The organism is Streptomyces sp. NBC_00104, from assembly GCF_045160825.1.
Taxonomy (GTDB): Bacteria; Actinomycetota; Actinomycetes; order Streptomycetales; family Streptomycetaceae; genus Streptomyces.
The window spans coordinates 6492591-6723276 of sequence record NZ_CP108215.1; the positions used below are offsets into that span (position 1 = coordinate 6492591).

The window sequence follows — 230686 nt, forward strand, 5'->3', positions numbered from 1 at the left end:
CGACCGGTACGAGGACGGAGTTCGAGGAACCGGCCACGTCCAGCTCGACGCGGACCCACCCGCGGCGCCGCCACAGCAGCGGTTCGACGACGCGGACGGTCTGCACGCGGCCGGGCGGGACCGTTTCGTGGGCCCGGTCGAGGAGCCCGTGGTCGATGCGGAGCCCGTCGGGGGAGTCGCCGACCGTCCAGTCGTACTCCGCGACGAACCGCCCCACACTGCTCGCCCCGGCCGCGCCGAGCAGCGGCAGCGCGGTCGCGAGGACGGTCCACACGCTCTCCGTGACGAACCACAGCACGGACGGTACGACGACCGCGGCCACCAGGGTCGCCCAGGTCGCGCCGGTCAGGACGAGGGACATGGCCAGCACGCCGGCCGGGACCTTCAGAAGCCGCCGTACGGGCGCCTCGCCGACCTCGTGCGCGGTCTCCGGCGCGAAACCGGCCGCGCGGGCGAGGAGTTCGGCCCGCAGGGCGCCGGCGTGCGCCTCGCCGAGGTAGGCCAGCTCGTCCTTCTTGTCGGTGCCGACGACGTCGAGTCTGAGTTTCGCCACGCCCGCGATCCGGGCCAGCAGTGGGCGGGTGACGTCGATGGCCTGAATGCGCTCCAGGCGGATGTGGGCGGTACGGCGGAACAACAGGCCGGTACGGATGCGCAGTTCGCTGTCGGTCACCGCGAAGTGGGTGAACCACCAGGTCAGGAAGCCGTACAGGGCGGCGGCCGGGATGAACACACCGAGCCCGATCAGCAGGGTCGTCGTGTCGAGCCGCATCAGGTTCCGCTGCGCCCCGTCCGGATCGTGCACGGCCCACCCGATCAACACCGCCACCGGCGCCCAGGCCCGCCGCAGCGGCGTCACCGGATGCAGCCGATGCTCGACCACCGGCTTCTCACCCGTCCCGCCGTCGTCCTCGGCGCCCGCATCACCCGTCCCGCCGCGGCTCTCGGCGTCCGCCTCCGTTGTCCCGCCGTCGTTCTCGGCGTCCGCCTCACCCCGCCCGCTGCCGTTCTCGGCGTCCGCTTCCGCTGTCCCGCCGTCGTTCTCGGCGCTCGCCTCACCCCGCCCGCCGTGGTCCTCGGCGTCCGCCTTCGCTGTCCCGCCGTCGTTCTCGGCGTCCGCCTCCGCTGTCCCGCCGCGGCGCTCGGCGTCCGCCTCACCCGTCCCGCCGTCGTCCTCGGCGTCCGCCTTCGCAGTACCGCCGCCGTTCTCGGCCACGGAGGCCGATGCGGAGGCCCCCACCTCCGCCTTCCCGCCCGGCCCGGCCCCGGCCTCCGGCACCCCGCCCAGCCCGCTCACCGCCGCGGGCTCCGGCTCGCGCTCGGCCCCGTCCCCCGGCCTCTCCGCTTGTACCGCGTCGTCCGCTTCCTGCGCCGACACCGTCACAGCCCTGCCGATCGGGCCTCGCCCAGTTGCGTGAGGCGGTCGCGGAGGCGTTCGGCCTCGGCCGGGTCGAGACCGGGGATGCGGGCGTCCGTGGCGGCGGCGGCCGTGCGCAGCTGCACGCTCGCCAGGTTGAAGTGCCGCTCGACGGGCCCGGACTCCACCTCGACCAGCTGCATACGCCCGTACGGCACGACGGTCTCCTCCCGCCAGAGCACACCCCGGCTGATCAACAGGTCGTCCGCCCTTTCGGCGTACCGCCATGACCGCCAGTTCCGGCCCAGCATCGGCCAGCCCCACAGCAGCAGGCCGAGGGGCAGCAGCGCGAAGGCCGCCCACACCGGCTCCGCCAGCCAGCCCAGCAGTACCGCCGTACCGACGGTGATCGGCCCCAGCCACAACACCAGCAACAGCCGCCTCATCCGCAACAGCCCGGGCGGCAGTCCGGTCCAGACCGGCTCGCCCTCGGCGCGCTCGGCGCCGTCTTCCAAGGTCCCCGTCTCCATTACGCCAGCGTACGTACGACAGACTGTGTCCATGACTCCCCCGACGGAGACCCGAGAGACGACGGTCGGTATCGGCGGTGCCGCCGAGAGCACGGACATGGTGCTCAACATCGGCCCGCAGCATCCGTCCACGCACGGTGTGCTGCGGCTGCGGCTCGTCCTCGACGGCGAGCGCATCCGGCACGCCGAGCCGGTCATCGGCTATATGCACCGGGGCGCGGAGAAGCTCTTCGAGGCGCGTGACTACCGCCAGATCATCATGCTCGCCAACCGCCACGACTGGCTCTCCGCCTTCTCCAACGAACTCGGCGTCGTCCTCGGCGTCGAACGCATGCTGGGCATGGAGGTCCCCGAGCGCGCGGTCTGGATGCGTACGCTCCTCGCCGAGCTGAACCGGGTCCTCAACCACCTGATGTTCCTCGGCTCGTACCCGCTGGAGCTCGGCGGCATCACCCCGGTCTTCTACGCCTTCCGGGAGCGCGAGGAGCTCCAGAGCGTCATGGAGGAGATCTCCGGCGGGCGCATGCACTACATGTTCAACCGGGTCGGCGGCCTCAAGGAGGACCTCCCGGCGGGCTGGACCGCACGCGCGCGGGCGGCCGTCGCGGACGTCCGCTCCCGCATGGGTGTCTTCGACGACCTCGTCCTCGGCAACGAGATCTTCCGGGGCCGCACCCGGAACGTGGGCGTCCTCTCCCCGGAGGCCGTGCACGCGTACGGCGTCAGCGGCCCGATCGCCCGTGCCTCCGGCGTCGACTTCGACCTGCGGCGCGACGAGCCGTACCTCGCGTACGGCGACCTGCAGGACGTCCTGAAGGTCGTCACCCGTGACGAGGGCGACTGCCTCGCCCGCTTCGAGTGCCTCCTGGAACAGACCCACAACGCGCTCGCCCTCGCCGACGCCTGCCTCGACCGCCTCGCCGACCTCCCGCCGGGCCCCATCAACCAGCGCCTCCCGAAGGTCCTCAAGGCCCCCGAGGGCCACACCTACGCCTGGACCGAGAACCCCCTCGGCATCAACGGCTACTACCTGGTCAGCAAGGGCGAGAAGACCCCCTACCGCCTGAAGCTCCGCTCCGCCTCGTACAACAACATCCAGGCCCTCACCGAACTCCTGCCGGGCACCCTGGTGGCCGACATGGTGGCGATCCTGGGCTCGCTGTTCTTCGTGGTGGGGGACATCGACAAGTAGGACGGCCGTGAGGGCGTGAGGGCGTGAGGGCGTGACGGCCTGGATGGGCTGGACGGCCTGGGCCCCGTCGTTCGGCTCATGCCGGTGAGCGGGGCAGCGGGTCCGGAATCCCCACCGTCTGCAGCAGCCAGCCGAAGTCGCCCAGTCCGCCCGGCGCGGTCAGTTCGGCGGCCTCGCCCGCGCCCGCGAGGGCCCGTACGTACGCGACCGGGTCGGTGGTCGCGAGGGACAGCGGCGGACGGCCGGCGCCGACCCCCAGGGCGCGCAGGGCCTCCCGCTGGGTGAGCAGCCGTGCCCCCGGCAGCGCGCACGCGTCCAGTGCCACATGGGCGGTGATGTCGCACGACCCGTCCGGGACCGGCGAGGTCTCCCGCCCCTTCCGGAACCCCGTGAGCGTCCCGAAGGGCGGCCGGGAGCCGACGAGGTGAGCGTAGTCCACGGCGACGGCGAGTCCCCGCTCGACACCCGCCACGGCGGCGGCCCACGCCCGGTCCCTCGGCAGCCCGACCTCGGCCCGCAGCCCCTCCTCGGGGGCCAACGGCCACCACCGGCCCAGCCATCGCGCCTCCTCCCCGCCGACGGCCTCCCCGAGCCGCTCGCTCCCGTCCTGCCGTACGAGGACCAGCCGGGCCACACCCGCCGCGTCCACCTCGACGACCTCCACGGGCACGTTGTCCAGCCACTCGTTGGCGAACAGCAGCCCGGCGATCCCCTTCGGCGGTTCGGCGAGCCACTCGATGCGGTGATCGAGACCGGGTGGCCGCTCGGCCAGCTCGACGGCGTACGCGCGCGTGCGGGACGACACCTCGGCGGGGAGCGCGTCCAGCACCCCGCTCACCAGCTCCCCCCGCCCGGCCCCCATGTCGACGAACCCCAGCTCGCCCGGCCGTCCCAACGCCTCGTCCACCCGGCACAGCAACCGCGCCACGGCGGAGGCGAAGAGCGGGGAGGCGTGCACGGAGGTCCGGAAGTGCGAGGCGGGCCCCTCCGGCCTCCGGTAGAAGCCCTCGGGGCCGTACAGGGCTTCTCGCGTCGCGGCGCGCCAACACCGCCACGCCTTCGCCCCTTCACGGGCGCGGGGGTGTGACATGTGCGGCTCCGCCGTGTGGGCGTGACCGGCCGTGATGGACCCGCAGCCGCACGACGAGAGGTCCCCCCGAGCTCCCAGGCGATCCGTCATCACGCCAGGCTAAGCGGAACGGGGAGGGCGGCCTCCACCTTGGGGAGTACGTGGCCCGGTCACGGATCGGCCCTCCGGTTGACCCCGGCACACCGCCCGCTTCCCTACGCTGGGTTACGTGCAGCGCCTCTATGACTTCCTCCGCCGGCACCCGACATGGGTCGACAGCTTCTGGGCCGTCGTCCTGCTCGGGATGACCCTCGTCGGCGGAGCGATCGCCACGGACTACGCGAACGACATGAACGACACCGCGTTCGTGGTGATCTCGCTCGCGCTCAGTCTGTCGATCGCCCTGCGGCGCCGTATGCCCGAGAAGATGCTGATGCTGGCCGCCGCGGCGGGCTTCGCGCAGCTGATCCTCGACGTGCCGAGAATCCCGGCCGACTTCGCGATGCTCGTGGTCATCTACACGGTCGCGGCGAACGGCGCCCGCTGGGCCTCCTGGTTCGCCCTGGGCGGCGGCCTCTGCGCGGCGTCACTGGCGCAGCTGCGCTGGACCGAGGATCAGGTGAGCACGCTGGGGAACGCGGTGCTCGCGGTCGTCCTGACCGTGCCCTTCGCCCTGGCGTGGGTGCTCGGCGACTCCCTGCGCACCCGCCGCGCGTACTTCGCGCAGCTGGAGGAGCGTGCCGCCCGGCTGGAGAAGGAGCGCGAGGCACAGGCCAAGGTCGCGGTCGCCGCCGAGCGTGCCCGGATCGCCCGGGAACTGCACGACGTCGTCGCGCACAACGTCTCCGTGATGGTCGTCCAGGCCGACGGCGCCGCGTATGTCCTCGACGCCGCCCCCGACCAGGCGAAGAAGGCCCTGGAGACCATCTCCTCCACCGGCCGCCAGGCCCTCGCCGAGATGCGCCGTCTGCTCGGCGTGCTGCGCACCGGTGAGCACAAGGAGGTCGGCGAGTACGTCCCGCAGCCCGATGTCGAACAGATCGACGACCTCGTCGAGCAGTGCCGGGTGGCCGGCCTGCCCGTGGACTTCAAGATCGAGGGCACCCCGCGGCCGCTGCCCAGCGGTGTGGAGCTGACGGCGTACCGCATCGTCCAGGAGGCCCTCACCAACACCCGCAAGCACGGTGGCCCGAACACCGGTGCGAGCGTCCGGCTGGTCTACTTCGACGACGGCCTCGGCCTGCTCGTCGAGGACGACGGCAAGGGCGCGCCCCACGAGCTGTACGAGGAGGGCGGCGCCGACGGTCAGGGGCACGGCCTCATCGGTATGCGTGAGCGCGTCGGTATGGTCGGCGGCACGCTGGACGCGGGTCCCCGCCCCGGCGGCGGCTTCCGGATCAGCGCCCTGCTGCCCCTGAAGCCCGCACACTGACACGGTCATGCCACTCGCTGGCATCTGTAGACCCGCTGTAGACCTGCTGTGGACACGGAAGAGGACCCGATGGCGATCCGCGTAATGCTCGTCGACGACCAGGTGCTGCTGCGCACCGGGTTCCGGATGGTGCTGGCAGCCCAGCCGGACATGGAGGTCGTGGCGGAGGCGGGCGACGGCGTCGAGGCCCTGCTGGTCGCACGGTCGACCGAGGTGGACGTGGTCCTCATGGACGTCCGTATGCCGAAGCTGGACGGCGTCGAGGCCACCCGCCGCATCTGCGCGGAGCCCGACCCGCCCAAGGTGCTCATCCTGACCACCTTCGACCTCGACGAGTACGCCTTCTCCGGGCTGAAGGCGGGCGCCTCCGGCTTCATGCTCAAGGACGTGCCGCCCGGCGAGCTGCTGGCCGCGATCCGTGCCGTGCACAGCGGCGACGCCGTCGTCGCGCCCTCCACCACCCGGCGCCTGCTCGACCGGTTCGCCCCGATGCTCCCGAGCACCGGCACGGAACCGAAGCACAAGGAGCTGGAGCGCCTCACCGAGCGCGAGCGCGAGGTCATGATCCTCGTCGCCCAGGGCCTGTCCAACGGCGAGATCGCCGCCCGTCTCGTCCTCTCCGAGGCCACGGTCAAGACCCACGTCGGCCGCATCCTCACCAAGCTGGGCCTGCGCGACCGCGTCCAGGTGGTGGTCCTGGCGTACGAGACGGGGTTGGTCCGGGCGGGAGGGCAGGGCTGAGGCCCCCCGGGGCCCACCGGTCCCGGCCGAGCCACAGGAGAGCGTGACTCCGGCGTCATCACGGCGCACTAGGGTGCCCGCATGCTCCTGTGGATCAACGGCCCCTTCGGGGGCGGCAAAACACAGACTGCGCACGAGATCCAACGGCGGCTGCCGGGCAGCGTCATCTGCGATCCCGAGCACCCGGGCTTCGGGCTGCACCGCATGCTGCCGCCCGAACTGCGAGGCGACTTCCAGGATCTGGCGGCCTGGCGGCAGGGCGTGGTCGAGGTCCTGGACCTCGCCCTCACCGAGCGGGACGGCGTGGTGATCGCCCCCATGACGGTCACCGATCCCGGCCACTTCGCGGAGACCGTCGAACGCCTGCGCGAACTCGGCCACGACGTACGCCACTTCACGCTCCTCGCCCGGCGCGAGACCGTGCTGAAGCGGCTCCGCGAACGCGGCTTCGGGCACCTCCTGCAGTACGTCGCCGGGAAGAACGCCCCGCTCCGCCGGGAGAGCTGGGCCGTCGAACAACTCGACCACTGCCTGGAACGGCTGCGGGAACCGGAGTTCGCCGAGCACCTGTGGACCGACCACTCGACCGTGCCCAGGACGGCCGACCGCATCGCCGTTCTGGCCGGCCTCCGGCTGCGGCCGAACAACGAGGGCGCGCTGCGGACCCGGCTGCGACAGGCGGCGGTCGGCGTACGGCACATCCGGTTCGACTGACGTCCCCGGTCCCGGTCCCGGCCCCGGTGGGCGGCCGGCCCCCTGCCCGAGCAGCCGTCCGGGACGTCGTTCTTCCCGCGCACGCCGCAAGCCGCCAACCCATCCGGCACCTATGCGCCCGCGACCTTCTCCACCAGCGCCACGAAGTCCGCCACGGCCCTCCGCACGTCCGCCGCCGTCCACTCCAGCGCGGCGGCCCGTACCTCGATCTCCGTGACGGCCAGCCCCGGCCCGCCCCGGTCCCAAGGGCGGGCGAAGAGCAGCGCGTTCGTCTGCTCGCCCTGGCGGACCGCGGCCTCGGCGACGACGTCGACCTCGTACGGCAGCCAGACCTGGAACTCGTTGGTGTGCGGCTCCTCGGGGTGCACCCGGGCCCACGGCACCCCCGCCGCGGCGAAGCCCTCGCGCAGCCCGGCGGCGACCACGCGCGCGTGGCGGACGTACTCCGGCAGCCGGGGCAGCTCGCGCTCCAGGCCGACGAGGGCGGACAGGGCGGTGGGGAACTGCTGGAAGAGCTGGCCGCCGTACCGGTGCCGCCAGGCCTTCGCCTCGTCGATCAGGGCCCTGGGGCCGGCGATCGCGGCACCACCGTAGGCGCCGAGGGACTTGTAGTACGAGACGTAGACGCTGTCGGCGAGGCCCGCGATCTCGTCCACGGGGCGACCGAAGTGGGTGGCGGACTCCCACAGGCGGGCCCCGTCGAAGTGGACCACCGCGTCCCGCTCGCGCGCCGCCTCGGTGACCTCCGTCAGCTCCTCCCAGGAGGGGAGTACGAAACCGGCCTCCCTGAGGGGCAGTTCGAGCATCAGCGCGCCGAAGGGCTCGTCGAAGCCGCGTACCTCGTCGGCGGTCGGCAGCCGTGGCTCGCTCGTCAGCCGGACCGGGCGCAACCCGCTGACCTGGCTGAACGCATGCCGCTCGTACATCTCGGGGTGGGCGAGCGCGTGCAGGGCGACGGTCGGGTTCCCGGTGCGGGCCGCCCAGCAGCGCAGGGCCACCTGCTGGGCCATCGTGCCGGTCGGGAAGAACGCGGCGGCCTCCATGCCGAGCAGCGCTGCGGTCCGCTCCTCCAGGGCCTCGACGACCCCGTTGCCGTACATGTCGGCCGTCTCGTCCAGGTCGTACACGTCCCCGGCCGAGTCCAGCAGCGCCAGCCGCTCCCGGAGCGTCGCCAGCGCGCTCGTCCGCGCCAGCACCCGCTCGGCCGCCCGATGGGCGGCCTGCCGCCGCTTGTACCGCAGAGCCGTCGGGGACTCCTCGGATGCTTCCTCTGCGGCGGTCGTCTCCGCCGTCTCCGCCGTCTCCGCCGTCTCCGCCGTTTCGCTCATCCCGGGATCATCCCCCGGCCCCGTCCCGCCCGGCACCCGCTTTTCGCGCCGGCGGCCCGCGTCCCCGGCCTCGCGAACGCGACCTGCGGAAACGGCCCACGGCAACCCACAGCCTGTGGACAACCGAACGCCCCTCGAACCAATCGCGTTAACATGACGAGAAATCGTCCGGTACCCAGAGCGGACTGGAACGGGAAGGCCTCCACCGAGTGAGTACATTCCAGCAACCAGAGCCGAAGGACCGCCCCGCGCGGCTCGCCGTCGGCGTGGTCGGCGCCGGCCGTGTCGGTCCCGCGCTGGCGGCGTCCCTACAACTGGCCGGGCACCGCCCGGTGGCCGTCTCCGGGGTCTCCGACGCCTCCCGGCGACGCGCCGCCGAGCTGCTGCCAGATGTGCCGCTGATGCCGCCCGCCGAGGTGCTGCGCCACGCGGACCTGGTCCTGCTGACCGTCCCGGACGACGCGCTGCCGGGGCTGGTCGAGGGCCTCGCGGAGACCGGTTCCGTTCGGCCGGGACAGCTCCTCGTGCACACCTCCGGGCGGTACGGCGCGAAGGTGCTGGACCCCGCGCTGCGGGCCGGCGCGCTGCCACTGGCGCTGCACCCCGCGATGACGTTCACGGGAACCCAGGTGGACGTGCAACGGCTCGCCGGGTGCTCGTTCGGGGTCACCGCGCCGGACGAGCTGCGGATGGCCGCCGAGGCCCTGGTGATCGAGATGGGCGGCGAGCCCGAGTGGATCGCCGAGGAGAACCGCCCGCTCTACCACGCGGCCCTCGCCCTGGGCGCCAACCACCTGGTGACCCTGGTCGCCCAGTCCATGGAACTGCTGCGCACGGCCGGCGTCTCCGCCCCCGACCGCATGCTCGGCCCGCTGCTCGGCGCCGCCCTGGACAACGCCCTCAGGTCGGGCGACGCGGCCCTCACCGGCCCCGTCGCGCGCGGGGACGCGGGCACGGTCGCCGCGCACGTCGCCGAGTTGCGCGCGCACGCCCCGGCGACGGTCGCCGGGTATCTGGCGATGGCCCGCGCGACCGCCGACCGGGCCCTCGCCCACGGCCTGCTCAAGCCGGAGCTGGCCGAGGACCTCCTCGGGGTACTCGCGGGCGGGACGGACGGGACCACCGGAGCAGGCGGGACCGACGGGACCGAAGGGAACGCCCGATGACCACCACCGTGCTGCGCACCGCCGACGAACTGCACACCCGCGCGCGTGCGGGACGCCGCGCCGTCGTGATGACCATGGGCGCCCTGCACGAGGGCCACGCCACCCTGATCCGCGCCGCGCGCGAGACCGTCGGCGGCACGGGCGAGGTCGTCGTGACCGTCTTCGTGAACCCCCTCCAGTTCGGCGCGGGCGAGGACCTCGACCGCTACCCGCGCACCCTGGACGCCGACGTCAAGCTCGCCGACCAGTCGGGCGCCGACGTGGTGTTCGCCCCGACCGTGGACGAGGTCTACCCGGGTGGCGAACCCGAGGTCCGCATCACCGCGGGGCCCATGGGCGAGCGCCTGGAGGGTGCCGCCCGCCCCGGGCACTTCGACGGCATGCTCACCGTCGTCGCCAAGCTGCTCCACCTCACCCGCCCCGACGTGGCGCTCTACGGCCAGAAGGACGCCCAGCAGCTCGCCCTGATCCGCCGCATGGTCCGCGACCTGAACTTCGGCATGGACATCGTGGGCGTGCAGACCGTCCGCGAGGACGACGGCCTGGCCCTGTCCAGCCGCAACCGGTATCTGTCCACCGAGGAGCGCCGTACGGCCCTGGCGCTCTCGCAGGCGCTGTTCGCGGGCCGTGACCGGCACGCCGCGCAGGAGGCGCTGCGCGCGCGGGCCCGCGAGGTGCCCGCCACGCGCGCGCGTGCCGAGGCCCTGAGCGCCATCGGCGAGTCCCGCGCGGCGGCCGACGCGCACGCCATGGCGAAGTCCGCGCCCGGCGGCCCGGCCGCCGTCCGCGCCGCCGCCCGCCTGGTCCTCGACGAGGCCCTGCGCATGAAGCCGCCGATCGCCCTGGACTACCTGGCCCTGGTCGACCCGTCCGACTTCACCGACATCCCCGACGACTTCACCGGCGAAGCCGTCCTCGCCGTCGCGGCCCGGGTGGGGACGACCCGGCTGATCGACAACATCCCCCTGACCTTCGGAGCCGCCTCGTGACCAGCACAGGCATACGACTGCACGCGCCCGCACCGGGATGGTCCATCGCCGCCGACGTCGTGGTCGTCGGCTCGGGCGTCGCCGGCCTCACCGCCGCGCTGCGCTGCGAGGCCGCCGGCCTCCGTACGGTCGTCGTCACCAAGGCCCGTCTCGACGACGGCTCCACCCGCTGGGCCCAGGGCGGCATCGCCGCGGCCCTCGGCGAGGGCGACACCCCCGAACAGCACCTGGACGACACCCTGGTGGCCGGCGCGGGCCTGTGCGACGAGGAGGCCGTACGGCTCCTCGTCACCGAGGGACCCGACGCCGTGCACCGCCTGATCGCGACCGGCGCCCACTTCGACGAGTCGGAGGAGGGCGGCCTGGAGCTGACCCGCGAGGGCGGCCACCACCGCCGCCGCATCGCCCACGCGGGCGGCGACGCCACCGGCGCCGAGATCTCCCGGGCCCTCGTCGAGGCCGTACGCGCGCGCGGCCTGCGCACGGTCGAGAACGCGCTCGTCCTGGACCTGCTGACCGACGCCGACGGCGGCACCGCCGGTGTCACCCTGCACGTCATGGGCGAGGGCCAGCACGACGGCGTGGGAGCCGTCCACGCCCCCGCCGTGGTCCTCGCCACCGGCGGCATGGGCCAGGTCTTCTCCGCCACCACCAACCCGTCCGTCTCCACCGGCGACGGTGTGGCCCTCGCCCTGCGCGCGGGCGCGGAGGTCTCCGACCTCGAATTCGTCCAGTTCCACCCGACCGTGCTGTTCCTCGGCGCGGACGCGGAGGGCCAGCAGCCCCTGGTCTCCGAGGCGGTACGCGGCGAGGGCGCCCACCTCGTCGACGCCGACGGCACCCGCTTCATGGTCGGCCAGCACGAACTCGCCGAACTGGCGCCCCGGGACATCGTCGCCAAGGGCATCATGCGCCGCATGCAGGAGCAGGGCACCGAACACATGTACCTGGACGCCCGGCACTTCGGCGCCGACATGTGGGAGCACCGCTTCCCGACGATCCTCGCCGCCTGCCGCGCCCACGGCTTCGACCCGGTGACCGAGCCCATACCGGTCGCCCCGGCCGCCCACTACGCCTCCGGCGGCGTCCGCACCGACTCCCACGGCCGGACCACCGTCCCCGGCCTCTATGCCTGCGGCGAGGTCGCCTGCACCGGCGTCCACGGCGCCAACCGGCTCGCCTCGAACTCCCTCCTGGAGGGCCTGGTCTACGCCGAGCGCATCGTCGCCGACATCGCCGCGGCCCACGCCGGGAACGGCCTCCACGCGCGCGTGCCCCAGCCCGTCCCGTACGCCGAGCAGCCCGCGCACCCGCTGCTGGCCCCGGAGATACGGTTCGCGATCCAGCGGACCATGACGCAGGGCGCCGGCGTCCTGCGCTCCGAGACCTCCCTGGCGACGGCCGCCGCGACCCTGGACCGGCTGCACGCCGACGCCCGCGGCGCCCTCGCCGAGAACGGCAAGACGGCCGAGCCCGGCGTCGACACCTGGGAGACCACCAACCTCCTGTGCGTGGCCCGGGTCCTGGTCGCCGCCGCCCGGCTGCGCGAGGAGACCCGCGGCTGCCACTGGCGCGAGGACGAGCCCGACCGCGACGACGCCGCCTGGCGCCGCCATATCGTCGTACGGCTGAATCCGGACCGGACGCTCGCCGTACACACCACCGATACCGCAGACTTCCCCCCGACCCGGCAGCACCAGCAGGAGCAGTGACAGACGTGAGCACTCCCGACCTTCCCCTCGCCCAGAGCGGCGGCTGCGGCGACGGCTGCGCCTGCGGCGCCGACGACGGCCTCAGCGAGGAATATTTGGAGTGCGGGCTCGATCCCGCGCTCGCCCAGCTCCTGGCCGACGCCGGACTCGACCCCGTGGAGGTCGAGGACATCGCCAACGTCGCCATCCAGGAGGACCTCGACCACGGCGTGGACGTGACCACGGTCGCGACCATCCCCGAGGACGCCCGCGCCACCGCCGACTTCACCGCCCGGGAGGGTGGCGTCGTGGCGGGCCTCAGAATCGCCGAGGCGGTCCTCTCGGTGGCCTGCTCCGACGAGTTCGAGGTCGAGCGGCACGTCGACGACGGCGACCGTGTCGAGGACGGCCAGAAGCTCCTCAGCGTCACCGGCGCCACCCGGGACCTCCTCACCGCCGAACGCAGCGCACTGAACCTGCTGTGCCGCCTCTCCGGCATCGCGACCGCCACGCGCGCGTGGGCGGACACGTTGGAGGGCACCAAGGCGAAGGTGCGCGACACCAGGAAGACGACACCGGGACTCAGGTCCCTGGAGAAGTTCGCGGTCCGCTGCGGCGGGGGCATCAACCACCGCATGTCGCTGTCCGACGCGGCCCTCGTCAAGGACAACCACGTGGTCGCCGCGGGCGGCGTCGCCCAGGCCTTCGAGGCCGTGCGCGAGATGTTCCCCGAGGTGCCCATCGAGGTCGAGGTCGACACCCTCCACCAGCTCCGCGAGGTCGTCGACGCGGGCGCCGACCTGATCCTCCTGGACAACTTCACGCCCACCGAGTGCGAGGAGGCCGTGGCGATCGTCGACGGCCGCGCCCTCCTGGAGGCCTCGGGCCGCCTGAGCCTGACCAACGCGAAGGCGTACGCGGACACGGGCGTCGACTTCCTGGCCGTCGGGGCCCTGACCCACTCGTCCCCGATCCTGGACATCGGCCTCGACCTGCGCGCGGCCGAGTAGGGACGGGGACGGGCCATGCTGCTGACGATCGACGTGGGCAACACCCACACCGTCCTGGGTCTGTTCGACGGCGAGGACATCGTCGAACACTGGCGCATCTCCACGGACGCGCGCCGCACCGCCGACGAACTGGCGGTCCTCCTCCAGGGCCTCATGGGCATGCACCCGCTCCTCGGCGAGGAGCTGGGCGACGGCATCGACGGCATCGCGATCTGCGCCACCGTCCCGTCCGTCCTGCACGAGCTCCGCGAGGTGACCCGCCGCTACTACGGCGACGTCCCGGCCGTCCTCGTCGAGCCGGGTGTGAAGACCGGCGTCCCGATCCTGACGGACAACCCCAAGGAGGTCGGCGCCGACCGCATCATCAACGCCGTCGCCGCCGTCGAGCTGTACGGCGGCCCGGCCGTCGTCGTCGACTTCGGTACGGCCACGACGTTCGACGCGGTCAGTGCGCGCGGGGAGTACGTCGGCGGCGTCATCGCCCCCGGCATCGAGATCTCCGTCGAGGCGCTCGGCGTCAAGGGCGCCCAGCTCCGGAAGATCGAGGTCGCCCGGCCGCGGAGTGTGATCGGCAAGAACACGGTCGAGGCCATGCAGTCCGGCATCATCTACGGGTTCGCGGGTCAGGTCGACGGGGTCGTGGGCCGCATGGTCCGGGAGCTGGCCGACGATCCCGAGGACGTGACGGTGATCGCGACGGGTGGGCTGGCGCCGATGGTGTTGGGCGAGTCCTCGGTGATAGACGAGCACGAGCCGTGGCTGACGCTGATCGGGTTGCGGCTGGTGTACGAGCGGAACGTCTCGCGTCTCTGAGGAGTTTGCGCCCCCGCCGCCCCTACCCGTCCCGTCCCCGGGGCTCCGCCCCGGACCCCGTTCGCGCAGTTCCCCGCGCCCCTGAAAAGGGGCGCGGGGAACTGCGCGAGAAGCCCCACCCACCCGCACCCGACAACCCACCCCCCTCGGGGTCGAAGGGGCAGCGCCCCCGGGGGACGGGACGGGTAGGGGCGGCGGGGGCGAGGAAGATCCGCCCACGCGGGTGGAACCCCGGCGCCACGCGCTGTCCGCGCATCTCTTTTGTCTGATTAGCGCGTATCGTCGCCGCATGCCCACGCCCCACGGAACCCGCGGCGGCATGGCGTTCGGCGCTGACGAGCTGCGTGTGCTCCGTCGTGCCCTCGCCCTCGCCCTCAACCCCAGTCCCGCCTCGGCCCAGGAGGTGCAGGACTGCCTCCGGCTCGCCGAGTCCGTCGACGAGGCGACCCGCGAGGACGCCCGTCGGAGGGCCTTCCTGCTGGCCGACCTCGCCCGCTACCGCGCCGCGCTCCCCGGCACGGTCACGGGGTACGCGGCGCTCCTGGCGGAGGCCCTGGACGCCGGGTACCGCCCCCACCCGGACGACCTCGCCGCCCTGCGCGCCCTGCGCGGCAATCCCACCGCCGCGGCCCTCCTGGAACGCTGCCGTCCGCTCGCCGAACAGGACGTGCGCGCCCGTTTCGCGGGGCGCGCGGCCACCTCGGCGGTGGTCGTCCCGGCCTCCCGCTCCGCCTCCGGCCGCTCCCTGCTCCGGCTCACCGCTCTCCCCGGCGGCCTGTCGGAACCGGGCACACACGCGCGTGCCGCCGCCGGAGAGCCCGCCGAGCCCAAGCCCGCCCGCCCGTCCCGTCCCGCCGAGCCCGCCGAGAAACCCGGCCCGGTCCCTCGTCCCGACGCCCCGCGCCCCGCCCGCCGTCCCATCCCCACCCCCGGCGAGGTCTTCCCGCCCAAGCGGAAACCGGCCGCCCCACCCGCGAACCCGCCCCGACAACTGGCCGCCGTCTAGCCCTGGCTACCCTGGACCCATGGACTACGTCTCCGCGCTGCTGCCCCCCTTCGTGATGGCCGTGCTGTTCATCGCCGTCATCAGGGTGATCGTGAAGACCCAGGGTGGCCCCAACAAGGCCAAGGAGGACGCGGTCGTCGACGCGGCGCTCGCCCGCGCGGAGAACGCCCGGCAGGCCACCGACACCGACCGCAGGGGCACCGGCGCCTGACGCGACCCGCCCCATCGGCGTACGACTCGTGTGTTTTTCGAGTCGTACGCCCTTTTTGTTCAACTTCTCCGGATATGGTGCGGAACTGTGCCTCGCCCATTGGGAGAACTCGAAGACGCGGTCATGACGCGGGTGTGGAAGTGGAACCGCCCGGTGACGGTTCGGGAAGTCCTGGAAGATCTTCAGCAGGAACGGTCCATCGCCTACACCACGGTGATGACCGTTCTGGACAATCTCCATCAGAAGGGCTGGGTGCGCCGGGAGGCGGAGGGCCGGGCCTATCGATATGAGGCGGTCTCCACTCGCGCCGCCTACTCGGCCGCACTGATGAACGAAGCCTGGTCGCAGAGCGACAACCCCGCGGCCGCTCTCGTCGCCTTCTTCGGGATGATGAGCGAGGAACAGCGACAGGCTCTCACCGACGCCGTACGCATGGTGCAAGGCCCCGAGCCCGTCAAACCCGAACCGGCCGCGCCCGCCGCCCCGGCCGGCGAAACCCCTGTTGAAACCGTCGCCGAATCCGTCGAAACGTCCGGCGAAACACAGGGGACCCCCGGCGAATCCCCCGATCTCCCCGGGCGATAGCGTCCGCTCATGCCAGCAACGAGTCCTGAAGTCACCGCAAAAGCCATCACCGTCAGGCGGGCTCGGACCAGCGATGTCCCGCATGTGCGCCGCCTCCTCGACTCGTTCGTCCAGCGCCGCATCCTGCTCGACAAAGCGACGGTCACGCTTTACGAGGACATCCAGGAGTTCTGGGTCGCGGAACGGGGCGCCGGCTCGGACGCGGAGGTCGTCGGCTGCGGTGCGCTGCACGTGATGTGGGAAGACCTCGCGGAAGTCCGCACTCTCGCGGTGGACCCGGACGCCAAGGGTCTCGGCGTCGGTCACCAGTTGCTGGAGAAGTTGCTGCACACCGCTCGTTGGCTGGGTGTTCGCCGGGTTTTCTGTCTGACCTTCGAAGTCGAGTTCTTCGCGAAGCACGGCTTCGTGGAGATCGGTGAGACTCCGGTCGACACCGATGTCTACGCGGAGCTGCTGCGTTCCTATGACGAGGGCGTCGCGGAGTTCCTCGGTCTCGAACGAGTGAAACCGAACACCTTGGGCAACAGCCGGATGCTTCTGCATCTGTGATCGCGGACGGATCCGCTAGGGATCCGCTACGGATCCGCTAGGAACCCAGGGTTCCCTCGAAGAACCTCGACTCCTATTCCGGTGCGGGTCGCCCTGCCCGGGTGCCCTATGTCCGAAACGCGCATGTTTCCGGTCTTCCCCGGCCCCTCCTCCTCTCCGCAGTCTCTCCTCGGTCTCTCCCAGGGGTTTGTGTTTTTCCAGGAAAAGCGGTTTGCTTTCCGACGTACTGCAGTACTGCATATAACAGGGGACGTGAAACAGCGGCGCTCGCCGCAGGCCCCCGGCCCTGAAGTTATCGATGAAAGGAAATCCGGTGGCACAGAAGGTTCAGGTCCTTCTTGTCGACGACCTCGACGGCGGCGAGGCGGACGAGACCGTGACGTTCGCGCTGGACGGCAAGACGTACGAGATCGACCTCACGACCGCCAACGCGGACAAGCTTCGCGGCCTTCTCGACGCCTACGTCAAGGGTGGCCGCCGTACCGGAGGTCGTGCTGCGGGCGGGCGTGGCAAGGCTCGTGCCGCTTCCGGCGGCAGCCAGGACACCGCGGCCATCCGCGCCTGGGCGAAGGAGAACGGCTACGAGGTCAACGACCGCGGCCGCGTCCCCGCCTCCATCCGCGAGGCCTACGAGAAGGCCAACGGCTGAGATTCCGACGGCCCGGTGCTCGCGCGCCGCAGCCGGACGCGGTGGCAGTGCGTCGCCACCGTGTCCACCACTCGCACGAGGTCGGGGGCGCCCCCACCGCCCCCCAACGCCGACATGCTCGGCAGCGAGGGTTCCACCTCGCACCCCGGCTCGGGGGGCCGCAGCCATGCGGCGGCCCCCTGTGAACCGGCCTCCCCGCACGCGCCCCCGAGCCTTTCGGCCCCGCCCGGAGGCGCCGGCGCCGCCATGTGACCGCCCGTTCCGACGGCCGTGAGGTCCAGGTCGAGGCCGCCCCAGTCCAGCCAGGCCAGCAGACCCGGCAGCTCCTCCGCGCCGCCCGCCGCGACCAGCAGCAGCATCCGCCCGCCGCGCAGCGCCACCGGCGAGCCCGGACCGGGCACCGGCCCCAGATGCCTGAGCGCCGCGACCCCCGCTTCCACCGGCACGTCGAGCACATCGAAGCGCAGGCCCGTAAGGAGATGTACGGGCGTCCCGGGCACGGTCGCCCAGCCGAGCTCGTTCTCATACCACTGCCGCACCGCGTCGCACGCGTCGTCGCCCGGAACATCGCGCGTGACGGCACCCGAGGCGTCGCTCGGGTCGAACGGTCGGCGAGGAAGGGGGACGATGGCCATGTCAGGAGAAACCGTGCGAAGGAGCCCGAAGTTACGCTGGGTATCCGATCGGATGCGGAGAGTGCCGGAAAAGGGGGTGTTCGGCGATGGGTGGCGACGCAAGGATGTTCGCCCGTAGCGGAGCGAACCGGTGCATCCGGCATGGAGTGTCCGTGCCTACGGGTAAGACATCCCTAGTGGGAGGGGGCGACACGCAGGAAAGGCCGTCTCACGTTCGCCATCGGCGTACTGATGGTGGGGGTAACTGCCTGGCCTGCGGGAACATCGTCTCGCACCATCGGGTTGGAGCAGATGTCGGCGTTCGGGGTCAGGAGGCCAAGGACGGTGTCGGCAGTTGGAATGAGCGGTCCCCGCTTGCGGGACTAAGCTGCGGAAGGACAGCGAGGGGAGCGTCCCCTCACTGCCTGACCGCTCTGAGGAGCGATTAACGATGTTCGAGAGGTTCACCGACCGCGCGCGGCGGGTTGTCGTCCTGGCTCAGGAAGAAGCCCGGATGCTCAACCACAACTACATCGGCACCGAGCACATCCTCCTGGGCCTGATCCACGAGGGTGAGGGTGTCGCCGCTAAGGCCCTGGAGAGCCTCGGGATTTCGCTCGAGGCGGTCCGTCAGCAGGTGGAGGAGATCATCGGGCAGGGGCAGCAGGCCCCGTCCGGGCACATCCCCTTCACCCCCCGTGCCAAGAAGGTCCTGGAGCTGTCGCTCCGCGAGGCCCTTCAGCTGGGCCACAACTACATCGGCACGGAACACATCCTGCTCGGCCTGATCCGCGAGGGCGAGGGCGTCGCCGCCCAGGTCCTGGTCAAGCTGGGCGCAGATCTCAACCGGGTGCGGCAGCAGGTCATCCAGCTGCTCTCCGGTTACCAGGGCAAGGAGACCGCCACCGCCGGCGGCCCCGCCGAGGGCACCCCCTCGACGTCCCTGGTCCTCGACCAGTTCGGCCGGAACCTCACCCAGGCCGCTCGTGAGTCCAAGCTCGACCCGGTCATCGGGCGCGAGAAGGAGATCGAGCGGGTCATGCAGGTGCTGTCCCGTCGTACGAAGAACAACCCGGTCCTGATCGGTGAGCCCGGCGTCGGCAAGACCGCAGTCGTCGAGGGCCTCGCCCAGGCCATCGTCAAGGGCGAGGTGCCCGAGACCCTCAAGGACAAGCACCTCTACACCCTCGACCTCGGCGCGCTGGTCGCCGGCTCCCGCTACCGCGGTGACTTCGAGGAGCGCCTGAAGAAGGTGCTCAAGGAGATCCGCACCCGCGGCGACATCATCCTGTTCATCGACGAGCTCCACACGCTGGTCGGTGCGGGTGCCGCCGAGGGCGCCATCGACGCGGCTTCCATCCTGAAGCCGATGCTGGCCCGCGGTGAGCTGCAGACCATCGGCGCCACCACGCTGGACGAGTACCGCAAGCACCTGGAGAAGGACGCGGCCCTGGAGCGCCGCTTCCAGCCCATCCAGGTCGCCGAGCCCTCGCTCCCGCACACCATCGAGATCCTCAAGGGTCTCCGTGACCGGTACGAGGCGCACCACCGCGTCTCGATCACGGACGAGGCCCTGGTGCAGGCGGCGACGCTCGCCGACCGCTACATCTCGGACCGCTTCCTGCCGGACAAGGCGATCGACCTGATCGACGAGGCCGGTTCCCGGATGCGCATCCGCCGGATGACCGCGCCGCCGGACCTCCGCGAGTTCGACGAGAAGATCGCCGGCGTCCGCCGCGACAAGGAGTCCGCGATCGACTCGCAGGACTTCGAGAAGGCCGCCTCCCTCCGCGACAAGGAGAAGCAGCTCCTGGCCGCCAAGGCCAAGCGGGAGAAGGAGTGGAAGGCCGGCGACATGGACGTCGTCGCCGAGGTCGACGGCGAGCTGATCGCCGAGGTCCTCGCGACCGCCACCGGCATCCCGGTCTTCAAGCTGACCGAGGAGGAGTCCTCGCGTCTGCTGCGCATGGAGGACGAGCTCCACAAGCGGGTCATCGGCCAGGTCGACGCCGTCAAGGCGCTGTCGAAGGCGATCCGTCGTACGCGTGCCGGTCTGAAGGACCCGAAGCGTCCCGGTGGTTCGTTCATCTTCGCCGGCCCGTCCGGTGTCGGTAAGACCGAGCTGTCCAAGGCGCTCGCCGAGTTCCTCTTCGGCGACGAGGACGCGCTGATCTCCCTCGACATGTCGGAGTTCAGCGAGAAGCACACGGTGTCGCGTCTCTTCGGTTCGCCCCCCGGTTACGTGGGCTACGAAGAGGGCGGCCAGCTGACCGAGAAGGTCCGCCGCAAGCCGTTCTCCGTCGTCCTCTTCGACGAGGTCGAGAAGGCCCACCCGGACATCTTCAACTCGCTGCTGCAGATCCTGGAGGACGGTCGCCTGACCGACTCCCAGGGCCGGGTCGTGGACTTCAAGAACACGGTCATCATCATGACGACCAACCTCGGCACCCGGGACATCTCCAAGGGCTTCAACCTGGGCTTCGCGGCCTCGGGCGACAAGAAGACCAACTACGAGCGCATGAAGAACAAGGTCTCGGACGAGCTCAAGCAGCACTTCCGGCCCGAGTTCCTCAACCGTGTCGACGACGTCGTCGTCTTCCCGCAGCTCACGCAGGAGGACATCCTGCGGATCGTCGACCTGATGATCGGCAAGGTTGACGAGCGCCTGAAGGACCGGGACATGGGCATCGAGCTCTCCCAGTCCGCCAAGGAGCTGCTGTCCAAGAAGGGTTACGACCCGGTGCTGGGTGCGCGTCCGCTGCGTCGCACCATCCAGCGCGAGGTCGAGGACACCCTCTCCGAGAAGATCCTCTTCGGCGAGCTGCGCCCCGGCCACATCGTGGTCGTGGACACCGAGGGCGAGGGCGACGCGGCCATCTTCACCTTCCGGGGTGAGGAGAAGTCGGCGCTGCCGGACGTCCCGCCGATCGAGCAGGCGGCCGGCGGTCCGGGGCCGAACCTGAGCAAGGACGCGTAACCGCGGCGCTCGGCCTGAGCGAGCGGAAGGGGCTGCCCCGGGACTTCGGTCCCGGGGCAGCCCCTTTTTTTGTATTCCGGCCGGCGGTTCTTCCGGGCCGCGGTCCGGTGGCGTAGATCCGGAAGGAGGTCGGGGAGTTTCGGGACTCTTCGGCACCGGAGAAGTTGTTGAGCCGAAAACTGGTGATGCTCGGCGGCACCGGCGCGGCTTCCCCACCGGTCGCGATCAAGTCGACGCGCAATTCCGTGAGGGCGGGCATCCGGGAGATCTCCGCGAAGTCCTCCGGGGTGAGTGTTTCCCGGAGCTTGGCGATGGTGAGCTGCTTCACCGAGTGCATACGGCTCAGGCCGTGAAGTCCGGTGAACCGCAACAGCGTCCTTGGTGAATCGCGGATAGGCCGGCGGCAGGCCCCGGGAAGAGCTTCGTCGAGGGAATCGGCGTAGAGCGGGAAACCCGGGTCGAGCGCCTCCGAGGCGGTGGAAGCCGCCGGCGAATGCAGGGCAGCCGGTTTTTCCAGGCCGGGCAGGGAGTCCCGTGCCGGCCGGTGAGCGGGAGCTCAATGAGCGCAGACAGGTCCTTCAGATGCGGGGTGCCGTCGCTGACGTCCGGATGCGTCAGCCGGTCCTGCCCCGAGAGGAAGCCCAGACCGCCGAGAACCCGGTTGTCGCGGATGACGAGAATTCGCGGCCCGCTCGGGTGGAGGACCACACCGAGCTGGTCGGCACCGAGGTAGCCGACCGCCTGGAGTATTTCCACCGCGTTCCGAGTGACGCGGATCGCGTAGTCCGCGTCACATTCCGGGGTTCTCCGATCCACGAGCCGGTGACATGGGGCACAGGGGATTTGTCCGGTACTAGGAGGAATAGTGGGTGACGCGTGGTGGGCAAAACGGACTTTTAGGTCGGGTGGTGCGGGTTTCGGGCGGTGGAGTGCAGGTGGGGCTGTGTTTGGGGGTGGGTGTCAAGGAGTGGGGGGATTTCTGGGGGAGTACGAGGTTCGTTCGTAGATCACACGTTTGGGGGGTTTCGGGGCGCAGGGGTACCAAGGGTTATCCCGTTCGGCGGACGCAGAGGTGCGCCGGGTGGAATGCGTGTCCGTCGAGGCACAGTCCCTGTCTCCGTTCCCCGTGAGGTAATCCATGTCGCAGCGTGTTCGCACTCCCCGCACCCGTACGTCCCAGCTCCGTGTCCGGGCCGCCGTGATGGCCGTCGGGATGGGGGTCTCGGGCGTGCTGGGGGCCGGGGTCGCGGCCGCCGCCGGTGGGGCCCAGGCCGCGAGCGCCGGCACCGCCACCGTCCAGACCGCCGCCGCCAAGAAGGCGGTCTCCTGGGTCAGCCCGGTCAAGGGCTACAAGCTGAGCGCGCGGTTCGCGCAGGCCGGCAACATGTGGTCCGCGAAGCACAGCGGGCAGGACTTCGCCGTCAAGAGCGGTACGGCCGTCGCCGCCGCGCACGGCGGTACCGTCGTGAAGGCCGGCGGCAACGGTGCCGGCGACGGCCCCGCGTACGGCAACGCCGTCGTCATCAAGCACGGCAACGGCACGTTCTCGCAGTACGCCCACCTCTCGAAGGTCGGCGTGAAGGTCGGGCAGGTCGTCAAGACCGGGCAGCGCATAGCCTTCTCCGGCAACACCGGTAACTCCAGCGGGCCGCACCTGCACTTCGAGATCCGTACGAAGGCGAGCTACGGTTCCGCCGTCGACCCGGTCGCCTTCCTGCGCGCCAAGGGCGTCACCGTCTGACTTCGCTCCCGCGAGGGCGAGCCGCGTCAGCACGGGCCGTAGTCCTGGCCCGTGCCGCACATCGGGGTGTCGGCGTAGTGGTCGATGAGGACGAGCGTGACCAGGAGCATCACCACCGTCACGGCTGCCGTGACGGCGACGGCGACGACGTGGCGTCTGCGCAGGAACTCAGCGCGCTCCTCGTCGGACATGCGGGTGTACTGGTCGGCGTCCACGGGTGCCTCCTCGTGCGAGTGCCCGGGAGGTCCCCGAAGGCTCTGAGGTTTTACCCGGATACGAGGCTTTTCAAGAGCCCTGGGCGCCCGCGTGTGCCTGGGTCACCAGATCGATCGCGACCTCCAGGACCGCCTTGCGCTTGTCCTCGGGGTCGCCTTCGACGTCCTGGAGGACGAACATCCCGGCGTGCATGGTGAACAGGGCGCTCGTGCAGCGGACCTGGTCGGTCAGGGCGGCGTCCGGTTCCTTGATGGTGTCGATCAGGCGGATCATGCGCTCCTTGAACGTCTCGCCGACGCTCAGCTCGCGTACCGTCGCCTGGTTCTCCTGCATGAAGCGGAAGAGGGGGGCCACGTCGGCCAGGGCCAGGCTGTAGCGGCGCAGGATCTCCCGCTTGGTGTCGAGGGTGCGCGGCTGGGTGCCGGCCCATTCGATCAGTTCGTCGATGGGGCGCTGAAGGTCCTGGAAGAGACCGATGAGGATGTCTTCCTTGGTCTTGAAGTGGTAGTAGAGCGCCGCCTTCGTCACATCGAGGCGTTCGGCGATCTCCCGCAGCGAGGTCTTCTCGTATCCCTGTTCGGCGAAGAGTTCGAGGGCGACGTCCTGGATGCGCTGACGGGTGTTGCCGCGACGCTGCCGCTTCGTCGTCGCGTCCTCTGTCGTGCCGCTCATCCTCGTACTCCTCGCCGTCACGGATGGCCTGGGTCGGTCAAGCCTCGGCCAAGCCCGAAGAACTTACTTGACGCCCGGCTAGTTAGGGACCTAGTTTCCCTCAGTGTAGACAACTAGCCGGTCGGCAAGTAAGTGCATGGAGCTCCGGGGGGAGTGGAGGACCGCGATGGGTGCGGAGACGAAGACAGAAGTGAACGGTGCGGCCGAGGCGGGTGGGCCGCAGCCGCGCAGTGTGCGGGTGGTGCTGCTCGCGCTCATGATCGCCATGCTGCTCGCGATGCTCGACAACATGATCATCGGTACCGCGATGCCGACGATCGTGGGCGAGCTGGGAGGCCTGGAACACCTGTCCTGGGTCGTGACCGCGTACACGCTCGCGACCGCCGCCTCCACTCCGATCTGGGGCAAGCTCGGTGACCTCTACGGTCGCAAGCGCATCTTCATGACCTCGATCGTGATCTTCCTGATCGGGTCGGCGCTGAGCGGGATGGCCCAGGACATGAGCCAGCTGATCGCGTTCCGCGCGGTGCAGGGACTCGGTGCCGGCGGCCTGATGGTCGGCGTCATGGCGATCATCGGCGACCTGATACCGCCGCGGGAGCGGGGCAAGTACCAGGGGATGATGGCCGGTGTCATGGCCCTCGCCATGATCGCCGGGCCGCTCGTGGGCGGGTCCATCACCGACCACTGGGGCTGGCGCTGGTCCTTCTACATCAACCTGCCGCTCGGCGTCGTGGCGCTGATCGCCGTCAGTGCCGTGCTGCATCTGCCGAAGCCGTCACGGGACGGGCGGTCGGCGCGGAACATCGACTATCTGGGCGCGGCGCTGCTGACCGTCGGCATCACGGCGATCGTGCTGGTCACGACGTGGGGCGGGACCGAGTACGCCTGGGGGTCGGCCGTCATCATGGAGCTGATCGCGCTCGGGGTGGCCTCGCTCGTCGGGTTCCTGTTCGTGCAGAAGCGGGTGGCGGAGCCGGTGATACCGCTGCACATCTTCCGCAGCCGGAACTTCACGCTGATGTCCGTGATCGGGTTCTTCACCGGGTTCGTGATGTTCGGCGCGGTGCTGTTCCTGCCGCTGTTCCAGCAGTCCGTGCAGGGTGCGTCCGCGACCAACTCCGGGCTGTTGCTGCTGCCGATGCTGGGGGCGATGCTCGCGGTGTCGATGGTGGCCGGGCGGGTGACCACGGGCAGCGGCCGTTACAAGGTCTTCCCGGTCGTCGGGAGCGTCCTGATGATCGTGGGGCTGTTCCTGCTGGCGCAGATGGACACCGGTACGAGCCGGGTGACGTCCGGGGTGTTCATGGCCGTGCTGGGTGCCGGTATGGGGTGTCTGATGCAGATCACCATGCTGGTCGCGCAGAACAGCGTCGAGATGAAGGACATGGGGGTCGCGTCGTCGACGACCACGCTGGCCCGGACACTCGGGTCCTCCTTCGGGGTCGCGATCATGGGGGCGCTGTTCAACAGCCGGGTGCAGGATGTGATGGCCGAGCGGGCCGGTGCCCTGGGGTCGCAGGTGACCGAGCGGTCGGCGCAGCTGGATGCGGCGAGTCTGGCGAAGCTGCCGGTGCCGGCGCGGGAGGCGTACCAGTACGCGGTCTCTTCCGGGACGCACTCGGCGTTTCTGCTGGGGGCGATCGTCTCCGTGGTGGCGTTGGTGGCCGCGGTGTTCGTGAAGGAGGTGCCGTTGCGGGGGGCCGGAGGGCCTTCCGCGGCGGAGACGCCGGGTAAGGCGGGGGCCGCGGATGAGGAGATGGCGCGCGCCTGAGGGGTGGCGCGGGCCTGAGGAGATGGCGCGCGCCTGCGGGGACGGGGGGTTCGGTTCGTTGGCGGGTGCGGGTCCGGTGGGGGCTGGTCGCGCAGTTCCCCGCGCCCCTGAAAAGCCGGGGCTGCGCCCCGAGCTCTTCGGCCCGCAGGGGCCTTGTCCCTCAGGCCCGCACGGCCTGGTCTTTCAGGCCCGCAGGGCCTGGTCCTTTCAGGGGCGCGGGGAACTGCGCGGCCAGCCCCCACCGGACCCGCGGATGACCCACGACCCCCCGGTCCCCGTCACCCCGCCCCGTCGTTCGACATCGGCAGCATCGGATAGCTGCCCGTGTTCGTGGGGGCGTGTTCCGGGAGCCACAGCACCGCGACCGCACCCTCGGACGGTACTTCGTCCGGCGCGCCGGGCGGGCGGACGTTGCGGAAGGTGAGGCGGGCGCCCAGGACGCGCGCCTGCCCCGCGGCGATGGTGAGGCCGAGACCGTGCCCCTGGCCGGCGCGGTCGGACGCGCCGGTGCGGAAGCGGCGGGGGCCGTCGGCGAGCAGGTCCTCGGGAAAACCGGGGCCATGGTCGCGCACGCGGATCACCCGGCCCTCGACGGACACCTCGATCGGCGGCTTGCCGTGCTTCGCCGCGTTGGCCAGCAGGTTCAGCAGGACACGTTCGAGGCGGCGGGGGTCCGTCGTCACCTCCGACTCGTGCACGATCCGTACCCGCACCCCCGCGTCCTTCGCCGCCACCCGCCGGGCCACGAACTCGCCCAGCAGGATGTCCTGCAGCTCGGCCCGCTCGGAGGCCCCGTCCAGGCGGGCCACCTCCAACACGTCCTCGACGAGCGTGCGCATCGCCTGGGCCCGGTCGCGGACCAGCTCGGAGGGGCGGCCCGGCGGGAGCAGTTCCGCCGCCGTGAGGAGACCGGTCACCGGGGTGCGCAGCTCGTGCGCGATGTCCGCCGTCACCCGGCGCTCCGCCTCGATGCGCTGCCGCAGGGTGTCGGCCATGGCGTCCACGGCCCGTGCCAGCTCCGCGGTCTCGTCGCGGACGACACCGCCGATCGCGTCCTGCACCCGGACGTCGGACTCGCCCTTGGCCACCTGGTGCGCGGCGGCCGCCGCCTTGCGCAGCCGGCGGGACATCTGGCCGCCGATGAGCACACCGAGGGCCGAGCCGCCGAAGACGACCGCGATGGAACCGATGAGCAGGGCCTGGTCGAGGTCCCGCATCACCGCCGAGCTGTGGTCGGTGAAGTCGGTGTGCAGGGACAGGACGCGCTTGTCCTTCAGCGGGACCGCCGCCCAGATGTCGGGCACACCGTTCTCGCCCTCGGACACGTACGTGGCCCGGCGGCCCTCCCCGACCTTGGCCAGCAGGTCCTTGGGGATGTCGGGGTCGTCGAGCGTCACCCCGAAGGCGCCGGACTTCAGCGGGCGGCCCGACTCGTACATGCGCTGGGCGACCTGGATGCGCTCGTCGGCGAGGTCGCGCGAGTTGTCGAGCATCGAGACGCGCGCCGCGTTGTGCACGACCAGGCTCAGCGCGACCGCGACCAAGGCGCCGACCAGCGCGATCGCCGCGCTCAGCTGCCATCGCAGACCGGTCCGGATGCCCGAGGCGGGCCCCGCGCCCGACCGGCGGTCGGCGACGCCCGACGACTCCGGCCCCCGCCCCTCTCGTATCCCCCTCATGTTCATGTCGCCCCGCCCCGCTCAGGCCTTGAGCTTGTAGCCGAAGCCGCGGACCGTCTCGATCCGGTCCTGGCCGATCTTCGTGCGGAGCCGCTGGACGTGGACGTCGACGACCCGGGTGTCGCCGCCCCAGCCGTAGTCCCACACACGTTCGAGCAACTTATCGCGGGAGAGGACCGTGCCGGGGGCCGACGAGAACTCCAGCAGCAGCCGCATCTCGGTCGGCGTCAGCGCCACCGGCACCCCCGACTTCAGTACTTCCATGCCCTCGGTGTCGATCACCAGCTCGCCGAAGGTGAGCACTCCGCCGGTGCTCGCGGCCGCGGACTCCTCGGCCCTGCCGTCGCCGCCGCTCGCGTGGCCGAAGCGGCGCAGCACCGCGCGGATCCGGGCGACCAGGACGGCACCGTCGAACGGCTTGGTCACGTAGTCGTCGGCGCCCGCCTCCAGGCCCAGCACCACGTCGATGGAGTCGGCGCGGGCGGAGAGCATGATCACCGGGACCGTCGACTCGTCACGGATGCGGCGGCACAGGGAGACCCCGTCCAGGCCCGGGACCATGACGTCGAGGAGCGCGATGTCGGGCCGGTCCGCGCGGAACGCCTCCAGCCCGGACAGCCCGTCGGGCATGGCCGTGACCGCGAAGCCGTCCCGCTCCAGTGCGAGCTGGGTGGCCTCGCGGATCACGTCGTCGTCCTCGACGAACAGGACATGGGTCTGCTCTGCCATCCGGTGATCTCGCTCGCTCTCGGTCGGGGTCGGTCAAGACCAGTCAGGATCGGTCAGGTCCACTCAGGGTCGTTCGCTGCTGGTGCTGGTGCTGGTGCTGGTGCTGGTGCTGGTGCCGGTGTGCCGGTGCCGGTGTCAGTTCTGCTCGGGCGTCGCCGATTCCGCGCCGCCCACCGCGCTGCTGTACTCGGTACGCGTACTGGAGCGCTGGACGAAGTCGTCCTTGATCCAGCGGTAGGTGGTCACTTCCTCGCTGGACGGGTACGACGACGGGTCGCCATTCTCGTACAGCTGTCGGGTGACCAGGAGGTCGCCCCGGTCGATCTCCGCGTAGACGGGGGGCTGTTCGGAGAGGAAGACGCTCCGGTACCTCCCCTTGTCCTCGCGGTACACGTACGACGCCACGCCGACGGCATCCGTGCAGGTCATCACATTGACCACGAGATCTTCGGACGAACCCCCGGTCAGGTCCCCGTACGTCACGTCCACCGGGTACTCGTCCGCCACGCACGGCTCCAGGTCGCTCTTGACCGCCTTACTGACCTCCGGGTCCGCGCGGACCATCCGGACGACCTCCTCGACGCTCGGGTGATCGCCGTCACCGTCCCCGTCGCCGTCGACCGACGCGGAGACGGACGGTGAGGCCGCGCCGCCCGCGAGGGAGTCGCTGTCGGCCGGCCCCTCGTCGCGGGCACCGGTGCCGCCCGTGCCGCAGGCGGAGAGGGAAAGGCCGAGGGCGGCGAGCACGGCCACCGCCGTGATCACCGCCTTCGTGGCCCGTCTGCCCCCTGGGCCCGGGCCGGCCGCTGTGCTCAGGCCGCGCAACGCTCCTGCTCCTCGCTCGCTTCGAGCGCACGGGCGGCGCGCTCGTCGTGGTTCCGCGACTCCAGCTCCTCGCGGAGCCGGGCCAGTGCACGGTGCAGCGTGCTCTTGACCGTGCCGGCCGACATGCCGAGGGCGGCGGCCGTCTCCTCCGTGGACATCTGCTCCCAGTGTCGCAGGACCACGACACTGCGCTGCTTGGGTGCCAGAACCTTCATGATGTCCATGAGGAGGGCGCGGTCCGCGTGCTGCTCCGTGGAGTCCTCGATGCGGGCGTCCGGCAGCTGCTCGGTCGGGACCTCCTCCAGCTTCCGGGCCCGCCACCACTCCGTCCGCGTGTTGATCATGACCCGGCGCAGGTAGGCGTCCGCGAGCCGCTTGTCCGCGATGCCGTCCCAGCGGCCGTACGTCCGGGCCAGCGCCGTCTGCAGCAGATCCTGGGCGTCCACCGGGTCCGGGACGAGCCGGCGGGCGCTGCGCAGCAGCGCGTCCTGCCGGGTACGGACGTACTCCTCGAATTCGAGCACCTCGCCGTGCGCCATGATCAACCGCCTCCGCTCCCCGTTTCCGACGTCCGCGCTGTCGCACGGTGCCGGTTGTCCACGCTTCGTGTCGCTGGTGCGATCCGCTGTGCGGGTCGCTCGTTCCGCCGGATCCGCTGGTTCTTTCGCGGGTTCCTGCGGTACGCCAATGAAGCTACGGAGGGGTTGTCACGGGGACGTCCGAGGCAGCCTGCGGAGAACGCTCGGCTGTCCGTCGGTTGTGTAACAGAAGCAGGAACGGGGTAAAGCGGGCCGGGCTTTGGGGTGGAGATGGTCCGGTTTACCCCGTCGGGCGTGGGTGAGGGCTGTGTTGCGGGCCGTGTTGCGGGCCGTGTTGCGGTGGGGCCTCGGCGATGTGTGGCCTGTGGGGTGGGGCGTGGAGGTCAGGTCAGGTGAGGGTGGGGTGTGGTGGAGGTCAGGTGAGGGGGAGGCGGTAGAGGCCGCCCGGGAGGGGTTCCACCAGTCCGTCGGAGACCAGTCCGTCGAGGGCGCGGGCGCGCTGGACCGGCTCGTCCCACACCCGGTCGAGAACCGCCTGCGGCACGGGCGCGATCGCGTCCCGCAGTACGGCGAGAAGCTTGCCGCGGACCTGACGGTCGGTACCGGCGTACGTCTGACCGCGTCGTGCCGGTCCCTCGTGCGCGGGCTTCCCGGCCAGCCGCCACGCGCACTGCCCGGCGATCGGGCAGGGCTGGCACGTCTCGTTCTTGGCCGTGCACAGCAGCGCGCCCAGTTCCATCGACGCGGCCGCCCAACGGGACGCCGTACCTTCGTCCTCGGGCAGCAGGGCACGGGCCAGTTTCCGCTCGGCCGCCGTGGTCGCGTTCGGCGGGTACTGCGTGCCGCTGACCGCGCGGGCGAACACGCGCCGCACGTTCGTGTCGAGCACGGCGTGCCGCTGCCCGTACGCGAACGACGCCACCGCCGCGGCCGTGTACTCGCCGATCCCCGGCAGCGCGAGCAGCTGCGCATGATCGCGCGGTACGTCCCCACCGTGCCGTTCCGTTATGGCCACCGCCGCGCCGTGCAGCCGCAGGGCGCGCCGCGGATACCCGAGCCGGCCCCACGCGCGCACCGCCTCACCCGGCGGCTCCTTCGCGAGGTCGGCCGGACGGGGCCAGCGCGCCAACCACTGTTCATAGACGGGCAGTACGCGGTTGACCGGTGTCTGCTGGAGCATGAACTCGCTGACCATCACCCCCCACGGTCCGGCCTCCGCCCGCCGCCAGGGCAGATCACGGGCATGCGTCTCGAACCAGGCGATCACCGGGGTGTGCAGTGCGGTCGGGGTCACGTCGGCAGGGCTGCTCTGAGGCTTCGTGGGTGCAGTCATGGCACGTCGATCCTGCCATGCGGGGGTGGCCGGGGATGGGTTCTGGTGGGGGGTGTCTGAGGCGGGTGTGTGGCCACGGGTGGGTGGGGGCCGAAAAGCAGGGGCGCGGCCCCTGCATTTCAGGGGCGCGCGGAACTGCGCGACCAGCCCCGGCCCACCCGCACCCGCACCCGCACCCGCACCGACCCCCCCCGGCTCTCCGCGTACGGTCACGCGGCCGGGCGCCAGCCCAGCTCCGGGCCCAGCTTCGTCGCGATGTCCGTGAGGATCTGCACATAGTCCTCGTGGTCGAAGGTGAACGGCAGGGCGAAGGCCACCTCGTCGATCTCGCGGAAGGCGGCGTGGGCGTGCAGCCGTCCGGCGATCTCGGCGGAGGTGCCGACCAGGTCCGGCGCGAACAGGAGCCGTCCCGGCCCCTGCGGCTCGGTGGTCCGGGGCAGCCGCTTCGCCGCGTACTCCTCGTACTTGGCGCGCTGCTCCGCGGTCGCCGAGTCGGTGGGGATGACGACGAGCCCCTGCGAGACCCGGGCCCGCTCCCCGTCGGGGTGGTGCGCCCGGAACTCCCGGATGTGGGAGAGCTGGATGCCGGCGAAGTCCACCGCCCCGGCCGCGGTCGCCGTCTGCTGTCCCTCCGCCTTCACCACGCTGCTGGTCAGGAAGTTCATCCCGTTCTCGCCGGCCCACCGCGCCGACCGGAGGCTGCCGCCGCCGTACCACATACGGCCGCCCAGCCCCGGGGAGTGCGGCTGGACCCGTTCGGAGAAGACCTCGAACCCCTCGGTGCCGCTGAAGTCGGTGGCCGCCTCGCCCCGTACGAAGCCGAGGAGCCGCCGGACCCGTTCGAAGCCGAAGTCCTCCGCGTCGGCGGTGTCCGGGTAGAGCGCCGCCTTGACGGTGTCGTAGTGCATCGGCGGTCCGACGCTGACCCCCGGATTGAGCCGGCCGCCGGACAGGAGGTCGACCGTGGCCAGGTCCTCGGCGAGCCGCAGCGGGTTCTCCCAGCCCAACGGGATGACGGCGGTGCCCAGTTCGATACGGCGCGTGCGCTGCGAGGCCGCCGCCAGGACCGCGACGGGGGAGGAGATGCCGTACTGCAGATGACGGTGGCGCAGCCACGCGCTGTCGAAGCCGAGCCGTTCCCCCAGCTCGATGATCTCCAGCGTCGACTCGTGGCCCCGGCGTGGGTCGGCCTCGTCGAACAGCCCGATGGTCAGAAACCCCAGCTTCCGCAACGGCCTCGACGCCGGTGCGGCGTCGTCGGTTTCCACGGGTCCGCCCATCGTCTTCTCCAAGTCCTCCGACGTACTTCGGTGGTGGGGACGATTGTGGCAGGCGGGCAGGCGGGCAGGCGGGCAGGCGGGCACGGCGAGAGGATTTGGGCGGGGCGGGCGCGGGCTGATCCCGCGCGTCGTCGCGGCGCAGCGGTCCGTCCCGTGCGCGGATTTCGTGAACGGATGGCCGGGGCCGGGGAGTTCGGGCCGCTCGCGCGGCGCTGTTCCGGTCACGGACCGTGCCCGTCCGGCCTCTACGATCACGTACCGCGATCATGGGCCGCCCGGTCGGGTCTGTGGGGGGAACGACCGGAATGATGATCCGGAAAAGTTGAGGTTTCGGGCGGCGGGTGGGGCCAGCGAAGTGCCGGATCTCTCGTACAGTTTGCGCCGTGGGATCTCTGCGCAATCCGATCGGGCCGCTTCCCTCCACCATCTACTGGCGACGGAGGGCCATTCTGCTGACCGTCGTCGGTCTGCTGGCGATCCTGGTCGTATGGGTCGTCACCGGCGGCGGTGGGAACGGCGACAACGACGCGGGCGGGCCCGACGGAAAGAATCCCGCGACCTCGATCACCCCCGGGCCCTCCGGTTCCGGTCCCGCGATCAGTGAAGCCCCGGGCGGGCGGGACGAGTCGGGCGACGAGTCCGGCTCCGGAGGCGACAACTCCGGTTCGGGTTCCGGAACAGGTTCTGGTTCTGGTTCCGACTCGGGCTCGGGCTCCGGGGCCGGGGGCGCCGGTGGTGGGTCCGGTGCCGCGGGCGGTGGTACGTCCGAGGACGGCGGCAAGAACGGGAGCAGTTCCGGTGAGCAGGTTCCGGCGGGGTCGAGCCTGCCCAACTGCACCGCCGGGGCCGTGAAGTTGACCGTGCGCAGTGTCCGTAACACCTACGAGCCCGGGGTGAACCCCACGTTCGAGCTCATCGCCCGCAACTCCTCCGGCGGTGACTGCAAGCTCGATCTCGGCCCGGACAACACGGTCGTGACGATCACCGCGGCCGATGCCGACGACGCGTTCTGGGCGTCCGACGACTGCCATGAGACCGCGGGCAGCCTGCTGTTCAGGGTGCCGGCCGGTGACCGGGTCACCTACACCGTGGAGTGGAACCGCGACCCCAGTGCCCCCAACTGCGCGACCCCGTCGGCCGGTTCGGCCACCGCCGGGACGTACCTCGTCGAGGCGAAGGGCCCGGGGCTGGCCACGGCCCGGACGTCGTTCGTGCTGGAGAAGGACTGACGGGCGGGTTCGGCCGGGGGTTTCTCCGCCCCCGCCGCCCCTACCCGTTCGCCTCCCCAGGGGCGCTGCCCCTTCGACCCCGGCCGTCCCTGGGGAGCCGGCCCTGGGGGCTGCGCCCCCAGACCCCCCTTGTCGGCCTTCGGCCTCGTCCTCGAACGCCGGACGGGCTGAGGGTGCCTGAGGGCGGCTCAGGGGGGCTGAGGTCGGCGAACGGGCGGAGCCTAGACGTAGCGCTCCAGGATCGACGACTCCGCCAGTCGTGACAGGCCCTCGCGGACGCTGCGTGCGCGGGCCTCGCCCACTCCGTCGACCGTCTGGAGGTCGTCGACGCTGGCGGCGAGGAGTTTCTGGAGGCCGCCGAAGTGCTCGACGAGGCGGTCGATGATGGCGCCGGGGAGGCGGGGGACCTTGGCCAGGAGGCGGTAGCCGCGCGGGGAGACGGCGGAGTCCATGCCCTCGGGGGAGCCGGTGTAGCCGAGGGCGCGGGCCACCGTGGGGAGTTCGAGGAGCTCCGCGTGGGTGAGGGCGTCGAGTTCGCGGAGGGCCTCGTCGACCGTGCGGGAGCGTTTGGCCGTCGGCTCGGGGACGTAGTCCCGGACGACCAGTTCGCGCTCCGGTTCGACGCCCGCGATCAGTTCGTCGAGCTGGAGGGCCAGGAGACGGCCGTCCGTGCCCAGTTCGACCACGTATTCGGCGATTTCGGTGGCGATGCGCCGGACCATCTCCAGTCGCTGGGCGACCGCCGAGACGTCCCGGACCGTCACCAGGTCCTCGATCTCCAGCGCGGAGAGGGTGCCCGCCACCTCGTCCAGGCGGAGCTTGTACCGCTCCAGGGTCGCCAGGGCCTGGTTCGCGCGGGACAGGATCGCCGCCGAGTCCTCCAGGACCCGCCGGTGACCGTCGACGTACAGCGCGACCAGGCGCATCGACTGGGAGACCGAGACGACCGGGAAGCCGACCTGTTTGCTGACGCGGTCCGCCGTGCGGTGCCGGGTGCCCGTCTCCTCGGTGGGGATCGTGGGGTCCGGGACCAGTTGGACGCCCGCCCGGAGGATCTTGGAGAGATCCGAGGACAGGACGATGCCGCCGTCGAGCTTGCACAGCTCACGCAGGCGCGTGGCCGTGAACTCGACATCCAGGACGAATCCACCGGTGCACATCGGCTCGACGGTCTTGTCGAAGCCGAGCACGATGAGTCCGCCGGTGTTGCCGCGGAGAATCCGCTCAAGCCCGTCGCGCAGGGCCGTACCTGGTGCCACGGCGCTCAGTGAGGCGCGCATCAGGCCATCGGCACCGGAGCTCCCACCGGACTTTCCGGGAGCTGCTGCCCGGTCGTTGGCTGCCACTGCACTCCTCCGGTCGCAGGTTCTGGGACGCTTCCGTTTCGCACATGTGGTTCGTACGGACGGGCGAGACCTGGGCAAAGTCTACCGGCGGTCCTCCTCGTCCCGTGGGGCCTCTCGCCGACGGGATCGGGGCAGTACCCGCAGAGCATCTCCCATGTCGGCCACTTCCAGGACCTTCATACCGGGAGGAACCCTGCCGGGATCGGACGGAACGAGCGCGTGGGTGAAGCCGAGGCGGTGTGCTTCGGACAGTCGGCGCTGGACGCCGGTGACTCTTCTGACCTCGCCCGCGAGGCCGACTTCGCCGATCGCCACGAGGTTCTTGGGCAGGGGGGTGTCGGTCGCCGCGGAGGCCAGGGCCAGCGCGATCGCGAGGTCCGCCGCGGGCTCCGAGAGCTTCACCCCGCCGACCGTCGCCGAGTAGATGTCCCGCTTGCCGAGGGCGCTGATACGGCCGCGCTGCTCCAGCACCGCGAGCATCATCGAGACCCGGGAGGTCTCCAGGCCGGAGGTCGTACGGCGGGGGGAGGGGAGCTGCGAGTCGACTGTGAGCGACTGCACTTCCGCGACCAGGGGGCGGCGGCCCTCCAGGGTCACGGTCAGACAGGTGCCGGGGACGGGTTCGTCGCGGCGGGTGAGGAAGAGGCCGCTGGGGTCCGTGAGACCGGTGATGCCCTCGTCGTGCAGCTCGAAGCAGCCGACCTCGTCCGTGGCGCCGTAGCGGTTCTTGACGCCGCGCACCAGGCGGAGGCGGGCGTGGCGGTCGCCCTCGAAGTGCAGGACCACGTCGACGAGGTGCTCCAGGAGGCGGGGGCCCGCGATCGCGCCGTCCTTGGTGACGTGGCCCACGAGGAGCGTCGACATGCCGCGTTCCTTGGAGGCGCGGATCAGGGCGCCGGCGACCTCGCGGACCTGGGCCATGCCGCCGGGGGCGCCGTCGATCTCGGGAGAGGCGACGGTCTGGACCGAGTCGAGGATCAGCAGGGACGGCTTGACCGCGTCCAAGTGGCCCAGTACGGCGGCGAGGTCGGTCTCCGCGGCGAGGTAGAGATGGTCGTGGATGGCCTTGATGCGGTCGGCCCGCAGGCGGACCTGGCCGGCGGACTCCTCGCCGGTGACGTAGAGGGTCGGGTGTTCGGCGTCGGCGGCTTTGGCGGCGACGTCGAGGAGGAGGGTGGACTTGCCCACGCCCGGCTCGCCCGCGAGGAGGACCACGGCGCCGGGGACGAGGCCGCCGCCGAGGACCCGGTCGAGCTCCGGGACGCCCGTCGTGCGGGCGGTGGCCTGGCGGCCGTCCACCTGGCCGATGGGGACGGCGGAGGTGGTGACCCGGCCGGGGGCGGTCGTACGGACGGCGGGCGTGCCGTACTCCTCGACCGTGCCCCACGCCTGGCATTCGGGGCAGCGGCCGAGCCACTTGGCCGTCTGCCAGCCGCACTCTGTGCAGCGGTAGGACGGCCGGTCCTTCGCGGTCTTCGTACGGGCAGCCATGCACGAACCGTAACGGAGTGCACTGACAGCCTCCGGCGGTCGGGCCGGTTCGCGTGCTCGGCCGGGGCTTCGGGGCGGCCGCCCGCCCCGGTGCGCAGCTGTTCGCCGTGGGGTTTCGGGGGCGGCGGCCGCGGGTGGTGTGTGGTTGCTCGCGCGGTTCCCCGCGCCCCTTTCGGGGCGCGGGCCTCAGTGGCGCATCACGCGTATCCCCCTGCCCGGCCGGAACCGGGCCCCGGCCGGCCTCCCTACGGGCGGCGACCGATCGTCAGTTCCGCCGGGCGGTACGGGACGTACGCGGCGCCGTCGAGGTCGAGGGCGGTCGCGGCGCTCTGGAGGGCGCCCGGGGTCGCGGCGGCGCCCCAACGGCCGGAGTCGACACGGGACTCCAGGGCGTGGAGGGCGGCGACGGTCTCGGCGACGGTGAAGAAGCAGTGGCCTTGGCGTTCCACGTAGGCCTGGCGGAGCAGCGAGCCGTCGCCGGAGGCGCGGACGCGGTCGGCGAAGCGGTTCTCCTGTTCGACGGGGACGAGGTCGTCGGCGGTGGTGTGGATGTCGAGGAGGGGGACGGCGAGGCCCTGGCCGGCGGAGGAGGTACGTTCGCCGGCGGCGACGGCGGCCGGGTCGGCCTTGATCTTCGCGTGGGCGGTCAGGTTCGCGAGGTCGGCCTGGAGGTCGAGGCCGGCCTCTCGGTACAGGGCCTTGACCAGGGGCGCGTGCTGCGACGTGGACAGCAGGCGTGCGTAGTCGATGCCCTTGTTCCCGGAGTTGTTTCCGCCCAGGGCCTTCTCGATGTGGAAGCGGGCGGGCACGACCCGGTTGAGGATGCCTTGGGCGAGCCACGAGTACTGCTGGGCCTGCTGCTCCTCCCATTCGCCCGCGGCCGGGCGGTCCTCGCCCGAGGCCCAGGTGGGCAGGTTGAGGTAGGCGGCGGCGAGGGCGATGCGGGCGCGGCCCTCGGGGGTCTTCTGCGCGGAGACGACGGCGTCGGTGAGCTGCCGGCCGGTGACGGCGCCCTCGGCCTCGGAGGCGAAGTCCACCAGCTTCACCGGCGTGTCCGGGAGCAGGAGCCGGGCGATCGTGTACTCGGCGTCGAGCTGGTAGCCGTGCAGGTCGTTGGCGCCGGCCACGAGGCCGCACAGGCCCAGGGCGCCGTCGATCCCGCCGTCCCCCGAGCGGGCGAGCCGGGCGTTGACCAGGCCGCCCATGGACTGGCCCATGGCGAGGGTGCGGGTGGGTTCGCCGATCTTCTCGGTGACCGCCGCGATGGTGGCGACCTGGTCGCGCTCCGCGCTCTCCAGGCCCCAGAGGGTCTCGCTCACGTCGTAGGAGGAGCCGGTGAGCGCGTACCCCTCTTCGAGGAGGCGCAGGCGTACGGCCTCGCGGGGCGCGTTCTGGGCCGCTCTGCCGCCGAAGCCGTGGCTGAAGACGATCAGGGTGCCGTTCCAGTTCTCGGGGACGTCGGCGATCCAGGTGGCGCCGTCGGGGAGCGTGCCGGTGAGACGTTCGGCGGCGGCGGTCGCGGCCGCCCGGGGGGTGGCGGTCGAGACGGAGGCGCCGGTCAGAGAGAGGACGACGGCAGCGGCGAGGGCGGCGAGGGCGCGGGTGCTGGAGCGACGGGTGCGTACGGCCATGGGAGTGGAGCTCCTGTCGACGCGGAGGAGGGGACGTTGCTCGCTCGTGCGTGGGGGTGACTCGAACCCCAGGGAATGTAGGGCTACTTTTTGGTGATGGTCAATAAAATGCACAACATTCCGGCCGTGCGCCGCGAAACTCGGGGTTGCTGTCCCCTTATGAGGGATCGTTTCACCCGTACGGAGTAAATGTGCTGAAGGGGTGAGAAGGCGCAGGTTCCGGGCGCCTACCGTCCATGAATGATGAGCATCGGTCCGGAAACCTCGCCCCGCACCACCGGCGCACACAGGGCGCACCGCGAGGCGCGCGATCGAGCGGCGGCGCGCGCGGTGGCGCAGCGCGCGCCGGCGCGCTACGAGCCGTACCTGGACGGCCTGTTCACCTACTGCATGTCCGTGCTGTGCGACCACGACGCGGCGACCGCGGCTCTCGCCGAGGTGCTCGCGCTCGCCGAGCGTCGTCGGGGACCGGACGACGCGGACGACCGCCGGGCCTGGCTCTACGCGCTGGCCCGTTGGGCCTGTCTGCGCAAGCTCGCCGAGGCCCGGCAGAAGCAGCCCGGCGCGCGTGCCTCCGGCCGCCAGTCCGCACATGGCGGTGGGGCCGAGAAGCCGCGCGCAGCGAAGACCGCCGTCCGGACCCCGGCCCTCTCCGAGGACGAGGAGCGGCAGCGGCGGCGTCAACTCGCGCTGCTCGCCTGGCCGGAGGCCGCCGGCACCACACCCGAGCAGCGCGAGGCCCTGGAGTTGGCGGTGCGGCATCAGCTCGCCGCCCACGAGGTCGCCGACGTGCTGGGGATGGACCAGGCCGCCGCGCGGGAACTGCTCGCCGCCGCGGCCTGCGAGGTGGAGCGCACCCGGGCGGCCCTCGCCGTCGTCGAGTCCGGCGCCTGCCCGAGCGTCGCCCGCCTGACCGGTGATCACCTGCTCGTCCTGAGCGCCCCCCTGCGCCGCGAGCTCGTCCGGCACGTCGACGACTGCCCCGTCTGCCGCCGCGCCGCCGAGCGCGCCGTCCCCGGCCGCTGGCCCGGCACCAGCGTCACGCCATCCGAGCTGCCCGTCCTCGAAGCGCCGCGCGCGGCCCTGGGCCTGGTGACGGCCCACCTCACGCGCGCGCGGGGCGGCGCCCCCCGCTTCGACCGGCGCGGTTTCCCCATGGACCCGAGGGACCGCGCGGCCCGCCGGGACCGGCTGCGCGCGCGTGCCGTCACCACGACCGTCGTCGCCACCGTCGTCGCCGCGCCCGTCTTCGCCCTCTGGGCCGCCTACCGGGGCGCCCCCCTCATCGGCGAGGGCAGCGACGGCCGTTCGGTCTCCGCGGGCGAGGAGCAGAGCGACGGCGACGGGACCGTCGGCGACGGCAGCGGCGACGCGTACGAGAACGCCGGCAACGCCCGGACCGAGCCCGGCGCCCGCCTGGGCAGGGGGAAGCGCGCGGCGGACGACGTGTCCGTGGAGGTCACCCAGGGCAAGGGGCGGGGCACGCTCTCCGTCGCCGCCGCGAACGACGGCGACACCACCGTCATCACCCTGAGGGCGACCGGCGACTCACCCGTCCGCTGGTCCGCCCGCACCGGCGCCGACTGGCTCTACCTCAGCCAGTCCTCGGGCACCCTGAAACCCGGCGAGTCCTCGACGGTCAAGGTGTACGTCGACCAGCTGAGCGAACCCGCCGGGTACTGGACGGCGCAGGTGTCGCTGGCTCCCTCGGGGGCCGTGGTGACGATCGAGGGCTACGGTCCGATGCCGACGCCGCCGGTCGACTCCCCGCCGACCCAGCCGGTCCCGGACCCCGGCCCGCCGAGACCCACCGTCCCGCCTCCGACCCCCGACCCGGACCCCACCCCCACCGGCCCGGCCCAGCCCGACCCGACCCCGACACCCACCGACCCGGCCCCCACGGACCCGGGCGGCCCGACGACACCGCCGGGCGACGGAGGCGGAGACCCCCCACCGGCCTCGTAGACCGGCGGGGGGAAGGGAAGCGGGAGGGGAGGGGAGGGGAGGGAAGCCGATGGTCCGCTCACGGGCCCGGCGGATTCCGCTACGCCTCCGTCGGATCCGCCGGATGCGGAGCCACCAGCGGCAGCCGGGAGGCCAGCCGCTGCTCGCACAGCTCGACCAGGCGGTCGTACCCCGCCTTGCCCATCAGCTCGGTCAGCTCCGGGCGGTACGAGACGTACACCGGGTCACCCGCGCCGTGCGCCGAGGTCGCCGAGGTGCACCACCAGTGCAGGTCGTGGCCGCCCGGGCCCCAGCCGCGGCGGTCGTACTCGCCGATCGACACCTGGAGCACCCGCGTGTCGTCGGGCCGGTCGATCCAGTCGTACGTGCGCCGGACCGGCAGCTGCCAGCAGACGTCCGGCTTGGTCTCCAGCGGCTCGCGACCCTCCTGGAGGGCCAGGATGTGCAGCGAACAGCCCGCACCCCCGGCGAAACCGGGCCGGTTCTGGAAGATGCACGACCCCTTGTACGGGCGTGTCTGACGGTCGCCGTCCTCGTCCTTGGAGACCCAGCCGGTCTTCGTGCCCACATCGTGGAACTGCCAGATCTCCGGAGTGAGCCTCGCCACATGTCCGGCGACGCGCTTCTCGTCGTCCTCGTCCGAGAAGTGGGCACCCAGGGTGCAGCACCCGTCGGCCGCGCGGCCCGCCTGGATGCCCTGGCAACCGCTGCCGAAGACACAGTTCCAGCGAGAGGTCAGCCAGGTCAGATCGCAGCGGAAGACCTGCTCGTCGTCCGCCGGATCAGGGAACTCCACCCACGCGCGCGCGAAATCGAGACCCTTCTCGTCCGGGGCGGTGGACTCCGCCGAGTCCTTCATCGACTTCGGTGGCTTGGTCGCCGCCTTCGCCCGCGAGGAGCCGCCGGCCACAGCCGCTCCCGCTGCCGACTTGTCGGCCTTTGCCTTTTTCGTCTTTGGCACCTGACCAGGGTACGGCGCCCGACGCCGGATCGAGGACGGCGCACGGCTCCGCTGGCAGTAGCGTTCCGCCCATGAGACTCGGTGTCCTCGACGTGGGATCGAACACGGTGCATCTGCTGGTGGTGGACGCACACCCGGGCGCGCGCCCGCTGCCCGCGCACTCGCACAAGGTGGAACTGCGCCTTGCCCAACTCCTCGACGAGGCCGGGGCCATCGACCCCGAAGGGGTCGACAAACTCATCGCCGTCGTCCACGAGGCGCTCCAGGCCGCCGAGGACAAGGGCGTCGAGGAACTGCTCCCGTTCGCCACCTCCGCGGTGCGCGAGGCCAGCAACGCCGACGAGGTCCTCGCCCGCGTCAAGGACGAGACCGGCGTCGAACTGCAGGTCCTCGCCGGCGCCGAGGAGGCCCGGCTGACCTTCCTCGCCGTCCGCCGCTGGTTCGGCTGGTCGGCCGGCAAGCTCCTCGTCCTCGACATCGGCGGCGGCTCCCTGGAGATCGCCTACGGCATAGACGAGGAACCCGACGCCGCCGCCTCGCTGCCCCTCGGCGCCGGCCGCCTCACCGCCGGCTGGCTCCCCGGCGACCCGCCCGCCCCCGACGACATCCGCGCCCTGCGCCGCCACGTCCGGGCGCAGATAGCCCGTACGGTCGGTGAGTTCAGCCGCTTCGGCGCCCCCGACCACGTCGTCGCCACGTCCAAGACCTTCAAGCAGCTCGCCCGCATCGGCGGTGCCGCCCGCTCCACCGACGGCCTCTACGTCCAGCGCGACCTCAAGCGCGACGCCCTCGAGACCTGGGTTCCCAAACTCGCCGGCATGACCACCGCCCAACGAGCCGCGCTCCCCGGCGTCTCCGAGGGCCGCGCCAACCAGCTCCTCGCGGGCGCGCTGGTGGCGGAGGCCGCGGTGGACCTGTTCCAGGTGGAGACGCTGGAGATCTGCCCGTGGGCGCTGAGAGAGGGTGTGATCCTGCAGCGGCTGGACCACATGGGTACGGCGTCGGGCCGGTCGGTCGCGTGATCGGCTGCGGCTGAGCGGGCTTCGCGCGGTTCCTCGCGCCCCTGAAAAGCAGGGGCGCGAGGAACCGCGCGACCATCCCCCACCCACCCGTACCCACCCGTGGCCGACCTCGTCGCGTACCCCCAACGGCGCACAGGCGAGGGCCCTCACACCCGGCCGAACCCCCCACCCCGGCCCACACGACGAAACGCACCCCTTAGGCTGTCCCGCGTGGCAGACGTCGTGCGGATCCCGGATGCGAAGGTCGCCCTGTCCACGGCCTCCGTGTACCCGGAGTCGACGGCCACGGCCTTCGAGATCGCCGCGCGCCTGGGCTACGACGGTGTGGAGGTCATGGTCTGGACCGACCCGGTGAGTCAGGACCTGGAGGCCCTGCGCCGCCTCTCCGACTACCACCAGATCCCGATCCTCGCCGTACACGCCCCCTGCCTGCTGATCACCCAGCGGGTGTGGTCCACCGACCCGTGGGTCAAGCTCCAGCGCGCCCAGGCCGCCGCCGAGAAGCTCGGCGCCAGCACGGTCGTCGTGCACCCGCCGTTCCGCTGGCAGCGCCAGTACGCGCGCGACTTCGTCACCGGGATCTGGCGGATGGCGAACGAGACGGACGTACGGTTCGCCGTCGAGAACATGTACCCCTGGCGCTACCGCGACCGCGAGATGCTCGCGTACGCCCCCGACTGGGACGTGACGAAGGACGACTACCGGCACTTCACGATCGACCTCAGCCACTCCGCGACCTCCCGCACCGACGCCCTGGAGATGGTCGACCGTATGGGCGACCGTCTCGGGCATGTGCACATGGCGGACGGCAAGGGGTCGGCCAAGGATGAGCACCTCGTCCCGGGCCGCGGCAGCCAGCCCTGCGCCCAGCTGCTGGAACGTCTCGCCCTGAGCGGCTTCGACGGCCACGTCGTGATCGAGGTCAACACCCGCCGCGCCATGTCCGCCGCCGAGCGCGAGGCCGACCTGGCGGAGGCCCTCGCCTTCACCCGGCTGCACCTGGCCTCCGCCGCGCAGGTCCCCCGGCCGTGACCTCGGCCACCCCCCGCCGCCGGGGCCGGCCCTCCCGTACGGAAGCGGCCGACACGCCCGCCACCCGTGACCGCATCCTCGCCGCGGCCCGCGAGGAGTTCTCCGAGCGCGGCTACGACAAGACGTCCGTACGCGGCATCGCCAAGGCCGCCGGGGTGGACTCGGCACTCGTGCACCACTACTTCGGTACGAAGGAACAGGTGTTCGAGGCGGCCGTCACGCTCTCCTTCGCCCCGGCCATGGAAGCCCCCAAGGCCGTCGAGGAGGGCCCGCTCGACGGCGTCGGCGAGCGGCTCACCCGGTTCGTCTTCGGCGTCTGGGAGAACCCGGCCACCCGCGCGCCCCTCCTCGCGATCGTCCGCTCCGCCGTGAACAACGAGGCCGCCGCCGCCGTCTTCCGCCGCATCATCGCCACCCAGGTGCTCCGCCGGATCGCCGGCCGCCTGGACGTCCCGGACGCGGAGCTGCGCGCCGAGCTGGCAGCCGCCCAATTGGTGGGCATCGCGATGCTGCGGTACGTGATCAAGGTCGAGCCGTTGGCGTCGGCGGACCCGGAGCGGATCATCGAGAGGGTGGCCCCTGTGGTGCAGGCCCACCTGACCGCGCCCCGTTAGGGCCACGGCCGCACGGCACGACCGGCCTGCGTCGGCCTGTGTCGGCCCCCGTCGGCCTCCGTAGGTCCCCACCGGCCCGCAGCCGAAAACCGAGACGCCCATCCCGCATTCCGGACAAGCTGTCCAACCCCTGGAGCAACGGGCGTACGCTCGTCTCAGTCAGAAGTCTCTGATCGCAGTCTCTGAAGGAGCGAGCGCGATGCCCGAGCTGAGGTCCCGCACAGTCACCCACGGCCGCAACATGGCGGGCGCCCGCGCCCTTATGCGCGCCTCCGGTGTACCGGGCGCGGACATCGGCCGCAAGCCGATCATCGCGGTCGCCAACAGCTTCACCGAGTTCGTGCCGGGCCACACGCACCTGCAGCCCGTGGGCCGCATCGTCAGCGAGGCGATCCGCGAAGCGGGCGGCATCCCGCGCGAGTTCAACACGATCGCCGTCGACGACGGCATCGCGATGGGCCACGGCGGCATGCTCTACAGCCTCCCTTCCCGCGACCTGATCGCGGACAGCGTGGAGTACATGGTCGAGGCGCACTGCGCCGACGCCCTGATCTGCATCTCCAACTGCGACAAGATCACCCCGGGCATGCTGAACGCGGCCCTGCGGCTCAACATCCCGACCGTCTTCGTCTCCGGCGGTCCCATGGAGTCCGGCCGCGCCACGCTCGTCGACGGCACGGTCCGTACGCTCGACCTGGTCGACGCGATCTCCGACGCCGTGAACGACAAGATCTCGGACGAGGACATCCTCCGTATCGAGGAGAACGCCTGTCCGACCTGCGGCTCCTGTTCCGGCATGTTCACCGCCAACTCGATGAACTGCCTGACCGAGGCCATCGGCCTCTCCCTGCCGGGCAACGGCTCGACCCTCGCCACCCACACCGCCCGCAAGGCGCTGTACGAGGACGCCGCCCGTACGGTCATGGACATCACCCGCCGCTACTACGAGCAGGACGACGAGACGGTCCTGCCCCGCTCCATCGCGAGCTTCGCGGCGTTCGAGAACGCCATGGCCCTCGACATCGCCATGGGCGGCTCCACCAACACGATCCTGCACCTGCTGGCCGCCGCCCAGGAGGCGGGCGTCCCCTTCGGCCTCGACGAGATCAACGCGGTCTCCCGCCGTGTGCCGTGCCTCGCGAAGGTCGCGCCGAACGTCGCCAAGGACCGCACGTACTACATGGAGGACGTGCACCGCGCCGGCGGCATCCCCGCCCTGCTGGGCGAGCTGCACCGCGCGGGCCTGCTCAACGAGGACGTGAACTCCGTCCACAGCGCCTCCCTCGCCGACTGGCTGAAGACCTGGGACGTGCGCGGCGGCTCCCCGTCCCCCAAGGCCGTCGAGCTGTGGCACGCGGCCCCCGGCTGCGTCCGCTCCGCCGAGGCCTTCTCCACGTCCGAGCGCTGGGACTCCCTGGACGACGACGCCGAGGGCGGCTGCATCCGCTCCGCCGAGCACGCCTACTCCAAGGACGGCGGCCTCGCGGTGCTCAAGGGCAACCTGGCGGTCGACGGCTGCGTGGTGAAGACGGCCGGCGTCGACGAGTCGATCTGGACGTTCGAGGGCCCGGCGGTCGTCTGCGAGTCGCAGGAGGAGGCCGTCCAGAAGATCCTCATGAAGGAGATCAAGGAGGGCGACGTCGTCGTCATCCGCTACGAGGGCCCCAAGGGCGGCCCCGGCATGCAGGAGATGCTCTACCCGACCTCGTACCTGAAGGGCCGAGGCCTGGGCAAGTCCTGCGCGCTGATCACCGACGGCCGCTTCTCCGGCGGCACCTCCGGACTCTCCATCGGCCACGCCTCGCCCGAGGCGGCCGGCGGCGGCACGATCGCCCTCGTCGAGGACGGCGACCGCATCCGCATCGACATCCCGAACCGTTCGATCGAGCTGCTGGTCGACGACGCCGAGCTGGCCCGCCGCGAGCAGGCCCTGAACGGCGTCTACGCCCCGAAGAACCGGGAACGCAAGGTGTCGGCCGCGCTGAGGGCGTACGCCGCGATGGCCACCAGCGCCGACAAGGGCGCGGTGCGGGACGTCAGCTTGCTGGGCTGAGGTTCCGCGCGGAGACGGACTGCGTGGCGAGGGCCGTTCCCCGGGCGGGGGCGGCCCTCAGCCGTGCGGTTGTGCAGGCGGCCGGCCGTGCGGAGTCGCCGTCGTGCAGGCGGCCGGCTGTGCGGCCGTGGGGTCAGCCGGCCGCAGGCGTGAAGTCGGCCGCGTGCCCGCCGCGTATGCCTTGCGGCGGTGGAGTCGGCGGGCGGTGCGGCCGTGGGGTCAGCCGGCCGCAGGCGTGAAGTCGGCCGCGTGCCCGCCGCGTATGCCTTGCGGCGGTGGAGTCGGCGGGCGGTGCGGCCGTGGAGTCGGCGGGCCGTCAGGCCGTCCGGCCGCCGTGCCCGGGTGGGTCACCAGCTCGCCGGATCGGTTCCGTCCAGCCCGAGCACGGTTCCGTCGAGCGCGCCCACGCAGACGCGACCGTCGATGATCACGGGCTCGGGCAGCGCGGCGGTGACCCGGTCCGACTTCCCCAGCCGCGACGGCGTGTCCCCGCTGATCCCGCCCTTCCACACGTCCACCGCGAGCAGCCGCCCGTCGGACGAGGTGAAGTACACATGCCGGTCGTCGGCGACCGGTGCCGAACTCCGCGAGACCCCTGTCTCGGTCCGCCACAGCTGCTTGCGGGCCTCCATGTCGAGAGCCGTCAGCGCCCCGCCGACGCCGCTCAGCAGGTACACGACGTCCCCCCGCACGACCGCGCGGGCCTGTTCGAGCCGTACGGGCAGCGTGACCCGGACCGTTGCCCCGGTGCCGGGGTCGTACCGGACCACGGCGACCGTGTCGGGATAGGCGCCCCCGATCGCGGCGAGGAAGAGGACGCCGTCCTGGGCCCCCACCGGTTCCAGCCGGCCCTCCAGCCGGGTGTCCCACCGCACGTCACCCGTGTCCGGGTCCACCGCGGTGATCCGCGTCCGTGCCCCCGGCCCCGTGCCGGTGACGCTCGCCAGGTAGGCCGGCCGGTCCCCGTCGAACGACGTGAAGTACGCCTCCGGCTGCCCCGGGATCCGTCCGCTCCACTTCGTGTCGCCGGTGGCGCCGTCCACCCCGGTGACCGTCCCGTCGGCGGCGGTCAGCAGCAGCGTGCCGCCCACATATCGCTTGCCGCCGTACGCGGAGATGTCCCGCTCCCACCGCACCTCGCCGGAGTCCGGGTCGAGCGCCTGCACCCGGCTGCTCTGCTCCGTGAGGACGTGCACCAGCCCGCCCGACTCGACGGGCGGATCACCCGTGCCCACCGCACCCGCCCCGTCGACGGGGTGCCGCCACAGCACACTGCCGTCCGCCGGATCCAGCGCGGAGACCAGCCCCGGCTGCACGCACAGCACCTTCCCCGCCCCGTACGAGCACTGCGGCACACTCTTCTTCTTCGCCGCCGGCTTGGTGGCCCAGGCCTGGAGGACGGGGGCGGTGGCCGCGGCCCCACTGGCCCGCGGCGTGGCCCTGTCACCGCCTGCCTGTCCACCGTCGTCCCCCAGCACCCGCACCGAGGCGAACCCTCCACCCGCGACGAGCGCCAGCGAGGCGGCGACCAGAACGGCCCGCTTGCGCAGCCACCCGACGGAACGGCCACGGCCGCCGCTGGTACCCGTACCCGTACCCGTACCCGTGCTCGGAGATGTACCCGTGCTCGGGGCGGAGCCCGTGCCTGAGGCCGAGCCCGTGTTTGAAGCTGAGCCCGCGCCCGTGCCCCTGCCCGCGCCGGTCTCCCTGCCCGCGCCGGTGTCCTCGCTCGTCTCCTTGCCCGTGCCCTGATCGGCGGCCCGGCCCGGGAAAGCCCCCCAACCCGCTCCTTCCCTCTCCCGCTGGGTCGGTACGAGGGTCTGGGTGTCGTACGAGGCGGCCACGAAACGGAGTTCGTGCATCAGCTCGTCCGCCGTGGGCCGGTCCTCGGGCTCCTTGGCGAGGCAGGCGCGGACGAGCGGCGCGAGGTTCTCGGGTACGCCGGTGAGGTCCGGCTCGTCGTGGACGACCTGGTAGGCGACGACGTAGGGACTGTCGGAGTCGAACGGCCCGCGCCCGGTGGCCGCGTGCACGGTCACCGAGCCCAGGGCGAAGATGTCGGCGGCGGGCCCGACCTCCCGGGGCCGCCGGAACTGCTCGGGGGCCATGAACGGCGGGGTGCCGATCAACTTCCCGGTCTCGGTGCGCAGTTCACTGTCCTTCGGCCGGGAGATACCGAAGTCGATGACCTTGGGTCCGTCCTCGGCGAGCAGGACGTTGCTGGGCTTGAGATCCCGGTGCACCACACCGGCACGGTGGATGTCGCGCAGGGCCTCCGCGAGTCCGGCCATGAGCCGCCGCAACTGCCCGGGCGGCATGGGGCCGTTCCGCTTGACGTACTCCGCGAGGGTCGGGCCGGGTATGAAGAGGGTGGCCATCCAGGGCCGGGGGCTGTCGGTGTCGGCATCGACGACGGGCGCGGTGAAGGCACCGCTGACCTGCCGGGCGGCGGCGACCTCCTGCCGGAAACGCCCCCTGAACTCGGGGTCCTTGGCGAACTCGGCGTGCACCACCTTCACCGCGAGCCGCAGGCCGGAGGTCGAGGCGGCCAGATGGACGACGCCCATGCCACCCGAACCCAGACACGACTCCAGACGGTACTGACCGGCGTACTCAGGAAGTTCCGCTTCCGCTCCCGACCCGGTGCCCCGTTGCGGTGCCATGGGTCCACCCCCGTGCTGTTTCGGCCGCTCTCGCGACGCACGGAGCCTAGTCGATGACACGTACGGGACAGAGGCGGCTTGCTAGCCTGCACGTGCGAAAAACGCACAGGTGTGTGTGTCCTGATTCAGGGGTATCAAAGGGTCCCCATGGCTTGCCTGGGGATCAAACGGGGTTTAACGGGGTTTCAAACGGGGGGAGTTCAGCCATGTCTGTCGAGCATGTCGAAGAGATCGCGGGGGACGGCGAGGGGGAGCGGACGGCCACGGTCTCGGCCACCGCCGCGACGGTGACGGCAGCCGTTCGCTACTACTCGGTCGCTCCGGGCGTCCGCGTCAACGTCCGCAGCGGTCCGAGCACCAGCTACGGCATCGTCCGCGTCCTCGCCGAGGGCGCCAGGGTGCCGATCTACTGCCAGACCCCGGGCCAGACCATCACCGGCCCCTACGGCACCACCAACGTCTGGGACAACATCGACGACGGCCAGTACATCTCCGACGCCTACGTCTACACCGGCAGCGACGGCTACGTGGCGGGACGCTGCGGCTGACGGACGAGGGTGCGGCCGGGCGGTGCCGACGGGAGCGGCGCGCGGCACGGAGAACGTCGCGGTACCGCACGGGTACCGCGACGAAGCCGCCGGGATCCCGGGACGGCGGTCGGCATCGCCGCCAGGTATGGGGACGAGGGCGCGGTACCCCGTGAGGCCGCCTCGCGCTGCCGCCGGGTGTCACCGTGAAGTCACCTGACGCTGCTGCGTGGCGTCACTGCGGGGCCGCCTTGCACCGCCGCCGTGCGACACTGCGGAGTCGTCTGACCCGACGCTTGCTTGCACCTCGAGATCGTGTGGTGCCGCCGTGAAGCCCGTCGCGTATCGCCCGAGGCCGTGTGGTGTCGCCGTGCAGTCGTCAAATACCACCCGCGGTCGTCTGTCCCGCCCCCGATGCCGCCAGGTATCACCGCCCGCCTCCGATGCCGCCGCGAGACCGCTCCCACCCCAGCGCCATAATCGACCCGTGAGCGACGAACCGAAGAACACCCGGGCGGAGCAGGAGCCGCAGCAGCCGCAAGAGCCGCAGAAGCCGTCCCAGCTCCAGGCGCCCTCGGCGACCCAGGCGACCCCCACGGGCCCTCGCCCCGAGCCCATCCGTTTCTTCGGGACGACCTGGCTGAACCACGACGGCACCTACACGGCCCGCCGCGTGACCGTCACCGCCGGCTCGCTCGCCGCCCTGGTCGTCTCCGGCCTGGTGCTGCGCCTGGCCTACGAGGGCCTGCAACTGGCCTCGGTCGGCGGATTCGTCAGCATCCTGGTCGTCATCATGTTCGCCACCTGCAGCGCCCTGGCCTTCGGTCACACCTGGGGTTCCTTCACCCAACGCCCCGACCCGGCCCGCCAGTCCTCCCTACGAGGCCTCCTCACCATCGGCTTTCTCGGCTCCCTGACCGCCTACTTCCTCCGCTCCCTGAAGGAGGCCCCGGGCGAGTCCCTCCACCGCGGGGAATACACGACGGCCCGCCAGCAGTACGACCGCCGCACAGCCAAGCGCACACGGAACCCAGCGAAGCGGAACCGCAGCTAAGCCGCCCGAGGACACAGCGCCCCTTCAGGGGCGCGGGGAACTGCGCGAGCAACCACGACGAACCCGCACCTGGGGGTCGAAGGGGCAGAGCCCCTGGATGGGGGCACCTCCCGCTCGAGCGAAGCCGAGAGTGGGGGAGGGACGGGCAGCGGCGGCGGGGGCGGGGGCGAAGAACCCTCCCCCAACACCACCCCGCCAAGCCACCATGGTCCCCATGACCTCCTCCCACCCCCGCCCCCACCCCTCCCACACCACCCGAGCCCACTCCACCCGAGCCCACTCCTTCAACACCGCCGCAGCCCAGTACGCGGCGAACCGCCCCTCCTACCCGCCCACCCTCTTCGACACCATCGAATCCCTGGCCCCCCGCCCCCTCCCCGGCTCCCGCACCATCGACGTAGGCGCCGGCACCGGCATATCCACCACCCTCCTCCACACCCGAGGCGCCCACGTCCTCGCCGTGGAACCCGGCGCGGGCATGGCCGCCCAGTTCCGCCGCACCCACCCCCACCTCCCCCTGGTCCGAGGCGACGGCAACGCCCTCCCCGTCGCCACCGCCTCCACCGACCTCCTGACCTACGCCCAGTCCTGGCACTGGACCGACCCGACCCGCTCGGTCCCGGAAGCCCTCCGCGTACTCCGCCCCGGCGGCGCACTCGCCCTGTGGTGGAACACCGACGCCGTCGACGTCCCCTGGATCGCCGACGCCACCACCCGCATCCACCACTTCCTCGGCGTGGACCCCGACATCCCGATCGAGAAGAGCGGCTCCGGCGCGGCCGCCGCCCTCACCGACACCGCCGGCCGCCTCGACTTCACCCGCCGTCAGATCCGCTGGAGCCGCGAGGTCCCGCTCGACACCCACCTGGCCAACATCGCCAGCCACTCGGCGTTCCTGGTCCTCGGCGAAGAAGCCACCGCCGAGTTTTTCACCGAGGAACGAGCCCACCTCCGCAAGCTCTTCCCGACCGAAACCATCGAAGAGATCTACGACGTAGACCTACTCCTGGCCATCCGCCCCTGAACCGGTTCCCGGTTCCTCCTCCAGCCGCCCCCTGGCCCCACCCCCCGACATCTCCCCTCAGCCATCCCTCCCCCTCTCCACAACCGCGCCCCCGCCCGCACGCGCCCCTCCCTTCCTCTCAGCCGCCGCACACCGCCGCGCCGCCCCGTACCGAACCCGCGCCACCTCCCTTGACGAGGCACCCACCCTACGCAATATTCATCGCATGATGAATTACTCTCCGAAGGAGCCCCCACCCCAACCTCCCGCCCCCGCCGACTCCCCTCCGCTCCCCGCCATCCACGCCCGGAACCTCACCGTCACCCGAGGCCCCCGCACGGTCCTCCGCGACCTCGACTTCGCCGTCCCCCAAGGCCAGATCACCGGTCTCCTCGGCCCCTCCGGCTGCGGCAATTCCACCCTGATGCGAGCGATCGTCGGAACCCAGGCCAAGGTCACCGGAACCCTGAACGTCCTCGGCCACCCCGCGGGCGACGCCACCCTCCGCTCCCGCATCGGCTACGTCACCCAGGCCCCCTCGGTCTACGACGACCTGACCGTCCGCCAGAACCTCGCCTACTTCGCCGCGATCCTCGACCCCGGCCGCGCCGCCGCCGACCGCCGCCACGAGCACGTCACCCGGGCCATCGCCGACGTGGACCTCGCCACCCACGCCGACGCCCTCGCCGGCAACCTCTCCGGCGGCCAACGCAGCCGCGTCTCCCTGGCGGTGGCCCTACTCGGCGCTCCCGAGCTCCTGGTCCTCGACGAGCCCACCGTCGGCCTGGACCCAGTCCTCCGCCGCGAACTCTGGACCCTCTTCCACACCATCGCCGCCGACCGCCGGGCCACCCTCCTGATCTCCTCCCACGTCATGGACGAGGCCGAGCGCTGCCACCGCCTCCTCCTCATGCGCGCGGGCGAGATCCTCGCCGACGACACCCCCGAGGCCCTCCGCACCCGCACCCACGCGGAGACAGTCGAAGCGGCCTTCCTCCGCCTGGTCGACGAGGCCACCGCGACCACGACCGACACCACGACCCCGGCCGCGACCGACGCACACCAGAAGGAGCCGGCGCGATGACCGCGACACCGAACGCAGACACGCCAACAGAGCAGAAGAACCAGACGAGGCCGAAGACAAAGGCGGGGAAGGCAAGGACAGGGGAGCCCGCCACCCTCGCGGCCGCCCACGCCCACGCCCACGCCCACCCCCGGCCCCTCAGCTACTCCCGCACGACCGCCACCGCAGCCCGAGTCCTACGCCAACTCGGCCACGACCCCCGCACGATCGCCCTGCTGATCCTCATCCCGTGCGTGATGCTGTTCCTGCTGCGCTACGTCTTCGACGGCAGCCCACGCGTCTTCGACTCCATCGGCGCCTCGCTCCTCGGCATCTTCCCGCTGATCACGATGTTCCTGGTCACCTCGATCGCGACCCTGCGCGAACGCACCTCCGGCACCCTGGAACGCCTCCTCTCCATGCCCCTCGGCAAGGGAGACCTCATCGCCGGCTACGCCCTGGCCTTCGGCACCCTGGCGATCATCCAGTCCGCCCTCGCCACGGGTCTCGCCGTCTGGTTCCTGGACCTGGACGTCACCGGCTCACCCTGGCTCCTCCTGATCGTCGCCCTCCTCGACGCCCTGCTGGGAACCGCCCTCGGCCTCTTCGTCTCGGCCTTCGCCGCCTCCGAATACCAGGCCGTCCAGTTCATGCCGGCCGTGATCTTCCCCCAGCTCCTCCTCTGCGGCCTGTTCACCCCCCGCCCCGACATGCACCCCGCTCTGGAAGCCGTCTCCGACGTCCTCCCCATGTCCTACGCCGTCGACGGTATGAACGAAGTCCTCCTCCACACCGACATGACCGCCGACTTCGTACGCGACATCGCGATCGTCGCCGGCTGCGCCCTTCTGGTCCTGACCCTGGGAGCGGCCACCCTGCGGCGCCGGACGACCTAGCCCCACCCTCGGGCACCCGTCCATCCCCGGCGTTCCGCCCACCGGACACCAAAGCCACACCCCCACCCCCAATGCGAGGATGACCCCAGGACGACGCACCCCGGAGGGCACCCGCACATGAGCCAGAAAGTCGCAGTCCTCGGCACCGGCAAGATCGGCGAGGCCCTGCTCAGCGGCATGATCCGAGCGGGCTGGGCGCCCGCGGACCTCCTGGTCACCGCCCGCCGCCCCGAACGCGCCGAAGAGCTCCGCACCCGCTACGGCGTCACCCCGGTCACCAACGCCGAGGCCGCGAAGACCGCCGACACGCTCATCCTCACCGTCAAGCCCCAGGACATGGCCACCCTCCTGGACGAACTCGCCCCGCACACCCCCGCCGACCGCCTGGTCGTCAGCGGCGCGGCGGGCATCCCCACCTCCTTCTTCGAGGAGCGCCTGGCCGCAGGCACCCCCGTCGTCCGCGTTATGACGAACACCCCTGCCCTCGTCGACGAGGCCATGTCCGTCATCTCCGCCGGCAGCCACGCGAGCGAGGCCGATCTCGCGCACGCCGAAGAGATCTTCGGCGCCGTCGGCAAGACACTCCGCGTCCCCGAATCCCAGCAGGACGCCTGCACCGCCCTCTCCGGCTCCGGCCCGGCGTACTTCTTCTACCTGGTCGAGGCCATGACCGACGCGGGCATCCTCCTCGGCCTGCCCAGGGACAAGGCCCACGACCTCATCGTCCAGTCCGCCATCGGCGCGGCCACGATGCTCCGCGACAGCGGCGAACACCCCGTCAAGCTCCGCGAGAACGTCACCTCTCCCGCCGGCACGACGATCAGTGCCATCCGCGAACTCGAGAACCACGGGGTACGCGCCGCACTGATCGCCGCCCTGGAGGCCGCCCGCGACCGCAGCCGCGAACTGGCCTCCGGCAACAACTGACGCCGCCCGCGGTCAACCGGCCAGAAGACCGATCGCCCGATACGCCTCATCCACCCTCGGTCGAGCCATCTCTCTGGCCTTCTCCGCACCCGACCGCAGCACCCCCTCCACATACGCAGGATCCGCGCACAACTCCTTGTGCCTCTCCTGTACGGGTCTGAGGAGCTCGACCACGGCCTCTGCGGTGTCCTTCTTCAGTGCTCCGTACGATTCATATACACCGCTCAGGTCCTCGGGGTTCCCACCCTCACAGGCCGCGAGGATCTCCAACAGGTTCGCAAGCCCCGGCCGCTCCTCCCGGTCGTAGACGACGTCCCGCCCGCTGTCGGTCACGGCCCGCATGACCTTCCTCCGCACCACATCCGGTTCGTCCAGCAGATAGACGATCCCCGGCCCGACGTCGTCGGTCTTCCCCATCTTCGACGTCGGGTCCTGCAGGTTCATCACCCGCGCCCCGACCTTCGGAGGAGTGGCCCGAGGCACCACGAACGTGTGCCCGTACCTCTGGTTGAACCGCACCGCCAGATCCCGAGTCAGCTCCACATGCTGTGTCTGGTCGTCCCCGACGGGCACCTCGTCGGTCCCGTACGCCAGGATGTCCGCCGCCATCAGCACGGGATACGTCAGCAGCGACAGCCGGACACTCCCACCCCGCTCCCGCTCCCGCGCGGCTTTCTCCCGGTACTGGATCATCCGCCGCATCTCGCCGTCCGTGGCCACGCACTCCAGCAGATACGACAACCGCGCGTGCTCATCCACATGGCTCTGTACGAAGACGGTGCACAGCTCCGGATCCAGCCCCGACGCCAACAACAGGGTCGCCGCCTGCCGACTGAGCCTGCGCACCCGCGCCGGATCGTGGTCCACGGTCAGCGCGTGCAGATCCACGACGCAGAACAACGCGTCCGTCCGGTGCTGGTCGACCTCGGCCCACCGCCGCACGGCCCCCAGGTAGTTCCCCAGCGTCAGATGCCCCGTCGGCTTGACCCCGCTGAAGACCCGTGTCATCTCTCCACCTCCTGCTCAGGACCGCCGCCACCGGCCGGCCGCCCCTCAGGAGGGAGAAACGAGAACGGCCGCCGGGGCGGCGGCCGTCGAGTGCATACGTGAGCACGGCCGCCGTCAGGCGGCCCACCACTGCTGGTGACACGTACGCGTAGTCATGGGGGCCAGGCTACGCCGCGGGCAGACCGGCCGACAGCGAGTTGACACACCCCGGGCCCATACGTAGTGTTCTCCGGGTTGTCCGACGTGAGCGCCGACCTCGGTCGGTCCCCGGACAGCCATTCGCAGGTAACCACCAACAACCGACGATCCGTCGTCGTGCCCTTGGCATGTGTATTTGCGAAATGAGGAATCCGTGTTCGAAAGGGCGCGGCCCCCGATTAGCTCGGGAGCCGGGAATCCGCTAAAGTCTCACTCGTCGGAACGGCCCAACAGCCGCGAAGACAACTCCCGCTGACTGGGAATCAGGCCCGAAAGGATCTGATAGAGTCGGAACCGCCGGAAAGGGAAACGCGGAAGCGGAAACCTGGAAAGCACCGAGGAAATCGGATCGGAAAACGATCTGATAGAGTCGGAAACGCAAGACCGAAGGGAAACTGCCCGGAGGAAAGCCCGAGAGTAGCTTGGGTGAGTACAAAGGAAGCGTCCGTTCCTTGAGAACTCAACAGCGTGCCAAAAATCAACGCCAGATATGTTGATACCCCGTTCCCGGCCGGTTATCGGTTGGGGCGAGGTTCCTTTGAAGTAAAACACAGCGAGGACGCTGTGAACGGTCGGGCTTATTCCGCCTGACTGTTCCGCTCTCGTGGTGTCGACCCGCGCTTTTCATTAAGCACAGTCGGGAAAACATTCACGGAGAGTTTGATCCTGGCTCAGGACGAACGCTGGCGGCGTGCTTAACACATGCAAGTCGAACGATGAACCACTTCGGTGGGGATTAGTGGCGAACGGGTGAGTAACACGTGGGCAATCTGCCCTTCACTCTGGGACAAGCCCTGGAAACGGGGTCTAATACCGGATACAACACTCTCGGGCATCCGATGAGTGTGGAAAGCTCCGGCGGTGAAGGATGAGCCCGCGGCCTATCAGCTTGTTGGTGAGGTAACGGCTCACCAAGGCGACGACGGGTAGCCGGCCTGAGAGGGCGACCGGCCACACTGGGACTGAGACACGGCCCAGACTCCTACGGGAGGCAGCAGTGGGGAATATTGCACAATGGGCGAAAGCCTGATGCAGCGACGCCGCGTGAGGGATGACGGCCTTCGGGTTGTAAACCTCTTTCAGCAGGGAAGAAGCGAAAGTGACGGTACCTGCAGAAGAAGCGCCGGCTAACTACGTGCCAGCAGCCGCGGTAATACGTAGGGCGCGAGCGTTGTCCGGAATTATTGGGCGTAAAGAGCTCGTAGGCGGTCTGTCGCGTCGGATGTGAAAGCCCGGGGCTTAACCCCGGGTCTGCATTCGATACGGGCAGACTAGAGTGTGGTAGGGGAGATCGGAATTCCTGGTGTAGCGGTGAAATGCGCAGATATCAGGAGGAACACCGGTGGCGAAGGCGGATCTCTGGGCCATTACTGACGCTGAGGAGCGAAAGCGTGGGGAGCGAACAGGATTAGATACCCTGGTAGTCCACGCCGTAAACGGTGGGAACTAGGTGTTGGCGACATTCCACGTCGTCGGTGCCGCAGCTAACGCATTAAGTTCCCCGCCTGGGGAGTACGGCCGCAAGGCTAAAACTCAAAGGAATTGACGGGGGCCCGCACAAGCAGCGGAGCATGTGGCTTAATTCGACGCAACGCGAAGAACCTTACCAAGGCTTGACATACACCGGAAACGGCCAGAGATGGTCGCCCCCTTGTGGTCGGTGTACAGGTGGTGCATGGCTGTCGTCAGCTCGTGTCGTGAGATGTTGGGTTAAGTCCCGCAACGAGCGCAACCCTTGTTCTGTGTTGCCAGCATGCCCTTCGGGGTGATGGGGACTCACAGGAGACTGCCGGGGTCAACTCGGAGGAAGGTGGGGACGACGTCAAGTCATCATGCCCCTTATGTCTTGGGCTGCACACGTGCTACAATGGCAGGTACAATGAGCTGCGAAGCCGTGAGGCGGAGCGAATCTCAAAAAGCCTGTCTCAGTTCGGATTGGGGTCTGCAACTCGACCCCATGAAGTCGGAGTTGCTAGTAATCGCAGATCAGCATTGCTGCGGTGAATACGTTCCCGGGCCTTGTACACACCGCCCGTCACGTCACGAAAGTCGGTAACACCCGAAGCCGGTGGCCCAACCCCTTGTGGGAGGGAGCTGTCGAAGGTGGGACTGGCGATTGGGACGAAGTCGTAACAAGGTAGCCGTACCGGAAGGTGCGGCTGGATCACCTCCTTTCTAAGGAGCATCTAGGTCTCGCAAGAGATCCAGAGCCACTACGCAGGCAAATGTTCTGCGGTGGTCAGCTCAAGGGTGGAACGTTGATTATTCGACCGGTTCACGGGTCGGAGGCTGTGAGTACTGTCCGCAAGGGCGTGGAAAGCATGATCTCCCGACGTCGATCGGGTCGGGCACGCTGTTGGGTGTCTGAGGGTATGGCCGTATGGCTGCCTTCAGTGCCGACCCCGGTAAAAATCCGTGTGAGCGGGTTGTGACGGGTGGTTGGTCGTTGTTTGAGAACTGCACAGTGGACGCGAGCATCTGTGGCCAAGTTTTTAAGGGCGCACGGTGGATGCCTTGGCACCAGGAACCGATGAAGGACGTGGGAGGCCGCGATAGGCCCCGGGGAGTCGTCAACCAGGCTTTGATCCGGGGGTGTCCGAATGGGGAAACCCGGCAGTCGTCATGGGCTGTCACCCTTGCCTGAACACATAGGGCAAGTGGAGGGAACGCGGGGAAGTGAAACATCTCAGTACCCGCAGGAAGAGAAAACAACCGTGATTCCGGGAGTAGTGGCGAGCGAAACCGGATGAGGCCAAACCGTATGCGTGTGAGACCCGGCAGGGGTTGCGTATACGGGGTTGTGGGATCTCTCTTGATCAGTCTGCCGGCTGGTCGGCGAGTCAGAAACCGTATGGGTAGGCGAAGGACATGCGAAAGGTCCGGCGTAGAGGGTAAGACCCCCGTAGCTGAAATCTGTACGGCTCGTTTGAGAGACACCCAAGTAGCACGGGGCCCGAGAAATCCCGTGTGAATCTGGCGGGACCACCCGCTAAGCCTAAATATTCCCTGGTGACCGATAGCGGATAGTACCGTGAGGGAATGGTGAAAAGTACCGCGGGAGCGGAGTGAAATAGTACCTGAAACCGTGTGCCTACAAGCCGTGGGAGCGTCGGATATGTGCTTGCACATATCTCGTGACTGCGTGCCTTTTGAAGAATGAGCCTGCGAGTTTGCGGTGTGTTGCGAGGTTAACCCGGGTGGGGTAGCCGTAGCGAAAGCGAGTCCGAACAGGGCGACTTTAGTAGCACGCTCAAGACCCGAAGCGGAGTGATCTAGCCATGGGCAGGTTGAAGCGGAGGTAAGACTTCGTGGAGGACCGAACCCACCAGGGTTGAAAACCTGGGGGATGACCTGTGGTTAGGGGTGAAAGGCCAATCAAACTCCGTGATAGCTGGTTCTCCCCGAAATGCATTTAGGTGCAGCGTCGTGTGTTTCTTGCCGGAGGTAGAGCACTGGATAGGCGATGGGCCCTACCGGGTTACTGACCTTAGCCAAACTCCGAATGCCGGTAAGTGAGAGCGCGGCAGTGAGACTGTGGGGGATAAGCTCCATGGTCGAGAGGGAAACAGCCCAGAGCATCGACTAAGGCCCCTAAGCGTACGCTAAGTGGGAAAGGATGTGGAGTCGCACAGACAACCAGGAGGTTGGCTTAGAAGCAGCCACCCTTGAAAGAGTGCGTAATAGCTCACTGGTCTAGTGATTCCGCGCCGACAATGTAGCGGGGCTCAAGCGTACCGCCGAAGTCGTGTCATTCCAGCACATACCCCCAACGGGGGCTGGGATGGGTAGGGGAGCGTCGTGTGCCGGGTGAAGCAGCCGCGGAAGCGAGTTGTGGACGGTTCACGAGTGAGAATGCAGGCATGAGTAGCGATACACACGTGAGAAACGTGTGCGCCGATTGACCAAGGGTTCCTGGGTCAAGCTGATCTGCCCAGGGTAAGTCGGGACCTAAGGCGAGGCCGACAGGCGTAGTCGATGGATAACCGGTTGATATTCCGGTACCCGCTGTGAAGCGTCAAACATTGAACCAGGCGATGCTAAGTCCGTGAAGCCGTCCCGGACCCTTCGGGGAAAGGGAAGTGGTGGAGCCGACGGACCAGACTTGCAGTAGGTGAGTGATGGGGTGACGCAGGAAGGTAGTCCATCCCGGGCGGTGGTTGTCCCGGGGTAAGGGTGTAGGACGTCAGGTAGGTAAATCCGCCTGGCAATAGTCTGAGACCTGATGCCGAGCCGATTGTGGTGAAGTGGATGATCCTATGCTGTCGAGAAAAGCCTCTAGCGAGTTTCATGGCGGCCCGTACCCTAAACCGACTCAGGTGGTCTGGTAGAGAATACCGAGGCGTTCGGGTGAACTATGGTTAAGGAACTCGGCAAAATGCCCCCGTAACTTCGGGAGAAGGGGGGCCATCACTGGTGAGAGGACGTGCTCCTCGAGCTGGGGGTGGCCGCAGAGACCAGCGAGAAGCGACTGTTTACTAAAAACACAGGTCCGTGCGAAGCCGTAAGGCGATGTATACGGACTGACGCCTGCCCGGTGCTGGAACGTTAAGGGGACCGGTTAGTCACTCTTCGGGGTGGCGAAGCTGAGAACTTAAGCGCCAGTAAACGGCGGTGGTAACTATAACCATCCTAAGGTAGCGAAATTCCTTGTCGGGTAAGTTCCGACCTGCACGAATGGCGTAACGACTTCTCGACTGTCTCAACCATAGGCCCGGTGAAATTGCACTACGAGTAAAGATGCTCGTTTCGCGCAGCAGGACGGAAAGACCCCGGGACCTTTACTACAGTTTGATATTGGTGTTCGGTTCGGCTTGTGTAGGATAGCTGGGAGACTGTGAACTCTGGACGCCAGTTCAGGGGGAGTCGTCGTTGAAATACCAGTCTGGTCGTGCTGGATGTCTAACCTGGGTCCGTGATCCGGATCAGGGACAGTGTCTGATGGGTAGTTTAACTGGGGCGGTTGCCTCCCAAAGGGTAACGGAGGCGCCCAAAGGTTCCCTCAGCCTGGTTGGCAATCAGGTGTTGAGTGTAAGTGCACAAGGGAGCTTGACTGTGAGACCGACGGGTCGAGCAGGGACGAAAGTCGGGACTAGTGATCCGGCGGTGGCTTGTGGAAGCGCCGTCGCTCAACGGATAAAAGGTACCCCGGGGATAACAGGCTGATCTTCCCCAAGAGTCCATATCGACGGGATGGTTTGGCACCTCGATGTCGGCTCGTCGCATCCTGGGGCTGGAGTCGGTCCCAAGGGTTGGGCTGTTCGCCCATTAAAGCGGTACGCGAGCTGGGTTTAGAACGTCGTGAGACAGTTCGGTCCCTATCCGCTGCGCGCGCAGGAATATTGAGAAGGGCTGTCCCTAGTACGAGAGGACCGGGACGGACGAACCTCTGGTGTGCCAGTTGTTCTGCCAAGGGCATGGCTGGTTGGCTACGTTCGGGAGGGATAACCGCTGAAAGCATCTAAGCGGGAAGCCTGCTTCGAGATGAGTATTCCCACCCACTTGATGGGGTAAGGCTCCCAGTAGACGACTGGGTTGATAGGCCAGATATGGAAGCCCGGTAACGGGTGGAGTTGACTGGTACTAATAGGCCGAGGGCTTGTCCTCAGTTGCTCGCGTCCACTGTGTTGGTTCTGAAACCACGAACAACCCCATTCCCTTGTTTGGTCACGGGGGATGGTGCGGTTGAGTGTTTCATAGTGTTTCGGTGGTCATAGCGTGAGGGAAACGCCCGGTTACATTCCGAACCCGGAAGCTAAGCCTTACAGCGCCGATGGTACTGCAGGGGGGACCCTGTGGGAGAGTAGGACGCCGCCGAACAAATATTGCGAAAACCCCCGTCGGGAAACCGGCGGGGGTTTTCTGCGTTTAGGGTCGAGTCATGCGCTATGACCTCGTGATCTTCGACAATGACGGTGTTCTCGTGGACAGCGAGCCGATCTCCAACCGGATTCTCGCCGACTACCTCACCGAACTCGGACACCCGACCTCGTACGAGGAGTCCATCCGGGACTACATGGGGTCGGCCATGCACCGGATTCACGAGCTTGTCTTGGAGCGGACCGGCGAGGCACTGCCGGGGGAGTTCGACGACGTCTTCCACCAGCGCGTGTTCGCCGCGTTCGAGCGGGAGTTGGAACCCGTACCGGGTGTGGTCGCGGTGCTGGAGAAGCTGGTCGCGGACGAGGTGCCGTACTGCGTGGCGTCGTCCGGGAGCCATGAGCGGATCCGGGTGGGGCATCGGACGACCGGGCTCGACCGGTGGTTCGGGGAGGGGCTCGTGTTCAGTTCTCAGGACGTGGGGCGGGGCAAGCCGGCGCCGGATCTCTTCCTGCACGCGGCCGAGCGGATGGGCGTTCCACCGCAGAGGTGTGCCGTCGTCGAGGACAGCCCCCTCGGGGTACGGGCCGGGCTCGCGGCCGGGATGGATGTGTACGGGTATGTGGCGATGACGCCCGCCGGGAAGCTGGCCGGAGCCAGGGGGTACTTCTCGGACATGGGAGAGCTGCCCGGCCTGCTTAGTTGAGCAGTATTCAACTTCCTCTACCCATCAGTAGGTCGTGCCCCCTACTGTGCCGCCATGACAGATGTGCTGCGGCGCGGTAGGGCCGCGTTGGCGTTCAGCTTCTTCGCTCAGGGTGTCGCCTTCGCGCTGCTCGTGACGCGGATTCCGGCCATTCAGGACCGGTACGGGGTCTCCGACGCGCTGTTGCCGCTCTTCCTCGCCGCCGTGCCGATCCTCGCAGGGGTCGGCAGTGTCGGCACCGAGCACCTCGTGAAGAAGGTGCCGCCGAGCCGGGTGCTGCGGTGGTCCCAGCCCGTCGTGCTCCTGGCGCTGCTCGGCGTGGGGGCCGGTGAGCAGCTGGTCGTGCTCGGTGCCTCACTGGCGGCCTTCGGGCTGGCGGTCGGGGCGCTCGACGCGTCCATGAACATGCTCGGGGTGAGTCTGCAGCGGTCGTACGGGCGGAGCATCATGCTCGGCTTCCACGCCGTGTACAGCCTGGGTGGGATAGCCGGGGCCTCGCTGGCGTGGGTGGGGGCGCACTGGGATGTGCCGCTGCTCCCGTTGTATCTGCCGGTGGTGATCGCGCTGCTGCCGGCCGCCTTGGCGGGGAGCCGGTGGTATGTCGACGGGGGACGCCTCGATGACCCCGGAACCGCCGAGGGCAAGGCCCCGACCACCGGTGCGGAGGGCGGGAACGTCGCCTTCAAGATGCTGCTGCCGCTCTGTCTGGTGATGTGCTTCGCGTACATCGGGGACTCGACCGTCTCCAACTGGAGTGCGAAGTATCTGCAGGACGTGCTCGGGAGTTCCGACCAGCTGTCGACCGTTCCGTACAACGTCTATATGGTCACCACGCTGATCGGGCGGTCCCTCGGGGACTTCGGGGTGCGGAAGTTCGGGGCCGTGACCGTCGTGCGGGCCGGGGCGCTGGTGGCGGCCGTCGGGTTCGCCGTGGTGGCGGGGGCGCCGGGGGCCTGGGTGGGGATGCTCGGGTTCACGCTGCTGGGACTCGGGCTGTGTGTGCTGGTGCCGCAGACGTTCGCGGCGGCGGGGCGGCTGTTCCCCGGAGCTTCGGATGCGGCCGTCGCTCGGCTGAATATCTTCAACTATGTCGGCTTCTTGATCGGTTCTCCGTTGGTGGGGGCGGTGGGAGACCTCTGGAGCTACCGCGGGGCGATGCTCATACCGATGGTCCTGGTGCTGGTGACGTTGGTGTACGCCCGGTCGTTCGAGACTGAACCGGACCGATACGGTGGCGGGCATGAGCGGCCGCGCACAGCTGATGTGGGACGAGGCAGTAACGGGCTATGACTTCGGTCCGGACCATCCGATGGATCCGGTTCGGCTGGCGCTGACCCGGAGCCTGGTGAGTGCCTTCGGGCTCGACCGGGAGATGGACGTCGTCTCGGCGAAGCCGGCGGGGGAGTCGACCCTGCGGCTGGTGCATCGCGAGGACTATGTGGCCGCGGTCAAGGCCGCTTCCGCGGACCCCGGGGGTGCGGACGGCGCGTACGGGCTCGGCACCCTGGACGATCCGGCCTTCGCCGGGATGCACGAGGTGTCCGCACTCATCGCGGGGCAGTCGGTGGGGGCGGCGGAGGCCGTGTGGCGGGGGGACGCGCTGCACGCGGTGAACTTCGCGGGCGGGCTGCATCACGCGATGCCCGGAGGTGCCTCGGGGTTCTGTATCTACAACGACGCGTCGATCGCCATCGCCCGGCTGCTGGAGCTGGGCGCCGAGCGGGTCGCGTACGTGGATGTCGACGTTCATCACGGGGACGGGGTGCAGGCGGCGTTCTGGGAGGATCCGCGGGTTCTGACGATCTCGTTGCACGAGCATCCCCGGACCCTGTTCCCGCAGACCGGGTGGCCGGAGGAGACCGGGGCCTCGTCGAGCGCGGAGGGGTCGGCCGTGAACGTGGCGCTGCCGGCGGGGACCGGGGACGCGGGGTGGGTGCGGGCGTTCCACGCGGTGGTGCCCGAGCTGATCGCCGACTTCCGGCCGCAGGTGCTGGTGACCCAGCACGGGGCCGACACGCACTTCGAGGATCCGTTGGCGCATCTGGCCGTGTCGTTGGACGCGCAGCGGGCGGTGCAGGTGGCTCTGCACGAGCTGGCCCATGAGTACGCCGACGGGCGGTGGGTCGCGCTCGGTGGGGGCGGGTACGCGGTGGTGGATGTGGTGCCGCGGTCGTGGACGCATCTGGTGGCGATCGCGGCGGGGCGGGAGATCGCGCCGGAGAGGGTGATTCCCGAGGAGTGGCGGCAGCAGGTGTTCGCTCGTACGCGGCAGTTGGCGCCGGCGCGGATGACCGATGGGCGGTGGCCGGTGTCCTGGGCGGGCTGGGAGGCGGGGTACGACCCCGCGGATCGGTTGGACCAGGCGGTGCTCGCTGCGCGGAAGGCCGTGTTTCCGTTGCGGGGGTTGTTGCCGTAGCGGGTGTTCTCGCCCCCGCCGCCCCTACCCGTCCCATCCAGGGGCTGTGCCCCTTCGCCCCTCCCGTCAAAGACTCGGGGCTCCGCCCCGGACGCCGTTCGCGTAGTTCCCCGCGCCCCTGAAAGACGGGCGGTGCCACGGTGTTGTTAGGCCAACTGTGTGGTTCGGGCGGGGATTTGGCCGTGGTGGGCCGAGCGGTACGTCAGCATCGGGGCGTGGTGAGTGGTGGGGCGTTGCGGGAGCACCTGGTGGCTGCCGGGCTGGCCGGGCGGGTCGGCACTTCTCGGGAAGCGAGTCTGCGGAGTTACCGGTTGTTCGCGGCCCGGGACCCTCGGTTTTTGATCGGGCTTGATCCTGAACTGTCCTGGCGGCAGCGGGATGTGCTCGATCTGATGGCGGAGAAGTGCGGGGTTTCGGCCGATCCGGGGTGCACGACAGGGCAGGATGTGATTGATCCGGAGCGCACGATGGGGGCGCTGGACCGCTTCGCGGAACGTGTCGCGGCGGTCGCTCGGAGTGGTGGAGCGGTGCTCTTCGGGACCGGGCACCCGCACCGGCTGATCGGGTTCTACGGTGCGTTGGCGGACGCTTTGTCGGCGGCGGGGTGTGAGGTTCTCACCCCTGCGACGGGTAGACGTGTCGACATAACGACCCGGTTCGGTCTACGCACGTACAACCTCGACTACGCACGAGGAGTCGCTCACGTCCGGGAGGCGACCGCCTTGCGCTCCGGTTGTGCGACCGGCGTGCACACGCATTCACCGCTCCCGGTTCGGACCGTTCTGGCGGCCGCGGCGGAGGCCGGCGGGCCGCTCCCGCAACTCGTGGTGGGGGACCACGGATGGGTCTGCGGGGCAGGTCAGCTGGGGTTCGAGGCGATCGGTCTCGCCGATACGGACGATCCGGCGCCCTTCGTGGGGGAGGCGGAGGGGCGCGTGTCCGTCGCCGTTCCACTTGATGACGGTGTGCGGTCTGATTACTACCGACCACTGACCCGCTACGTACTCAATCGGGCGTGTCTGTCACAGTAGGCCGCCGATGGCATCCCCTCTTCCCCACTCGCATCACCCGCCCCTACATTGGGGAGTGAGCACGCAACGACGAAGAGTCACCGGAAGGGGAAGCCGGTGGCCGTCGAGTGCGGAAGGTTCAGGTGTGTCATGGCTGCAGCTGGCGAGAGGCCTCTGAACGAGGTTCAGTTCCTGACCGTGGCGGAAGTCGCCTCGGTGATGCGAGTGTCCAAGATGACCGTGTACCGCTTGGTGCACAGCGGTCATCTGCCGGCGATCCGGGTGGGCAGGTCCTTCCGGGTGCCGGAGCAAGCGGTACACGAGTACCTCCGCGAGAGCTATGTGGGGGTGGAGACGGCCTGACGGCCACCGGTGCCGAGGGGCTCCCGGAGGCCCTGCGAGACCTCCGGGATACCCGAGGCGCCCCCTCGATTACGACCTCAGCGCTCGGACGGGTAGGCTGGCCCCTTGTAGGTCGTATGGGCCCATGGCGCCCAAACACCGAGTGATGAGAAGTGAGCGAGGGTAGTCGTGGGCTCTGTTATCAAGAAGCGGCGCAAGCGGATGGCTAAGAAGAAGCACCGCAAGCTGCTCAAGCGCACCCGCGTTCAGCGTCGCAACAAGAAGTAAGGCGGTCCGGCCCCGGAAGGGGTCCTGGCCGGCCCCCCTCGCGTAAGGGGGTCGTACGCCTTGCTTTCTTGCGCGAGCGCTGTTGAGAGCGCGTTGCCGCGACCCCCCACCGAAAGCGGTGGGGGGTCGCGGTGTTTTCGCCGGTCATCGCCTTCGCCGGTCATTGTTTTTTTGCCGGTCGTTGACGGGGTCGCGGTCACCACAGTGCAACATCGACCCGCTAACGTGGCCGCACACGGGGAACACGGAGAACGCGGAGAACGCGGCAGAGTACGAGCAGAGTTACGCCTATGTGAGCCGACGTCTGGAAGGAAGGCGCTGATCTTGGGGAAGGTCGTGCTCGTCACCGGTGTGGCCCGTCAGCTGGGGGGCCGCTTCGTGCGGCGGATCCAGCGTGACCCGCAGGTCGACCGGGTCATCGCGGTGGACGCGGTGCCGCCCGGACACCATCTGGGTGGCGCGGACTTCGTGCAGGCCGACATCCGTCAGCCGGCCATAGCCCGGCTGCTGGCCGAGCACAACGTGGACACCGTGGTGCACATGGACGTCACGGGCACCCCGCTGGGCAGCGGCGGCCGGGCCACGCTCAAGGAGACCAACGTCATCGGCACCATGCAGCTGCTCGGTGCCTGCCAGAAGTCCCCGTTGATCAAGCGGCTGGTCGTGAAGTCGAGTACGAACGTGTACGGGTCCGCACCGCGTGACCCGGCCGTGTTCACCGAGACCACGCCGGCCAAGTCGCTGCCCAGCGGCGGCTTCGCCAAGGACACTGTCGAGGTGGAGGGCTACGTCCGCGGATTCGCCCGGCGGCGGCCCGATGTGGCCGTGTGCGTGCTGCGGTTCGCGAACATCCTCGGACCGAGCGCCGACTCGCCGCTCGCCTCGTACTTCTCGCTGCCGGTGCTGCCGACCGTGCTGGGCTACGACCCGCGGCTGCAGTTCGTGCACGAGGACGACGTGATCGAGGTGCTGCGGATCGCCTCGCACGAGCCGGAGCGGGGCACGCTCAACAGCGGCACGTTCAACATCGCGGGCGACGGTGTCCTGCTGCTCTCGCAGTGCGCGCGGCGCCTCGGCCGGCCGACGGTGCCGCTGCTGATGCCGGCGGTCAGCTGGGTCGGCTCCATGGTCCGGACGCTGGGCTTCACCGACTTCTCGCCGGAGCAGCTGCGGCTGCTGACCCACGGGCGGGTCGTGTCGACGAACCAGATGCGCGAGACGCTGGGCTACCGGGCGAGGTACACGACCGCGGAGACGTTCGCGGACTTCGCGCGCAGCAGGGGGCCCGGCCTCCTGCCCCCCGAGGCCCTCGCCGGGGCCATCGACCGGATCGCCGCCCTGCCCGTGCCCGTACCGGGCGACGGCCACCCCCCGACGCAGAGCGCCAACTGAGGAGCGCATCAACGATGGCGGATGCCAAGGTCATTCCGTTCGACGACGACCGGACGCGCGGAGGCGCCGTGCAGCGCACGCCGCGCCGCCGTAGTACGGGGAGCCGGCGCAAGGGCGAGAGCGCGGTCGTCCGGGACGTCCGTGAATCCGGCGAGGTCCAGGCCCTCCCGGGACGGCCGACCAGCACCGATGATGTCCCTGTGACACGGGAGAAGCCGGAGCCGCCCCAGGAGGCCGCCGAGGCACAGGACGGCGGCGGGCTGGAGCGACAGATCGCGGGTGGTCTCGCGTTCCTGCGCAAGCGGCTCACCGGTGACTACGAGATCGACGACTTCGGCTACGACGCCGAGCTCACCGACCAGGTGCTGATGTCCCTGCTGCGGCCGGTGTACGAGAAGTACTTCCGGGTCGAGGTGAAGGGCATCGAGAACATCCCGACGGACGGCGGCGCCCTGATCGTCGCCAACCACTCGGGGACGCTGCCGCTGGACGGCCTGATGATGCAGGTCGCCGTCCACGACAACCATCCCGCCGGGCGGCATCTGCGGCTGCTCGCGGCGGACCTGGTCTTCATGCTGCCGGTGGTCAACCAACTGGCCCGCAAGCTCGGCCACACCCTCGCGTGCGCGGAGGACGCCTCACGGCTGCTGGAGCAGGGCGAGCTGGTCGGGGTCATGCCGGAGGGCTTCAAGGGCCTCGGCAAGCCCTTCGGCGACCGGTACAAGCTGCAGCGCTTCGGCCGTGGCGGCTTCGTCTCCACCGCTCTGCGGTCCGGTACGCCGATCATCCCGTGCTCGATCGTGGGCGCGGAGGAGATCTACCCGATGATCGGGAACTCGAAGACGATCGCCCGGCTCCTCGGCTTCCCGTACTTCCCGATCACGCCGACGTTCCCGTGGCTCGGCCCGCTGGGCGCGGTCCCGCTGCCGACGAAGTGGACCATCCAGTTCGGCGAGCCCATCCCGACGGACGGCTATCCGCCGGAGGCCGCCGAGGATCCGATGCTGATGTTCAACCTGACCGACCAGGTGCGCGAGCAGATCCAGCACACGCTGTACAAGCTGCTGGTGCAGCGCCGGTCGGTGTTCTTCTAGCGGTTCCGAGCAGACGTACGACGGTGGGGGCGCCCTTCTTCGAGAAGGGCGCCCCCACCGTCGTACAGGCCTAGTTCGTGTCGTCGCCGTCGATGCCCAGGCCGGGCAGGAGGCCCGGGAGGAGGGGCGGGAGGGTGACGTCGGGCTCTTCGGCCGGGGTGGACTTGCCGGTGGACGGGGAGGTGCTGCTGGTGTCGTCCTGGGGCGGGTCCAGGAGGCCGCCGGTGGTGCCGCCGACGAGGCTTTCGCCGCTGCTGTCCGAGGTGGACGGCTTGGGCTTGCTGGTGGTGTCCTCGCTGCCGTCGGCGGAGCCGCCGCTGGCGCTCGGGGCCGGGCGGTCGGGGTCCGTGGTGCCGGGGGAGCCGGTGCCCGTGGAGCGCTGCTTGCCGCCGCCCTGGGTGGGGGGCTGCGGCAGGAGCGACGAGTGCGGGGCGACCTCGTCGTCTATGGCGTCGAAGACCGACGAGACCTGCTGACTCACGTCCCCGAGCTGCACGGGCAGCCGGTCGCGGAGTGAGCCCCAGGCCTCGCGGTGGGACTGGGAGAAGGCCGAGAGTGCCTGGATGGGGCCCAGGGAGCCCGGATCCCGCTCGAAGGCCTCGTGGAGCAGGCGGTGGCCCTCGGAGGCGTCGTGCCGCATCCCGGTGAGGGCGCGGCGGATCTCGCCGAGGGACTCGTGGTCGAGCTGTCCGCTCCGGCCGCGCTCCATGAGGCGGCGGGCCTCGCCGAACCGGGTGGACGCCTGGTCCAGATAGAGCCGGCCCCGGTCGTCGCTGTCGTCGGCCAGGGTGAGCTTCACGTCCTCGATGCCGCGCTTGAGCCCGTAGAGCGAGTCACCGGGCAGGGCGTCCGAGCTGGCGGCGGCCACACCGCCGAAGGCGCTCGCGGCCACACCGACGCTGAGCCCGCCCGCGGCGAGGCCCTTCGTCAGGCGGGACCGTGGTCGCAACTTCCTCAGCGGACTTGCCCGGTGCGCGCCTCGCGCCCTGCCCGATCGCTGCTCGGGCACCGAAGGGTCCGCCTCACGCCCCGGCAGCGTGCCGTCCCGCAGCATGGCTTCCATCGCGGCCACCAACTGGGCGCGATGAACCACCTTGACCTCGGGGTCGAGCACTGGCTTGGGCAGCTCGTCGAGACCGGTGGTGAGGGCCAACAGGCGGCCCTGCTCGGTCTGTTCCGCTGCCGGGGCCGGTGCCGATCCCTCGGGCTGCTCGGCCGCCGTGGCCCGGTCGGACAGCTCCTCCAGGGCCTGGGCGAAGGCGTTCGCCCGCCGGTGCGCCGATACGTTCGCGATCACTGGCGGCACCTCCTCTCGTCATGACGGTCGACTCCCCAGGGGGTCCTGAGGGTTGCACATCCCTGACCGAGCCACACGATCGAGTGATCGGTGTCGGCCAGGCGCGACCACAGGGAGCCTGTATCCCGCACAACGAGCGGCGTGGCACTTGGGTTACGGACGGCGGATGATCGGACGAGGAAGCCAACGTACGTCGACGGAGGGTCAGTTGAGCGCCGCAGAGCGTATGGGGTCGATGCGCCCGGAGCGCCCGGCGCGCTGTGGCTCGGCGGCGGTGGTCCCGGTCGGCGCGGTTCAGCGGGCGTCGTCCGGGAGGAGGCGGGCGAGGGTACGGACCGCGCGGTACTGGAGGGTCTTGATCGCGCCCTCGTTCTTGCCCATGACCCGGGCGGTCTCGGCGACGGAGAGGCCCTGCAGGAAGCGGAGCGTGACGCACTCCTGTTGCTGGGGGTTGAGGCGGCGTACGGCCTCGAGGAGGGCGGCGTTGGAGAGGGACTCCAGGACGGAGTCCTCGGGGGAGCGCTCGACCTCGTTGGCGTCGAGCATCTCGCCGGTGGTGATCTCCAGACGGAACCGGCTGGACTTGAAGTGGTCGGCCACCAGGTTGCGGGCGATCGTCACCAGCCAGGCGCCGAAGTCGCGGCCCTGCCAGGTGAACGTGCCGATGCGGCGCAGGGCGCGCAGGAACGTCTCGCTGGTGAGGTCCTCGGCGGTCGCCTTGCCGCCGACGCGGTAGTAGATGTAGCGGTAGACGGTGTCGCTGTACTGGTCGTACAGACGGCCGAAGGCGTCGGCCTCGCCGGACTGGGCGCGTTCGACGAGGTCCATCATGCGGGCGCTGTCGCTGTCCGCGGCGGGACGGCGGGTGGTCGTGGCGGTGGATCCCGAGCGGCCTCGTCTGCCCGCCCGCCCGTCACCCGACCACCGCCCCTCGACGACAGCGCTTCGCCCTGGCCCCTGCTCGACGCCGTCGGCCAGTGCGTAGCACGGGCCGACGGGCGCGGCGGAGGTGGCGAGGGCGGGGACGGCGTACGCGGTGGGGACGAAGCCGCGCAACAGTTGGTTGACCGTCGCGCGCAGCGTAGCCAGGCCCGAGGCGTCAACCCCGACGTGTGGGTACACGGGACTCCCAGAGGCAGAGCTTCCATCACGTGCAGTGCGGAACCTTTCACCCGTCGTAGCGACGGAGGGGTACCGGTTTGCGTCTGAGGAGAATAACGCTTCGTGCAGGCACTGCTACACCCAGTTGCTCAAATCATCGATTACGTCGCTTCTGTTACTGATTGACGGCTGCTCAAGTGCTGTTTCGCGATCGGTTGTTGATCGATCGGGTTCGTGTTCCGTCTGGGTGCGGGGCGTGTTGTGGTCGGGTGCGGACGTCGTGACTGAGGGGGGTGGAGTGGGGGTAGGACGGCTGGAATGCGGGGTCGCGGGGCCGGACGCGCGAACGCCGGAGGGGCTGGTTTCCCAGCCCCTCCGGCGTTCGAAAAACGACAGACAGTTCAGTTCGAGAAAGTTCAGTTCGAGCAGACGCCCCGGTTCAGCGGCGGCGGCGGTGCAGGGCGATCGCGGCCGCCGTGCCGCCGGCCACCGCGCCCACGCCCGCCGCCGCGGGGAGGCCGACCTTGGCGGCCTTGCGGGCGGTGCGGTAGTCGCGCAGGCGCCAGTCCATGTCGCGGGCGTGCCTGCGGAGTTTGGAGTCGGGATTGATGGCGTACGGGTGGCCCACCAGCGACAGCATCGGGATGTCGTTGTGGGAGTCGCTGTACGCGGCGCAGCGGGAGAGGTCGAGGCCCTCCGCGGCGGCCAGGGCGCGGACGGCCTCGGCCTTCGCGGGGCCGTGCAGCGGCTCGCCGACCAGCTTGCCGGTGTACACGCCGTCGACGGACTCGGCGACCGTGCCCAGGGCGCCGGTCAGACCGAGGCGGCGGGCGATCACCTGGGCGATCTCCACGGGCGCGGCCGTGACGAGCCAGACCTTCTGGCCGGCGTCGAGGTGGGCCTGGGCCAGGGCGCGGGTGCCCGGCCAGATGCGCTCGGCCATGTACTCGTCGTAGATCTCCTCGCCGATGATCGTCAGTTCGGCGACGCGGTGGCCCTGGACGATGGAGAGCGCGGAGTTCTGGGCGTCCTGCATGTGCTCGGGGTCCTCGGACCCCGCCAGCCTGAACCACGCCTGCTGCCAGGCGAATCGGGCGAGGTCGCGGGTCTCGAAGAACTTCCGTTTGTACAGGCCCCGGCCGAAGTGGAAGAGCGAGGCGCCCTGCATGACGGTGTTGTCGAGGTCGAAGAACGCGGCGGCCTTGTCGTCACCGAGGACCGGGAACTCCGGTTCCTGGACGGCGTCGGGCGCGGGGGAGATGTCCTCCAACTCCTGGGAGGACTTGCGCGCTGCCTCCGCAGAGGCCTCGCCTGCCAAAACGCTCCGCGCCGTGGCGGAGCGCCTACGGGGAGTGAGCCATCCGAGAGCGGCCATGGCGTGAGCATAGCCAGTCTGTTCGGCACTTCCGGAGTCGAGAGGTTTGCTGGCTGTGAACTCTCCGCGACCGCGCCGTTAAAGGAGTGATCCCGGCGGCGTGTCCCCGTGCCGACGAAGGGGGAACCGGTGGGAAAAAGGGCAGGTCGTGCGCTTCATGGTGGGGAAGAGGTGTGGATATCCGGTGCGGAGCGACAATGGCCCGCATGAGTGCCATGTTCCGGCGGACGCCGAAGAATTCCGGTGAGCGGCTCGTCACACTGATCGGGAAACCCGGGTGCCATCTGTGCGACGACGCGCAGGCGGTGATCGAGAAGGTCTGCGGTGAGCTGGGCGTTCCCTGGGAGAAGAAGGACATCACCGAGGACGCGGAGCTCCACCGTCAGTACTGGGAGCAGATCCCGGTGGTCCTGGTGGACGGTGCCCAGCACACCTTCTGGCGTGTGAACGAGGAGCGCCTTCGCAAAGCCCTCTCCTAGATGTGACCTGACCGACCAGTCCAAGTGGTCCCAAAAGTCGCTTAGGATCGACGGGCTGGTTGGTCTCGGGGGCGGGATTCGTGAGGAGAGTGTGCGGTTTTGCCCCCGTCGCGCAAGGCGTCAGGTGAGGAACGAAGGTGCGGGTGTGCCGGTTCCGTACGCGTGCGTCGAGTGTGCGTGACCCCGGTCACGTTGGCCGGGCAAATCGGACACCATCTTTGTGCACGCGTTCACAAAGACATAGCCTGCTGTCGACGGGGCGGTCTGGGGACGCATGACCGCCCGCAGCCCCGCTCTACCCGCAGGAGCACCGTGGCAACTGGCCGAACTCACCGACCGGCGACCCGTAGCCGAGGGATTCCCGAGGCCACCGTCGCCAGGCTTCCGCTGTACCTCCGTGCCCTGACCGCGCTGTCGGAGCGCTCGGTACCCACCGTTTCATCCGAGGAACTGGCGGCCGCCGCGGGGGTCAACTCCGCGAAGCTGCGCAAGGACTTCTCGTACCTGGGCTCGTACGGGACGAGGGGTGTGGGGTACGACGTCGAGTATCTCGTCTACCAGATCTCGCGTGAGCTGGGGCTGACCCAGGACTGGCCGGTCGTGATCGTCGGTATCGGTAATCTCGGCGCCGCGCTCGCCAATTACGGCGGGTTCGCCTCCCGTGGATTCCGGGTGGCCGCGCTGATAGACGCCGATCCGACGATGGCGGGGAAGCCGGTCGCGGGTATTCCGGTCCAGCACACGGACGAGCTGGAAAAGATCATCGACACCAACGGCGTGTCCATCGGCGTGATCGCCACCCCCGCCGGTGCCGCCCAGCAGGTGTGCGACCGGCTGGTCGCCGCCGGGATCACCTCGATCCTGAACTTCGCGCCGACCGTCCTCTCCGTGCCGGACGGGGTCGACGTCCGCAAGGTGGACCTCTCGATCGAGCTGCAGATCCTCGCCTTCCACGAGCAGCGCAAGGCCGGCGAGGAGGCCGCGGCCGCGGCCGATGCCGTACCGCTGGCTCCCAAGGAGTCCGGGAAAGGGCCCGACGGGGATGTCCCCGCCGTGATGCCGGCATGAGTCTTCTGGTCGTCGGACTGAGCCACCGCAGCGCTCCGGTGAGCGTGCTGGAGCGGGCCGCGCTGTCCCTGGACGCGCAGATCAAGTTGCTTCAGGACACGGTCGCCGCCGAGCCGACCGCCGAGGCCGCCGTCCTCGCCACCTGCAACCGCATCGAGCTGTACGCGGACGTGGACAAGTTCCACGCGGGCGTCGCCGAGCTGTCCACGCTGCTCGCCCAGCACAGCGGGGTGGGCCTCGACGAGATCACTCCGTATCTGTACGTGCACTACGAGGACCGGGCCGTCCACCATCTCTTCTCGGTGGCCTGCGGGCTCGACTCCATGGTCGTCGGCGAGGGCCAGATCCTCGGGCAGATCAAGGACGCGCTGGCCCGCGCGCAGGAGATGCACACGGCCGGGCGGCTGCTGAACGACCTGTTCCAGCAGAGCCTCAGGGTCGGCAAGCGGGCGCACTCCGAGACCGGGATCGACCGGGCCGGGCAGTCGCTGGTGACGTTCGGGCTGGAGCAGTTCACCGCCGGCGCGGACGTCGAGGGCTGGGCCCGGGGCAAGCGGGCCGTCGTGATCGGCGCCGGGTCGATGTCCTCGCTGGCCGCCGCGACCCTCGCGCGCGCGGGCGTGGGCGAGATCGTGATCGCCAACCGGACGTACGACCGGGCCGAGCGACTCGCACAGATCCTGGCCGAACAGGGCGAAACGGACGTGCTGGCCCGCGCGGTACCGATGGAATCGGTGCCGGCCGAGCTGACACGTGCCGATGTCGCCGTCTCCTGTACGGGCGCCACGGGCCTGGTCCTGAGCGCCGGGATGATCGCGGCGGCCGTCGAGGGCCGGGTTCCCGAGGGCGCGTTCGCCACCGGGGCGGAGACGCGCACGGACGTACGGCCGGTCCTGCCGCCGACCTCTCTCGGCAGCGACGACGACTGCCCCCTGGACCTGCCCGCCGCGCAGGGCGGCGGCTTCTCCGTGCTCGGGGACGCCGCGGTGGCCGGGATGGACGCGGCCACGCTGGAGCAGCACGCGGCCTGGGTGGACAACGCGACCGTGGACCGGCGCGCGAGCCGTCGTACGCCGGAGCGTGAGGCCCCGCGTACGCCGGCCGACGACGCCGAGCTGATCGCCGCGCTCGTCGCGACCGTGGCCGTCACCGGGCGGATCCCCGAGCTGCGTCGGCCCGAGCCGGTCGTCGAGGTGCCCCGGCCCGCGCCCGTGCTGGCGCTGCTGGACCTGGCGATGCCCCGGGACATCGACGCCGCCGCGCACCGGCTGGCCGGGGTCCGGCTGGTCGACATCGAGTCGCTCGCCGAGGTCTCGGCCGACGCGCCGATGGCCGCCGACGTCGACATGGTGCGGAGGATCGTTTCGGACGAGGTGGCGGCCTTCGGTGCCGCCCAGCGTGCCGCGCACATCACGCCCACCGTCGTGGCGCTGCGCGCCATGGCCGCCGATGTCGTCGCGAACGAGATCGCGCGCCTGGAGGGCCGGCTGCCGGCCCTGGACGACAAGCACCGCGGCGAGATCACCCAGACCGTGCGGCGCGTCGTCGACAAGCTGCTGCACGCGCCGACCGTACGGGTCAAGCAGCTCGCGGCCGAGCCCGGCGGTGCCGGGTACGCGGACGCGCTGCGGACCCTGTTCGACCTGGACCAGGAGACGGTCGCCGCCGTGTCCCGGGCCGAGGACAGCGTCGAGCACGCAGACCGCGACAAGAACGTCGAAGCGAACGCCGAGAACCGAGGGCGATCATGAGTGAGCCGCAAGACAGGGCCCTGAGGCTCGGGACGAGGCGAAGCAAACTCGCCATGGCCCAGTCCGGGCAGGTGGCGGAGACGGTCCGCCGGCTGACCGGACGGCCCGTGGAACTGGTGGAGATCACGACGTACGGCGACGTCTCCCGCGAGCAGCTGGCGCAGATCGGCGGCACGGGAGTGTTCGTCACCGCGCTGCGCGAGGCGCTGTTGCGGGGCGAGGTCGACTTCGCCGTGCACTCCCTCAAGGACCTGCCGACCACGCACCCGGACGACCTCGCGCTGGCCGCCGTGCCGGTCCGTGAGGACGCGCGGGACGTGCTGGTCGCCCGGGACGGACTGACCTTCGAGCAGCTGCCCGCGGGCGCGCGAGTGGGCACCGGTTCGACGCGGCGGATGTCCCAGCTGAACGCGTACGCGCGCAGCCACGGGCTCACGATCGAGACGGTGCCGATCCGCGGGAACGTCGACACGCGGATCGGATACGTACGGAAGGGTGAGCTGGACGCCGTAGTCCTGGCCGCCGCCGGACTGAGCCGGATCGGACGTAGCGACGAAGTGACCGACTTCCTCTCGGTCGACACCGTTTTGCCCGCCCCCGGCCAGGGGGCACTGGCGATCGAATGTGCCGCGGACAACGCGGAACTGATCGCCGCGCTCGCCGAGCTCGACGACCCGTACACTCGGGCCGCCGTGACCGCCGAGCGGTCCCTGCTCGCCGCCCTGGAGGCCGGTTGCAGCGCACCTGTGGGTGCGTTCGCCGACCTTCTGGCCGACGGGCAGACTGTCAAGGAGATGCGCCTGCGCGGCGTCGTCGGCACGACCGACGGCTCGACGCTGGTGCAGCTGTCCACCACCGGTCCCGTGCCCGAGACGTACGACCAAGCAATGGCGCTCGGCCGTGAACTCGCCGCCGAGATGCTCGCTAAGGGCGCGGCCGGTCTGATGGGGGAGCGAGCACATTGAGCCCCACCACCCTTCCCGCCGGTCCGGACCACGGTCACGTCACCTTCCTCGGTGCCGGACCCGGGGATCCGGGACTGTTGACATTGCGCGCCGTCGAGGCGCTGGCGAACGCGGACGTTCTCATCGCCGAGCACGACGTGCTCGACGTGGTGCGTACGCACGCCCGCGCAGGCGTCGCCCTACTGGACACCGACTCGAGCCCGCCGTCGGCACTGACTGCGGCGTCCTCTGCCTCTTCCGCGGCTACTTCAGCGGATACGTTCTCGGGCACAGGCACGCCTCAGCTGACGGTCGTTGACGGCGCGTCAACAACCGTTGGTGCACCCGCTGTGCGGGATGCCGCACATCTTGTCATGGAGGCCGCGCGGGGCGGCAAGCGGGTCGTGCGTGCGGTCTCCGGGGACCCGGGGCTGGACACGTACGCCACCGAGGAGATGCTGGCGTGCGCCGCCGCGGGCGTGCCGTTCGAGGTGGTTCCCGGAGTGGCGGCCGCCGTGGGCGTGCCCGCGTACGCCGGTGTGCCGCTGCGGGACGCGCAGGGCGCGGACGTGCGGTTCGTCGACGCGCGCACGGCGTCCGACCGGTGCTGGGCCGAGGTCGGGGTGTCCGACGGGACCGTCGTCGTCTCGGCGACGCTGGAGACCGTGGCCGCGGCGGCGGGTGAGCTGGTCGCCGCCGGCCGTAAGCCCGACACGCCGATGACCGTCACCGTCGCCGGTACGACGACCCGGCAGCGGACCTGGAGCGCGACGCTCGGCACGATCGCGCAGACGCTGAAGCAGGCCAAGGTGCTGCCCTCGCCGGAGGGCGGCCGGCCGGTGATAGTCGTGGTCGGAGAGCGTTCCGCCGCGGCCCAGCGCGACCAGCTGTCGTGGTTCGAGAACAAGCCCCTGTTCGGGTGGCGGGTCCTCGTGCCGCGTACGAAGGAGCAGGCCGCCTCGCTCTCCGACCAACTGCGCTCGTACGGGGCCGTACCGCACGAGGTGCCGACGATCGCGGTCGAGCCGCCGCGGACGCCGCAGCAGATGGAGCGGGCCGTGAAGGGCCTCGTCACGGGGCGCTACGAGTGGATCGCCTTCACCTCGGTCAATGCCGTCAAGGCGGTGCGGGAGAAGTTCGAGGAGTACGGGCTCGACGCCCGTGCCTTCGCGGGGATCAAGGTCGCGGCGGTCGGGGAGCAGACCGCCAAGGCGCTCATCGCCTTCGGTGTGAAGCCGGATCTGGTGCCCAGCGGGGAGCAGTCCGCGGCCGGCTTGCTGGAGGACTGGCCGCCCTATGACCCCGTTTTCGATCCGATCGACCGGGTGTTCCTGCCGCGGGCCGATATCGCCACCGAGACGCTGGTCGCGGGGCTGATCGAGCTCGGGTGGGAGGTCGACGACGTCACCGCCTATCGGACCGTGCGGGCTTCGCCGCCGCCGGCCGAGACGCGGGAGGCGATCAAGGGGGGCGGGTTCGACGCCGTTCTCTTCACGTCGTCCTCCACCGTGCGGAACCTGGTGGGCATCGCCGGGAAGCCGCACAACGTGACGGTGATCGCCGTTATCGGGCCCGCTACGGCCAAGACGGCCGAGGAGCACGGGCTTCGGGTGGACGTGATGGCTCCCGAGCCGTCCGTGCACAAGCTGGCCGAGGCGTTGGCGGACTTCGGGGTACGGCGGCGGGCCGCTGCCGTGGAGGCGGGGGATCCCGTCACTCGGCCGAGCGAGCGGCGGCCGGGGGCGCGTAGGCGGCGGTCTACGACCTGACACGGGCCGACAGGAGAACGGCGTGAGGTCCGCGGGGACCTCACGCCGTTTTTCCTTGCGCGGCCCAGCAGTGCCGAAGCATGCCGGGTCACTTTCGAAATGGAGTGGTGCCGGCCGGGGCCCTGTTGCTTGGATGCCCGGTATGACTTCTGCCGATCTTGACGATCGCCGCGAGCGGGCATTGCTGGACCGGCTTGAGGAGTACTACGACGCGGTCCCGCGTCACGGCGCCCGGGTCGAGCACCACGGGCCGCTCACTTTGTTTGTGCGGGAGGGCAAGGGCTGGCCGTTCTACGCACGTCCCGCGCGGGGATGGTCCGGCCCGGTGGGGGCCACCGATGTGGAGAACGTCCGTGCCCGTCAGCGGGAGCTGGGGATCCCGGAAAGGTTCGAATGGGTTGCCGAGACCACGCCCACGCTGCGGGCAGCGGTCGAGGAGTCGGGACTCGTGGTCCACGAACATCCGCTGATGGTGCTCGATCCGTGCGCTCCGGCAGTGCCGGTGGAGGCTCTGTCCGGCACCATGTCGGTGCGGATCGTGGGCGCGGACGATCCACTTCTGTCCAGCGCCCTGGCCGTTCCTCACCTCGCCTTCGCCGAGCCGGGAACCCACGTCGGTCTCGCGGGGACCCCGCAATTGGCGGAAGCGGTCCACGCCCGTGTCGCCGATGGATCGGTGGAACGCGCGATCGTGCGTATCCGGGCAGGTCTGACGGTGGTCGCCGCAGCTGTCGAGGACGGCTCGGCACTGTCCGCCGGCCAGCACCAACCGCTCGCGGGCGTCAGCGAGATCGTAGGGGTCGGAACGTTGCCCGCAGCTCGCCGTCGCGGTCTCGCGGCGGCGGTCACTGCGGCACTGGTGGCCGACGCCCGGTCGCGGGGAGCGGAGACCGTCTTCCTGTCGGCAGGCGACGAAGACGTCTCGCGGGTATACGCCCGACTGGGCTTCCGAGAGATCGGTACGGCGCTGATCGCCGAGCCGGCCGAGTAGAAACCGGTCATGAGGCAGCCCACCGCGCAACTCTCTGAATAGCGAGGCTCGTTGAAGCGAGAGGCGACGCGAGGGCCGAGGCGCGGCGACCGGAGGAAGCGCTGGTCGCTCACTGAAGGCGCGCGACATGGGGCCGCACCTGTCAACTCGGGTGCGGGCCCCATACGTTCGCTCTGTCAGTTCCCGGAGGCGTACGGCAGGAAGGTCGCCCAGGCGGTGGGAGTGAGGGCGAGGCGAGGGCCGTGGGGGTTCTTGGAGTCGCGGACGAGGATGTGGTCGGGGATGGCTGCTACCTCCACGCAGTCGGGGCCTTCGTCCGTGCTGTAGCTGCTCTTTATCCACTCCGAGTCGGGACTGGCTCCGTAGGGCTTGAGGGTCATGTCTCTCCAAGCGCTTTCTCGATGAGGGCCTTCGACTCCCGTGGGCTGAGAGCCTGCGCCCGGATGGTCCCATAACGCATGTCGAGGAGCTGAACCTCTTTCGGGTCGACAATCACACGGCTGATGTGCTGCACCTCGACGTGCCCGACCGTGGTGCCGTCCTTGAGCCTGAGCAATCTGAACGATCCAGCGAGACCGGAGTTCTCCTCGTGACCCAGCGGCAGTACCTGTAGGTCCACATTGCGGAACCCAGAGATCTCCAGCAGCCGTTCGAGCTGCCCGCGCATAACCATCCTGCCGCCGATGGGCCGTCGAAGTGTCGACTCGCACTGGACAAAACTGAAGACGGGCTGAGCGGTCGCATCGCTGACAATCTCCTGACGCGCCACACGGGCCGCTACCCGCTGCTCAAGATCATCTGGGGTGAACGGTGGTCGACGCGAACTGAAGACGGCCCTCGCGTACTCCTCGGTCTGCAACAGTCCATGAACGACCGAGTTGTTATAGGCGCACAGCTCGACCGCGTCCGCCTCCAGCTTCTTCAGGTCCCGTACCTTCTTCGGATACCGGACCTCCGCCAAGTCCCGCTTCATCGCGGCGATCTTGCCGTCCGCGCCCAGTACCTCGTCCGCCTGGTCCAGGTACTCGGGCCGGGGAATCCGCCGCCCCCGCTCCACCGAGGAGACCGACTCCTCCCCGTACCCGATCGCCGCTCCGAACTCCGCCTGGGTGAGACCGGCCGCCTCCCGCCACAGCTTCAGCTGTCGCGCGACCGTCTTCATCACCGCCCCGGCCTCGTCGTCTTCCAGTCCCGCGTCCCAGTCGCCCACGTAGTCCGCCGCCTTCCGTCACGCCACCAGTGCCCAACTCCGGGCGCCTGCGCCACGTCTCCCGGTGTCGCCCGGACAAGAGCCGGAACGCACCCGGACGGCCCCTCTCCGCACGGGCGTCAGACCTTCACAGGCTATGCACGCGCAACCACTCTGTGTGACGTGAACGACCAAATCACCCGATCCAGCAGTTCCATCACCGAGACGGCCGGGTCCGCCGCCGTTGCCGACCCGTCCCAGCGGTTCTCCGTCCCGCTCTCGGCCACCCGCCGCGGGGCCCGCCTGGCCCGGCTCCTGGCAGCGGAGCAACTGCGCTCGTGGGGGCTGCCGGTGGACCCCGCCCAGCTCGTCGTCGCCGAACTCGCTGCCAACGCCGCCCTGCACGGGCGCGTCGCCGGTCGGAGCTTCCGGCTCACCCTCGCCGTCACGTCGCCGACCACGCTCCGTATCGAAGTGATGGACACGCGCGGGGAGCGGCTGCCTGTGCGTACGCCGGTCAGTGGCCGAGCCCCGGCCGAAGGCGGCTACGGGCTACTGCTCGTCGAGGAGTTGGCGGACCGGTGGGGAGTGGTGGATGGGCCGGTGCCGACCAAGACCGTATGGGCCGAGCTGGAGTACAGGAGTTGAAGGGCATGCGCTGCCCCGGAGCCCGGAAACACGGGTCCCGGTCGGGCGTGTGTCGGGGGTGCGGGCCGTAAAGGAGTAAGAACTCTTGGGAGAGAAACCCTCCAAACCAATCCAAACCCCGTGTTCGTCACTCGCGGGAGTGAACTGTCCCAAGTCGGCTGGCGCGGGGGTGGGTTGGGCGGGCAGGCTCGGTGAAGACCAGACGCAGACATGCGACGGCCCCCGCCGGGACTGCAATCCCAGTGCGAGGGCCTGACCACCGAGGAGAAGTGAAGGCCTTCCCTCATGGCTGAGAGCAAGCCTAGCGGCGCTGTGCGCCCGCAGTCCCGTATCCGGCGAAGTGCCACCCGTTCCGGTGTCATCCACGTCAAGGAGTACCAGCCCGACCGGTACACGATCATCGGCAATCACCTCGCCCAGCATCGTGAGCTGTCGCTGACCGCCATCGGGCTCGGTACCCACATCCTCTCGCTGCCCCAGGGTGCCTCCGCGGATATCCGTACGCTCGCCGAGCGGTTTCCCGAAGGCCGGGACCGGATCGCCTTCGCCCTGCGGGAGTTGGAGGCGCACGGCTACGTCGAGCGGGTGCGGGAGCGCGTCGACGGTGGGCGCGTGGTCACGCGGACGTACGCGTACAACGCTCCGGCGCTCACGCGTGCCCGTGGGGTGATGGGGGAGAGGGAGGGGTCGGTCGCTGTCGCCGGTCCGGTGGACCTGGTGCCTGTTCGGCCGGTCGTCGAGGAGGTGCCCGTCGAGGACGTGGTGGCGGACGGGGAGCCGGTGGAGGGCGATCTCGGCGCCGTTGATTCCGTCGTGCCGCCTGCGGCGGAGGACGCCGACGCCGAGTCGTCGGAACGCGGTGATCACTATGACAAGGCTGTCGCACTGCTCGTGGGGCTGCGTCGGACCGATGATCGGTTCACGCTCTCGCAGAAGGATGTGCGCCGTCTCGCTCCGGCCGTCGTCGCCTGGTTCGACAACGGGGCCAGTGGGACGGCGGTGCACCACGCCATGACGGCCGATCTTCCCGTGCCTCTCAGGAATCCGGCACGGTTCCTCGCCTACCGGCTGAGTGAACTGCTGCCACCGCCGTTGCCGGTCCTGCCGGAAGTGTCCGAGGGGCAGGCCCCAGAGGGCGAACCGGAGCCGTGGTACCGGATGGTGGACTGCGCGGGCGGCTGCAACCGGGCCTTCCGCAGGCCCGAGGGGACCTGGTGCCGAGATTGCCGCGCCGAACGGGAGCGGCGTATCGCCGGGGGTGCGGAGGCTAGGGGGGTCGCGGGGACCGCGGAGGCCGCGGAGGCCGCGGGGTGGCAGGACCCGAATCCGTCCGAACTGCCCGAACTGTGCGACCCGTCCGACCTGTCTGACCCGCCCGTCCGGCCCGTCCCGCCCGTACCGCCCGTACCGCCTGAGCCGGACTCGGGGCGGGCCGATCCACCCGGCTTCCCGAGGAGTGCCGCATGACCGACCACACCATTCACGCCACCTATGCGCAGGTGTACAACACCCTGCGCGATGCGTCGGCCACCCTGGAGTACCTGAAGAAGGAGGGGGTGGAGGAAGGTGTGGAACCTCATGCCGGGGCCGCCATGTGGGGTGTCCGGTTCGCCATCACCGTCCTCTATCCGCTGCTGCCCTGCCAGCCGGCGCCGCCCGTCGACTACGACCCGCAGAAGTTGCTGGATCTGGCGGCACACTGGCGGGACGCCGCGTTCGATCTCGGTGAGTTCGCGCCTGAGCCCGTGTTGCGGGTTGTCAGGGGTGAGGAAGGGGGCGCCCGTGCCCCGGGGGATGGCGTTCAGGGGGCGTAGGAAGGGCTCGCGCACCGACGGGCCGTCGGCAAAGGGGCTGTCGGCGCGGGCGTAGCGTAGGTGTATGTCGAAGTACGGATCGTTTCCCGGTACGCGGCCCCGCCGGCTTCGTACGACGCCTGTGATGCGGCGGATGGTGGCCGAGACGCGGCTGCATCCCGCGGACTTCATCCTGCCCGCGTTCGTGCGGGAGGGTGTGAGTGAGCCGGTGCCGATCTCGGCGATGCCGGGGGTCGTGCAGCACACGCGGGACAGTCTGAAGAAGGCCGCCGTGGAGGCCGTGGAGGCCGGGGTCTCCGGGATCATGCTGTTCGGGGTGCCGGAGGACGGGAAGAAGGACGCGCTCGGGACGCCGGGGACCGATCCGGACGGGATCCTCCAGGTCGCCATCCGTGATGTGCGGGCCGAGGTCGGGGACGAACTGCTGGTGATGTCCGATCTTTGTCTCGACGAGACCACGGATCACGGGCATTGCGGGGTTCTTGACGACCAGGGGCGGGTCGACAACGACGCGACCCTTGAGCGGTATGCCGAGATGGCTCAGGTGCAGGCGGACGCCGGGGCACATGTGGTCGGGCCCAGCGGGATGATGGACGGGCAGATCGGGGTCATTCGAGATGCGCTCGACCAGATCGGGCGCGAGGATGTCGCCGTTCTCGCCTACACCGCCAAGTACGCGTCCGCGTTCTACGGACCCTTCCGGGAGGCCGTCGCCTCCTCGCTGACGGGGGACCGGAAGACGTATCAGCAGGATTCGGCGAACGTACGGGAGTCGCTGCGGGAGCTCGCCCTCGACCTGGAGGAGGGCGCCGACATGGTGATGGTCAAGCCCGCCGGGCCCTACCTGGACATCCTCGCGCGGGTCGCGGACGCCGTGGACGTGCCGGTCGCCGCGTACCAGATCTCCGGGGAGTACTCGATGGTCGAGGCCGCCGCCGAGAAGGGCTGGATCGACCGGGACCGGGCGATCCTGGAGACCCTGACGGGGATCAAGCGGGCGGGGGCGCGGAACATCCTCACGTACTGGGCCGTCGAGGCGGCGCGGATGGTGCGCTGAGGCGCCTCTCCGGCCCAGTCCGTACGGTCCCGCTCCCTCCGGCTCAGTACATGAGGGCGTCGTCGATCGACGACTGCCAGTAGGTGACGGTCAGGGAGCTGTCGTAGTAGACGCCCCCGGAGGGGAGGGCGGGAGCGGCGACGCGGCCGCCGTTGCTGCCCGGCTCCTTGCCCTGGAAACCGATGGTGACCTTCCTGGCCGTGGTGCCGTTCTCACCGCTGCCGTCGGCCGAGGCGAGGAGGACGCCCGCGTAGCCGGACTCACCGGGGGCGAGGGTCACCACCGCCTGGGGCTGCGACTCCTCGAAGACGCCGGGGGCCCACTGGGCCTGGTCGAAGCGGACCGTCGGGTTGTAGTAGAGGTCGCAGTACTTCGAGCCGGTGTTCTTCACGGTGATCAGCATGTGGTTCAGCGGGCGGGCCACCGGCTTCATGGTGACGGTGGTGTTGGAGCCGTTGCAGGTGACGCGGTTGGCGGGGTCCCAGGGGTCGGACGCGGCGGCCTTGGACGTGCCGGTGCCCGTCCTCGCGGAGGCCTTGTCGGTCGTCGTGGTGCCGCCGGTGGTGGAGGCGGTGTCCGTGGAACCGGTGCCGCCTGTGGTGCCCGTGCCGCCTGTGGTGCCCGCGCCTGTGGTGCCCGTGCCGGTGGAACCGGTGGTCTGCGAGGTCGAGTTGGAGTCGCTCGCCCGGCCCTCGTCCCGGGGGCCCATCCCGTTGTCGCATGCGGTGAGGGCGAGGGCGGCGACCGCGACTCCGGTGGCGGCGAGCAGACGGACGGGGCGGGCCGTACGGAACGTGCGCATCATCAATTCCTTTTCGGACAAAGCCGGTTGCAGAGGCTGAGAACAAGTGGTCGAAGCCGTGCCGCTCGACCGGGTTGCCGGGAGCGGCGTGCTTGGATGACAAGAGCTTGCGGGGTGAACCGTCCCAGCCGCCACACTCTGCGGACGATCAGGGACGCTGGAACGCCCAGAACGGCTTTGACCTGGAAAAACATCGGTCCCCTGGAACGCCGGACGGGACGTGGGGGCGCATGGGGACGGAGGACGCTGTGTCGGGGAGCGGTGCCGGGGACGGCATGGGGGCTGATTTCGCCGAGGCGCTACGGGAGTTGAAGGAGCGCTCGGGGCTCAGCTACGGGGTGCTCGCCAAGCGGCTCCACATGAGTACGTCGACGCTTCACCGGTACTGCAACGGCGACGCCGTACCCGCCGATTACGCGCCCGTGGAGCGGTTGGCCCGCCTCTGCAAGGCGACCCCGGAGGAACTGGTCGAACTCCACCGGGCGTGGGTGCTCGCGGACGCGATGCGGCGGCGCAAGGGGAGCGACTCCGCCGGGGCGTCCGGGGGAGCGGCGGGGAGTGCGGCGGCCGAGCGGGGCGCGGCGTCCACCAAAGGTGAGGCGTTCACCAAGGGGGCGGCCTCCGAGGCTGGGGCGGGCGTCGCGTCCGAGCGGAGTTCGGCTTCGGCTTCGGGGGCGGGGGCGGGGGCCGTGGAGGCGGCGACGGCCGGTGCGGTGGTCGGGCACGACGGCGTTTCGGAGAGGCGTTCGGCGCAGAGCGCGGTTCGGCGGGCGGTGGTCGGGGGAGCGGCCTCCGACGGCTCGGGGGGCCGGTCGCGTGCCGGACGGCGTTCCCGGTCGGCACTGGTGGCCGGGCTGGCGGTCGCCGCCGTGCTCGGTGCGGTCACGCTCGCCGTGAGTCTGCCGTCCGGTGGGGAGGAGGACGGGGCCGGCACACGGTGGGCCGGGGACGTGTCCGTCGGGGAGGAGGCGGCCAAGGGGGAGGATGAGGGCGACCGGCGATCGCCCTCACCGTCCGGTGCCTCGCCCTCTGTCTCCGCGAGCACGTCGGGTGACAAGGGCGAGAAGGGGGCCGACAAGGGGAGCGCGCCCTCGGCACGCACCACCCCGAGCAGCCCCGGTGGGGCGGGCGGCGGCGGGGGTGGCGAGGACGCGTCCCTCCCGGTGCCGCTGTCCGTGAAGGTGGAGCCGTACACCTGGGAAAGCCCCTGCTCCCAGCGGTATCTGGCCGACCGGCCGCCGACGAAGGTGGGGCCACCGCCGCCGGAGCAGGACGCGGCGGGCTGGGTGCGGGCGGCCGGGGCCGTGTCGTCGGAGAAGCAGTTTCTGACGCTCACCTTGCAGGGCACGGGAGAGGAGACCGTGGTCGTACGGAGCCTCAAGGTCCGGTTGGTCGACAAGCGGTCGCCCCTCGCCTGGAACGACTACGCCATGGGGTACCCGGGTGTCGGCTGCGGGGCCGGCGTTCCGACCCGGTCCTTCACGATCGCCCTGGACGCCGCGCGCCCCGATGTGCGGCCCAAGGCGGGCAGCAAGAACTTCCCGTACTCGGTCAGCGAGTCCGACCCGGAGGTCTACTACGTCACGGCCGACGCCTCGGCGTACTACGTCAGTTGGTACCTGGAGCTGCAGTGGTCCAGCGGCTCCCGCAGCGGCACGCTGCGGGTGAACGACAACGGCCTGCCGTTCCGCACGAGCGGCAACAACGGGCGTCCGGCGTACGAGTATCCGCTGGGCGGGCCGAAGTGGGTTCCGGAGGGGACGACGCTGGGCGAGAGCGACCAGCAGTAGTCGGTGAGGCGGCCCACGTTGCGGTGGCCCACGAGCGACAGCCGACGTGAGGTGGTTATGGAATTGACGAGTTCTCGTCAATCGGCATAGCTTCTGCGCCTGTCCTGATGCGCAGGACCGGCCTGTGCCGAATGTCGGGGGGAAGTCATGAACTGGTTCGTCGAGGTGCTCAAGAAGTACGCGGTCTTCAGCGGGCGTGCGCGCCGCCAGGAGTACTGGATGTTCACGCTGATCGCGTCGCTCATCTATCTCGCGCTGATCGTCCTCGGTCTGGTCATGGACACGGAGGTGCCCGAACTCGTCTTCGCCGTGGCCATCTTCCTGCCGTCCCTGGCCGTCAGCGTCCGGCGGCTGCACGACATCGGCCGCAGCGGCTGGTGGGTCCTCATCGGGCTCATCCCCTGCCTCGGCACCATCTTTATGATCATCTTCATGGCCACCGAGGGGCAGCCGGACGCGAACCGGTACGGCCCCGACCCGAAGGCGTATCCGGCGCGCGCCTGACGTCGGCGGCGGGGCGGGGCGGGGCGGGGCGGGGCCAGGGTGGGGCCTTGGCCCGGGCCGACCCGGGCCCGGGTGGGCCCGGGTCGGCCCGGGTGGGCCCGCGCGGCGTCGGGCGGGCCTTCGTATCCGGGCGGCGGCAACTCGCCCTGGAGGTTAGGTTGTTGTTCATTCAATGATGCGACTCTCCAGGGAGAGGCTTTATGGCCGGTGACGCGCTCAGTCAGGACCCCGCCGAGCTGCGGAAGAGGATCGACACCACCAGGGCGCACCCGGCTCGGGTCTACGACGTCTTCCTCGGCGGCAAGGACAACTACCCCGTGGACCGGGAGGCCGCAGGCGCGGCGCTGGCGGCCAATCCGCGCGGCTACCTCGACGTCCGGCACAACCGTGACTTCATGCGCCGCGCGGTGACCACGCTCGCCAAGGACGAGGGCATCCGGCAGTTCCTGGACATCGGCACCGGGCTGCCGACCGCCGAGAACGTGCACCAGATCGCCCAGGCGATCGTCCCGGACTCCCGGGTCGTGTACGTCGACAACGACCCGGTGGTGCTCGCCCACGCGCGCGCGTTGCTCACGAGCGGGCCCGAGGGTGCCACCGACTACATCGACGCCGACTTCAAGTCGTCGGCGCGGATCGTCGAAGCGGCCGCGAAGACGCTCGACTTCGACCGGCCGATCGCGCTGTGCCTGGTGGCGATCCTGCACTTCGTCGAGGACGACGAGGCCTACCCCGTCGTGCGGGAGCTGGTGGACGCGCTGCCCGCCGGGAGCCGGCTGGTCCTCAGCCATCTGACCGAGGACCTCAATCCGGCGAGCATCCGTGCGGTGCAGGAGACGTACACCAAGCGGGGGTTCACCTTCGTGCTGCGGTCCAAGGACGAGGTCGCGCGGTTCTTCGAGCAGAGCGGGCTCGTGGTGGACGAGCCCGGGGTGGTGCCGGCGCATCACTGGCGGTTCGAGGAGGGTGCGCCGGTGCCTCCGGCGGTGGAGCCGCATGTGTTGGCCGGGATGGACGACATCGAGAAGGTTCGGTATCGGGACATCAATGACGTGACCGACGCGGACATCAATGTGTATGCGGCGATGGGGCGTAAGGCCTGAGCAGTCGGTGGGCGGGTGTGGGTGTGGGTGTGAGTCCGGGTGTGGGTGGGCGGGGGCCGGTCGCGCGGTTCCCCGCGCCCCTCAGAGGTACTGAGCCCCCGCCCCCGCCCCCGTCACCAGGTGCTCAACCCCCCGTGCCGAACCACGTCTCCGCCAGCGAGTCCAAGGTCTGACTGGGCGGGGCCGGCAGGCTGCGCAGGTACCAGTTCAGGTCGCTGTAGACGTGGAGGAGGGTGTAGGCCATCAGCTCGCGGGGGGCGAACGGGGGCCGGCCGTAGGCCTCGTAGAAGAGTTTCAGGAGGGTGGGGTCGGCCCGGGTGAGGAAGAGGGCGACGCTGACGAAGTCGTAGGCGGGGTCGCCGACCATGGCCGGTTCGAAGTCGAAGAGGCCGGTCAGGCGCCAGCCGTCGTGGGGGTCGACGGTGAGGTGGTCGCGCATGAACTCGGTGTGCAGAAGGACCGGGCGGCGCGGGGCGGGCAGGGGGACCGAGCGGAGGAAGTCAGGGATCTGTTCGAGCCAGGGGGCCGAGAGGCCGCCGCTCTGCTGTTGCTCGACCGCCGCCGCGCGCTGTGCGGCGATGAACCTGCCCCAGTCCGGCGGCCCGGTGAGGGGGATGACCGGGGTCGCGTCCAGGGCGTGCAGGGCGGCGAGGCCCTCGGCGGCCTCGACGACGATACGTTCCTGGTCGGGGCGGGGGATCCGGGGCCAGGCCTCGTTGAGGTCCTCGCCGGGCAGGCGGGACATCAGCACATAGCGCCAGCCGTTCTTGTACTGGTCGGCCGAGTGCAACCTGGGTGTGGGGATGGGGAGTTTGCCCCACAGGAGGGACAGCAGGCGGGCCTCTCTGACGGCTTCCGCCGCTTCGAAACCCGGATAGAGCTTGAGGACGAGGGAGTCGCCGACGGCGTACACCGGCAGCGAGCCCTCGGGGAAGCGTACGATCCGCGCGCCTGCCAGACCGAGCTGACCGCAGAGATCCTGGGCGGCCGGTCGCAGCAGCGCCTCGTCACGTACGACTTCTTCCAACTCGTCGTTCGTGTCCACGCTGGGCAGCATGGGCGCAGCCTAGGGGGTACGGAGCACGGTCCGCATCGCGAAACTGGTGGGTGTAAGGGGCATGCACCTGTCTAGGGTGCGGGCAGGGGCGGGGCCGTGCCGTCCGCGAGTGGTGAGGGAGCCGTGGGATGGGTGCCGTGGATGCCGTGCGGGCCGCGCATGACGTGGGGTTTGTCGTGGAGCCGGGAGTCGGGGGCGGTTCGGGGGGCGCGGACGTGGTGGGCGCCGGGGCGGCCGTGCCCGGCTTCGCCGAGCGGGTCGCGGCGGTCGGGGGTTCCCCCGTTCGGGACATCCTCGCCGTCACCTCGCGTCCCGAAGTCGTCAACTTCGCGGGTGGATTGCCCGCGCCGGAGCTGTTCGACACGGAGGGGATAGCGGCCGCCTACCGCGATGTGCTCGCCGAGTCCGCGGGGCGCGCGCTGCAGTACGCGACGACCGAGGGCGAGCCGGTGCTCCGGGCGGCGCTCGCCGCGCGGTACGGGGCGCGCGGGCTGGCGACGGGCGCGGACGGGGTGCTCGTCACCACCGGGTCGCAGCAGGCGCTGTCGCTGCTCGCCACCGCGTTGCTGGAGCCGGGGGACACCGTCCTGGTCGAGGACCCCTGCTATCTGGCGGCGCTTCAGGCGTTCCGGTTCGCGGGGGCGCGGGTGGTGGCCGTGCCGGGCGACGCGCACGGGGTGGACCCGGAGGCGCTGGAGGAGCTGGTGGTGCGGCACCGGCCCAAGCTCTTCTACACCGTGCCCACCTTCCAGAACCCGACCGGCCGCACCCTCCCCGCCGAGCGGCGGGCGGCCGTCGCCTCGGTCGCCGCCCGGCGCGGGCTGTGGGTCGTCGAGGACGACCCGTACGGCGAACTCCGCTTCGAGGGCGACCGGGTGCCGTGGATCGCCTCGTACCCGGGCGCCGAGGACCGTACGGCGTTGCTGGGCTCCTTCTCCAAGGTGATGGCCCCCGGGATGCGGCTGGGCTGGCTGCGCGCGCCCGCGGGGCTGCGCCGGGCGTGCGCGGTCGCCAAGCAGGCGGCCGATCTGCACACCCCGACCGTCAACCAGCTCGCCGCGGCCCGGTATCTGGCCGACCGTGACCTGGACGCCCATGTCGTCCGGGTCGCCGCCGCGTACCGGGAGCGCCGGGACGCCATGCTCGACGGCCTCGCCGAGGCCCTCCCGGCGGGCTCCACCTGGAACCGCCCCGAGGGCGGCATGTTCCTCTGGGCCCGCCTTCCCTCGTCCTACGACACCGGCGCCCTCCTGCCGCGCGTCGTCGAGCGGGACGTCGCGTACGTGCCCGGGGCGCCCTTCTACGCCGGCGAGCCCGACCGGGCGACCCTGAGGCTGTGCTTCGTGACGCAGACGCCGGGGGAGATCCGGGAGGGGCTGCGGAGGTTGGGGGCGGGGCTGCGGGGGTGACGGCGGGGGTGACGGCGGGGAGGCTCGCCGGGGCGCGGTCGGCCCACGCCGCGCCGACGCCTCACCGACGTCCGTCTCACCGGCGTCTCAGTCCCACCAGAAGGACCAGGTGGGTGCGCCGAGGAGGGTGCGGGCGTAGGCGTGCCGGGTGCCGTCGGCCGTGCCCTGGTGGATGTTGTCCGGGCAGAAGGCGAAGTGTTCGGCGGCGACGGCTTCGGCTTCCGCCCGGGTGGTGGGCGGGGCGGCGACCGAGAGGACGAGTTGGTCGAAGGTGAGGGCGACGACGCGTATGCCGAAGCGGTCCTCCCAGGAACGCAGGACCGCGCAGAGCCTCGCCACGTCGTTCTCGTGGTTGACCGGGCCGGTCCAGCCGATCGCCGCCGGGATGTCCGCGCTGCGGCGGGCGGGGACCAGGGCGAGGCGGGGGTCCTTGAGCCGGGAGGGGTCCTTCACCAGGGCGTCGGCGGTCTCGGCGGCGAGGGCGTCGGGGTCGGCGACGGCACCGGGGGCGGAAGCGGTCGTCTCCGGGGTGGTGTCGAGGGCCGGGGCTTCGGCGAGACCGGGCCAGTCGGGGTCCTCGGCGGTGGCGTACTCGTCCCAGGACTCCGCCAGGACCTCGTCGGCCTCGTGGTCGCCCGGGTAGGACATCTCGCCGGGCATCAACTCCCACTCCTGCGGCCCGCCCCGGCCGTCGCCCACGTCCAGCAGCACCGGGAGCAGACCGGCCGTACGGCTCGCGGGTCGTACGGCGGCCCAGACGCCCGGCGTGGCCGGCTCGTCCGCGCACCACAGCAGCGGCTCGGGCCACGGGCCCTCGTCCGTCGCGTCGATCAGCCTCCCCTGCGGAAGCGGGAGTTCAAGCCCGAGCACACGCCCGCTCGGGTCGGCCGCCAGCTGGGGCAGCGGGTTGGGAAGTGTCGCCATGCCGGTGACTGTAGGGGCAGCCACTGACATTGATACTCGTAGCGGGTTCCGGTGGTCGTGGCTCTGCCACTGACAACCCGGTCCTCCGGGCCGGTTCGTGCGGCCCCGCCGTCCTGCCCGTCCTCACTCCCCCGTGACTGTCCCGAAGGGCAGTGACCCAAGAGACGATTTCCGCCAACTCCCCACGAAATTAGGCTGGTTGTGCCAGCTCGAAACCGTCTGGGAAGGCGCTCTCTCACCATGCGTACACTCGCCACGGCCACCCGCGCCGGCGTCCTCGCCGCCACCGCCGGCGCCCTGCTGTTCACCGGTGTCGCCGCTCAGGGCACCGCCGTGGCCGCCCCGCAGGGCAAGCCGGCCAAGCTCACCGTCGCGAAGTACCGCGACTGGCTGAAGAACAACGACGAGGCCACCGCCTCCCTCAAGCTGCTCAAGGCCTTCGACAAGCTGCCCAAGGCCAAGCAGCAGAAGTTCGTCGACTATCTCCAGAACCGGAAGGTGCAGGAGGCCTACAACGTCCGGGCCGGCGGCTACATCAACCGGGGCGGACACAACGAGGAGGCCTACAACAAGGACGTCCGCTTCGTCGCGGACATCAAGGGCGTCCGCAAGGCCACCCGGGCCGGGTCGCACATCACCCTGACGTTCACCGCCACCGAGCGGATCTACAACCTTCCGGTCATCACCCAGAAGACCGTCCTGTCCTACGACTACGGCAGCCCGGTCAAGTCGCCGAAGTACAAGCGGTCCGTCACCAACCTCAACGGCGCCGTCGCCATCACACCGGTGAAGAAGGACGCCATCAAGGTCAGCGGCCGCAACATCTCGGCCACCACCACGTGGAAGGCCGCGCCGCTGTACCGGTCCGTCGGCGCCACCCCCCTCACCAAGCGGCAGACCACCGCCACGGTCAACGTGAAGTTCAACGCCTGGGTCGGCAACCGCTGACCGGTCCGACCCGACCCGACCTGGTCCGATCCGGTCCGACCCGATCCGGTCCGATTCGGACCGACCCGGACCGGGCCGGTCGGCCGGTCGGCCGACTGACTGACGCGCGGGGGCGCCACGGGGGGCGCCCCCGCGCGTCGGCGCGCGCCCTCGCCGTCAGCGGGAGCGTCCCGCGAGGGGCAGCAGGAGATGGGCGGACTCCGGCCGCAGGAAGCCTGACGGGCAGGGGATTTGTCAGGAAGGCGTCGGGCGCCGGACACCCAGGGTGTCCGGCGCCCGACGCGAGGTCCCGCGGAGTCAGAGCTTGTCGGGTGTCCTGATGCCCAGCAGGGCCATGCCCCGGTGCAGGGTGCGGGCCGTCAGGTCGACCAGGAACAGGCGGTTCTCCACCTGGGCCGGGGTGTCCGCCTTCAGGACCGGGCACTGGTCGTAGAACGTGGTCAGCAGGGTCGCCAGCTTGAAGAGGTACGCGGCCAGCTTGTGCGGCTCGTACGACTCCGCGACCTCGGCCACGGCCTCCCCGAACTGGTCCAGGTGCAGCCCCAACGCCCGCTCCGCCGGAGCCAGTTCGAGCTCCGGGTGGGCGGCCGGGCTCGCCTCGCCAGCCTTGCGGAGGATCGACTGGATACGGGCGTAGGCGTACTGGAGGTAGACGGAGGTGTCGCCGTTCAGCGACACCATCTGGTCCAGGTCGAACTTGTAGTCCCGTACGGCGGAGGTCGACAGGTCGGCGTACTTCACCGCGCCGATGCCGACGTACCGGCCGTTCTCGACGATCTCCTCCTCGGTCAGGCCCACCTTCTCGGCCTTCTCTCGGACGACGGCCGTCGCGCGGTCGATCGCCTCGTCGAGCAGGTCGACCAGGCGGATCGTCGTGCCCTCACGGGTCTTGAACGGCTTGCCGTCCTTGCCGAGGACCGTGCCGAAGGCGAGCTGGAACGCCTTGACGTCCTCGTCGTTCAGCCAGCCCGCCCGGCGCGCGGTCTCGAAGACCATCTTGAAGTGCAGGGACTGACGGGCGTCGACGACGTACAGGAGCGAGTTCGCCTTGAGGTGGAAGACGCGGTCCCTGATCGCGGAGAGGTCGGTGGCCGCGTAGCCGTAGCCGCCGTCCGACTTCTTGACGATCAGGGGGACCGGGTTGCCGTCCGGGCCCTTGATGTCGTCGAAGAAGACGCACAGGGCGCCCTCCGAGCGGACCGCGACGCCCGACTCCTCCAGGAGGCGGCACGTCTCGTCCAGCATGTCGTTGTAGCCCGACTCGCCGACGATGTCCGCGTCCCGGATCTCCATGTCCAGCTTCTCGAACACGGAGAAGAAGTAGATCTTCGACTCGTCGACGAACTTCTGCCACGTGGCGAGGGTCTGCGGGTCACCGGCCTGGAGGTCGACCACCCGGCGGCGGGCCCGCGTCTTGAACTCCTCGTCGGAGTCGAACAGCTTCCGGGCGGCCTTGTAGAGGCGGTCGAGGTTCGACATCGCCTCCTCGCCGCTCACCCGGGCGTCCTTGTGGTCCAGCTCGTGCGGGTGCTCGTCCAGGTACTGGATGAGCATGCCGAACTGGGTGCCCCAGTCGCCGATGTGGTGCCTGCGGACCACGTTCTCGCCGGTGAACTCCAGGATCTGGACCACCGCGTCGCCGATCACGGCGGAACGGAGGTGGCCGACGTGCATCTCCTTCGCCACGTTCGGCTGGGCGTAGTCGATGACCGTCGTGCCCGGGTGCGCGGTGAGCGGCACGCCGAGACGGTTCTCCGCGTCCGCGTAGCGCTCCGCGAGGTTCTCGGTGATCGCACGGTCGGTGAGGGTGATGTTCAGGAAGCCGGGGCCGGAGACCTCGATCTCCTTGATCAGCTCGCCGGACTCCACCTGGGCGACGACCTGGGTGGCCAGCTCCCTCGGGTTCGCCTTCGCCTTCTTCGCGAGGGCGAGGATTCCGTTGGCCTGGTAGTCCGCCCGGTCGCTGCGTCGCAGCAGCGGGTCCGCGGCGGCCTCCGGCAGGGTGGCCGAGAGGGCGGTCGCGAGGCGCTGGTGGACGGAGGCGGTGAGGGACGTGACCGAAGCCATCAGGGGGAGCCGTTCTCCTTGGGGTACGGGTGGATGCCGTCAGTATCCCACGGGGGGTAAACGGGTTTTTCTGGTGCGGTTGGTCGGTTGGTCGGTTGGTCTGTTGGTCGGTTGGTTGGAGGGGCGCGGGAGGGGGCGGGGGTTCGGGTGCGTCGGCGGGTGCGGGTTCGGTGGGGGCTGGTCGCGCAGTTCCCCGCGCCCCTGAAAAGCAGGGGCTGCGCCCCGTGCTTCTCAGGCCCGCAGGGCCGTCGTCGTCCAGGCCCGCAGGGCCTGGTCTTTTAGGGGCGCGGGGAACTGCGCGACCAGCCCCCACCGACCCGCACCCGACACACCACCCGCACCCCCGGTTTATTGGGTGCCCGGTTCGACCCACGGAGTGAAAGGCTGGGAGAATAGGGCCGCCGGCCGGGGACCGTACCGGGCGGCCATGGAACCCAAGGAAAAAAGAGGACGTGCCGATCGTGGCTCAGAGCACCGAGACCACCGACTGGGTCTCCCGTTTCGCGGATGAGGTCATCGAGGAGTCGGAGCGTCGGGCCCCGGGCAAACCCGTCGTCGTCGCGTCCGGACTCTCCCCCTCCGGCCCGATCCACCTGGGCAACCTCCGTGAGGTCATGACCCCGCACCTCGTCGCCGACGAGATCCGCCGTCGCGGGCACCAGGTCCGGCACCTCATCTCGTGGGACGACTACGACCGCTACCGCAAGGTCCCGAACGGCGTCGACGGCGTCGACGGCTCCTGGGCCGAGCACATCGGCAAGCCGCTCACCTCCGTACCCGCCCCCACGGGCTCCGCCCACCCCAACTGGGCCGAGCACTTCAAGGCGGCGATGGTCGACGCGCTCGCCGAGATGGGCGTCGAGTTCGACGGGATCAGCCAGACCGCGCAGTACACCTCCGGGGTCTACAGGGAACAGATCCTGCACGCGATGAAGCACCGCGGTGACATCGACGCGATCCTCGACCAGTACCGCACCAAGAAGGCACCGGCGAAGAAGCAGTCGCAGAAGCCGGTCGACGAGGCCGAGTTGGAGGCCGCGGAGGGCTCCGGGGCCGCCGCCGAGGACGACGGCAGCAGCGGTTCCGCCGGGTACTTCCCGTACAAGCCCTACTGCGGGCAGTGTGAGAGGGACCTCACCGTCGTCACCGCCTACGACGACGACACCACCGAGCTGACCTACACCTGCACCGCCTGCGGCTTCTCCGAGACCGTCGCGCTGAACGAGTTCAACCGCGGCAAGCTCGTCTGGAAGGTCGACTGGCCGATGCGGTGGGCGTACGAGGGCGTCGTCTTCGAGCCCTCCGGCGTCGACCACTCGTCGCCGGGCTCCTCCTTCCAGGTCGGCGGGCAGATCGTCGGGATCTTCGGCGGCAAGCAGCCCATCGGGCCGATGTACGCCTTCGTCGGCATCAGCGGCATGGCCAAGATGTCGTCGTCGAAGGGCGGCGTGCCGACCCCCGCCGACGCGCTGAAGATCATGGAGCCGCAGCTCCTGCGCTGGCTCTACGCCCGCCGCCGGCCCAACCAGTCGTTCAAGATCGCCTTCGACCAGGAGATCCAGCGGCTCTACGACGAGTGGGACAAGCTCGACGCGAAGGTGGCGGAAGGGGCCGCGCTGCCGGCCGATGTCGCGGCGCACTCCCGTGCGGTGCGTACGGCCGCCGGTGAACTGCCCCGCACGTCCCGCCCGATGCCGTACCGGACGCTCGCGTCCGTGGCCGACATCACCGCCGGCGCCGAGGCCCAGACCCTGCGCATCCTCAGCGAACTCGACCCCACCGACCCGCTGTCCGGCCTCGACGAGGTCCGGCCGCGGCTCGACAAGGCCGAGGCGTGGATCAACACACAGGTCCCCGCCGACCAGCGGACCATCGTGCGCGAGGAGGCCGACGCCGAGCTGCTGAAGTCCCTCGACGAGCCGTCCCGGCAGTCGCTGCGGCTGCTGCTCGACGGGCTCGCCGAGCACTGGTCGCTGGACGGGCTCACGCACCTCGTCTACGGGGTGCCCAAGGTGCAGGCCGGGTTCCCGGCGGACGCCACGCCCAAGGAGCTGCCGGCCGAGATCAAGACCGCCCAGCGGTCGTTCTTCGCGCTGCTGTACCACCTGCTCGTGGGCCGGGACACGGGGCCGCGCCTGCCCACGCTGCTGCTCGCGGTGGGGCAGGAGCGGGTGCGGACCCTGCTCGGGGAGTAAGGGCCCCCAAGGCCGACGGCATACGAGGAGGGGGCGCCCGGTGAACACCGGGCGCCCCCTCCTCGTACGCGTCGCCTACGCGATGTGGTCCTCCTCCAGCTCCGCCGTGTGACGGTTGGTGAAGCGGTTGACCATGCGCTTCGACTCCTCCGCGGGGAGGGTGACACGGAACTCGGCCTCCACGTTGTCGATCAACTCGCGCGGCGTCGGGTAGCTGCCGTTTATCGACTTCTTGAAGACCTGGTAGTACGCCTCCTCGTCCGGGGCGGCGGGCTCAGGGGGGCCGCCGCCCTCGCCCAGCTCACGGGTGCGGCCGGGGCCGGCCGGGATGGGGAAGCTGCCCGTCTCCTCCGGGGAGGGTTCCGGGTCCTGGAGTTCCGGGTCCTGGAGTTCCGGGTCCTGGAGTTCCGGGGCCTCGAACCGTTGCTGCCGGTAACGGGGGTCCCGCGGGTCCGGCTCGAACTGCTGGTACTCCTCCGGGGCCTGCTCCTCGTACCAGTTCTCGTACTGTTCCTCGGGTTCGTACGAGGGGTTGTAGCCGCCCTGGTAGGGGACCTCCTGGGGGTGGCGGGCGTGGAGCCAGGGGCTTTCGTCGACCGGGGGCTCGTATTCCCGTTGCTCCGGGAACTGGTTGCCGTCGGGGAGGGCGCGCTGCTCGCTGGGAGGTGCCGCTGCGCCCACCCGTGCCGCCCCAGCGGCACGATTGCCCGCAGCTGCGCCCGCGGCGGGTAGGGCGGTGTCCCCGGCGTCGGCCACCTGCGTCAGCTCCGGCATCGGCGCCGGCGGCAGCAGCGCCGGTTCGATGCCCGCCGCCGCCAGGCCCGCCGGGGCCGTTTCCGCCAGGGGCACGCCGTAACGCGCGAGCCTCAGCGGCATCAGGGATTCCACCGGGGCCTTGCGGCGCCAGGCCCGGCCGAAGCGGGAGCGGAGGCGGGCCTGGTAGACGAGACGTTCCTGCTCCAGCTTGATGACCTGCTCGTAGGAGCGGAGCTCCCAGAGCTTCATGCGGCGCCAGAGGAGGAACGTGGGGAGGGGGGAGAGGAGCCAGCGGGTGAGGCGGACGCCCTCCATGTGCTTGTCGGCGGTGATGTCCGCGATGCGGCCGACCGCGTGCCGGGCAGCCTCCACCGCCACCACGAACAGGATCGGGATCACCGAGTGCATGCCGACGCCCAGCGGGTCCGGCCAGGCCGCCGCGCCGTTGAACGCGATCGTCGCCGCCGTCAGCAGCCACGCCGTCTGACGCAGCAGCGGGAAGGGGATCCTGATCCAGGTCAGGAGCAGGTCGAGGGCGAGCAGCACGCAGATGCCCGCGTCGATACCGATCGGGAAGACGTAACTGAAGTTCCCGAAGCCCTTCTGGAGGGCCAGCTCCCGCACGGCCGCGTACGAACCCGCGAAGCCGATCCCGGCGATGATGACGGCGCCGAACACGACCACGCCGATGAGAACGCGGTGCATTCGAGTCAGCTGAACTGGCGCGGCCACCCGTACTCCCCTCCCCTTGCGTGTTGTTGCGCGCAACAGAGTGGCACATGTGTACGGCAAACGTGTTGCCGGATGGCGTCGAGCCCGGCCCCCGCGGGGACCGGGCTCGACGAAACAGCAGGTGAGGTGAGGCTACGACGTGCGCTTCCTGGTGCCGGAGGTGGAGGAGCCCGAGTCCGAATCGGTATCCGAGTCGGAACTCACATCCGCGCCCGAACCACTCGACGACGACCCCTTCGTCGCACCCTTCGAGGGAGTCGGCGAGGCGCCCTTCGAGGCGCTCTTCGACGGGGACGCCGACGCGTCCGTACCGTCGTTCGCGTCCTCGACCGCCTCCACGGCCTCCTGGGCGGCGGACTTCGCGGACTTCAGCAGCGCGGCCGGGTCCGGCGTCTTCTCACCGGCCAGGCCGGCGCCGTTGTAGTCGAGCGTGATGACCACGTTCTCCGTGCGCACCACGATCGTCTGCTGCTTGAAGGTGTCCCCGTCCTTCTTCAGGTCGTACTGGACCAGCGTCGCCTGGTCGCCCGTGCCCGTCACCGGCTCGGTCTTGACCTTCTTCGCCCCGTCCACGGCCTTGGCCGCGGTCACCTTCGACTCGTACGCCTTGGCCGCGCGGTCCTCGCCGGGGCCGTTCGCCTCGTTCGAGGCCAGCAGGTGCAGCGACACGCTCAGCCAGCGGTACTGGGAGCCGTCCACGCCGTTGTTGTCGAGGCTGATCCAGCGGCAGTCGCCGGTCACGTTCTCCTCGGCGGCGTTGATCGCCTTCCCGGACTTCACGCCCTTGGGCACCACCGACTTCAGCGTCTTGTCGGAGAACACCTCGCACGCGTCCGGCAGCGACGCGTACTTCGCCGCGACCACCTCCGGCGTGGGACTCTCCTTCGCCGCCTCGTTCACGCCCGCCGGGGTCTCGTCACCGGAGGCACTGTCGGAGCCGGAGTCCGACGAACAGCCGACGGCCAACAGCATCACCGGCACGACCGCCGCGCCCACGACCACCCTGGCCCGGCCCGGACGTCCGCGACGTCCGGCGCGCGCCACCCGCGGCGAACGCGCGACGCGCGGCGACTGATGCTGATCTGACTCTGCGGCTCGTTGCATGGTTCCTTCACAATCGGATCGGGTCTCCGAGAGGCCACCGTACGCGGTGATGAAGAAGTGCGGTCCTGATTCAGGGGGTTCGCGCGGACGCCCGAACCACCCCCGAACGTCCCTCAGTCGTCGAACGCTTCGGCGAGCCGCTCCGCCAGATTCAGGGCCCTGTCCTGCATTTCCTCGCTGTCCGGCACCACCGTCGTGGTCGCCGGCTGCTCCTCGTACTCCACCGTCACGATCACGTTCGACGTGCGGAACACCACAGTCACCGTGTGCTGCTTGCTCGTCCCGAGCGCGTCGTCGAGGAACGCCTCGTCCCCGAGACCGTCGAGCGTGCGGGGCTGGAGGGAGGCGGTCGCGGAGGGGGTGGAGGAGCCGGAGGGCGCCAAGGAGCCGGAGGGTGATGCCGAGCGGGACGTGGAGGACGAGGGGCTCGCCGACGGCTCGGCGGTGGCCTCGCCCGTCCCCTCCGGCTCGTCCGCCTCCTCGTCCGTCCCCTCGCTCTCCTCGGCCGAGGCGGCCGGCGTCGGCTCCGGGAGGTCCGCCGCCTCGACCTTGCCGCCGTACACCTCCTGCGCCTTGCTGTCGTCGCTGACCGCGTTGGTCCACGACACGACACGCTCGAAGTCGACGAACACGTAGTGGGTTGCGTCCGTGGACTCCACCTTCCAGCGGCAGCCGGCCTTGGCATCCGTGTCGTACGTCTGCGTCGCCTCGCCCTCGTACGCCTGATCGCGCTGGGTCGCGTCGGTGAGCTGCTTGATGCCGGGGAGGAGGGAGTCGAGGGTGCCGTGGTCGACCGAGACGCAGGGGTCCGGGAGCGTGTCGTAGCGGCCGGGCTGGGCGACGGTGGCCGACGCGGTGGCCTCGCCCGGGCGGGGGTCGTCCTTCGAACCGCTGTCGTCCGACCCCGTGCACGCGGCCAGCAGTGCCGCGAGGAGCACGGCGACGCCGGGTACGTACGCCTTCCGCTGCACGGTGGGGCTCCTCTCGACGGGGTCCCTCGGGACGCCTGCGCTGTCCTGCCTGTGGTTATTCACTTGCCGCCCGGGGGTGACCCCCGGGCACCATGTGTATCGCACGCACTGCCGTGGACGCCGGTTCGGTATCCCTTTCCTGGGCCTTGGCGCCGGTTTTGCGTTCTGAGACTTTCATCTGTCTTTCGGGGGAATGAGGGCGTTATGTCGTACGTCGAGATACCGGGCGCGAAGGTACCCATCCGTATGTGGACCGATCCCGCGTCGGTCGAGGAGGGGGCCCTGCAGCAGCTCCGCAACGTGGCGACGCTGCCGTGGATCAAGGGTCTGGCCGTGATGCCGGACGTCCACTACGGCAAGGGCGCGACCGTCGGGTCCGTCATCGCGATGCGCGGCGCGGTCTGTCCCGCGGCGGTGGGCGTCGACATCGGCTGCGGAATGTCCGCGGTCAAGACGTCCCTGACGGCGGGCGACCTTCCCGGGGACCTGTCCCGGCTGCGGTCGAAGATCGAGCAGGCGATTCCGGTGGGACGGGGGATGCACGACGACCCCGTCGATCCGGGGCGGCTGCACGGGTTCGCCGCCGGGGGGTGGGACGGGTTCTGGGGGCGGTTCGACGGGGTCGCGGAAGCGGTCAAGTTCCGTCACGACCGGGCGGAGAAGCAGATGGGGACGCTCGGATCCGGCAACCACTTCGTCGAGGTGTGCACGGATTCGACCGGTTCTGTCTGGTTGATGCTGCACTCCGGCTCCCGGAACATCGGCAAGGAGTTGGCGGACCATCACATCGGCGTCGCCCGGGAGCTCCCGCACAACCAGGGGCTGGTCGACCGCGACCTCGCCGTCTTCGTCGCGGACACCCCGCAGATGGCGGCGTACCGCAACGACCTGTTCTGGGCGCAGGAGTACGCGAAGTACAACCGCTCGATCATGATGGCGCTCCTCAAGGACGTCGTCCGCAAGGAGTTCAAGAAGGCGAAGCCGACCTTCGAGCCCGAAATCAGCGCGCACCACAACTACGTGGCCGAGGAGCGCTATGACGGCATGGACCTCCTGGTGACCCGTAAGGGCGCGATCCGCGCGGGCTCCGGCGAGTACGGGATCATCCCGGGCTCGATGGGCACCGGCTCGTACATCGTGAAGGGCCTCGGGAACGAGAAGGCCTTCAACTCGGCGTCGCACGGCGCCGGTCGGCGCATGAGCCGGACGGCCGCGAAGCGCCGCTTCTCGACGAAGGACCTGGAGGAGCAGACGCGGGGCGTGGAGTGCCGCAAGGACTCCGGCGTCGTGGACGAGATCCCGGGCGCCTACAAGCCGATCGAGCAGGTCATCGACCAGCAACGGGACCTGGTGCAGGTGGTGGCGAAGCTGAAGCAGGTCGTGTGCGTGAAGGGCTGAGGCCCCGCCGCGCACGGCCGCTTCCCATAGCGTTTTCGTTTCCCGCGGCCGTTCGGAAGAAGCGCGTCCGTGGATCACCGCATGTATCCACGGGGGCGCCGACTCAGACGTCCCGCCCGGCGGGAAACCCCGCTCGGAGCACCGTGCGAAGCTGAGGGCCATGGTCCTCGCCCGCTCCGTCGCCCTGTTCGTGCTCGCCGCGCTGTTCGAGATCGGCGGGGCCTGGCTGGTGTGGCAGGGGGTGCGGGAGCACCGGGGGTGGGTGTGGATCGGGGCGGGGGTGGTGGCCCTGGGGGCGTACGGGTTCGTGGCGACGCTCCAGCCGGACGCGCACTTCGGGCGGATCCTCGCCGCGTACGGCGGGATCTTCGTGGCCGGGTCGATCGCCTGGGGGATGGTCGCGGACGGCTACCGGCCCGACCGCTGGGACGTGACGGGCGCGCTGGTCTGCCTCGCGGGCATGGCGGTGATCATGTACGCCCCGCGCGGCGGGTGACGGCCGATGCCGTCCGACTGTCCTCGCTACGAGGGCTGGGCCAGTTCCTCCGGCAGCAGGCCGAGCTGGTTCAGGAACTCCAGCTGGTCGAAGTAGAGCCGGTAGCTGGTGATCTGCCCGTCCCGGACGGTGGCGAAGTCGACGCCACGGATCCTGATGTCCTTCTGGGTCGCGGGGAGGGACGTTCCGTCGGGGAACTCCAGCGGGCCGGTGTTCCTGCCGCTGTAGATCCCTTCGTCGACAGCCGTGTCGCCGACCTCGTACGACGTGATCGATTCGAACGTGGCCTCGGGCACGGCGTCCGTCATCTGCCGCCAGTACTCGCCGATGGCGTCCCGGCCGTGGAGTTCGCCGCCGTCGGGGGTGTGGGCGACCGCGTCCTCCGCGAAGAGGTTCGCGATGGTCTTCGGGTCCTGGTGTGTGGTGAGCGCCTCGGTGAGCTGGTCCATCAGCTCGCGCGCCTGTCCCATGATCCACCTCCTGTACCGCGATGTACCGGGGATCACCCGTCTCATTGTCTCACCGCCCGCCTATCCTGGCCGGGCGGGAACTGTTCGACCGCCGGTCGGTTCCCTGCCCGGTCCCGGCCGGTCCCGTTCGATTCCGTACCGCCCCAGGAGCAGCTCATGGCCACCGCCGCACCGTCCGCCGCCTCCCGCATCGCCGTCGTCACCGGGGCGAGCAGCGGGATCGGCGCCGCCACGGCCCGGCAGCTGGCCGCGGCCGGGTATCGCGTCGTGCTGACCGCGCGCCGCAAGGACCGTATCGAGGCGCTGGCCGAGGAGATCAACGGCGGCGGCGGGCAGGCCACGGCGTACGCCCTGGACGTCACGGACCGCGTGGCGGTGGACGAGTTCGCGAGCGCGTTCAGGACGATCGGTGTGCTGGTCAACAACGCGGGCGGCGCGCTCGGCGCCGACCCGGTCGCGACCGGCGATCCGGCCGACTGGCGCACGATGTACGAGACGAACGTCATCGGCACGCTCCACATCACCCAGGCCCTGCTGCCCGCGCTGACCGCGAGCGGTGACGGCACGGTGGTCGTGGTGTCGTCGACGGCCGGGCACGGGACGTACGAGGGTGGTGGCGGCTATGTCGCCGCCAAGCACGGTGCGCACGTCCTCGCGGAGACGCTGCGGCTGGAGATCGTGGGCACGCCGGTCCGGGTCATCGAGGTCGCGCCCGGCATGGTGAAGACGGACGAGTTCGCGCTGACCCGCTTCGGCGGCGACGCGGCGAAGGCGGCGAGCGTCTACGAGGGCGTCGCCGAGCCCCTGACCGCCGACGACGTCGCCGACACGATCACCTGGGCGGTCACCCGGCCCAGCCACGTCAACGTCGACCTGCTCGTCCTGCGCCCCCGCGCCCAGGCCTCCAACACCAAGGTCCACCGGGAGCTGTGATGGCACCAGACGGCGGGGAGCCGACGGCCGAGAAGCGCCGGCTCGCCGAGGAGAAGAAGAACGAGCGGTACATGTGGTGGTACCTCGGGTACTTCCTCTTCGGCATCCACATCGTGGCGTTCGTGATGATCTACGCGGTCACGCACGCGAAGTAGTGGAGTAGCCGCGGGCGGCCGCCGGGTCAGGCCGGGGACACCGCTTCCGCGTACGCCGTCGGCGGCACCCCGACCGTCGCGGTGAAGTCGCGGACGAGATGGGCCTGGTCGGCGTAGCCGAGGTCGGCGGCGAGGGCGGCCCAGTCGATCGCCCGGTCGGTCTCGGCGCGTTCCAGGGCCTCGTGGATGCGGTAGCGGAGGATCACCCACTTGGGGCCGACGCCGACGTACGCGGAGAACAGGCGCTGCAGGAGTCGTACGGACAGGCCCTCGGCGCGGGCGAAGTCGGTGACGCGGCGGATCGTGCGGTCGGTGCGGATGCGCTCGACGAGGGCCATGGCGAGGTCGGCCTGGGGGTCGGGGTGTGGGGCGAGCCCCGTGAGGAACGCGTCGAGGGCGGCGACGCGGGCGTCCTCGTCGTCGGGGGCGAGGATCGCGGCCGGGTCGATGTCGGTGTCCCGGAACGCCTCGGGCTGTCGTACGCGGCGGCCGGTCCAGTCCGTCGCGGGGTGGGACGGGGTGAAGGGGCGGAAGCCGCCGGGGCGGAACTGGATACCGCAGACCCGGCCCCGGCCCTCCAGTTTCTGGGCGAAGAGGCCGAGGCCGATCCCGGAGATCTCGGCGAAGGGCGCCTGTCCCTCGTACCGCTGGAAGACGACGTTCACCGACGGGTGCGGGACGACCTGGGAGACGTACGGCTCGGGCAGGTCCCAGTCGATCAGCCAGTAGTGCTCCAGGTACGGGCGGAGCGGCTCGGCGGGTTCGCGGCGGCGGAAGCGGACCCGGGCGAAGAGCTCCGGGGCGTCGACGATGCCGCGGGTGTCACGGCGTGGGGCGGCCATGAGGCGATGGTAGGGACCGCCACTGACAGTGGCCCTCGGTACCGCCGCCTGCACTGCCCCTGAGAGCACCGCTCCCACCGGAGGAATAGTGGATGGGGGGCCCTCGTTCACCGGTATAGTTGAATCGTGAACAACCTTGGAGGGTGGCAGCGATGATGCAGTTCGGGATCTTCAGCGTCGGTGATGTGACGCCGGACCCCACCACGGGCCGGACGCCGACCGAGCGCGAGCGCATCAAGGCGATGGTCGAGATCGCGCTGAAGGCGGAGGAGGTCGGGCTCGACGTCTTCGCCACCGGGGAGCACCACAACCCGCCGTTCGTGCCGTCGTCGCCGACCACGATGCTCGGTTACGTCGCCGCGCGCACGGAGAAGCTGATCCTCTCCACCTCCACCACCCTCATCACCACCAACGACCCGGTGAAGATCGCCGAGGACTTCGCGATGCTCCAGCACCTGGCCGACGGGCGGGTGGACCTGATGATGGGGCGCGGCAACACCGGGCCCGTCTACCCGTGGTTCGGGCAGGACATCCGGCAGGGCATCAACCTCGCCGTCGAGAACTACGCGCTGCTGCACCGCCTGTGGCGCGAGGACGTCGTCAACTGGGAGGGCAAGTTCCGCTCGCCGCTCCAGGGCTTCACCTCCACGCCCCGCCCGCTGGACGACGTACCGCCGTTCGTCTGGCACGGCTCCATCCGCTCGCCCGAGATCGCCGAGCAGGCCGCGTACTACGGCGACGGCTTCTTTCACAACAACATCTTCTGGCCGGCCGACCACACCAAGCGGATGGTCGAGCTGTACCGGCAGCGGTACGCGCACTACGGGCACGGCACGCCCGAGCAGGCGATCGTCGGCCTCGGCGGACACATCTTCATGCGCAGGAACTCGCAGGACGCGGTGCGCGAGTTCCGGCCGTACTTCGACGTCGCGCCGGTGTACGGCAACGGGCCGTCCCTGGAGGACTTCACCGACCAGACCCCGCTGACCGTCGGGTCCCCGCAGCAGGTGATCGAGAAGACGCTGGCGTTCCGGGAGTACGCCGGTGACTACCAGCGGCAGCTGTTCCTCGTCGACCACGCGGGGCTGCCCCTGAAGACCGTCCTGGAGCAGCTCGACATGCTCGGCGAGGAGGTCGTGCCGGTGCTGCGGGAGGAGTTCGCGAAGGGGCGGCCGGCGGACGTGCCGGACGCGCCGACGCACGGATCGCTGCTGGCGGCGGCGGAGAAGGAGAGGGTCGCGTGAATGCCACAGGAGGGCGTCGCAGGAAGCTGGTCGTCGTCTCGGCGGGGCTGAGTGTGCCGTCGTCCACGCGGTTGCTGGGGGACCGGCTGGCCGCGGCGGTGGTCGGGCACGACACCTCGGTGGAGGTCCAGGTCGTCGAAGTGCGCGAGCTGGCCGTGGAGATCGCGCACCACCTCACCAACGGGTTCCCGGGTCGGAAGCTCGCCGCCGCGTCGGACGCGGTGGCCGGTGCCGACGGGCTCGTCGTGGTGACGCCGGTGTTCTCCGCCTCGTACAGCGGGTTGTTCAAGTCGTTCTTCGATGTGCTCGACCGTGACGCGCTGGCGGGGAAGCCGGTGTTGATCGCCGCCACCGGAGGGTCGGCCCGGCATTCGCTGGTGCTGGAGCACGCGATGCGGCCGTTGTTCGCGTATCTGCGGGCCGTGGTGGTGCCCACGGGTGTGTATGCCGCGTCCGAGGACTGGGGTGCGCAGGGGCTGGCCGGGCGGATCGAGCGGGCGGCGTCCGAGTTGGGCGGGTTGATGGCCGGGCTTTCGGGGAGCGGCGTCGCGTCGTCCGCCGAGCCCGAGAAGTTCGTCGTCGTGCCCTTCGAGGAGCGGTTGGCGGCGCTGAAGGGATGAGCGGCGCCGCCCGGAGCGCGGGGGCGGTCAGGCCGCGGGCTGTTTGTGGTTGCTCGCGCCCGCGCGGCGGAGCCGCACGGGTGACAGCCCCGCGCCCCTGAGGAAAGCCGGGGCCGCCCTCTTCCCGGCACGCACCCGGCGTCGCAGCCAGGCCCTCGCCCTCGTCGACTCCCGTTCCCAGGCGCGTCGGCGCCTGGTCTCGCGCAGGTCCGCGAACAGGTGCTCGTACCTGGCGACGATCGGGGCCGCGTCGTAGCGGTGGGCGCTCGCCAGGGCGGCTCGGCCCATGGCGCGGCGCAGGGACGGGTCGGCGGTGAGGTCGAGGATGGCGTCGGCGAGGGCGTGGGGGTCGTCGACGGGCACGAGACGGCCGTCGGTGCCGTCGGTGATGATCTCGGCGGGGCCCAGCGGGCAGTCCGTGCTGACGACCGGGACGCCGCAGCGCATGGCCTCGACGAGGGTCATGCCGAAGGACTCGGCCTCGGAGGCGCTGACGACGATCGAGGCGCGCGCGAACTCCTCCTCGATGGGGGTGTGCGGGCCCATCAGGGAAGCGCGGTCGGTGAGGTGGAGGTCCTGGATGAGGGTTTCCAGACGGCCCTGCTGCTTGCCGCCGCCGTAGATGCGCAGCTGCCAGTCGGGTTCCTTCGCGGCGACCTTCGCGAACGCCTCCAGGAGGAGGTCGAAGCGTTTGCCCCGGGCGAGGCGGCCGGCGGCCGCGATGACGGGGGCCGCGCAGTCCGACGGGGCGACCCCGGACTCCGGGACGATGTTGGGCACCGACATCACCCGTACGCCCGGCAGGTTCATCCGTGCGCGGTACACCGCCGCGTCCGCCGCCGTGGTCGTGACGACCGCGTCCAGGGTGCGGTAGCGGTGGGCGAGGACCCTGCGGAGCTGCTTGGTGTGGGCGTCGTGCCGCAGGTGCTCCTGGCCGATGCGCAGGGCGCGGCGGGGTGCGAAGCGGGAGACGTAGACGTTGAGGCCGGGGCGGGTGCCGATGACGACGTCCGCGCCGCAGCGGGCCAGATAGGCGCGGGCCCGGAGGTCGGTGAGACGGCTGTACTGGCGGTGCCGCTTGTCCTCCGCCGGGAAGTCCGTGGCGGGTTGCGCCTGGGCCGGATCGCGCAGGTCGGGGCTGTACGCGCGGATGTCCACCAGGGGGACGAGCGTGACCCTGGGGTCGACCGTGAAGCGCGGTGCGTCCAGATGGCGGGCCATCGAGGCGATCTCCACGTCGTGGTGGTCCGCGAGCGCCGACGCCAGGTTCAGCGTCGTACGGACGGTGCCGCCGATGGCGTACGCGTTGTGCAGCAGAAACACGATCTTCTTGCGGCGGCTCAAGGCCCTACCTTCCCGATGGCGTGAGCGATGCGGTGATGCAGTTGTACGAGGGTGGCGTAGTTGTCCGTTGATGCGGTTGGTCATGACGGTTTGGATGGTTCAGACCCTTTGTACTCCATCTGCTCGCTCTGCCCGGGTTCCCGTGCGGGCGGGTGTCACACGGACACGCTGCTCCGGAGTGGTAAGTCCGCCGCGCGGTCGGGGTGAGAGGCCGGTAAGAAGGGCGGCCCGGTGCTCCCGGCGAGGTGGTGGGCGCCCGTGACCTTGGCAGACTGGTGGGGTGCCCCAGAACGTGCTGCTCGCCGAGGACGACCGCGCCATCCGCCATGCCCTGGAACGCGCGCTGACCCTGGAGGGGTACGAGGTCACGGCGGTCGCCGACGGCGTCGAGGCGCTCGCCCAGGCGCACCGCACCCAGCCCGACGTGCTCGTGCTCGACGTGATGATGCCCGGCATAGACGGCCTCCAGGTCTGCCGGGTGCTGCGCGCGGAGGGCGACCGGACGCCGATCCTGATGCTCACCGCGCTCGTGGAGACCGCCGACCGGATCGCCGGCCTCGACGCCGGCGCGGACGACTACGTCGTCAAACCGTTCGACGTGGAAGAGGTGTTCGCGCGGCTGCGCGCACTGCTGCGGCGGACGGGCAACGCGGACGGCTTCGCGAAGCCGCTCCCGTCGCCGGCCGGCGCGCCTCCCGCCGCCGGGGCCGCGGCCCCGGACGCCGGCGGGCTGCTCACGGCCGCCGGGCTGCGGATGGACGTACAGGCGCGGCGGGCGTGGCGCGGGGCGCGGGAACTGGAGCTGACCCGGACCGAGTTCGACCTGCTCGAACTGCTCGTCCGCAACGCGGGGATCGTCCTCGACCACGCGACGATCTACGACCGCATCTGGGGCTACGACTTCGGGCCCGGCTCCAAGAACCTCGCCGTCTACGTCGGTTATCTGCGCCGCAAGCTCGACGAGCCCGGGGCGCCGGCGCTGATCCACACCGTGCGGGGTGTCGGGTACGCGCTGCGGGAAGACTGAGGGCGGCGCCGGTGCCGCCGCGTCTCGTCCGGGCGTTGTCCCGGCTGCTCTCCCGGCTGCGTCCGGTCCCCTCGCTGCGGGCGACGTTCACCGTGTCGTTCGTGGCGGTGGCGTGTGTGGTCACCGTCCTCGTCGGGATCCTCAGCTACAGCGCGGCGGCGCGGCTGGTGCGGGTCGACGAGCAGACCGTGTTCGTCGAGGTCGTGCGTGATCTGCGGGAACTGGTCGAGCAGGACCCGCTGGCGCCGGAGGACTTCGCGCCCAGCGACAGCGGCGGCCCGCGCGACGACCTGATCCGCTCCGGCCGTACGGACGTCCAGGTGCTCGGCCCGAAGGGGGAGATCCTCGACGAGGGCGCCCCCGGCCTGCCCGTCCGCGACGCCGACCGCCGTACCGCCGACGCGGCCCTGGCCGGGGTGATGGTCGAGCACGGCGAGGTCGAGGTCGGCGACGACCGCTACCGGGTCGTGACCGTCGCGCTCGGTGGCGGCCGGGGTGCCGTGCAGGTCGCGCAGGAGTTCAGCGACACGGAGGACCTGCTGCGGGAGCTGCAGCAGCGGACCCTGCTGTTCGTGTCCGGCATCGTCATCTCGGCCGGGTTGTTCGGGTGGTGGCTGGCGCGGCGGCAGACGCGGCGCCTGGTGCAGTTGGCGGGGGCGGCGGAGGACGTGGCCCGGACCGGGCATCTGGGCATCCAGGTGCCGGTCGCGGGCCGGGACGAGGTGGGCCGCCTGGGGCGTTCCTTCGACCGCATGCTGGTCCGCCTCGCCCAGTCGGAGGAGGACCAGCGGCGCCTGGTCCAGGACGCCGGGCACGAACTGCGCACCCCCCTCACGTCCCTCCGTACGAACATCTCGCTGCTCCGGCGCATCGACGAACTGCCGCCCCGGATACGCGAGGAACTCGTCGACGACCTCTCCCAGGAGGCCCTCGAACTGACCGACCTGGTCAACGAGTTGGTCGACCTCGCGGCCGGGCAGTCCAGCACCGAGCCGGTGCAGCGGGTGCAGTTGGCCGACCTCGCGGAGGACGTCGCGGGGACCGCCCGCCGGCGCACCGGGCGCGAGGTCGTCGTCCGCGTGGCCGGTGACACGACCGTCGAGGGGCGGGCCGGGGCCCTGCAGCGGGCCATCTCGAACCTGGTGGAGAACGCGGCCAAGTTCGACCGCGCGGGCTCCGGCGCGATCGTGGTCGTCGTCGCGCGGGGGTCGGCGGGGGCCCTCGGAGAGCTGGGCGAACTCGGGGAACTGGGGGACCTGGGCGACCTGGGCGACTTCGGCGAACCAGCCGGACCGGGCCGGCCCGGCGACGACTCCGACGTCGTCCGCGTCGAGGTCCTCGACCGGGGTCCCGGCGTCCCCGACTGCGACCTCGAACGCATCTTCGACCGCTTCTACCGCGCCCCGGACGCCCGCAGCCTGCCCGGGTCCGGGCTCGGCCTGTCGATCGTCCGGGCGGTGGCGGCCGCGCACGGCGGGGCGCCGTTCGCGTTCCGGCGGGAGGGCGGGGGGTTGGTGACGGGGTTCACCGTGCGGGGGGTCGAGGGGTGAAGGGCGGACGGGCGTGACTGTCCGCCCAGGGGCGGCCAGCTCGGTCGAGAGCCCTGTACTCGTCCGGCGGTCCGGCCGGTTCCGGGTGTTCCGCCCAGTGGGAGGGGCCGCGGATCGTCGGCATCGCCCAGTGCCACGCCCCGTCGTGGAAGGTGAGACCGCGGTACGGCTGGTCGCGCGGCGTCAGCGTGCGGGGCCCCTGTTCCACAGGTGTGATGGTTCGGGGCCTCTCCCGCGCCTCTGGCTGTACCTGTGCGGCCAGGTCGCGCGAGGGGGACCGGCCTCCCGGGCCCGGACGACGCACAGGAGGCGTGTCGCCGCTCCGGGGTCAGTACGCCGGGGGCCAGCTCGCCCAAGACCGTTCGGGGCACGCGGCTGAACCGGCCTTCCGTCATCGCGGTGCTCTGCCGGGGTGAGCCCCCCGGAGTGCGTCCGTCACGCGGCGGGCCGGGCCGCCCCCGCGCTCCAGCGGCCGAGTACCGGTTCGGTGAGGGTGCGGGCCGTCCAGCAGAGCGTCTGGCCGTGGCGTTCGAAGAGGTCGTCGCGGTCGTCGAAGTGGCCGAGGTCGGCGACGACCTGGGCGGAGAGGTCGCAGGCGGAGCCGGACGCGGTGCCGCAGGTGTCCCACCGGACGCCCGTACGGGCGATCGCGTCGAAGAGGGTCTCACCGCCTCTGTTGGCGAAGCCGCCACCGCCGGCGTCGGGGCCGTCGAAGAGTTCGCCGACCGGCACCCACGCGCCGCTGATCCTGAACTCCGGCCAGGCCAGCAGGACCTGCTCCGGCACGAACGGCTTCAGCCGCGGGAACCGTGGATACCAGAACGTCCCGTCCACGAGCAGCCCGCGCACCCGCGTCCGTACCCGGACGGCCCGGGCGACCGCCTCCAGCGCCGCCATCCGCTGACTGCACGAGCCGCGCCCCAGCCGCAGCGTCCGCGACACCCGTCGGCGGTCCTCCACCGAGTACACCGGCCGTACGTCCCGCGCGATGATCCGGTGCGCGGTCCGCAACGCGTCACGCGGCGTCGCCTCGCCCAGCACCCGGCGCGCGACCGCCCCGACCAGCGGGTCGTCGTGGTCCAGGATCACCGTGGCCCGCGTGGACCCGACCACGTCCGCCGGTTCCCGGGCCAGCGTCCCGGCCCGCTGGGCCTGCGCGTTGTACGACATGAGCAACCGACTGGTCATGACAGTTCTGTCCCCGTACCCGTCTCGTTCCCGCTCCCCCGGGGAGCGCCGCCCGTCCCCTGCGGGCACCCTCGGCCCATCATCACACGTCGTGCCGCCGGTTCGCGGGCCACTCGGGGGGAGGGCCGGGCCGCGGCTGCCGGGCCCCCGGCGACGCGCTTTCGTAGTACTTCCACCGACCCCATTGCGGCGGCGCGAACACGCCGACTACGGTCATTCCTGCGCTCACGGAGAGTGCTCGACTGGCTACTCACAAGCATCCCACCTCGCACTCAGCCCCGCCGCTCACAAACAGTCCGTCCGCAGTCGTCCGCATTCATCCGCAATCCACCCCTGTGTACCGCCAGTTGAAAGCGCACCCCGGGCCGTCGACACCCGAGGGGGAGCCACCGACGCGGTAGGGACCCGAGCAATCCCTTCTCGTCGCAACGGAGTTGATCAGCCATGACCGAAACTGCCCGTAGCCTCCCCGCCCCAATCCTCAGTGCCCCCTGGCTCTCGCCCGCGGCGACGACGTACACCCTGTTCTGCCCGTCCCTGGACACCTCCCCGCACATCGCCCGCGACTTCGTCACCAGTGTGCTGCGTGCCCTCGGTCTCGACGCCCTCGTCGACGCGGCCGCCCTGTGCACATCCGAACTGGTCACGAACGCCTGTGTGCACGCCAAAGGTGGAGGATCGGTTCTGTGGCTGGCGGTGGAGTCCTGGCGGGTCAGAGTGATCGTCTACGACGGTGACGAGAATCCGCCGGTCTTACGGGAGTTGACCCCGGGCGGGTGGGAGGAGGGCGGTCGCGGCCTCTACCTCGTGGACGCCCTCACCGAGGGGCACTGGGGAACCGCAGCCGCCCTCCCCAACGGCGGCGGCCTCGTCCATCCCGACGGCAAGGCGGTGTGGTTCGACCTGGCGGCACCGAACTAGTGCCCCACCCCTTCGCGCCGAGTGGTGACGCCCTTCACGCCGGATCTTCACGCCGGATACGCGTGGGTCTGCGCCGCCTTCACCGTCGCCCATACCGGGGTCCCCGTGTGCAGCCCCAGCTCGGCGGCGGCCACGGTCGTGAGGTCGGCGGTGAGGGAGAGTTCGCCCGTGAGGTCGGCACGGATCTGGTCGCCGTGCACCTCCAGGCCGGCCACCTCGCACCGCCAGAGGTTGCGGGCGCTGGAGCCGGTGGGCCGGTCGCGGTGGAGGGTGACGGCGCTCGGGGGGAAGGCGACGAAGACCGGGCCGGTGAGGTGGTCGGTGGTCGTGATCACCGCCGGGTCCGTGCCGGGGGCGTCCGTGCCGTGGGCGTCCGAGCCCGTCCCGCCCGAGCCGTGTACGTCCGAGCCCGCCCCGCCCGTGTCGCGTCCGCCCGTGCCGCGTCCGCCCGTGCCGCGTCCGCCCGTGTCAGCGCTGCTCACGGCGGGCCCCGGGGGCCGTGTGCCGCTCGGGTCCTGCGCGTCCAGTCGTACGACGTGGCCCTCGGACCGCCCCCGGTACAGGTTCAGGCCGACCAGGTGGGCGATGTAGTCCGTGCGGGGGTGGCGGGCGATGTCGCCCGGGGTGCCCTCCTGGACCACTCGGCCGTGTTCGACCACGACGAGGCGGTCGGCCAGGACCATGGCGTCGAGGGGATCGTGGGTGACGAGTACGGCGACGGCATCGAACTCGGCGAGGTGGCGGCGGAGTTGGGCCCGTACGTCGAGGCGGGTACGGGCGTCCAGGGCGGCGAGGGGCTCGTCCAGGAGCAGCAGGCGGGGGCGGGTGGCGAGGGCGCGGGCGAGGGCGACGCGCTGGGCCTGGCCGCCGGAGAGGCGGCGCGGCTTGGTGCCGGCGTACTCGGCGAGGCCCATCCGGTCCAGCCACTCGGCGGCCTGTGCCCGGGCCGCCGCCTTGCCCAGGCCCTGGCAGCGGGGGCCGAACGCGATGTTGTCGAGGGCGGTGAGGTGCGGGAAGAGGAGGTAGTCCTGGAAGACGACGCCGACCGGGCGGGACTCCGGCGCCGTACGCTCCAACGCGGCGCCGTCCAGCCGTAGATGGCCGCCGGTGAGCGGGGTCAGGCCCGCCAGCGCGCGCAACGCGGTGGTCTTTCCGGCGCCGTTGGGGCCGAGCAGGGCCACCACGTCACCGGGGGCGGCCGTCAGGGAGACGTCCAGGCGGAAGTCACCACGCCGGACGACGAGGTGGGCGTCCAGACCTTCGGAGCGCCGGAAGCCTTCGGCGCCTTGAGAGCCGGCTGTCCCTTCGGTGCCGTCGGTCCCTTCGGCGAGAGGTGGCTCGGCGGCGATCGGTGCTTCACTCATGGGTCGCTTCCCTCCTCGTCACCGGCGTATCGCTCATGCGCCGCAGCCACCGGCTCACCCTTCGCTCACGCGCCACCGCCACCGCCACCGCCACCGCCACCGCCTCGGCCTCGCTCACGACGCCGTCATCCACCGGTCCCGCAGACCCGCCAGTACCGCCACCGACACCGCGAGCAGGACCAGGCTGAGGGAGATCGCGGCGGCCGGGTCGCTCTGGAGGGCGAGGTAGACGGCCAGGGGCATGGTCTGGGTACGGCCGGGGAAGTTGCCGGCGAAGGTGATCGTCGCGCCGAACTCCCCCAGCGCCCGCGCCCAGGCGAGCACCGCGCCGGCGGCGATCCCGGGGGCGATCAGCGGCAGGGTCACCCGGCGGAACGCGGTGAACCGGGAGGCTCCCAGGGTGGCCGCGGCCTCCTCGTAGCGCGGGTCGGCGGCCCGGAGCGTGCCCTCGACGCTGATGACGAGGAACGGCATGGCCACGAACGCCTCCGCGATCACCACCCCGGTGGTGGTGAAGGGCAGGGTGAGCCCGAACCAGTCGTCCAGTAGCCGCCCGACGACCCCGTTGCGGCCGAGTGCCATCAGCAGGGCCACACCGCCGACCACCGGGGGCAGGACGAGGGGGAGGGTGACGAGGGCCCGTACGAGACCACGGCCCGGGAAGTCGACCCGGGCCAGCAGCCACGCCAACGGCACCCCGAGCACCAGGCTCACGGCCGTCGCCAGCGTCGCGCACACCAGCGACAGTCGCAGCGCCTCCCACACCTCCGCGCTGGTCAGCTGCTCCGGGAGGCTCGCCCACGGTGTCCGTACGAGCAGCGCGACCAGCGGCAGCACCAGGAACGCGAGGCCGAGCAGGGCGGGCAGGAGGAGAGGGACGGGGACGGAGCCGCGCAGGCGCCGTACCCGTGGCGGCCGTGCGGCTCCGCCTGTCACCGTCTTGCCGGGCAGGTTCCCGCCCGGCAAGGTCCCCCTGGTCCTGCCCCCGCCCGTCACGATGTCGGCCGTGTCGCCCTGGCCGGAGGACTGCGGGCTGCCGGGCGGCGGGCTGTCGGGGGGCGGGCTGCCGGTAGGTCTGATCACGGCTTCAGGAACCCCGCCCCGGTCAGCACCTTCTGGCCTTCGGCGGACCGCACCAGTGCGATGAACGCCTTGGCGGCCTCGGCGTTCTGCGTGTCCTTGAGCTGGACGATCGGGTAGTCGTTGACGGCGTCGGCGGACTCGGGGAAGTCCACGCCCCGCACCTTGTCACCGGCGGCCCGTACATCCGTCCGGTAGACCACGGCGGCGTCGGCCTCCTTCAGCTCGACCTTCGTCAGCGCGGCCTTGACGTCCTGCTCGTAGGAGACAGGCGTGAGTGTCAACCTGGCGGCGTCCAGGGCCTTCTGGGTGGCGGCGCCACAGGGCACCTCCTTGTCGCACAGCACGACCTTGAGCCCGGACCTGGTGAGGTCCTTCAGGGAGGCGATCCTGTCGGGGTTGCCCGGCAGGGTCGCGATCTCCAGCCGGTTGCGGACGAAGGTGGCGGGTGTGCCGGAGGCGTCGCCCGCGTCCGTCACGATCGCCATGGTCCTGGGGCTGGCGGAGGCGAACACGTCCGCCGGGGCGCCGCCGGTGATGCTCGCGGCGAGGGAGTCGCTGCCGCCGAAGCTGAAGGTCACCTTCGTACCGGGGTGCTCGTCCTCGAACCGCTCGCCCAGCGTCGTGAAGCTCTCCTTCAGCGACGCGGCGGCGAACACGGTCACCGTGCCGGAGAGCCGCGCCGAGGAGCCGGAGCCGGACGCGGCCGCCGAGGAACCGGCGGTGTCGTCGGAGGAGGAGCAGGCGGTCAGGGTCACCAGCAGTGCGGTGGCACCCACGCCGGCGGCCAGACGCACGGAACGGCTCATCACGATCTCCCCTGCCCACTCCCTCGGAGCCCGCCTACCCGGCAGGCCGGACACCACGCCGACCATCCTGCCGCATGTGCCAGGGAAAAGTCTCCTGTCACATCGCATGAGCCAGGTCACCGAGGGGCGGGGGCGGGCATGTGCGTTCCCGTGAGAGGGGGTCGATCACGTCCGGTCGATGTGCACGTTCGTGGACTTCACCCGGGCCGTGGCCTCCATGCCGACCTCCAGGCCCAGTTCCTCCACGGCCTCCCGGGTGAGCAGGGAGACCAGGCGGTGCGGGCCCGCCTGGATCTCGACCTGGGCCGCCACGTCACCGAGTTTCACGGCGGTGACGATGCCGGCGAAGGCGTTGCGGGCCGACGTGTACGGGACGTCGGCCTCGTCGGTGGCACCCGAGGCCAGCTCCACGGAGAAGGCCGCGAGATCCTTCCCGTCGATGAGCCGGCGCCCGCTCTCGTCGCGCCGCGTCGCCACCCGGCCCGCGTCCGCCCATCGCCGTGCGGTGTCGGCACTCACCCCGAGCAGCCGCGCGGCCTGACCGATTGTGTAGGACTGCATGGACGCCAAGATATGCGTGTCGGCGGGGATGGGTGTCGGCACGGACGCGCGTCAGCGCGCCACGGCGCCGCCCGCGCCCCGTGCCGTACGCCGCCGCCCGCGCCCGGTGCCGTACGCCGCCCCGCCGCCCGAGCCCGGCCGACGGGTCGCCGGCCGAACCGGGCTCACCGCAGGGTGGCCAGGAACTTCCCCAGCCGGGCGATCCCCTCGCGCAGTTCGTCCGCCGAGGCCGCGTAGGAGAGGCGGACGTGGGTGTCGGCGGTGTGCGTGCCGAAGTCCCGGCCGGGTGTGAGGGCGACGTGCGCCTCCCGCAGGGCCCGCTCGCAGAACTGCCAGGACGTGAGGCCGGTCCCGCTGACGTCGAAGTAGACGTAGAAGGCCCCGTCCGGCGGCACCGGGACCGGCAGCCCGATCCGCGCCAGCCCGTCCAGGACGAGCGCGCGCCGCTCGCCGAACTCCACCCGGCGCGCCTCGCAGACCGCGAGGGACTCGGGGGTGAAGCAGGCGAGGGCGGCGTGCTGGGCGGGGGCGGAGGCGCAGAGGAAGTAGTTCTGGGCGAGGCGTTCCAGGGCCGGTACGAGGGGCTCGGGGACGACGCACCAGCCGAGCCGCCAGCCGGTCATGCCGAAGTACTTCGAGAAGCTGTTGATCACGACGGCACCCGGATCGAACGAGAGCGCGCTGCGCGGCGGCCGGCCCCGCTCGTCGTGGTCGCCGAGGTCGAGGTAGATCTCGTCGACGAGGCGCCACGCGTCGCGCTCGCGGGCGAGGTCGCAGAGGGCGGCGAGTTCGTCGGCCGGGACGGAGGTACCGGTGGGGTTGGACGGGGTGGCGACCATGAGCCCGCGCGTACGGTCCGTCCAGTGCGCCCGTACCGATGCCGCGTCCAGCTGGAACCGGCTCGCGGCGGTGGTGGGCACGAGGGTGACGTCGGCGCCGAAACTCTCGACGATCTGCCGGTTGCAGGGATAGGAGGGGTCGCCGATGAGCACCTGGTCGCCGGGGTCGACGAGGGCGGCGGTGGCCAGCACGAGCGCGGCCGAGGCGCCGGCCGTGACGACGACCCGGCCCGGATCGACGTCGACACCGTGCCGGTCCCCGTAGAACCCGGCGATGGCCTCCCGCAGGGCCGGCAGTCCGAGCGCCGCGGTGTACGTCATCGGCCGCCCGTCCATGACCTCCCGCATCGCGTCCACGACGGCCGGGGGTGCGCCGAAGTCCGGCTCCCCGAGGCTGAGTTTGACGACGTCGTGGCCCTGGGCGGCCAGCGAGGCGGCCTGCTTGGCGAACTCCATGGCGTAGAAGGGGGCGACGGCCCGGGCGCGCCGCGAGATGCGCACTCCGCTCGCCCCGCCGACGTCGCTCGGGTCGCTCGCACTGCTCACGTCGTTCGCCTCGCCCGCGTTGCTCACATTGCTCATGCCGCTCATGCTGCGGCCCGGAGGCGGGTCGGGGCCAGCGGCGGCCGGGGTTCGGACACAGGGGGACCGGGGTCCGGACACGGGGGTCGGACACGGGGGTCGGCCGGGGGTCGGACAGGACGGAGGAAGGGGCGAGGCCCAGGACCGGCGGTGGTCCTGGGCCTCGCGGGCGCGCCCGGTGGCACGGGCGCGCGGGGGAAGGTCAGCGGCAGTCGGCTGTTCCGTGGGTCAGCCGACGTTCTTGAGGACGGCCCGGTAGCCGGTCTTGGCGCCGAGGAGGCTCTGCGCCTTGTAGGCGGGCTTGCCGAAGGACTTCACCTGCGGAACGGCGGCCCAGGAGGTGCTGGCGCCGAGGCCCTTCACGCTGACCCGGCCGGGCTTGATGGCGATGGCCGCGTTGACGTTGGTGACCTTGGCGGAGGCCTTGGTCCGCTTCGGGCCGTTGCCGGCCGTCGGGTAGCTGACGGTCAGGGTCTCGCTGGTGACCGGGATGCGGAAGATCTCCTGGGTCACCGTGAAGCTGACGGTGGTCGTGCGGTTCTTGTCCTTGGCGACGGAGGAGGACGCCTTGGTGACGAAGCGGACTTCCTTGTTGTACGGGTCGGTGATGCTGACCGGCCTGCCGACGGGCGCGGCCACCTTGCCGAGCAGCGCCTTGTAGATCTTGCGGTCCTGGAGGTCCTTCACGAAGATGGCCTGCTGGCCCTTGCTGAGACCCAGGAACCGCTTCAGCGTCTGCTGCGCCGCCGGCGTCTTCTGCGCCTTCAGGTACTTGGTGTAACCGGCGACGGTCAGCTTGACCGCGGGCTTCGCCGGCGCCTGCTCGGCGGCCTGGGCCGCGGGCGCGAGAACGGCGAGACCGGCGACCGTGGCGACGGCGGCGGTGGTCAGTCGGCCGGTGGTGGACGTAAGCATGTGTGGGCTCCCCGTGACGTGTGCGTTCAGCTGCGTCAACGACCCTACGAAGCCGGCCGGCTGTCGGAAATTGTCTCTCCAGCCACCACCCCGAAGGACAGTGCCCGAAAGGCCAACCTCTTGAAAGTGCACCGCCCGCCCGCCCCACCCACGCCTGCTGAGCGCCGCGTCAACGCGGCGCCCGCCCGGGATGGCGGCCCTCGCCCGGGATGGCGGCCCTCGCTCGGGATGGCGGCCCTCGCTCGGGATGGCGGCCTCGCTCGGGATGGCGGCCTCGCTCGGGACGGCGGCCTCGCTCGGGACGGCGGCCCCGCCCGGGACGGCGGCCCCGCCCGGCGGTCGCGGCCTCGTACGCGACCGCCGGGGCACACGCTCCCCTATGACGTGAGGGTCCTGGCCACCAGCCCCGCCGCCCTGGCCACCAGCGGGTTGTCCGTGGGGCCTGCGGGGTCGTGCTTCGTCGACAGGACCGACAGGACGAGGGGCGGACGGTCGGGGGGCCAGACGACGCCGACGTCGTTGGCGACTCCGTAGGGCGCCCCGCCGCCGGTCTTGTCCGCGAGCGTCCAGTCGGCGGGGAGACCCGCCCGGAAGCGCTGGACGTTGGTCGTGTTGGCGATCAGCCAGTCGGTCAGCAGTTCCCGGTCGTCGTCCGGCAGGGCCCGGCCGAGGAGGAGTCGCGCGTAGGTCTCGCCGATCGCCCGAGGAGTCGTGGTGTCGGTCCTCCGCCACGGCTCCGCCGAGTTCAGCTCGGGCTCCCAGCGGTCGAGGCGGGTCGTCCGGTCGCCGAGCGAGCGGCAGAAGCGGGTGATCGCGGTCGGTCCGCCCAGCTCGCGCAGCAGCAGGTTCGCCGCCCCGTTGTCGCTGTGCGAGACGGTGGCGGCGCACAGCTCCCCGACGGTCAGGCCGGCGGCGACGTTCTCGGCCGTGTTCGTGACGGGGCTGTAGCCCGCCGCCGTGACGTACTCCTTCGTGTAGTGGATCCGCCGGGCGAGGTACTCACCGTCGTGGTCGCGGTCCCGTAAAACCGCCCCCGCGGCGAGCGTCTTGAACACCGAGCAGATGGGGAACCGCTCGTCCGCGCGGTACGCCACCGTGCGCCCCGTGGCCGTGTCATGGGCGAAGATCCCCAGCCGCGCGGCGTACTCCCGCTCCAGCTCACCCAGTTGCCGGGAGAGCTCCGCGTCACCGGGAGCCGAGGCGTGCGCCGTACCGGTGCCGAGAGTGCCGAGAGCGCCGAGAGCACCCAGGCCGCTCAGGCCGCCGAGGCCGCCGAGGCCGAGCACCGTACGACGGCGGGGGCGTGATCCCGTGGTTTCCAAGGTTTTCTCCGTACGTGGTCGTGATCTCTGTCCGACTCCGGAGACGCAACCGTCGCAGGACCGGTTTCCCTTCACAGCAGTGTCGGCTCACAGCAGTGTCGGCGCGTGGAACTCCCCGAGGCCCGTGCCGAGGTCGCGGTCCAGCCAGTAGCGGCGGGGCTCCGCGAGCATGACGTCCACGCCGGTGGTGAGGAGCCCGGGGATCTCGGCCAGCTCGTGGTCGACGAAGGCCGCCAGGGCGGAGCGGTCGCCGACCAGGCCGGTGGCGAGGACGGACATGTCGCTGGCCACGTGGGCGACGAGACGGGTCTGGGGGAGCCGGTCGATGCGGCGCATGACGTCGGGGGTCTCGCCGGGGGCGACCCGCAGCCGGAGGATGAACGGCGTCCGGAAGCCCAGCCACTCCGACACGATCTCCAGGCGGGGCTGGACCCAGCGTTCGTCCAGGACCCGGCGGACGACGCGGTGCGCGGTGGAGGTGGCCAGCCCCGACGCCCGTCCGATGCTCGCGGAGGACGCCCGGCCGTCCTGGATCAGCTGGGCGACGACGGTGCGTTCGGCCTCGCTGAGCGGCTTGGCGGGGGGCGTCGCGGTCGCGGTGCCCTCCGCCCGGCCCCCCGTGAGCTTCAGCAGCTCGGCCCGTTCGGCGTCGGTCAGGAACTGCGGGTCCCAGGTGATGCCCCGGCGCAGGGTGCTGAGCGCGGGCAGCGCGTTGACGCGGCGCACGCCGGGGACGGAGAACATCCGGTCGATCGCCTCGCTGGTGGCCGCCTCCGAGGGGGCGTGCACGACGGCGTAGAGCGGGTAGTCGCCGGAGATCTGCGCCAGGAGCTGGAGGTGGGGCAGGTTCCGGAGGCGGTCCAGGACGGCCAGCGGGGTCTCGCCGGTGATGTCCAGGAAGACGTGCACGGGCATCGCCGTGGAGTGCATGCCCCAGTCGGCCTGCCCGATGACACGGACCATCCGGGCCTCGTGCAACCGGTCGTAACGGCGTTTGAGGGTGCCGGCGTCGGCGGACAGGATCCCGCCGATGTCGTCCCAGGTCGCCCTGGGCGCCAGGTGCAGGGCCCCGATGAGGCGCCGGTCGAGCTCGTCGAGGAGAGGGCGGGTCATGCTGCCCCACCTTAGATCCACCCCACCTCGAATCCACCCCGCCCCGGTGTGCCGATTAATCCCGCTGTTACGTCGAGAGGCTAGGAAATCTCCCACGATCCTGCCATCGTGTGCGGGAACATCCCTCTCCAGTGTGCGAAGAGGTACCGATGAGCACCACCTCCGCCCAGCCACAGCCGCCCGACCTGCCCGACCCGACCGACCCGGCCGCGCCGACCGGTTCGCCCGCTCCGGCCGACCCGCCTGATGCGCCAGGCCTGACCGATGCGCCCGCCCTGACCGACCCGCCCGACCCGCCCGGTTCGCCCGCCCCGGCCGACCCGCCTGTTGCGCCCGCCCCGGCCGATGCGCCCGCCCCGGCCGATGCGGCCGAGCCCCGGTCGAAGGCCCTGCGCGCCGCGTTCCGGGGTTTCGCGGCGATAGAGACCGTCGGCAACAAACTCCCCCACCCGTTCTGGCTGTTCTGGATCCTCGCGGGCGTCGTCGCCGTCCTCAGCGCCGTGCTGGCGGCGGCCGGGGTCAGTGCCGTGCACCCCGGGACGGGCGAGAAGATCGAGGTGCTGAACCTGCTCAGCAGGGACGGCGTCACGATGGCCGTCGAGGGGGCGGTCGAGAACTACGCGGCCTTCCCGCCCCTGGCCACCATCCTCACCGTGATGTTCGGCATCGCCGTCGCCGAGCGCAGCGGCCTCTTCTCGGCGCTCCTGCGCCGCATGGTGGCGCGCGTCCCCGGCAGGTATCTGACCTTCGCGCTGTCTATGACGGCCATGGTCAGCCATGTCGCCGGCGACGCCGCCTACGTCACCCTCATCCCGCTCGGCGCCCTCGTCTACCGCGCGGCGGGCCGCAGTCCCGTGCTCGGCTGCATCGTCGCGTACGTCTCCATCTCGGCCGGCTACGACGCCTCGCCGTCCCTCACCACCACCGACGTCCTGCTGTCGTCGATCTCGACCGCCGCCGCCCGCACCATCGACGCCGACCACGTCGTCAGCCCGGTCGCCAACTACTTCTTCGGGCTCGCCTCGTCGGTCCTCGTGGCCCTGGTGATCACCCTCGTCGTCGACAAGGTCCTCGCCCGTCGCCCCGACCTGGAGCCCGACGAGCCCGTCGCCGGGCTGAGCGCCGACGAGCTGAAGGCGATCGAGGTCACCCCGCGCCAGCGCCGCGCCCTGCGGGTGACCGGGCTGGTCGCGCTCGGCTATGCCGCCGTCCTGGCCGCCGCCATGATCCCCGCGTCCTCACCGCTGCGCGGCGCGCACGGCGGCATCGTCGACTCCCCGCTCATCAGCGGGATGGCCCTCGTCCTCGGCGTCTTCTTCGCCGTCCTCGGCACCGTCTACGGCCGGACGACCGGGACCTTCGCCGCCGCCCGTGACATCGTCGCCGCGATGGCCGACGGCACCCGGTCGATGGCGCCGATCCTCGTCCTGTTCTTCGCCATCTCCCAGTTCCTCGCCTACTTCAAGTGGACGAACATCGGCAACGTCCTCGCCGTCTCCGGCGCGGAGACGCTGCGCGACCTCAGGCTCGACGGCTGGACCGTGCTGGTCGGCATCGCCGTACTGATCACGCTGATGAACCTCCTCATCACCAGCGGTTCCGCGCTCTGGGCCCTGGCGGCACCCGTGTTCATCCCCATGCTGATGCTCATCGGCATCGAGCCCGAGGCCACCCAGGCCGTCTACCGCGTCGCCGACTCCGTCACCAACTGCGTCACCCCGATGAGCCCGTACTTCGTGATGGCGCTGGGCTTCGTCCAGCAGTACCGGAAGTCCGCCGGCATCGGCACGCTCGCCTCCTTCACGATCCCGATCGCCGCCGTCGTCTGGGTCGTCTGGATCGCGTTCTTCGTGGCCTGGTACCTGCTGGGCCTCCCCTTCGGCATCGGCTGACCCGCACCCCCCCCCACGAACACGAGTGAGAAAGCAGACCATGACCGCATCGCACGCCGCCCGCGCCGCCGCCCTGACCGCCCGCGCCGAGGAGGTCGCGGACCGGATCGTCGCCGACATCCTGACCCTCGTCCGCCACGAGACCGGCAGCTACGACCTGTCCGCCCTCGCGTCCGGCCTCGACCTCCTGCGCGAGACGACGGTCGCCCGCCTCGGGCCGCCGGACCACGAACACCGCCACCCCGGCGGCGCGTACGGGGACACGCTCACCCTCACGTACACGGGCACCGGCGACGGCGCCGGGCACGTCGCCCTGGTGGGCCACTACGACACGGTGTGGCCGACGGGCACGCTGGCCGGCTGGGGGCAGCCGGAGACGACGGACGAGGACGGGCGGCCGCGGCTCGGCGGGCCGGGCATCTTCGACATGAAGACCGGTCTGGCGCAAGGGATCTGGGCCCTGAAGCTGGCCAGGGAGAGCGGCGCCCCGGTCCCCACGGTCACCTTCCTCTTCAACGGCGACGAGGAGATCGGCTCCCTCGCCTCCCGCCCGGTGATCGAGGAGACCGCCAAGAAGGTCGACGTCACCCTGGTTCTGGAGCCCACGGCGCACGGCGCGGTGAAGACCGCCCGCAAGGGCACCGGGATCTTCGAGGTCACGGCCACCGGCGTCGAGTCGCACGCCGGGCTCGCGCCGCAGGACGGGGCGAGCGCGATCCTGGCGCTGTCCGAGTTCGTGATCGCCGCCGCGGCCGTCGCCGCCCCCGAGCGGGGTACGACGATCAACACCGGCGTCGTCAGCGGTGGTTCGGCGGTCAACGTGGTCGCCGGCTCGGCCACCGCAGGTATCGACATCCGGGTCGGCAGCGAGGCCGAACAGGCCCGCGTGGACGCCGAGTTCGCGGCGATCCAGGTCAGCGACCCCCGCGTACGCATCGAGGTCGACCACGCCTGGAACCGCCCCCCGATGACCCTCAACGCCGCCTCCGCGCCCCTCCTCGACCTCGCCCGCGAGGTCGCCCGCGACCAGGGCCGCGGAGAGCTGCCCACCGCCGCCGTCGGCGGCGCCAGCGACGCCAACTTCGTCGCCGCCCTCGGCCTCCCCGTCCTCTGCGGCATGGGCGCCGTGGGAGACGGCGCGCACGCCCAGGGCGAGTACATCCACCCGGACACCGTCCCCGCCCAGACGGCCCTGGTCGCGGGCCTGCTGGTCCGCCTGACCCGGCCGCCGCGCGGCTGACGGGCGCCTGACGGGCGGCCGGACACGGGGCGGGACGGGCTCAGGACAGAACACGGCCTGTGCCTGTGCCTACGCCTGTGCCTACGCCTGCGCCTTCGTCGTCGCCCGCGTCAGGTCTCCCAGACGCTCAGCCCGCCCTCGCTGTCCAGCAGGGCGGCCAGCTTTCCGTCCCGGGACAGGGCGAAGTCGTTGTAGTAGCCGGACTGTTGGAGCTGGGTCCCGGCCGGGCCGGTGGTCGGGCAGGCGAGCCGGCCGCGCCTGAGCCAGAGCAGGGTGCCCGTGTCCGTGCACACCAGACGCATCTGCGTCGCGCCCAGCCCTTCGAGGCTCTGCCGTTTACCCAAGGGGCTGCGGTGGACCTCCCGGTCGTCGGCCACGCTCCACACGACCACCTCCTCGAAGGTGATGCACCCGACGTGGCTGCCGGACGGCGAGACCGCGAGCCAGCACCCGGGATCGGGCAGCAGGGCCTGGAACAGGCGACTTCTGAGGTACGGCAGGCTGTTCTCGGTCTCCTTCAGGAGAATCGTGCCGCCTCGCCGGTGGATCTGGACACTTCTGGAGGTGGCCAGGGCGATCACCGAGCCGTCGGTGCTGATGGCACTGGCCGCGAGACCGGACGGGCAGGAGACCGACGCGATGGGCGCCCCGTCCTCGAAGCCGCGCACCGTCAGCTGTTTCCTGTCGTGCGTGGCCAGGACGTCCCCGCCGCTGGTGATCAGGAAGTGGTCGGCGGGGAGCCGGACTGGCTCCACCCGTTCCGCACCGCCCTCTTGGGGGAAGCGCAGGATGTCCAGTGCTCCCGGGCGTGCCACGACGACGCTGTGGGTCAGGGACGAGGCCAGAGCCTGGTGTCCGAGCCGGAGAGCGGGCGACGTCCCTCCGGCGCCGGGCAACTCGGTACCCGAGACGGTCCATCGCTTGACGGCGCCTTGGCCGTCCACGACGACGACGGTGTGGTCCGGCCCGAACCCGACGACTGCCCTGGTGTCCTGTACCCCGGTCGACGCCGTCCACAAGTGCGTACGCGGGGTCTGATTCGGGACGAATGTGATGGGGGGAGCCGCCCGCGGGGCCGCGAACACGGGATCGGCGAAGGAGTCCCTCCCCGGTTGCCGGGACGTGGCGTCCGGCCCGGTGCTCGCGGCGGTGCGCTTCAGCAACTCCCCGCCGGCATGGGCCGCCAGCCGAGCGAACCAGGCACGGCCCGACTCCGGGATGGAGCTGTACGACGTGAAAAGCAGGGCCCGTGCCTGGAGGCAGAGCAGGAACTGCGTCTCCCACTGGTCGCCCCAGCGACGCGCTCGCATGATCCGCAACGCCGTGTCCCGGACGGCGGTCACCCGTTGCACCGCCCTCGGAACGATGTCCGCGCGGTGTGTGGCGGACGGGTCCACGAGGAACCGGAGGAGTGCATGACGCTGCTCCGGTGGCAGCGAAGCCCGCACATAGGGCACGAGAGAGGCCAGCAGCAGGGTGGCGATGTCCATGCCGAGCGCTGACGAGTCCGAGAAGGTGCAGACGTCGATGAGGCGGTACTGGTCCGGCTGAGGTACGCCCTCCCAGTCCGGCACCAGGATGTTGTCCAGGTGCGGGTCGCCGTGGTTGCGCCCGGGAAGGATCCGCACGGTGGGATCCGGCAGCTCCGGGTGGCCGCCGGACACCATCAAGTAGGGGTTGGGCAGGGGCAGTCCGTCGCTGTAGATCCGCGGTGGCGAGTTGTCGAGGAGCCCAAGCTCCCCGCCCCAGGACTGGATCGTCCCGCCACTGGTCCAGGCGCCGTCGAGGTCCGCGCGCAGGAAGTCCGAGACGCGCACCGGTCGCGGGACCGTGCCGTGCGCCCGCTCCAGGGCCGGGCCGTTCCACTCCGTCAGCAGACCGCGGACGACCTCGGCGAGCACCTGGTTCAGCGCCTCGTCGCCCAGCGCGCTCGCCGGGCGGCTGCCGCGCAGACTGTGACCGGCGGGCTCCTGGAACATCACGGTCCGGCCGTCGGGCAGGGGGCGTGGATCGTCCGGCTGTCCGACCAGATGCCGCCGGGAGAAGTCGGGCACGGCGGCCCACGCCCTGCGCAGGGCGGCCGGCTCACGGGCGGACGGCCCCTTCGGCAGCACCTTGACGACGACCACCCGGGCCGGGGGCGCGACCTCCACCGCGAGCAGCACCGCGCCGGTGTACCCCTTGCCCGGCACGCTCCACAGCGGGCGCGGCAGCGACAGTTCCCCGGCCCCCGCTTCCCGCGCCCAGACGGTGAGTTCGGCCAGTACGTCCGGCCCGCACTCCCGCTTGACGAAGGTCGCGTCTTCCTCCGGGACACGCACCACAGGGAACTCCTCAGGGAACTCCTCGACGGGACAAGGGGCATGCGGATACCGCACTGGAAACCACCGACAGAGCACACCGTGCGTCGGGCCAGTGACACAGGGTGGCACGGCCACCACGCATACATCCAGGAAATCTGCCTGCTTCACCCGCAAGTCCGTCGTCGGGCCCGTCACATGACGAGGGCGGGGTTCCCGGAACCCCGCCCGCAGCTCATGGAGTGTCAGCTCACGGCCAGACCAGACAGTACGGCTGGTGGCCCGCCTCGTGCAGACGGTGGCTGAAATCCTGCCATTCGTGGAGGAGTTGGTAGACGTTGAAGGCGTCGCGGGGGCCGCCGCGGTCCGGGACCGTCGACCAGATGAAGGCGGCCGCGCCGACCGCTTCCTCGCCGATGCCTCTGAGGGGGTCGACGACGGTCATCGGGAGCTTGACGACGGCGTAGTCGGGGTGGAGGACGACCAGTTCGAGCGGGGGCACCTTGTGGAGGGGGACGCCTTCGATGCCGGTCAGCACCATCGCGGCCATCGTCTCCGGCTTGATCTTGGTGAACATGCCGTTCATGCCGAGCTCGTCGCCGCCGAGTTCCTCGGGACGCATCGAGATCGGGACACGGGCCGCGGTCGCGCCGTCGGGCGCGCCGAAGTATTTGTACGTCACCCCCACCCGACCACCATTCCCGCTCCCCGCCCGGAGCCGGTTGACCACGTGGTCCAGGCCGTCCACACGGTCCGCACTCTCGATGCGGTCCGTACGGTCCTTGCGCTCCGCGCGGCTCCTGCGCTCCGCGCGCGTCCTGCGATCCACCAGGTCGGGCCGGTCCATCCGGTCCGTCTGATCCATTCCGTCCACACGATTGACACGATCCACATGATCGGCACGATCCATACGGTCCATACCGTCCATACGGCTGCGCCGCCCGATCCGCTCAGGGCCGCCGCTCTGGATCCGGTCGGAACCATGGGACTGGACCCGGTCGGAACCGCTCTGGAGACGGTCGGCACCGGTCTCGGTCCGGCCGTCACCCGCTTCCGTACGGTCGGTGCGCTCAGCGCGGTCGGCATCGCCCCGCGCACCGTGTGAGTCGTGTGTGCCGTGTGCACCCTGCGGACCGTACACGCCCGGCTGACCCTGCGGGGTGTGCGGGGGCTGTGACCCCGGCGACCCCAGGGCCGGAGGTACGGGCGGAGCCGGTGGCACGGGTGGCGTCGGCGGTCCCGGCGGCGGCGCCGGCAGGGAACCCTGCGGCCCCGGCGACGCTCCCTGCGGGCCGGGCCCGGCCGATCCGCTCAGCTCGCCCGGTGTGCCGCGCTCCGAGGACCCGGTGCGGTCGGTCGACCCGCTCCGCTCCTGCCGGGTCTCCGCGGCCTCTTCCGCCTCGCGTCGGTGCCTGCCCCGCCGGGCACGACGAGGACCGAGGTCACCGGTCCCCTCGCCCAGTCCGCCACCGCGATGCATATCTCCACCCGAACGCATTTCTGGGCCACGTGACCCCCGCCGCGAAACCCGATCATCGTGTCAGTGACCTCCCCCGCGACCGCCCGCCGAAACGTGCGCGCAAACACCAGTCGGCAGGATCTTCGGAGCCTCTGACACCATGGCCTGTGTGAGCTATCCGTACGAAGCCCCAGTTTCGCAGACTCTTTTCGAGCGCGCGGCGGCCGTCACGCCCGGCGGCGTGAACTCTCCCGTGCGCGCCTTCCGCGCCGTGGGCGGTACGCCCCGGTTCATGGTGTCCGGTACCGGTCCTTATCTGACCGACGCCGATGGTCGCGAGTATGTCGATCTCGTGTGTTCGTGGGGTCCGATGATCCTCGGGCACTCCCGTCCCGAGGTCATCGCCGCCGTCCAGGACGCCGTCTCGCGGGGTACGTCCTTCGGTACGCCCGGTGAGGGCGAGGTCGCGCTCGCCGAGGAGATGGTGGACCGGGTCGGGCCGCTGGAGCAGGTGCGGCTCGTGTCCAGCGGGACCGAGGCCACCATGTCCGCGATCCGGCTCGCCCGCGGGTTCACCGGCCGCGCCAAGGTGGTGAAGTTCGCCGGGTGTTACCACGGTCACGTCGACTCGCTGCTCGCCGCGGCCGGGTCCGGGGTCGCCACCTTCGCCCTGCCCGACACCCCGGGCGTCACCGGCGCCCAGGCCGGCGACACCATCGTGCTGCCCTACAACGACCTCGACGCCGTACGGGCCGCCTTCGCCGCGCACCCCGGCGAGATCGCCTGTGTCATCACCGAGGCCTCCCCGGGCAACATGGGCGTCGTGCCGCCGCTGCCGGGCTTCAACCAGGGCCTCAAGGACGTGTGCGCCGAGAACGGGGCCCTCTTCGTCTCCGACGAGGTCATGACCGGGTTCCGGACCAGCCGGGCCGGGTGGTTCGGGATCGACGGGGTCGTCCCGGATCTCATGACCTTCGGCAAGGTGATGGGCGGTGGCTTCCCCGCCGCCGCCTTCGGCGGGCGTGCCGACGTGATGGCGTACCTCGCGCCCGCCGGGCCCGTCTACCAGGCCGGCACGCTGTCCGGGAACCCGGTCGCGACCGCCGCCGGGCTCGCGCAGCTGCGGCTGCTGGACGACGCGGCGTACGACGTCGTCAATGCCGTGTCCCGCCAGGTCCAGGGCCTCGTCACCGACGCGCTCACCAAGGAAGGCGTCGCGCACACGCTGCAGAACGCCTCCAACATGTTCTCCGTGTTCTTCACGGACACGCCCGTGCGGAACTACGAGGAGGCCAAGGCGCAGGAGTCGTACCGCTTCAACGCCTTCTTCCACTCGATGCTGTCGCAGGGCGTCTATTTGCCGCCGTCGTCGTTCGAGTCGTGGTTCGTGTCGACCGCGCACGACGAGCGGGCGGTTCAGCGGATCGCCGACGCCCTTCCGGCGGCGGCGCGGGCAGCAGCGGAGGCTTCGGCAGCATGAGTGACATCACGGTCGTCCACCTGATGCGGCACGGCGAGGTCGCCAACCCGGACGGGATTCTGTACGGGCGTCTCGGCGGGTACCACCTCTCCGACCTCGGGCGCCGCATGGCCGACCGGGTCGCCGAACACCTGGCTCCCCGGGACGTCACGCACGTCGTCGCCTCCCCGCTGGAGCGGGCGCAGGAGACGGCGACGCCGATCGCCAAGGCGCACGGGCTCGACCTCGCCACCGACGCGCGGCTCATCGAGGCCGACAACGTCTTCCAGGGCAAGACCTTCGGTGTCGGCGACGGCGCGCTGAAGCGGCCGGAGAACTGGAAGCACCTGGTCAACCCCTTCAAGCCGTCGTGGGGTGAGCCGTACGTCGACCAGGTCGTCCGGATGATGGGGGCGCTCGACGCGGCGAAGGACGCGGCACGCGGGCACGAGGCCGTGCTCGTCTCCCATCAGCTGCCGATCTGGATCGTGCGGTCGTACGTCGAGAAGCGCCGCCTCTGGCACGATCCGCGCCGGCGGCAGTGCACGCTCGCGTCCCTGACCACGTTCACGTACCAGGGCGACAAGATCGTGTCCGTCGGCTACAGCGAGCCCGCGCGGGATCTCGTGCCGCCCCATCTCCTGGCCGGGGCCAAGCCGGTGAAGGGGAAGGACAAGGCTTTCGGGGCGTAGGGCGTAGGGCGTAGGGCGTAGGGCGTAGGGCGGCGGGGGAGCCGCGGGGCCGTCGTGGCTGGTCGCGCGATTCCCCGCGCCTCTGAGGAAATCTGAATTTCCCCGGAGATCAAAAGGAACCACCGCCTCCTCTCATCCCTCTCAAACGGTGTGCTTCACGTGAACTGGTGCGTGAACTGGCCAAGGGGGATGTAATGCGCGAAATATCGCGAAGGGGGATGCTCGGGCTCGGTGCGGCCGTGGGGGCGGCCGCGGGGCTGGGGCTGACCGGGTGCGGTACGGGCCTCGGGGGCGAGCCGGGCGGCGCCGGTGGGTCCGGCGGTGGCGGCAAGGGCCCGGGGAAGAAGAAGCCGGGGAAGACGGCGAAGCCGCTGGGCGACGGGTCGACGACGTACACGGGGAAGCAGCCGAACCAGCCGGGGAAGCCGCAGCCGTTGGCGCCGGGCGAGACGCCGCCGCAGTTCGTGGTGTTCTCCTGGGACGGGGCCGGGGATGTCGGGAACGGCCTGTTCGAGCGGTTCCTGAAAGCCGGGCGGGACCACGACGCCCATATGACGTTCTTCCTCTCCGGGATCTATCTCCTCCCGGAGTCGAAGAAGCGCACGTACCTGCCGCCGAACAACGCGCCGGGCGCCTCCGACATCGGTTATCTGACGGACGAGCACATCAAGTCGACGCTGGGGCACCTGCGCACGGCCTGGCTCGACGGCCACGAGATAGGCACCCACTTCAACGGCCATTTCTGCGGCGGCACCGGCTCGGTCGGGAACTGGACGCCCAAGCAGTGGCGCAGTGAGATCGACCAGGCGAAGGCGTTCGTCAAGGAGTGGAAGACCAACAGCGGCTGGACCGACGTCGAACCGCTGCCCTTCGACTACGACAAGGAGCTGGTCGGCGGCCGGACGCCGTGTCTGATGGGGCAGGAGAACCTGCTGCCCACCGCGCGCGAGCTGGGCTGGCGCTACGACTCCTCCTCGCCCGGCGGCCTCCAGGTCTGGCCGGACAAGAAGCAGGGCCTGTGGGACCTGCCGTTGCAGTCCGTACCGTTCCCGGGCCGCGGCTTCGAGGTCCTGTCGATGGACTACAACATCATGTACAACCAGTCGCAGAACTCCACCCAGGCCCCGCCCGCCAACTACCCGGCCTACCGCACGCAGGCGACCGGCGCGTACGTCGCCGGGTTCCAGCGCGCGTACGAGACGAACCGGGCGCCGCTGTTCATAGGCAACCACTTCGAGGAGTGGAACGGCGGGGTCTACATGGACGCCGTCGAGGAGGCCCTCAAGCACATCGCGCGGGCCAAGGAGAAGGCGAAGGACGGGGAGATACGGATCGTCTCCTTCCGGCAGTTCGTGGACTGGATGGACGTCCAGACACCGGACGTGCTGGCCAAGCTCCGGACGCTCGGGGTCGGGCAGCGGCCGACGGGTGGGTGGAAGGAGTTCCTCGGGGCCGGATCGGCCGCCTGACCTCGCCCAACGACGGCGGCTGACCCCGCCGTAAGCCCTCGAAACGGGCATGCGAAACTTTTCACATGAGTGTCCGTACGAGCCGCAGTCGTGCCGCTTTGCTCTCGGCCGGGGCCGCCGCCCTGGCGCTGACGCTGTCCGCCTGCGCGGGCGGAGGTATCGAGGGCGGCGGCGGTGGGACCGGGTTCATCACCGGCTCCGACGGGATCGCCACGGTGAAGAAGGGGGACCGGGACACCGCGCCCGACCTCTCCGGCAAGACCATCGACGGCGACGAGCTCGACCTCTCGTCCTACAAGGGCAAGGTCATCGTCCTGAACGTGTGGGGCTCCTGGTGCGCGCCGTGCCGTGCGGAGGCGCCCAACCTGGCGAAGGTCTCCGCGGACCTCGCCGACGAGGGCGTGCAGTTCGTCGGCATCAACACGCGGGACACCAGCACCCGGCCCGCGGTCGCCTTCGAGGAGCAGTACAAGGTCGACTACCCGAGCCTGTACGACCCCACCGGCAAGCTGCTGCTGCGCTTCGAGAAGGGCTCGCTCAACCCGCAGCTGATCCCCTCCACGCTGGTCATCGACCGGGACGGGAAACTCGCGGCGCGCACCCAGCAGGCGCTGAGCGAGGAGAAGCTGCGCAGGATGCTCAAGCCGATCCTCGCGGAGAAGTGACGTGCCGGGAACGCCCGTGCCGGCCACGGCCACCGCGCTGACCACGACCGCCGCCGACGTCACGTCGACGCTCACCGGCGGGGCCCTGCTGCTCGCCCTGCCGGTCGCCGTCCTCGGCGGGCTCGTCTCCTTCTTCTCGCCCTGCGTCCTGCCGCTCGTGCCCGGCTATCTGTCGTACGTCACCGGAGTCGGCGGCACCGACCTGGCCGACGCCCGCAAGGGGCGGATGGCGGCCGGGGCCGGGCTGTTCGTGCTCGGGTTCACGGCGGTGTTCGTCTCCAGCGGCGCGCTCTTCGGGTACTTCGGCCGGACCCTGCTGGAGCACCAGGACGTGCTCACCAAGGTGCTCGGCGTGCTCATGATCGTCATGGGTCTCTTCTTCATGGGGCTGATGCCCTGGCTGACCCAGCGGGAGTACCGCTTCCACACCAGGCCGACCACCGGTCTCGTGGGCGCCCCGCTGCTCGGCGCGCTGTTCGGCATCGGCTGGGTGCCCTGCATCGGCCCGACCCTCGCCACGGTCAACATCCTCGCCCTCGACCAGGCCAGCGCCGGCCGCGGGGCCCTGCTGATGGTGGCGTACTGTCTGGGGCTGGGCCTGCCCTTCGTGCTCGCCGCGGTGGCCTTCCGCAAGGCGCTCGGCGCCTTCGCCTGGGTCAAGCGGCACTACGTGTGGGTGCTGCGCGTCGGCGGCGGCATGATGATCACGATCGGACTGCTCATGCTGACCGGGGCCTGGGACCGCATCATTCAGGAGATGCAGGTCTGGACCGCCGGCTTCACCCCTGGGATCTGAGCCAATGACGACGACCGACTCCGGCAACCGCGAGAACACCGCCGCGCAGCGCGGGAGCGCAGCCGACGACAACGACCTCGGTGCCGCCGGCTCGCAGCTCTCCACAGCCCCCCAGGAGGACGCCCCCAACCTGCCCTCGCTGGGCGTGATCGGCTGGGCCCGGTGGTTCTGGCGGCAGCTGACGTCCATGCGGGTCGCGCTGCTGCTGCTGTTCATGCTGTCGCTCGCGGCGATCCCCGGCTCGCTGATCCCGCAGTCGGGGCAGGACGAGAGCCAGGTCGCCGACTTCATGAAGCGGCACGACATCCTCGGGCCGGTCTACGAGAAGCTCGGGCTGTTCCACGTCTACAGCTCGGTGTGGTTCTCGGCGATCTACATCCTGCTCTTCGTCTCGCTCATCGGCTGCATCGTGCCCCGCACCTGGCAGTTCGTGGGCCAGCTGCGCGGCCGCCCGCCGGGCGCGCCCAAGCGGCTGACCCGGCTGCCCGCGTACGCGACCTGGCGCACGCAGGCCCCGCCGGAGCAGGTGCGCGAGGCCGCGCTGAAGGCGCTGAAGAAGCGCCGGTTCCGCGCGCACCTGGCCGGCGACGCGGTCGCCGCCGAGAAGGGCTATCTGCGGGAGGCGGGCAACCTCGCCTTCCACATCGCCCTGATCGTGATGCTCGTCGCCTTCGCCTGGGGCCAGCTCTACCGCTCCGAGGGCAACAAGCTGATCGTCGAGGGCGACGGTTTCGCCAACACCCTCACGCAGTACGACGACTTCAAGTCCGGCAACCTCTTCACCGCCGAGGACCTCAACCCGTTCAGCTTCGACCTCAAGAGCTTCCGGGGCACGTACGAGAACAGCGGGCCGAACAAGGGCACGCCGCGCGTCTACGAGGCCGCCATCGACTACGCGGTCGGCGCCGCCGGCAAGGAGCGGTCGACCAAGATCGAGGTCAACAAGCCGCTGGAGATCGGCGACTCGAAGGTCTACCTCGTCAGCCACGGGTACGCCCCCGTCCTCACCATCAGGGACGGCAGGGGCAAGGTCGTCCTCGACGACGCCGTGCCGCTGCTGCCGCTGGACTCCAATGTCACCTCCACCGGTGCGATCAAGGTCATGGACGGTTACCGCGACGCCCAGGGCAAGTGGGACCAGCTCGGCATCCAGGCCTTCTTCCTCCCGACGTACGGCGGCAAGAACACCGCCGTGGTCTCGCAGTTCCCCGCGCTGCTGAGCCCCGTGCTCAACCTGGAGCCGTACCACGGTGATCTCCGGGTCAACGGGGGCATCCCGCAGAGCGTCTACCAGCTCGACAAGTCGAAGCTGAAGGGGTTCAAGGACTCCGAGGGCGCGCAGGTGCGGGAGAACCTGAGGATCGGCGAGTCCATGACGCTGCCGAACGGCGCGGGCACGATCACCTTCGACGGGGTCAAGGAGTGGGCCGGCTTCCAGGTCACCCAGCAGCCGGGCAGCGGATGGGCGCTCGGTGGAGCGATCACCGCGATCCTCGGTCTCGCCGGGTCGCTGTTCATCCAGCGCCGCCGGGTGTGGGTGCGGGCGGTGGCCGGGCCCGACGGGGTGACCGTCGTGGAGATGGCCGGGCTGGGGCGCAGTGAGTCGGCGAAGGTGCCGGAGGAGCTGGGTGACTTGGCCGCCGTCGTCCACGCCGAGGCGCCTACTGCTGCTGAGCCCGAGCCCGAGCCCGAGCCCGAGCCCGAGCCCGAGCCCGAGCCCGACGCCGACTTGAAGACCCCTACCCCCAACCCCCCAGCCGTGCCTTCCGAAGGGGCCGAGCAGTGATTCTCGCCGCCGCCACCAACGAAAACCTCGCGAATGTCAGCAATACGCTGATCTACTCCGCGATGGCCGTGTACACCCTGGCCTTCTTCGCGTACATCGCCGAATGGCTGTTCGGGAGCCGGAGCAAGGTGGGTCGTACGGCCGCCGCGCTGACGGCCGAGACGAAGGGCGCCAAGAAGGCGGACGCGCCCGCCGTGACCGTGAAGTCGGCCGGCGGGACCAGTGTGCTGGAGCGGCCGAAGGTGGTCGTGCGGGCCGCCGCCGGTGCGCGGGACGTGCCGGACGGGCCCGGGGCCCACGGCGGGGACGAGCAGGGCGACCTCTACGGCCGTATCGCCGTGTCCCTCACCGTGGTCGCCTTCCTCGTCGAATTCGGCGGGGTGCTCACGCGGGCTCTCTCGGTGCAGCGGGCGCCGTGGGGCAACATGTACGAGTTCAACATCACCTTCTCCACCGTGGCCGTCGGGGTGTACCTCGGGCTGCTCGCGCTGAAGAAGAACGTCCGCTGGCTCGGGCTTCCGCTCATCACGACGGTCCTCCTCGATCTCGGTCTCGCCGTCACTGTCTTGTACACCGCCAGCGACCAGTTGGTTCCCGCCCTCCACTCGTACTGGCTGTACATCCACGTCTCCACCGCGATCTTCTGCGGCGCCGTCTTCTACGTGGGCGCGGTCGGCACGATCCTGTACCTGTTCAAGGACTCCTACGAGAGCAAGCTCGCGAGCGGCGGCCGGCCCGGCCGGTTCGCGACCTCGGTCATGGAGCGGCTGCCCGCCTCGGCCTCGCTCGACAAGTTCTCGTACCGCGTCAACGCGGCCGTCTTCCCGCTGTGGACGTTCACGATCATCGCGGGCGCGATCTGGGCGGGCGACGCGTGGGGCCGCTACTGGGGCTGGGACCCCAAGGAGACCTGGTCGTTCATCACCTGGGTGTTCTACGCCTGCTACCTGCACGCCCGCGCCACGGCCGGCTGGAAGGGCCGCAAGGCCGCGTACATCGCGATCGCCGCCTTCGCCTGCTGGCTGTTCAACTACTACGGCGTCAACATCTTCGTCAGCGGCAAGCACTCCTACGCGGACGTCGGCTGACCACGGCGTAGCCCCGGGCGGCCCGCCGCCTCCCGTACAAACTCCGTATACCGAAGGCCGGTTCCCTTGTGACGTGGGTCACGGGAACCGGCCTTCGGCGTACGGACAGGGGGAGGACGTGGAGACGAATGACGGGGGCAGGGACATGGGGGACCGGCGTGAGGTGCGCGCGCGGATCAGGGACGGGGACGCGGGGGCCTTCGGGGAGGTCTTCGACGCGTACGCGCGGTCCGTCTACAACCACGCCTTCCGGCTGACGGGGGACTGGTCGACGGCCGAGGACGTGGTCTCGCTGACCTTTCTGGAGGCGTGGCGGCTGCGGGGGCGGCTGGACGCGGAGGGGGGTTCGCCGCGGCCCTGGCTGCTCGGCATCGCCACCAACGTGGCCCGCAACACCCGCCGCGCCCACCGGCGGCACTCCGCCGCCGTCGCGCGGCTGCCGAGACCCGAGGCCGTGCGGGACTTCGCCGACGAGGTCGCCGGGAACCTCGACGACCAGGCGTATCTGCGGGCCGTCCGCACGGCGGTGGACCGGCTGCGGCGGCCCGAGCGCGAGGTGCTCGCCCTGTGCGCCTGGGGCGGTCTCGACTACGCGGCCGCCGCCGAGGCCCTCGGCATCCCCGTCGGCACCGTACGCTCCCGGCTCTCCCGGGCCCGCGCGAAGCTCGCCGCGCAGCTCGGCGACCGGGAACCCGACGGCGGGCGCGGACAGACAAGAGGCGGCCACAGCCCCGTGGCCGGGCCCATCCAGGAGGGGAACCAGTGAACGACAAGCCGTCCCCCGAAGGCGTTCCGTCCTCCCCGGGCATCCCGCCCGCCGAGGACCGGGACCTCCCGCCGGGCCGTCACCGCGCCTTGAGGGAGCACCTGATGCGTGAGATCGAGAGCGGCGCCGAGAGCACGAAGAGCACCGGGAAGGTCAGGGGCGCCGAGGCCGCCGACGGCCCTGCTCCCGCCGACGGCCCCGCTCCCGCCGTACGGCGGTTCTGGCGGCGTCCCGCCTTCGTCGCGCCGGCCGTGGCGGCCGCGCTGACCGTCGCCGTGGTGGTCGGCGCCACCATGACCCAGAACGCCGCCGTGCCGCCGGAGCCGGGCGTGGACAGCGCGACCGGCCGGCGCGGTGGGACCCCGAGCGACGAGAGCGCTACCGCGCTGCTGGAGCGGGTCGCGGCGGCGGCCGACAAGCGGACGCTGCCCGAGGTGAGGGACGACCAGTTCGTCTACACCGAGCAGGAGGACTACCACTGGAAGGTGGACTTCGCCGGGCTGGGCGACGGCTGTGCCATGACCCTGGAAGGGCATCCGTCCGGCGTACGCGAGATCTGGGCGTCGGTCGACGGGCAGCGTGTCGGGCTGTCCCGGCAGTACGAGGACGACGACAAGGTGACGGACCAGCCCATCGCCAAGCAGTTGCCCAGCAGGAACGAGGTCAACTTCTTCCGGGAGGCGGAGGACGAACTGCCCACCGATCCCGAGGAGATGTACCGCTACCTGTACGGGCTGAAGTCCGGGGAGCGGCCCTCCGGCGAGGCGTCCGCCGACCGGGACGCCTTCGAGAAGGCCGCGGTGCTGTTGAGCCGGCAGCTTCTGCCGCCGAAGGTCGAGGCGGCGCTGTACCGGGCCGTCGCGCGGATCCCGGGGCTGACCGTGGAGAGCGGTTCCGAGGACGCGGCGGGCCGTACCGGGGTGTCGGTGGGTATCGAGGGCGCGTTTCCCGGGGACTTCGGCCAGGGCCGCTCCCGTCACGAACTGCTCTTCGACGTGCGGACGCTGGACTTCCTGGCCCTGAACTCGGTCAACCTCGACACCCGGGACGACCGTTGCGAGGTCCTCGACGTCGGCGACCTCGTGTCGTCGGTGGCCGTCCTGGAACGGGGTGTGGTGGACCGGACCGGTCAACGGCCGTGACGCCCCCGCCGCCGTCCGGCCCCGCGTCGGAGGGGGAGACCGCGCGGCGGCGGGCCGCGGCGGCGTGGGCGTCACGGCTCACGCCGTCCGCCTCCTGAAGAGAAGCCCCGAAGCCCCCGCCGAGACCGCCAGGATTCCCGCACACCAGGCCAGCGCCACCCACGGCGTGGTTCCCACCGGCTGCCCGAGCAGCAGCCCCCGGAGGGTCTCGATCACCTGGGTCACCGGCTGATGGGCCGCGAAGCCCTGGAGCCAGCCGGGCATCGTGTCGGTCGGGACGAAGGCGCTGCTGGGGTAGGGGAGGAAGCTGACGAAGAAGGTGAAGCCGCCCGCCGCTTCGGAGGACTTGACGAAGAGGCCGATCGCGGCCGACAGCCAGGACAGGGCGAGGATGTAGGCCAGGAGGACGGCCGCCGCCGCCAGCCAGCCCGAGAGGGTGGCCGAGGGGCGGAAGCCGATGGCGAAGGCCAGGCAGAGGACCAGGGTGGTGGCCAGTGAGTTGCGGGCCGCCGATGCCAGCACGTGGCCGGTGAGGATCGGGGTGCCGCCGATGTCCAGGGAGCGGAAGCGGTCGATGATGCCGCTCTTGAGGTCCTCCGTCACCGCCATCGCCGTGTTGGCCGAGCCGAAGCCCGCGCAGAGGAGGAGGACACCGGGGACGACGTAGGTGACGTACCGCGTGCCGGTGTCGATCGCGCCGCCGAAGAAGTAGACGAAGATCAGCAGCATCATCACCGGCAGGGCCATCGAGGTGATGAGGGCGTCGATGTTGCGGCGGCTCAGGCGCAGCGAGCGGCCGGTCATGATCAGGGCGTCAGACATGGGCGGGCTCCGCGGCGGGGGACCGGGTGAGTGCGAGGAAGACGTCGTCGAGGGTCGCCGTGTGGACGGAGAAGCGCGAGACGGTGGTGCGGGTGGGGTCCAACTCGTCCAGCAGGGCGCGGATGTGGGCGGCCGAGCCGTCGGTGGGGATGCCCAGGGTGCGGGTGTCGGGATCGGTGTGGGTGGCCCGGGACGCCAGGCGCAGGAAGCTCGCCGAGTCGGCGAGGACCAGGTCGAGGCGGTGGCCCGCGACGCGTCGCTTCAGCTCGGCCGAGGTGCCCTCGGCGGCCAGGACGCCCTTGTGGAGTACCGCGATGCGATCCGCCAACTGGTCGGCCTCTTCCAGGTACTGGGTGGTCAGGAAGACCGTGGTGCCTTGGGCGGACAGTTCGCGTACGACGTCCCAGAGGGCGGCGCGGCTGCGTGGGTCCAGGCCCGTGGTCGGCTCGTCGAGGAAGATCACCTCGGGGTCGCCGACCAGGGATGCGGCCAGGTCCAGGCGGCGGCGCATGCCTCCGGAGTACGTCTTCACGAGGCGGTCGGCCGCGCCGGTGAGGTCGAAGCGGTCGAGGAGTTCCGCCGCCCTGGCGCGCGCGGCCGGGCGGCCGCGGCCCGCCAGGCGGGTCATCATGCGCAGGTTCTCGGTGCCCGTCTGCATCTCGTCGACCGCCGCGAACTGACCGGTCAGGCTGATCGCCCGGCGGACCCTGGAGCGCGCGGTGCGGATGTCGTGCCCGGCCACCCGGGCCGTGCCCGCGTCGGCGGTCGAGAGCGTGGCCAGGATGCGTACGGCGGTGGTCTTGCCCGCCCCGTTGGGGCCGAGCAGGGCGTGGACGGCGCCACGCGGGACGGTGAGGTCCACGCCGCGCAGGACCTGGAGGTCACCGTAGGACTTGGTCAGGCCGGTGGCCTCGATGGCCGGGTGCGTATATGCGTCGGACGGGTGCGGGTCGGACGGGTGCTCTGGCATCGCCCCTCATCTCTGTGTCTCTGTGTCTCTGTCGCCAGTCAACTGCGTAACCCTTACGCATTACTGTGTAAGGGTTACGCAGAAATAGGATGTGCGTCAAGCCGGGGTCGAGGACCGGAGGGCGACCGGGGTGACGAGGGAGGCGTACGTGGCGGACACGGAGAGCGGGACGGGGCTGCCCGTGAGCCTCGAAGTGGCCTGGGGCTTGCGCGAACGCCCCGCGAAGGGGCCGCGGCCCGGGCTGAGTCTCGACCGGATCGTGGACACGGCCGTGTGGATCGCGGCCGCCGAGGGGCTCGGCGCGGTGTCCATGGGGCGGATCGCCAAGGAACTCGGCGTCTCGCCCATGTCGCTCTACCGCTATGTCGGCGCCAAGGACGAGCTCTATGTGCTGATGCTGGAGGCGGCCGTGGGCGTGCCGCCCGAGGGGCCGCCGTCCGGGTCGGGGTGGCGCGAGTGCCTCGCGTGGTGGGCGCGGGCGCAGCGGGCGGTCTTCCGCCGGAACCTGTGGGTGCTGCGCATCCCGACCTCGGGACCGCCCATCGGCCCCAACTCCCTGGCCTGGATGGAGGCGGCGCTCGCGGGGCTGGACGGCACCGGCCTGCGCGAGGAGGAGAAGCTCTCCGTGCTGATGCTGGTGGGCGGCTACGTACGGAACGAATCCGTACTGACGTCCGACCTGGAGGCCGGGATGCGGGCGAGCGGGGTCGGGCCCGACGAGTCTCTGCGGCGTTACACGGCGGCGCTCGGGGCGCTCACCGACGCCGAGCGGCACCCCGCCATCGCGCGGCTCCTCGGCTCGGGCGTGTTCGAGCACGGGGACGAGGGCGACACCGACTTCGACTTCGACTTCGGGCTCGACCGGGTGCTCGACGGCATCGAGGTCCTGGTCGAGTCGCGACGCTGAAGCCGGCCTCCCCGCGTCCCTGAGAACACGACCTCTTCCCCTACAACTCAGGTATCACCCAACACTGTTGTGTCATTCCCAGGGTGGAGGGAGGCGCGGCCCGGCGAGGGATCCGCATGCATGGCCGCTTCCTGAATGATCTTTCCTGTCCGAACATGTGACCGGAAGGATCGATTTCGTGCGCAGACGACGTCTCCTGCCCCTGTTAGCCGTGAGTGTCACGGCAACGCTGGCTCCCGCACTCGCCACCTCGACGGCCACCGCCGCTCCGGCGGCCTCCCCGTCGGCCGTCTCCCGCTCGACCGCCTCCTCGTCCGCCGCCGAGGGCGCGCTGGACCGGTATGTGAAGCAGAAGCCGAAGTGGAAGCGGTGCGACGCCGACGCTCCCGCGAAGTTCCAGTGCGCCACCATCAAGGTCCCGCTGGACTACCGGGCCCCCGGCGGCAAGCGGATCGACCTGGCCATATCCCGGCTCAAGAGCACCGCGCCCGACAAGCGCCACGGTGTCCTGTTCTCCAACCCCGGTGGCCCCGGGGGCTCGGGGCTCTACATGCCGCTGGGGATCCAGGAGATGCTCCCCAAAGCCACACAGCGGAAGTACGACCTCATCGGCTTCGACCCGCGCGGTGTGGGACGGAGCAGCCCGGTCTCCTGCGGTCTGAAGCCGAAGGAGGAGGACTGGCTGCGGCCCTACAAGAAGGCGACGTTCGCCAAGGACGTCGCCTGGGCACGCGGCGTCGCGAACAAGTGCGAGAAGAAAGCGGGCGCCACGCTCCGGCACATCACCACGCGCAACACCGCGCGTGACATGGATCTGATCCGGGCGATCCTCGGTGAGAAGAAGATCTCGTACCTGGGTTACTCGTACGGCACCTACCTCGGCGCCGTCTACACCCAGCTCTTCCCGGGCCGGGCCGACCGGTTCGTGCTGGACAGCGCGGTCGAACCGGCGCGGGCCTGGCGAGGGATGATCCAGTGGTGGGCGGAGGGTGCCGAGCCCGCGTTCGACCGGTGGACCGAGTGGGCCGCCGCGCGTTCGGCGACCTACGGCCTCGGTGACACCCCGAAGAAGGTCGACCGGACCTTCTGGGACCTGGTCGCGCGGGCCGAGAAGAAGCCCATCGAGGTGGAGGGGCAGCCGACCACCGGTGATGACATCCGGATCGGTATGCGCGGGGCGGTCTTCAGCCCGGAGTACGCCTCCGAGGCAATGGTGGAGCTGAAGAAGGCCGCGGCCGGCAAGCCCGCCTCCGCGAAGAAGCTCGCGGTGTTCGCCGGCTCCGCGGGGACCGGGACGGCAGGCGCCGCCGGCGGTGGCGCCGAGGTGCCGTCCGACAACTCGATGGCGAGCTTCTGGGCCGTGGTGTGCGGCGACAACTCGGCCGCGTGGTCCCGCGATCCTGAGAGCTACCGACGGGATGCCATCGCGGACAAGCGCCGGTATCCCCTCTTCGGTGACTTCGCGTCCAGCATCAAACCCTGTGCGTTCTGGGACAAGTCCGTGGAACCGGCGACCAGGGTGAACAACAAGGTCGGCTCCCTGGTCGTCCAGAACGAGTGGGACTCGCAGACCCCGCTGCCCAGCGGTCAGGCCCTGCACGCCGACCTGAAGGGCTCGAAGATGGTCACCGTCCTCGGCGGCGAGGGCCACGGCGTCTACCCGAACGGCAACGCCTGCTCGGACGGCGCGGTCAACGGCTACCTGCTCGCCGGAAAGCTCCCGGCGAAGGACGTGACCTGCGAGGCGACGACCGGCTCGAACGCGGAGGCACGGGAGAACCAGAAGCGGGACACGCTCCCCGGTTCTCCGCTCCCGGAGCGTGCCCCGGGCCGTTTCTGAGCCCGGTGGCATGACCCCTTGCCCGGCATGACCCATAGAAGATGGGGCGGACCTCCTGGCGAGGTCCGCCCCATCGCGCGTTGCCGACGCCGACGCCGACGCCGACGCCGACGCCGACGCCGACGCCGACGCCGACGCCGACGCCGACGCCGACGCCGGAGTCGGAGTCGGAGAGGTCGGTGCGGGGGCGGCGCGGGCGAGCCTCCGGTCATCCCCCGCGCAGCGGGCGGCCCGCGACCGCGTCGTCCGGCCAGTCCCTCGACGCCCGCCACAGGAGTACGTCGTCGGCCGGGCGGGTGGCGGAGAGCTGTTCCAGCTCCTGGCGCATGCGTTCGGCGACTTCCGGGTCCGGTAGGGCGAGGGGATCGGTCAGCTGCCATACCGCGTGCAGCAGACGGCGTACGCGCGCGTGAAGGGCCGGGTCCGGGCGGCCGAGTGCCACCGTGCCCCGGTCGTCCGGGCCGTCCGCAGAGGGGGCCGACGCGATGAAGACCAGCGACTTCAGCCAGGTGCGGGGGTCCGCCTCGCGGAACGTGGCGCTGAGGTGGGTGATGGCGAAGTCGGGCTTGCCGAGGGCGAGTTCGTGGTGGGCGCGGTGGAGGGGGCGGGTGCTGCCGTAGTGGGTGGCGAGCGCGCGGTGGGTGTCCCGCCAAGCAGTGCGGCCCGGGCGGTCGCCGTTCCCGTGGCGGAGTCGCAGCAACAGCAGGGTCCGGAGGAACGGGTCGCCCACGAAGTGGTCGGGGGCGGGGGCGTGACCTTCCGCCGCCAGGCGGTCTTCCAGCGCCCGTACGCCCGACGCGCCGAAGCCGACCGGGAGTTGGGACTCGGCGAGGGCGACGGCCGAGTCGTGGTCGTGGGCGATGGCGAGGACGGTCAGCTCGTCGAGGTGGTCCCCGTCCGGGAGGAGACGGTCCAGTATCACCTCGTAGGCGGGGCGTCCGGCGTGGTCGGCGAGCAGCAGGTCGGCCGGCCCGGTGAGCCCTCGGGGGAGGTTCCGGCGCGCCGATTCGGCCATGAGCGACGTGCCGAGGGGGTTGCCGCCGGTCAACCGGTGGGCGGAGGAGGGGAATTGGGGTGGGATCGGCTGTCCGGGGCCGCAGGCCGCCTCCATGACCTGCCGCGTCTCGTCGGGGGACAGCGGCGGCAACGACACCAGCAGGGCGTGCGACGACGGCGTACCGCCCGGCGCCCAGCCGCTGGTCCCTGTCACCTCCGGCAGGGTGTGGCGGGCCGCGTACCGCAGCGCCGGGTGACTCTGCCCCCGCAGCCCGGCGAAGAACGTCACCTGGTCGGCCCTGCCGTCGGCCCGGCCCCGCAGCACTGACTCCAGCAGCCGCCGCCCCGCCGCCTCCTGCACGTTGTCCAGCAGGATCACCGGCCGTCCGGTCCGCTGCGTACGCGGTACGACCCCCGCGTACGCGTCGTCCAGGTCCGTGAGCAGCGCCTGTACGAGCTGGTGCTCGGCGTGGGTCCGGGCGTCGCCGCCCGCCCTGAAGTGCCGGGAGAGGAGGACCAGGCCGCGCTTCGGGTTCCCGGCCGCGTTCGGGTGGTCGCGGTACCAGACGGCGCCCCGGCGCAGCCGCCGGTGCGAGGACGACATCCCCTCGCTGAACGCCTCCAGCGCGGCCTCGATGATCGCCTCGACCACGGGCCCCTGATCCGACATCGACGACACCAACCGGGCCACGGCCTTCCCCACCCACCGTCCCGCCAGCCAGCCGCCCGTGTCGCTCAGCAACAGGACCCGCTCGGCCTCCGCGCAGATCCGTGACAGGCCGCGATCCCCCCAGCCACCGGCCGCGACGGCGAGCAGCCCGCACGCCAGCCGGGGGAACGTGATCCGCCCGGCACCGTCCACAGGCTCCCCGAGCTGCTCCGCGATCACCGCCAGCGCCTCGTACGCGGGCGACCAGGACGCCGGGGGGCGGCCCGGGGGAGGCCGGTCGAACCGCGCCTCCTCGCCGTCGATCAGCGCGACGGGAGCACGACCCCGGTACGCCGCCCGCAGCTCCCGCAGCATCGTGCTCTTGCCGAGGCCTCGCGCTCCGGCCAGCACCACGAAGGGGGGTCCCTCCGGGGGTTGGTGGGCGGTGGGTATGTCGAAGAGGGCGTGGGTCTGCGCTGTTGCCGTTGTCATAGCTGTTGTGGGTATCAACAGCTGGGGAAGGACGGGCAGTTGCTTCGGAGTAGGGGTGAAGCTGCCCGCTCGCTTACGACTCCGACCGAACGGCCCCTATGAAGGAGAGCCAGGCGGAGCGGTTGATGACCAGTACGGGGCCGTCAGGGTTCTTGCTGTCACGGACGGGGACGAGTCCGGGGAAACCGGGGGCTACTTCGATGCAGTCGCCGCCGTTGTCGCCGCTGTGGCTGCTCTTGATCCAGGTCGCCGTGCTCAGCTCGTACCTGTCCATGATGCTCGTACCCCTCCATCACGTCGCTGATCAGGGCGGCGGACTCGCGGGCTGACGGGATGTCGGCCCTGAGCACATCATAGGTTCGGCTATAACGGGCGTAAGCCGTCGGTTCGTTGTTGAAGTGGCTGTGGTCCATCGATTCGGAGTAGAGCCACCGCTCGTCGGGCAGCTCGATCAGGGACATGGACTGCCTGGGGCGGAAGATCCCGAAGAGGTCGGCCGGAGCCACCTGGATACGGATGTTGGGGCGCCGCCCGACACTCAACAGGTGCGCGCACTGGTCGCGCATGATGTCCGGGCTCCCTACCGCAGTGCGGAGACAACTCTCGTCCAGGACCACGACGTACAGCGGGCCATCGTCGGACAGGAAGCGGGGCTGGCGGCTCATCCGGGCCCGGACGCGCTCCTCCACCTCGTCGCCCGAGGTGGCCCGGGAGAAGAGCGCACGAGCGTAGTCCTCCGTCTGCAACAGGCCGGGGACGACACGCTCTTGGTACTGCCGCAAACCGACCGCCACTGCCTCCATCTCCACCCGGCGCTCGAACCAGTCCGGATGCTGAACGGCCGGATACCAATCCACCTTGGCCCAGATCCGGGCCAACACCCCACCCGTGTCCAACACTCCGTCGCACCGCTTCGCGAACTGCTCGCTCGGAACCCTCGTCCCCGCCTCGATCTTCGCCACCTGCGACCGGTCGCACGGGATCTCCCTCGCCAGCGCCTCCTGCGTCAACAGGGCCGCCTCGCGGTAGTGCCGCAGGACCTCGCCGAACAGCACCGAACTCCCGGTCCCGCCGGCCCCCTCCGCGTTCCGCCGCGTCATGACGTCCCCCTCGTGCTGTCCGTGGCAAAGGTCCAGTGCCACGCGTACCGCGTTGATTGCGACCGTTCCCCTCGGCGACGCTGTGTACACCCAGAGTGACGAAACAGGGCTGTGGAGTGCGTGTGGAACCAGAGGGGCAGCTTGTCTACGATCCGCGGACGCGGCGCGTGGGGGAGTACCGGGACAAGGTCGGGCCGTACGCGATGTTGCGCCCGGTGGGGGGCGGCCGGGAGTGGGAGGCGGACCCGGAGACGCTGCGGCCGGCGACTGCGGCGGAGCGGATCGGGGCACAGGTGAAAGCGGTCAACCGTCGGTCGAAGAGGAGGGTGTGAAGGTGCGTCAGAGATACGAGAGTGATCTCGGTCGCCCGCCTGTTCCCGTGCCCGGCTGTGCGACGTGCGCCGGGTTGGCCGTACGGCGCGACGAGGCGCGGGCCCGGTACGACGGGAGCGCGGAGACCGACGCGAACGTGCTGCTGCGTCACCATCAGCGACGGGAGCACGCCGGAGCCGCCCGCCCGCGCCGTGTGTTCCGGTACGTGCCGTACGTCATCGCGCAGGACGCGACGGCGGAGCCGGAGTACGAGGCGCGGTGTGTGTCGGGCGACGAGACGGAGTGCGGCGCGGAGTCGGGCGTGCGGAGTGATCCGGCGGCCGTGGAGGAGTGGCAGCGCAGGCACACACAGGAGACGCGGCATCCGCGCTATCGGCGGAGCTTCGGGGACTACTCGGTGCTGGAGCCGCTGGAGGAGGTCCCGCTGTGAGGCGGTCTTATGTGGAATCGAGCGGGAACCATTGAGGACCTGTCCAGGCGATCAGGTGACTGCCCTGCGGCCGGATCGTTGCAGGCGGTACCCAGCCCTCGTCCGACCGCCACAACCAGCGGAGGGCATCGGGGAGCAGGACCCCACCGTGGTTGGGGCTGTGGCCGCCATCGCCCAGGACGAGGCGGAAGTCGTAGCCGGCTTCTGCGAGAGCAGCCGCGACGCGCAAGTTGTGGGCGAGCCAATTCCACTCGGGCTCGTTCCGGCGCAGGTCACGATGGCCAGCCTGCATGAAAATGCGCAGCGGCTTGCGGGGAACGCTGGGAATGAGCCCGGGGTAAGGGTTGCCTCCTGGCATCTGCGTGAAGCTGGACAAATACCCGATGACTCGGCGGAACTTGTCAGTGCTCGCCGGTGGTGGCAGTTCACAGCCAACATCGGTCGAGCACCACATGCTGGACCGACCATCGCGTCGTCCGTCGAAGGCTCAGCCTCGGACCGAGACGGGTTTGGCTAACGCAGCCGTCCAACAGCGCCTGGTCGCGGTCAGGTCCTTCCACGAGTACCTGGTGCAGGACGGCCTGCGCGAACAGAACCCGGTCCGCCGAGGGCAGGCAGGCCGTAGCGGCCGCAGACCCCGCCAGGGTCTCGTACGGCATATCGAGCAAGCTCCCTGGATCCCCAACGAGGATGTCTGGCAGCGGATCCTGGCCGCATGCACAGCGGAATCGCTGCGCAATCGGCTGAGGGTCACGCTCGCCTACGACGGTGCTCTGCGACGCGAAGAGCTCGTCCATCTCGACGTCGAGGACTTCGAGCCCGCGCACCGTCTGATCCATCTGTGGGCGGAGGCCACCAAGTCCCAGAGGGCCCGGGAGGTGGCCTTCGGCACCACCTCGTCGCAGCTGTTCGCGGCCTTTCTCCGCGAACGTCGCACGCTGTCCGGCCGCATCGACGGGCCGCTGTTCCGGTCGACGTCGAACCGTAACTGGGTTGCCCCGCTGGGCGCTTCCAGCTGGTCGAAGACCGTCGAAGGCATCGCTCGACGTGCCGGGGCGCCCAACAGCCCGGTTTGACCGTCACCACGCACTCACTGCAGTACGCGTTCCAAAGCACCCTGATGATCGGAAACCCACTGATACGCCCTCTGAACTTCTCTCACCACCCCGGCATCACGAAGCCGGACCATGGCGCCGTCACCCGCATCGGCCTCGGCCTCGATGCCCCGCCAGCACCGGTCCTGCCACCACAAGACCGTGGACACAAGACGTTGCCGCTCCGACAACTCGTAGCTGTCAGCAATCAGCCTCATACGCCAGGCCGCCTCCCCAACGTCGACCACGGCAGGGCCGAGGCCGAGGTACTGCCAGCAGACATGAGCGACGTCATGGATCCGGGCGCCCGGCGCCGCCAGATCCCAGTCAATGAACGCCACCGGTCGAAGCGCGCCACTGACCAGCCGATAGACCGTGTTCTTGGGCGACAGGTCGTTGTGACAAACGACCTCGTGCTCTCCAGCCAGTGCAGTGCCGACCGTCAGGTCGTGAAACTCACGCACCAGCCGGGCGACCGCTACCAGGCTCTCGTCCGACGACACAGCAGCAGGCTGTCGCTGCTCCCACGCCACATGCCCATCAAGGTAACTGAGCACTTCGCGACCCGTATCGTCCACACCGAGATACCGCGGAGCCCCGCCCCAGCCACCGGCTTCGAGCAACCTCAGCAGATCACCCACGAACCTCGTGCGAGCAGAGGCGGGACGGCGCACCGTGTCCCCGACACGAACAACCGCATTGACGAAACCTCCCGGCAAGGACGACTCAGGCACCCCTCCACCCTGCCCAGTCGTTACCTCGAATTCTCAATAACCTGTCGACGAGCGCGAGGCCCTCGAAGGAGACCGCGAAGCGGTCACCACCCTTGCCGAACGTCTCGTGGACACCCCCACCGCCGCCGGCCCCACTCTCAGGGACCTCACTCCCAGGGACCTCGGAACGACCGGGGCCTTCGTCCCACTGACCCAACTCATGAGCACCGTTCCCGCGCAGAAGCCGGGGCGGCACGACAAGCGAGATATCGATCGAAAACCGCCTGGCTATCAGGAGTGAAGGTCCACAGCTGCAGAGCCCGCCGCAGCTCGGGCTCAGTCAGCCACCCGTGCCAGGCCACCTCCTCCGGATCAGGGGCGACGATCTCCGGAAGCACGGCGTCACAGACCGCGAGCCAGTGAGGGCTGAGCCCACCCCGGTTGAGGAACTTGAACCGAAGGCACGCTGTCGCCCGCACTCCCAGCTCCTCGCTGAGCTCGCGGGCAGCTGCCTGCTCATAGGACTCGCCGACTCCCGCAGCACCCCCGACTCCGAGTTCGTAGTGCCCTGGGAAACGGGACAGGTGCTCGGCTCGCCGATGGACGAGAAAACGGCCTTGCCTGTCGCGGCACACCACCACGCCAACCCGGTGCAGCCAGCCCTCCCGAACGGCGTCCCCCCGACTGACTACCCCCAGCACACGGTCCTGAGCGTCGACACGTTCCACGAGTTCATCCACGCCGCACACGATCGCAGGCACTACTGACATCCGCCCGGAATGACCGGACCGTCACACAGTCAGCGACCCCTCAGACCAGCCTCGCCCCACCGAACGAAGGATCACGACCCTGTCTCAATTCTCAATAATTTACCCGGAGTCGGCGCTAGGGGCGGCTCGGGAGGTCCGGGCCCAGGGCGTCGCGGACGGCGGTCAGGATGGCCTCGGTGTCGGCGCCCAGGGCTCGGGCGGACGAGGTGAAGTCACGGGCGAGCGTGGCGAGTTGGACGGCGTGCGGGCGGGCCGGGCCGGTGGGGGGCGCCGCCACCCGGGTGCCCGCGCCCCGGCGGGTGCGGATCAGTTCGCCGGCCTCCAGCTCACGGTAGGCGCGGGCGACGGTGCCCGGTGCCAGCCCGAGGTCCGTGGCCAGCTGGCGCACGGTCGGCAGCCGGTCGCCCTCGGCCAGCCGCCCGGTGACGATCAGCGCGGCGAGCTGCGCGCGGATCTGCTCGTACGGCGGGACCTGGCTGGTGGTGTCGACGCGGACGGCGGCCTCACTCATCGTCGGAGGACCCCTCTGCCGCCGCCTCGTCGTCGACGGCCCGCGGTGCCACCACGGTGACCAGGGACCAGACGGCGGTGAACAGGTTCAGCAGGGCCAGCGGGTAGAACACCCAGAAGGTGAGCACGCCCAGCGCACCGGCGCAGCCCGTCTCCGTCAGCGCGAGGGAGACCATCAGCACGGCGTACAGCTGCTGGCTCGACACCAGCAGGCCCCAGGCGCCGGTGACCGCCCACGCGCGGTCGCGGCGCTGCTGCTCCTCGCCCGGACCGTGGGCGATGCGGCGCAGGGCCCAGACGCAGGTGGGGGTGGCTATGGCGAGCGCGCCGAACATCGGGAGGGTGTAGTACAGGCCGGGCCAGGGGCCGGTGGTCGCCCGCATCCCGTTGCAGGTGAGGGTGAGGACCTTCCCCGTGCTGAAGATCCGGTCGGGGTCGACGGAGGCCGTGGCGGCCGTGATCACCAGCAGGACGACGAGGGAGACCCCCTGAAGCGCGATCAGGGGGCCCATGTGCGGCGGCACATGATCTCTGACCAGGCGCGGGGCGAGACTCGCGGTGCGCACCGCCTCCTGGGGGCGCAGGGTCAGGGCGTCGGCGAGCAGGACACCGGCCACCGCGCACAGGCCGAAGGCCGTGAGGCAGAACACGACGCGCTGCTCGAACTCGACGTCCCCCAGCGTGGACAGGGCCTGCGCGACCACGAGGCCGATGGCCAGACCGGACCAGCGGGCGTAGTGGTCGGCGTGGTCGAGCAACCGGTGCTGGAGCGGGGCGGTGTCGAGCATGCGGAGATCCCCCCGGATCATCTTGTATCAAGCGGTGAGTACAAGATGCCGTGGCCCGGATCTTGTGTCAAATGTTCGATACAAGGTGACGCGAGGGGAAGACGGGTTCCGTGGCGAAGGGGTTCCCGTGGCGCGGCGGTTCCCTGGCGCGGCGGTTCCGTGGTGAGGCGGTTCTCGTGGCGAGGCGGAGGGGGGAGAGGTGTTCGGTCGGCGGCGATCGGCCGGTTGACGGTGATCGGTCAGTCGACGGTGATCGAGTCCAGCTGTGCCCGGAGGTAGACGTGCGAGTCCACCGGAGGGTGTGCCACCCGCCCGACCGGCGCGGGCACGGACTCGACGACCGTGCCCGGGGTGCATTCGCCGAAGTAGACCAGCGACATCAGCTCCTCGGCGGGTTCGTCGGCCGGGGGCGGCAGCACGCGGTGGCGGCCGGAACGCCAGCGGTCGCCGGTCCAACGGGCCATCAGGTCACCGATGTTGATGGTGAAGGCGGCGGGGTCGTACGGGGCGTCCTCCCAGCCGCCGTCGTCCGTGTACACCTGGAGCCCGCCCTTCCCGGCCTGCCGGTCGAGGATCGTGACCGTGCCGAAGTCGGTGTGCGGGCCGATCCGGAACTGGCCCGGCTCCGGGTCGCCGACGACCTCCGTCCCCGGGTACCAGTTGATGTTGAAGCCGTAGGTGGGGTGGCTCATGTGCCGGGAGAAGAAGTCCGGCTCCAGGCCGAGGGCCTCGCCGAGGAGGGTGAGCAGCAGGTTCTCCAGCTCACCCATCCGCGCCAGGTACTCCTCGCAGAGCGCCCGCAGCTCCGGCACCTCCGTCGGCCACACGTTCGGCGCGTACCACTCCGCGTTCACCACCGGGTCGTCGAACGGCTCGTGCGTCGCGAACGTCAGCGACTCCTTGAGATCCGGCGGAGTCTGAGTCCCCTCCGCGTACCCGTTCGCCTCGGCCCCCGGCCCGAGCCACCCCCGTCCCCCGACCTTCACCTCGTACACCTGTTTGGCATCGACGGGGAGCACGAAGAAGGCGCGGGCGGCCTCCCGGATACGTGTCCGCAGGGACGGGTCGACACCGTGGCCGGTGACGAGGAGGAATCCGGCGCTCTGGAGCGCCTCGTCGACGGTACGGGCGATACGGGCCCGGGCCTCGGGGCCGCCGTCGAGCCAGGGGCGCAGGTCGATGGTGGGGATGCGGGGCCTACTCAGCGATGTCACCGATGTCACCGATGTCCTCGTTCCACAGGGCCGGGTTGTTCGTGATGAAGTCACGCATGAGGGACACGCACTCCGGGTCGTCCAGCACCAGGATCTCCACACCGTGCTCGGCGAGCCAGTCGTGCCCGCCGTGGAAGGTCGTGGCCTCCCCGACCACCACCCGCGAGATCCCGAACTGCCGCACCAGCCCGGAGCAGTACCAGCACGGCGACAGCGTCGTCACCATCGTCGTACCCCGGTACGTCCGCTGCCGTCCCGCCGCGCGGAACGCCGCCGTCTCGGCGTGCAGGGCGGGGTCGTCGTCCTGGACTCGGCGGTTGTGGCCGCGCCCCAGGAGGGTGCCGTCCGGGCCGTAGAGGGCGGCGCCGATCGGGATACCGCCCTCGGCGAGGCCGGCACGGGCCTCCTCGACGGCGGTGGCCAGCCAGGCGCGTGCCTGTGCGTCGGCCTGGGGCGGTGACTGTGACTGGTTCATGAGCTCACTCTGCCCCCGAACCGGCGGGCCTACAGTCGGCGGGCCTGCTGACTGTGGCCTGAGCCGTGGCCCGAGCCGTGGCCGGAGCAGTGCCCTCCAAACGTGGCCCGAGCCGGGCCGGTCTGGAACACTCCGGCACAGAGCCGGGCCAGGGTCGGCAGCCGGCCGGAGGGGCCGTTCGCCCTCGCCCGAGCATCGGTTGAACCACGCCTGCGGCCAGGGTGTTCTGCCGACGTATCACCAGGGGTGTGGCTGTGGTCGAAGACCGGGTGGAGCGGGCGCTGCGGACCCAGGCTCGGACGATGTTCGCGCGGCGGCCGTGGAGCACGGCGGTGCGCAGGGTCTTCCCCCAGGTGACGCCCGGTGGCTGAGGCTGCCTTCGCCGGTCAGGGCGGGAGGAGGGTGCCCAGGGGGCCGAGGTCCAGGTTGAGGTCTTCGAGGGTGAGGCCGTAGCGGTCGCAGAGTTCGTTCATGCGGTCGTGGAGGATCATCAGGGTCATGCCCAGGCGCTCTTCCTGGTCCTCGGTGAGGCCGCCGTGGTCGACGCGGTGGAGGGCCTGGCGTTCCATCAGCTGGCGGAGCAGTTCGACGATGGTGAGGACCAGGCGGACGAGGTCGCGTTCCACGGTGTCGGGGTCGGTGTGCAGGCGGCGGGCCACGGTTCCCGTTCCGGCTCGGCCCGTGGGCGGCGGGGTGATCTCCTCCGGCCGCGCGGGGAGCAGGGAGAACGCGCGGGTCGCGGCTTCGGTGACCTCGCGGAGGCGGTCGGCGTGGGGGCCGCCGTCAGACCGGGGGGTCGTCATCGGCGCCACCTCCTTCCCGGGGCGTCCGCTCGGGTGCCGGGGGTGTCTGCTCGGGTTCGGGGGACGTCCGCTCGGGCAGGGCCAGTGCCCACTGGTCGTCCATCTGTTCGCGGACGGCGACGATCACCGCGCGCAGTGACACCCGGACCAGGTCGATGTCCGCGACGCTCAGGATGAGGTCCCCGGTCAGGACGACGCCGCCGCTCAGCAGGCGGTCGAGCAGGTCGATCAGCGCCACCTGCCGCCCGCTGATCGGGCGGTCGTAGTCGTCGTACCTGCCGTCGTACCCGTCGTACCCGTCGTACCTGCCGTAACCGTCGTTGTCGCCGTGGGAGTGGGCGGTGTCGCGGTCGCCGTGCACGCTCATCGTCGGCGAAGCCCTCCTCAACCCCAGTCGTTCCGTTCTCGTCAGTCGGTTCCGGTCGTCCAGTTCCGGTCGTCGTCCTCAGCCCCGGTCGTCGTCTTCCTCGTCGTCCACCGCCGCCTTGCGCCGCTTGCGTCGCGGCTCCTCCGCACGGCGTTCCTCACGTGGCGCCGCCTCGCGGGTCCTCCGCTCGGCGGGGCGGGGACGGGGGCGGCGGCGCTCGGGCGAGCCGGTCGCGGCGGGCGCGGACAGTTCCGGCGGGGGCTCCTCGACGCGTTGCCGCAGCTCCTCCACCTCGGCGCGCAGACGCTCGTTCTCGTCGGCGAGGGAGCGCCGGTCGGTGGGGCGGGACGCGCGGGAGGAGAGGGCGGGGTCGTGCTCCCACCAGTCGATGCCGATCTCCTTCGCCTTGTCGACCGAGGCCACCAGAAGGCGCAGTTTGATCGTGAGCAGCTCGATGTCAAGCAGGTTGATCTTGATGTCGCCGACGATGACGATGCCCTTGTCGAGCACCCGTTCAAGGATGTCGGCGAGGTTCGCGCTGGAGCCCTGACCGCCGCCGTACGGATAGGGGTTCCGCGACGGTGAGGGAACGGGGGAGGCTGACTGGGTCACGGCTCACTCGACCTCCTCGACCTCGGCTTCCTCCGCCCCTCGTCCGCCTCCTCGACCTCGGGTTCTTCGTCCTCTTCGTCCTCGTACCCGCCCTCGGGTTCCTGGTCCTCGTCGTCCTCGTACTCGTCGGTGTCCTCTCCCTCCTCCCCTTCGCCTTCCTCGTCGTCGTTCTCGGCCTCGGCCTCGGGTTCCTCGTCCTCGTCGTACCGGTCCTCCGCGCCCTCCGCGCCGTCCTCCTCTTCCTCCTCTTCCTCCTCTTCCTCCTCGTCCCGCGCCTCGTCGGCCTCCTCGGGCTCCTGGAGCTCTCCGTCGCGGATCTCGCCGCGCCAGCCCCCGGTGGCCTCGCCGCGCATCATGACGAACGTGCGGTAGAGCTTCAGGTCGAGGCGGACACGACGGCCCTGGGACCGGAACAGGCCTCCCACCTTCTCGAAGAGTCCCTTGGGGAAGTACTCGAGGACGAGCAGCACCTTGGTGAGGTTCTCCCCGAGCGGATGGAAGGTGACGACGCCCCTGGTCGTCCCCTTGTCGCCCTCGGACGTCCAGGCGATGCGCTCGTCGGGCACCTGTTCCGTGGTGGTGCCGCGCCAGCGACGGTTGGACTTGGCGACCTTGACGTGCCACTGGGTCGTGACCTCGTCCTTCTGCTCGACGCCGACCACACCCTTGGCGAACCGCTGGAATTCCTCGTACTGCGTCCACTGGTTGTACGCCTCGCGCACCGGGACACCCACGTCGACGTCCTCGATGATGGCGAACCCCTTGCCGCTGCCGCCCGAGGGATCCTTGCGTTGCCCCTTGCCGACGGCCTCCTTCGCCTTTTCGGTGACGTCCTTGGCCTTGTCGGTGACGGCGTCCTTCGCCTTGCCCGCGGCGCCCTTCGTCTTGTCCGCCAGCGCGTCCTTGGCATGGGTCGCGGTCGACGTCAGTGTCCCCGCGCTCATGTCGCTCAGCTTGCGCGCACCGTCGCCCAGCCCGTGCCCCACGTTCTGGAGCATCACCGACATCCGGGCCTCGATGTACTCCTCCAGCTCTTCCTTCAGCCGGCTCGTGCCCCCGTTCACACCGGCACCCTCCTCACCCGTCCTGCTGAGGGTGCCGGTACCGGCCGGGCCGCCTTTCTCCGTTCTGCCCTCAGCCATCGTCCTGCCTCCTCGACCGTGAGCCGGAGCCGCTCTTGGCGCGGCTCGCCGCAGCGGTCTTCTTCTTCGGGCGCGGGGCGCTCTTCCGGGCCGTGGACCCGCCGCGCTGAGCCGTCGAGCGTCCGCCGCCGCGGCGCGCCGTGGTCCCCGCGCCGGTCTTCCCGGCCGGGCTCTTCCGTCTCTGTGCGGGCTTCTCGTCCTCTTCCGGACCTTCCTCCTCGTCTCCCCCTTCGTCTTCCTCCTCGTCTCCCTCCTCGACTTCCTCTTCGGGGACTTCCTCCTCGTCCTCGTCGACCTCGTCCTCGACCTCGGCCTCAGCCTCAGCCTCGTCTTCGTCCTGGTCGCCCTTCCCCTCGGCCCGCTCCCGCAGCCCCGCGGTGCGTTCGTGCAGGGTTCCGGCCAGGCTGTCGGCCTTCGCCGTCAGTACGGAGGTCGCCGCGGCCTTGCCGGCGTCCGTCAGCTCGGTGCGCACCCGCTTGGTGATGTCGCCGAGGAACGGGACGTCGAGCGCGTTGCCCAACTGCCCGGGCTTGACCCGGGATCCGGCCAGCAGCGCGCCGAGGCCGAGGGCGAGCTTGGCCTTCTTCGTCCGCCCCAGCAGATAACCGCCGAGGACGGCCGCGCCCATCGTGGCGTTGTTCATGACTCTGCCTCCCTCTGCTGCTGGAGCCGGTAGGCGCTGATCTCCTCCAGCCGGTGCAGCAACTCCTCCTCGCGCCGCGCGAACTCCTCCTCGTCGACCTGCCCTTCGACCCGTGCCTGCTCCAGCTTCACGAGCTCCTCCTGGATGGGCCCCGGGTCGTAGTACTCGTCCTCAGCGACCTGTCGCACCTTGTCGACCACCCACCCGACACCCCGCACCGGAGCGAACGGCAACGTCAGAATCGTCCCGACCAGTCCCACCACAACGCCTCCTCGGGGTGAATCGAGCGGATGGGCCGTCCATCGAGCTGGAAGGGCCGTCCACCGAGCTGAAGGTCCGTCACTTTCGTACGCGGTCATGCGAAGTCGTACGCGGTCATGCGAAGTCGTACGCGGTCATGCGAAGTCGTACGCGGTCATGCGAAGTCGTACGCGGTCATACGAAGCTGTACGGCGGCAGCGGCCCGCGCAGCCGCAGCTCCACCCCCTCTCCCAGGGCCTCGGCCAGCTCTCCTCCGGCCTCGGCGAACTCGTCGGACTTCTCGCCGTCCACCAGGAACGAGGCGTTCACGAAGTACTGCTGGGACGGTGGGGTGACCTGCTCGGCCAGGGCGTAGGGCCGCAGTGCGGCGAGGGCCTCCTCACCCAGCGCCTCCTGCCGGCTCTGCACCTCCTGGGCCACGAGTTCGCCAAGGGCGAGGCGGTCCTCGTACGTGCCGCCGCCCTCGCGGATCGCGTCGTTGAGCTCACGGGCCCGCGCGGACTCCGTCAGCACGGCGCGCAGGAGGGTGTCCTCGTCCAGTACGCCCTTGACGTTGAACTCCGCGCGTCCGGTGAGCTCGTCGAGCCGCTGGGAGAACGCCTCGGCCCGCTCCTGGAGCAGCTCTTCCACGGCGGACTCGTCCGGGGCGACGAAGCCGAAGCTCATCGGCAGAATGGCGCCGTCGGCCCACAGCTGTTCCTGGACATCGAGGTGGGCCTCCACGTCCCGGCGGCTGACCGAGAGCACCTCGGGGGCCTCGCTGACGACGGCACTCAGCTCGCCGCTGCTGACGGCGTGCAGTTCGGCGGGGTCCTCTCCGACGCCCTTGACGTGGTCCAGGCCCAGCGGATGTGCCGCCTTGGTGATCGCGTAGACGTACACGGACATCGGCTCGGTCACTCCTCACGGTCTCTGGAGGAACGGCGGCTCGCGCTCCGCTCGGAGCGCACGCGCTGCTTCTCGCGCCCGACGGACCCGCGCTCGTCCTCGTCCCCGCGCCCCTTCTGGAGCGAATCGGTGACGGCCTGGACCGCGCCCGTGAGTGCCCCTTTGCTCTTGCCCCGGGCGCCCGCCTCGGTGGTGTCCCCGACGATGTCCGTCAGCTGGGAGGGGGCCTTGCGCCCCGATTCCAGGTCCAGCCGGTTGCACGCCTCCGCGAAGCGCAGATACGTGTCGACACTGGCCACGACGACCCGGGCGTCGATCTTCAGGATCTCGATGCCCACCAGGGAGACCCGTACGAACGCGTCGATGACCAGCCCCCGGTCGAGGACGAGTTCCAGCACGTCGTACAGGTTTCCCGAGCCACCACCACGGGCGACGCCGGCGCCGCCCTCGCCCTGCGGCACCACAGTCACGATCTCTTCCCTTCCGATGCGGGAAGCCGTACGTCAGGGGCTGCGAGCCGTGGCTCAGACGGCGTTGCCGACTTCTCGGCGGCCGTGGCCGCGTCGGCTCAGCGGTTGCCCCGGTCGACCTGCGCGCGCGTGTACCGGCGTCCGCGCTCGTACGCCAGCAGCTTGCCCGCGGGATCCAGAACGACCCGGTAGCCGGCCATCACACTGGTCGTCTGCGGGACGCGCTCCAGCTCCAGGACCTCGACCTGGGCCTCCCAGCCCTCGTCGGTCGGCTTCAGCGCGGAAACTGACTCGGGAGCGCGGCCCAGCAACTCGGTGAGCTGCTCGATCGCGCTCCGCATGGCCTCGGGCGCGGAGAGGCGTTCCTCGGCGGGCTCCTGCCGCGGGGAACGGCGCTTCTCCGACTCGTGACCGTTCGTCATCATCACCTTCTTACCCTTTGTCCATCATCGACCTCCGGCGCCTCCTATGCCACTCCTGAGCGGGCCCTCGCGTTCACTCCGTCGTCAGGTAGGAGTGCAGGTGGCCCGCTCCCTCCAGCATCGCCGCCGTGCGGGTGGTCAGCGCGGTGTGGCGGGTGGTGATCGCGGAACTCAGGGCCTCGGTGCCGCCCTCCCGGCGGAGGTCTTCGAGGACGGGACGGATGTGGTCGAGGAGGTAGTGGTTGCGGCGGAGGGCGAGGATGAAGCGGGCGTCGCGTACCTCGTCGGGCGCGTAGTGGCGGTAGCCGGTGCCGCGTGCGCGGCGGGGGGAGAGGAGCCCGGCGGCCTCCCAGACGCGGAGCGTGGACGTCCGCACGCCGAGCAGCGCGGCGACCTCGCCGATCAGCAGATCGGGGCCGGGTACGTCGTCCTCGGGCGGCTCCCCGGCCAGCGTCTCCAACGCCTCGCGCGTCGCCCGCAACGACACCCGCTCCGCGTGCAGCGCCGCGTGCGCCGCGTCCACCAACGCCAGCGCACCGGGTACGTCCCCCTCGTGCACGGTCCGCATGATCCGCGTGGCCGCCACCGCCCCGTACCCCTGCGACACCGCCCGGTACGTCAGCAGCGCCCGCCGGTGCGCGTCCCCGAAGACCCGGTACCCCGAGTCCGTACGCGGCACGGGCGGCAGCACCCCGGCCTCCTCGTAGTTGCGGATCTGCTGCGTGGAGACACCCAGGAGGCGGGCCAGGTCGACGGGCCGGAGGCGGGCGGAGGTTCGTTCGAGTGCGGGCATCGGGTCGAAGGCTAGGACGGTTCGAGGAGCGAGGGGGAGGGAGTTTCCGGTCCGAGGAAGGACCGGCCGGCCGAGGACCGGCCGGCCGGGGGCGGCGGTGCCTACGCCTCCCCGCCCCCCACCCGCAGCAACAGCTTCCCCACGCTCTTGCGCGTGCCCATCAGCCGGTGGGCCTCCGCCGCCTCCGCCAGATCGAACTCGGCGGTCACCGGGAGGGACACCACCCCGTCGACGACCGCGGCGAAGGCCCGCTCGGCGAGGGTGCGCAGCTCGGCGGGCGCCGACGTGGCGAGGGCGAGGACGGAGAACCCGGACACGGTCAGACCGAGCGGGTACAGCTCCGGTTGGCCGACGGTCCACGGCCGCTCCCCGCTCGCGTTGCCGAAGGAGACCAGGCGGCCGAACGGGGCGAGGGAGGCGAGCCCGGCGCGGAGCGTGTCGCCGCCGACGGGGTCGAGGACCAGGTCGACGCCACGGCCACCGGTCGCGGCGCGCACCTCGTCCGCGAAGAACCCGGTGTCGGTGCCGGCGAAGACCTCGTCGTAGCCGTGGGCCAGCGCGTGCTTCGCCTTGGCCGCGTCCGACACCACCCCGTACACCGCCGCCGCGCCCGCCGCCTTCGCCAACTGCCCCGCCACGGTGCCGATCCCGCCCGCCGCGCCCTGCACGAGCACCCTCTCCCCGGCCCGCAGCCGCCCCACCGCGTGCACGAGCGCGTACGCCGTCGGCAGCACGGTGGGGAGCGTGGCGCCCGTACGGAGGCCCAGGCCCTCGGGCAGCGGGAACACGGTCACCGCGTCGGCCACGATCACCTCGGCGTACGCGCCCGCGTCCGTCAGCGCGGTCACCTGCTGCCCGACGCTCAGCCCCTCGACGCCCTCGCCGAGCGCGCGCACCCGTCCGGAGACCTCCAGGCCGGGGCGGTAGGGGAGCGCCGGGACCCGGTAGCCCTCGGCGCGGGCCTTCAGGTCGGCGAAGTTCACCCCGGCGTACGCCACATCGACGCTGACCTGCCCGGGGCCGGGCTCGGGAACCTCCGCCTCCACCACCGTCAGGACCTCGGGGTCGCCGTACTCCTGGAACTCGATCGCGCGCATGCCGGACTCCCGCTCGACTGTTCAATGAAAAGCGAACACTCGCGAGTGTATGGTTCTCATCGAACACTTCGCAAGGCGCGGCCACTCTGCAAGGAGTGGGCACCCGCGAGGAGTGAAGCCTCCGCGAGGTGCGAGAGTCCTCCGCGAGAGGTGCGACAGGAAAGGGCGGACATGGCGGAACGTGCCGGCCATCGGGCGGCCCCCGAGCACACCCACCCCGACGACGTCCCGGTCCTGACCGCCCTCGCGGCCCTCGCCGATCCCGTACGCATCACGCTCGTACGGGAGTTGGCGGGCTCCCCGGTCTGGACGCGCAGCTGCGGCAGCTTCGACGTGCCGGTCGGCAAGGCCGCCCTCAGTCACCACTTCTCGGTGCTCCGCGGTGCCGGACTCGTCGAACAGCGCGACGAGGGCGCCAGGCGCGTCAACCGCCTGCGCCGCGAGGAGTTCGACGCCCGCTTCCCCGGGCTGCTCGCCCTCGTCCTGCGCGAGGACTGAGGTCTCGGCCCCGGCCGGGCCCTACTCCTCGCCGTCCTTCTTGTCGCCCTTGCTCCCCTTGCTCCCCTTGCCCCCCTGGTCCGGCTTCTCCTCCTCCTGCCGCTTCAGCTCCTCCTCGCGGCGGCGCAGGTCGGCCTCCCAGCTCTTGAGGAGGGACTCGTCCTTCTTGTTGTCCTCGGCGAGGGACTTCAGGAACTCGGGGTTGTCGTCGGGGGCGACGTACTGCGTGCGGTGCTCGCGGTGCCACTCGGAGGGGGTGCGGCCGCCCGCGGGGGCGTTGCGGAGCTTGCCGGCGGCGAGCCAGGCGATCGGGCCGACGATCCAGAAGAGCAGGATGATGAAGACCCAGGCGATCTTCGGCAGGTGCTTCGCCTCGTCCTCGGGGGTGTTGAGGCAGTCGATGAACGCGTAGATCGTCAGCGCCAACGGCACGAGGTACATCAACACCCTGAGCATGGAACAGCCCCCTGGAAACGGCGGTGGGCCCGCGTACCGGCCCCGGAAGTGACGGCGGGACCGTGCGCCGGGCCCCGTGACGGGGTCAGGGTAGCCCCTCGGGGATACTTGACCCCATGGCTTACGACGATCTTCGCTCCCTGCTCCGCGCACTGGAGCGCGAGGGCGATCTCAAGCGCATCAAGGCCGAAGTCGACCCCTACCTGGAGGTCGGGGAGATCGTCGACCGGGTCAACAAGGCCGGCGGCCCCGCCCTTCTCTTCGAGAACGTGAAGGGCACCTCGATGCCCCTCGCGATGAACGTCTTCGGCACGGACCGCCGCCTGCTGAAGGCCCTCGGCCTCAAGTCGTACGGCGAGATCAGCGAGAAGATCGGCGGCCTGCTCAAGCCGGAGCTGCCCCACGGCTTCGTCGGCGTGCGCGAGGCGTTCGGGAAGCTCGGCGCGATGACCCACGTCCCGCCGAAGAAGGTGAAGGCGGACAGCGCCCCCGTACAGGAGGTGGTCCTCCAGGGCGACGACGTGGATCTGGAACAGCTTCCGGCGCTGTTCACCTGGCCGAAGGACGGCGGCTCCTTCTTCAACCTCGGCCTCACCCACACCAAGCACCCCGAGACCGGCGTACGCAACCTCGGCCTCTACCGCCTCCAGCGCCACGACAAGCGCACCATCGGCATGCACTGGCAGATCCACAAGGACAGCCGCAACCACTACCAGGTGGCCGCCAAGCGCGGCGAACGCCTGCCGGTCGCCATCGCCTTCGGCTGCCCGCCCGCCGTGACCTACGCCTCCACGGCCCCGCTTCCCGGTGACATCGACGAGTACCTGTTCGCCGGGTTCGTCTCGGGGAAGCGGATCGAGATGGTCGACTGCAAGACGGTGCCGCTGCAGGTGCCGGCGCAGGCGGAGGTCGTCATCGAGGGCTGGCTGGAGCCCGGCGAGATGCTCCCCGAGGGTCCGTTCGGCGACCACACCGGCTTCTACACCCCGCAGGAACCGTTCCCCGCCCTGAAGATCGACTGCGTGACGATGCGGAAGCGGCCGTTGCTCCAGTCGATCGTCGTCGGCCGCCCGCCGACGGAGGACGGCCCGCTGGGCCGCGCGACGGAACGCTTCTTCCTGCCGCTCCTGAAGATCATCGTCCCGGACATCGTGGACTACCACCTGCCCGAGGCCGGCGGCTTCCACAACTGCGCGATCATCTCGATCGACAAGAAGTACCCCAAGCACGCGCAGAAGGTCATGCACGCGATCTGGGGCGCCCACATGATGTCCCTGACCAAGCTGATCGTGGTCGTCGACTCCGACTGCGACGTCCACGACCTGCACGAGGTCGCCTGGCGCGCGCTCGGCAACACGGACTACGCCCGGGACCTCTCGGTGGTCGAAGGCCCGGTGGACCATCTGGACCACGCCTCCTACCAGCAGTTCTGGGGCGGCAAGGCGGGCATCGACGCCACGAAGAAGTGGACCGAGGAGGGCTACACCCGGGACGGCGGCTGGCCCGACATGGTCGAGTCCGACCCCGCCACCTCGGCCCTGGTCGACCGCCGCTGGAAGGAGTACGGCCTGTGACCAGCGCCTCCGCCGCGATCCCCCAGCCGGGCCGGACGAAGGCCTTCCTCCGCCTGGTGATGATCGAGCACTCGATCTTCGCGCTGCCCTTCGCGTACATCGCCGCGCTCACGGCCATGTTCCAGCTGGACGGCAACGTCCACTGGGTCCGGCTGCTCCTGGTCACCGTCTGCATGGTGGGCCTGCGTACCTTCGCGATGGCGGTCAACCGGATCATCGACCGCGAGATCGACGCCCGGAACCCGCGTACGGCACACCGCGAGCTGGTGACGGGCGCCATGTCGGTCAAGCACGCCTGGACGGGCGCCCTGATCGCGGTCGTGATCTTCCTCGGCTCGGCGGCGCTGCTGAACCCGCTCTGCCTGGCCCTGGCCCCCGTCGCCGTCATCCCGATGGTCGTCTACCCCTACGGCAAACGCTTCACGAACTACCCCCAGGCCATCCTGGGCCTCGCCCAGGCCATGGGCCCGGTCGGCGGCTGGCTCGCGATCACGGGGGAGTGGTCCTGGGACGCGGTCGTCCTCGGCCTGGCCGTCGGCATCTGGATCGGCGGCTTCGACCTCATCTACGCCTGCCAGGACGTCGAGTCCGACCGCGAGTCCGGCGTCCTGTCGGTGCCGGCCCGCTTCGGCATCCCGGCGGCGATCTGGGCGGCGAGGGTCTGCCACGTCCTGACGACGGGCCTGTTCGTCTGGTACGCGGTGGCGACGGACGCGGGCGCGTTCCTGTGGCTGGGCCTGGCGGTCGTCGCGGGCGCGTTCGTGTACGAGCACTCGATCGTGCGGCCGCACGACCTGTCGCGCCTGAACCGGGCGTTTTTCTCCGTCAACGGGTTCATCGGCATTGCCCTGTTCGTGTGTGCGCTGCTGGATCTTCTGGTTCGGGGTCTGACCCTCTGAGTACGGTGCGGCCTACCATCGAGTGCAGAGAGACGGAGGCCGACGTGACCATCTCGGACAGTGACCGCCTGCACTCGCAGCTCGCCCGGTACGAGGACATGTTCCGCGGATACCGGATGGAGATTGTCGAGGGCAACATCGTGATGAGTCCGCTGAGGCCGTTCCACAACGAGACCATCATGCGGCTTTGGACACAGCTGGAAGCTCAGCTGGGCCCGGAGTGGGGTTTCATCAGCGATGTGGCCATCCCGTTCAGCGACGACTTCGAGTTCTGCCCCGATCTCGCGCTCATCCCAGCGGCCGAGAAGAACCGGAATCTGACGTCCTACGCACCCGACCTCATCGAGCTCGCCATCGAGGTCGTCTCCCCAAGCAGCGTCCGCAACGACTACGAGGTCAAGAACAAGCAGTACGCCTCTCGAGGCATCCCGAATTACCTGATCTTCGATCCGCAGAAGGCGCATCTCGTCACGCTCTGGAATCCCGGCCCCGACGGCTACCGTGGACGAGACACGCTTCCGTACGGCGGCAAGCTCACCGTGGAGACCAAGATCGGTCGCCTCACGGTCGATTCCAGCCGCCTTCCTGTGGACCCCGGGTCACCCAGCGCGCCCTGAGCGCGGCCCGTCCGCCCGGCGCCGGAACAGGAACGCCGCCACCACCCCCGTCACCAACCCGATCAGATGCCCCTGCCAGCTGATGCCCGTCTCGGTCGGCGCGACCCCGGCCAGGATCGACCCGCCCCAGACGGCCGCGACGAGAACCCCTACCGCCACCCCCATCAGCCGCCGCTCGACGAACCCGCTGACGACCAGGAAACCGAAGAGCCCGAAGACCACGCCGGACGCGCCCGCCGTGTTCGTGTTGTCCGGGGATATCAGCCAGACCCCCAGCCCGTCCGCGACGATGATCAGCGCGCACACGGCGGCGAACCGGCGCAGCCCGCCGAGCGCCGAGAGGAAGCCCAGCACCAGCAGCGGCACGCTGTTCGCGGCGACATGGGCGAAGCCGAAGTGGATGAACGACGCGGGCACGACATCGACCAGCTCGGGCACCGAACGCGGCACGATGCCGAAGTCGTCCAGCGCATGGCCGGTCGCCGCATCGACGACTTCCAGGATCCACAGCAGCGCCACCCAGCCCACCATCAGCTTGGCCGCGGCCTTCGCACGGTCCCCGCGCGACCACTCCCGCTCCGGGCTCAGCGCCCCACGCACTCCACCAGCCATGTCGAACCCCCGAGTCATCTCGTCCCCTCCAGGAAACGGCCGTGCCCCCTTGACCGGTTCCCGCCCCGCGGCGCCGGATAGGCTCGGGGTCGTGAACCCAGTCAAGCCAGGAGAGACGCCGCGTACGCCTTGGATCGTAGGGGTGTCCGGCGCATCCGGCACCCCATACGCCGCGGCCGTGCTGCGCGCGCTCCTCGCCGCCGGCGAGCGCGTCGACCTCGTGGTGTCCCGGGCCTCGCGGCTGACGCTGCTGGACGAGACGGGAATCTCCTTCCGGGACGCGCACTGGCGCGACGACCTGCGGGAATGGCTGGCCCGCGGGGCCGACGGCAAGCCCGACACGTTCGCCGTGAACGTCGAGGGCGACCGCGTACGGCACTGGAGCGCAGGTGACCTGGCAGCGGGGCCGTCCTCGGGCTCGTACCCCGTCAAGGGGATGCTGATCGTCCCCGCGTCGACGGCGTGCGTCGCGGGCGTGGCCCTGGGGCTCTCCAAGGACCTGCTGCAACGGGCGGCGAGCGTGACCCTCAAGGAGAGCCGGCGTCTCGTGGTCGCCGTACGCGAGACCCCGTTGAACGGGCAGACCCTGCGGCACCTGGTGACCCTGGACGAGGCGGGCGCGACCGTACTGCCCGCGTCCCCGGCGTTCTACGCGGGGGCCACGCACATCCAGGACCTGGTGGACTTCGTCGCCGGACGGGCGCTGGACGCGGCGGGCGTCCCACACACCCTGTACCGGCGCTGGGAGGGCGACGTGGGCGGCGGACGGGCTTCCCGTACGACCGACTGAGCCGTAAGCGCCCACCCCGGCCCCGTATCACCCTCATCCCGCTCGTCCCACTGAGCACGTATCACCCACAACCTGAGCACGTAGCACCCACAACGCAACTCTTCAGCGGAAGGCAACCGATCGCATGGACGCGGTGGACAGGCAGCTCATCCAGGCCCTGAGGGAGAACGGCCGGGCCTCCTACGCGGAGCTGGGACGCCTCGTCGGCCTGTCGGGACCCAGTGTCACCGACCGCATCAACCGGCTGGAGGCGGCCGGTGTCATCACCGGCTATCGCGCCACCGTCAACGCGGCCTCCCTCGGCCTCGGCGTGACCGCGCTCATCGGCATCTCCCTCTCCGACGCCGTCGACCACGAGGACGTGGCGCAGCGGCTGCGGGACCTGGCCGAGATCGAGGACTGCTGGTTCATCGCGGGTGACGACTCGTACATGCTCAAGGTGCGCGCCCCCGACGTCGACGGTCTGGAGAAGACCATCCGCCGGCTCTCCGGCACGAAGGGCGTGTCCAGGACCCGTACGACGATCGTGCTCTCCACGAAGTGGGAGAACCGGGTGGGTGAGCTGCCGGAGGAGGAGTAGGGCAGGAGACGTAGGGTTGACGAGGTCTTCGAGGCAGACAGGCAGGTCGGTCGGTGAAAGGTGTGGGCATGGACGTCGGGCTCAAGCGCGAGCTGGAGGAGAAGGTCCGCTCCGGCGAGCGGCTGACCCGCGAGGACGGCATCGCGCTGTACGAGTCGGACGACCTGGCCTGGCTGGGCGGTCTGGCGCACGAGGTGCGGACGCGGAAGAACGGTGACGTCGTCCACTTCAACGTCAACCGCCACCTCAACATGACCAACGTGTGCACGGCCTCCTGCGCGTACTGCTCCTTCCAGCGCAAGCCGGGGGAGAAGGACGCGTACACGATGCGCATCGAGGAGGCGGTGAAGCTCGCCAAGGCGATGGAGGGCGAGAACCTCACCGAGCTGCACATCGTCAACGGCCTGCACCCGAACCTCCCGTGGCGCTACTACCCGCGCTCCCTGAAGGAGCTGAAGGCCGCCCTCCCGAACGTGTCCCTGAAGGCCTTCACGGCCACGGAGATCCACCACTTCGAGACGATCAGCGGCCTGTCGGCGTCCGAGATCCTCGACGAGCTGATCGAAGCGGGCCTGGAGTCGCTCACCGGTGGCGGCGCGGAGATCTTCGACTGGGAGGTCCGGCAGCACATCGTCGACCACCGCACCCACTGGGAGGACTGGTCGCGGATCCACCGCCTGGCGCACGAGAAGGGTCTCAAGACCCCCTGCACCATGCTCTACGGCCACATCGAGGAGCCGCGCCACCGGGTGGACCACGTCCTGCGCCTGCGCGAACTGCAGGACGAGACCGGCGGCTTCCAGGTCTTCATCCCCCTCCGCTACCAGCACGACTTCGTCGACATGCAGGACGGCAAGGTACGCAACCGCCTCCAGGCCCGCACCCAGATGGCAACGGGCGCGGAGGCGTTGAAGACCTTCGCGGTGTCGAGGCTGCTGTTCGACAACGTCCCCCACGTCAAGGTCTTCTGGGTCATGCACGGCGTCCAGACGGCCCAGCTGGCGCTCCAGCACGGCGCCGACGACATGGACGGCTCGGTCGTCGAGTACAAGATCACCCACGACGCGGACAACTACGGCACGCCGAACAAGCTGACCCGCGAGGACCTGCTCGACCTCATCCGCGACGCCGGCTTCCGCCCCGTCGAACGGAACACGAGGTACGAGATCATCCGCGAGTACGACGCCCCGGACCCGTCCCGCAGGGACTCCCCCCAGCCGATGCGGCTCTGACGGACAGGCTCTCCGCCTACGGCCCGATGAACCCGATGAGCCCGATGAAAAAGCAGGGGGCGCAGCCCCCGCTTTTTCAGGGGCGCGGGGAACTGCGCGAGAAGCCCCACCGGACCCGCACCCGGGGGTCGAAGGGGCGCAGCCCCTTGAGGATGGGACGGGTAGGGGCGGCGGGGGCGGAACCCCCTTGAGACGCCCCGCAGGTAATGATTACGGTCGCCCCATGCCCCTTACGTTCCACCTGGACCCACCCCTCACCCCCACCCTCCACGACGGCATCCTCACCCTCTGGTCAGACGTCTCGAACGCCGGCGGAGCCGTGGGCTTCGTCCCCCCGGTCACCCCGGAAGTCATCCGCCCAGAACTCCTGAAACACCTGGTCGCCATGGCGGAAGGCAGGCACCGCCTCCTCCTCGGCCTCGACTCCACCGGCACCCCCGCCGCCACCGCGTTCTTCAGCTTCAACACCCACCGTCTGATGACCCACTGGGTCTGGCTGTACACGGTGATGGTCCACCCCGCCCACCAGGGCAAGGGCTACGGCCACGCCCTCATGCGGGCGGCCGAGACCACGGCCCGGGACTTCGACGGCATAGACGCCATCCGCCTGTCCTGCCGGGGCGGCCTCGGCCTGGAACGCTTCTACGCCTCCTGCGGCTACAAGGAGGTCGGCCGGGTCCCCGGCGCCATCCGCGTCGCCCCCGACGACCACCGCGACGACATCACGATGCTCCTGCCCCTGACCTGAGGCCCAGGGCCCCGGGGGGCCGAGGGCCCGACACCCCCCTGCAAGATCGCACGCCGACCGTGCTTCACTGGACGATGCCCTTCGGCAACGTTCGGAACGGAAACGGAAGAGTGGATTGAGATGCTCCGCTACACACTGATGCGCCTCGGTATCTTCGTGGGCTGCTTCGTGGTCGTCTGGGCCCTCGTCTACTCCGGCATCGCCCCGCGCGGCCTCGGCGCCTCCAACGGCATGTGGGTGGTCGTCCTCGCCCTCCTGGTCTCCGCGCCGATCAGCTTCGTCGCCCTGCGCAAGGAGCGCGACCGGGCCTCCGTCCGGATCGCCCCCCACCTCGACCGCTCCATCGACCGCGTCAAGTCCAACCTCGCCGCCAACCGCAGCCAGGAGGACGAGGCCGACGACGAAGCGAGGACGCGGACCCCGGAGACGGCCGAGGACACGAAGTCCGACGAAGCGACGAAGTCCGACGGGGCGACGAAGGCCGGCGAAGCGACGAAGTCCGGCGAAGCGGTGAAGAGCGACGAAGCGGTGAAGAGCGACGAAGCCGTGAAGACCGCCCAGCCCGCGTCGGGCAAGGCTTCGTAGGTCCGTTCGCCGGCCCGCGGGGAAGATCACCCGCCCGACGCCCAGGTCCGTACCCGCCGTCGGAACCGTACGCTTGCCCGCATGGGTGCTGTGAAGAGCAAACGGATGCCCCGCGCGGTGCGGGAACAGCAGATGCTGGACGCGGCGGTGCGGACCTTCGGGCAGCATGGCTACCGGGCCGCGTCGATGGACGAGATCGCCGAACTGGCGGGCGTGTCCAAGCCGTTGGTGTACCTGTACCTGAACTCCAAGGAAGACCTCTTCACGGCCTGCATCCGCCGCGAGGCCAAGGCCCTCACCACCGCCGTACGCGCGGGAGTGAACCCCGAGCTGCCCGCCGACCGCCAACTCTGGGAAGGGCTGCTGGCGTTCTTCACGCACACCGCGCACAACCCGGACGCCTGGGCCGTACTGCACCTCCAGGCCCGTACGCACGGCGAACCGTTCGCCGCCGAAGTGGCGGCGATGCGGGAGGAGATGGTCGCGTTCGTGACCGGGCTGATCCTGGTCGGCGCCAGGGAGGCCCGCCGCGACCCGTCACTGCCCGAGCGTGAGGTCGCCGGTCTCGCCGAGGGCCTCGTCGGTGCCGCCGAAGCCCTCGCCGCCTGGGCCAACGCCACCCCCGGCATCACCGCCCGCCAGGCCGCGGCCACCCTCATGAACTTCGCCTGGGCCGGCCTGGGCGACCTGATGGAGGGCCGCCCCTGGACACCGCCGATCGCGAGCGAACCCGGGGGGTGACGTTCGCGGGGCAGCTGCGGGGCGTGGGTGGTTGCTCGCGCAGTTCACCGCGCCCCGGAAAGACGCTGGGTGCGCCCCATGCCGTCAAGGGGCGCGGCGACCGGCGCGACCAGCCCCCACCCCGTTACCGTCTTCGTATCCCCGCGAGCGAACAGCCGACTCCCGCACTCCCGCCGGTGCGGTCAGGCGACGAGCGGGTACACGTGGCCCCTCACATGAACCCGTCCGCCGCCCGGGCCGGAGGCGTCGCCTCCGCGCAGTTCGAAGCCGCCCCAGGCCTGTCCGTCCGCCGCGTACGTCACCGCGCCCGGCAGTGGTACCGGCGCGCGGAACTCCGCGCGGACGAGGGTCGCCGGGGGTGCGCCGTGCTCGGCGAGGCAGCGGGCCACGGTCCACATACCGTGCGCGATCGCCCGGGGGAAGCCGAACAGGCGGGCGCCGAGCGGATGCAGATGGATCGGATTCCGGTCCCCGGACACCGCCCCGTACCGCCGCCCCACATCCCCGGCCAACCGCCACTCGGCGACGGCGGGCAACGGCTTCCGACCCTCCCGCGACCGCTCGCCTCGCGACGGTTCGTCCCGCGATGGTTCGTCCCGCGGCCGCTCGTCCCGGGATGGTTCGTCCCGCGGCCGCTCGTCCCGCGATGGTTCGTCCCGCGGCCGCTCGCCCCGCGACGGTTCGTCCCGCAGCCGCTCGCCCCGCGAGGGTTCCTCCCGCGACCGCTCACCCCCGCCGCCCGGCGCGTCCTCGTTCCGCCGGTGCCGGGCGAGATACGTGCTCCGCGATTCCCACGCGATCCCGACCCCGTCCCCGTCCCCGTCACCGTCCCGGACCCGGACCCCGACCCCGTCCCTGTCCTCGCGCCCGTCCCGCACCTCGGTCACGACCGTCGCCTCGGTGCCCCGGCGATGGGGCGCCAACTCGTCGACGTACACGGTGATCTGGTACTCCCCGGTGGCGGGCAGCCGACGCCGCCGGGTGATCTCGATCGACGTGTGCACGAGCCCGAGGAGGGGCAGCGGGAAGTCCCGGCCGGCCATGATCCGCATGGCGAGCGGAAACCCGAGGACGTGCGGATACGTCAGCGGAACCGCGTCCTCCCCGGTGGGGAACCCGCAGACCCGCTCGTACGCGGCGAGCCGGGCGAGGTCGATCCGGACGCCGGGCAGGACGAGCCGGGGGAACCTGGTGGGAGACGTGGGCCGGGAGGCCGCGCGGGGGAGCTTGAGGCTCTTGCACGGCGAGAGGAGGGCGCCCTGGGCGAGACGGGAGCCGAGGGAGGGCGGTTGCGTGAGGGTGAGGGTGTGCATCGGACGGATTCCCCCTTCGCCGGTGGTGCTCGCCGTGGTGTTCGCCGTGGAGCTCCCCGCCGTGGTGCTCCTGTGCCGCGACCGCGGACCACGACCTCCAGGACGGCCTTCTTACCCGGAAGTCAGGTTACCCGAGGTAATGCCCTGGTAAGGCTTCGATGGACGCCAGAACTGAACGACCCTCAGGTAACTTGACACGCCCTTGACCTGCGCTTGAGCCGCGCGCAGGTGGCCGGCGACACTGCACACCCCCGGCCCGGTTCCATCTCCGGACTATCGCCACACTCACACCAACCTCACACACCAACCCCGTACGATCCGGACACACCGAACGCCCAGGAGTCGCCCGTGTCCAGCCTCGAACACACCGAACCCGCGCTGGTGGAACCCGAGTTGAAGCGGCTGGACGGCACCGTGCGAGAGGCGTACGTCCCCGCGCTCGCCGCGCCCGTGACCTACGGCTCGCTCGCGGACATCCCCTTCGACAACGCGACCCACGAGCCCGACTCGGTCGTCCTCAGCCGCAAGCGCAGCGGTACAGCCACGGGCACGGGAACAGGTGCAGGGACAGACACAGGCACAGGCACAGGCGCGGACAAGGGCAGGGACGCGGGCAAGGGGGAGGGCGGCTGGCGGGACGTGACGGCGGCCGAGTTCGCCGCCGAGGTGCTCGCGCTGGCGAAGGGCCTGATCGCCGACGGTCTGATGCCGGGTGACCGTATCGCCATCATGGCGCGGACGACGTACGAGTGGACGCTCCTGGACTTCGCGGCCTGGGCGGCGGGCCTGGTGACGGTCCCCGTCTATCCGACCTCCTCCGTCTTCCAGACCCGCTGGATCCTCCAGGACTCCGGAGCGGTGGCGCTGGCCGTGGAGACGTCGGGCCAGGCCGCCGCCCTCGGCCCCGAACTCGACCGCATCCCCGACCTGCGCCACATGTGGGTCTTCGAGAAGGGCCACCTGGACCGGCTCGCCGAGCTGGGCCGTGATGTGTCGGACCAGGAAGTGGCCGTACGACGTGGGGTGTTGGGACCCGACACCCTGGCGACCCTGATCTACACCTCGGGTACGACCGGCCGTCCCAAGGGCTGCGCCCTCACCCACGGCAACTTCTGCGCCGAGGTCGACAACGCGATCGACCTCCTCTACCCCATCTTCCGCGCGAGGACGGACGAGGAGGCCTCCACTCTCCTCTTCCTCCCTCTCGCCCATGTCTTCGGCCGCATGGTGGCGATCGCCTGCATGCGGGCGCGGATCCGCGTCGGCCACTCTCCGAGCTTCCGCACGGAGGACCTCCTCGCCGACCTCAAGACCTTCCGGCCGACGTTCCTGCTGCTGATCCCCTACGTCCTGGAGAAGGTCTTCAACACGGCCCGCGCCTCAGCCGAACGCATGGGCCGCGCGTCGTCGTACGACCGTGCCTCGGCCGTCGCCCGCCGCTACGGCGAGGCCCTGGAGGCGGAGCAGCACGGAACCGGCCCCGGCCCCTCCGCGTTCCTGAAGGCGGCCCGCACCTTCTACGACCCCCTGGTCTACCGCCGCATCCGCAAGGCACTGGGCGGCCGGGTCCGTTACGTCATCTGCGGCGGCAGCCCCCTCGGCCGCCGCCTGGCCGCCTTCTACGCGGGCGCGGGCATCGACGTCTTCGAGGGGTATGGCATGACGGAGACGACGGCCGCCGTCACCGTCACCCCGCCCAACCGCCCCCGCCTGGGCACGGTCGGCCGGCCCCTGCCCGGCACCCGGGTCCGCATAGCCGCCGACGGCGAGATCCTGCTCCACGGCGGCCAGATCTTCCGGGGCTACTGGGACCCTCAGGCCGGGGGCGTCGTCCCGGCGGGCCCCGACGGCTGGTTCGCGACCGGTGACATCGGCCACCTGGACGACGAGGGCTACCTGACGATCACCGGCCGCAAGAAGGAGATCCTCGTCACCGACAGCGGCAAGAACGTGGCCCCGGCCCCGCTGGAGAACTGGCTCCGCTCCCACCCGCTGATCGCCCACGCCATGGTCATCGGCGACCGCCGCCCCTACGTGACCGCCCTGCTGACCCTGGACCCCGAGGGCATCACCCACTGGACCCAGATGAACGCCAAGCAGGACATCCCCCTCGAACGCCTCGCCGACGACCCGGACCTGCGGGCCATCCTGCAACGAGCCGTCGACGAGGCCAACCGCCTGGTCTCCCGCCCCGAATCCATCCGCAGGTTCACGGTCGTCCCCGCCGGCTTCTCGGAGGAGGCGGGCCATCTGACCCCGTCGATGAAGCTGCGGCGGGAGGTCGTGGAGCGGTCCTTCGCGACGGAGATCGAGGGGTTGTACGAGAAATGATGCGGAGGCCGCACGAGAAAGTGATCCGGGGGCCGCACGAGAGAGTGTGCGGGGGCCGCACGAGAGAGTGATGCGGGGGCCGCACGAGAACAGGGCGTGATTCCTCTCCCTGTTTCCCCATCGCTCTACTGACCTGCGGCCGGATCGCCGTCCCCCAGCCCGACCCACCAGTACCCGTCGTCCTTGACCAGCAGCAATTCCTGCTGCTGGTCGGTCCTCTCGTACGTCAGCCGGACGGGATTGAAGTAGTCCACGACCCCCTCCAGCACGGTGACCTCGACATGCCCGCGCGCCCCCTCGCCGAACTCCCGCACATGCTCGTACGCCGCGCCCCGGGTCCCGTCGTACGCGGGCCCCGCAAGCTCCATGAGCCCCTCCACGTCACCGGCCTTGAGCCGCTGCACATACGCCCGTACGACGGTGTCGACGTCCTCGGCGGTCTCCCGGACGTCGGGATACTCGGACTTCCCGGCCCGCACGGTCACATCGATGCGGGGCGAGTCGGCGACCGCGTACGGCGCCCGGAACCAGTTCCACCACACGACCCCGACCGCCCCGAGAACGACCACGAGCCCACCACAGCACAGCAGAACGCCCCGCTTCTTCATCACCCTTGCTCCGCCCCGCAACGCCCCGCCCCGTCCCGTCCCGTTTTCGCCGACCGGACCACCCCTCGGCCGACTCCTCCATAGAGAGTCGTTTCAGCCGGACTCGGTTGTACCCACCGACGAACTTCCCGGCTCAACAGTCCGTCGCACGGGTGGGCGTACGCATGGGTGTGCGTGCGTTGGCCGGGGCGGAACGCCGCTGAGCCGTCGTCCCCGACACCACGTTCCGCTCCCCTTCCCGAAACTCGGATGTTTTTGGCGTGACGCCGCTGCCCGGTCGGCGCGGAAAAGGCTGTCGGGGAAAAGGCCCCGGCGGGAATGCCGCCGTCGAGTTCTCAGGATTTCCACATTCCGTGCGCTGGTCCTCTGCCTCGGCTTTCGTCTCCTTTCCCTTCCGTCTCTGGTGGAACTCCGGTCGCCGTAAGGAAATGCAAGCAAGCCGAAATTACGTCAAGAAAAGCGATCGGTGTTTTCAGGACTTTGCCTGCCGGGAGGGGCAACGAAATCGTTTCTGCATATCTACGATTCCGAACCATGACCGACACTCCACGGGACGACTCCGCCACCCGTGCGCGCTGGCAGACATGTCTCAGGCTCGCCCGCGAACTCCTTCTCGTCGGGCCGGACGACAAGGACCTCAAACTCGGCTATCTCCACACCCTGATCGACACGGGCCGCCTCGGCCCCACCCACCACCCGCGCAAGAAGATCCTCGTCATCGGCGCCGGTATCACCGGTCTCGTCGCCGGCCGTCTGCTCAAGGACGCCGGCCACGACGTCACCATCATCGAGGCCAACGAGAGCCGGGTCGGCGGACGTATCAAGACGTTCCGTGCCACCAGGCACCACCAGCCCTTCGAGGACCCCGCCCAGTACGCGGAGGCCGGCGCCATGCGGCTGCCCGACTTCCATCCGCTCGTTCTCGCCCTCGTCGACAAGCTCGGGCTCGGCCGCCGCCAGTTCTACAACGTGGACGTGGATCCCTCCACCGGCAGTGGCCCCGAGGTCCCCGTCCCCCCGGTGACGTACACCTCCTTCACCGGCCGGACCTGGAGCTACGGCGACGACAGCCCCGACTTCCGCGAGCCCGACAAGCGGGGCAACTCCTGGATCCGGGCCAACCGCGTCCAGGTGCGGCGCGCCGACTACGCCACGACCCCCGAACGGATCAACGAGGGCTTCCACCTCACCGGCGACGAGGTCCGCGCCCCCGTCGTGAGGATGGTGGACGACGCGCTGGAGAGCGTGCGCGACTACTACTCCGATCTGGTCGACGGCAAGCGCGTCAACAAGCCGTTCGACGAGTGGGTCGAGGGCTGGGCCCGGGTGATCCGCGACTTCGACGGCTACTCGATGGGCGGCTTCCTGCGCGACCACGCCGGGCTCAGCGACGAGGCGATCGAGGCCGTCGGAACGCTGGAGAACATGTCCTCACGGCTGCATCTCTCCTTCTTCCACAGCTTCCTGAGCCGCAGCGACATCAACCCCGCCGTCCGCTACTGGGAGATACCCGGCGGCAGTTGGCGCCTGCCGCACGCCCTCCACGAGGGCCTGCGCGACGAGGTGCGGCTCGGCCACCGCATGATCCGCCTCGAATACCACGATCCCAGCCGCGACACCGCCCCCGAGGGCACCGCCGTCGGACCCGACGGACGGGGCGTGACCGTGCAGACCGTCGCCGAGAACGACCCGCAGGCCCCGCCGCGCCGCTGGACCGCGGACCTGGCGATCGTCACCATCCCGTTCTCCGCCCTGCGCTTCGTGGAGATCGTCCCCGCGATGTCGTACAAGAAGCGCCGCGCCATCATCGAGACCCACTACGACTCAGCCACCAAGGTGCTGCTGGAGTTCAGCCACCGGTGGTGGGAGTTCACCGAGGACGACTGGCGGAGCGAACTGGAGAGCATCTCGCCGGGCCTGTACGAGTACTACCGGCAGGGTGGCGAGGAAGGCACCGCTACGACCCTCTCGCTCATCCGGGAGGGGGTCTCGGGGTCCGCCTCCGGCCTGCTCGGCGCCGCCGTCAAGGACAGCGGTGTCACCGAGGAGATGCGGCGGATCGACAGCACCATGCCGCTGCGCGGCCCCGCGGTCCGCCCCGCCACCCACGCCTTCGGCGGGGGCTCGGCCACCGACAACCCCAACCGGTTCCTGTACTACCCGTCGCACCGGGTCGAGGGCAGCACCGGCGGCGTCGTGCTCGCCTCGTACTCCTGGTCCGACGACGCCGCGCGCTGGGACTCCATGCGCGACGCGGAGCGCTACGTCTACGCCCTGCGCAACCTCCAGGCCCTGCACGGCCGGCGCATCGAGGTGTTCTTCACCGGGCGCGGCGCCACCAAGAGCTGGGCCCGCGACCCGTACGCCTTCGGTGAGGCCGCCATCTACACCGCGCACCAGATGACCAGCTTCCACCTGGACGTCTCCCGGCCCGAGGGTCCCGTGCACTTCGCCGGGGAGCACACCTCCCTCAAGCACGCATGGATCGAGGGTGCCCTGGAGAGCGCCGTCCGCGCGGCCGTCGCCGTCCACCAGGCCCCGCCGGTCACCACCCCGGGCCCGGACCAGGAGGAGGACCGCTCGTGACCGCGATCACCCCCGGGTGCACGGTCGCCCGCTACCTCGCCCTGCGCCTCGCCGAGTTGGGCATCACCCACCTCTTCGGCGTCCCCGGCAACCACCTCGGCCCCTTCCTGACCACGCTGCGGGCCGAGGGCGACATCGAGTGGGTCGGCACCCCCACCGAGGGCGGCGCGGGCCAGGCCGCCGACGCCTACGCCCGCATCCACGGCGTCGGCGCGGCCGCGGTCACCTACAGCGTCGGCGCGTTCAACCTGCTGGGCGCCTGCGGCGGCGCCTACGTCGAACAGGTCCCGCTCATAGCCGTCAACGCCTCTCCTCCCTACGAGCAGTGGCAGAACTACCGCGCCCTCGGCCTGCTCACCTCCCACATGAGCCCGCGCCCGGAGAGCAACCTGGACGTCTACCGACAGGTCACCGTGGACGCGCGGCTCATCTCCAATCCTGGCCTCGCCCCCGCCCAGATCGACGCCGCGCTCACCGCGTGCCTCTCCGAGCGCAGGCCGGTCTACCTGGAGGTCATGGAGGACCTCTGGGACGAGCCCTGCGCCGAACCCGGGGAGCCGATCGTCCGCCGCGAGCGGCCGTTCGGCGCGCGCAACCAACTCATGCTGGACCACGCCGTGAACGCGATCCTCACCCTGGTCGAGGAGCACCCCGGCCCGGACGGCACGCCCCGCCCGATCGTGTGGGCCGGCGAGGAGATCGACCGGTTCCGCCTCGGCGGGGAGCTCACCGACCTGGTGGAGGCCACCGGAGTGCCGTTCTGCACCACCGTCGGCGCCAAGGCCGTGGTCGACGAGGACCTGCCGCAGTTCCACGGCGTCTACAACGGCCACGCCAGCCACCCGGACGTGCACCGGATCTTCAAGGACTGGGCCACCTGCCGGATCGGGCTCGGCGCCTGGTCCACGTCGAAGAACCTCGGCGGCGAACAGTGCGTCGGCGGCGACTGGGTGATGGCCGCGAACGGTGGCGTCAGCGTCGGCACCGCCTACTTCCCCGACGTCCAGCTCGAACAACTCCTGCCCGCCCTCCAGGACACACTGGTGAAGCGCTACGGCTCCGGGGGCCTGGCCGCCGACTACTACGCCGAGGCCCATGCCCATGCCCACGCCCATGCCCACCACGGAGCGCCCGTCGACCGCCCCGCCGACCTGGAGCAGCACCGCGCCTCGCTCCGCACCAGCGGCTCACGGTCCCGGCACACCGAACGAGATACCGGACGACATGCCGAACGACTCACCTACGACGGTGTGTTCGACCGGATCAACCACTTCCTGGGCCACGAGACCCGGCAGGACTGGACAGTTGTCTCCGACGCCGCGTTCTCCCTCATCGGCTCGATGAACCTCTCCCTGCCCGCGGGCGGGTTCCAGTCGCAGGTCAGCTGGCTGTCCATCGGCTGGTCGGTCGGCGCGGCGACCGGCGCCGCGCTCGCCCCCGAGCGCGCACACGCCCGCCCGATGGTGTTCGTCGGCGACGGCGCCTTCCAGGAGACCTGTCAGGAACTCTCCACCCACACCAGGCTCGGCCTGCGGTCGGTCGTCTTCGTCATGGACAACGGCCACTTCTACGGCATCGAACAGATGCTGGTGCACCCGTCCTACTACGCCGCCGCCGACGACGACCGAGGCTCCCGCGACCCCGACTTCTACAACGTCCTCCACCCCTGGCACTACGACCGTCTCGCGGCCGTCTTCGCCGGCAAGGAGACCCCGGCGAACGGGATCACCATCGCCCACGCCTCCGACCTCGACGACCTGCTGACCCGCCTCACCGACCCGACCGACCCGGTCAACGCCGGCCCCCTGCTGGTCCGCGTCCGCCTGCACCGGCACGACTATCCGCGGGCGATGGCGTACAAGGTGACACCCCCACATCCGAAAGGGACAGAAAATGGCTGATCTCAACGTACTGATCGCGTTCGACGCGGCCACGATCGTCGAACAGAATCCCAACGCGTCGAGGAACCCGGACGCACCCACCTACGCCGACCACAACCTGATCTACATGACGACCCGCCACGACCACATCGTCGGCACGTCGGGCGCCGAACTGAACCTCCGTGCCGAACCCGGCGACAGCATCAGGTGGCGCGAGACGACGCTCTCACTCGGCAGCGAGTACAAGGCTTTACTGTACAAATACGTGAGCAGCGACACCGGCCACCAGCTCATCAGGACACCGGAGATCGAGGTGATCGACGGCATCTACCCGATGCCGAAGGAGGGTTCCGAGGGCAGGCCGGAATTCGTGACCCAGAACTACCAGGACCACTACTGGCGGACGACCGTCAAAAAGCCCGGCAAGGTCGTCTACCACTTCTACTTCCAGATCCTGGACCGCCACCGGCAGTTGAAGGGCTACTTCCAGTGGGACCCCTTCATCACCATCGAGAACCCCTGACGATCCTCGGGTGAGCGCCAGGCCGAGGTGGTCCCCGAACAGTTCGGCGACCACCTCGGCCGTCGCATATTGTGACGCACGTCACCGGATGTTCTGTGGTGTTTGGTTCTGATGGGGCGTGATGTCCTGTTGTGGCGCCCTGGAACTTCTACTGAATCGCGCTTTACTCTCCCTTCACAGTTCGTAGACGACCAACTACGCAATGACAGGGTCTGGGGAGTCCCTGCGGGGGAGAGTGCTTCATGCCTGTGGGCAGAGGGTGGTGCGTTGCCGGGGCGGTCTTATCCGCTGCTGTGATGTCGAGCGTGCTGGGACCGACGGCCGCGGCGGGCGCGGCTCGCACCGAACCGTCGGCGGAGGTGACGCAGGAGTCGGCGGCGACGGAACAGCCAGTCCTCACGGAAGCCGACGCCCTGGCGCAGGCCGAGCGCACGGGCGAGTCGGTGGAGATCGCCTCACAACGTGGGGAAAGCAGCGAGGTCTTCGCCACCCCGGACGGCAAGCTCGAAGCACGTGAGTATCTGCGTCCGGTGTGGACGCGCGTAGATGGCGAATGGAAGGCCGTCGACACCGATCTGACGAAGACCGGTGACGGCATGGTAGCCCCGAAAGCCGCCACGATCGGCTTGCAGTTCTCCGGCGGCGGCAGCGCGCCCATGGTGCGGATGGAGAAGGCCGGACGGCAGTTGAAGCTGTCATGGCCGGGTGAGCTTCCCGCTCCCCGGCTGGACGGTGACATCGCGACCTACGCGGATGTCCTGCCGGGGGTCGACCTCCGATTGGGGGCTCAGGAGGACGGTTTCTCGCAGCTCCTCGTCGTGAAGTCGGCCGAGGCCGCGGCGAGCAAGGAACTGGCCGAAGTGCGCCTGAGGATGGACACCCAGGGGTTGAATGTCCAGGAGACCAGCAGTGGCGGCCTGGAAGCCTTGGACGAGGGCGCCGGCACAGCAGTGTTCGAGGCACCGGAACCAGTGATGTGGGACTCCAGCCCGGGCGCGGCCGCGTCGGGTGCCGCCGTGCAGAAGAGCAGCGCCGAGCAGATCTCGCGTGCGGCAGCCTCGGAAACCACTGCGGCAGCCGACGAGAACGGCGAGCCGGGCGCCACCGAGTCGGGAAAGCTGGCGCCCGTCGGGGTGGATGTGCCCGCCGCCCAGAATGAACTCGTACTGAAGCCCGACACCGATGTCCTGCGGGGCGATGACACGGTGTACCCGGTCTTCATCGACCCGCAGATGCACACCCCCAAAGCGACGGCATGGACGATGGCGTCGAAGTACTGGGCGTCGTCGCCCCAGTGGAAGTTCAACGGAGAGTCCACTGCGGGCATGGGCTACTGCGCCTGGTCGTACTGCCAGCCCCATGACACCAAGCGGCTCTTCTACCGCATTCCCGTCTCGAAGTTCGCCGGCAAAAAGATCCTCTCCGCCGAGTTCACGGTGCGGAACACCTGGTCGGCGTCCTGCGGTGCGCGAGGTGTCCAGCTGTGGCGGACCGGTGACATCTCGCAGTCCACGACATGGAACTCGCAGAACCGTTCCGGCTTCTGGATCGACCACCTGACCACCGAATCGTTCGCGTACGGCTTCGACGGCTGCTCGGCCAAGGACGCGGAGTTCAACGTCAAGTCGGCGGTCCAGCAGGCCGCGGACAAGAAGTGGTCGACCATGACGTTCGGCCTGCAGGCGTCCAACGAGGAGGACGCCTACGGCTGGAAGCGGTTCTCGGACGACGCGTACCTGCGGGTCTACTACAACCGGTCTCCTCCTCAGCTCAAGATGTCGCAGCTGACGATGAAGTACGGCGGTACGTGCAAGAAGCCCGGGACCGCCCCGCGGACGCGGTCACTGGGGACGATCTATGCCAACAACGTCACCGATCCGGATGGCGACGACGTGGCCGTCGAGTTCCAGGCGAAGTGGGACAGCGGCGACGGGAAAGGGCTGATCGCCCGTTGGAAGCCGTCCCTGAGCACATACAAGGATTCCGGATCCGACTTTGCCATCTCGCTGCCTTCGTCCATCCCGACGAACAAGCAGATCCACTGGTACGCCCGCGTCAAGGACAAGGATCTGAACGAGGTCAACGGCACCTACTCGCCGTGGTCCTACGCCGGTGACGCCACGGGCTGCTACTTCGTCTACGACACCACGGCGCCCAGGCCGCCGACCATCACGTCCACCGACTACCCCGCCTATGACACGGCTGATCCGAACGACCCCTGGTACGACGGTATCGGCAAGTACGGTGCCTTCTCGGCGAAAGCCGGCGAGGCCGATGTGACCAGGTACTGGTACGGCATCAACGTCGATCCCACGTCCAAGAACGAGATCTCGACAACGGCGGGAGCGGCCAGGACGATCAACCTGCTGCCGCCCCGGGTCGGTACCAACACACTGTTCGTCAAGGCATTCGACTCCGCCGGAAACGCCTCGGAGTCCAGCTACAGGTTCCGAGTCAAAGCCGGTCAACCCGACCGGGCCACTTGGCAGTTGGACGAAGAATCCGGCACGAGCCAGGCCGACGGCTCTACTCCCGCACGGACCCTCGACCTCAATGGTGGGGCGACCCCCGGAGCGGGCGGCACGCTCGGTACAGCCCTGTCCCTCGACGGTACGACCGGGTACGCGTCCACCGACCTGTCGGTGGTCGACACCACGACCGGCTTCTCGGTCTCGGCCTGGGCCAAGCTGGACACCAAGCCCGGCCACGGGGCAATGGTGGCGACCCAGATCGGCAACGACGCGGCCGGCTTCGAACTGCTCTACTCGTCCGCCTACGACCGCTGGGTCTTCGGGACCCTGGCCACCGACGCGCCGGGTGCAACAGCCAAGCGCGCCATGGCGAGCGCGGCGGGCGGAGCCGAGGCCGGAGTCTGGACCCACCTCGTCGGCACCTACGACCCGGGGGCCACGAAGATGCGGCTGTACGTCAACGGCACGCTCACGGGCGAGGTCACCCACGAGATCACCTGGAACGCACGGCGGGGCCTGCAGATCGGTGCGGGTAGGAACAGCGGAGCGCTCAAGGATTTCTTCCCCGGAGCGGTCGACGAAGTGCAGTTGTTCGACAAGGCGGTTGCCCAGGACGAAGTCGACAAGCTGTACGCGAAGCAGTCGGTCGGTGACCCCGGCCGCCCTGCGGTCTCCATTTTCCACCTCGACGAGGCGAGCACCGAGACCAGCAGGATCAAGGGCTACGGCGGAGTCGTACCGGCCAAGTACGCGGGCGGTGTCACCACCGGGGTACCCGGAGTGGCGGGCAAGGCGGCCCAGTTCAACGGCACCGACGCCTACGCGAAGATCGGCCAGCAGCGGGCACCGCACATCAACACCTCCCGCAGCTTCACCGTCTCGGCCTGGGCCAAGATGGACAGGAAACCGGACGGAGCGGGTGTCATCACCGCCCAGGCCGGCCAGTACCGCTCCGGCTTCGAGCTGTACTACTCCAAGGCCTACGACCGGTGGGCGGTCAACCAGTACTCCGCCGACGCCGAGGACGCCACACCGATCCGTGCCATGCAACCCGATGGCACCACCGCACGCGTCGGAGAGTGGGTGCACCTGGTCGGAGTGCACGACACGGTCATGAACACGTTGACGCTGTACGTCAACGGAGTCAGGGCCGGATCAACCACGCTGACCAGCCCCTTCTACGCTGACCAGTCCATGTACATCGGGGCCGGCGGTTACAACGGCCAGATCCAGAGCCACTTCCCGGGCACCATCGACGACGTGCGGCTGTACGACCGCCCACTCTCGCCCGAAGAGGTCCAGCAGATGGTCAAGCAGCGGCCCTTGGTCAAGGGACGCTGGACGTTCGCACAGGGCTCGGGGGCGCCCCAAGTGACGCCGGACGCGTCGGCGTCGGGCAACGCCATGACATTGCGGGGAGGAGCTGCGGTCGGCGGTGCGATCTGGGTCGACGGTGGTGTCGCACTTGACGGAATCGACGACTACGGAACGACGGCCACCGCACCGGTGGATACCACCGGCAGCTTCACCATCAGCACATGGGCGCAGGCGGCGGCCGTCCCGGACAAGAGTGTGACGCTGCTGAGCGCACCCGGGACGACGACACAGAACGCGTTCGCGGTGCGCTACGTGCCGAGTGACGACCCGGCGACCGATCCGGGCAGCTGGCAGGCCACGACAGCCGCCACTGACACGACCGGCGCCGTTGTCACCTCGGTTGACCACGCCCAGTTCTCCCGAGCCGACGACTGGACGCATCTGGCGCTCGTCTACGACGGACTCACCAAAGAGCTGACGCTCTACGTCAACGGTGAACCGGAGAGTGCTCCCTGCGAGGACGCGGACGGTGACGGAGAGCAGGACGTGCCCACGTGCACGGACGCGTTCTCGTCGGCCGAGAACGTGCAGTTGTTCAAGTCGACCCAGCCCTTGTACCTGGGCGCGGCCAAGACCGGAACGACCACCGTGGGCGGGCACTGGCCCGGCGCCGTCTCCGACGCATGGGTCTTTCAGGGCCCGTTGAGCGAGGCACAGATCGGCATGCTGGCCTTGGGTCAGCCCGGTATGGCCACCGATGTTCCCAGCGATTCCTGACAGCCGACTTCGGGGGTGCAGGGCCGGCCGCCCGGCACCTCCGAGCCAACTTCGCTTCACACCCCCACTTCCGCCCCCAGTCCGCGCCGACTGCGCTGCGGGTGCGCCGAGCCAAGGACGAAGGACAGGATGAACGGCAGATCCAGCAAGCGATTTCGGACGCTGCGTCGGCGTATCGCCGTGGCCTCCGCCGCCGTCATGGTCGGCACGCTCCTCCAAGGATTGGCGCAACCGGCTGCGGCTGTGGACGACGACAAGGCCCGCGCCTACGCCTCACGGACCGAGAAGCCGGTGCCCGGTTCCACAGCCAAGGTCAAACCGCGACCTCTGATGAAGGGGCCGCGCACCCCGAAGACACCACCAGAGGCAGGGTGGCCGAAGGCTGCCACTGCGGTGGTGCAGTTGCCGAAGGCTCAAGACAAGACGAGGAACAGCACGCCGACATCGGTACATGCCGAAGGCTTGCCTCTGACGTTGGACACTCAGGGCAAGGCGATCAAGAATCCGGTGATCGGCGCCGTCGAGATGCGCGTGCTGAGCCGAGCGGCAGCGAAGAAGACGGGCACTGACGGGCTCCTGTTCACGCTGCGTTCCAAGAACACCACGAAGGACGCACAGCACGGCAGGGTTCGTGCTCACCTCGACTACTCGGACTTCGCCGAAGCATACGGCGGCGGATATGCCTCCCGCCTGACCCTCGTCCAACTGCCCGCCTGCGCGATCACCACCCCCGAACGGCGAAACTGCCGTACTGCCGAGCCTGTCACGACGGCCAACGACACCGAGAAACAAACCCTCACAGCCCCGGACATAACCCTGAAGGCCGGTGCGCCCACAGTGCTCGCCGCCGTGGCGGAAGCGGAGAGCGGGAGCGGTGACTACAAGGCCACCTCGCTGGCCCCGTCGGCGACCTGGGACACCAACCTGAACACCGGTGATTTCACCTGGTCGTACACCATGCCGGTACCCGACGTGCCGGGCAGCATGACGCCGAACATCGGGCTTTCGTACTCCTCGGGCGGGGTCGACGGTCGTACGAGCAACACCAACAACCAGGCTTCCTGGGTGGGCGACGGCTTCGACATGTGGCCCGGCTACATCGAACGGCGCTACAAGCCCTGTGCCGACGACGACGTGGAGAACGCGGACGGCAACAAGCCAGCCGATCTGTGCTGGGCATACGACAACGCGTTCGTATCTTTCAACGGTAAGGGCGGTGAGTTGGTGCCCGACGGCACCAACTCCTGGAGACTCAGGAACGACGACGGCACCAAGATTGTCCGGCTCTACGGCTCCAGCGGTGACGTGCGGGACAACGGTGCCCGCAACGACGAATACTGGCGGATCACCACCCCCGACGGCACGCAGTACTTCTTCGGCTACAACCGTCTGCCGGGCTGGGAGAGCGGCAAGGAGACGACGGACTCCACGTGGACCGTCCCCGTCTTCGGGGACGACGACAAAGACCAGTGCCACGCCTCGACGTTCGCAGGCTCATGGTGCCAGCAGGGCTGGCGATGGAACCTCGACTACGTCGTCGACCCGCACGGCAATGCCATCGCTTACTACTACGACAAGGAGACCAACTCCTACGGCCGCAATCTCAAGGCGAGCGACGACACCCGCTACGTCCGTGGTGGAACCGTGGACCGTGCCGAGTACGGCCTGAAGTCATCCTCGGTGTACAGCGCGAAGGCGCTCGGCCTGGTCGACTTCACCAACAGCGAGCGCTGCCTGCCCAACACGTCGACCACCTGCTCGTCCATCAGCACGGATACGGCCTACTGGTACGACACCCCGTGGGACTTGAACTGCGAGAGCGGCACGGACTGCGACGAGGGTCGCTTCTCTCCGTCGTTCTTCACCCGCAAGCGACTCACCGAGGTCACCACCCAGGTCTACGACGGCAGTGCCTACAAGAACGTCGACTCCTGGAAGCTGACCCATCGCTGGGGACAGGCGGACATCGACTACCAGCTGCTGCTCGACTCCGTCCAACGGACCGGGCACTCCGCCGACACGGCGATCACCCTTCCGAAAACCACGCTCGCGTACTCCCAATACGCCAACCGACTCGATAAGTCAGGCGACGGATACGCCCCCTTCATCAAGGGGCGTCTGTCCACGGTCGCCGACGAGTCCGGTGGTCAGATCGACATCAACTACTCGGAGCCGACGTGCGACTGGAGCGCGCTGCCGACCCCACACACCAACACCACCCGTTGCTTCCCCCAGTACATAGGCGGCAGCGCCACCGAAGACCCCGAACTGCATTGGTTCAACAAGTACGTGGTGGACAGCGTCACCGCCACCGACCGTACGGGCGGTGCACCCGATCAGGTCACGACGTACGACTATCTGGGCGGAGCGGCCTGGCACTACGACGATGACGACGGGCTGACCAAGGAGAAGTCCAAGACCTGGTCGCAATGGCGCGGGTATGGACATGTGCGCGTACAGACCGGTGGCCAGGGCGGGGCCTCGGAGATGAGGTCGCAGCAGGCCACGTACTTCCTGCGCGGCATGGACGGCGACCGCAAAGAACCCAGCGGCGGTACCAAAGCTGTGAGTGTGCCCCTGGGTGAAGGGGAGGGCGACCCGATCACCGACCACGAGGCAGCGGCCGGCTTCGCGTACAAGACCGTCAGCTACTCCGGTCCGAACGGCAAGGTGCTGTCCAAGACCGTCAATCGGCCCTGGCGGCACGAGACGGCCAAGAAGGTCCGCGACTGGGGCACGGTGACGGCCAACTTCACCGGCACGGAGCACACGAAGACGTTCACGTCACTGGACGACGGCGCGGGTGCCACTTGGCGCGTCACATCGACTGCCACGACCTTCGACGAGACCGCCGGACGAGTCACCCACATCGACGACTTCGGTGACAACTCAACCTCCGACGACAACCGCTGTACTCGCACCAGCTACCAGCTCAGCTCCACGCAGGCCAGCATCCTCACACTCCCCTCCCGTGTGGAGACCGTCGCGAAGTCCTGCGGTACCGCGACGAGCCGTCCCGCCGACGTGATCGCCGACGTGCGCAGTGCCTACGACGGCGGTGCCTACGGTGAGCCCCCCACCAAGGGCGACGCGACCGCGAGCGCGCTGCTCAAGAAGTACGACGGCACGACCGCCGTCTATGTGGAGTCCGGTGCCACCTTCGACTCATACGGCCGCCAGCTGACCAGCACCGATCTGACGGCTGACGTGAAGGTCACCGCGGCCGGGGTGCTCACCCGTACCGCGCGCTCCGACGGTCGTACCACGACGACCGAACGCACACCGGCCGCAGGGTTCGCCACCACGACGAAGGTGACCACGCCTCCTGCCACAGCGGGCGTCGCTGCCACAGCTCACACATCCACCACGACGCACGACATCCGCCGTGGCCTGCCGCTGACCCAGACCGACACCAACGGCAAGGTCACCAACTTCGCCTACGACGCGCTGGGTCGGTCGTCCAAGGTGTGGCTGGCCGACCGCATGACCGGCCAGACCCCGTCCTACGAGTTCACCTACACCATCGCCGAAGGCAAGCCGGTCGTGGTCGGTACGAAGACGATCGGTAACGGCGGAGCCCAGCACACCGCTTACGCCCTCTACGACGGCTTCCTCCGTCCCCGCCAGACCCAGGAGCCCGGCCCGGACGGCGGCAGCCTGTTGACGGACGCCTTCTACGACGAACGTGGTCTGGTCAGCAAGGAGTTCGCGACCTATTACGCGGAAGTGGCTCCATCCACAGCTCTGTTCAAACCCGAGAACGCGCTGAACGTCGAGACGCAGAGCCGCTACATCTACGACGGTTCGGGACGACGAACCGAGGCGAAACAGATCGCCGGCAACGGCGACGGCGGAGCTGTTCTGTCCACGAGCCGGACCATTTACGGCGGCGACCGAACCACCGTCATCCCGCCGGTGGGCGGCACGGCCACCACCACGATCATGGACGCCCGGGGCCAGACCACCGAACTGCGCCAGCACCGCACGCGCAGCGCGACCGCCGCGTACGACACCACCGCCTACGGCTATACAACACGCGGTGAGCTGCTGAAGGTCACCGACCCCGACGGCAACTCCTGGGAATACACCTACGACCTGCTTGGCCAGCAGATCAAATCCGTCGACCCCGACAAGGGCACGACGATCAGCGAGTACGACGACCGCGGTCAGCTCACCAAGGTCGACGACGCCCGCCCGGATGTCCCGGCGCTGTGGTTCGGGTACGACAACCTCGGCCGCAAGACCGAGATCAGGGAAGGTTCGTCCACCGGCACGCTGCGCAGTAAGTGGGTCTACGACACGATCACTGGAGCCAAGGGGCACCTGGCCGAATCCACCCGTTACAGCGGTGGCAACGCCTACACCGCCAAGGTCGTCGCCTACGACCGCCTGTACCGCCCGCTGCGCTCCTCAATCACGATCCCGTCCTCGGAGGGCGCTCTGCAGGGTACGTACCTGTCGACCACCTCATACGCGGCATCGGGCCTGGTCTCGGGTGTCGGCTATCCGAAGGCCGGATCCCTGTCTGCTGCGACGGTCGCGTACACCTACGAGGACGTCACTCTGCGTCCGATCGCGATCGATGGCAGTCAGGGCATCAAGGCCACGACCGACTACAGCCTGACCGGGAAACCGCTCAGCCATCAGCTGTCCAACGGTGGGGGCAAGCCCGTCCTCGTCGACAATGCCTATGAGTGGGGCACCCAGCGTCTGGCCAACTCCACCGCACACCGCCAGGACGTCGCAGGCTTCGACAAGAGCAGCACCTACCGCTACGACGATGCGGGCAACGTCCTGTCCGCGTCGGACGTCTCCCGCTCCGGCACCGACACCCAGTGCTTCACCTATGACCACCTGCGCCGCCTGACGGATGCCTGGACCCAGGGCACGACCACCTGCGCCACCGCACCCAGCGGCAGCGTGCTGGGCGGCCCGGCCAAGTACTGGCACTCCTACACCTACGACGCGGTGGGCAACCGCCAGACCGAAACCCTCCACGATGTCACCGGAGACGCGGCCAAGGACACCAAGAGGACTTATGCCTACCCGGGCGCGGGCAAGACACGGCCACACTCCCTGACCTCCGTCACCGAGGCCGGCCCTACGGGCACGGCGCTGCAGAGCTACGGCTACGACGAGGTCGGTAACACCACCACCCGCACCATCGGCGGCGACACCCAGAGTCTCCTCTGGGACGCCGAAGGCCACTTGGCCAAGGTGGCCGAGCCCGTCGAGGGGAGCGCGGACAAGGTCACCGAGTACCTCTACGACACCGACGGCAACCGTCTCATCGGCCGTACCCCGACCGAGACGACGCTCTACCTCGGGGCCACGGAGATCACGCTGGCCAAGGGGGCCACCACCCCGAAGGTGACCCGCTACTTCGACGTCGGCGGCGGCAACCAGGCGGTGCAGAAGGACGACGGTTCGGTCTCCTTCACCCTCGCCGACCACCATGGGACAGCCGAACTCTCCATCGAAGCGGCCACCCAGAAGCTCACCCAGCGTCGCACTCTGCCCTTTGGCGGCATCCGCGGCGACAGCCCGACCGACTGGCCAGGCACCAAGGGCTTCGTCGGTGGTACGGACGACACCAAGGCCACAGGCCTGACGCACCTCGGGGCTCGTGAGTACGACCCCGCCCTGGGCCGGTTCATCAGTGTCGATCCCCTGCTGGAGATCGACAAGCCGCAGACGCTCAACGGTTACACCTACGGGGCCCAGAACCCGCTCTTCTTCACGGACGCCACAGGGCTGGGCTTGGCCTGCGGGCCGGGTTTCGCCGAGGGCTGTGGTACCGGCGTGGTGACCCGTGGTGACGGCACTCTGTCCAAGAACGGGAGCCCTACCGGCGGCGGAACTATCTACCGGCCGCGAACAGGAGTAAACGGCGCCCCTCTGAACGGACCAGTGACCATCAAGCCCTATGGCAAGTCGGTCACCATTCAAGGTGTCTATGTTCCTACGCAAGAAGAACTTGCCGCAGAGTTTCCCTACTATCACGAGAAAATGGATTACCAGGGGAACCTGCAGAACTGGGCAAGAAGCAAGTGCACGGCTTCCGCGGCTTCTGGTGATTTCTGCTCTGCGGTGGGTAAGCTGGGCTGGTTTGGAGGCACGCCAGAGGTTGACGTCCTCGAAATTATCGGTATCCGCTCCTACGTTGACTGCTACAACGGCAAGGGATGCACGGACGCCGCGATAGACGCGTCGATATCAGCCGCCAGTTACGGTGCGGGCAAGCTTGCCAAAATCACACTCAACATGTTCCAAGCGGCCCTGAAGCGTTCGGACAGCACCGCCATCAGTTGCCTCGTCAAGGCTGCCCACAGCTTCGTCGCCGGCACCGAAGTCCTCATGGCCGACGGAACGACCAAGCCTATTGAGGACGTTGAGATCGGGGACAAGGTCACTGTCACTGATCCGGAAACGGGCGAAACGGCGGTACGTGAGGTAGTCGCCACCATCGTCACCGAGGACGACAAGCACTTCGTTGATCTCTCACTTGAAACGGCTAGCGGTATCGGTTCCTTGGTCGCGACCGCGACCCATCCTGTCTGGTCCGTCTCCGAGGGCGCTTGGGTAAAGGCAGGGGTCCTGGAGCCCGGAATGACCATCCGTAGCGCCGATGGTTCCGCAGTGCGTGTGGTGAAGACACGTGAGTTCGGCGCACGGCAGCGCACGTTTGACCTCACTATCAGAGATATTCACACGTACTACGTGCTGGCGGGGCCTGCTGCAGTCCTCGTTCATAACAGCGGCGGCGACACGCCAGATGCGGCCAAGGTTCCAAGCTTGGAGGGGTTGACGCAGACGCAAGCCCACGATCTGCTGGAGAGCAGGGGGCTTACGCTGAAGTCCATATCTCAAAGCGGCGCCTGGGCCGTTTATCAGGGTGCAGACGGAAGTAAGATCTCTATTGAATTGGGGAATGGTCGAGTGGTGCGTCACTCGACAGTAGACATGGGGCCGAATACTAAGAATAAGCCTCAAAGGTGGACGTCGGATGGTGCGGAAACGGACCTGCATGACACGGGAGAAAGGATCTCTTGCTAGATGACCATGGAATTTCGGGATATCTGCGAGAATGCCCAGCGGGTCTTGGGTGTGTATTCTGGTGAATTCATTGAGAGAGTCTCGCACTTGGCAGGCAAGGAAAGCTGGTGCCAGATCTCGCTCCGGAAGGGAAATGGCAAGGAGGAAGTCCTTGTCACGCTGGAGCAGATCCGTTATCTCGCCATCAGTGATCCACTGGAACTCGACGGTTTTGTCACCGTGGAAGACGTTTCGGTGACCTATTTGCCGACGGGCGGGGAAGCGTGGCCGGAAACAGCGCGCCGATTCGTGCACGGTTTCCCTGGTCTACCGGCTCTGGTGTGGATCCGTATCACGGGCCCCGTGGAACTGGATGTTGTGGCGTCGATCATCACAGTTTCCGCCGCCGTGGACTTGGCGGCGGGCGGCTAGTACTCCAGCAGGATTTCGCTGTCTGACCTGGTCTTTTCGCCGGGTGGCGGGAGTGTAGCGGGACTTCGATCGTGCGGGGGCGGTCTCACGGAGAGCGCCCCTCGATCGTGCGACAACGCCGCAGGTAGTGACAGCGGCGGGCGACTGCTTGGCGTCGGCGGCGCCAGTTCGACCAGCTCAGCGCGTGGTGTCGTCCGCGGTGTCCGCTCAGGTGCGGGGGCCGGGCACGACAAGCTGCCAGGAGTCGCCGAACCTCCGCCACTGTGAGCCCGATGACCTCGGGTGTCTCACCTGTTGCGCCCCCTTTTCCCAGAGCTGGTGTGCCGTAGCGGCCAGGAAAGCGTGAGCGAGCATGGCCAGAGTGATGTGCCGATACCAGCCCACGTAGCGGCGGACTTCGTACTGATCCAGGCCGCACTCGTTCTTCGCCGCCTGGAAGCACTCCTCGATCGCCCAGCGCGCCCCGGCGACCCGCACCAGCTCCTGGACGGTGACCTGAAGGGGGCGCGTAGGCGAGGTAGTAGGCGATCTCGTCGGGCTTGCTGATGCTGCGCCGGGCCAGTGCCCACCGCATCCGGTGAGGGACCTCGCCCTGATAGTCGAACTCGGCAACGGCCGGCAGCCGCACCGCTGCCCAGTGGTAGACGCGGGGCCCCTTCGCGCCGTCACCGCATGAGATCTTCTCCCACGCTTCGTCCGGGGCCTGCGCGAACAGGCCCTCGATCCGCGAACAGCCCACACTGAACTGGGACTTGGGGACGGCCAGCACGTAGCCGACACCCGACTGTTCCAGCAGCCGACGGAATCGGTTGTCCTGACCGAAGGCGGAGTCCGCAGTCACCCAGGCAATGGGCAGCGGCGAGGCGAGGGCCCGCAGCACCATGTGCCGGGCCAGTTCACCTTTGGTGGCGAACTCCCGCTCGTCGGGGACCCTTGCGGTGCGGCAGCGATCCCGGTCCTCGGTCCAGGACTTCGGGAGGTAGAGCTCGCGGTCGACCAGAGCCCGGCCACGGGCGGAGACGTAGGCGGCGAAGACGCCGATCTGGCAGTTCTCGGTCCGGCCGACGGTTCCGGAGTACTGGCGCTGGACCTCGGCGGAGGTGGTGCCCTTCTTGATGAACCCGGTGTCGTCGATGATCAGGACGCCGCCAGCCTCGCCGAGCTTGCCGGCGACGTATTCCTGCAGGTCGTCGCGGATGTCATCGGGTTCCCACTTCGATCCGGCGAGGAGGTGCTGCAGGCCGTCCGGGGTGGAGTGGCAGGCCTGTTCGGCCAGCTGCCAGCTGTTCTTGCGGGCCACCGGGGCGAGCAGCCCGCGCGCGTAGTCCCGCATGCGGCGGCGGAGCTCGACTCGGCCGAAGCGGTGCCCGATGGTCAGGAAGAGATCGTCCAGTTCGAGGTCCCACTGCGCGGCGGCAGACTCGGTGATCACCCTCGGAGGTTGCCCCGCCGCTGTCACTACCTGCGGCGTTGTCGCACAATCGAGGGCGCTCTCCGTGAGACCGCCCCCGCACGATCGAAGTCCCGCTACACTCCCGCCACCCGGCGAAAAGACCAGGTCAGACAGCGAAATCCTGCTGGAGTACTAAGAAGCTGTTGCTCTATCGATCTTGGTGGGCGTGAGTTCGAGGTTGTCGACTCGGTCGGGTGATCTCGTGGCCAACCGGGCATGAAAGCGGGGCCTCCCGCACAGCTCGTGGGTGTCGAATCCAACCGAGCAACAGGAGGCCCCTGGTGCTGCAGTCTTCCGTGCCGGCGTCGATGGCGTCCAACCAAGCTTCCCTGGAGTGTGATTGCCTCGCACACCGGTTCGGGAACGCCAGGGACCGGCCGTACAGGCGACCGAAGTATCCGTCCGACATGAGCGACGCGGAGTGGGCCGTCGTACGTGAGGCGATGCCGGTTCCCGGCTGGCTGGAGGGCCGTGGCGGGCAACCGGAGAGCTATTGCCACCGGCAGATGGTCGACGCGGTGCGCTATCTGGTCGCGGGCGGTATCACCTGGCGGGCGATGCCTGCGGACTTTCCCGCGTGGGACCGCGTCTACGCCTTCTTCCGGCGCTGGCGGGACAAGGGCCTGACCGCCGAGTTCCACGACCGGCTGCGCGACCGGGTCCGCCGGGCTGAGGGCCGGGACCCGGAGCCGACGGCCGGCGTCATCGATGCGCAGTCGGTGAGGGCAGCCGCGTCGGTGCCGGGCGCGACCAGGGGCTTCGACGGCGGGAAGAAGGTCAACGGCCGCAAGCGGCACATCGTGGTGGACACCCTCGGACTGCTGTTGGCCGTGACGGTGACCGCGGCCTCGGTCACCGACCGGGACGCGGGGCAGACACTCCTGGCCCGGCTGCGTGAACGGCACTGGCGCATCACGCGGGTGTGGGCCGACGGCGGCTACACCGGGCGCCTGGTCGACCTCGCCCGCGACGCCTGGCGGATCGCGCTGACCGTGGTCAGACGCAGCGACGACACCAGCGGTTTCATCGTGCTGCCGAAGAGGTGGCTGGTGGAGCGCACGTTCGCGTGGCTGATGCACTCACGCCGGCTGGCCCGCGACTACGAGACGCGCACCGACACCTCGGAGGCAGTGATCAAGTGGGCGATGAGCACAGTCATGAGCCGCCGCCTCGCCCGACGGGCACGCTGAACAGCCCCGGACGTTCCTCAGCCAGCCAGCCCCGCGCGGCCAGCCGCTTGGCTTTCGACCGCACCCCTTCCACCTTCGCCGGGACCGGCTCCAGCCCGAGGCCTGCCGCGAGTTGACGACAGTCCATCGCCTCCCCGCGCATCCCGTTCCCGCCGGCCAGCACGTCCATGATCCGCTGGTAGTCCGGCGCGAGAACCGCCGGGGCGAGCCCTTCCTCCCAGTGAGGCACCACTGAGCCGGGCACCGCCTGCCTGACCTGCACCGGCCGTTCGCCGGCCACCACGACCGGCGCCACGTCCTCGCCTCCGCGAGGCTCCGCCAGAACCTCACCCACCGTCTCACGGGCAATCACGAACCGCTCCCACACCGCCTCCGCTTCCCGCAGCTCGGCCTGGAGAGCATCCACCCGCTGCCGAGCGACGCGTTCACGCTCCTCCAGCAACCCCATCACCGACGGCATCCCGGCACCTCCACCGAAGAGACGACACAACAACCCGTCCCTCCCGCCGAAACACCACCCCTACACCTGACCAGCAGAAACACGCCCGTCACTCTCGGAAAGACAACGGCTTCTAAGCCCAGCAAGGCCAGTTTGTGATGCCTGCGGGCAAGGGTGTGGAGTGGGTCTGGTCCCGCTCCATACGGTGACGCCTGGGTCTAGGCAGGCCTTTGCGAACTCGACACCGCCCGGTGGACTTCATCGGCAGTCTGAGAGAAAGGCAGACCAAGCGGTGGGGGAGAGGGTGAGGCGAGGGCCGCGGGGGTTCTTCGAGTCGCGGATGTGGATGGTGTGGGGGCAGGGGGATATCTCGACGCATTGGCCGCCCTCGCCGCTGCTGTGGGATGACTTGCGCCAGGTGTAGGCGGCTTCGAGGCACTGGCCGCCCTCGCCGTCGCTGTAGCTCGACTTGAACCAGCTCAGCTGCTCTATGTTCATCGCCGTTCCAGCTTCTTCTCGATCAGGTCCAGGGACTCGTGCGGGTTGAGAGCCTGCGCCCGGATGATCCCATAGCGCGCAGCGAGGATGCGTACCTCTTCTCGGTCGGTGACCAGGCGTGGGTAACCCTGCGCCTCCATATAGGCAACTTGCTCCTGGCGCTTGGGAGTTAGCAAGGTGAAGGAGCCGCCCAGGCTGGGGTGTTCCGGCCGCCCGGTCGGCATCACCTGAAGCTGCACATTGCGCATGCCCCCGATCCGCAACAGCTGCCGTAGCTGCCCCGCGTGCACCTCGGGGCCGCCGATCGGCCGTTCAAGTACTGACTGCTCCATCACGAAGCTGCACTCCGGCGGCGGCCACTGCTCGAAGATCTGCTGTCGGGAGAGGCGGTCCGCGACCCGCTTCTCGATGGTGTCCTCGCTCAGTGGCGGGAACCGCTGGGTGAATACGGCCCGGGCGTAGTCCTCGGTCTGGAGCAGCCCGAGCACACCCATCGTGCTGTAGTCGTACAGCGAGACGGCCTGCGCCTCCAAGGCGGCGTATCCCCGATACCACTCCGGATGCCGAGTCCGCGCCTTCTTCATCCCCTCCTTGATCTCAGGGACCATCGCCCTCAACAGCCCGCCGGCATCCAGAAGCTCATCCGCCTTCTCCAACACCTCCGGCCGAGCCACCCGCACCCCCCGCTCCATCGCTCCGATCGCATCCGGCCCGTACCCCACCGCCTCCCCCAACTCCTTCTGCGTGAGCCCCGCCCGCTCCCGCAGTAGCTTCAGCAGCTTGCCGACCGCCGCGAACAACCCGGTCGTACCGTCGGCCTCCGCCGGAGTCTCCGGCCTGCGCTCATCCGCCATCCCCCTGCACCGCCCTCACCTCGTCGTGGTCACGGCCGACGAGCCGACGCCTCGTACACCGCACCCATACGGCTACATAGCGTCCCGCCGTCGTACCTGGTCAGACTAGAACCGGACGACCACGCTGAGTGACATGAATTCGGAAACCCCCACGACCCCCATGACTCCCACCGTCCTCGGTGAGTTCAGGCAACTCTTCACCCCCAGCCGCCGAGGCGCCCGACTCGCGCGAAGGATCGTCGCGCAGCGGCTGAACGCCTGGGGCATCCCCCAGGGGAGCGAGGAGTACGACAACGCCGTGCTGGTCGTCGCCGAGCTGGTGACGAACGCCGCGATGCACGGGTACGTCTCCGGGCACAGCTTTCTGCTGAAAGTGGTGTGGGTGACCGGCACCGTACGTATCGAGGTGGCCGACGCGTGCGAGAAGCGGCGGCCGAAAACGCGGCGGCCGGAGCCCGGGGCCGAGTCCGGGCGGGGGCTGTTGATCGTCGAGGCCCTCGCCGAAAAGTGGGGCGTCGAGGACCGCGCCCCGGGCAAGAGCGTGTGGGCCGAGCTGAGTACCGGTACCAACGCCGGCCCCCAGCGGCGTCAGGACGTGGGCTCGTCCACCTGCGGCTCCAGCAGCACCTCGGTCGCGCTCACGCCCTTGGAGGCGCCGAACGTCTCGACCATCACTCCGAGGTAGGTGCCGGTCACCTCCAGAGCAGCGCGGTCGTCCCCCAAGCGCAGGTCGAGCCTTGCCCGGGGCGCGCCCCCGTGGTCCGGCATGCGGTGGATCCGCGCCGCCGGGTAGCGCAGGCTCGTCAGCTTCTCCTGCACCGCCTCGTAGGTGGTGGTGTCCTTGCCCGAGAACGCCTTGCTGATGCGCAGTGCGTTCCGGTCGGCGACACACTGCTCGGTGACGTCCAGCGGCACCGGATCGTAGGGGTCCGTCGGCACCGGATCGACCGGATCGACCGGCGTGGTCTCGGTGGCGGAAGATGCCGCCAACTCGCCGCCGGCCTCGACGTCCGGGGCACAGACCTGCCAGAAGAGGTCCTGCAACTCAAAGAACCGCGCCTCCGCGTCGTCGCTCGCCGCGGCGACGCCGACCGTGGAGGTCTGAGCGGCCGTGGCGCTCGGCGCGGCGAGGCCGCCCAGGACGGCGGCGCTCCCGAGCGCGGCCGCCAGCAGGCACTTCGGAAGGAAGTGCTTCGCAAGGAAATTCGGTCTCATGTCTGAACCATGTCGGTCGCCGGAGACGCCCACATGAGTACCCGTACTCAATCCACCAGGTCCGCCGCCGTCAGCAACCGCGTCAGGTCCGTTCGCGACCGGACGTGCAACTTTCGGTAGACGCGGGTGAGATGGGCCTCCACCGTCTTCCGCGACACGAACAACGACGCGGCCGCCTCCGTGTTGTTGAGGCCGCGGGCGATGGCGCGCGACACCTGGAACTCCTGGGGTGTCAGCTGGTCGAGCACCCCGCCCATACCCCCCGCCGAGGACTGGGCGGTGCTCTTCAACATCCCCCCGGCCGCAGCCAGTTCGCTCGCCGCCCGCCGGGCCCACGGCACCGCGCCGAGTCGTTCGAAGCAGGCCAGGGCGGAGGCGAGGGGGGCGCGGGCGGCCCCCGGGCGCCGGTAGCGCCGTAGGACCTCCGCCTCGCACAGCAGGGTCCGCGCCCAGTCGAAGGGGCCCGTCGTCCGCTGGTGGGCCTGCAACGCCGCGCCGAAGTAGGCCTCCGCCTCCTCCGGCGTCCCCGCCATCAGCCCCCGGACCCGGGCCGCCGCGGCCTCGGCCGAGGCGAGGCCGGTCTCCCGCGCCCGTTCCTCCAGCCAGGACACCACCTCGACGGCCCGCGCCGCGTTCCCCGCCCGTACGTGCGCCTCGGCCAGGTCCGCCGCGAAGGGGACCACCTCGGGGTTCCCGATGCCCTGCTCGACCGCCAGTGACAACGTTTGCTCCAACTGGTCGGCGGCCGCGTCGTGGTCGCCGTGGGCGAGGGCCGACAGACCGAGGACCGCCGTCATGTGGAACTCCTGGCAGCCGATCCCGTACGCCCCGCACTCCCGCCGCGCCCGCGCCACATGCTCCTCGCACTCGACGCGGTCGCCGCGCAGGGCTTCGAGGCGGGCGAGGCAGTAGAGGGCGTAACTCACGCAGGTCAGCTGGCCGAGTTCCTCCGCCCAGCGCAGAGCCTCGGTCAAGTCACCGCGTGCGGAGGCCCATTGACCGATACGGGTCTCCAGCTCACCCCGTACGGCGAGGGTGAAGCCCAGCACGCCCACCGCGCTGTGCTGCCGCGCCGACTCCACGGCCGTGTTGAGCAGCCGGCGCCCGCGTACGAACTCCTCCACGCGGCTCCAGGCCTGCCCGGCGATCGCGTAGACCTGCTGGTCGCGGACGGGGTCGCCGCCGGTGCCGTGGCGGTCGGCGGCCTCCAGCATCGCGCGGCCCTCGGCGGTACGGCCGGACATGACGAGGGCGCCGCCGAGGAGGGTGAGGCTGTACCAGCGTTCGGGGCCGGACTCGGAGGCGAGGGCCAGGGACCGCTCGGCCACGTGTACCGCCGCCGGGACATGGCCGTCCAGGCGCGCGGCGGCCGTCGCCTCCGCGAGGAGCAGGCAGGCGCGGGTGCGGTCGGTGTCGCGTACGGCGTCGGCGGCGTTCACGAGGAGGCCGTACGCCTGGGCCGTCTCGCCCTTCCAGGTGTACATCCGGCCCAGCAGGCCCTGGATGGCGGCGCGTACGGCCGGGTCGGGGGTGATGCGGAGGGCCTCCTCGCACCACTGGGGCCCCGCCGGGGAGCCGCTGAGCAGGGCGTCGGAGGCGGCGTGGTGGAGGCGGTCGGCGCGGGGCGCGGGGTCGGGGGTGAGTTCGGCGGCGCGGCGCCAGGCGAGGGCCGACTCGCCGAAGGCGCTGCGGCGGCGGGCCTCCGCCGCGGCCGCCGCGAGCGCCGCCGCGGCCTCTTCGTCGGGGCCGGGGGTCGCGGACGCCCGGTACCAGGCGTGCAGCGGGCCCGTACTCACCTCGGCCAGCGCCTGGAACGCGGCGTAGCGGTGCGCGAGGGGGGCGCGGCCCAGCACCAGCGCGCGCAGCACCGGGTGGTGGAAGTCCAGCCCGTCCGCCGTGGCCGTGATCAGGCCGTCCTCCTCGGCGGGGGACAGCGCGTCGAGGGAGAGGCCGGCCGCCTCCAGGGCTTTGCGCAGCGGGCCCGCCGCCGCCGAGCGGCTCGCCGCCAGCACCACCAGGGCCCGGCGGGCGGGGTCCGGCAGAGCGTCGATACGGGCCGCCCAGGCGCGCTCCAGATGACTGCCGAGGGAGGGCGGGTCGAGCAAGGGCCTTTCGCCGCGCGCCTGTTCGTCCGTCAGCCCGCTCGCGATCTCGCGCAGGGCGAGCGGGTTGCCGCCGCTGATGCGTACGAGGTCGGCGAGGACGTTGGGTGTCACGCGGCCGTCCAGCAACGTGGCGCACTCCTCCGGCGCCAACCCGCCCACCTGCACGGCGGGGATGCTGCGCCGCGGCCCCGACTCGCCGTGGTCCTCGCGGGAACCGAGGGCCAGGGCGACCCGCTCACTCGACAGGCGGCGGGCGACGAAGAGCAGGACGCGCTGGGAGGAGGGGTCCACCCAGTGCAGGTCGTCGACGAGGACGACGACCGGGCGCTCGTCGCCGAGCGCCGCGAGGACGTTGAGGGCGCCCATACAGGCGGCGTACGGATTGCCCGGCGGGTCCGCCGGGTCGCCGCTCAGGGCCAGACAGGATTCCAGGGCCGAGCGCTGGGCTCCGGGGAGTTCCCTGAAAAGGGATGAATGGGGCATCAGTAGGTCGCCGAGGGTGGCGAAGGGCAATACAGTCTCGGTCTCGATGCCCCGGGCGCGCAGGACGGTGGCCGGTGCCGCGCCGGAGGTTCCGGCCGTCGCGCGCTCCGCCGCGTAGTCCAGCAGGGCGGTCTTTCCGATGCCGGGCGCGCCCCACAGCAACAGCGCCGCCCCACCCGCCCCACCCGCCACGAGCAGGTCGTCCATCAGCCGGCGTTCCCGCTCCCGACCGACGAGTCCCCGTAACAATGCGCCACCCCCTGGTGCCCGCCCGTGCCCGGCCCCGCCCGTCCATCATGCCCCCAAGGGGAGAGGTCAGGGGAGATGTAGGGACTTCCCGGAAGCGAGGGGTGTCGCCCCGGGCCTTCAATGGTGGTGCGCAACAGCACCACAGCACCACAGCACCACAGCACCACAGCACCACAGCACCACAGCACCACAGCACCACAGGGGGATCGCACCACAGGGGGATCGCACCACAAGAGGTTCGCAACTCAAAGGAAATCAGGAAGATCAGGGAAATCAGGGGAATGAACCAGGTCGCGGAACTAGGGGGACGGCGCATGCCGGCATCCGTGGGACGCGGGGATCTCACCTCGGCATCCGACCGGCTCGACTCGGTCGAGATCAAGGTGACGTTCTCGGGTGCGGGCGCTGCCGCCGCGACTTGGGCGCTGGCGCCGGACACCGGGGGAGCCCGGCGCCGCGTCTACTTCTGTGAGGCCCTCGCCCGCTCCACGGCGCCAGGTCACCTGCCGCTTCTGGATGCGGGGTTGATCCTGCGCCTACGGGCGGGGAGCGGGCGAGGCGGGGCCGCGACCGCGGAATTGCGGCCCTGTCGCCGGTCCCGGCTCTCGGAACGTTGGCTGCGCTTCCGAGAGCAGGGACCGGATTCCTTCCACCTGGCGGGCGCCTGGTCGGGCGACCGCCGGGTCCTCTCCGCCGCCCTCGTCTCCGACTGCGGGCGTACGGCCGTGGAGGCCGCCGCCACCGGCGACGAGCCGCTGGACCGCGTCTTCTCCGACCGCCAGCGCGCGTTTCTCACCGAGTGCGCCGACATCGACGTCGGCTTCGGCTCGCTCGACGTCCTCGGCCCCGTGCACACGGTCCGCTGGCGCGGCGTACGCCTCGACCATCACGAAGTGACCCTGGAGCGCCGCACGTTGGCCGACGGGGGCGGCGCCGACGGGGGCGGCGATGCCGACGGGGCCTGTCTGGAGTGGCTGGAGGTCTCCGAACGGGTCGCGCCCGAGGGCGCCGAGGTCGTCCAGGCCTCCCTCACCGCCCTGCTGAAGGCCAAGGGCCTCGAACCGGACCTGGGGCCGGGCATCCGGCTGCGACGGGTGCTGGAGGAACTGCGCTCGTAAGCGCTCCCTCCAGGGGCCGGTTCATCGCCGCGTGCTTCGTCGTGGCCGGCCGCGCGGTTTCCTCGCGCCCCATAGGGAACGGGCGCGGTTTCCTCGCGCCCCAACGGAACGCGCTGTCACCCCGCGTCGTCATAATGGTGCGCGGTGTCGCAGCGGGGGAGGCGGGCAGTGGTGGAGCCGGGGGCGGTCCTGCCGTCGCGTATCGGTGCCTACACCGTCGAACGGCGGCTCGGCGCGGGAGGCATGGGGACGGTCTATCTCGCCCGGTCGCGCGGTGGTCGCGCCGTCGCGGTGAAAGTGGCCCATCCCGAGCTGGCGGCCGACCGGAATTTCCGCGCACGGTTCCGGGCCGAGGTCGACGCCGCGCGCAGGGTCGGCGGTTTCCACACCGCCCCGGTCGTGGACGCGGACCCGGAGGCGGAGACGCCCTGGCTGGCCACGGCGTACATCCCGGGGCCCACGCTGTCCGACCTGCTCGCGGAGCGGGGCCCGATGGACGAGCACCGGCTGCGGCTGCTGGGCGCCGCCCTGGCGGAGGCCCTGCAGGCCGTCCACGCCTGCGGGCTCGTCCACCGCGATCTGAAACCCGGCAACATCATCATGGCCGAGGACGGTCCCAGGGTCCTCGACTTCGGTATCGCCCGAGCCGTGGAGTCCACCCGGCTGACCTCCACCGGAGCGGCTTTCGGCACCCCCGGCTATCTCGCCCCCGAGCAGGCGCAGGGCCTCGAAGTCACCGGCGCCGCCGATGTGTTCGCGCTCGGCGCGGTCCTCGTCGCGGCGGCCGGCGGCAGCGCGTTCGGCGGCGGTACGCCCATGGGGCTGATGTACCGGTCGGTGCACGAGTCCGCCGATGTGTCCGAGGTGCCGGAAGGGCTGCGCTCCCTGGTCGCCGCCTGCCTGTCCAAGGACCCGGCCGACCGGCCCACCCCCGACAGCCTCCTGAACCAGCTGACTCCCGGCCCGGCCTCGGACCCGACCACCCCGTCCACCTCGACCACCCCATCCGCCCCGGGCACCTCCGAGGAGGCGACGACCCTTCTCGTCGGCCACCGGCCGCCGACCCCGGCCGGGCCCACGCGGGCGTTCGGGCCGGCCAGGGCTGTCGTCGCCCTGGTCACCGTGGCCGTGCTCGTCGGCGGCGCGGTGTACGTGGCGAACAGGGACGGGGGAAGCGGTGCGCCCTCGGCCGGCGGGTCGACCTCCTCGCCGACGTCGTCGGCCGGCGCGACTCCCGGAGGCGGCGGTGGGAGCACCGGCTCACCCGACGCCGGGGGCGAGGCGGACGAGGGCGGTGAAGGCAAAGGGCCCAGGGACGAGGTCACGGTTCGGATCACGGCTCAGTACAGCAGGAGCTGGATCTCGGCCAAGGACGCCGTCGGCGAGATCCTCTTCGACGGTCTGCTCCAGCAGGGTGAGACCAAGACGTTCTCCGACAAGGACCGGATCACCCTGGTCCTCGGCGACGCGAGCGCCGTCCGACTCGTCGTGAACGGCAAGAAGATCGAGAACGACTTCACCGCCGGCACCGTGGAGCGGCTGACCTACACGAAGGGTGACTGACCGCCGCCGCTCCCGGGGACTCCATGGCGTTCCGGGGTGACGTGCCGCACTCGTACGAGGCGCTGGCGCCCGGGATGACGTGCCGCACTCGTACGAGGCGCTGGCGCCCGGGATGACGTTCGTCCTCGTGATGCGGCACAGCTGGGAGGGAAAAGGCGTAGGAGGGCAAAAGGCAGGAGCCCCTTCGCCGAAAGGCAAGGGGCTCCTTGGGTACTGCTCTCAGACGTCGTCAGAGGGGCATCCCTCGATCAGACGGGGGTGACGTTCTCCGCCTGCGGGCCCTTCGGGCCCTGCGTCACGTCGAAGGAGACCTGCTGGTTCTCCTCCAGCGAACGGAAGCCGTTCGCGTTGATGGCGGAGTAGTGGACGAACACGTCCGGTCCGCCACCTTCCTGGGCGATGAAGCCAAAGCCCTTTTCGGCGTTGAACCACTTCACGGTTCCGGTAGCCATAAGCCCTCCTTGGGCCCAAAGGGTTGCCCTGCTCCAGAACCCTGCAAGTGTGAAAACAAGATGCCGCACAACTGCATACGTCTGAAAACGACGAGAGCCCGCGGTTACATGCTCCGCAGGCTCTGTACTGCAAGGGAAACCAAACTGCAACTTGCGGCGAGCCTAGCACGCGGGCACGGGAATGCAATAGAGGGCAAGATCACGTCACCCGGATGTTTGACGGGCTCGGTTCGTGGGTTGACGTATCGCGTCTTCCGCATCACCAGTCGCATGGACGACACGCCGTCGAGAGTATTGACAGCGGGTGAACATTCGGTTCCGCGAACCCGTCGCGGGCCCCGGAGCCCGCACCGTACAACATGAGGGCTAGCCTCGCGATGTGGACAATTCTCGCAACCGGCCGCGCGTCGGCCACATCCAGTTCCTGAACTGCCTGCCCCTGTACTGGGGGCTCGCGAGAACGGGCACGCTCCTCGACTTCGAGCTGACCAAGGACACCCCTGAGAAGCTCAGCGAGCAGCTGGTGCGCGGGGACCTCGACATCGGGCCGATCACGCTCGTCGAGTTCCTGCGCAACGCGGACGACCTGGTCGCCTTCCCGGACATCGCGGTCGGCTGCGACGGTCCGGTGATGTCCTGCGTCATCGTCTCCCAGGTACCACTCGAACGCCTGGACGGCGCACGCGTCGCACTGGGCTCCACCTCGCGCACCTCCGTACGCCTCGCGCAACTCCTGCTGGCCGAGAGCGTCGGCGTACAGCCGTCGTACTACACCTGCCCGCCCGACCTCTCGCTGATGATGCAGGAGGCGGAGGCGGCGGTGCTCATCGGTGACGCGGCGCTGCGGGCCAACCTGCTCGACGGGCCGAACTTCGGGCTGGAGGTGCACGACCTGGGCGCCATGTGGAAGGCGTGGACGGGGCTGCCGTTCGTCTTCGCGGTGTGGGCGGCGCGCCGGGACTACCTGGAGCGGGAGCCGGAGGTCACCCGCAAGGTGCACCAGGCGTTCCTGGCCTCCCGCGACCTGTCCCTGACCGAGGTGGGCAAGGTCGCCGAGCAGGCGGCCCGCTGGGAGGCCTTCGACGAACAGGTCCTGGAGCGGTACTTCACCACCCTCGACTTCCGCTTCGGCGGACCCCAGCTGGCCGCGGTCGCCGAGTTCGCGCGCCGGGTCGGCCCGACCACCGGATTTCCGGCGGACGTGAAGGTCGACCTGCTTTCCTGAACATTTCCCCCGGAGGTCCCGGCGAACTTCCCGGAATTTCGTTTGACGAATTCCGCCTTCTGTGGGATCGGCCGAGGATCTGCCGCCGACGTTCGCATTCCCCTTCGGGCGTACGGCACTACGCTGCTGGGGAGTCGTGCGTCGTGGAGCGTTCGTACGGGGGAACGTACGGGGTGGCGTCCGGGAGACGTACGGGGGAGGTGTGGCCCATGCAACCGCTCGATGCCGGCGAACCCACGGTCGTGGGGCCCTACCGGCTGCTCGGCCGGCTCGGGTCCGGCGGGATGGGCCGCGTCTATCTGGGGCGCAGCGCGGGCGGCCGTACCGTCGCCGTGAAGGTCGTGCACCCGCACTTCGCCCTGGACGAGGAGTTCCGCGCCCGCTTCCGGCGTGAGGTCGACGCGGCCCGCCGGGTGGGCGGTTCCTGGACCGCTCCCGTCCTGGACGCGGACCCGGAGGCGTCGGTCCCGTGGGTGGCGACGGGGTACGCGGCCGGCCCGACCCTGACGGCGGCGATCGCGGACGGCGGCCACCTGCCCCCGCACTCGGTACGCGTGCTGGGCGCGGGCCTGGCGGAAGCCCTCTCGGCGGTGCACGCGCTGGGCCTGGTCCACCGGGACGTGAAGCCCTCGAACGTGCTGCTGACCGTGGACGGCCCCCTCCTCATCGACTTCGGCATCGCCCGCGCCACGGACGGCACGGCGTCCCTGACCTCGACCGGCGTCTCGATCGGCTCTCCCGGCTACATGTCGCCCGAGCAGATCCTCGGCAAGGGGATCACCGGCGCGGCGGACGTCTTCTCCCTCGGCGCCGTCCTCGCGTACGCCGCGACGGGCCTGTCCCCGTTCCCCGGCGACTCCTCCGCCGCCCTCCTCTACAAGGTCGTCCACGAGGAGCCCCGACTGGACGGGCTGGAGGGCGACCTGCGGGACCTGGTCGCGCACTGCCTGTCCAAGGACCCCACCGCCCGCCCGACCCCCGACGACATCGCCCGCGCCCTGGCCCCCCAGGGCGCGGCCCGCCTGGTGGCGGCGGGCTGGCTGCCGGGTCCGCTGGTGGAACAGGTCGGCCGGAGCGCGGTGCAGCTGCTGAACCTGGAGGCGGCGGAGGAAGTCCCGTCCGGGCCGGTGGGGTTCAGCAGTCCGTCGGTGGGGGTGGGGGTGGGGGCGTCGGCGGTGGGGACGGGCTCACCGGACACGGGCTCACCGGACACGGGCTCACCGGACACGGGGACCCCGCCCGGCGAGGCGAAGGTCGAAGTGCCCGCCGCGAGCGGGGTGTTCGGGCCGCCGCCGGTGATGTCGCCGCAGGCGCCGCCCCTGACGCACGTGCCGGGGCAGCGGTCCGACGCCGTGGTGGCGGACACGGCTCCGCCGACGCCGCCCTCCTCGTCCTCGGCGCCGGGCAGGCTGTCCCTGAGCGTGGCGGCGGCGTCCACGACCACGGCGAACGGGCGCGGCCGGAAGGTGAGTTGCTCGGTCGCCCTGGCGGTCGTGGGGGCGTTCGCGGTGGTGAGCGTGGGGGCGCTGTTCGGGCTCGGGATGCTCAAGGGCGAGGACGACAGCGGCAGCAAGGCGAGCGACCAGGCGCCGTCGGCGAGCGCCGGCCCGACCGACGGCGGCCAGGACTCGGAGCTGCCGGGCGACGCGGAGGGCGAGTTGCCCAAGAAGTACCTCGGCACCTGGGAGGGCGAGGGCTACGCCCTGGACGGCAACCTCCCCGCCGGAACCTTCACCGTCACCCTCGAACAGGCCTCGGTCGGCGACCCGTTGGGCACCTTCCGCTCCGTCGACCTCCTCGGCGGCGCCTGCGACGACAAGCTCGTCCTCAAGAAGGTCACCAAGGACGACATCGTCGCCACGAGCATCGCCGACACCAAGAACAACCCCGGCACCTGCACCAAGAACACCCACGAGATCACCCTCACCCCCGTCGGCGACGAACTCCAGTACACCTCGAACAACGCGGCCGCGGGCGACCCGACGGCCCGCCTGGCGAAGGTGAAGTGACGCGGGGACGGGGGCGGTTCGGCCGCGGGTGGGTGGTGGCTGGCTGCGCCCCTGGAAAGCACGGGGCGCAGCCCCTGCTTTCCAGGGGCGCGGGGAACTGCGCGAGCAACCACGACGCACCCGCATCTGGGGGTCGAAGGGGCACAGCCCCTGGATGGGGAAGGGATGGGTAGGGGCGGCGGGGGCGACAACATCCCGGTACACCACGGACCCCACCACTCATAGGCTGACCACGTGGCTCTCGACCCCTGGCTGATCGCACTCACCACGGCCGCCGCCCTGTGGGGCGGAGCCGTGGGCACACTGCTCCCCCGCCCCGCCTACCGCCTCACCGTCGACGAGGAACACCCCTGGCAGCACGCATGCCCTGCCGGCCACCCCATCACCGGCCCCGCATCCGGCTGGCTCGGCCCCGCCCGCTGCCCGGCGCCCGCCTCCCCGGGCATCACCCCTCCCACCTGCGCCTACGGGCCCCGCACCACCACGGTCGCCACCACGACCGCCCTCGTCTGCGCCACCCTCGCCCTGACCACAGGCTTCCGCCCCGAACTCGCCGTCTGGCTGCTCCTCGCCCCCCTGGGCGTACTGCTCACCCTCGTGGACCTCGGGGCACAACGCCTGCCCGACCCCCTGACCCTCCCTTTCGCGGGCCTGGCCCTCACGCTCCTCGGCGCGGTCGCGTTCGTACCCGAGCACGCGGGGCAGTGGCGTACCGCGGCATACGGCGCGCTCGCCCTCGGCGGCTTCTACTTCCTCTTCTTCCTCATCAGACCCGTGGCCCTCGGCTTCGGCGACGTGAAGCTGGCCCTGGGCCTCGGCGCCGTCCTCGGCTGGTACGGCTGGGGCGCGCTGTACCTCGGCACGTTCGCCGGCGCGCTCATCGGCAGCGCGTACACCCTGGTCATGGCGGCCCGGGGCCGCGCCGTACGCCGACAGCTGGTCGCCCTCGGCCCATTCATGATCGCGGGAGCGTACGCCGGGCTGCTGCTGGAGGCGTACGCGGCCTGAGACGGAGCATCAGACGGACCCCGGCCGTGGAGTTGTCCACAGGCAGCCGGGCTGACGTCGGCCGATCCGGACCCCTGGCGTAGGCTGGGCCGGTCCGTTCAACCCTTACGAAAGGGACACTCCCGGTGACCGAGAAGGCCGATCTCCAGTCCGTTCTCGACCGTGCCGCAGAGGGTGGGCGGATCACGCCAGAGGAAGCGCTCGACCTCTACCGCGACGCCCCGCTGCACGCGCTCGGCTCCGCCGCCGACGCCGTACGCAGGCGACGGTACGCGGGCACGGAGCACATCGCGACGTACATCATCGAGCGGAACATCAACTACACGAACGTGTGCGTGACGGCGTGCAAGTTCTGCGCGTTCTACGCCCCGCCGAAGGCCAAGGACAAGGGCTGGACGCGCGACCTCGACGACATCCTGCGCCGCTGCGCGGAGACCGTCGAGCTGGGCGGCACCCAGATCATGTTCCAGGGCGGTCACCACCCGGACTACGGGGTGGAGTACTACGAGACGCACTTCGCCGCCATCAAGAAGGCCTTCCCGCAGCTGGTCATCCACTCCCTCGGCGCGTCCGAGGTCGAGCACATGGCCCGGATCTCGAAGGTGAGCGTCGAGGAGGCCATCCAGCGCATCCACGCCGCCGGCCTCGACTCCTTCGCCGGCGCCGGCGCGGAGCTGCTCCCCGCGCGCCCCCGCAAGGCCATCGCGCCCCTGAAGGAGTCCGGCGAGCGCTGGCTGGAGATCATGGAGACCGCGCACAACCTGGGTGTCGAGTCCACGTCCACGATGCTCATGGGCACCGGCGAGACCAACGCCGAGCGCATCGAGCACCTGCGGATGATCCGTGACGTACAGGACCGGACGGGCGGCTTCCGGGCCTTCATCCCGTACACCTACCAGCCGGAGAACAACCACCTGAAGGGCCGTACGCAGGCCACGCTCTTCGAGTACCTGCGCATGATCGCCATCGCCCGGCTCTTCATGGACAACATCGCCCACATCCAGGGCTCCTGGCTCACCACCGGCAAGGAGGTCGGCCAGCTCTCCCTGCACTACGGCGCGGACGACCTCGGCTCGATCATGCTGGAGGAGAACGTCGTCTCCTCCGCCGGCGCCAAGCACCGCTCCAACCGCATGGAGATCATCGACCTGATCCGCAAGGCGGGCCGCGTCCCCGCCCAGCGGGCCACGACCTACGAGCACATCGTCGTCCACGACGACCCGGCGAACGACCCCGTCGACGAGCGCGTCATGTCCCACATCTCGTCCACGGCCATCGAAGGCGGCACGGCCCACCCCGAGTTGAAGCTGCTGAACGCCAACTAGGGCTCACATGCTGACGATTCACGCCGCCGACGAGGTGCGGCGCACGTGGGACGACCCGGAGCCCATCAAGGACGGCGCCGTCGCGGTGGAGGGCGTCCGAGTGCATGCCGTGGGGTCGCTGGAGGAGGTCCGGGCGCGGTTCCCGGGCGCCCGCGTGCGGCGGTGGCCCGGTGTCCTGGGTCCCGCCCACCTCCACGAGGGCCCGCTCCCGGACGCGCCCTCCCCACGTGAACGCGTTCACGCGGTGCTGAAGTCGGGGGCGGCGGCGGTGCTGGAAGAGCACGTCGACACCCCGGAACTCCGGTCGGCCGCCGAGCGCAATCACGTGGTGGTACTGCCGCGACCGCGCCCCACGGCGATCGCCGAGCACGGCCGAGCGGACCTGGCGGTCTTCGACGGGGCCGGCGTATGCATGGCCACGGTGTGCGCCGGGCGCCTGGTCCACCGTCGGCGATAAAGGCGACAGGCGATAGAGGCGACATGCGATAAAGGCGACAGGCCATAGAGGCGACATGCGATCAAGGGGCGTGTCGGCTCACCCCGAGAACGCCTCCCCGAACGCCCCGTCCTCCTGATCCACCCCGCTGCAGTCGGTCAACTCGTCCTTCGCCCCGTCCCCGCACTCCTGATCCCGGAACGTCGCCCACATCGACACCCAGGCCACCCCCTTCTCCTCCGCGAACTCCCGTACCTGCGCCGCGTCCTCCAGGGTGAACGTCTCGTTGTCGACGTCGTTGACGCCCAGCATCGAGGTCAACGCCAGCGCCCCCCACGCCGTCGACTCACTCGTGCCGAAGGTGTCCATCAACTGCTCGTGCGTCGCCTCGGCCGCTTCCTCCGCGTAGTCGCCCATGTCACCGCCGTACGAACTGGCGTAGTTCATGGTCATGATGTTGACCGTGGTGACCTGGACGGCGTGGTCGTTGGCCGAGTCGAGGAGGGCCACGCCGTCGTCGTCGAGGCCGGACGGCATGACGGGGAGGGTGAAGGAGACGGAGAGGTCGGGTCGGTCCTTCTGAAGGAGCGCGATGGCCTCGGAACGCAGGTCGACGGAGTCGGAGTCCCGCAGCGCGTCGCCCTCGACGTCGAAGTCGGCCTCGGTCGAGCCGGCCGCGTCGAGCGCCGCGCCGTACGCCTCGGCGAGCTCGGACGCGCTGTCGCAGGCCTGAGCCAGCTCCGTGCCCGAGGCACCACCGAACGAGACCCGCACCGACGCCCCCGAGTCGGTGAGCGCCGAGATACGTGACTTCACCGCAGTGTCGTCGATCGCGTCCGTCCCGTTCCACGCGGGCGTGCACGCCTTGCCGTCGGCGATCACGAACGCCAGGTTGTACGCGGCGGCCGACCCGGCGTCGTCGAGGCCGGAGGCGTCGGTGGCGTTCACGTACGGCGCGTAGGTCGTGGACGTCCTGGACTCCGCCGACGACTCCTCCGCCGACGACTCCTCCGTCGCCGACTCCTCGGCGGCCGACGGCGCGCCGGCCGAGCCCGCCGGAGCGCTGGGCGCGGAGGCGGAATCATCCGTCTTCGTGGTGCAGCCCGCGCAGGTCAGGGCCACCAGACATATCAGTCCGACGGCCGGTTTCAGGGAATTCCTCACGGTACTCACGAGGGAAATCAATCACACCTGGCTGTGCTTCATGTGTGCTTCGTGAGGGATTGCAGTTCCGAAGGCCGGTCACGGAACGGTGAACGGCAAAAGGTTCGGCAGCCGGACAAACGCACCTATCTGGGTGGGGTGTATGCCCGCAAAAGCAAACCCCGACGGCTTCGCAGTCGTTCATGGATTCTCTAAGGAAACGGACAGGTTAAGGAGTTTCTCATGGGAGTCTCACAAGAGAAGCTGGGAATTGGCCAAATAAAGGCCGCCTAATATCCGGGGACATGCAATCCGAGTCCGCCAACGAAAACTCCACCCCCGAGGCCGTGTACGAGATCACCTCGGCACCGGCCCGCGGCAGCCGCCGCAGGCAGGGCAGGCAGGGCAGGCAGGGCACGGGGCCGGCAGAAGAGGGCCCCGTGTTCGTCGACAACTCCGGGCGCCGCGCCAGACTGCTGCGCCGCTGCGGCACGCTGCTGGGGGTGGTATGCCTCGGTTACGCCGTCGTGCTCGGCATGGCGTTCATGGGCTGGGGCATCTCCGCGTCCCCGTCCGACCTGTTCCCGTTCGGCGGAGGCGGCGGCCGGTCCGGCGTGCCGGGCGGCGGCGGCAACGGCCCGCAGCCCCAGGGCGGCATCGCCCCCGAGGGCATCCCCTCGGGCGCCCCCGGCGGCACCGCACCCTCCGGCGCCCCCACCGCCGTACCGTCCCCGTCCGCGTCCGCCCACTGACGGGAGCGCACCACCTCATGAGCACGACGACACCCGCGCGCCGTGGCCGCCGACGCGCCCCCTCCAAGCTCCAACGCGCCACCGGCAAGGCCGCCGCCCTGCAGAAACCCCGGGTCATCCTCGCCCTGCTGCTCCTGCTCGGGCTGACCAGTGTGATGCTGCTCGACGGCTATCTGCGCGCCGAGGTCGGCGGCGACCAGCGCGTCCGCACCGGGGCCGGCTCCAGCGACGTACCCGAGGACATCCTCGACGGCGGGCCGATCCTGACCTTCCGCGGCGGTGAGGCCCAGACGCAGTCCGTGCCGGACCAGACCATCGCGCTCACCTTCGACGACGGCCCGAACCCGACCTGGACCCCGGAGATCCTCGACGTCCTGAAGAAGTACGACATCCCCGCGACCTTCTTCGTGGTCGGCTCGATGGTGTCGCGCTACCCGGACATCGTCGAGGGCATGGTCGAGGACGGTCACGAGATCGGCATCCACACCTTCACCCACGTCGACCTGTCGTACCAGAGCGACGCCCGCGTCACCCGCGAGATGACCCAGACACAGCTGGCCCTCGCGGGCGCGGCCGGCATCACGACCACGCTCTTCCGCGCCCCGTACTCCTCCGAGACGGACGCCATCGACAACTACAGCTGGCCCGTCTACCAGAAGCTCGGCGAGGAGGGCTACACCAGCGTCTTCGTCGACACCGACAGCGACGACTGGAAGAAGCCCGGCGTCAAGAAGATCATCAAGTGGGCCACGCCGGACGACGGCAAGGGCGCCTCGGTCCTCATGCACGACGCGGGCGGCGACCGCTCCCAGACGGTCGACGCGCTCGGCACCTACATCGAGAAGATGAAGGCCAAGGGCTACACCTTCACCACCGTCAGCGGCGCCCTCCAGAAGGACGACGCCGAGAACGGCCGGAGCGACCAGGGCAACCAGGGCAACCAGCGGAACGGTCAGCAGGCGGGTGCCCCCGTCGCCGCCGCCGGGGCCGACGCGCAGGGCGGGACACAGGGCGGGACACAGGGCGGCGCCGCCGCGGGCGGGCAGGGCACCCCGGGCACGTCGAACGCGCAGGCCGCCCACCGCACCGCCACCGGCGCCACCCTCTACGAGGGCAAGGCGCTCGTCGCTGCCGTCTACGTCGCCGAGTACGCCGTACCGACCCTCTCGGTCGGCCTGATGGTCGTCGGCGTCGCGGTCATGGGCCGCTTCGGGATGATGCTGATCCTCGCCCGGCGCCACTTCCGCGAGCGAAACAAACGCCGCTTCAGCTGGGGGCCGCCGATCACCGGCCCGGTGACGGTCATCGTGCCCGCGTACAACGAGAAGGAGTGCATAGCCAACACGCTGCACTCCCTGGCCCGGAGCACGCACCCCATCGAGATCATCGTCGTCGACGACGGCTCCACGGACGGCACCAAGGAGATCGCCGAGGCCCTCGGTTATCCCAACGTCCGGGTCATCCGCCAGGAGAACGCGGGCAAGCCCGCCGCCCTCAACAACGGTGTACGGAACGCCAGTCACGACATCGTCGTGATGATGGACGGCGACACGGTCTTCGAGCCCGACACCGTCGCCAAGCTGGTGCAGCCCTTCGCCGACCCCGGCGTCGGCGCGATCGCCGGCAACGCCAAGGTCGGCAACCGCACCACCATGATCGGCGCCTGGCAGCACATCGAGTACGTGATGGGCTTCAACCTCGACCGCCGCATGTACGACCTGCTGCGCTGCATGCCCACCATCCCGGGCGCGATCGGCGCGTTCCGCCGTGACGCCGTGCTGGAGGTGGGCGGCATGAGCGAGGACACCCTCGCCGAGGACACCGACATCACCATCGCCATGCACCGCGCGGGCTGGCGCGTCGTCTACCAGGAGCACGCCCGCGCCTGGACCGAGGCCCCGGCCTCGCTGAAGCAGCTCTGGTCGCAGCGCTACCGCTGGTCGTACGGCACCATGCAGGCCCTCTGGAAGCACCGCAAGTCCCTGACGGACACGGGCCCGTCGGGCCGCTTCGGCCGCGTCGGCATGCCCCTGGTCGTCATCTTCCAGGTCGTCACACCGGTCTTCGCGCCCCTCATCGACGTCTTCACCGTCTACGCCATGATCTTCGTCGACTTCCAGGCCTCCCTGCTGGCCTGGCTGGCGGTCCTGGGCGTCCAACTGGTCTGCGCGGCCTACGCCTTCAAGCTCGACAAGGAGAAGTACCGCTATCTGCTGATGCTCCCGCTCCAGCAACTCGCCTACCGGCAGATGATGTACCTCGTCCTCATCCATTCCTGCGTCACGGCTCTGACGGGCGGCCGCCTGCGCTGGCAGAAACTCAAGCGCACGGGCGAGGTCGGCACACCGGCCGGGGCGAGCTGATGGGGTCGCACCGGAAGGGGACCGCGGCCGCGGCCGAGGCTCCTGCTGCTCCTGCTGCCCCTGCTGTGCCGGGGCCCGACGCGACCGAGGTCCCCGTGCAGGTCCCGATACAGGTCCCCGTGCGCGACAGGTACTTCGACACCCTCCGCGCCCTCGCCCTCATCCGCGTGGTCACGTACCACACCTTCGGCTGGCCCTGGGCCGGCATGGCCTTCCCCTCCATGGGCGTCATGTTCGCCCTCGCCGGCACCCTCATGGCGAAGTCCCTGGACCGCCCCGCACCCAAGGTCATCAGGAGCCGCTTCCGGCGGCTCCTGCCCCCCTTCTGGTTCTGGGGCCTCTTCGTGGTCGTCGCCATGCTGGTCCACGGCTGGATGCCCGGTTGGCAGATCGTCTTCTGGGTCGTCCCGCTGGGCGACCCCCCGGGCAACGCCTGGGGCGAACAGGCCTGGGAGATCCTCTGGTACCTGCGCACCTACCTCTGGTTCGTCCTGCTCTCCCCGCCCCTGCTGAAGCTGTTCCGGCTGGCCCCGGTCCCGGTCCTCCTGCTGTCGCTGTCGCCGGTCCTGGTCTTCCACTTCCTCTGGGAACCCCCGGACGACCGCCTCGGCGGCGCCCTGACCGACCTGGCGACCTTCCTGTTCTGCTGGATGCTGGGCTTCGCCCACCGTGAGGGCGTCCTGGCGAGGCTGAAGCCGTTCGCGGTCACCGCCCTCTCCCTCGCGGCCCTCGGCTTCGGCGCCTTGTACGCCTTCACCCACCAGGAGGAGACCGGCTCGTACGACCTCGACGACATCCCCCTCGCCCAGGCGTTCTTCTCCGCCGGGTTCGTGACGCTCCTGCTCTACGCGAAGGCGTACTTCAAGGTCGACTTCGCCGGACTGACCCGTTTCCGGCACCTGGACCGGACCGTCACGATCTTCAACTCCCGCGCGGTGACGATCTATCTCTGGCACGAGATCGCCCTGATCCTCGCCGTCCCGCTGATCGACCGGTTCTGGAACGTCCCGGCGTTCGAGACGTACCTGCCGCTGGAGAGCCAGTGGTTCATGTTCGGCATCGGCTGGCTCCTGATCGGCGTGTTCGTCCTGCTCGGCGGTTGGGTGGAGGACGTGGCGGCGAAGAAGAAGCCGAAGCTGTTGCCGTGGCCCTCTGTGGGCCGGGCGCCGCGTGGGCGCCCGGCCCGTACTGCCACAATGGGCCCGTGACCCGCGCATCCCTGGACAAGCAGCCGCACGAAGTCGCCTCGATGTTCGACCGAGTGGCGAAACGGTACGACCTGACCAACGACGTGCTGTCCCTCGGGCAGGACCGGCGCTGGCGCAAGGAGGTCGCGCGGGCGGTGGACGCCCGCCCCGCGCAGAAGATCCTGGACCTCGCGGCCGGCACGGGCACCTCGTCGCTGCCCTTCGCGCGGACCGGCGCCTACGTCGTGCCGTGCGACTTCTCCCTCGGCATGCTCCGGGTCGGCAAGGAGCGCACCTCCTGGCTGCCGTTCACCGCGGGCGACGCCACGAAGCTGCCGTTCAAGGACGACACCTTCGACGCGGTGACCATCTCCTTCGGGCTACGCAACGTGCAGGACACCGACACCGCGCTGCGCGAGCTGTACCGGGTGACCAAGCCCGGCGGCCGCGTCGTGATCTGCGAGTTCTCCCACCCGACGTGGACACCGTTCCGGACCGTCTACACCGAGTACCTGATGCGCGCGCTGCCGCCCGTCGCCCGCGCGGTGTCGTCCAACCCGGACGCGTACGTCTACCTCGCCGAGTCCATCCGTGCCTGGCCCGACCAGGCGGGCCTCGCCGAGCGCCTCCGGAAGGCCGGCTGGGACAAGGTCGCGTGGCGGAACCTCACGGGTGGGGTCGCCGCGCTGCACCGGGGGTTCAAGGGCCAGTCGTAGGGCTCAAGACCGCCCGTAAGGCTCTGAGTTCACCCGTACGAGGGGTGCCCGTCAGGGAATCCTGTTGACGGGAACCGGTCAACAGAAACTACCGTCCGTTGATACGTCGGCACGCGCCGGTGATGTCGCACGACCACCGGTGCGCCAGGCGACCACGTCGCATCACGGCACGAGTTCTCTGAATGACGGAGCGTTCCATGACGTCCTACTGCCCGCACTGCGGAACACCCGGTCCCGACGACGCACGCTTCTGCATGACGTGCGGGCGGGAACGGATGCCGGTTCCTGCGGCGGAGACCGGCACCGGGGCCGGGGCTCCGCCGGCCCCACCCGCGACGCCACCACCGGCTCCACCCCCGACGCCCCCGCCCTCACCGGCTCCGGGAACGGCGGCCATCCCGACACCGCCGCCGGGAGTCCCGGGAACGGATCCGTCGGGGGCCCCGGGAATGGCCCCCTCGGCGTCCCTCCCGGCGTTTCTCCCGGCGTTTCTCCCGGCAGCCCCACCGGGCGCGCCACCCCTCGGTCCACCGCCACCGCCACCCGGGTACGCCCCCGTCCCCGCCCGTCCCTCACCGGTCGGCGCCTTCCTCGGACGGGCCTTCCGGGGCGACTGGGGCGGCTCCGCACTGGCCGCGCTCTGGCCGGTCGGGCTCCTCTTCGCCGCCGCCGTCGCGCTGGCCATCCCGTCGTACGGCCAGGACGAGGAGGACCTCGTCGGCTTCGGCGACCGTCTGGGCCTCACCCTCGCCGCCCTCCTGCAGGGCCTCGGCGGCGGCTTCGAGGCCTCCGGGATCAGCGACGGCTACACAGGCGACTTCCGGTCCGCCGAGGGAGCCGTCACCCTGACCCTGGTCCCGCTCACGGTGACCGCCCTGTTCATCGGGGCGCTCGTCCTCGGCGTACGGCAACTCCGTACGCGCCTGGTGACACGCGGCGCGTACGGCGGCGGTGTGCACGGTGGCGCGTACGCCGGTGGATACGGCGGCGCGTACGCCGGTCTCGGAGGTCCCGGGGTGGTGCCCGGGGGCAGCCGTACCGCCGGGCTCGAAGCGGCCGTGCGGGTCACGCTGCTGGTGACCGCCGCCGTGCTGCTGCTGGGGCTGTTCGCGCAGCCCGAGATCGCCCTCGCCGAGGTCTCGACGTCACCCTGGCGTGCGGCACTGGGCGCGCTGCTGCTCACCGCCGCCGTCTCGGCCGGCCTGCTGCAACGCGACGACCTGGCGGCGTGGCTGGCCGTTCGCCCAGGGCCCCAGGCGCTGTTCCGGGCGACCGGAACCGCCGTACGCGCCATGGCGATCGTCCTCGCCCTCTGCTCGCTCGTCACCTTCGTCGTCCTCGCGGCGAGCGACGAGTGGCAGGGCGAATGGGAGGAGGACCTCAACCCGCTCCTCCTCGTGCTCCTCGTTCTGCCCAACCTCGCCGTCCACGTCCTCGGCCTCTCCTGGGGCGCGTCCATCGAGGGCGAGGCGGGCCGTACGCGGTACGGGGACGACACCTCGTACGACTCGTCCGGCGACTACGGACTCGTCGAGCCCCGCCCGTACGGCGGTTACGAGCGCGAGGCGTTCGGGCTCTCCGAACTGGGCGACGCCGTCAACTCCTGGGCGGTCGTGGGCGCGTTGGCGCTCGGCGCGGTCTGCGCCCTGATCCTCGGTGTCCTCGCGGCCCGCCGTTCCGCGGGCCGTGGCGAGCAACTCCTCGCCGCGGGTGTCTTCTTCGGTCTCTTCCTCCTCCTCGCCGGCATCAGCGGCTTCGGCATGGAGGCCTCGGGCTCCGCCACGGCCGACTTCAGCAACGAGTTCTCGGCCGCGGGCCAGGTGGACGTCGGCCTCGACATCCCCGAGGTGCTCCTCTTCGGACTCCTCTGGATCTTCGCCGCGGCCTTCCTCGCGCCCTACCTGGTCCAGATGGCGGGAGCGCGCACGGCGGTGATCGCACCCCCGATCCCGGCCATGCCCAGCGACGGCCCGGCGCACTACGGGATCCCGCGGCAGCCTCCGGCTCCGGCTCCGGCTCCGGCCCCGACCCCGTACGAGCCTCCGCTCGTCGAGCTCGGCCACCACCACCTGCCACCCGCCGAACCCGCCAGGCCACGCAGCCGGACCCTCATCTGGGCCGTCACGATCGCGGCGGCCTTCGTGATCGGCGGGGGAGGTGCGGCGGCGATCCTGCTCTGGCAGAAATAGGGGGCACGTCCCACCACGCTCCTACCGAAGAACCGCGAACGGATCCCCCGGCTCGTCCAACGCCCTGCGCAACCCGGGCGGGGGCCCCGCGCGTCGCGGCTCCCGGACACCCCCGCCCTCGTCCCCCAACTCGAACCACACGGTCACGGCGGCCCCACGCGGCACCTCCACCCCCGGTGGCGGGTACTGCCGTACGACGTAGTCCACGACGGTGCGTTGGAAGTCGGGCCGGTCGGGTGCGGCGAGGGTCACCCCGCCCGCCTCGGCCGTCTCGCGCGCGTCCACGGCCATCAGCCCGACGAACCGTGGCACACGCACTTCGAATGACTTGGGTGTTGTGCGCACAGATGTTCACCCCCAGCGGTACCGGCAGGGTAACCGCCGAGCGGCCCCGGTCGGAAGCACTGAGTTGCAATCTGCGGCAAATTGCTACTCTGAGTGACGAGTTGCCGATATGACGAACGAGCCGCATCGCGAACAAGCCGCATCGCGAACGAGGCGCGTCACGAATGAGGCGCGTCACGAATGAGGCGCATCGCGAACGAGCCGTGTCACGAACGAGCCGCATCGCGAACGAGCCGCATCGCGAACGAGGCGCATCGCGAACGAGCCGCGTCACGAACGAGCCGCGTCACGAACGAGCGGCGGCCTCGCCGACCGGCGTCACAGCGCCAGCCGGTAGCAGTGCCCCACCTGCTGCGACGGCGTCATGTACTCCTCCGCCAGCTCCATGCCCAGGCGGCGGGTGACGGCGATGGACCGTTCGTTGCGGGCGTTGACCATCGCGACGACGTTGCCGACACCGGCCGCCCGCACCCGTTCCAGGGTCTGCGTCGCGGCGGCGGTCACATATCCCTTGCCCCAGTGGTCACGGGCGAGCCGCCAGCCGATCTCGATCTCGCCGGTCGGGCCCCACTCCCGGGGCCACGGCTGGGCGCCGGTGAAGCCGATCGCCCGGCCCTCCTCGTCGAGCATGGTCCACAGGCAGAACCCGTACTCGGCGTCGTGGCGGCGCTGGCGCGCGGTGAGCTCCTCGTAGACGGACAGCTCGGCGGACCGGCCGCCGTGGAACTCCATGACGTCGGGGTCGTCGAAGATCCGGTGCCAGGCGAAGGCGTCCTCGTCGGTGGGGACACGCAGCCGTACGTCGGGCAGAGCTCTGTTCACAGGGGCAGCCCTTCAGCCGATGATCGGTTCCGCTGAATAGACTGCCCATGTCCGACGCCAGTCGGCACATGTTTTCTGGTCTTCCGGATTTCTCGTCTTCCGGCCGACCGGCGCTGCGATCCTTCTACTTCTTGGGGAGAACCCGTCGTGACCGAGCCCCAGCCCCTTACCGAACACACCGCCGATGTGATCGTCGTCGGGGCCGGGCCAGCCGGTTCCACCACCGCGTACTACCTGGCGAAGGCCGGGCTCGACGTGCTGCTCCTGGAGAAGACCAGCTTCCCCAGGGAGAAGGTCTGCGGCGACGGCCTCACACCACGCGCCACCAAGCAGCTCGTGTCGATGGGCATCGACATCTCCGAGGAGGCCGGCTGGCTCCGCAACAAGGGGCTGCGGATCATCGGCGGCGGCGTCCGCCTCCAGCTCGACTGGCCGGATCTCGCCTCCTACCCGGACTACGGACTCGTCCGCAAGCGCGACGACTTCGACGAGCAGCTCGCCCGCCAGGCCCAGAAGGCGGGCGCCCGGCTGTACGAGCGCTGCAACGTGGGCGCGCCGATCGTCGACGACCGCACGGGCCGTATCACCGGGGTGCACGCCAAGCTCGGCGACGAGAAGCGGGAAGTCACCTTCCACGCCCCGCTGGTGGTGGCGGCCGACGGCAACTCCACCCGGCTCTCCCTCGCGATGGGCCTGCACCGCCGCGAGGACCGCCCGATGGGCGTCGCGGTCCGTACGTACTTCACCTCCCCGCGCCACGACGACGACTATCTGGAGTCCTGGCTGGAGCTGTGGGACAAGCGAGGCCCGGGCGAGGACCGTCTCCTGCCCGGCTACGGCTGGATCTTCGGCATGGGGGACGGCACGTCCAACGTCGGTCTGGGCGTCCTCAACACCTCCGCCGCCTTCAAGGAGCTGGACTGGCGCGACGTCCTCAAGGCCTGGTGCGCGTCCATGCCCGAGGAGTGGGGCTACACCCCCGAGAACATGACCGGGCCCATCCGCGGCGCCGCCCTCCCGATGGCCTTCAACCGGCAACCCCACTACACCAAGGGGCTGCTGCTCGTCGGCGACGCCGGCGGCATGGTGAACCCGTTCAACGGCGAGGGCATCGCCTACGCCATGGAATCCGGACAGATCGCCGCCGACGTCATCGTCCAGGCCCACGCCCGCGCCACCCCCGGCCAGCGCGAACTCGCCCTCCAGCGCTACCCGCAGGTCCTCAAGGACACCTTCGGCGGCTACTACACGATGGGCCGCGCCTTCGTGAAGCTCATCGGCAACCCGAAGATCATGAAGCTCGCCACGCAGCGGGGCCTCACCCACCCGCTGCTGATGAAGTTCACCCTGAAGATGCTGGCCAACCTCACCGACCCCACCGGCGGCGACGCGATGGACCGCATCATCAACGGCCTGAGCAAGGTGGCGCCGAAGGCGTGACCCCGCGGCCGACCGGCCCGAGGATGCCGTGCGTGAGCGGGACGTGACCTTCCGTCCCGCTACGACGCCGCGCGTCCGGCCGACCGCGACTTAGCGTGTCCGACCGACCGCGACTTAGCGTGTCCGGTCGGCCATGGTCGCGCGCGTCCGGCCGTCAACGCGCTGCTCCACACGGACGATTCGGACACCGGGCGCCGTGAGGCCGGGGCGCCGTACCGGCCCTCGGAGACGGAACCCCTGGAACGCCTCGACGGGGGCCGTTGTCGGCTCGGCCTGTCCTGCGCCCCCACGCCTGGGGTGAAAGGCGCCCTGTGGGGCCCCTGTGGCCCTTTACGAGGGCAGCCCGAAGGGCCGCTGTCCCCCATGGGAAGAGCGGCCCTCTCGAAAAGCGTCTGGGCGACCGCGTGCGCGTCGGCTCAGAGCACGCGCACCGCACCCGTCGCCGGGTAGCCGGAGAGGTCCTGGATGACGACGCCCTTGGAGGGGTTCGCCGCGTCGAGGTACTGGCCGTCCCCGATGTACACACCCACGTGGTACGCGGAGCCCTTGGAGCCCCAGTACAGGATGTCGCCGACCTGCAGGTTGGACAGCGAGACCTCGGTGCCCTGCATCGACTGGTCCTGCGAGACCCGGGGGAGGTCCACGCCGACCTGCTTGAACGCGGCCTGCACGAGCGAGGAGCAGTCCCACGCGTTGGGGCCCGTGGCGCCGAGGACGTAGGCGTCGCCGACCTGTGCCTTGAGGAAGCCGATCACCGTGCTGACGCTGCCGGTGGCGGGCGTCGTCGTCGTGGTGGTCGCCGAGTTGGACGTGAGAGTGGTCCGCTCACTGTCCCGCGCGGCACGCTCGGCCTCGGCCTTGCGCTCGGCCTCGGCGGCGGCCTTCTTGCGGGCCTCTTCCTTCTTCGCCTTGACCAGGTCCTTCTCGGCCTGCTTGGCGGCCTGCTCGGCGGCCAGGTCACGCTCGGCCTGGAGCTGGTAGTCGGCCGCCATCGCCTGCGTGGCGTCCGCGGACTGCGCGGCCTGCGTGGCCAGGTCGGCCGTGAGGGTGGGCAGTTCGAGCGTCTGCGTCACCGGCTCCGCGGCGAAAGCCGACGTGGACGCGCCGGCCACTGCCACGGTGCTGAGAACGCCACCGGCGACTCCGGCGCGCATCGCGATCGAGGACGCGTTGCGGCGGGGTTTTCGGTGGCTGCGTATGTGAGCGGTGTGGGACATGGGTACAAGCGGTACCAGCGACTCCTCCATACCTTCAAGAAACGTGTGCTGCGCCACAGTTGTTCAACGGAGGCCGTAAATTCCCTGTGCGTCACTCTTTATTGACGCCGTAACGGGCATAGCGGACAGGGTCGAACATGCCTGTGATCATGCACTTTCGTGATTACGTCCGAATTGCCCTGCGCTTACCATCGATTGCAGCGAGTGGCCAAGGCCCGTTGATTTGATCTCGCTCCGGTGTGGCGCAGGTCACGGAACGGTCACCCGTCCATGCCGCGTCCCGCGCGGGATCACCCGCTCCCGGCGCTCGTGAATGTGTGCACGCGTCCACATCGGCCGCCGGGCCTCCCCCCGGGGTGTGAACGCGGCGCTCTATCAAGCGACCTCGTCCAGCGCCAATTTGCATGCAGCGGAACCCTCTTGATATGGAGACGACCCGCGTGACCAGCGGTGACGAGCGAAAATGTCACTTCTGGTGATCAGTCTGGCGCTTCATGTATGAAGATCAACGCTCATCCGACTTCATGATCCTTCGTCGGGTGGTGGAGATCACAAACTCGGTGCTGTACCCCGTGTCGCAGATCACAGACCGGCAGGCATAGGATGCGGGGCAGTTGGGCTTGTGACCTGCTTCACATGTTCGCGATCTTCGTCGGAACGGGCGGAGTTCGTGGGACCGGTGCGGCGGGAGAGCAGGGCCCACGCCATCCGCCAGCAGTCAGTGCCGACTGAGAGGAGCGAGGAGCGGTGAACGCCTATGCGCCCATCCTCGTACTGGGAGCCCTCGGGGCAGGCTTTGCGATCTTCTCCGTGATCATGGCCTCGCTGATCGGCCCGAAGCGCTACAACCGGGCCAAGCTCGAGGCATACGAGTGCGGGATCGAGCCCACCCCCACGCCGGCCGGCGGAGGGCGTTTTCCCATCAAGTACTACCTGACGGCGATGCTCTTCATCGTCTTCGACATCGAGATCGTCTTCCTCTACCCCTGGGCCGTCACCTTCGACGCCCTGGGTGTTTTCGGGCTCGTGGAGATGCTGCTCTTCGTGCTCACCGTCTTCGTGGCCTACGCGTACGTCTGGCGCCGCGGCGGCCTGGAATGGGACTGAGGGGCCTTTAAGACCATGGGACTCGAAGAAAAACTGCCGAGCGGTTTCCTGCTGACCACCGTCGAGCAGGCCGCGGGCTGGGTACGCAAGGCGTCCGTCTTCCCCGCCACCTTCGGCCTCGCCTGCTGCGCCATCGAGATGATGACCACGGGCGCGGGGCGCTACGACCTGGCGCGCTTCGGCATGGAGGTCTTCCGCGGCTCGCCGCGCCAGGCCGACCTGATGATCGTGGCCGGCCGGGTCAGCCAGAAGATGGCACCGGTGCTGCGGCAGGTCTACGACCAGATGCCGAATCCCAAGTGGGTGATCTCCATGGGGGTCTGCGCGTCGTCGGGCGGCATGTTCAACAACTACGCGATCGTCCAGGGCGTCGACCACATCGTCCCCGTCGACATCTATCTGCCGGGCTGCCCGCCACGGCCCGAGATGCTGATGGACGCGATCCTCAAGCTCCACCAGAAGATCCAGACGTCCAAGCTCGGCGTGAACGCCGAGGAAGCGGCCCGCGAGGCGGAGGAAGCGGCACTCAAGGCGCTCCCCACCATCGAGATGAAGGGGCTGCTGCGATGAGTGACGCGAACAACGGGGTCAACCCCGAGAAGGACCTCGCCGCCTCCAACCTCCCCGGCCAGCGCGGCGAGGGCGGTGAGGAGATCCGCGTCCAGCGCGGCATGTTCGGCGCGAACAACGGCGGCGACACCTCCGGCTACGGCGGCCTGGTCCGCTCCATCCGGCTCCCCGGCGCGGCCGGCCGCCCCTACGGCGGCTGGTTCGACGAGGTCGCCGACGAACTGGAGGGCGCCCTGGAGGAACAGGGCCTCGTCCCCGAGAACGTGATCGACAAGACCGTCGTCGACCGGGGCGAGATCACCTTCCACATCGAACGCGAACACCTGCCGCGCGTCGCCCGCACCCTCCGCGACGACCCGGCCCTCCGCTTCGAACTGTGCACCGGCGTCTCGGGCATCCACTACCCCGGCGACAAGGGCCGCGAGCTGCACGCCGTCTACCACCTGCGCTCGATCACCCACAACCGGCTGATCCGCCTGGAGGTCTCCGCCCCCGACGCCGACCCGCACATCCCGTCGCTCGTCCCCGTCTATCCCACCAACGACTGGCACGAGCGCGAGACGTACGACTTCTTCGGCATCGTCTTCGACGGCCACCCCGCGCTGACGCGGATCATGATGCCGGACGACTGGCAGGGCTTCCCGCAGCGCAAGGACTACCCCCTCGGCGGCATCCCCGTCGAGTACAAGGGCGCCCAGATCCCGGCTCCGGACCAGCGGAGGTCGTACTCATGAGCACGCAACACGCATCCGCCGAGTCCGCCGCCTCGGCGCGCGAGACCACCGAAGGCACCGTCTACACGGTCACCGGCGGCGACTGGGACGAGGTCGCCGAGACCGCCGCCCGGTCGGACGACGAGCGCATCATCGTCAACATGGGCCCCCAGCACCCGTCCACGCACGGTGTGCTCCGGCTCATCCTGGAGATCGACGGCGAGACCGTCACCGAGGCCCGCTGCGGCATCGGCTACCTCCACACCGGCATCGAGAAGAACCTCGAGTACCGCACGTGGACGCAGGGCACCACGTTCGTGACGCGCATGGACTACCTGACGCCGTTCTTCAACGAGACGGCGTACTGCCTCGCCGTGGAGAAGCTCCTCGGCATCGAGGACGAGATCCCGGACCGCGCCACGATCATCCGCGTGCTCCTCATGGAGCTGAACCGGCTCTCCTCCCACCTGGTGTGCATCGCCACCGGCGGCATGGAGCTGGGCGCCACCACGATCATGATCTACGGCTTCCGTGATCGTGAACTCATTCTCGACATCTACGAGCTGATCACCGGCCTGCGCATGAACCACGCGTACATCCGGCCCGGCGGACTCGCCCAGGACCTGCCGCCCGGCGCGGTGGACCAGATCCGCGAGTTCGTGAAGAAGATGCAGAAGAACCTTCCCGAGTACGACAAGCTCGCCACCGGGAACCCCATCTTCAAGGCCCGTATGCAGGACGTCGGCTACCTCGACCTGTCCGGCTGCATGGCCCTCGGCGCCACCGGCCCGATCCTGCGCTCCGCCGGCCTCCCGCACGACCTGCGCAAGGCACAGCCGTACTGCGGCTACGAGACGTACGACTTCGACGTCCCGACCGCCGACACCTGCGACTCCTACGGCCGCTTCCTCATCCGCCTGGAGGAGATGCGCCAGTCCCTGCGGATCGTCGAGCAGTGCCTGGACCGGCTGCAGCCCGGCCCGGTCATGGTCGGCGACAAGAAGATCGCCTGGCCCGCCCAGCTCGCCCTGGGACCGGACGGACTCGGCAACTCCCTGGACCACATCAAGAAGATCATGGGCACCTCCATGGAGGCCCTGATCCACCACTTCAAGCTGGTGACCGAGGGCTTCCGCGTCCCGCCGGGACAGACGTACGTGGCCGTCGAGTCGCCCAAGGGCGAACTCGGGGTGCACGCCGTGTCCGACGGAGGCACCCGCCCCTTCCGGGTCCACTTCCGCGACCCGTCCTTCACCAACCTGCAGGCCATGGCGGCGATGTGCGAGGGCGGCCAGGTCGCCGACGTCATCGTCGCCGTCGCGTCCATCGACCCCGTGATGGGAGGCGTCGACCGGTGACCACCACCCCCGAGGGCGTCAGCCTGGGCATGCCCCAACTGCCCGCGCCCGACTACCCGGACGACGTTCGGGCCCGGCTGGAGCGGGACGCGGCGGACGTGATCGCCCGCTACCCGGACTCCCGGTCCGCCCTCCTGCCGTTGCTGCATCTCATGCAGTCGGAGGAGGGCCATGTCACCCGCACCGGCATGCGGTTCTGTGCCGAGGTGCTCGGTCTGACCACCGCCGAGGTCACCGCGGTCGCCACCTTCTACTCCATGTACCGGCGCAAGCCCTCCGGCGACTACCAGGTGGGCGTCTGCACCAACACCCTGTGCGCGGTGATGGGCGGCGACGCGATCTTCGAGGCGCTGCAGGACCACCTCGGCGTCGGCAACGGCGAGACCACCGGCGACGGCAAGGTCACGCTGGAGCACATCGAGTGCAACGCGGCCTGCGACTTCGCGCCGGTCGTGATGGTCAACTGGGAGTTCTTCGACAACCAGACCGTCGACAGCGCCAAGGCCCTCGTCGACGACCTGCGCGCGGGGACCGAGGTCGAGCCCACGCGCGGGGCGCCGCTGTGCACCTTCAAGGAGACCGCGCGGATCCTCGCCGGCTTCCCCGACGAGCGGCCCGGGGCCGTCGAGGCGAGCGGCGGCGCGGGACCCGCCTCGCTGGTCGGCCTCCGCCTGGCCAGGGGAGAGGCCGGACCCGCCCGCGTGGTCCACCCGCGGGACGGCGGCCCGCACGACGAGCCGCGCGACACGGTGCACGAGCCGTCACCCACCGAGCACCTCAGCTCGCACGACGCGCCGCAGGACACGTCGGCCTCGGACCCGGCCCACCCGGCGGGGCCTGCAGCCGAGGAGGGGGAGTGATGACGTTGGCACCCGAGATCAAGGGCACCAGCCCGGAGAAACTGCTCGCACCCGTGCTGTCGGCCTTCTGGGACGAGGACCGGGCATGGTCGCTCGACGTCTACCGAAGGCACGACGGGTACGAGGGGCTGCGCAAGGCGCTGGCCATGTCACCCGACGACGTCATCGCGTACGTCAAGGAGTCCGGGCTGCGCGGCCGTGGCGGCGCGGGATTCCCGACCGGAATGAAATGGCAGTTCATTCCCCAGGGCGACGGAAAACCACACTATCTAGTTGTCAACGCCGACGAATCGGAACCCGGAACGTGCAAGGACATTCCGCTCCTCTTCGCGAACCCGCACAGCCTCATCGAGGGCATCGTCATCGCCTGTCATGCCATCAGGTCTTCGCATGCCTTCATCTATCTGCGTGGTGAGGTCGTTCCCGTCCTGCGGCGGTTGCACGAGGCCGTACGTGAGGCCTACGAGGCCGGCTTCCTCGGCGAGAACATCCTGGGCAGCGGACTCGACCTCGAACTCACCGTGCACGCGGGCGCGGGCGCGTACATCTGCGGTGAGGAGACCGCACTGCTCGACTCGCTCGAAGGCCGCCGTGGTCAACCGCGGCTCCGTCCCCCCTTCCCTGCTGTCGAGGGCCTCTACGCGTGCCCGACTGTCGTGAACAACGTCGAGTCGATCGCGTCGGTTCCCGCGATCATGCACAGGGGCAAGGAATGGTTCAGGTCGATGGGCAGCGAGAAGTCTCCCGGCTTCACGCTCTACTCGCTCAGCGGCCATGTCACCAGCCCCGGCCAGTACGAGGCGCCGCTCGGCATCACGCTCCGCCAGCTGCTGGAGATGAGCGGCGGAATGCGACCCGGGCATCGCCTCAAGTTCTGGACGCCGGGCGGCTCCTCGACCCCGATGTTCACCGACGAGCACCTCGACGTCCCTCTTGACTACGAAGGAGTGGGCGCCGCGGGTTCCATGCTCGGCACGAAAGCACTCCAGTGCTTCGACGAGACCACCTGCGTCGTCCGTGCCGTCACCCGCTGGACCGAGTTCTACGCCCACGAGTCCTGCGGCAAGTGCACCCCCTGCCGTGAAGGCACCTACTGGCTGGTGCAGTTGCTGCGCGACATCGAGGCCGGCAAGGGCGTCATGAGCGACCTCGACAAGCTGAACGACATCGCCGACAACATCAACGGCAAGTCCTTCTGCGCCCTCGGCGACGGCGCCGCCTCGCCGATCTTCTCCTCCCTCAAGTACTTCCGCGCGGAGTACGAGGACCACATCACGGGCCGGGGCTGCCCCTTCGACCCGGCCAAGTCGACCGCCTGGGCCGACAAGGACAAGCACGCGGAGGTGAACGCATGACCGTGACCACCAGTGCTCCCTCCGGGGGCGGGGAGGCGGCGGTCCCGCCGGAAGATCTCGTCTCGCTGACCATCGACGGCGTCGACATCAGCGTGCCCAAGGGCACCCTGGTCATCCGGGCCGCCGAACAACTCGGCGTCGAGATCCCCCGCTTCTGCGACCACCCCCTCCTCGACCCGGTCGGCGCCTGCCGCCAGTGCATCGTCGAGGTCGAGGGCCAGCGCAAGCCCATGGCGTCCTGCACGATCACCTGCACGGACGGGATGGTCGTCAAGACCCACCTCACCTCCCCGGTCGCGGAGAAGGCCCAGAAGGGTGTGATGGAGCTCCTGCTCATCAACCACCCGCTGGACTGCCCCGTCTGCGACAAGGGCGGCGAGTGCCCCCTGCAGAACCAGGCCATGTCGCACGGCCACTCCGACTCCCGCTTCGAGGGCAGGAAGCGGACGTACGAGAAGCCCGTGGCGATCTCCACGCAGGTGCTCCTCGACCGTGAGCGGTGCGTGCTGTGCGCCCGCTGCACCCGGTTCTCCAACCAGGTCGCGGGCGACCCGATGATCGAGCTGCTCGAGCGGGGCGCGCTCCAGCAGGTCGGCACCGGTGAGGGCGACCCCTTCGAGTCGTACTTCTCCGGCAACACCATCCAGATCTGCCCGGTGGGCGCGCTGACCTCGGCGGCGTACCGATTCCGCTCCCGCCCCTTCGACCTCGTCTCCTCGCCGTCCGTCTGCGAGCACTGCTCCGGCGGCTGCGCGACCCGCACCGACCACCGGCGCGGCAAGGTCATGCGCCGGCTCGCGGCCAACGACCCCGAGGTCAACGAGGAGTGGATCTGCGACAAGGGGCGGTTCGGGTTCCGGTACGCGCAGCGCCCGGACCGGCTGACCACCCCCCTCGTCCGCAACGCGGAGGGCGTCCTGGAACCCGCGTCCTGGCCGGAGGCCCTGGATGCCGCCGCCCGGGGGCTCCTCGCCGTCCGCGGCCGGGCAGGTGTCCTGACCGGCGGCCGGCTCACCGTCGAGGACGCCTACGCGTACAGCAAGTTCGCGCGCGTGGCCCTCGACAGCAACGACATCGACTTCCGCGCGCGCGTGCACAGCGGCGAGGAGGCCGACTTCCTGGCGGCCCGGGTCGCCGGACGCGGCCGCGACCTCGACGGTACGGGCGTCACGTACGCCTCCCTGGAGAAGGCGCCCGCGGTCCTGCTGGTCGGGTTCGAGGCCGAGGAGGAGGCGCCCGGCGTCTTCCTCCGGCTGCGCAAGGCCTGGCGTAAGCACAAGCAGCAGGTCTTCTCGCTGGCCACCCACGCCACCCGGGGCCTGGCGAAGGCCGGCGGCACGCTGCTGCCGGCCGCGCCCGGCACCGAGACCGAGTGGCTGGACGCCCTCGCGAGCGGCTTCGGCCTGGACGACGACGGCACCAAGGCCGCCGAGGCGCTGCGTACCGAGGGCGCCGTGATCGTCGTCGGGGAGCGGTTCGCGGCCGTGGCGGGCGGACTCACCGCCGCCGTCCGGGCCGCGTCCCTGACCGGCGCCAAGCTGGTGTGGATCCCGCGCCGGGCCGGGGAGCGCGCCGCCGTCGAGGCGGGCGCGCTGCCGTCGGTGCTGCCGGGCGGCCGTCCGGCGACCGACCCGCGCGCGCGGGAGGAGGTCGCCGCCGCCTGGGGCGTCGCCGAACTCCCCTCGCGATACGGCCGGGACACCGGGCAGATCGTCGAGGCCGCCGCCACCGGAGAGCTCGGGGCCCTGGTGGTGGCGGGTGTGGAACTCGCCGATCTGCCCGATCCGGCACGCGCGCGTGAGGCACTGTCCGCGGTGGGCTTCCTGGTGTCGCTGGAACTGCGGCCCAGCGAGGTCACCGAACGGGCGGACGTCGTCCTTCCGGTCGCCGCCGTCGCCGAGAAGGCGGGCACCTTCGTCAACTGGGAGGGCCGTGTGCGGATGTTCGAGGCCGCGCTGAAGCCCGACCAGATGACCCGCCCGGTGGCCCCCACCGACGGGCGGGTCCTCCAGATGCTGGCCGACGCCATGGACGTCCACCTGGGGCTGCCCGATCTGCGCACCACGCGCGCGGAGCTGGACCGCCTCGGGGCGTGGGACGGGGCGAGGGCCCATGAGCCGGTGGAGGTCGCGGCCGGACTGCCGCGCCCGGCCGCCGGGGAGGCCGTACTGGCCGGGCACCGACTCCTGCTCGACCAGGGCCGCCTCCAGGACGGCGACGACGCGCTCGCCGGGACGCGGCACGCCGCACGCGCGCGCGTGTCCGCCGCCACGGCCGCCGAGGCGGGCGTCAAGAACGGCGACGTCCTCGCGGTCAGCGGCCCCGCCGGTGTCGTCGAACTGCCGCTGCAGATCACCGAGATGCCCGACCGTGTCGTCTGGCTGCCGCTGAACTCCACCGGCTCGGGCGTCGCCTCCGACACGGGGGCGCTGCCCGGCGCACTCGTCCGTATCGGCCCCGCGACGCTCGCCGCCGAGGCCCCCGAGGAGGTGGAGGCATGAGCTTGTACCTCGCCGCTGAAGACCTCTCGATGTTCGGCCGCGACCCCTGGTGGCTGGTCGTCGTCAAGGCGGTGTTCTGCTTCGCCTTCCTGATGATCACCGTGCTGTTCTCCATCGTGTGGGAACGCAAGGTCGTCGCCTGGATGCAGCTGCGCATCGGCCCCAACCGGCACGGCCCCTGGGGCATGCTCCAGTCGCTCGCCGACGGCGTCAAACTGATGCTCAAGGAAGACGTCATCGTCAAACGCGCGGACACGGTCGTCTACGTCCTCGCACCGATCGTCGCGGCCATCCCGGCCTTCATGGCGATCGCGGTGATCCCCTTCGGCCCGGCCGGCAACGAGATCTCGATCTTCGGCCAGCGCACCACGATGCAGCTCACCGACCTGCCGATCGCGATGCTCTACATCCTCGCGGTCGCCTCGGTCGGCATCTACGGCATCGTGCTGGCGGGCTGGAGTTCCGGATCCACCTACCCGCTGCTCGGCGGCCTCCGCTCCGCGGCGCAGATGATCTCCTACGAGATCGCCATGGGCGCCGCGTTCGCCTCGGTCTTCCTCTACTCCGGGTCGATGTCGACGTCGGCGATCGTGGAGGCACAGCAGGACCGCTGGTACATCGTGCTGCTGCCGGTCTCGTTCGTGATCTACATCGTGACCATGGTCGGCGAGACCAACCGCGCCCCGTTCGACATGCCGGAGTCCGAGGGCGACCTGGTCGGCGGCTTCAACACCGAGTACTCGTCGATCAAGTTCGCGCTGTTCATGCTCGCCGAGTACGTCAACATGGTGACCGTCTCCGCCGTGTCGGTGACGCTCTTCCTCGGCGGCTGGCGGGCCCCCTATCCCATCAGCACCTTCTGGGAGGGCGCCAACCACGGCTGGTGGCCGATGCTCTGGTTCGTGGTGAAGGTGCAGCTGCTGCTGTTCTTCTTCATCTGGCTGCGCGGCACCCTCCCGCGCGTCCGCTACGACCAGCTGATGAAGCTCGGCTGGAAGGTCCTCCTCCCGGTCTCCGTGGTCTGGCTGATGCTCGTCGCGACCGTACGGACCCTCAGGAACGAGAACTACGACTTCGCCGAGATCGCCCTGTACGTCGCCGGCGCCGTCATCGTCCTCTTCCTGCTCTCCGTCGTCGCGGACATGTTCCGCGACCGGCGCGAGGCACAGGACCAGCCCGCCGAACCGGCCGGCTTCGACCCGATGGCCGGCGGATTCCCCGTGCCGCCCCTGCCCGGACAGACCCTCCCACCGGTGCCGCGCAGGCGTCCGCGGCGGGAGCGGGAGCTGGTTGTCAGTGGTGGGTCCGATACTGACAGTGACGGATCTTCGAATGGGAAGGAGGCGTCCGATGGCTGAGGAGCCGAAGGAGACCAAGCCCGGTTTCCAGAACCCCGTCGCCGGCTTCGGCGTGACCTTCAAGGCCATGTTCAAGAAGCGGCTGACCGAGCAGTATCCCGAGCAGCCCAAGACCACGGCCCCACGGTTCCACGGCCGGCACCAGCTCAACCGCCATCCGGACGGCCTGGAGAAGTGCGTCGGCTGCGAGCTGTGCGCCTGGGCGTGTCCCGCCGACGCCATCTACGTGGAGGGCGCCGACAACACGGACGAGGAGCGCTACTCGCCGGGCGAGCGGTACGGCGCCGTCTACCAGATCAACTACGCCCGCTGCATCCTGTGCGGCCTGTGCATCGAGGCGTGCCCCACGCGCGCGCTCACGATGACCAACGAGTTCGAGCTGGCGGACAGCAGCCGCGCCAACCTCATCTACACCAAGGAGCAGCTGCTCGCCGGGCTGGAGGAGGGCATGGTCGACTCGCCCCACTCGATCTTCCCGGGCACCGACGAGCAGGACTACTACCGGGGGCTGGTAACCGAGGCCGCGCCCGGCACGGTGCGCCAGGTCGCCGTCTCCAAGGGCGAGAAGCCGCAGGACGAGGAGGTGGACGCGTGAGCGCGCAACTCGCCGCCGCAGCCACTCTTTCCGCCGGCACCTCCACCGGTGAGGCCTTCCAGTTCTGGGTGCTCGGCACGATCGCCGTGATCGGCGCCCTGTGCACCGTCTTCATGAAGAGAGCCGTGCACAGCGCGCTCTGCCTCGCCGCCACCATGATCATCCTGGCGGTGTTCTACCTCGCCAACGGCGCCTACTTCCTGGGCGTCGTGCAGATCGTCGTCTACACCGGCGCGATCATGATGCTGTTCCTGTTCGTGGTGATGCTCGTCGGCGTCACCGCGGCGGACTCCCTGAAGGAGACCATCAAGGGCCAGCGCTGGATGGCCCTCCTGTGCGGCCTGGGCTTCGGCATCCTGCTGACCGTGGGCATCGGCAACGCCTCACTGACGGAGTTCAACGGCCTCGGCACGGCGAACGCGGGCGGCAACGTGGAGGGCCTCGCGGCCCTGATCTTCACCGACTACGTGTTCGCCTTCGAGCTCACCGGCGCCCTCCTCATCACGGCCGCCGTCGGCGCCATGGTCCTCACCCACCGCGAGCGCACCGAGCGCGCCAAGACCCAGCGCGAGCTGGCCGAAGAGCGCGTACGCGAGGGCAAGCACCTCCCGCCGCTGCCGGCCCCCGGCGTCTACGCCCGGCACAACGCGGTCGACATCCCGGGCCTGCTGCCCGACGGCACCCCGTCCGATCTGACCGTCAGCAAGACCCTGCGGGACCGGGGCCAGGTCCGCGACGTGTCGAGCGAGGCGCTCAACGATCTGAAGGCCCTGGAGCAGCGCGCCGAGGACCGCCTGGAGCGCACCAACAGCGGGAACGGCGGCAACAGCGGGGAGGCATCGAAGTGAATCCCGTCAACTACCTGTATCTCGCCGCCCTGCTGTTCACGATCGGCGCCACCGGCGTCCTGATCAGGCGGAACGCGATCGTGGTGTTCATGTGCGTCGAGCTGATGCTCAACGCATGCAACCTCACCCTGGTCGCCTTCTCCCGGATGCACGGCAATCTCGACGGCCAGATCATCGCCTTCTTCACGATGGTCGTCGCCGCCGCGGAGGTCGTGGTCGGACTCGCGATCATCGTGTCGCTGTTCCGGTCCCGCCACTCGGCCTCGGTCGACGACGCCAGCCTGATGAAGCTGTAAGGGGTCGGAAGAATCGTGGAGAACCTGATTGCGCTGCTGGTCGCGGCGCCCCTGCTCGGAGCCGCCGTCCTGCTGTGCGGCGGCCGGCGCCTCGACGCCGTCGGCCACTGGATCGGCACGGCCCTCGCCGCCGCCTCCTTCGTCATCGGTGTCGTCCTCTTCGCCGACATGCTCGGCAAGGACGCCGAACACCGTGAGATCGGCCAGTACCTGTTCAGCTGGATCCCCGTCGAGGGCTTCCAGGCGGACGTCGCCTTCCAGCTCGACCAGCTGTCGATGACGTTCGTCCTGCTGATCACCGGAGTCGGCTCGCTCATCCACGTGTACTCCATCGGGTACATGGAGAACGACGAGCGCCGACGCCGCTTCTTCGGCTATCTGAACCTGTTCCTCGCGGCGATGCTGCTGCTCGTCCTCGCCGACAACTACCTGCTGCTGTACGTCGGCTGGGAGGGCGTCGGCCTCGCCTCGTACCTGCTGATCGGCTTCTGGCAGCACAAGCCCAGCGCCGCCACCGCCGCGAAGAAGGCCTTCCTGGTCAACCGCGTCGGCGACATGGGCCTGTCCATCGCCATCATGCTGATGTTCACCA

Annotated in this window: 204 protein-coding genes, 3 rRNA genes and 1 pseudogene (2 of these 208 only partly in view); 126 read left to right on the plus strand and 82 right to left on the minus strand. The window is 70.2% G+C overall.

Going from position 1 to position 230686, the window contains the following annotated elements:
* Both OG272_RS28570 and OG272_RS28575 read right to left on the minus strand, forming a co-directional pair.
* Positions 1-883, minus strand: partial view of a PH domain-containing protein gene (locus tag OG272_RS28570; protein WP_405896088.1) — the 5' portion only. It extends 407 nt beyond the left edge of the window; the window shows 883 of its 1290 coding nt (coding positions 1-883); it begins with the start codon at positions 881-883; its stop codon lies off the left edge, out of view.
* Positions 884-1380: 497 nt separating this feature from the next.
* A complete protein-coding gene (locus OG272_RS28575; RefSeq protein ID WP_327728336.1) occupies positions 1381-1887 on the minus strand; it encodes a PH domain-containing protein in 507 nt (168 codons plus the stop codon).
* A 31-nt stretch (positions 1888-1918) separates the two neighbouring features.
* On the opposite strand from OG272_RS28575, the gene OG272_RS28580 reads away from it, so the two are divergent.
* Positions 1919-3079: an NADH-quinone oxidoreductase subunit D gene (locus tag OG272_RS28580; RefSeq protein WP_326579361.1), complete on the plus strand. Its 1161-nt coding sequence runs from the start codon at positions 1919-1921 to the stop codon at positions 3077-3079.
* 76 nt (positions 3080-3155) lie between these two features.
* Here OG272_RS28580 and OG272_RS28585 read toward each other — a convergent pair whose 3' ends face one another.
* Positions 3156-4169, minus strand: a complete 1014-nt coding sequence (locus tag OG272_RS28585) for an SAM-dependent methyltransferase (RefSeq protein ID WP_405895171.1) — start codon at positions 4167-4169, stop codon at positions 3156-3158.
* Positions 4170-4377: 208 nt separating this feature from the next.
* On the opposite strand from OG272_RS28585, the gene OG272_RS28590 reads away from it, so the two are divergent.
* The 3 genes from OG272_RS28590 to OG272_RS28600 all read left to right on the plus strand — a co-directional run bounded on the left by OG272_RS28590 (position 4378) and on the right by OG272_RS28600 (position 7035).
* Complete coding sequence (locus OG272_RS28590; RefSeq protein ID WP_326579357.1) at positions 4378-5580, plus strand: sensor histidine kinase; 1203 nt, start codon at positions 4378-4380, stop codon at positions 5578-5580.
* 69 nt (positions 5581-5649) lie between these two features.
* Positions 5650-6321, plus strand: a complete 672-nt coding sequence (locus OG272_RS28595) for a response regulator transcription factor (protein WP_326579355.1) — start codon at positions 5650-5652, stop codon at positions 6319-6321.
* 81 nt (positions 6322-6402) lie between these two features.
* Entirely contained in the window at positions 6403-7035 is a 633-nt protein-coding gene (locus OG272_RS28600; RefSeq protein WP_327728334.1) for an AAA family ATPase, read from the plus strand.
* 110 nt (positions 7036-7145) lie between these two features.
* On the opposite strand, the gene OG272_RS28605 is transcribed toward OG272_RS28600, so the two are convergent.
* The gene (locus OG272_RS28605) at positions 7146-8363 is read right to left on the minus strand and encodes a threonine aldolase family protein (RefSeq protein ID WP_405895172.1); all 1218 of its coding nucleotides are present in this window, start codon (positions 8361-8363) and stop codon (positions 7146-7148) included.
* Positions 8364-8572: 209 nt separating this feature from the next.
* Between OG272_RS28605 and OG272_RS28610 the strand changes: the two genes are divergently transcribed.
* The 10 genes from OG272_RS28610 (at position 8573) to OG272_RS28655 (ending at position 17032) form a co-directional block, all read left to right on the plus strand.
* Entirely contained in the window at positions 8573-9529 is a 957-nt protein-coding gene (locus tag OG272_RS28610) for a DUF2520 domain-containing protein (RefSeq protein ID WP_326579349.1), read from the plus strand.
* Complete coding sequence (gene panC / locus OG272_RS28615) at positions 9526-10518, plus strand: pantoate--beta-alanine ligase (RefSeq protein WP_405895173.1); 993 nt, start codon at positions 9526-9528, stop codon at positions 10516-10518. The genes OG272_RS28610 and panC overlap by 4 nt, the downstream gene beginning before the upstream one ends.
* Positions 10515-12230: an L-aspartate oxidase gene (locus OG272_RS28620; protein ID WP_405895174.1), complete on the plus strand. Its 1716-nt coding sequence runs from the start codon at positions 10515-10517 to the stop codon at positions 12228-12230. Before panC ends, OG272_RS28620 begins: the two co-directional genes overlap by 4 nt.
* A 5-nt stretch (positions 12231-12235) precedes the next feature.
* The gene (gene nadC / locus OG272_RS28625; protein ID WP_326579343.1) at positions 12236-13219 is read left to right on the plus strand and encodes a carboxylating nicotinate-nucleotide diphosphorylase; all 984 of its coding nucleotides are present in this window, start codon (positions 12236-12238) and stop codon (positions 13217-13219) included.
* 15 nt (positions 13220-13234) lie between these two features.
* Positions 13235-14032 carry a type III pantothenate kinase gene (locus tag OG272_RS28630; RefSeq protein ID WP_326579341.1) on the plus strand — a complete coding sequence of 266 codons (798 nt, stop codon included), beginning with the start codon at positions 13235-13237 and terminating at the stop codon, positions 14030-14032.
* A gap of 319 nt (positions 14033-14351) precedes the next feature.
* Complete coding sequence (locus OG272_RS28635) at positions 14352-15038, plus strand: hypothetical protein (RefSeq protein ID WP_327732152.1); 687 nt, start codon at positions 14352-14354, stop codon at positions 15036-15038.
* Positions 15039-15057: 19 nt separating this feature from the next.
* Positions 15058-15249 carry a hypothetical protein gene (locus OG272_RS28640; protein ID WP_326579338.1) on the plus strand — a complete coding sequence of 64 codons (192 nt, stop codon included), beginning with the start codon at positions 15058-15060 and terminating at the stop codon, positions 15247-15249.
* Between the two features lie 123 nt (positions 15250-15372).
* Positions 15373-15834, plus strand: a complete 462-nt coding sequence (locus OG272_RS28645) for a BlaI/MecI/CopY family transcriptional regulator (protein WP_327732151.1) — start codon at positions 15373-15375, stop codon at positions 15832-15834.
* A 9-nt stretch (positions 15835-15843) separates the two neighbouring features.
* Positions 15844-16383, plus strand: coding sequence for an amino-acid N-acetyltransferase (locus OG272_RS28650; RefSeq protein ID WP_326579334.1), 540 nt, complete (start codon positions 15844-15846; stop codon positions 16381-16383).
* A 313-nt stretch (positions 16384-16696) separates the two neighbouring features.
* Positions 16697-17032 (plus strand): Lsr2 family protein, encoded by a 336-nt coding sequence (locus OG272_RS28655; RefSeq protein WP_326579332.1) that lies wholly within the window; start codon positions 16697-16699, stop codon positions 17030-17032.
* Here the strand turns inward: OG272_RS28655 and OG272_RS28660 are convergent.
* Positions 17011-17667, minus strand: a complete 657-nt coding sequence (locus OG272_RS28660; protein ID WP_405895175.1) for an SCO3374 family protein — start codon at positions 17665-17667, stop codon at positions 17011-17013. The two genes, OG272_RS28655 and OG272_RS28660, sit on opposite strands and share 22 nt — an antisense overlap.
* A 430-nt stretch (positions 17668-18097) precedes the next feature.
* Here OG272_RS28660 and OG272_RS28665 point away from each other — a divergent pair, with 430 nt between their 5' ends.
* A complete protein-coding gene (locus OG272_RS28665) occupies positions 18098-20623 on the plus strand; it encodes an ATP-dependent Clp protease ATP-binding subunit (RefSeq protein ID WP_326579328.1) in 2526 nt (841 codons plus the stop codon).
* Positions 20624-21761: 1138 nt separating this feature from the next.
* A complete protein-coding gene (locus OG272_RS28670; protein ID WP_327728330.1) occupies positions 21762-22364 on the plus strand; it encodes a M23 family metallopeptidase in 603 nt (200 codons plus the stop codon).
* Between the two features lie 26 nt (positions 22365-22390).
* Here OG272_RS28670 and OG272_RS28675 read toward each other — a convergent pair whose 3' ends face one another.
* Positions 22391-22579, minus strand: coding sequence for a hypothetical protein (locus OG272_RS28675; RefSeq protein ID WP_326579324.1), 189 nt, complete (start codon positions 22577-22579; stop codon positions 22391-22393).
* Between the two features lie 70 nt (positions 22580-22649).
* Complete coding sequence (locus OG272_RS28680; protein WP_326579322.1) at positions 22650-23252, minus strand: helix-turn-helix domain-containing protein; 603 nt, start codon at positions 23250-23252, stop codon at positions 22650-22652.
* A 166-nt stretch (positions 23253-23418) separates the two neighbouring features.
* Here OG272_RS28680 and OG272_RS28685 point away from each other — a divergent pair, with 166 nt between their 5' ends.
* Positions 23419-25026, plus strand: coding sequence for an MDR family MFS transporter (locus OG272_RS28685; RefSeq protein ID WP_327728328.1), 1608 nt, complete (start codon positions 23419-23421; stop codon positions 25024-25026).
* Between the two features lie 278 nt (positions 25027-25304).
* On the opposite strand, the gene cseC is transcribed toward OG272_RS28685, so the two are convergent.
* From cseC to OG272_RS28715, 6 genes are all read right to left on the minus strand, one after another.
* Positions 25305-26711: a two-component system sensor histidine kinase CseC gene (cseC, locus tag OG272_RS28690; RefSeq protein WP_405895177.1), complete on the minus strand. Its 1407-nt coding sequence runs from the start codon at positions 26709-26711 to the stop codon at positions 25305-25307.
* Positions 26712-26726: 15 nt separating this feature from the next.
* Positions 26727-27434: a two-component system response regulator CseB gene (cseB, locus tag OG272_RS28695; protein WP_326579316.1), complete on the minus strand. Its 708-nt coding sequence runs from the start codon at positions 27432-27434 to the stop codon at positions 26727-26729.
* 135 nt (positions 27435-27569) lie between these two features.
* Entirely contained in the window at positions 27570-28259 is a 690-nt protein-coding gene (locus OG272_RS28700; protein ID WP_326579314.1) for a hypothetical protein, read from the minus strand.
* Complete coding sequence (locus OG272_RS28705) at positions 28247-28798, minus strand: SigE family RNA polymerase sigma factor (protein WP_326579312.1); 552 nt, start codon at positions 28796-28798, stop codon at positions 28247-28249. The genes OG272_RS28700 and OG272_RS28705 overlap by 13 nt, the downstream gene beginning before the upstream one ends.
* Before the next feature lie 415 nt (positions 28799-29213).
* Positions 29214-30131, minus strand: a complete 918-nt coding sequence (locus OG272_RS28710) for an A/G-specific adenine glycosylase (RefSeq protein ID WP_326579311.1) — start codon at positions 30129-30131, stop codon at positions 29214-29216.
* A gap of 209 nt (positions 30132-30340) precedes the next feature.
* Entirely contained in the window at positions 30341-31411 is a 1071-nt protein-coding gene (locus tag OG272_RS28715; RefSeq protein ID WP_327728327.1) for an LLM class flavin-dependent oxidoreductase, read from the minus strand.
* A 383-nt stretch (positions 31412-31794) separates the two neighbouring features.
* On the opposite strand from OG272_RS28715, the gene OG272_RS28720 reads away from it, so the two are divergent.
* Positions 31795-32640 (plus strand): hypothetical protein, encoded by an 846-nt coding sequence (locus tag OG272_RS28720; RefSeq protein ID WP_326579308.1) that lies wholly within the window; start codon positions 31795-31797, stop codon positions 32638-32640.
* 221 nt (positions 32641-32861) lie between these two features.
* Here the strand turns inward: OG272_RS28720 and disA are convergent, their stop codons facing one another.
* The 3 genes from disA to OG272_RS28735 form a co-directional block, all read right to left on the minus strand.
* On the minus strand, positions 32862-33986 hold the full coding sequence (disA, locus tag OG272_RS28725; RefSeq protein ID WP_037702381.1) for a DNA integrity scanning diadenylate cyclase DisA: 1125 nt from the start codon (positions 33984-33986) through the stop codon (positions 32862-32864).
* 81 nt (positions 33987-34067) lie between these two features.
* Positions 34068-35477 (minus strand): DNA repair protein RadA, encoded by a 1410-nt coding sequence (radA, locus tag OG272_RS28730; RefSeq protein ID WP_326579303.1) that lies wholly within the window; start codon positions 35475-35477, stop codon positions 34068-34070.
* Between the two features lie 245 nt (positions 35478-35722).
* Positions 35723-37108 carry an alpha/beta hydrolase gene (locus OG272_RS28735; RefSeq protein WP_405895180.1) on the minus strand — a complete coding sequence of 462 codons (1386 nt, stop codon included), beginning with the start codon at positions 37106-37108 and terminating at the stop codon, positions 35723-35725.
* Positions 37109-37348: 240 nt separating this feature from the next.
* Between OG272_RS28735 and OG272_RS28740 the strand changes: the two genes are divergently transcribed.
* Complete coding sequence (locus OG272_RS28740; protein ID WP_405895181.1) at positions 37349-39073, plus strand: BACON domain-containing protein; 1725 nt, start codon at positions 37349-37351, stop codon at positions 39071-39073.
* Between the two features lie 79 nt (positions 39074-39152).
* Here OG272_RS28740 and OG272_RS28745 read toward each other — a convergent pair whose 3' ends face one another.
* Positions 39153-40034 (minus strand): hypothetical protein, encoded by an 882-nt coding sequence (locus OG272_RS28745; RefSeq protein WP_327728324.1) that lies wholly within the window; start codon positions 40032-40034, stop codon positions 39153-39155.
* Positions 40035-40105: 71 nt separating this feature from the next.
* Between OG272_RS28745 and OG272_RS28750 the strand changes: the two genes are divergently transcribed.
* The 4 genes from OG272_RS28750 to ilvD all read left to right on the plus strand — a co-directional run bounded on the left by OG272_RS28750 (position 40106) and on the right by ilvD (position 44755).
* Positions 40106-41056 (plus strand): Ppx/GppA phosphatase family protein, encoded by a 951-nt coding sequence (locus OG272_RS28750; protein WP_326579295.1) that lies wholly within the window; start codon positions 40106-40108, stop codon positions 41054-41056.
* A gap of 210 nt (positions 41057-41266) precedes the next feature.
* Complete coding sequence (locus OG272_RS28755) at positions 41267-42088, plus strand: sugar phosphate isomerase/epimerase (RefSeq protein ID WP_326579293.1); 822 nt, start codon at positions 41267-41269, stop codon at positions 42086-42088.
* Positions 42085-42702: a TetR family transcriptional regulator gene (locus OG272_RS28760; RefSeq protein WP_405895183.1), complete on the plus strand. Its 618-nt coding sequence runs from the start codon at positions 42085-42087 to the stop codon at positions 42700-42702. The genes OG272_RS28755 and OG272_RS28760 overlap by 4 nt, the downstream gene beginning before the upstream one ends.
* Before the next feature lie 199 nt (positions 42703-42901).
* The gene (gene ilvD / locus OG272_RS28765) at positions 42902-44755 is read left to right on the plus strand and encodes a dihydroxy-acid dehydratase (RefSeq protein WP_326579289.1); all 1854 of its coding nucleotides are present in this window, start codon (positions 42902-42904) and stop codon (positions 44753-44755) included.
* Positions 44756-45102: 347 nt separating this feature from the next.
* Here the strand turns inward: ilvD and OG272_RS28770 are convergent, their stop codons facing one another.
* Complete coding sequence (locus tag OG272_RS28770) at positions 45103-47418, minus strand: protein kinase domain-containing protein (RefSeq protein ID WP_405895184.1); 2316 nt, start codon at positions 47416-47418, stop codon at positions 45103-45105.
* Between the two features lie 206 nt (positions 47419-47624).
* Between OG272_RS28770 and OG272_RS28775 the strand changes: the two genes are divergently transcribed.
* The 6 genes from OG272_RS28775 to proC all read left to right on the plus strand — a co-directional run bounded on the left by OG272_RS28775 (position 47625) and on the right by proC (position 52888).
* Entirely contained in the window at positions 47625-47966 is a 342-nt protein-coding gene (locus OG272_RS28775; RefSeq protein WP_326579285.1) for an SH3 domain-containing protein, read from the plus strand.
* Between the two features lie 466 nt (positions 47967-48432).
* Entirely contained in the window at positions 48433-48999 is a 567-nt protein-coding gene (locus tag OG272_RS28780; protein WP_327728322.1) for an EamA/RhaT family transporter, read from the plus strand.
* 214 nt (positions 49000-49213) lie between these two features.
* Positions 49214-50023, plus strand: coding sequence for a class I SAM-dependent methyltransferase (locus tag OG272_RS28785; RefSeq protein WP_326579281.1), 810 nt, complete (start codon positions 49214-49216; stop codon positions 50021-50023).
* Between the two features lie 205 nt (positions 50024-50228).
* Positions 50229-51086, plus strand: a complete 858-nt coding sequence (locus tag OG272_RS28790) for an ABC transporter ATP-binding protein (protein WP_405895186.1) — start codon at positions 50229-50231, stop codon at positions 51084-51086.
* On the plus strand, positions 51083-51961 hold the full coding sequence (locus OG272_RS28795; RefSeq protein WP_405895188.1) for an ABC transporter permease: 879 nt from the start codon (positions 51083-51085) through the stop codon (positions 51959-51961). The genes OG272_RS28790 and OG272_RS28795 overlap by 4 nt, the downstream gene beginning before the upstream one ends.
* A 117-nt stretch (positions 51962-52078) precedes the next feature.
* Positions 52079-52888, plus strand: a complete 810-nt coding sequence (gene proC, locus OG272_RS28800; RefSeq protein ID WP_326579275.1) for a pyrroline-5-carboxylate reductase — start codon at positions 52079-52081, stop codon at positions 52886-52888.
* 12 nt (positions 52889-52900) lie between these two features.
* Here the strand turns inward: proC and trpS are convergent, their stop codons facing one another.
* Positions 52901-53896: a tryptophan--tRNA ligase gene (gene trpS / locus OG272_RS28805; RefSeq protein WP_326579273.1), complete on the minus strand. Its 996-nt coding sequence runs from the start codon at positions 53894-53896 to the stop codon at positions 52901-52903.
* Positions 53897-54742: 846 nt separating this feature from the next.
* On the opposite strand from trpS, the gene OG272_RS28810 reads away from it, so the two are divergent.
* The 11 genes from OG272_RS28810 to OG272_RS28860 all read left to right on the plus strand — a co-directional run bounded on the left by OG272_RS28810 (position 54743) and on the right by OG272_RS28860 (position 67159).
* A 16S ribosomal RNA gene (locus OG272_RS28810) occupies positions 54743-56269 on the plus strand.
* Between the two features lie 307 nt (positions 56270-56576).
* Positions 56577-59698 (plus strand): 23S ribosomal RNA (locus tag OG272_RS28815).
* A 96-nt stretch (positions 59699-59794) separates the two neighbouring features.
* Positions 59795-59911 (plus strand): 5S ribosomal RNA (rrf, locus tag OG272_RS28820).
* The 16S, 23S and 5S rRNA genes sit together here, the layout of an rRNA operon.
* A 61-nt stretch (positions 59912-59972) precedes the next feature.
* A complete protein-coding gene (locus OG272_RS28825) occupies positions 59973-60617 on the plus strand; it encodes an HAD family hydrolase (protein ID WP_405895190.1) in 645 nt (214 codons plus the stop codon).
* Positions 60618-60671: 54 nt separating this feature from the next.
* Positions 60672-61907, plus strand: a complete 1236-nt coding sequence (locus tag OG272_RS28830) for an MFS transporter (RefSeq protein ID WP_326579269.1) — start codon at positions 60672-60674, stop codon at positions 61905-61907.
* Positions 61858-63033 (plus strand): acetoin utilization protein AcuC, encoded by a 1176-nt coding sequence (locus tag OG272_RS28835; protein WP_327728317.1) that lies wholly within the window; start codon positions 61858-61860, stop codon positions 63031-63033. Before OG272_RS28830 ends, OG272_RS28835 begins: the two co-directional genes overlap by 50 nt.
* Positions 63034-63248: 215 nt before the next feature.
* Positions 63249-64064: a phosphatase gene (locus OG272_RS28840; protein ID WP_328506384.1), complete on the plus strand. Its 816-nt coding sequence runs from the start codon at positions 63249-63251 to the stop codon at positions 64062-64064.
* Positions 64065-64193: 129 nt separating this feature from the next.
* The gene (locus tag OG272_RS28845) at positions 64194-64406 is read left to right on the plus strand and encodes a helix-turn-helix domain-containing protein (protein ID WP_004984898.1); all 213 of its coding nucleotides are present in this window, start codon (positions 64194-64196) and stop codon (positions 64404-64406) included.
* A 168-nt stretch (positions 64407-64574) separates the two neighbouring features.
* A complete protein-coding gene (locus OG272_RS28850; protein WP_003948845.1) occupies positions 64575-64673 on the plus strand; it encodes a 30S ribosomal protein bS22 in 99 nt (32 codons plus the stop codon).
* Between the two features lie 324 nt (positions 64674-64997).
* On the plus strand, positions 64998-66065 hold the full coding sequence (locus OG272_RS28855) for an NAD-dependent epimerase/dehydratase family protein (RefSeq protein ID WP_327728315.1): 1068 nt from the start codon (positions 64998-65000) through the stop codon (positions 66063-66065).
* A 14-nt stretch (positions 66066-66079) separates the two neighbouring features.
* Entirely contained in the window at positions 66080-67159 is a 1080-nt protein-coding gene (locus tag OG272_RS28860; RefSeq protein WP_326579242.1) for a lysophospholipid acyltransferase family protein, read from the plus strand.
* A 70-nt stretch (positions 67160-67229) separates the two neighbouring features.
* Here OG272_RS28860 and OG272_RS28865 read toward each other — a convergent pair whose 3' ends face one another.
* From OG272_RS28865 to OG272_RS28875, 3 genes are all read right to left on the minus strand, one after another.
* Complete coding sequence (locus OG272_RS28865; protein WP_327728314.1) at positions 67230-68456, minus strand: DUF5667 domain-containing protein; 1227 nt, start codon at positions 68454-68456, stop codon at positions 67230-67232.
* 294 nt (positions 68457-68750) lie between these two features.
* Complete coding sequence (locus OG272_RS28870) at positions 68751-69578, minus strand: ECF subfamily RNA polymerase sigma factor, BldN family (protein ID WP_326579238.1); 828 nt, start codon at positions 69576-69578, stop codon at positions 68751-68753.
* A gap of 418 nt (positions 69579-69996) precedes the next feature.
* Positions 69997-70932, minus strand: a complete 936-nt coding sequence (locus OG272_RS28875; protein ID WP_326579236.1) for an HAD-IB family hydrolase — start codon at positions 70930-70932, stop codon at positions 69997-69999.
* 197 nt (positions 70933-71129) lie between these two features.
* Between OG272_RS28875 and OG272_RS28880 the strand changes: the two genes are divergently transcribed.
* From OG272_RS28880 to OG272_RS28905, 6 genes are all read left to right on the plus strand, one after another.
* Positions 71130-71411, plus strand: coding sequence for a glutaredoxin family protein (locus tag OG272_RS28880; protein ID WP_326579234.1), 282 nt, complete (start codon positions 71130-71132; stop codon positions 71409-71411).
* Positions 71412-71723: 312 nt separating this feature from the next.
* On the plus strand, positions 71724-72479 hold the full coding sequence (locus tag OG272_RS28885) for a redox-sensing transcriptional repressor Rex (RefSeq protein ID WP_326579231.1): 756 nt from the start codon (positions 71724-71726) through the stop codon (positions 72477-72479).
* Positions 72476-74230, plus strand: a complete 1755-nt coding sequence (locus OG272_RS28890) for a glutamyl-tRNA reductase (protein ID WP_327728313.1) — start codon at positions 72476-72478, stop codon at positions 74228-74230. The genes OG272_RS28885 and OG272_RS28890 overlap by 4 nt, the downstream gene beginning before the upstream one ends.
* Positions 74227-75195: a hydroxymethylbilane synthase gene (gene hemC / locus OG272_RS28895; protein ID WP_327728312.1), complete on the plus strand. Its 969-nt coding sequence runs from the start codon at positions 74227-74229 to the stop codon at positions 75193-75195. Before OG272_RS28890 ends, hemC begins: the two co-directional genes overlap by 4 nt.
* Entirely contained in the window at positions 75192-76943 is a 1752-nt protein-coding gene (locus OG272_RS28900; protein WP_326579225.1) for a uroporphyrinogen-III synthase, read from the plus strand. The genes hemC and OG272_RS28900 overlap by 4 nt, the downstream gene beginning before the upstream one ends.
* Before the next feature lie 133 nt (positions 76944-77076).
* Complete coding sequence (locus OG272_RS28905; protein WP_405895195.1) at positions 77077-77934, plus strand: GNAT family N-acetyltransferase; 858 nt, start codon at positions 77077-77079, stop codon at positions 77932-77934.
* 176 nt (positions 77935-78110) lie between these two features.
* Here the strand turns inward: OG272_RS28905 and OG272_RS28910 are convergent, their stop codons facing one another.
* Entirely contained in the window at positions 78111-78314 is a 204-nt protein-coding gene (locus OG272_RS28910; RefSeq protein WP_405895196.1) for a DUF397 domain-containing protein, read from the minus strand.
* Positions 78311-79144: a helix-turn-helix transcriptional regulator gene (locus OG272_RS28915; protein ID WP_405895198.1), complete on the minus strand. Its 834-nt coding sequence runs from the start codon at positions 79142-79144 to the stop codon at positions 78311-78313. Before OG272_RS28915 ends, OG272_RS28910 begins: the two co-directional genes overlap by 4 nt.
* 195 nt (positions 79145-79339) lie before the next feature.
* Here OG272_RS28915 and OG272_RS28920 point away from each other — a divergent pair, with 195 nt between their 5' ends.
* From OG272_RS28920 to hemB, 4 genes are all read left to right on the plus strand, one after another.
* Positions 79340-79771, plus strand: a complete 432-nt coding sequence (locus OG272_RS28920) for an ATP-binding protein (protein WP_327732150.1) — start codon at positions 79340-79342, stop codon at positions 79769-79771.
* A 285-nt stretch (positions 79772-80056) separates the two neighbouring features.
* Complete coding sequence (locus OG272_RS28925) at positions 80057-81238, plus strand: helix-turn-helix domain-containing protein (protein ID WP_327728308.1); 1182 nt, start codon at positions 80057-80059, stop codon at positions 81236-81238.
* The gene (locus tag OG272_RS28930) at positions 81235-81585 is read left to right on the plus strand and encodes a hypothetical protein (RefSeq protein WP_405895199.1); all 351 of its coding nucleotides are present in this window, start codon (positions 81235-81237) and stop codon (positions 81583-81585) included. The genes OG272_RS28925 and OG272_RS28930 overlap by 4 nt, the downstream gene beginning before the upstream one ends.
* A 64-nt stretch (positions 81586-81649) precedes the next feature.
* Positions 81650-82642, plus strand: a complete 993-nt coding sequence (hemB, locus tag OG272_RS28935; RefSeq protein ID WP_326579215.1) for a porphobilinogen synthase — start codon at positions 81650-81652, stop codon at positions 82640-82642.
* 43 nt (positions 82643-82685) lie between these two features.
* On the opposite strand, the gene OG272_RS28940 is transcribed toward hemB, so the two are convergent.
* Entirely contained in the window at positions 82686-83444 is a 759-nt protein-coding gene (locus tag OG272_RS28940; protein WP_328224733.1) for a DUF4232 domain-containing protein, read from the minus strand.
* 275 nt (positions 83445-83719) lie between these two features.
* Between OG272_RS28940 and OG272_RS28945 the strand changes: the two genes are divergently transcribed.
* The 3 genes from OG272_RS28945 to OG272_RS28955 all read left to right on the plus strand — a co-directional run bounded on the left by OG272_RS28945 (position 83720) and on the right by OG272_RS28955 (position 86841).
* Positions 83720-85234 carry a helix-turn-helix transcriptional regulator gene (locus tag OG272_RS28945; protein WP_327732148.1) on the plus strand — a complete coding sequence of 505 codons (1515 nt, stop codon included), beginning with the start codon at positions 83720-83722 and terminating at the stop codon, positions 85232-85234.
* Positions 85235-85381: 147 nt separating this feature from the next.
* Complete coding sequence (locus OG272_RS28950; protein WP_326579212.1) at positions 85382-85738, plus strand: DUF805 domain-containing protein; 357 nt, start codon at positions 85382-85384, stop codon at positions 85736-85738.
* Positions 85739-85938: 200 nt separating this feature from the next.
* The gene (locus OG272_RS28955; protein WP_405895201.1) at positions 85939-86841 is read left to right on the plus strand and encodes an SAM-dependent methyltransferase; all 903 of its coding nucleotides are present in this window, start codon (positions 85939-85941) and stop codon (positions 86839-86841) included.
* A 124-nt stretch (positions 86842-86965) separates the two neighbouring features.
* On the opposite strand, the gene OG272_RS28960 is transcribed toward OG272_RS28955, so the two are convergent.
* A complete protein-coding gene (locus OG272_RS28960; RefSeq protein WP_326579207.1) occupies positions 86966-87898 on the minus strand; it encodes an aminoglycoside phosphotransferase family protein in 933 nt (310 codons plus the stop codon).
* A gap of 128 nt (positions 87899-88026) precedes the next feature.
* Between OG272_RS28960 and OG272_RS28965 the strand changes: the two genes are divergently transcribed.
* Positions 88027-89307: a PLP-dependent aminotransferase family protein gene (locus OG272_RS28965; RefSeq protein ID WP_327728304.1), complete on the plus strand. Its 1281-nt coding sequence runs from the start codon at positions 88027-88029 to the stop codon at positions 89305-89307.
* Positions 89308-89394: 87 nt separating this feature from the next.
* Here the strand turns inward: OG272_RS28965 and OG272_RS28970 are convergent, their stop codons facing one another.
* On the minus strand, positions 89395-90231 hold the full coding sequence (locus tag OG272_RS28970; RefSeq protein ID WP_328223807.1) for a DUF4253 domain-containing protein: 837 nt from the start codon (positions 90229-90231) through the stop codon (positions 89395-89397).
* Between the two features lie 240 nt (positions 90232-90471).
* On the opposite strand from OG272_RS28970, the gene OG272_RS28975 reads away from it, so the two are divergent.
* Positions 90472-91179 (plus strand): hypothetical protein, encoded by a 708-nt coding sequence (locus OG272_RS28975; protein ID WP_328223808.1) that lies wholly within the window; start codon positions 90472-90474, stop codon positions 91177-91179.
* A gap of 297 nt (positions 91180-91476) precedes the next feature.
* Here the strand turns inward: OG272_RS28975 and argS are convergent, their stop codons facing one another.
* The gene (gene argS / locus OG272_RS28980; RefSeq protein ID WP_326579199.1) at positions 91477-93246 is read right to left on the minus strand and encodes an arginine--tRNA ligase; all 1770 of its coding nucleotides are present in this window, start codon (positions 93244-93246) and stop codon (positions 91477-91479) included.
* 452 nt (positions 93247-93698) lie between these two features.
* Here argS and lysS point away from each other — a divergent pair, with 452 nt between their 5' ends.
* On the plus strand, positions 93699-95441 hold the full coding sequence (lysS, locus tag OG272_RS28985; RefSeq protein ID WP_326585679.1) for a lysine--tRNA ligase: 1743 nt from the start codon (positions 93699-93701) through the stop codon (positions 95439-95441).
* Positions 95442-95516: 75 nt separating this feature from the next.
* On the opposite strand, the gene OG272_RS28990 is transcribed toward lysS, so the two are convergent.
* The 3 genes from OG272_RS28990 to OG272_RS29000 form a co-directional block, all read right to left on the minus strand.
* Positions 95517-96902, minus strand: coding sequence for a DUF2637 domain-containing protein (locus OG272_RS28990; RefSeq protein WP_405895202.1), 1386 nt, complete (start codon positions 96900-96902; stop codon positions 95517-95519).
* Between the two features lie 159 nt (positions 96903-97061).
* Positions 97062-98033 carry a hypothetical protein gene (locus OG272_RS28995; RefSeq protein ID WP_405895203.1) on the minus strand — a complete coding sequence of 324 codons (972 nt, stop codon included), beginning with the start codon at positions 98031-98033 and terminating at the stop codon, positions 97062-97064.
* A 113-nt stretch (positions 98034-98146) separates the two neighbouring features.
* A complete protein-coding gene (locus tag OG272_RS29000) occupies positions 98147-99004 on the minus strand; it encodes a DUF3558 domain-containing protein (protein ID WP_405895205.1) in 858 nt (285 codons plus the stop codon).
* Positions 99005-99208: 204 nt separating this feature from the next.
* On the opposite strand from OG272_RS29000, the gene OG272_RS29005 reads away from it, so the two are divergent.
* Positions 99209-100402 carry an RtcB family protein gene (locus OG272_RS29005; protein ID WP_327728298.1) on the plus strand — a complete coding sequence of 398 codons (1194 nt, stop codon included), beginning with the start codon at positions 99209-99211 and terminating at the stop codon, positions 100400-100402.
* Positions 100403-100562: 160 nt separating this feature from the next.
* Complete coding sequence (locus tag OG272_RS29010) at positions 100563-100898, plus strand: YnfA family protein (RefSeq protein ID WP_327728297.1); 336 nt, start codon at positions 100563-100565, stop codon at positions 100896-100898.
* A 26-nt stretch (positions 100899-100924) separates the two neighbouring features.
* On the opposite strand, the gene OG272_RS29015 is transcribed toward OG272_RS29010, so the two are convergent.
* On the minus strand, positions 100925-101368 hold the full coding sequence (locus tag OG272_RS29015; RefSeq protein ID WP_327728296.1) for a nuclear transport factor 2 family protein: 444 nt from the start codon (positions 101366-101368) through the stop codon (positions 100925-100927).
* Between the two features lie 156 nt (positions 101369-101524).
* Between OG272_RS29015 and OG272_RS29020 the strand changes: the two genes are divergently transcribed.
* Together OG272_RS29020 and OG272_RS29025 are read left to right on the plus strand one after the other, a co-directional pair.
* Positions 101525-102301, plus strand: a complete 777-nt coding sequence (locus tag OG272_RS29020; RefSeq protein ID WP_326579186.1) for an SDR family NAD(P)-dependent oxidoreductase — start codon at positions 101525-101527, stop codon at positions 102299-102301.
* Entirely contained in the window at positions 102301-102456 is a 156-nt protein-coding gene (locus OG272_RS29025; RefSeq protein WP_328223811.1) for a hypothetical protein, read from the plus strand. Before OG272_RS29020 ends, OG272_RS29025 begins: the two co-directional genes overlap by 1 nt.
* 26 nt (positions 102457-102482) lie before the next feature.
* On the opposite strand, the gene OG272_RS29030 is transcribed toward OG272_RS29025, so the two are convergent.
* Positions 102483-103298: a helix-turn-helix transcriptional regulator gene (locus OG272_RS29030; RefSeq protein WP_327728294.1), complete on the minus strand. Its 816-nt coding sequence runs from the start codon at positions 103296-103298 to the stop codon at positions 102483-102485.
* A gap of 155 nt (positions 103299-103453) precedes the next feature.
* Between OG272_RS29030 and OG272_RS29035 the strand changes: the two genes are divergently transcribed.
* Positions 103454-104542, plus strand: a complete 1089-nt coding sequence (locus tag OG272_RS29035; protein WP_327732147.1) for an LLM class flavin-dependent oxidoreductase — start codon at positions 103454-103456, stop codon at positions 104540-104542.
* Positions 104539-105162, plus strand: coding sequence for a CE1759 family FMN reductase (locus tag OG272_RS29040; RefSeq protein ID WP_327728293.1), 624 nt, complete (start codon positions 104539-104541; stop codon positions 105160-105162). The genes OG272_RS29035 and OG272_RS29040 overlap by 4 nt, the downstream gene beginning before the upstream one ends.
* Before the next feature lie 27 nt (positions 105163-105189).
* Here the strand turns inward: OG272_RS29040 and OG272_RS29045 are convergent, their stop codons facing one another.
* Complete coding sequence (locus OG272_RS29045) at positions 105190-106506, minus strand: glycosyltransferase family 4 protein (protein ID WP_328223813.1); 1317 nt, start codon at positions 106504-106506, stop codon at positions 105190-105192.
* Positions 106507-106786: 280 nt separating this feature from the next.
* Between OG272_RS29045 and OG272_RS29050 the strand changes: the two genes are divergently transcribed.
* Positions 106787-107533, plus strand: a complete 747-nt coding sequence (locus OG272_RS29050) for a response regulator transcription factor (RefSeq protein ID WP_327728292.1) — start codon at positions 106787-106789, stop codon at positions 107531-107533.
* A gap of 11 nt (positions 107534-107544) precedes the next feature.
* Positions 107545-109083, plus strand: a complete 1539-nt coding sequence (locus OG272_RS29055) for a HAMP domain-containing sensor histidine kinase (RefSeq protein WP_328223814.1) — start codon at positions 107545-107547, stop codon at positions 109081-109083.
* A gap of 435 nt (positions 109084-109518) precedes the next feature.
* Here OG272_RS29055 and OG272_RS29060 read toward each other — a convergent pair whose 3' ends face one another.
* On the minus strand, positions 109519-110271 hold the full coding sequence (locus OG272_RS29060; RefSeq protein ID WP_328223815.1) for a transglutaminase domain-containing protein: 753 nt from the start codon (positions 110269-110271) through the stop codon (positions 109519-109521).
* Positions 110272-110715: 444 nt separating this feature from the next.
* Between OG272_RS29060 and OG272_RS29065 the strand changes: the two genes are divergently transcribed.
* A complete protein-coding gene (locus tag OG272_RS29065; protein WP_326579171.1) occupies positions 110716-111192 on the plus strand; it encodes an ATP-binding protein in 477 nt (158 codons plus the stop codon).
* 47 nt (positions 111193-111239) lie between these two features.
* Here OG272_RS29065 and OG272_RS29070 read toward each other — a convergent pair whose 3' ends face one another.
* From OG272_RS29070 to OG272_RS29105, 8 genes are all read right to left on the minus strand, one after another.
* Complete coding sequence (locus OG272_RS29070; RefSeq protein ID WP_405895207.1) at positions 111240-112556, minus strand: ABC transporter ATP-binding protein; 1317 nt, start codon at positions 112554-112556, stop codon at positions 111240-111242.
* A 114-nt stretch (positions 112557-112670) separates the two neighbouring features.
* Positions 112671-113507, minus strand: a complete 837-nt coding sequence (gene modB / locus OG272_RS29075) for a molybdate ABC transporter permease subunit (protein WP_405896089.1) — start codon at positions 113505-113507, stop codon at positions 112671-112673.
* 128 nt (positions 113508-113635) lie between these two features.
* Positions 113636-114445: a molybdate ABC transporter substrate-binding protein gene (modA, locus tag OG272_RS29080; protein WP_405895208.1), complete on the minus strand. Its 810-nt coding sequence runs from the start codon at positions 114443-114445 to the stop codon at positions 113636-113638.
* A 165-nt stretch (positions 114446-114610) separates the two neighbouring features.
* Positions 114611-115006 (minus strand): helix-turn-helix transcriptional regulator, encoded by a 396-nt coding sequence (locus OG272_RS29085; RefSeq protein WP_326579166.1) that lies wholly within the window; start codon positions 115004-115006, stop codon positions 114611-114613.
* A gap of 164 nt (positions 115007-115170) precedes the next feature.
* Complete coding sequence (locus tag OG272_RS29090; RefSeq protein ID WP_327732145.1) at positions 115171-116346, minus strand: pyridoxal phosphate-dependent aminotransferase; 1176 nt, start codon at positions 116344-116346, stop codon at positions 115171-115173.
* Between the two features lie 309 nt (positions 116347-116655).
* Positions 116656-117342 carry a hypothetical protein gene (locus tag OG272_RS29095; RefSeq protein ID WP_405895209.1) on the minus strand — a complete coding sequence of 229 codons (687 nt, stop codon included), beginning with the start codon at positions 117340-117342 and terminating at the stop codon, positions 116656-116658.
* 377 nt (positions 117343-117719) lie between these two features.
* Positions 117720-118664, minus strand: coding sequence for a class A beta-lactamase (bla, locus tag OG272_RS29100; protein ID WP_328223817.1), 945 nt, complete (start codon positions 118662-118664; stop codon positions 117720-117722).
* A gap of 87 nt (positions 118665-118751) precedes the next feature.
* Positions 118752-119777 carry an Lrp/AsnC family transcriptional regulator gene (locus OG272_RS29105; RefSeq protein ID WP_327728285.1) on the minus strand — a complete coding sequence of 342 codons (1026 nt, stop codon included), beginning with the start codon at positions 119775-119777 and terminating at the stop codon, positions 118752-118754.
* A gap of 149 nt (positions 119778-119926) precedes the next feature.
* On the opposite strand from OG272_RS29105, the gene OG272_RS29110 reads away from it, so the two are divergent.
* On the plus strand, positions 119927-121669 hold the full coding sequence (locus OG272_RS29110) for an AbgT family transporter (protein WP_405895211.1): 1743 nt from the start codon (positions 119927-119929) through the stop codon (positions 121667-121669).
* Positions 121670-121709: 40 nt separating this feature from the next.
* Positions 121710-122909 (plus strand): M20 family metallopeptidase, encoded by a 1200-nt coding sequence (locus OG272_RS29115; RefSeq protein ID WP_327728283.1) that lies wholly within the window; start codon positions 121710-121712, stop codon positions 122907-122909.
* 110 nt (positions 122910-123019) lie between these two features.
* On the opposite strand, the gene OG272_RS29120 is transcribed toward OG272_RS29115, so the two are convergent.
* Both OG272_RS29120 and OG272_RS29125 read right to left on the minus strand, forming a co-directional pair.
* Entirely contained in the window at positions 123020-125233 is a 2214-nt protein-coding gene (locus OG272_RS29120) for a hypothetical protein (RefSeq protein ID WP_405895213.1), read from the minus strand.
* Between the two features lie 226 nt (positions 125234-125459).
* Positions 125460-125897 (minus strand): hypothetical protein, encoded by a 438-nt coding sequence (locus OG272_RS29125; protein ID WP_003974483.1) that lies wholly within the window; start codon positions 125895-125897, stop codon positions 125460-125462.
* 294 nt (positions 125898-126191) lie between these two features.
* Between OG272_RS29125 and OG272_RS29130 the strand changes: the two genes are divergently transcribed.
* The 10 genes from OG272_RS29130 (at position 126192) to OG272_RS29175 (ending at position 136531) form a co-directional block, all read left to right on the plus strand.
* Positions 126192-126314 (plus strand): hypothetical protein, encoded by a 123-nt coding sequence (locus tag OG272_RS29130; RefSeq protein ID WP_327728281.1) that lies wholly within the window; start codon positions 126192-126194, stop codon positions 126312-126314.
* Between the two features lie 514 nt (positions 126315-126828).
* A complete protein-coding gene (gene hemL / locus OG272_RS29135; RefSeq protein ID WP_327728280.1) occupies positions 126829-128148 on the plus strand; it encodes a glutamate-1-semialdehyde 2,1-aminomutase in 1320 nt (439 codons plus the stop codon).
* The gene (locus tag OG272_RS29140; RefSeq protein WP_326579153.1) at positions 128145-128819 is read left to right on the plus strand and encodes a histidine phosphatase family protein; all 675 of its coding nucleotides are present in this window, start codon (positions 128145-128147) and stop codon (positions 128817-128819) included. The genes hemL and OG272_RS29140 overlap by 4 nt, the downstream gene beginning before the upstream one ends.
* Positions 128820-129013: 194 nt before the next feature.
* Complete coding sequence (locus OG272_RS29145) at positions 129014-130288, plus strand: hypothetical protein (RefSeq protein ID WP_326579151.1); 1275 nt, start codon at positions 129014-129016, stop codon at positions 130286-130288.
* Between the two features lie 65 nt (positions 130289-130353).
* Entirely contained in the window at positions 130354-130953 is a 600-nt protein-coding gene (locus OG272_RS29150) for a TlpA disulfide reductase family protein (protein ID WP_327728278.1), read from the plus strand.
* 1 nt (position 130954) lies between these two features.
* Positions 130955-131749, plus strand: a complete 795-nt coding sequence (locus OG272_RS29155) for a cytochrome c biogenesis CcdA family protein (RefSeq protein WP_405895214.1) — start codon at positions 130955-130957, stop codon at positions 131747-131749.
* Positions 131750-131753: 4 nt separating this feature from the next.
* Positions 131754-133535 (plus strand): cytochrome c biogenesis protein ResB, encoded by a 1782-nt coding sequence (locus tag OG272_RS29160; RefSeq protein WP_405895215.1) that lies wholly within the window; start codon positions 131754-131756, stop codon positions 133533-133535.
* Positions 133532-134623, plus strand: coding sequence for a c-type cytochrome biogenesis protein CcsB (ccsB, locus tag OG272_RS29165; protein WP_327728276.1), 1092 nt, complete (start codon positions 133532-133534; stop codon positions 134621-134623). The genes OG272_RS29160 and ccsB overlap by 4 nt, the downstream gene beginning before the upstream one ends.
* Positions 134624-134768: 145 nt before the next feature.
* Entirely contained in the window at positions 134769-135389 is a 621-nt protein-coding gene (locus OG272_RS29170; RefSeq protein WP_327732144.1) for an RNA polymerase sigma factor, read from the plus strand.
* Positions 135386-136531, plus strand: a complete 1146-nt coding sequence (locus OG272_RS29175) for a CU044_5270 family protein (protein WP_328223822.1) — start codon at positions 135386-135388, stop codon at positions 136529-136531. Before OG272_RS29170 ends, OG272_RS29175 begins: the two co-directional genes overlap by 4 nt.
* Positions 136532-136609: 78 nt before the next feature.
* On the opposite strand, the gene OG272_RS29180 is transcribed toward OG272_RS29175, so the two are convergent.
* Together OG272_RS29180 and OG272_RS29185 are read right to left on the minus strand one after the other, a co-directional pair.
* Positions 136610-137353, minus strand: a complete 744-nt coding sequence (locus OG272_RS29180; protein WP_326579140.1) for an ABC transporter permease — start codon at positions 137351-137353, stop codon at positions 136610-136612.
* The gene (locus OG272_RS29185) at positions 137346-138323 is read right to left on the minus strand and encodes an ATP-binding cassette domain-containing protein (protein WP_327728274.1); all 978 of its coding nucleotides are present in this window, start codon (positions 138321-138323) and stop codon (positions 137346-137348) included. The genes OG272_RS29180 and OG272_RS29185 overlap by 8 nt, the downstream gene beginning before the upstream one ends.
* Before the next feature lie 148 nt (positions 138324-138471).
* Between OG272_RS29185 and OG272_RS29190 the strand changes: the two genes are divergently transcribed.
* Entirely contained in the window at positions 138472-139230 is a 759-nt protein-coding gene (locus tag OG272_RS29190) for a TetR/AcrR family transcriptional regulator (protein WP_327728273.1), read from the plus strand.
* A 178-nt stretch (positions 139231-139408) separates the two neighbouring features.
* Positions 139409-141070: an alpha/beta hydrolase gene (locus tag OG272_RS29195; protein ID WP_405895216.1), complete on the plus strand. Its 1662-nt coding sequence runs from the start codon at positions 139409-139411 to the stop codon at positions 141068-141070.
* A 208-nt stretch (positions 141071-141278) separates the two neighbouring features.
* Here the strand turns inward: OG272_RS29195 and OG272_RS29200 are convergent, their stop codons facing one another.
* From OG272_RS29200 to OG272_RS29210, 3 genes are all read right to left on the minus strand, one after another.
* Entirely contained in the window at positions 141279-143207 is a 1929-nt protein-coding gene (locus OG272_RS29200) for a hypothetical protein (protein WP_327728271.1), read from the minus strand.
* Between the two features lie 73 nt (positions 143208-143280).
* Positions 143281-143409: a DUF397 domain-containing protein gene (locus OG272_RS29205; RefSeq protein ID WP_307835260.1), complete on the minus strand. Its 129-nt coding sequence runs from the start codon at positions 143407-143409 to the stop codon at positions 143281-143283.
* Complete coding sequence (locus OG272_RS29210) at positions 143366-144307, minus strand: helix-turn-helix transcriptional regulator (protein WP_326579131.1); 942 nt, start codon at positions 144305-144307, stop codon at positions 143366-143368. The genes OG272_RS29205 and OG272_RS29210 overlap by 44 nt, the downstream gene beginning before the upstream one ends.
* A 334-nt stretch (positions 144308-144641) precedes the next feature.
* On the opposite strand from OG272_RS29210, the gene OG272_RS29215 reads away from it, so the two are divergent.
* The gene (locus tag OG272_RS29215) at positions 144642-145070 is read left to right on the plus strand and encodes a hypothetical protein (protein WP_327728270.1); all 429 of its coding nucleotides are present in this window, start codon (positions 144642-144644) and stop codon (positions 145068-145070) included.
* 509 nt (positions 145071-145579) lie between these two features.
* A complete protein-coding gene (locus OG272_RS29220; protein WP_405895218.1) occupies positions 145580-146146 on the plus strand; it encodes a tyrosine-type recombinase/integrase in 567 nt (188 codons plus the stop codon).
* 14 nt (positions 146147-146160) lie between these two features.
* On the opposite strand, the gene OG272_RS29225 is transcribed toward OG272_RS29220, so the two are convergent.
* The 6 genes from OG272_RS29225 to OG272_RS29250 form a co-directional block, all read right to left on the minus strand.
* A complete protein-coding gene (locus tag OG272_RS29225; RefSeq protein ID WP_405895220.1) occupies positions 146161-146805 on the minus strand; it encodes a phosphotransferase in 645 nt (214 codons plus the stop codon).
* Between the two features lie 290 nt (positions 146806-147095).
* The gene (locus OG272_RS29230; protein WP_327728268.1) at positions 147096-147647 is read right to left on the minus strand and encodes an NUDIX domain-containing protein; all 552 of its coding nucleotides are present in this window, start codon (positions 147645-147647) and stop codon (positions 147096-147098) included.
* A gap of 115 nt (positions 147648-147762) precedes the next feature.
* Positions 147763-148158 (minus strand): GntR family transcriptional regulator, encoded by a 396-nt coding sequence (locus tag OG272_RS29235; protein WP_327728267.1) that lies wholly within the window; start codon positions 148156-148158, stop codon positions 147763-147765.
* On the minus strand, positions 148151-148945 hold the full coding sequence (locus OG272_RS29240) for a hypothetical protein (RefSeq protein ID WP_326579122.1): 795 nt from the start codon (positions 148943-148945) through the stop codon (positions 148151-148153). Before OG272_RS29240 ends, OG272_RS29235 begins: the two co-directional genes overlap by 8 nt.
* A 239-nt stretch (positions 148946-149184) precedes the next feature.
* A complete protein-coding gene (locus OG272_RS29245) occupies positions 149185-150159 on the minus strand; it encodes an isopenicillin N synthase family dioxygenase (protein ID WP_405895222.1) in 975 nt (324 codons plus the stop codon).
* Positions 150143-150634: a nucleoside deaminase gene (locus OG272_RS29250; RefSeq protein ID WP_327728265.1), complete on the minus strand. Its 492-nt coding sequence runs from the start codon at positions 150632-150634 to the stop codon at positions 150143-150145. The genes OG272_RS29245 and OG272_RS29250 overlap by 17 nt, the downstream gene beginning before the upstream one ends.
* 248 nt (positions 150635-150882) lie before the next feature.
* Here OG272_RS29250 and OG272_RS29255 point away from each other — a divergent pair, with 248 nt between their 5' ends.
* Entirely contained in the window at positions 150883-151005 is a 123-nt protein-coding gene (locus OG272_RS29255) for a hypothetical protein (protein WP_327728264.1), read from the plus strand.
* Positions 151006-151020: 15 nt separating this feature from the next.
* On the opposite strand, the gene OG272_RS29260 is transcribed toward OG272_RS29255, so the two are convergent.
* The 11 genes from OG272_RS29260 to OG272_RS29310 form a co-directional block, all read right to left on the minus strand.
* Positions 151021-151437, minus strand: coding sequence for a gas vesicle protein K (locus OG272_RS29260; RefSeq protein ID WP_326579115.1), 417 nt, complete (start codon positions 151435-151437; stop codon positions 151021-151023).
* Entirely contained in the window at positions 151418-151690 is a 273-nt protein-coding gene (locus tag OG272_RS29265) for a gas vesicle protein (RefSeq protein ID WP_327732142.1), read from the minus strand. The genes OG272_RS29260 and OG272_RS29265 overlap by 20 nt, the downstream gene beginning before the upstream one ends.
* A gap of 192 nt (positions 151691-151882) precedes the next feature.
* Positions 151883-152416: a gas vesicle protein GvpJ gene (gvpJ, locus tag OG272_RS29270; RefSeq protein WP_326579113.1), complete on the minus strand. Its 534-nt coding sequence runs from the start codon at positions 152414-152416 to the stop codon at positions 151883-151885.
* Positions 152413-153558, minus strand: coding sequence for an SRPBCC family protein (locus tag OG272_RS29275; RefSeq protein WP_405895223.1), 1146 nt, complete (start codon positions 153556-153558; stop codon positions 152413-152415). Before OG272_RS29275 ends, gvpJ begins: the two co-directional genes overlap by 4 nt.
* Positions 153551-154201, minus strand: coding sequence for an ABC transporter substrate-binding protein (locus OG272_RS29280; protein ID WP_328223828.1), 651 nt, complete (start codon positions 154199-154201; stop codon positions 153551-153553). Before OG272_RS29280 ends, OG272_RS29275 begins: the two co-directional genes overlap by 8 nt.
* On the minus strand, positions 154198-154464 hold the full coding sequence (locus OG272_RS29285) for a gas vesicle protein GvpG (protein ID WP_405895225.1): 267 nt from the start codon (positions 154462-154464) through the stop codon (positions 154198-154200). The genes OG272_RS29280 and OG272_RS29285 overlap by 4 nt, the downstream gene beginning before the upstream one ends.
* Positions 154465-154636: 172 nt before the next feature.
* Positions 154637-155350 (minus strand): GvpL/GvpF family gas vesicle protein, encoded by a 714-nt coding sequence (locus tag OG272_RS29290; RefSeq protein ID WP_327728261.1) that lies wholly within the window; start codon positions 155348-155350, stop codon positions 154637-154639.
* Between the two features lie 8 nt (positions 155351-155358).
* Positions 155359-155814 (minus strand): gas vesicle structural protein GvpA, encoded by a 456-nt coding sequence (locus OG272_RS29295; protein WP_327732141.1) that lies wholly within the window; start codon positions 155812-155814, stop codon positions 155359-155361.
* A 104-nt stretch (positions 155815-155918) separates the two neighbouring features.
* The gene (locus OG272_RS29300; RefSeq protein WP_326585671.1) at positions 155919-156242 is read right to left on the minus strand and encodes a gas vesicle protein; all 324 of its coding nucleotides are present in this window, start codon (positions 156240-156242) and stop codon (positions 155919-155921) included.
* A 73-nt stretch (positions 156243-156315) separates the two neighbouring features.
* Positions 156316-157035 carry a MerR family transcriptional regulator gene (locus OG272_RS29305; protein ID WP_327728260.1) on the minus strand — a complete coding sequence of 240 codons (720 nt, stop codon included), beginning with the start codon at positions 157033-157035 and terminating at the stop codon, positions 156316-156318.
* Between the two features lie 101 nt (positions 157036-157136).
* The gene (locus tag OG272_RS29310; RefSeq protein ID WP_327728259.1) at positions 157137-158132 is read right to left on the minus strand and encodes a zinc-binding dehydrogenase; all 996 of its coding nucleotides are present in this window, start codon (positions 158130-158132) and stop codon (positions 157137-157139) included.
* A 171-nt stretch (positions 158133-158303) separates the two neighbouring features.
* Here OG272_RS29310 and OG272_RS29315 point away from each other — a divergent pair, with 171 nt between their 5' ends.
* Positions 158304-158630, plus strand: coding sequence for a transcriptional regulator (locus tag OG272_RS29315; protein WP_327728258.1), 327 nt, complete (start codon positions 158304-158306; stop codon positions 158628-158630).
* Between the two features lie 21 nt (positions 158631-158651).
* On the opposite strand, the gene OG272_RS29320 is transcribed toward OG272_RS29315, so the two are convergent.
* Positions 158652-159086 carry a PLD nuclease N-terminal domain-containing protein gene (locus OG272_RS29320; RefSeq protein WP_327728257.1) on the minus strand — a complete coding sequence of 145 codons (435 nt, stop codon included), beginning with the start codon at positions 159084-159086 and terminating at the stop codon, positions 158652-158654.
* 116 nt (positions 159087-159202) lie between these two features.
* Here OG272_RS29320 and OG272_RS29325 point away from each other — a divergent pair, with 116 nt between their 5' ends.
* From OG272_RS29325 to OG272_RS29335, 3 genes are read left to right on the plus strand one after another with little or no spacing between them, the layout of a single operon-like run.
* Entirely contained in the window at positions 159203-160660 is a 1458-nt protein-coding gene (locus tag OG272_RS29325; protein ID WP_328223831.1) for a menaquinone biosynthesis decarboxylase, read from the plus strand.
* Positions 160657-161559, plus strand: coding sequence for a menaquinone biosynthesis prenyltransferase MqnP (mqnP, locus tag OG272_RS29330; protein WP_327728255.1), 903 nt, complete (start codon positions 160657-160659; stop codon positions 161557-161559). The genes OG272_RS29325 and mqnP overlap by 4 nt, the downstream gene beginning before the upstream one ends.
* 44 nt (positions 161560-161603) lie before the next feature.
* Entirely contained in the window at positions 161604-162176 is a 573-nt protein-coding gene (locus OG272_RS29335; RefSeq protein WP_326579093.1) for a Uma2 family endonuclease, read from the plus strand.
* On the opposite strand, the gene OG272_RS29340 is transcribed toward OG272_RS29335, so the two are convergent.
* On the minus strand, positions 162159-162788 hold the full coding sequence (locus OG272_RS29340) for a rhomboid family intramembrane serine protease (RefSeq protein ID WP_327728254.1): 630 nt from the start codon (positions 162786-162788) through the stop codon (positions 162159-162161). The genes OG272_RS29335 and OG272_RS29340 overlap by 18 nt on opposite strands.
* Positions 162789-162879: 91 nt before the next feature.
* On the opposite strand from OG272_RS29340, the gene OG272_RS29345 reads away from it, so the two are divergent.
* The 6 genes from OG272_RS29345 (at position 162880) to OG272_RS29370 (ending at position 167464) form a co-directional block, all read left to right on the plus strand.
* Complete coding sequence (locus tag OG272_RS29345) at positions 162880-163578, plus strand: UbiX family flavin prenyltransferase (protein ID WP_326579089.1); 699 nt, start codon at positions 162880-162882, stop codon at positions 163576-163578.
* A gap of 124 nt (positions 163579-163702) precedes the next feature.
* On the plus strand, positions 163703-164158 hold the full coding sequence (locus tag OG272_RS29350; protein ID WP_326579087.1) for an Lrp/AsnC family transcriptional regulator: 456 nt from the start codon (positions 163703-163705) through the stop codon (positions 164156-164158).
* A 68-nt stretch (positions 164159-164226) separates the two neighbouring features.
* A complete protein-coding gene (gene mqnE / locus OG272_RS29355; protein WP_327728253.1) occupies positions 164227-165390 on the plus strand; it encodes an aminofutalosine synthase MqnE in 1164 nt (387 codons plus the stop codon).
* Positions 165391-165613: 223 nt separating this feature from the next.
* Positions 165614-166138, plus strand: coding sequence for a GNAT family N-acetyltransferase (locus OG272_RS29360; protein ID WP_326579083.1), 525 nt, complete (start codon positions 165614-165616; stop codon positions 166136-166138).
* A gap of 120 nt (positions 166139-166258) precedes the next feature.
* On the plus strand, positions 166259-166723 hold the full coding sequence (locus OG272_RS29365; protein ID WP_327728252.1) for a DUF4229 domain-containing protein: 465 nt from the start codon (positions 166259-166261) through the stop codon (positions 166721-166723).
* 81 nt (positions 166724-166804) lie between these two features.
* Positions 166805-167464 carry a TetR/AcrR family transcriptional regulator gene (locus OG272_RS29370; RefSeq protein ID WP_326579079.1) on the plus strand — a complete coding sequence of 220 codons (660 nt, stop codon included), beginning with the start codon at positions 166805-166807 and terminating at the stop codon, positions 167462-167464.
* A gap of 182 nt (positions 167465-167646) precedes the next feature.
* Here the strand turns inward: OG272_RS29370 and OG272_RS29375 are convergent, their stop codons facing one another.
* Entirely contained in the window at positions 167647-168777 is a 1131-nt protein-coding gene (locus tag OG272_RS29375; protein WP_405895226.1) for a MaoC/PaaZ C-terminal domain-containing protein, read from the minus strand.
* Positions 168778-169125: 348 nt separating this feature from the next.
* Between OG272_RS29375 and OG272_RS29380 the strand changes: the two genes are divergently transcribed.
* A complete protein-coding gene (locus tag OG272_RS29380) occupies positions 169126-171108 on the plus strand; it encodes an AMP-dependent synthetase/ligase (protein WP_405895227.1) in 1983 nt (660 codons plus the stop codon).
* A 125-nt stretch (positions 171109-171233) separates the two neighbouring features.
* On the opposite strand, the gene OG272_RS29385 is transcribed toward OG272_RS29380, so the two are convergent.
* Positions 171234-171716, minus strand: coding sequence for a hypothetical protein (locus OG272_RS29385; RefSeq protein WP_327728249.1), 483 nt, complete (start codon positions 171714-171716; stop codon positions 171234-171236).
* Between the two features lie 534 nt (positions 171717-172250).
* Here OG272_RS29385 and OG272_RS29390 point away from each other — a divergent pair.
* The 6 genes from OG272_RS29390 to OG272_RS29415 all read left to right on the plus strand — a co-directional run bounded on the left by OG272_RS29390 (position 172251) and on the right by OG272_RS29415 (position 188737).
* Positions 172251-174302 carry an FAD-dependent oxidoreductase gene (locus OG272_RS29390; protein ID WP_327728248.1) on the plus strand — a complete coding sequence of 684 codons (2052 nt, stop codon included), beginning with the start codon at positions 172251-172253 and terminating at the stop codon, positions 174300-174302.
* Positions 174299-176203 (plus strand): thiamine pyrophosphate-binding protein, encoded by a 1905-nt coding sequence (locus tag OG272_RS29395; RefSeq protein WP_405895229.1) that lies wholly within the window; start codon positions 174299-174301, stop codon positions 176201-176203. The genes OG272_RS29390 and OG272_RS29395 overlap by 4 nt, the downstream gene beginning before the upstream one ends.
* Positions 176196-176705, plus strand: a complete 510-nt coding sequence (locus OG272_RS29400; protein WP_327728246.1) for an inclusion body family protein — start codon at positions 176196-176198, stop codon at positions 176703-176705. The genes OG272_RS29395 and OG272_RS29400 overlap by 8 nt, the downstream gene beginning before the upstream one ends.
* A gap of 296 nt (positions 176706-177001) precedes the next feature.
* Positions 177002-181270, plus strand: coding sequence for a LamG-like jellyroll fold domain-containing protein (locus tag OG272_RS29405; RefSeq protein WP_405895231.1), 4269 nt, complete (start codon positions 177002-177004; stop codon positions 181268-181270).
* A 129-nt stretch (positions 181271-181399) separates the two neighbouring features.
* The gene (locus OG272_RS29410; RefSeq protein WP_405895233.1) at positions 181400-188326 is read left to right on the plus strand and encodes an RHS repeat-associated core domain-containing protein; all 6927 of its coding nucleotides are present in this window, start codon (positions 181400-181402) and stop codon (positions 188324-188326) included.
* Positions 188327-188737 carry a hypothetical protein gene (locus OG272_RS29415; protein WP_405895234.1) on the plus strand — a complete coding sequence of 137 codons (411 nt, stop codon included), beginning with the start codon at positions 188327-188329 and terminating at the stop codon, positions 188735-188737.
* Positions 188738-188944: 207 nt separating this feature from the next.
* On the opposite strand, the pseudogene OG272_RS29420 reads toward OG272_RS29415, so the two are convergent.
* Positions 188945-190169, minus strand: a pseudogene (locus OG272_RS29420) (IS701 family transposase).
* A gap of 428 nt (positions 190170-190597) precedes the next feature.
* Between OG272_RS29420 and OG272_RS29425 the strand changes: the two are divergent.
* On the plus strand, positions 190598-191380 hold the full coding sequence (locus OG272_RS29425; RefSeq protein WP_086753550.1) for an IS5 family transposase: 783 nt from the start codon (positions 190598-190600) through the stop codon (positions 191378-191380).
* Here the strand turns inward: OG272_RS29425 and OG272_RS29430 are convergent.
* The 3 genes from OG272_RS29430 to OG272_RS29440 form a co-directional block, all read right to left on the minus strand.
* Positions 191346-191840: a hypothetical protein gene (locus OG272_RS29430; protein WP_179201440.1), complete on the minus strand. Its 495-nt coding sequence runs from the start codon at positions 191838-191840 to the stop codon at positions 191346-191348. The genes OG272_RS29425 and OG272_RS29430 overlap by 35 nt on opposite strands.
* Before the next feature lie 237 nt (positions 191841-192077).
* Positions 192078-192317: a DUF397 domain-containing protein gene (locus tag OG272_RS29435; protein ID WP_405895236.1), complete on the minus strand. Its 240-nt coding sequence runs from the start codon at positions 192315-192317 to the stop codon at positions 192078-192080.
* Positions 192314-193171 carry a helix-turn-helix domain-containing protein gene (locus OG272_RS29440; RefSeq protein ID WP_405895237.1) on the minus strand — a complete coding sequence of 286 codons (858 nt, stop codon included), beginning with the start codon at positions 193169-193171 and terminating at the stop codon, positions 192314-192316. The genes OG272_RS29435 and OG272_RS29440 overlap by 4 nt, the downstream gene beginning before the upstream one ends.
* Positions 193172-193304: 133 nt before the next feature.
* Between OG272_RS29440 and OG272_RS29445 the strand changes: the two genes are divergently transcribed.
* Positions 193305-193856, plus strand: coding sequence for an ATP-binding protein (locus OG272_RS29445; protein WP_405895239.1), 552 nt, complete (start codon positions 193305-193307; stop codon positions 193854-193856).
* Here the strand turns inward: OG272_RS29445 and OG272_RS29450 are convergent.
* Both OG272_RS29450 and OG272_RS29455 read right to left on the minus strand, forming a co-directional pair.
* On the minus strand, positions 193760-194386 hold the full coding sequence (locus OG272_RS29450; protein WP_328223841.1) for a hypothetical protein: 627 nt from the start codon (positions 194384-194386) through the stop codon (positions 193760-193762). The genes OG272_RS29445 and OG272_RS29450 overlap by 97 nt on opposite strands.
* 47 nt (positions 194387-194433) lie before the next feature.
* The gene (locus OG272_RS29455; protein WP_328223842.1) at positions 194434-197181 is read right to left on the minus strand and encodes a LuxR C-terminal-related transcriptional regulator; all 2748 of its coding nucleotides are present in this window, start codon (positions 197179-197181) and stop codon (positions 194434-194436) included.
* 356 nt (positions 197182-197537) lie between these two features.
* Here OG272_RS29455 and OG272_RS29460 point away from each other — a divergent pair, with 356 nt between their 5' ends.
* Both OG272_RS29460 and OG272_RS29465 read left to right on the plus strand, forming a co-directional pair.
* Complete coding sequence (locus OG272_RS29460; protein ID WP_327728238.1) at positions 197538-198341, plus strand: hypothetical protein; 804 nt, start codon at positions 197538-197540, stop codon at positions 198339-198341.
* 243 nt (positions 198342-198584) lie between these two features.
* Positions 198585-199904 (plus strand): RodZ domain-containing protein, encoded by a 1320-nt coding sequence (locus tag OG272_RS29465; RefSeq protein WP_405896090.1) that lies wholly within the window; start codon positions 198585-198587, stop codon positions 199902-199904.
* 248 nt (positions 199905-200152) lie between these two features.
* Here OG272_RS29465 and OG272_RS29470 read toward each other — a convergent pair whose 3' ends face one another.
* Positions 200153-200356, minus strand: a complete 204-nt coding sequence (locus OG272_RS29470) for a cold-shock protein (RefSeq protein WP_007490911.1) — start codon at positions 200354-200356, stop codon at positions 200153-200155.
* A gap of 379 nt (positions 200357-200735) precedes the next feature.
* Between OG272_RS29470 and OG272_RS29475 the strand changes: the two genes are divergently transcribed.
* From OG272_RS29475 to OG272_RS29495, 5 genes are all read left to right on the plus strand, one after another.
* Complete coding sequence (locus OG272_RS29475) at positions 200736-201581, plus strand: menaquinone biosynthesis protein (protein WP_326579038.1); 846 nt, start codon at positions 200736-200738, stop codon at positions 201579-201581.
* A gap of 209 nt (positions 201582-201790) precedes the next feature.
* Positions 201791-203590, plus strand: coding sequence for a serine/threonine-protein kinase (locus OG272_RS29480; protein WP_328223843.1), 1800 nt, complete (start codon positions 201791-201793; stop codon positions 203588-203590).
* A gap of 234 nt (positions 203591-203824) precedes the next feature.
* Positions 203825-204598, plus strand: coding sequence for an A24 family peptidase (locus OG272_RS29485; protein WP_327728235.1), 774 nt, complete (start codon positions 203825-203827; stop codon positions 204596-204598).
* Positions 204599-204723: 125 nt separating this feature from the next.
* The gene (gene mqnC / locus OG272_RS29490; RefSeq protein ID WP_326579032.1) at positions 204724-205923 is read left to right on the plus strand and encodes a cyclic dehypoxanthinyl futalosine synthase; all 1200 of its coding nucleotides are present in this window, start codon (positions 204724-204726) and stop codon (positions 205921-205923) included.
* Positions 205924-205930: 7 nt separating this feature from the next.
* Positions 205931-206380 (plus strand): imidazolonepropionase-like domain-containing protein, encoded by a 450-nt coding sequence (locus OG272_RS29495; RefSeq protein ID WP_327728234.1) that lies wholly within the window; start codon positions 205931-205933, stop codon positions 206378-206380.
* A gap of 78 nt (positions 206381-206458) precedes the next feature.
* Here the strand turns inward: OG272_RS29495 and OG272_RS29500 are convergent, their stop codons facing one another.
* Positions 206459-207523: a chitinase gene (locus OG272_RS29500; protein ID WP_328223844.1), complete on the minus strand. Its 1065-nt coding sequence runs from the start codon at positions 207521-207523 to the stop codon at positions 206459-206461.
* 284 nt (positions 207524-207807) lie between these two features.
* On the opposite strand from OG272_RS29500, the gene OG272_RS29505 reads away from it, so the two are divergent.
* From OG272_RS29505 to OG272_RS29525, 5 genes are all read left to right on the plus strand, one after another.
* A complete protein-coding gene (locus OG272_RS29505; RefSeq protein ID WP_328223845.1) occupies positions 207808-208254 on the plus strand; it encodes a hypothetical protein in 447 nt (148 codons plus the stop codon).
* A 17-nt stretch (positions 208255-208271) separates the two neighbouring features.
* A complete protein-coding gene (locus tag OG272_RS29510) occupies positions 208272-210617 on the plus strand; it encodes a bifunctional polysaccharide deacetylase/glycosyltransferase family 2 protein (RefSeq protein ID WP_327728231.1) in 2346 nt (781 codons plus the stop codon).
* On the plus strand, positions 210617-211825 hold the full coding sequence (locus OG272_RS29515) for an acyltransferase (RefSeq protein WP_328223846.1): 1209 nt from the start codon (positions 210617-210619) through the stop codon (positions 211823-211825). The genes OG272_RS29510 and OG272_RS29515 overlap by 1 nt, the downstream gene beginning before the upstream one ends.
* Positions 211822-212520, plus strand: a complete 699-nt coding sequence (locus OG272_RS29520) for a demethylmenaquinone methyltransferase (RefSeq protein ID WP_327728229.1) — start codon at positions 211822-211824, stop codon at positions 212518-212520. The genes OG272_RS29515 and OG272_RS29520 overlap by 4 nt, the downstream gene beginning before the upstream one ends.
* Before the next feature lie 197 nt (positions 212521-212717).
* On the plus strand, positions 212718-214709 hold the full coding sequence (locus OG272_RS29525; protein ID WP_405895242.1) for a zinc ribbon domain-containing protein: 1992 nt from the start codon (positions 212718-212720) through the stop codon (positions 214707-214709).
* A gap of 21 nt (positions 214710-214730) precedes the next feature.
* Here OG272_RS29525 and OG272_RS29530 read toward each other — a convergent pair whose 3' ends face one another.
* Positions 214731-215054, minus strand: a complete 324-nt coding sequence (locus OG272_RS29530) for a PASTA domain-containing protein (protein WP_326579016.1) — start codon at positions 215052-215054, stop codon at positions 214731-214733.
* 318 nt (positions 215055-215372) lie between these two features.
* The gene (locus OG272_RS29535; protein ID WP_326579014.1) at positions 215373-215876 is read right to left on the minus strand and encodes a GNAT family N-acetyltransferase; all 504 of its coding nucleotides are present in this window, start codon (positions 215874-215876) and stop codon (positions 215373-215375) included.
* 147 nt (positions 215877-216023) lie between these two features.
* On the opposite strand from OG272_RS29535, the gene OG272_RS29540 reads away from it, so the two are divergent.
* Positions 216024-217316: a geranylgeranyl reductase family protein gene (locus tag OG272_RS29540; protein ID WP_326579012.1), complete on the plus strand. Its 1293-nt coding sequence runs from the start codon at positions 216024-216026 to the stop codon at positions 217314-217316.
* 416 nt (positions 217317-217732) lie between these two features.
* Here OG272_RS29540 and OG272_RS29545 read toward each other — a convergent pair whose 3' ends face one another.
* Positions 217733-218563, minus strand: coding sequence for a C40 family peptidase (locus OG272_RS29545; RefSeq protein ID WP_326579010.1), 831 nt, complete (start codon positions 218561-218563; stop codon positions 217733-217735).
* A gap of 717 nt (positions 218564-219280) precedes the next feature.
* Here OG272_RS29545 and OG272_RS29550 point away from each other — a divergent pair.
* The 12 genes in view from OG272_RS29550 to nuoL are tightly spaced (at most 29 nt apart) and all read left to right on the plus strand, a layout consistent with a single transcriptional unit that may run on beyond the window.
* Positions 219281-219640 (plus strand): NADH-quinone oxidoreductase subunit A, encoded by a 360-nt coding sequence (locus OG272_RS29550; protein WP_005476348.1) that lies wholly within the window; start codon positions 219281-219283, stop codon positions 219638-219640.
* A gap of 15 nt (positions 219641-219655) precedes the next feature.
* Entirely contained in the window at positions 219656-220210 is a 555-nt protein-coding gene (locus OG272_RS29555; RefSeq protein ID WP_003998928.1) for an NADH-quinone oxidoreductase subunit B family protein, read from the plus strand.
* Positions 220207-220944 (plus strand): NADH-quinone oxidoreductase subunit C, encoded by a 738-nt coding sequence (locus OG272_RS29560; RefSeq protein ID WP_326578995.1) that lies wholly within the window; start codon positions 220207-220209, stop codon positions 220942-220944. The genes OG272_RS29555 and OG272_RS29560 overlap by 4 nt, the downstream gene beginning before the upstream one ends.
* Positions 220941-222281: an NADH-quinone oxidoreductase subunit D gene (locus tag OG272_RS29565; protein ID WP_326578993.1), complete on the plus strand. Its 1341-nt coding sequence runs from the start codon at positions 220941-220943 to the stop codon at positions 222279-222281. The genes OG272_RS29560 and OG272_RS29565 overlap by 4 nt, the downstream gene beginning before the upstream one ends.
* A 29-nt stretch (positions 222282-222310) precedes the next feature.
* Positions 222311-223141, plus strand: coding sequence for an NADH-quinone oxidoreductase subunit NuoE (gene nuoE / locus OG272_RS29570; protein WP_326585668.1), 831 nt, complete (start codon positions 222311-222313; stop codon positions 223139-223141).
* Positions 223141-224496, plus strand: a complete 1356-nt coding sequence (gene nuoF, locus OG272_RS29575) for an NADH-quinone oxidoreductase subunit NuoF (RefSeq protein ID WP_326578991.1) — start codon at positions 223141-223143, stop codon at positions 224494-224496. The genes nuoE and nuoF overlap by 1 nt, the downstream gene beginning before the upstream one ends.
* Positions 224493-226997 carry an NADH-quinone oxidoreductase subunit G gene (locus OG272_RS29580; protein WP_405895247.1) on the plus strand — a complete coding sequence of 835 codons (2505 nt, stop codon included), beginning with the start codon at positions 224493-224495 and terminating at the stop codon, positions 226995-226997. The genes nuoF and OG272_RS29580 overlap by 4 nt, the downstream gene beginning before the upstream one ends.
* The gene (gene nuoH, locus OG272_RS29585) at positions 226994-228355 is read left to right on the plus strand and encodes an NADH-quinone oxidoreductase subunit NuoH (protein ID WP_326578987.1); all 1362 of its coding nucleotides are present in this window, start codon (positions 226994-226996) and stop codon (positions 228353-228355) included. Before OG272_RS29580 ends, nuoH begins: the two co-directional genes overlap by 4 nt.
* A complete protein-coding gene (nuoI, locus tag OG272_RS29590) occupies positions 228348-228950 on the plus strand; it encodes an NADH-quinone oxidoreductase subunit NuoI (RefSeq protein WP_326578985.1) in 603 nt (200 codons plus the stop codon). Before nuoH ends, nuoI begins: the two co-directional genes overlap by 8 nt.
* On the plus strand, positions 228947-229798 hold the full coding sequence (locus OG272_RS29595) for an NADH-quinone oxidoreductase subunit J (RefSeq protein WP_326578983.1): 852 nt from the start codon (positions 228947-228949) through the stop codon (positions 229796-229798). The genes nuoI and OG272_RS29595 overlap by 4 nt, the downstream gene beginning before the upstream one ends.
* A complete protein-coding gene (nuoK, locus tag OG272_RS29600; protein WP_005481399.1) occupies positions 229795-230094 on the plus strand; it encodes an NADH-quinone oxidoreductase subunit NuoK in 300 nt (99 codons plus the stop codon). Before OG272_RS29595 ends, nuoK begins: the two co-directional genes overlap by 4 nt.
* Positions 230095-230109: 15 nt before the next feature.
* Positions 230110-230686 carry the 5' portion of an NADH-quinone oxidoreductase subunit L gene (gene nuoL / locus OG272_RS29605; RefSeq protein WP_327728226.1) on the plus strand. The gene runs 1319 nt beyond the window's last position, so 577 of the gene's 1896 nt are visible here — the first part of the coding sequence; the start codon lies at positions 230110-230112; its stop codon lies beyond the right edge, outside the window.

Bases quoted from the DNA above. Each gene is read 5' to 3' on its own strand.
- OG272_RS28575 (WP_327728336.1), bottom strand. From the start codon at position 1,887: ATGGAGACGGGGACCTTGGAAGACGGCGCCGAGCGCGCCGAGGGCGAG.
- OG272_RS28580 (WP_326579361.1), top strand. From the start codon at position 1,919: ATGACTCCCCCGACGGAGACCCGAGAGACGACGGTCGGTATCGGCGGT.
- OG272_RS28585 (WP_405895171.1), bottom strand. From the start codon at position 4,169: ATGTCACACCCCCGCGCCCGTGAAGGGGCGAAGGCGTGGCGGTGTTGG.
- OG272_RS28595 (WP_326579355.1), top strand. From the start codon at position 5,650: ATGGCGATCCGCGTAATGCTCGTCGACGACCAGGTGCTGCTGCGCACC.
- OG272_RS28600 (WP_327728334.1), top strand. From the start codon at position 6,403: ATGCTCCTGTGGATCAACGGCCCCTTCGGGGGCGGCAAAACACAGACT.
- OG272_RS28605 (WP_405895172.1), bottom strand. From the start codon at position 8,363: ATGAGCGAAACGGCGGAGACGGCGGAGACGGCGGAGACGGCGGAGACG.
- panC (WP_405895173.1), top strand. From the start codon at position 9,526: ATGACCACCACCGTGCTGCGCACCGCCGACGAACTGCACACCCGCGCG.
- OG272_RS28630 (WP_326579341.1), top strand. From the start codon at position 13,235: ATGCTGCTGACGATCGACGTGGGCAACACCCACACCGTCCTGGGTCTG.
- OG272_RS28635 (WP_327732152.1), top strand. From the start codon at position 14,352: ATGGCGTTCGGCGCTGACGAGCTGCGTGTGCTCCGTCGTGCCCTCGCC.
- OG272_RS28640 (WP_326579338.1), top strand. From the start codon at position 15,058: ATGGACTACGTCTCCGCGCTGCTGCCCCCCTTCGTGATGGCCGTGCTG.
- OG272_RS28645 (WP_327732151.1), top strand. From the start codon at position 15,373: ATGACGCGGGTGTGGAAGTGGAACCGCCCGGTGACGGTTCGGGAAGTC.
- OG272_RS28650 (WP_326579334.1), top strand. From the start codon at position 15,844: ATGCCAGCAACGAGTCCTGAAGTCACCGCAAAAGCCATCACCGTCAGG.
- OG272_RS28660 (WP_405895175.1), bottom strand. From the start codon at position 17,667: ATGGCCATCGTCCCCCTTCCTCGCCGACCGTTCGACCCGAGCGACGCC.
- OG272_RS28665 (WP_326579328.1), top strand. From the start codon at position 18,098: ATGTTCGAGAGGTTCACCGACCGCGCGCGGCGGGTTGTCGTCCTGGCT.
- OG272_RS28670 (WP_327728330.1), top strand. From the start codon at position 21,762: ATGTCGCAGCGTGTTCGCACTCCCCGCACCCGTACGTCCCAGCTCCGT.
- OG272_RS28680 (WP_326579322.1), bottom strand. From the start codon at position 23,252: ATGAGCGGCACGACAGAGGACGCGACGACGAAGCGGCAGCGTCGCGGC.
- OG272_RS28685 (WP_327728328.1), top strand. From the start codon at position 23,419: ATGGGTGCGGAGACGAAGACAGAAGTGAACGGTGCGGCCGAGGCGGGT.
- cseC (WP_405895177.1), bottom strand. From the start codon at position 26,711: ATGAACATGAGGGGGATACGAGAGGGGCGGGGGCCGGAGTCGTCGGGC.
- cseB (WP_326579316.1), bottom strand. From the start codon at position 27,434: ATGGCAGAGCAGACCCATGTCCTGTTCGTCGAGGACGACGACGTGATC.
- OG272_RS28705 (WP_326579312.1), bottom strand. From the start codon at position 28,798: ATGGCGCACGGCGAGGTGCTCGAATTCGAGGAGTACGTCCGTACCCGG.
- OG272_RS28710 (WP_326579311.1), bottom strand. From the start codon at position 30,131: ATGACTGCACCCACGAAGCCTCAGAGCAGCCCTGCCGACGTGACCCCG.
- OG272_RS28715 (WP_327728327.1), bottom strand. From the start codon at position 31,411: ATGGGCGGACCCGTGGAAACCGACGACGCCGCACCGGCGTCGAGGCCG.
- radA (WP_326579303.1), bottom strand. From the start codon at position 35,477: ATGGCTGCCCGTACGAAGACCGCGAAGGACCGGCCGTCCTACCGCTGC.
- OG272_RS28735 (WP_405895180.1), bottom strand. From the start codon at position 37,108: ATGGCCGTACGCACCCGTCGCTCCAGCACCCGCGCCCTCGCCGCCCTC.
- OG272_RS28740 (WP_405895181.1), top strand. From the start codon at position 37,349: ATGATGAGCATCGGTCCGGAAACCTCGCCCCGCACCACCGGCGCACAC.
- OG272_RS28750 (WP_326579295.1), top strand. From the start codon at position 40,106: ATGAGACTCGGTGTCCTCGACGTGGGATCGAACACGGTGCATCTGCTG.
- ilvD (WP_326579289.1), top strand. From the start codon at position 42,902: ATGCCCGAGCTGAGGTCCCGCACAGTCACCCACGGCCGCAACATGGCG.
- OG272_RS28770 (WP_405895184.1), bottom strand. From the start codon at position 47,418: ATGGCACCGCAACGGGGCACCGGGTCGGGAGCGGAAGCGGAACTTCCT.
- OG272_RS28775 (WP_326579285.1), top strand. From the start codon at position 47,625: ATGTCTGTCGAGCATGTCGAAGAGATCGCGGGGGACGGCGAGGGGGAG.
- OG272_RS28785 (WP_326579281.1), top strand. From the start codon at position 49,214: ATGACCTCCTCCCACCCCCGCCCCCACCCCTCCCACACCACCCGAGCC.
- OG272_RS28790 (WP_405895186.1), top strand. From the start codon at position 50,229: ATGATGAATTACTCTCCGAAGGAGCCCCCACCCCAACCTCCCGCCCCC.
- OG272_RS28795 (WP_405895188.1), top strand. From the start codon at position 51,083: ATGACCGCGACACCGAACGCAGACACGCCAACAGAGCAGAAGAACCAG.
- proC (WP_326579275.1), top strand. From the start codon at position 52,079: ATGAGCCAGAAAGTCGCAGTCCTCGGCACCGGCAAGATCGGCGAGGCC.
- trpS (WP_326579273.1), bottom strand. From the start codon at position 53,896: ATGACACGGGTCTTCAGCGGGGTCAAGCCGACGGGGCATCTGACGCTG.
- OG272_RS28825 (WP_405895190.1), top strand. From the start codon at position 59,973: ATGCGCTATGACCTCGTGATCTTCGACAATGACGGTGTTCTCGTGGAC.
- OG272_RS28830 (WP_326579269.1), top strand. From the start codon at position 60,672: ATGACAGATGTGCTGCGGCGCGGTAGGGCCGCGTTGGCGTTCAGCTTC.
- OG272_RS28835 (WP_327728317.1), top strand. From the start codon at position 61,858: ATGAGCGGCCGCGCACAGCTGATGTGGGACGAGGCAGTAACGGGCTAT.
- OG272_RS28845 (WP_004984898.1), top strand. From the start codon at position 64,194: ATGGCTGCAGCTGGCGAGAGGCCTCTGAACGAGGTTCAGTTCCTGACC.
- OG272_RS28860 (WP_326579242.1), top strand. From the start codon at position 66,080: ATGGCGGATGCCAAGGTCATTCCGTTCGACGACGACCGGACGCGCGGA.
- OG272_RS28875 (WP_326579236.1), bottom strand. From the start codon at position 70,932: ATGGCCGCTCTCGGATGGCTCACTCCCCGTAGGCGCTCCGCCACGGCG.
- OG272_RS28880 (WP_326579234.1), top strand. From the start codon at position 71,130: ATGGCCCGCATGAGTGCCATGTTCCGGCGGACGCCGAAGAATTCCGGT.
- OG272_RS28890 (WP_327728313.1), top strand. From the start codon at position 72,476: ATGAGTCTTCTGGTCGTCGGACTGAGCCACCGCAGCGCTCCGGTGAGC.
- hemC (WP_327728312.1), top strand. From the start codon at position 74,227: ATGAGTGAGCCGCAAGACAGGGCCCTGAGGCTCGGGACGAGGCGAAGC.
- OG272_RS28905 (WP_405895195.1), top strand. From the start codon at position 77,077: ATGCCCGGTATGACTTCTGCCGATCTTGACGATCGCCGCGAGCGGGCA.
- OG272_RS28910 (WP_405895196.1), bottom strand. From the start codon at position 78,314: ATGACCCTCAAGCCCTACGGAGCCAGTCCCGACTCGGAGTGGATAAAG.
- OG272_RS28925 (WP_327728308.1), top strand. From the start codon at position 80,057: ATGGCTGAGAGCAAGCCTAGCGGCGCTGTGCGCCCGCAGTCCCGTATC.
- OG272_RS28930 (WP_405895199.1), top strand. From the start codon at position 81,235: ATGACCGACCACACCATTCACGCCACCTATGCGCAGGTGTACAACACC.
- hemB (WP_326579215.1), top strand. From the start codon at position 81,650: ATGTCGAAGTACGGATCGTTTCCCGGTACGCGGCCCCGCCGGCTTCGT.
- OG272_RS28940 (WP_328224733.1), bottom strand. From the start codon at position 83,444: ATGCGCACGTTCCGTACGGCCCGCCCCGTCCGTCTGCTCGCCGCCACC.
- OG272_RS28945 (WP_327732148.1), top strand. From the start codon at position 83,720: ATGGGGGCTGATTTCGCCGAGGCGCTACGGGAGTTGAAGGAGCGCTCG.
- OG272_RS28950 (WP_326579212.1), top strand. From the start codon at position 85,382: ATGAACTGGTTCGTCGAGGTGCTCAAGAAGTACGCGGTCTTCAGCGGG.
- OG272_RS28955 (WP_405895201.1), top strand. From the start codon at position 85,939: ATGGCCGGTGACGCGCTCAGTCAGGACCCCGCCGAGCTGCGGAAGAGG.
- OG272_RS28960 (WP_326579207.1), bottom strand. From the start codon at position 87,898: ATGCTGCCCAGCGTGGACACGAACGACGAGTTGGAAGAAGTCGTACGT.
- OG272_RS28965 (WP_327728304.1), top strand. From the start codon at position 88,027: ATGGGTGCCGTGGATGCCGTGCGGGCCGCGCATGACGTGGGGTTTGTC.
- OG272_RS28970 (WP_328223807.1), bottom strand. From the start codon at position 90,231: ATGGCGACACTTCCCAACCCGCTGCCCCAGCTGGCGGCCGACCCGAGC.
- OG272_RS28975 (WP_328223808.1), top strand. From the start codon at position 90,472: ATGCGTACACTCGCCACGGCCACCCGCGCCGGCGTCCTCGCCGCCACC.
- argS (WP_326579199.1), bottom strand. From the start codon at position 93,246: ATGGCTTCGGTCACGTCCCTCACCGCCTCCGTCCACCAGCGCCTCGCG.
- OG272_RS28990 (WP_405895202.1), bottom strand. From the start codon at position 96,902: ATGCACCGCGTTCTCATCGGCGTGGTCGTGTTCGGCGCCGTCATCATC.
- OG272_RS28995 (WP_405895203.1), bottom strand. From the start codon at position 98,033: ATGCAACGAGCCGCAGAGTCAGATCAGCATCAGTCGCCGCGCGTCGCG.
- OG272_RS29005 (WP_327728298.1), top strand. From the start codon at position 99,209: ATGTCGTACGTCGAGATACCGGGCGCGAAGGTACCCATCCGTATGTGG.
- OG272_RS29010 (WP_327728297.1), top strand. From the start codon at position 100,563: ATGGTCCTCGCCCGCTCCGTCGCCCTGTTCGTGCTCGCCGCGCTGTTC.
- OG272_RS29015 (WP_327728296.1), bottom strand. From the start codon at position 101,368: ATGGGACAGGCGCGCGAGCTGATGGACCAGCTCACCGAGGCGCTCACC.
- OG272_RS29020 (WP_326579186.1), top strand. From the start codon at position 101,525: ATGGCCACCGCCGCACCGTCCGCCGCCTCCCGCATCGCCGTCGTCACC.
- OG272_RS29025 (WP_328223811.1), top strand. From the start codon at position 102,301: ATGGCACCAGACGGCGGGGAGCCGACGGCCGAGAAGCGCCGGCTCGCC.
- OG272_RS29030 (WP_327728294.1), bottom strand. From the start codon at position 103,298: ATGGCCGCCCCACGCCGTGACACCCGCGGCATCGTCGACGCCCCGGAG.
- OG272_RS29035 (WP_327732147.1), top strand. From the start codon at position 103,454: ATGCAGTTCGGGATCTTCAGCGTCGGTGATGTGACGCCGGACCCCACC.
- OG272_RS29060 (WP_328223815.1), bottom strand. From the start codon at position 110,271: ATGACCAGTCGGTTGCTCATGTCGTACAACGCGCAGGCCCAGCGGGCC.
- OG272_RS29065 (WP_326579171.1), top strand. From the start codon at position 110,716: ATGACCGAAACTGCCCGTAGCCTCCCCGCCCCAATCCTCAGTGCCCCC.
- OG272_RS29070 (WP_405895207.1), bottom strand. From the start codon at position 112,556: ATGAGTGAAGCACCGATCGCCGCCGAGCCACCTCTCGCCGAAGGGACC.
- modA (WP_405895208.1), bottom strand. From the start codon at position 114,445: ATGAGCCGTTCCGTGCGTCTGGCCGCCGGCGTGGGTGCCACCGCACTG.
- OG272_RS29085 (WP_326579166.1), bottom strand. From the start codon at position 115,006: ATGCAGTCCTACACAATCGGTCAGGCCGCGCGGCTGCTCGGGGTGAGT.
- OG272_RS29095 (WP_405895209.1), bottom strand. From the start codon at position 117,342: ATGCTTACGTCCACCACCGGCCGACTGACCACCGCCGCCGTCGCCACG.
- OG272_RS29105 (WP_327728285.1), bottom strand. From the start codon at position 119,777: ATGACCCGCCCTCTCCTCGACGAGCTCGACCGGCGCCTCATCGGGGCC.
- OG272_RS29110 (WP_405895211.1), top strand. From the start codon at position 119,927: ATGAGCACCACCTCCGCCCAGCCACAGCCGCCCGACCTGCCCGACCCG.
- OG272_RS29115 (WP_327728283.1), top strand. From the start codon at position 121,710: ATGACCGCATCGCACGCCGCCCGCGCCGCCGCCCTGACCGCCCGCGCC.
- OG272_RS29130 (WP_327728281.1), top strand. From the start codon at position 126,192: ATGGGACTGGACCCGGTCGGAACCGCTCTGGAGACGGTCGGCACCGGT.
- hemL (WP_327728280.1), top strand. From the start codon at position 126,829: ATGGCCTGTGTGAGCTATCCGTACGAAGCCCCAGTTTCGCAGACTCTT.
- OG272_RS29140 (WP_326579153.1), top strand. From the start codon at position 128,145: ATGAGTGACATCACGGTCGTCCACCTGATGCGGCACGGCGAGGTCGCC.
- OG272_RS29145 (WP_326579151.1), top strand. From the start codon at position 129,014: ATGCGCGAAATATCGCGAAGGGGGATGCTCGGGCTCGGTGCGGCCGTG.
- OG272_RS29150 (WP_327728278.1), top strand. From the start codon at position 130,354: ATGAGTGTCCGTACGAGCCGCAGTCGTGCCGCTTTGCTCTCGGCCGGG.
- OG272_RS29160 (WP_405895215.1), top strand. From the start codon at position 131,754: ATGACGACGACCGACTCCGGCAACCGCGAGAACACCGCCGCGCAGCGC.
- OG272_RS29170 (WP_327732144.1), top strand. From the start codon at position 134,769: ATGGGGGACCGGCGTGAGGTGCGCGCGCGGATCAGGGACGGGGACGCG.
- OG272_RS29180 (WP_326579140.1), bottom strand. From the start codon at position 137,353: ATGTCTGACGCCCTGATCATGACCGGCCGCTCGCTGCGCCTGAGCCGC.
- OG272_RS29185 (WP_327728274.1), bottom strand. From the start codon at position 138,323: ATGCCAGAGCACCCGTCCGACCCGCACCCGTCCGACGCATATACGCAC.
- OG272_RS29200 (WP_327728271.1), bottom strand. From the start codon at position 143,207: ATGACAACGGCAACAGCGCAGACCCACGCCCTCTTCGACATACCCACC.
- OG272_RS29210 (WP_326579131.1), bottom strand. From the start codon at position 144,307: ATGACGCGGCGGAACGCGGAGGGGGCCGGCGGGACCGGGAGTTCGGTG.
- OG272_RS29230 (WP_327728268.1), bottom strand. From the start codon at position 147,647: ATGTCAGTAGTGCCTGCGATCGTGTGCGGCGTGGATGAACTCGTGGAA.
- OG272_RS29235 (WP_327728267.1), bottom strand. From the start codon at position 148,158: ATGAGTGAGGCCGCCGTCCGCGTCGACACCACCAGCCAGGTCCCGCCG.
- OG272_RS29240 (WP_326579122.1), bottom strand. From the start codon at position 148,945: ATGCTCGACACCGCCCCGCTCCAGCACCGGTTGCTCGACCACGCCGAC.
- OG272_RS29250 (WP_327728265.1), bottom strand. From the start codon at position 150,634: ATGAACCAGTCACAGTCACCGCCCCAGGCCGACGCACAGGCACGCGCC.
- OG272_RS29260 (WP_326579115.1), bottom strand. From the start codon at position 151,437: ATGACGACCCCCCGGTCTGACGGCGGCCCCCACGCCGACCGCCTCCGC.
- OG272_RS29275 (WP_405895223.1), bottom strand. From the start codon at position 153,558: ATGGCTGAGGGCAGAACGGAGAAAGGCGGCCCGGCCGGTACCGGCACC.
- OG272_RS29280 (WP_328223828.1), bottom strand. From the start codon at position 154,201: ATGAACAACGCCACGATGGGCGCGGCCGTCCTCGGCGGTTATCTGCTG.
- OG272_RS29290 (WP_327728261.1), bottom strand. From the start codon at position 155,350: ATGTCCGTGTACGTCTACGCGATCACCAAGGCGGCACATCCGCTGGGC.
- OG272_RS29300 (WP_326585671.1), bottom strand. From the start codon at position 156,242: ATGACGAACGGTCACGAGTCGGAGAAGCGCCGTTCCCCGCGGCAGGAG.
- OG272_RS29305 (WP_327728260.1), bottom strand. From the start codon at position 157,035: ATGCCCGCACTCGAACGAACCTCCGCCCGCCTCCGGCCCGTCGACCTG.
- OG272_RS29310 (WP_327728259.1), bottom strand. From the start codon at position 158,132: ATGCGCGCGATCGAGTTCCAGGAGTACGGCGACCCCGAGGTCCTGACG.
- OG272_RS29315 (WP_327728258.1), top strand. From the start codon at position 158,304: ATGGCGGAACGTGCCGGCCATCGGGCGGCCCCCGAGCACACCCACCCC.
- OG272_RS29320 (WP_327728257.1), bottom strand. From the start codon at position 159,086: ATGCTCAGGGTGTTGATGTACCTCGTGCCGTTGGCGCTGACGATCTAC.
- OG272_RS29325 (WP_328223831.1), top strand. From the start codon at position 159,203: ATGGCTTACGACGATCTTCGCTCCCTGCTCCGCGCACTGGAGCGCGAG.
- OG272_RS29340 (WP_327728254.1), bottom strand. From the start codon at position 162,788: ATGGCTGGTGGAGTGCGTGGGGCGCTGAGCCCGGAGCGGGAGTGGTCG.
- OG272_RS29350 (WP_326579087.1), top strand. From the start codon at position 163,703: ATGGACGCGGTGGACAGGCAGCTCATCCAGGCCCTGAGGGAGAACGGC.
- mqnE (WP_327728253.1), top strand. From the start codon at position 164,227: ATGGACGTCGGGCTCAAGCGCGAGCTGGAGGAGAAGGTCCGCTCCGGC.
- OG272_RS29360 (WP_326579083.1), top strand. From the start codon at position 165,614: ATGCCCCTTACGTTCCACCTGGACCCACCCCTCACCCCCACCCTCCAC.
- OG272_RS29365 (WP_327728252.1), top strand. From the start codon at position 166,259: ATGCTCCGCTACACACTGATGCGCCTCGGTATCTTCGTGGGCTGCTTC.
- OG272_RS29370 (WP_326579079.1), top strand. From the start codon at position 166,805: ATGGGTGCTGTGAAGAGCAAACGGATGCCCCGCGCGGTGCGGGAACAG.
- OG272_RS29375 (WP_405895226.1), bottom strand. From the start codon at position 168,777: ATGCACACCCTCACCCTCACGCAACCGCCCTCCCTCGGCTCCCGTCTC.
- OG272_RS29385 (WP_327728249.1), bottom strand. From the start codon at position 171,716: ATGAAGAAGCGGGGCGTTCTGCTGTGCTGTGGTGGGCTCGTGGTCGTT.
- OG272_RS29390 (WP_327728248.1), top strand. From the start codon at position 172,251: ATGACCGACACTCCACGGGACGACTCCGCCACCCGTGCGCGCTGGCAG.
- OG272_RS29400 (WP_327728246.1), top strand. From the start codon at position 176,196: ATGGCTGATCTCAACGTACTGATCGCGTTCGACGCGGCCACGATCGTC.
- OG272_RS29405 (WP_405895231.1), top strand. From the start codon at position 177,002: ATGTCGAGCGTGCTGGGACCGACGGCCGCGGCGGGCGCGGCTCGCACC.
- OG272_RS29410 (WP_405895233.1), top strand. From the start codon at position 181,400: ATGAACGGCAGATCCAGCAAGCGATTTCGGACGCTGCGTCGGCGTATC.
- OG272_RS29415 (WP_405895234.1), top strand. From the start codon at position 188,327: ATGACCATGGAATTTCGGGATATCTGCGAGAATGCCCAGCGGGTCTTG.
- OG272_RS29425 (WP_086753550.1), top strand. From the start codon at position 190,598: ATGAGCGACGCGGAGTGGGCCGTCGTACGTGAGGCGATGCCGGTTCCC.
- OG272_RS29430 (WP_179201440.1), bottom strand. From the start codon at position 191,840: ATGCCGTCGGTGATGGGGTTGCTGGAGGAGCGTGAACGCGTCGCTCGG.
- OG272_RS29435 (WP_405895236.1), bottom strand. From the start codon at position 192,317: ATGAACATAGAGCAGCTGAGCTGGTTCAAGTCGAGCTACAGCGACGGC.
- OG272_RS29440 (WP_405895237.1), bottom strand. From the start codon at position 193,171: ATGGCGGATGAGCGCAGGCCGGAGACTCCGGCGGAGGCCGACGGTACG.
- OG272_RS29445 (WP_405895239.1), top strand. From the start codon at position 193,305: ATGAATTCGGAAACCCCCACGACCCCCATGACTCCCACCGTCCTCGGT.
- OG272_RS29450 (WP_328223841.1), bottom strand. From the start codon at position 194,386: ATGAGACCGAATTTCCTTGCGAAGCACTTCCTTCCGAAGTGCCTGCTG.
- OG272_RS29455 (WP_328223842.1), bottom strand. From the start codon at position 197,181: ATGGACGACCTGCTCGTGGCGGGTGGGGCGGGTGGGGCGGCGCTGTTG.
- OG272_RS29460 (WP_327728238.1), top strand. From the start codon at position 197,538: ATGCCGGCATCCGTGGGACGCGGGGATCTCACCTCGGCATCCGACCGG.
- OG272_RS29465 (WP_405896090.1), top strand. From the start codon at position 198,585: ATGGGGACGGTCTATCTCGCCCGGTCGCGCGGTGGTCGCGCCGTCGCG.
- OG272_RS29470 (WP_007490911.1), bottom strand. From the start codon at position 200,356: ATGGCTACCGGAACCGTGAAGTGGTTCAACGCCGAAAAGGGCTTTGGC.
- OG272_RS29480 (WP_328223843.1), top strand. From the start codon at position 201,791: ATGCAACCGCTCGATGCCGGCGAACCCACGGTCGTGGGGCCCTACCGG.
- OG272_RS29495 (WP_327728234.1), top strand. From the start codon at position 205,931: ATGCTGACGATTCACGCCGCCGACGAGGTGCGGCGCACGTGGGACGAC.
- OG272_RS29505 (WP_328223845.1), top strand. From the start codon at position 207,808: ATGCAATCCGAGTCCGCCAACGAAAACTCCACCCCCGAGGCCGTGTAC.
- OG272_RS29510 (WP_327728231.1), top strand. From the start codon at position 208,272: ATGAGCACGACGACACCCGCGCGCCGTGGCCGCCGACGCGCCCCCTCC.
- OG272_RS29515 (WP_328223846.1), top strand. From the start codon at position 210,617: ATGGGGTCGCACCGGAAGGGGACCGCGGCCGCGGCCGAGGCTCCTGCT.
- OG272_RS29525 (WP_405895242.1), top strand. From the start codon at position 212,718: ATGACGTCCTACTGCCCGCACTGCGGAACACCCGGTCCCGACGACGCA.
- OG272_RS29545 (WP_326579010.1), bottom strand. From the start codon at position 218,563: ATGGAGGAGTCGCTGGTACCGCTTGTACCCATGTCCCACACCGCTCAC.
- OG272_RS29555 (WP_003998928.1), top strand. From the start codon at position 219,656: ATGGGACTCGAAGAAAAACTGCCGAGCGGTTTCCTGCTGACCACCGTC.
- OG272_RS29560 (WP_326578995.1), top strand. From the start codon at position 220,207: ATGAGTGACGCGAACAACGGGGTCAACCCCGAGAAGGACCTCGCCGCC.
- OG272_RS29565 (WP_326578993.1), top strand. From the start codon at position 220,941: ATGAGCACGCAACACGCATCCGCCGAGTCCGCCGCCTCGGCGCGCGAG.
- nuoE (WP_326585668.1), top strand. From the start codon at position 222,311: ATGCCCCAACTGCCCGCGCCCGACTACCCGGACGACGTTCGGGCCCGG.
- nuoF (WP_326578991.1), top strand. From the start codon at position 223,141: ATGACGTTGGCACCCGAGATCAAGGGCACCAGCCCGGAGAAACTGCTC.
- OG272_RS29580 (WP_405895247.1), top strand. From the start codon at position 224,493: ATGACCGTGACCACCAGTGCTCCCTCCGGGGGCGGGGAGGCGGCGGTC.
- nuoH (WP_326578987.1), top strand. From the start codon at position 226,994: ATGAGCTTGTACCTCGCCGCTGAAGACCTCTCGATGTTCGGCCGCGAC.
- nuoI (WP_326578985.1), top strand. From the start codon at position 228,348: ATGGCTGAGGAGCCGAAGGAGACCAAGCCCGGTTTCCAGAACCCCGTC.